This window comes from Ideonella sp. FW305-24, from assembly GCF_058788035.1.
Genome location: NZ_JBYTAI010000007.1, coordinates 227,279 through 393,332, shown reverse-complemented (window position 1 = coordinate 393,332; position 166,054 = coordinate 227,279). Strand labels below are relative to the sequence as shown.

Below are 166,054 nucleotides of genomic sequence, written 5' to 3'. Positions count from 1 at the left end.
CGCGCAGGGCGACGCGCTGCATGCGGTGCTGTGCGCGGCGGGCTTCAACATCCGCTGGCTGCTGCGGGCCATAGCCCAGCTGGGCCTGCGCGGCCTTTTGTTGGCCTTGAGCGCATCGGCGCTGTATGCGGCGGCCATGGCCCAACTGCTGCGTCACTGGGGCTCTGGCCTCGATGCCCTGTCCGCGGCGTGACCGTTGCGGCTCAGGCCATCAATTGACTACAGCCGCCGCGCCGGAAATGGATTTTGCAGGGCCGACTAAATAGAAATGCAACGCCACCTCGTACCCCTTCCGATCCATCACCCCCAGCACCGTCTGCTCATCCAGCAACTTGAAGTGATCGATGATCGGTTGGGTGTCGTAGACCATTGCGGCGGCGGGTGTTGATTCACCGGGCGAGGGGATCAAACGCAGGCGGGCCGTGCCCATCACTGGGTTGGCCACGCGGCGGCCCTCGGCGTCCAGGCAGACGATGGGGTCCACCGCCTGGACGCTGTGAAAGTGCTTGCCCACCCAGCCGATCTTCTTGAGCAGTGACTCGCCGGGGTGGCCGGTGTTGAAGACGCCGCCGATCCAGGGGCCGAGCATGACGCCGCGACCGTCGTATTACCGCCGCGACTGACCGCTACGCTGCCGTCAGCGGTAGTCGTGCTCGTGCTGGTCCCTGGCGGCGAGCAGCACGACATCCGCGTCACGCATCGCGAACAGGAAGACGCAGCCGCCCTTGCCAAACGGGATGATCAGTTCCCGAAATTCCCGGTCTTGCTCGGACCGGCGACAGGTGTGCGGTGCGAACGCGAGGACGCTCATCCCTTGTTCGACCGCATCGCGGAACCGAAAGAGGCACGTCTCATCGGGCGCGTTGCTCGCCAGCTCGCGCAGGATGATGTGGTCTTCGAGGCGCTCGATGTCTTGCTGGAAGCTGAGGCTGGAAATGACGCGATAGGGTTCGCTCACTCAGAGGCTCGCTCTTGCTTCGCTGCCACCGCTTCCCGGATGCGCTGCTGCGCCGCCTTGGCACGCTGCGTCATGCCCGCCAGGAAGTCCTCGGCCGTGACCAGGCCCTCGCCCTTGTCGGCGCTGCGCAGTGCCTTCTTCGCACGCGCAACTGCTGCGTTCTGCTCGGCGCGGAATTCAACCTCGCGGCGGACGGCGTTCTCGATGAACTGTGTCATCGACTCGCCTTCTCGCAGCACAGCCTCCAGGCTGGTCTTGGTTTCGGGTGCGATGCGAATGGGGGGCAAGGTGGCGGAGCGGCTCATGAATTGACTGTATAGCAGTTGATATACGCCCACAAGCTTGGCCAAGCGCAGCCACCAGGCCGGGGCTGCAACGCCGCCCCAGGCAATCCGGGGCCAGGCTTCCCATTTCCATCCCCTGCGGCGCAACTTCCTCGCGAGTCGCCCCCTCAGGCTGGGTCGGCGCGAATGATGCTCAGCGCATCGCCCAGTCCGTGTCCACGTGCACGATGTAGCACTCCGAGGTGTACGCGCGGCGGTCGTGGTCGCAGCTGGCCAGGGCTTCGCGCACGGCGGTGTCGATGCTGGAGGCGCCTGAGGCCCAGCCGGAGGCGCCGTCGTTCGACACGCTGAAGGCGCGGTGGCCCTTGGCGTGGGCGTATTCCTCGCGGAAACGCTCGGCGGCGCGCGGGCTGTGCAGCACAGACTGCAGCTCGGCGGCGCTGGGCATCGGGTCGTCGCTGCGCTGCTGGGCTTCCGGGCGCTCGTCGTCGTCCATTTCCTCGTTCACCTTGTCCACGTAGCGTTTGTAGGCGGGCACGGCCAAGCTCAACAGCAGGGCGAACATCAGGATCAGCACGCCGAGTGCGATCACCACGCCCCGGCCGCTGTCATCCACCGGCTTGGGGCCATGCTCGTTCTCGTAGGCCTCGCTGGGATAGAACAGCAGGGCGACGGTGGCGATCCAGTTGATGATGGGGATCAGCAGCACCAGCACCCACCAGCCGTTCTGGCCGATGTCGTGCAGTCGCAGCACCGTGACCCGCAGCGACCAGACGATCAGCACGGCGATGCCGACAATGCCCAGCAGTCCCTTGAAGATCATGCCTGGCAGCAGTGCCAGCAGGATGCCCAGCCCGGCGATGCCCACGTAGAACAGCAAGCCCGAGAAGAAGTAGCGCATGCGCGGCATGCGGCCCTCGAAGCTGAGGCCGAACAGCGGCGCATCGTCGCTGCCGAAATAGGGCGTGGGTTCTTCGCCGCGCTGGCGCGAGGCGATGGCGGCGCGGCGCCGCTCGGTGGCGGTCGCGGGGGGCTTGCGCGGGCCGCCACGGGCTTCGCGCCGGGCTTGCGCCTGAGCTTCGCGTTCGGCGCGGGCCTCGGCGGCAGCCTCTTCCTTGGCGGCGATGCCGCGTGGCATGTCGCAGGCGCAGGCCTTGCACAGGATGCGCTTGCTCTGGCGTTCGCCGCAGGCCGGGCAGTTCATCATCTCGTCGGACGCTGGCGCGATGGTCTTGATCGGCGGCGGCACGGCAGCGGGGTCTGGGCCACGCGCCGCCTGAGGCACGTTGGCATCGGCTCGCGGCGCGGCCCAGGGCGGCGGCGCCGGGCTGGTGGGCGGTTCCAGCGGCGCGAGTTCCAGCGTGAACGGTGCCGGCGCGGTGGCCACCGGTGGCGGCGCAATCGTGGGCAGCGGCGCCATGGCTGCCGGCGTTGGCGTTGGCGCTGCCGCTTCCGGCGGCAGCGGCTCGACCAGCAGGCGCGCCCCGCGGGCCTTGAACTGCGCCACCCACTTGTGCGCCTGGTCGGCCGCCAGCGCCTTCTTGATGACCAGCCGCCGGCCCGAACCCAGCGCCACGCGGCGCGTGTCGTCCAGCTTCAGCCATTCGGCCAGCGCCTGCTGCACCGTGGCCGCCGCGTGGCCCTCCAGGATCTCGCCGGCATACACCAGCCTGACCATGTCCTGCATCTCGACTCCCCCTCCACGCCCCCTCAGGCGCTCCTTGATGCGTGATTGCTCAAGCCCGTGTGCTGCGGCCTCCCCAGGCCGGCACTTGCCACACGGGCATCCCTCTTCCCGTCAACCGTCGTGTAGATGTTCGCGCGCCGGCAGCCGGCGCGTCTCGCCAATGGCGGTGACAAAAAACTCGTCTTCGCTCAGGCCGCTGGCCGGGCGTTGCCGGGCCAGTTCGCGCGGTGGTTCGTCCACCGCTTCGTCGGCCAGCGCAAACGTGCCCCAATGCAGGCCCAGCGAACGCTTGGCGCCCAGGTCGCGGTGGATGCGCAAGGCTTCTTCGACGTTGATGTGCTGCGAGCCCATGAACCAGCGCGGCTCGTAGGCGCCAATCGGCAGCAGCGCCAGGTCAAAACCGCCGCCGTGTTCCGGGCTCTGGCGCGGCGCGTAGCGCTCGCGCATGTGGGCGAATTCGCGGCTGTAGGCGGTGTCGCCGGCGTAGAACAAATGGCAGTCCGGCGCGAAGACGGCAAAGCCGCCCCACAGCGTGGCCATGCGGTCGCCCAGGCCGCGGGCCGACCAGTGCTGGGCCGGCACCAACTCCACCGTCACGTCGCCCTTGGCGGCTGGCAGCGTGTGCGCCTGCCACCAGTCCAGCTCGATGCAGTTGACGATGCCCAGCTTGGCGAACCAGGCCTTCAGCCCCAGCGGCACGATGAACTGCGGCGGGCCGCCGGGCTGGCGCGCCAGGGCCTGCACCGAGGCGGCGTCCAGGTGGTCGTAGTGGTTGTGCGAGACCAGCACCAGCTCGATGTGCGGCAGCTCTGCCAGCGCAATGCCCGGTGGCTGGTGGCGCTTGGGGCCGGCGAACGGCAGCGGCGAGCAGCGCTCGGAGAAGACCGGGTCGGTCAGCAGGCTGATGCCGCCCAGCTGCACCAGTGCCGTGGCATGGCCCAGCCAGGTCGCGCCGGGCTGCTGCGCGGCCCCACGGTTGGCCAGCAGGTAGGCCAGATCGGGGGCGACCTGCGGCGTGGGCGCTTGCGGGGGGAAGGGCTTGCCGTCCCGCGAGGCCTGCCAGCGCCAGCGCAGCACCTCGCCCAGCGAGCGCGGGCGGAATTCAACGGCCACGTTGCGGTAGCCACCGCCCGGCACGTGGTGCGCGGGCGGGGTCTTGTCCGGGCCGCTCACGCCGCTTCTGCCGCGACGAGGGCGGCCAGCGCATCGGCCAGCTCGCTGTCGGCCACGCCTTCGCCCTTGGCCACAGGCGCGCCTGCCAGCGCCGCGGCGCCTTCGGTCTTCAGGCGCTTGACCCATTCACCGGCATCGCGCCCGCCGGCAAAGGCTTGGCTTTGCAGCAGCACCCGGCCGTCGGCCGCGCTGAGCTTGAAATAGAACTGGCCGTCGGCCTCGCGGTATTGTTTGAAGATGGCTAGTTTTGGCGTGCCGAACCGGGTTCCTGGTGGGATGCTCGAAGCTTGGACTACCTGAGCCAGCGGCTGGAAGCGGCGCAGGCCCACGGCTTCGCGCAGCGTGGCGAGGAAGGGCGCGGCGATGGCGCGGGCGCGCTGGGCGCCCTGCTGCAGGATCTCTTCGAGCTGCTCCGGGTGCGCCATCAGCGCGTCGTAGCGCGCGCGCATCGGGCCGATGTGCCGGTTGACCTGCTCGAACAGGCGCTGCTTGGCGTCGCCCCAGCCCAGTCCGGCGCGCAACTCGGCGCGGAAGGCGGCGCGTTCGTCGGCGGTGGCAAAGGGGTCGAACAGCGCGATCAGCGTGCTGCCTTCGGGTTCCTTGGGTTCGCCGGGCAGCTTGCTGTCGGTGACGACACGGGCAATCGCCTCGCGCAGCGCCTTCTCGCCGCCTTGGAACAAGGGCACGCTGTTGTCGTAGCTCTTGCTCATCTTGCGGCCGTCCAGCCCCGGCAGCAGTTCCATCTCGGGCTCGACGTTGGCCTCGGGCAGCACGAAGTGCTCCCCGAACAGGTGGTTGAAGCGCTGGGCCACATCGCGCGCCATCTCGATGTGCTGGATCTGGTCCTTGCCGACCGGCACGCGGTGGGCGTTGAACATCAGGATGTCGGCGGCCATCAGGATGGGGTAGCTGTACAGGCCCATGGTGATGCCGGCATCCGGGTCTTCGCCAGCGGCCACGTTCGCGTCCACTGCGCCCTTGTAGGCGTGGGCGCGGTTCATCTGGCCCTTGGAGGTGACGCAGGTCAAGAGCCAGGTCAGCTCGGGGATCTCGGGAATGTCGCTCTGGCGGTAGAAGACCACGCGCTGCGGGTCCAGCCCGGCGGCCAGCCAGGTCGCGGCGATCTGCATGCGCGAGCGCTCGATGCGGGCCGGGTCGTCGCACTTGATCAGCGCGTGGTAGTCGGCCAGGAAGAAGAAGCTCTCGATGCCGGGTTCGCGGCTCGCGGCAATCGCCGGGCGGATCGCACCGACGTAGTTGCCCAGGTGCAGGATGCCGGTGGTGGTGACGCCGGTCAGGACGCGCTGGGTCGATGCGGAAGACATGGGCAGCAAGGCGGGAATCGGAATGGAGGAAACAGGGAGCTTACGCATTGTCGCAAGCTTCCCCGCGCTGCGCCTTCCCTTGAATCCAGGGACCTTACACTCGGGTGAACCCTTTGTCGGCCGGAGTCTTCCCCTTGGTCCTGCGTGCCTCGTTCCGGCAGCTGCTGCTGCTGGCTTTTGTGATGATGTCGGTGATGCTGGGCGCCGTGTCGCTGAGCGGGCTGCAGGCATTGCAGGGGCTGCTGGCGAAAAGCCGCGAGGCGGGTCAGCAGGCGATCCAGCTGAATCTGGCGACCGGCGGCCTGGTCGAGCGCAGCACCGACATGGAACGCGCCGCGCGCCAGTACCTGGTGCTGGGCGACGGCGGCCTGCGCCAGCGCTTCGAAGACGCCTCGCGCGAGGCCCGCGGGCTGCTGGCGCCGCTGCTGAAGTTCAAGCCCACCGCGCTGCTGGCCCAGCAATGGGTGGGCAGCGTTGGCCAGGTCGGACGGCTGCTGGACGACCACGGCTTGCCGGCCGGCGCACAGGACCAGTCCGTCACCGCCGAATTCCGGGTGCTGGAAGACCTGACGCGGCGGCTCACGGTGCAGGTGCAGCAAAGCATTGCCGAGCGCAACCAGGCGCTGCAGGGCGCGCTGGAGGCGCAGCGCAGCCTGCTGGTGCAGCAGGTGCTGGTGGCCATCGTGGTCGCGGCGCTGGCGGCGCTGGCCTTTGGCGTGTGGCTCACGCGGCCGCTGCGCCGGCTGGGCACGGCCATCGTCGCGCTGGGCGAAGGCCGGCTGGACCAGCCGGTGGCCATTCGCGGCCCGGCCGACCTGGCCAGCCTGGGCAAGCAGCTGGACTGGCTGCGCCTGCGGCTGACCGAGCTGGACGAGGACAAGGATCGCTTCCTGCGCCACATCTCGCACGAGCTGAAGACGCCGCTGGCGGCGCTGCGCGAAGGCGTGTCGCTGCTGCAGGACGGCGTGGGCGGCGCCCTGAGCACCGACCAGGCCGAGATCGTCGGCATCCTGCAGCACAACACCGCGGTGCTGCAGCAGCAGATCGAGGACCTGCTGCGCTACAACGCCGCGGCCTTCGACGCCAGCCGGCTGCAGCGCCGGCCCACGGTGCTGCGCTCGCTGCTGCAGCAGGTCGTCGAGGCCCAGCGGCTGCAGTGGCAGGCGCGCGGGCTGAAGCTGCTGGTCGAGGGTGACGAGCGCCTGGTGCTGCCGGTGGACCCGGAGCGCCTGGGCATGGCGCTGGGCAACCTGCTGTCCAATGCGATCCGCTTCAGCCCGCCGGGCGGCCAGATCCGCTGGTGGGTCGGTACGCTGAGCGGCCAGGCGGTGCTGCAGGTCAGCGACCAGGGCCCCGGCGTGCCCGACGAAGAACGCGAGCGCATCTTCGACCCGTTTTTCCGCGGCACCGTGCAGCCCGAAAACCAGCCGCGCGGCAGCGGCATCGGCCTGTCCATCGTGCGCGAGCAGGTCGCTGCCCATGGCGGCCAGATCGTGCTGGCTGCCGATGCCGGCGGTGCCTGTTTTCGAATCCTCCTGCCGCTGGGCTCGCCGCTTGCTGTGGTGACCCCCGCGTCTGCACATGCCACCCATGCCTGAACGTTTTTGCCAGTTGAAGGGACCTTTGTTGCACCACGCCCGGTTGTTGTTGCCAGTGGGCGTGTTGGCCTGCGCCTTCGCGCTGGGCGGCTGCGAGCTGCTGCAGCCCAAGCCGCCCACACCGGCGCCAGCCGCCAGTGCGCCGCCGGAGCCGCCTTCCGCGCCGGCCAGCGTGCCGCCGCCCCCGCCACCGCCGGCCTCGGCGCCGCATGACCCGATCGACGACGCGGGCCGCCAGCTGCAGGCCTGGCAGGAAGAGCTGCGCCAGTCCACGCCGGAGCAGGTCGCGCTGCAGGCTTCGCGTCTGGCCGCCGAGCCGGCTTTGCCGCCCACCGCGCTGCACCTGGCGCTGTTGTGGCTGAACACCCGCGCTGCCGGCGATTCGGCGCGCGCCTGGGGCGTGCTGGACACGCTGCAGAAGCAGGCCGACCCTGCGGCCCAGCCCTGGGCCTTCTGGGCCAGGCTGCTGCTGCCGCGAGCGGCCGAGCAGAAGCGACTCGAAGAGCAGTTGGACCGCCAGGCTGCGCAGATGCGCGACACCCAGCGCCGCATCGACCAGCTCAATGGCCAGCTCGAAGCGCTGAAGGCCATCGAGCGTTCGCTGGCGCCGCGCCGGCCGGGAGACGGGCGGTGAGCGCTGGCGCCCCCGCCGCGCCGGCCAGCGCGGCAGCCAAGACCCGCATCCTGGTCGTCGACGACGACGCCGACCTGCTGCGCCTGCTGTCGCTGCGGCTGAACGCCGCCGGCCATGCGGTGACCGCGGTGGCCAGCGCCGAAGACGCACTGGCGCGGCTGGACGTGCTGCGGCCGCAGCTGGTGCTGAGCGACGTGCGGCTGCCCGGCCTGGACGGTCTGCAGCTGTTCGACGCGGTGCAGAGCCGCTACCCCGGCCTGCCGGTCATCCTGCTGACCGCACACGGCACGATTCCCGATGCGGTGGAGGCGACGCTGCGTGGCGTCTTCAGCTACCTGACCAAGCCGTTCGACGGCAAGGACCTGCTGGCCGCGGTGGACCGTGCGCTGGCTGTCTCGACCGCCGCACGCCCGGCGGCCGGCAAGCAGCGCGACGCCTGGCGCGAGGAGATCGTCAGCCGCTCGGCCGTGATGGACGAGGTGCTGGCCGAGGCCAGGCTGGTCGCGGCCGGAGACGCCTCGGTGCTGATCCGCGGCGAAAGCGGCAGCGGCAAGGAACTGCTGGCGCAGGCCATCCACCGCGCCGGGCCGCGCGCCGCCGGGCCGTTCGTGGCGGTCAACTGCAGCGCCATTCCCGAGGCGCTGCTGGAATCCGAGCTGTTCGGCCACGTGAAAGGCGCGTTCACCGGCGCGGTCACCAACCACCGCGGGCTGTTCCAGAGCGCGCATGGCGGCACGCTGTTCCTGGACGAGATCGGCGACATGCCGCCGGCGCTGCAGGTCAAGCTGCTGCGCGTGCTGCAGGAGCGCCAGGTGCGGCCGGTGGGCGCGCAGCAGTCGATCGCGGTGGACGTGCGCATCCTCTCGGCCACCCACCGCGACCTGGAGGCGGCGCTGGCCAGCGGGGAGTTCCGCGAGGACCTTTACTACCGGCTCAACGTGGTGACGCTGACGCTGCCCACGCTGGCCGAGCGGCGCGAGGACATTCCACTGCTGGCCCAGCACTTCCTGCAGCGCCTGGCCGCCAAGTACGACAAGAAGCTCAACGGCTTTGCGCCGGACGCACTGAGCGCCCTGGCGACTGCCGCCTGGCCCGGCAATGTGCGCCAGCTGCACAACGCCGTCGAACAGGTCTGCGCGCTGGCCACCGCACCGCTGATCCCGCTGGCGCTGGTGCAGCGCGCGTTGCGGGTGCCGACAGTGGAGGTGCTCACCTACGCTGAGGCCCGTCGCCGCTTCGAGCACGACTACCTGGTCGGCCTGCTGAAGCTGACCGACGGCCAGGTCGCCGACGCTGCGCGGCTGGCCGACCGTAACCGGACCGAGTTCTACCGCCTGCTGCAGAAGAACGGCCTGACGCCCGGCCTGTTTCGCAGCGAGTCGCCGGATGGCGACAGCGATGGCGCAGTGCAGCAACCGCCTGTCGCCGGCTAGCGACAGCGAATTTTCTTAACGAAATCAGGCACTTGCGAAACAGGAGAGGGTAAGCCCCGAGAAGCTGTCGCTGAACGGCGACGCTTTTCTCCCCCGAAAGGGGGGATGGGACGGCCTGATTTGCTCAAGTCATTGATTTGAAAGAGAAAAATGGGGTGGCACAGGCTTTGCGGTAAAGCACCGCAATGACTACTTCCGCCAACCCCTCTTTGCCTCGCATCGGCCGCCGCCGCTGGCAGGCTGCGGTGCTGGCCTTGCCGCTGGCGCTGCTGGCGCAGGCAGCGACTGCCGCCACTTCGGCGGCGATGGATCTCGACACGCTGGCCCAGAAGGCCCAGGCCCTGGCCGCCCAGCCCTACCAGCCCACGCCCAGCAGCACGCCGCAGGCGCTGAAAGACCTGACGTACGACCAGATGCGGTCCATCCGCTTCAAGCCGGCGCGTGCGGTCTGGCGTGAACAGCAGCTGCCGTTCGAGCTGATGTTCTTCCACCTCGGCAAGTACCAGACCGAGCCGGTGCGCCTGCACGAGCTGAACGGCGACGCCAGCCGCGACTTCAAGTTCGATGCCGCCGACTTCAGCTACGACTTCAAGAAGACCTTCGACCCGGCCGCCTGGGGCGACATCGGCTATGCCGGCTTCCGCGTGCACACCCAGATGACGCCCGGCGCCGCCTACAAGGACGAGCTGGTGGTCTTCCAGGGCGCCAGCTACTTCCGCGCGCTGGGCGCGGGGCAGCACTACGGCCTGTCGGCCCGTGGCCTGGCGGTGGACACCGCCGGCGGCCTGAAGGGCGAGGAATTCCCGCGCTTCACCGACTTCTGGCTGCAGCGCCCCGCGGCCGATGCCAAGTCGCTGGTCGTGCTGGCGCTGATGGACTCGCCGCGTGTCACCGGCGCCTATCGCTTCGACATCACGCCCGGCGTCACCACGCAGGTCAGCGTGCACGCGAAGCTGGTGCTGCGTGACACCAAGGAGCCGATCAAGACCTTGGGCATCGCGCCGCTGACCAGCATGTTCTCGTTTGGCGAGAACCAGCCGCACCGCAGCGACTTCCGTCCCGAAGTGCACGACAGCGATGGCCTGATGATGGCCACCGGCGACGGTGAATGGCTGTGGCGCCCGCTGCAGAACCCCAAGTCCACGCTGACCACCTCGTTTGGCATGCGCTCGCCCAAGGGCTTCGGCCTGATGCAGCGCGACCGCAACTTCAGCAGCTACGAAGACAGCGAAGCCAGCTACGAGCGCCGGCCTTCGGCCTGGATCACGCCGCTGGGCGACTGGGGCACCGGCCGCGTGGAGCTGGTGCAGCTGCACACGCCCGACGAGACCAACGACAACATCGTCGCCTACTGGGTGCCGGCCACGTTGCCGGCCCCGGGCCAGGTGTTGGACATTGCCTGGCGCGTGGACTGGCAGGGCGAGCAGCAGCAGCGCCCGCCGGCCGGCTGGGTCACCCAGACGCGAGTGGGCCGCAGCTACGCGACGCTGAAGGACAACGAGCAGCAGCTCATCGTCGACTTCGCCGGCCCTGCGCTGGACAAGCTCGAAGCCTCGGCCGCCGAAGTGCCGGCCGGTGCCAAGCAGGCGCCGCTGCGCGCCGTGGTCTCGGCCGACGGCAACGGCCGCATCGAAGAACAAACCCTGTACCGCGTCAGCGCCAACGGCGCCTGGCGACTGGCCCTGCGCGTGATGACCGTCGACCCGACGAAGCCGGTCGAACTGCGGGCCTTCCTCCAATCTGGCAACGACACCGTGAGTGAAACATGGACGCATCTCCTGACAGCGCAATGAAGCGCGCACGCGGCAATACCGCGTCGTACGCACGCCCCGTCGTGGCCAGCCGCGCCACGAACGGAACCTCCAACGTGCCCGGCATGCCAGCCATCCATCGCGGCAGCATGGTGCCCACGCGCTGGCTGGGCGTGGCCGCCCGGCTGCGCGGCGAGCAGGCCGCGGCCGATGCGCCGTGGCGCGAGAGCGTCGCCAAGCTGGAAGCCCAGCCCAAGGCGGCCTGGGAAGGCGCTGCGGCCAAGCGCCGCAACTGGCTGATGTTCTGGACCCTGGGCGCCAGCCTGATGGCCGCCGGCCTGATGTGGAGCTCGCAGCCGGGCGCCGGCAGCGACGCACTGGAAGCCGCCCAACTGCTGCTGTTCACGCTGCTGTTCGCCTGGGTTTCGGCCGGTGCCGTGACCGCGGTGATGGGCTTCATCGTCACGCTCAAGGGCGACCCGCACGCGCTGTCGGCCAAGTCGGTCGAAGGCATGACGCTGCCGGCCGATGCGCGCACCGCGGTCATCATGCCGATCTGCAACGAGGACGTGGCCACCGTGTTCGCCGGGCTGCGCGCGACCTGCGAGTCGCTCAGCGCCACCGGTGCGCAGCGCGTCTTCGACATGTTCGTGCTGTCCGACACCAGCGACCCGACGCTGCGCGCCGCCGAACTGCGCGCCTGGCACGCGCTGCGCCAGCAGCTGAGCGAAGCCGGCAGCGAGCTGCGCGTGTACTACCGCTGGCGCCAGCGCCGCACCAAGCGCAAGGCCGGCAACGTGGCCGACTTCTGCCGCCGCTGGGGCAAGGACTACCGCTACATGGTGGTGATGGACGCCGACAGCGTGATGAGCGGCGACACCCTGGTCACGTTGGCCCGCCTGATGGAAGCCAACCCGCGCGCCGGCATCCTGCAGACCGCCCCGCGCGCCGCAGGCCACGCCACGCTGCATGCCCGCGCGCAGCAGTTCGCCAGCCGCGTCACCGGCCGCCTGTTCACCGCCGGCATGCAGTTCTGGCAGCTGGGCGAGGCCCACTACTGGGGCCACAACGCCATCATCCGCGTCGAGCCCTTCATGCAGCACTGTGGCCTGGCCACGCTGCCGGGCACCGGCGCACTGGCCGGCGAGATCCTGTCGCACGACTTCGTCGAAGCCGCGCTGATGCGCCGTGCCGGCTACGAAGTCTGGCTGGTCAACGACCTGGAAGGCAGCTACGAACAACAGCCGCCGCACCTGCTGGCCGAACTGCAGCGCGACCGCCGCTGGTGCCAGGGCAACCTGCAGAACGCCCGCCTGATCGCTGAGCCCGGCCTGAAGAGCGTGCACCGCGCGATGCTGGGCACCGGCGCGATGGCCTACCTGTCGGCCCCGCTGTGGCTGGCCTACGTGGTGCTCGGCGTGTCGCTGTGGCTGACCGGCGCCGGCGACAACACCCCCACGCTGCTGGCCGGCCGCTCGGTCGCCACGCTGTGGGCCTCGACCGCGCTGATGCTGGCGATGCCCCGTGTGCTGGGCGTGCTGGCGGTCATCCTGCGCGGCGAGCAGGCCGAGTTCGGCGGCAGCTTGAAGCTGATCGGCAGCTCGGCGCTGGAAGCCGGCATGTCCATGCTGCAGGCACCGCTGCGCATGGCTGCGCACAGCCTGTTCGTGATCGGCGGCCTGACCGGCTGGAAGCTGGAATGGACCTCGCCCCCGCGGGAAGCCAGCGACCTGAGCTGGGGCGACGCGACCCGCCGCTTCGGCTCGCTGAGCGCCGTCGTCGCGCTGCTGATGGCCGGCATTTACGCGGCTTCGCCGGTGGCCGCACTGTGGCTGCTGCCGATGGGCTTGCCGCTGCTGCTGGCCATCCCGTTCACGGTGATGAGCGCCCACGGCGCGCTGGGCCAGCGCCTGCGTGATGCCAACTGGCTGCTGATCCCCGAAGAAGCCCGCTCGCCCGCGGTGCTGCGCCAGGCCTGGCACTACGCCCACCACTACGCCACCCAGCCGGTGCTCAAGGGTGCGGCGCTGCTGGCCGACCTGCCTCGCCTGGCCTCGCTGGCGCTGCAAGCGGTGGGCCCGCGCCGCACCGGCCGCGGCCTGCGCGGTGAGCAACGCCGCCAGCGCGTGCTGCAGCTCAGCCGCAGCAACCAGCCGGCCGCCAAGTCCGAGCAGCTGCGCTTCCTGAACGAGCCGCACAGCCTGCGCCTGCTGCACGCGGCGATGGCCGGGAACGCGATGCCGCACTGAGCGGGCCAGTCGCCAGAAACAAAGAGGGCGCGCCGCAGGGCGTGCCCTTTTTTCCGTTCTGGGGACATGCGGTTTCCGCATGAGCTTATCGGGTCGGTTCGGGGCTGAGGGCGGTGCCAGGCATGTGATCATCGCGCTGGCTTTCCCTCTCCGGCCCGCACCATGCTGATCTTTCGCCAACTCTTCGACCCGACCTCGTCCACCTACACCTACCTGCTGGGCGACAGCGCCAGCGGCGAGGCCTTGCTGATCGATCCGGTGTTCGAGCAGGTGCCGCGGGACCTGGCGCTGGTGCAGGAGCTGGGCCTGCGCCTGGTCGCCACGCTGGACACCCATGTGCACGCCGACCACGTCACCGGCGCCTGGCGTTTGCAGCAGCGCTGCGGCAGCCAGATCGCGCTGGCCGAGGCGGCGGGCGCCGAGCTGGTGGACCGGCCGCTGCGCCACGGCGACCGCATCGCCTTTGGCGAGCGTTTCCTCACCGTGCGCGCCACGCCTGGCCACACCAACGGTTGCCTGACCTATGTGCTGGACGACCAGCACATGGCCTTCACCGGCGACAGCCTGCTGATCCGCGGCTGTGGCCGGACCGACTTCCAGCAGGGCAGCCCGCAGCAGCTTTTCGCCTCGGTGCGCGAGCACATCCTCAGCCTGCCCGAGGACTGCCTGCTGTACCCGGCGCACGACTACCGCGGCGTGACCGTCACCAGCGTGGCCGAGGAGCGCCGCTTCAACCCGCGCCTGGGCGGAAACGTGGACGAAGGCGACTTCACCGGCTACATGAACCACCTGGGCCTGCCGCACCCCAAGCTGATGGCCGTGGCCGTGCCGGCCAACCTGCGCTGCGGCCGGCCCGAGGGCGACGCGCCACCGGCCGAGCAGCCCGGCTGGGCGCCGCTCACGCTGCGCTTCAGCGGCGTCTGGGAGATCGAGCCGATGGCCTTGCTGGAGCGGGCCGGTGAGGTGCAGATCGTCGACGTGCGCGAGCAGCCAGAATTCCTGGATCGCCTGGGCCACCTCTCGGGTGCGCATCTGGTGCCGCTGTCGCAGTTGCTCAGCCGGCTGGACGAGCTGGACCGCGAGCAGCCGGTGGTGGCCGTCTGCCGTTCCGGCGTGCGTTCGGCGCAGGCCAGCGTGCTGCTGAGCAAAAACGGCTTCACGCGCGTGGCCAACCTGGCCGGCGGCATGCTGCGCTGGCACAGCGAGTCGCTGCCGGTGGCGCCGGGCAGCATGGCGGCAACCGGCGAACTGCCGGCCGGCTGAGGCGTTTTCGGTTCGCCGTGCGGCGAGAATCCGCCAATGGCGCAAGGCAAACGGATTTCGGTCGACATTGGCGATGAGGCCCTCCAGGCCATCAAGGACATGGGGGCGGCCGCCAGGCTGGCACGCACTGCCGCTGGCGAGGGGCAGGCCGCGGCGGCGGCCCGCCTGGGCGTGCATGTGCAGACCATCGGCCGCATCGAAGCCGGCGAGCCTGGCGTGGCGATCGGGCATGTCATGGGCCTGCTGGCGCTGTACGGCATTTCCACCCGGCTGCAGCCGCCTGCCGGCGAGCCGGCGGCCTGAGGCCTCATACTCGGCCACCTTTTCCCTCTTCGAGGCGCTCTGCGCGGGCTTCGTGCCCATGCCGTGCCAGGCTATCTCACCAAGCAGGAAGACATCGCCGTTGACGGCGTGGCGTCGCTGACGATCCGCTCGCTGCTGGACCGCAACCAGTTTGCCGATCCGCTGGGCATTGCCGAGCGCCTGGGCATTTCGTCTGCGTCTTGGTCGCTGTTCGGGCTGCTGTGGCCATCGGGCCATTCGCTGGCCGCGCGCATGGCGCTGCGCCCGGTGCGGGCCGGCGAGCGCATCTTGGAGCTGGGTTGCGGGCTGGCGCTGGCCAGCCTGGTGGCGCACCGGCGCGGCGCGGACATCACCGCCAGTGACTGCCACCCGCTGGCCGATGGTTTCCTGCTGGAAAACCTGCGCCTCAATGAGCTGCCGCCGATGAAATACCGCCACGGCGACTGGGTGCTGGCCAACCCGGCGGAACTGGTGGCGCGCGACCCCGACGCAGCAGCGTCCGTCACCGGCCGCTTCGACCTGCTGATCGGCAGCGACCTGCTGTACGACCGCGACGCCAGCGCCGCGCTGGCCGGCTTCATCGGCCGGCATGCGATGGCGCAGGCGGAAGTCTGGATCATCGACCCGGACCGCGACAACCGGGCGGTCTTCAACCGTCTGATGCTGGCGTTGGGCTTCGAGCGGCGCGAGGAGCGGCTGGACCGGGTCGCCTCCGCGGGCGTGCTGGCCTACAAGGGCCGCGCGCTGCTGTACCAGCGCGGCGGCCTCTGAAGCATCAGCCCGCGCGCTGCGGCCGCTTCTGCTGGCCGCGCAAAGCGCGCAGCAGGCCCTGCACTTCGTCGCTGGGCCGCTGCGGGTTCTTCCAGTAGGCCGAGCAGTCCGGCAGCCGGCTGATCAGCTTCATTTCGACCAGCTCGCGCCGCGGCGTGACGTGGTCGCCCCAGGTGGTCCAGGCTTTCAGCAGCTCGTTGACCTCGCGCTCGGTGTAGCGGCGGTTGGGTTCGAAGCGCGTCCACAGCGCCCACATCGCCAGCCGCTGCACGCTGAACTTGTGCGGCCAGCGGGCCAGCCGGCCCCAGGCGTCGAACTGGGTCAGCGCCTTGGCGGCGTTGGGGCTCAGCGACTCGCGTGGCGCTGCGGCTTCTTCGTTGGCGGCCGGCTCAGGCAATTCGGTGGCGGCCCACGGGTCGGCTTCGGCAGCTGTGGCCATTACCGCGACTGGCGCGGCCTGCAAGGCCTGCAGGTTGCGGTGGCCGGCGGCGCGGGCCAGCATGTTGAGCAGTTGCAGGTGGCTGGGTGCCGTGTCGCTCGGCGCACCTTGTGCGCTCAAGTGGTCGCTCAGCTCGCGCCGCAGCGACTTGGCGAAGGTCGAAAGATCTTCGCAATGCAGCGGCTGCAAGCGGCGGCCACGATCGGCCGTTTCGAGAAAGGAAGGATGGGATTCAGGCATCGGTGCACTCCTGCGTGCGCGCGCCGCTCTCTCGAACGGGCTGGGGTCACCGGCTTGCAGCGGCGCACGCCAAAGGCGTGGAACCGAAGGGTTGCGAATCAACCAAGAGGATCAGGGCAGGTTTAGCTTGCAGCGGAAGAAGCCGCTGCACGGTGACGCCTGGGTGAACTGCCGACCAGGCGATCAGTGTAGCGGAGCGGCCGGTGGCAGGGCGCGCCACCGGCCGCTCAGCGTTCAGGGCTTCTTGCTCAGCCCTGGCGCTTCCAGGTCCAACTGCGCCGCGTCCAGCACCAGCGCCTTGTCGTCCAGCTTCTTCAATGCGTCGCCGGCAGCGCCCAGGTCGCCCACCACCACGGTGCGCAGCGAGGCTGGGGTCCAGTGGCCGGCGGCGTAGGCGCGCACCTGCTCGGCGGTGACGGCCATGACTTCGGGGGCATGTTTTTGCGCGTCGCTCAGCGGGCGGCCGCGGGCGATCAGGTCCATTGCGACGGCGCTGAGGCCGCCGGTGGTCTCGATCTGGCGGCCGAAGTTGCCGACCAGGGTGGCCTTGCGGGCGTCCAGCTCTTCGGCAGCCGGCGCCGCCTCGCCCATCTTCACGACCTCGCCGCGCATCAGCTCGACGACCTGCGCCGCGGTGGCGTTGTTGGTCTGCGTGGCGGCGCTGAGCAGGCCGCCCACGGCCTGGAAGTCCTGCCCGGCGGAGGCGCCGTAGCTCAGGCCGCGCTTGATGCGCACTTCCTGGTTCAGCCGCGCCGAGTAGCCGCCGCCCAGTACCGCGCCGGCCACCTGGGCCACGCGGCGGTCCGGTGCGTCATAGGCGACCGAAGGCGCCATCACGACGACGCCGCTTTGCCCGGCGCCCGGCAGGTTGACCAGCACGGTGGCCGGGGTGACGGCTGCGGCCGGCTCGTTGCGCGGCTCGGGCAGCGCCATGCGCTTGCCTTTCCAGGCGCCGAGCTGGCGCGTGGCCAGCGCGACGGCCTGTTCCAGCGTCACGTCGCCCGAGACGACCAGCGTGGCCAGCTCGGGGCGCAGTTGCTGCTGGTGGAAGGCCAGCACGTCCTTGCGCTGGATGCGGGCCAGGCTGGCTGGCGTGGTCGAGCCGCCGAAGACGCTGGCGCCCCACCAGGCGCGGCGCGCGGCCAGGCCGGCCAGCGCCATCGGGTCGCTGAGGCTGAGCTTCAGTGCGTCCGCGGTCTGCTCGCGCAGGCGGCCGAGTTCGGCTTCGGACAGCGTGGGGTGCAGCGTCGCGTCGGTGATCAGCGCGGTGGCGTCGGCCAGCTTGGAGGTCGCGACGGTCATGGTCAGCGCCGAGCCGCGCCAGTCGGCGGCCGAGTCCAGCGTGCTGCCCAGCGCTTCGGCCTGGCGGGCGATCTGCGTGGCGTCCAGCGCCTTGCCGTTGCGCGTCGCGCCCTTGGTGCGCAGTGCGGCGGTGAGGCTGGCCAGGCCGGCGTGGCCGTCGGTGTCGGCCGCGGCGCCCAGGCGCAGGTGCAGCGAGACCGAGACGATGGGCAGCGCGTGGCGCGGCGCGACGACCACGCGCACGCCGTTGGGCAGCTTGGCCTCTTCGAAGGCCGGCACGACCAGCGGGCGCGGCGTGCCGGGCTCGGGCGGGGCGTCCACGCCAGGCGTGAGGCCCCAAGCGCCGGCGGCGAAAGCGGTGACCAACAGCGCCGCGACCGGGCGCAGCATCAGGTTCAGCGAACGGCTCATCACTTCGCCTCCTGGGTGTAGAACAGCGTGACGGCGGGCTTGCCGATCACGTACTGGCGCAGCACACGCTGCACGTCGGCCGCGGTGACGGCCTGCAGCTCGGTCAGCTCGCGGTTCACGGCCTCGGGGTCCTTGTCGTGGATCATCGCCCAGCCGATGGACGTGCCGCGGCCCAGCGAGGTCTGGCGGCCGTTCAGCGCGGCGGTCAGCAACTGGGTCTTGACCTTGTCCAGCTCGGCGGCGGGGATCGGGCCCTTGGCCAGCCTGGCCAGCTCGGCATGCAGCGGTGCCACCAGGCTTTGCGGCTGGCGCTGGCCGGAGGCAATCGCGTAGACGGCGATGGCGCCAGCGTCGGTGTGCAGCATCGGCTCCATGCCGGCGGACTGGGCGATGCGCTGGCGATACACCAGCGACTCGTTCAGGCGCGACGACTCGCCGCCGGCCAACAGGCCCTGGATGACCTGGAACGCGGCAGCGTCCTTGTCGGCCGCGTTGGGCGCCTGCCAGATCAGCACGGCCGCTGGCAGCGGCACGTTCGGGCCGGTCAGCGCGACCTGCCTGGACTGCGTGCGCACCGGCTCTTTCACGTTCACGCGCGGGATGGGCGTGTCGGGTTTTTTCAGCGGGCCGAAGTAGCGGTCCACCCACTGGTCCAGCTGCGCGCCGTCGAAGTCGCCGGTGACGATCAGCACCGCGTTGTCGGGCCGGTAGAAGGTCGAATGGAAGGCGCGCACGTCATCCAGCGAGGCCGACTCCAGGTCCTCGATGCTGCCGATCACCGGCCGCTTGTACGGGTGGTCGATGAAGGCATTCGGTGCCATCGCCTCGAACAGCCGGCCGTAGGGGTTCGCCAGCACGCGCTGGCGGAACTCTTCCTCGACCACCGCGCGCTCGCTCTTGAAGTTCGCCTCGTCCACATTGAGGTTCACCATGCGCTCGGCCTCGGCCCACAGGATGCGCTCCAGGTGGTGCGAGGGCACGGTGGCGAAGTAGGCGGTGACGTCCTCGGCGGTGAAGGCATTGTTCTGGCCGCCCACGTCCTCGGTCAGCCGGTCGAACTGCTCGCTCTTCATGTAACGCGTGCTCTTGAACATCAGGTGCTCGAAGAGGTGCGCAAAGCCGGAGCGGCCGACCGGATCGTCCTTGCCGCCCACGCGGTACCAGACCTGCACACTGACGCTGCCGCCGGTGCCACCGGGCTCGGCAATCACCTCCAGGCCGTTGGCCAGCGTGCGGCGCTTGAACTTCATCGGCGCGACGGCCAGGGCCACCGGCGTCGTGGCGGGCGCAGCGGCCACGACCCAGGCCGGCAGCGCACCGGCGGCGGCCAGCAGGGCCGCCCGGGCAAGCCAGGCGCGCCGGCTTGTTTGCAAAAGCATGCAGTTCTCCGAGAGAAATCGACAGCTCCGCAGGATACAAACATTTATCGTCCGCCCATCTCCCACGAACGGTAAATGCGCCAGCAGGCCTTCTTAAACTGTCGCCATGTGTTTGTGCCCCGCCCACCATGCGCCGCGCTGACCGGCTGTTCCAGCTGGTGCAGCTGATCCGCGGCCGACGGCTGTCCACTGCTGCCTGGCTGGCCGGGCGGCTGGAAGTCTCGCTGCGCACGCTGTACCGCGACGTGGCCGACCTGCAGGCGCAGGGCGTGCCGATCGAAGGCGAAGCGGGCGTGGGCTACCGGCTGGGTGCGGGCTATGAGCTGCCGCCGCTGATGTTCAGCACCGACGAGGCCAAGGCGCTGGTGGCCGCGGTGCGCATGGCCGGGCCGCGCATGGACTCGGCGCTGGTGGCGCAGGCCGAAAACGCGCTGTCAAAGATCCTGGCGGTGCTGCCGAGCGCGGCGCGCGCCGCTGCCGAGGCGCAGGTGCTGTTCGTGCCGGCCGTGGGGCCGGACGCGGCCACGCTGGGGCGGCTGGCCGTGCTGCGCCAGGCGGCCGAGTCTCGCCACCTGCTGCGGCTGCTGTACCGCGACGAAGGCGGCGCGCCGTCAGAGCGCAAGGTGCGTCCGCTCGGCTGCTTCTTCTGGGGGGCCGTGTGGACGCTGGGCGCCTGGTGCGAGCTGCGGCAGGATTTCCGCAGCTTCCGGCTGGACCGCATCGTCGACGCCGAGCGGCTGGACGACCGCTTCCGCGATGACGCCGGTCGCACGCTGGCCGACTTCCTGCGCCATTCCGAGCGCAGCGGCTGGGCTGCGGCCCGCGCGACGGGACCGCGGCCGTCGGCTTGAATGGCGGCCAGCCAGGGGGCCGCAACAGGGTGGGCCTGATGTTTGCATGGGGCTTGCCGCCTGTCTCTTATCTGTCTTCCTCATTCCGGGAGGCCCGCGCCATGATGATTGCCGATTCCATTGGCCCCGTTTCACAGCTGCGCAACACGCTGGCGCAGCTGGAGGCCGGCACGCTGCGGCCGGACGTGACCTGCGCGCGTTTTCGCATGGCCACGCTGCAATGGCACAGCCTGCCGGACCGCTATTCCACCGTGCTGGAGCGCTTGCTGGCCCCCTTGGACATGGCGGTGATGCTGGGCGAAGAAAGCTGCAGCTTCAGCCGCGCCGACGTGGTGCAAGCCTTGCACCAATGGCTGGATCACGCTGAACAACTGCGATAGGGCACCCGGCCCGGCCCGGGCCGGGCTGCATCGACCGTCGGCCGTGGAAACAGCCGCGGATCAGCGCTCAGATGTCGAGGTGCAGGCGGTCCGCCCAATGGCGGGTCAGCGGGGTCACCACCGGCTTGGCCATCAGGCACTCGTTGAGCAGTGCGCGGCCGATGGGGGCGTGGCGGGCTTGCGCGGCGGCGGCCATCAGGGTCTGGTCCAAGAGGTCGCGCTGCAGGTGGCTGCCGCCCAGGCGGCGCAGTTGCGGGCGCACCGCGTGCAGTTGTTGCACGGCGGCGTCCGGGTCGCCTTTGGCCAGCGCCAGCAGCCCGCGCATCAGCGGCAGGCCGACTTCTCGGGCGGTGGTGTGGTTGCTGCGGCGCACGTCTTCAGGCTGCATCGCGCGCTCGGCGCAGCGCGCCAGCCAGCCTTCGGCCTGCAGCAGCTCGCCCGCACCAATGCAGGCCAGCGTGACGTGCAGGTCGGTGAAGGCCCGGTGGCCGGCTTCGCTGACCGGGGGTGACCAGCCACGCAGCAGTTCGACAAAGCGGGCGCTGACGTCTTCGCCCATCAGGTGCATGCGCCACAACAGCGACACCGCGTCGAACTGCTGGAAGCTGCTCTGCAGCATGTCGCCGGAAAAGTGAGCGTCCAGCAAGCGGTGCGCGCCCGGCAGGTCCAGCGCTTCGAGCCGGAACAGGCCCATGTGCCACCACAGGTGACTGGCAAAGGCATTGCCTTCGGCCCAGTTCGGCTGGTGCTGGCGCAGCCAGGCGTTGCCGTCTTCCAGCCGGCCGCTCATGTGCAGCACATGGGCCACCGCATGCACTGCCCACGGCACGCTGGCGCCGCCGGCCACCGCACGCCGGCCGGCGTCCTCGGCCTGCGGGTAGCAGTTGTTTTCTTCCAGACCGGATGCGTAGAGCCCCAGCACCTGCGGGAACAGCGGGTCGGCCTCGTCCCACTCGGGCAGCACCTGGGCCGGGCGGCTGCGCAGGCTGGCGGTGTCGCCCTGCAGGTAGTCCCACTGGTGAGCCCATTGCAGCGCCAGCGCGTCGCGCGGGTATTCCAGCAGCAGGGCGTCCCAGCGCCGGCAGGCCAGCTGCCAGCGGCCTTCGGCGATGGCGCGCAGCGCTTCGAGGTGGGCCCGCTCGCGCTCGGGGGCGTTGGCCTGCAGCGGCTCGGCCTGGTCCAGCAACTGGCGGGCCGGCGCCAGCTGGCTGGCCTCGGTCAGGCCCAGCAGGTAGCCGGCTTTCATGATGCGCGGCAGGCCCCAGCCGGGATCGGCAGCGATGGCGGCGTCCAGGTCGGCCAGCGGCGTTTCGCTGAAGGACATCATGCGCCACAGCGCGGTCTCGGCCCGGTCGGCGGCTTCGCGCGAAGCGGTGCCCAGGCGCTGGTCGCGGGCGTCGCGCAGCTGGCTGGCGACGGGCGTCGGGATGGGCGCGGGGGCGCCGGTGGCGGGTGGGACTGCAGGCGGCGGGGATTCGTCGACCGGAGGGGGCATGGCAGGAATGTAAGCCAGCACGGATGCTGCGCTTTTTCAGCCCCTGGCCGGCGGTGGCGCCGGCCAGGGGCGCAGGGCAGGGCGCAGGCGTTCCCACAGCGCACCCAGTTGCAGCACGCCCAGGTCGTCGTGCCGGCGGCCGATGATTTGCAGCCCGATGGGCAGGCCTGCAGCATCGTGCCCGGCGGGCACCGACAGCGCAGGCTGCTCGCTCATGTTCCACGGCAAGGTGTAGGCAATGTGCTCGAAGGGCCGCGCCGGGTCGTTCAGCGGGCTGGCCTGCTCGGCGGGGAAGGCCACGTCGGGGCTGACGGGCGAGAGCACGTAGTCGAAGCCATGGGTGGCCGTGACCGCGGCGTCGCGCAGCGCGGCGATCTGCGCGTGGCCCTGGAAGACTTCGGCGGCGCTGAGCTGCTGGCCGCTGGCGATCCAGTCGCGGATGTAGGGCAGCACCTTGGCCTGGCGCTCGGGCGGCAGCGTCGCGTAGTCCATCCATGAGCGCATGCGCCAGAAGCGGTCCAGGCCCTGCACCATCGCGCGGGTGCTGACCGGGCCGATGGGCTCGACCACGGCACCCTGCGCCTCGAAGGCGCGGGCGGCGGCTTCGATGGCCGCGCGCACCGCGGGTTGCAATGCGTCGCCCCAGCCGGCGTCCAGCAGCAGGCCGATGCGCAAGCCCGTGGCAGCGCGGCCGCTGTCGGCCTGCGCTGCACGCTGGCCGTGCTCGGCCCAGGCGATGGGCTGCGCAGGCAGGCTGGTCGCATCGCGCCAGTCGGGCCGGCTCAATGTCTGCATCGCCAGTGCGGCATCCGCCACGGTCCGGCAGATGGGCCCGGCGACGCGGCCGGCGTAGGGCGGCTTGATGGGGATGCGGCCCAGGCTGGGCTTGAAGCCGACCACGCCGCACCAACTGGCGGGCAGGCGGATCGAGCCGCCAATGTCGGTGCCCAGGTGCAGCGGGCCGTAGCCCGCGGCCGCCGCGGCCGCCGCGCCGGCGCTCGATCCGCCCGGGTTCTTGCGCAAGTCCCAGGGGTTGCGCGCCAGTTTGTGGAAGCTGGACAGGCCGGAACTCAGCATGCCCCAGTCCGGCATCGTGGTGCGGGCGACAAACACCGCACCGGCCTCGCGCAGCCGGGCCGCCGGAGGCGCGTCCTCTACGGCGGGCGTCAGCGCGGTGGCTGCGCAGCCCAGCGGCTGCGGCACGCCACGGGTGGCGATGTTTTCCTTCAGCGTGACCGGCACACCGTCCAGCGGACCCAGCGATGCGCCTGCGGCCCAGCGCGCTTCTGACGCCGTGGCCATGCGCAGCGCCTCGTCGGCGTCCAGCGCCCAGGTGGCGCACAGCTGCGGTTCCCAGGCCTCGATGTGGGCCAGCACTGCGCGCGTGACATCCACAGGGGAGAGGGTGCCGGTGTGGTACATCGGCGTCAGTTCTGTCGCACTCAGGGCATGCAGGTCGGCCAATTCGAGACTCCTGTTGGCTTTTGGCGGTCATGTCCCCGATTTGGTGACTTGACCTTGATCAAGGGCCGACGCCGGGCGTTACACCATCTTACCCAGCACGGCCGCCACCGATGAGACCGATGAACCGTGACAAAGTCCCGCCGCGCCGGCTGACATCCCCCATGATCAAGGGGGACAGGGCAGGAAGCTGCCCACCGAGAATGATTCTTGGCGACGACGTGAGACAGGTGTCTCTGGGTGTATCGCGCTCTACTGCGCGGGCCGTTGCCTCAGAACCACTACCGAGGAACTGTTTTCATGATCAAAAAGTTTGCCACTGCTGCCGTGCTCGCCGCTGCCATGGGCGCAGCCCAGGCTTATATACCCTCCGCCGTTTCCATCAACGGCACCTGCGACACCTTCGTGGACCTGACCACCGAAGGCACCCAAGGTGCCGCCGGTACCTGGGTCAACAGTTGCACCGGCTTCAGCATTCCTGCTGGCGGCGCGCAAGTTCGCTCGGGCTCGCAGATCCGCATTGGCTACGTGCTCGGCACCACCGGCGCCACTGGCCTGGCCCTGTCGTCCGGCCACGAGGTGACCTGGTGGCTGCGCGACGATGGTTCCGCCGTCATGTACAACTACCAAGGCGTTGCCGTGTTCACCGGCACCTGGACCGCGACCAGCCCCAAGTAAGGCGTTCGCAAGCGGCGAGCGCCGCGACCGGGGTTTCATGCCCACAAAAACACCCGCCTTGGCGGGTGTTTTTCTTTCCGGGCAGTGATTTAACACACGACGTGAAAGTGATTTTTCCCTTCGCCTTTCTGGCCGTTTGCGAGATTGGGCTGTCCTCGTGAGAGGAGTCTTCCGCAGTAGTCACGGTGGGTGGCAAATGCCCCTAGGTCTAGGGGTTTAGGGAAAACACTTTGAAACACAAAGGGCTTTGCGTAACTCTATCGACCAACTGTCCTTGGGCCGTTTTGCGCATTGGCGCGGGCAGTTGATCCAAACCTCAAACAGGAGAGTTGCGATATGTACAAGAAACTGGCCACAGCCGCTGTTCTTGCGGCTTGCATGGGCGTCGCCCACGCGGACCTGCCATCCGCCATTTCGCTCGGCGATGCCTACTGTGATTACCTCGAGAACCTGACGCCCGTCGCGGGCGGGGGCTATTCCGGTACCTGGTCCAACGTCAGTTGCACCGGCATTTCGGTGCAGATCGGTGGCGCGGCCACGCCGGCCTACAACGCGCAGGCCGTCGGTGCCGTGATGGGCTCCCAGGGCCTGGCCCTGAGCAGCATGGGCGGCCGGGAGGCGACCTACTGGATCACGGAGGACCAGAACTGGCGTCTGTACAACTACAAGGGCGTGCTGGTGGGCAAGGGCAAATGGACGCCACGCACCAGCCTGACCGTGGGCCAGAAGGCGGTGCTGGGCAACTGATGCGTTCGCGCTTCGCCTCATTCGCGTAGGGCGCGTGAAGCTGGCCGATGGCCACAGGACCTGGTGTCCCGGCCTCGCCTGCATTCGCCTTCCCGACATTCCAGTTTCCTGAAGTTTGCCGCCTGCAACGAGGAGCCGTTTCGCTGACGGACCGCAGGCAGCCACAGGCAAAGGAGTTTGCACATGTTCAAGCAATGGTTGATGGCCTCGGCGCTCATCGCGAGCACCGGCATGGCCCATGCCTTCGTCAATTCCGCCATCAAGTTCGATGGCTATTGCGATGGTTTCAGTGACCTGACGACCGAGGGCAGTTCCGGGGCTGCCGGCACCTGGCAGAACCTGGATTGCGCTGGCAGCACCGCCACCAGCGGCGGCGCACAGGTGCGTGACGCGGGCACTGGTGCCTGGGGTTACTCGATGAGCACCACGGGCGTTGCGGCGTTCACCGGCGGCTACGAGTTCACCTGGGTGATCCGGGGCGACCGCACTTGGTCGGTCTACACCACCACCGGCCAATACATCAACAGCGGCACCTGGTCACCCAAGGTGCGTGGCTGGGTGGCGCCAGTGGGGGCCCGGCCCTCTTGGCAACCTTGACGCAGCTTGCGACTCATCGCCTGCCCAGACCCAACCCGCTTCGGCGGGTTTTTTCATGACCGTGCGCGAGCGAGGCGACGCGGCGACTCCCTCGATCTGGGGCTGTCCGAAGTGGTTTGAACCGGTCATGCTTGTGCATCAATTTCATGAGCCGATGTGCCGTGGCTGTTTTTGTGCATATCAAGCGATTGCTCGATTCACTGTTTCCAACCTATGGGAAGAAAGCCGCGCATGTACAAGCAAGCTTTGACGCTGATGACCTTGGCCGCAGGCATGGCCTCGGCCCTCGCCGCCGTGCCGTCAGCCGTCGTGTTGGATGGTTATTGTGACTATTTCACCGAATTGACCACCGAAGGCGACACGGGGGCGGCTGGGCACTGGATGAATGTCGATTGCCAGGGGGCCAATTTCCTGCTGGGTGGCATGCAGGCGTCCAGCCTGAAAGGCAAGATCAGTTATGTGTTCGGCACCACGGGTTATGCCGCGACGCATTCCTCCCACCATGAGGTGACCTGGTGGATCCGCGATGACGAAACCTGGACGGTGTTCGATTGGCAAGGCGTGGTGCTGAATTCAGGCACCTGGAGCAAGATCGACATCTTGCCCTTGAAGACCGGCGGCAGCCGGCCGGCCACACGCTGAGGCCCAAAGCAAAACACCCGCCGGAGCGGGTGTTTTTCAGGGCTGCGCTGGAAAGCGCAGGCTTGGCGTTCAGGCCAGGAAATGCGCGTCGCTTTCGTGGCGCGCGGCGGCGGCACGCAGGTCGGCAGCGAAGCCGGGGTCGGTGCGCTCCCACTGGTGGGCCAGTTCACGCACCTGCTCGGCTTCGGCCAGGCGGCTGCTTTGCGCGGTGGGGCGGGCATTGCCCTTGAGCATGCGGCTCAGCAGGCGGCCGGCGGCGAGGAACAGGTCCGCGCCGAGCTTGGCACCGCGGGGGATGTTCAGCGCCGGGCCGTGGTTGAAGGTCTGGGAAGTGATGGCACTCATGATGTCGCTCCTGAAGGATGGCAACTGGCGAGAAATTCAGCGAGTGGCGTCCGCCAGACGGCGCCACTGTGTTGCCGCGTCAGGGGCGGCGGGATTCGAAGGGCACACCCATCATCTGCATGTGCTGCGCAGCGCGGCGGTTGCCGTAGGCCTCCATGACCTTCCAGACCAGGGACAGCTTCTGCTTCAGGCGCTGCAAGGCAACCTGACGCAGCGAAGCGGCACGGTAGGTGGCGCTGCTGGGGTAAGAGGTGGCGGTTTGCATGGCTGGAGACTTTCGTTGAAGCAGGCTTTGACGCTGCGATGGGATGAATACTAGGGTTTTCCCTCCGCATGGTCTACTGAATAGTGTGCAGCATAGGTATGCATGCTGCTTATATGACTGCCATCCGTGAACTTTCGCACCCTGGACCTGAACCTGCTCCGCATCTTCGACACGGTGATGGCCGAGGGCAGCCTGACGCGCGCGGCCCAGGTGCTGGCGATGACGCAGCCCGCTGTCAGCCATGCGCTGAAGCGCCTGCACGATGCCGTGGGCGAATCGCTGTTCCAGCGCAGCGCGCGCGGCATGAAGCCCACGGCCAAGGCCGAGGCCTTGTGGCCGCAGGTGCGCGCCGCGCTGGCTGGCCTGCAGCAGGCGCTGGCGCCTGGCACTTACGACCCGACCGCCGAACCGGTGAACTTCCGCCTGGCGATGGTCGACGCGACCGCCGTGCTGCTGATGCCGCGCGTCATCAAGAGCATCGAAACCCAGCGTGCGCTGGCCAACCTGCGCGTGCAGCCGCTGACCACGCGAGACCCACGCCAGCTGCTGGAGCAGGGCGAGGCCGACCTCGCGGTGGGCTATTTCCCCGACGTGATCGCCGCACTGCGCTCGCAGGGCGATGACGCGACGCTGCGCCAGCTGCGCCTGTATGACACGCGCTACGTCTGCGTGATGCGCCAGGGCCACCCGCTGGCGCAGGGCGCGCTGACGCTGGACGACTTCTGCGCCGCCCATCACCTGCTGGTCAGCTTTTCAGGCCGAGCGCATGGCTTCGTGGACCAGGCCTTGTCCGGCCTGGGCCGGCGCCGCCGCATCGTGCTGACGGTGAACCAGTTCCACACCGCTGGCCAGGTGGTGACCAGTTCGGACCTGCTGACCGTGCTGCCGCGGCGCTTCCTCGCGGCAACCGGCTACGAACACGGCCTGGTCATCAAGGCCTTGCCGTTCCAGCTTGGCCGCGTGCATGTGGACATGCTGTGGCACATGCGCCGGGACGCGGACCCGGCACATGCCTGGCTGCGCGGGCTGATCGCGCAAGGGCCGCTGGCGGCCGATCCGGACGAGGCCGTCGCCCGGGTCGATGAATCGGCGGCTTGAACCGGCCTCAGTCCGCCAGCACCGCCGCCATCGCCTGCGCGGTGCGCTCGACGTTGTGGCTGTTCAGCCCGGCCACGCACATGCGGCCCGAGCGCAGGATGTAGACGCCGAATTCCTCGCGCAGGCGGTCCACCTGCGCAGGGCTCAGCCCCGTGTAGCTGAACATGCCGCGCTGGGTCAGGAAGTAGCCGAAGTCGCGGCCCGGCACCTTGGCGCTGACGATGGCGTGCAGCTGCTTGCGCATCGCCTGGATGCGCTCGCGCATGGCATCCAGCTCCAGCGCCCAGGTGCTGCGCAACTCGGGCGAGCCCAGCAGCGTGGCGACGATCTGGCCGCCGTGCATCGGCGGGTTCGAATAGTTGCGCCGCACCGTGAACTTCAGCTGGCCCAGCACCAGCGCCGCCTCGGCCTTGCTCGGGCAGACCACGCTCAGCGCGCCGCAGCGCTCGCCGTACACGCTCATGCTCTTGGAGAAGGAGTTGGCGACGAAAAACGCCAGCCCGGCACTGGCCAGCGCGCGCACGGCGAAGGCGTCCGCGTCCATCCCGTCACCAAAGCCCTGGTAGGCCAGATCCAGGAAGGGCAGCAGCTCGCGCTCGCGCAGCACCGGGATCAGCGCTTCCCACTGCGCCGGTGTCAGGTCCACGCCGGTCGGGTTGTGGCAGCAGGCGTGCAGCAGCACCACGCTGCGTGCCGGCAGTTCGCGCAAAGCGGCCAGCATGGCGTCGAAGCGCAGGCCACCGGTCGCGGCGTCGTAGTACGGGTAGGTGTTGACGGTGAGGCCGGCGCCTTCGAACACCGCCTTGTGGTTGTCCCAGGTCGGGTCGCTGACCCAGATCGCGGCGTCCGGGAACCACTGCTTGATGAAGTCCGCACCGACCTTCAGGCCGCCGCTGGAGCCCACGCTCTGGATGGTGGCCACACGGCCTTCGGCCAGTGCCGGGTGATCGGCGCCGAACAGCAGCTTCTGCACCTCGGTGCGGAACGCCGCCAGGCCTTCCATCGGCAGGTAGGGCTTGGGACCCGTCTGTTGCGCCACGCGCTGCTCGGCTTCGCGCACCGCGGCCATCACCGGGATGCGGCCTTCGTCATCGAAGTAGATGCCGATCGACAGGTTGATCTTGTCCGCCCGCGGGTCCTTCTGGAAGTCTTCGTTCAGCGAAAGAATGGGGTCGCCAGCGTAGGGCGGGATGTGCGCGAACATGCGGAGGAGTCCTGTCTTGGTGAGGGAAACAAGCGGATTGGCATTATCCCGCCGGGACCCTCCCCGTGTTCAGGCCCGCCATTCCAGCCACGCGCCATGCGGGTGCGAGCGCGCCAGCAGCCGGGTCTGCGGCACTTCGGGCCCCGGCTCGGTCAGCAGCCAGAAGGTCTGGTTGGCGGGCGACGTGCCGGGCTCACCCGGCACCGGCGTGGTCGCCAATGCCAATTCGGGCGCCAGTGGCTGGTTGTGTTGCGCGCCCTCTGCGCTCAACCACAACAGACCGCGCTGCTGCACCAGCCGCTGCACGCGTGTGACATGCGCCGCCAAATCGGCCGGCGCGAAATAGAACAGCACCCAGCTGTTGAACAGCACCGGCACCACGCCGGCCGGCAGTTCGTCCAGCCAGCGTGCCAGCACCGCCAGCCCGTCCTCCGCCTGGATGACCGCCGGCCGCAGCGCGCGGGTTTCGGCCACCGCCATCGCCAGCCGGTTCCGCCGCGGCGCATCCGAGGGCCACAGGCAGGCCATCAGCCAGCGCAGCGCGTCTTCGTCCTGCACGTCGATGGTCGCCTGGTCCACGCCGCAGCGCGCAGCCAGCGTCCAGCTCGGCGGCGCCTCCAGCGCTTCGGGTGCAGCGCCAACGACGCGGCAAGGCAAACCGCCCGACGCATCGCCGCGGTAGTCGCAGCGATAGCGGTCCACCGCCAGGTTCAACCCAGCGCTGCAACCGAAGTCGAACAAGGCCAGCCGCGGTCCGTGATGGCGCGCAATCTCGTCCAGCGCCGGCTTCAGCACCGTGCAGCGGCCAATCTCGTTGGTTTGCGTGCGGCGGGTGGCGATCAGCTCGCGCAATGCAGTCGCATGGGCGTTGGCAAACGCCGCCAGCGCGGCTGGTAGCGCCGGGTCGTCCGGTGACCGCGTTCCACCCACGCTGGCGTACCAGCCGCCCAGACCGTTCGCGCTGCCCGCCCGCAGCACCTCGTGATGCAGCGCCGCGAGGATCAGGTTCGGCAGCCGCTGCGTGGGCGGCGCGTTGTCCAGCAAGGACAACAGGCCGGCCGAGCGCGCGATCAGCCGGCACAGCGGCGGGTACAGCGGCTCATCGGCAAACGCTGGGCCGCTGTGGTCCAGCAGCGCGGCCTGCGGATGGTCCGCCAGCGGCGCGTCGAACGAGGGCGCCGCGATCATGCAGCCAGCGCTGCCTCGATGTCCTTGGCCAGCTTCTCCGGTGCGTCCTGCGGCGCATAGCGCTTGAGCACCTGGCCGTCCTTGCCGATCAGGAACTTGGTGAAGTTCCACTTGATGGCCTCGATGCCTAGCAGGCCTGGCTTTTCGCCCTTGAGCCAGCGGTACAGCGGCGTGGCTTCGTCGCCGTTGACGTCGACCTTGGCCATCATCGGGAAGTCCACGCCGTAGTTCAGCTGGCAGAACGAGGCGATCTCGTCGTTGCTGCCCGGGTCCTGCGAGAGGAACTGGTTGCTTGGGAAACCCAGCACCGTCAGGCCGCGGTCCTGGTAGTCCTTCCACAGCTTTTGCAGGCCTTCGAACTGCGGCGTGAAGCCGCACTTGCTGGCGGTGTTGACGATCAGCAGCACCCGGCCCTGGTACTGCCTGAGCGGCACGGTTTCGCCGGTGATGGCCTTGGCCTCGAAGTCATAGACGCTGTCGCTCATGGAAACCCCGATCCGAAACGCAAAGGTGACGGATGGTAGCGCCGGCCGCGGCGTTCAAGGTCGCAGCGCGGTGGGTGCCTTCAAGGCCGCAGCGCGGCCAGTGCTGCGCCGGCGACGATCAGCGCACCGCCCAGTGCCAGCTGCAGCGTCAGCACGCCGGCACCCAGTGCCAGCGCCGAGCCGGCGGCCCACAGCACCTCGGTCAGCATGATCACCGAGGTGACATTGGCCGGCAGCCGGGACGCGCCGTATTGCAGCGCCAGGTTGCTGCCCAGGTAGACCAGCGCCAGCCCGAGCACGCCGGGCAGCCAGCCGGCGGACAGTGGCGGCAGCGCGGGCACCGTCAGCACCTGCGTCAGCACCAGAGAGACCAGGCAGCCACCGAGGAACATCGCCAGCCCGCGGCCGCCTTCGCTGCGCTGCGATTCGCGCCGCAGCATGATGTTGTTCAGCGCAAAGCTGAAGCCGCCCGCCAGGCCCAGCAGGTCGATGGGCTGGACCTGGCTCAGGTGTTCACCGTCGGCAGGCCACAGCACGAGCACTGCGCCGGCCAGCGCCAAGGCCACGCGCAGCAGCGCGGCACGGGTGACCGGCTCGTGCAGCACCAGCCGCGCCAGCACCACGGTCCACAGCGGCATCAGGTAGAACAGCAGCACCACGCGCACCACGTCGCCAGCGGTGATGCCCCAGTTGAAGCAGGCGTTGGTGGTGCCGGCGGCGAGCAGGATCAGCCACAGCGTGGGCTGGGTGGCCAGCTCGCGCCAGGCGCGGGGCTTCCACAGGCCAATGGCCACCACCGCCAGCGCGAAGATCACCGCGGTGGCCCACAGCGGGTGCATGCCCCTGGCCTGCAGCGCGCGCATCGGCCACCAGGTCAGGCCCCAGATCATCGCGTTGAACAGCAGCGCGGCCACGGGCCGGCGCGCCGCGTGTGCGGCAGGCGTCGCGCTCATCGGCAGCTCAGTGCCGGTCGCTGCGGGCGATGGTCAGCAGCCGTTCGACCTCGGCCTGGTGCGCAACGGTGTTGCGCAGGTGCCAGCGGCGGATCATCCACATCAGCCCGGCCACGCCGATGCCAAACACGGTGATCGCCGAGAAGGCCGACAGGCCGACGCGCGTCATGCCGGTGTAGAACGCGCCCAGGCCCAGGATGCAGGCCTGCTCGTTGAAGTTCTGCACCGCAATCGAACGGCCAGCGCCCATCAGGTTGTGGCCACGGTGCTGCAGCAGCGCGTTCATCGGCACCACCAGGTAGCCGCCCAGCAGGCCCAGCAGCATCAGGAAGGGTGCGGCCACCCAGACGTTGGTGATGAAGTTCAGGCCGATCACCAGCAAGCCCATGCCAATGCCCAGGGGAATCACCGTGGTTGCCTTGTCCAGCCGCACCCGCATCGAAGCGGCCACGGCGCCGACGGCGGTGCCGATGGCCACCACGCCGACCAGGCTGGAAGCCTTGGTGGTCGAGAAGCCCAGCGCCACGGCGGCCCAGGCGAAGACGATGACCCGCAGGTTGCCCGAGACGCCCCAGAACAGCGTGGTCGTGGCCAGCGAGATCTGGCCCAGCCGGTCGGCCCACAGCCGGGTGTTGCAGTGGCCGAAGTCGCGCACCAGGGCCAGCACATTGGTCGTCATCGGCTGCAGCGGCGCGTCGGTGCGCGGGATGCGCAGGTTGAAGATCGCCGCGATCACGTAAAGCGCGACCAGCGAGGCAATCGCCGCTTCCGGCGGCGTGTCGATGCCGGTGTCTATCATCGGCAGGTCGAAACCCAGCAGCATCGGCGAGATGTGCGGGCCGACCAGCTGGCCGCCCAGCAGCACGCCCAGGATGATGGAGGTGATGGTCAGGCCTTCGATCCAGCCATTGGCCTGGACCAGCTGCGAAGGCGGCAGCAGTTCGGTCAGGATGCCGTACTTGGCCGGCGAATAGGCCGCGGCGCCCAGGCCGACGATGGCGTAGGCGAACAGCGGATGGCCGCCGAACAGCATCATCAGGCAGCCCACGACCTTGATGCTGTTCGAATAGAACATCACCTTGCCCTTGGGCACGGCGTCGGCGAAGGCGCCGACCAGCGGCGCCAGGATCACGTAGAACAGCGCGAACATCGGCGTCAGCGCCGGGATCTGCCAGGGGGCAGCGCCGGAGCTTTTGAGCAGTTCGATCGCGCCGACCAGCAATGCGTTGTCTGCCAGCGAGCTGAAGAACTGCGCTGACATGATGGTGAAAAAGCCTTTTTTCATGCAGGGCAGAGCGGTGCTGGCGTCGGGCTTGTGTCGCGGTAGCGGCCCGTTCGTCTCGCGAAGTCTCCTTGTGAGCGAGGGCGGTTTATAGCACGGGGGTGGGGCGCGGCCGCCGCAGGGCGGCTGGCACAATCGCCGCGCCAAGGAAATGCTGCGCCGCCCGTCATGCCCCGTCCGATCGAAGCCCTGATCCATCCCGATGCCCTGAGCCACAACATTGGCCGGGCCCGCGACTTCGCGCCCGATGCCCGGGTCTGGGCTGTGGTCAAGGCCAATGCCTACGGCCACGGCATCGAGCGCTGCTTCGACGCGCTGCGTGCGGCCGACGGCTTTGCGCTGCTGGACTTCGCCGAGGCCGAGCGCCTGCGCGCGCTGGACTGGCGCGGCCCCATCCTGCTGCTGGAAGGCTGCTTCGAGCCGCGCGACCTGGAACTCTGCTCGCGCCTGAACCTCTGGCACGTGGTGCACCAGCCGCAGCAGATCGACTGGCTGGCCGCGCACAAGACCCACACGCCGCACCGCGTGTTCCTGAAGATGAACAGCGGCATGAACCGCCTGGGCTTCAAGCCGGACGCCTTCCGCGCCGCCTGGGCCCGGCTCAACGTGCTGCCGCAGGTCGAAGAGATCTCGCTGATCACCCACTTCTCCGACGCCGACGCCGACCGCTTCGGCCACAACGGCATCGAACACCAGCTCGCCACATGGCTGGCCACCACGCATGACCTGCCAGGTGAGCGCTCACTCGCCAACAGTGCCGCCACGCTGCGCCACCTGGCCAATTCCGGGGCCCGCTCCGACTGGGTGCGCGCCGGCATCATGAGCTACGGCAGCGCACCGGATTTCCCCGAGCACGACATTGCCCACTGGAACCTGCGCCCGGCCATGACGCTGCGCTCGCAGATCATCGGCATCCAGGAACTGCAGCCCGGCGACAGCGTGGGCTACGGCAGCAGTTTCGTCGCCGAGCAGGCCATGCGCGTGGGCACCGTCGCCTGCGGCTATGCCGACGGCTACCCGCGCCACTGCGGCACCGGCACGCCCATCCTGGTCGACGGCGTGCGCACCCGCACCATCGGCCGCGTCTCGATGGACATGCTGGCGGTCGACCTCGGCCCGGTGCCGGCCGCGCAGGTCGGCAGCGCCGTCACGCTGTGGGGGCACGGGCCGCGCGGCAGCGTGCTGGCCATCGACGAAGTCGCCCGCGCAGCCGGCACCATCGGCTACGAGCTGATGTGCGCGGTCGCGCCGCGCGTGCCGGTGCGGGTGCTGGGCGACGGCGAAACACCGTGAGCCCTTGGCGCGGCGCTTGCTGGCAGCCCTGGCCGCCCCGCCCTTTTCACCTTACCCCGCAGCCGCCATGGACCAGCCCTCCCACCAGCTCTCGATGACCGTGCTGATGACGCCCGACATGGCGAACTTCAGCGGCAACGTGCACGGCGGCACCATCCTGAAGTTCCTCGACCAGGTCGCCTACGCCTGCGCCAGCCGCTACGCCGGGCGCTACGTGGTCACGCTCAGCGTCGACCAGGTGATGTTCCGCCAGCCCATCCACGTCGGCGAGCTGGTCACCTTCCTGGCCGCGGTGAACCACACCGGTACCTCATCGATGGAAATCGGCATCAAAGTCGTGGCCGAGAACATCCGCAGCCAGGTCGTGCGCCACGCCAACAGCTGCTTTTTCACGATGGTCGCGGTGGACGACCATGGCAAGCCCGCGCCGGTGCCGCCGCGCCAGCTCGTCACCGAAGAAGAAAAGCGCCGCGCCGAAAACGCCAAGGTCCGCCGCCAGCTGCGCACCGAGATGGAACAGCGCCAGCGCGAAGTGCGGCAGGCGCCGCCACCCACGGCCTGACGTGATACCGCCCAAGGTGGACCCCAGCGAGGTCGAGTTCCACGCGATCCGCGCCCAGGGCGCTGGCGGCCAGAACGTCAACAAGGTCTCGAACGCCGTCCACCTGCGCTTCGATGTGGCCGCCTCCAGCCTGCCCGAAGCGCTGAAGGCGCGCCTGCTGGCGCTGGCCGACCAGCGCATCACCGAAGGCGGCGTCATCGTCATCAAGGCGCAAGAGCACCGCAGCCTGCCGATGAACCAGGCCGACGCGCTGGCCCGGCTGCAGGCCATGGTCGACCAGGCCGCCCACGTGCCCAAGGCCCGCCGCGCCACCAAGCCAACCAAGGGCTCGCAGCGCCGCCGGGTGGATTCGAAGGTCAAGCGTGGCGCCATCAAGGCCGGCCGCGGCCGGGTCAGCGACTGATCGCCCTGCGGCAGCCAAGTAACCAGCGCCTCAGCGCGTGAATGCGGCCTGAAAAGACATTCTTGATCGACAAGGTCGGCCTGATGGGCGGCAGTCCCTGCGGTAACCTCGCCGAGGTGACCCTGCCTGATCCTTCCGATGTTGCTGCGCCTGCGGCTCGCCCGGTGCGCGGCACCGCTGCTGCACCGACGCTGCAGACCCTTGGCCTCAGCGTCGAGGCCGAGGCCCTGTACCGCACGTTGCTGCGCCTGCCCGGCCTGTCGGGCCTGACGCTGGCGCCGCACTTGGCGGGTTGGCCGCCGGCCGAGGTCGAGCCGGCGCTGGTCTCGCTGCAGCAGCGCGGGCTGGTGCGCTGCGAGGGTGGGCAGGCCTGGTTCGCGACCGCGCCGGAGGTGGCCATCGAGCTGCTGCTGATGGAGCGCCAGGTCGAGCTGAACCAGGCGCGGCAGGTGCTGCCGGACCTGCAGCGCGAGCTGATGCGCGGCGAAGGCCTGGCGGCATCCGACGCAGTGCGGCTGGTGGCGGCCGAGGCCGAGGTGCAACTGTCCGAGTACCTGCAGGTGCACCATGCCGCCCGGCGCGAGGTGGCCATCGTGATGTGCCCGCCGTTTGTCGTTTCGGCGCCAGACGCGATGGAGGCCGCGCGCGAACAGGCCAGGCGGCGCGGCGTGCGCTACCGCACCCTCGTCGGCCCGGAGTTGCTGCAGTGGCCGGGCTGGCACGAGGCCGTGCGCCAGTCCCGTGCCGCGGGTGACGAGGTGCGCGTGCACGCCGGCCTGCCGTTCAAGATGGTGCTGGCCGACCGCATCTGCGGGCTGATCCCGCTGCGCAGCGAGGCGCCCGAAGGCCCGGCGCTGCGGCTGGGGCCCACCGCCGCGCTGGATGCCTTGTGGGCGCTGTTCGAATCGCTGTGGGTCCAGGCCGCACCTGCCCTGGAGCCGCCGGCAGAAGGCCAGCAGGAGGCCGGCGACAAGTCGCTGCACGCACTGGTCACGCTGCTGGCCTCGGGCGCCAACGACAAGACCATTGCCGGCGTGCTGGAGATTTCCGAGCGCACGCTGCTGCGCCGCATCCATGCGCTCAGCGACCAGTTGCAGGCGCGCTCCCGCTTCCAGTGCGGCTGGCTCGCCGCAGGCCGCTTTTCGCGCGATTTCTGATCGTCGCTGGTGCACGCCGCGCCGCCCCGCGCGGCCGGCGTGTCGGGATTGTGAAATGTCAGGAATCCGCCAGTCCGCTGCGCATCCATCTGCCCTCCAATGCCGTCACACCGCCGTTGCAGACCCCGACAGCTGCAGCCCGGATCACCCACAGATCGACGGAGTTGAGAGATGAAGATGATGGACTCATGGAAGCGCGCCACGCTGTGCGCAGCGCTGCTGGCCCTGGCCGGCACCGGCGTGGCGCAAGCCACCACCAAGGATGGCCAGGTCGACCAGCAGATGCTCGGCACCGCTGCGAACCAGCAATTCGGCTCGCTGCTGAACGTGCAAGGCGACTTCAACCACGACGGCATTCCGGACCTGGTGGTTGGCTCGCCGGCCGGCACTGACATGCGCGGCGCCGTGGACATCTTCTACGGCAAGGCCAAGGGCGTTGCGCAGCAGGCCGCCTTCCACTACGAGGGCACCATGGCCTGGGACCAGGTCGGCGCCTCGCCGGTGGTGGCAGACGTGAATGGCGACGGTTATCCGGACCTCATCGTCGGCGCGTCCAACTACTCCGGCGCCCAGCAGTACAGCGGCGGCGTGCTGGTCTTCTTCGGCAAGGAACACGGCGTCTCGGCCGAACCCAAGCAGATCCTCGAAGGCCCGTCGACCAACTCGTTCTTCGGCTTTCGCATCCGCTCGCTGGGCGACTTCAACCACGACGGCTACGACGACATCGCCGTGGGCGCGATGGGCGCCAATGGCAGCCTGGGCCAGATCTACATCTTCAAGGGCGGCCCAAAGGGCCTGAAGAAGAAGCCGGTGAGCACGCTGGCCGGCGCCGCGCCGTGGATCTACTTCGGCCAGATCTTCGATGTGGGCGATGTGAATGGGGATGGCATCAAGGACCTGATCGTCGGCGCCAGCAGCCCCACCGGCGGCATCTCCGGCATGACCTGGATCTACCACGGCACGCCCACCGGCTATGCCAATCGCGACGAGACGCTGTATGCGCCGGTTTCGCTGCCTGACAACGCCTACTTCGGCAGCAACGCCATCTTCCTCGGCGACGTGGACGGCGACGGCTTCGGCGACCTGGCCGTGGGCGCCCCGCGCTACGCCGATGGCACCAGCTCGGGCATGGTCTCGGTGTTCTACGGCAGCGCCACCGGCCCGTCCGGCTCTGCCCGCACGCAGACGATCACCGCGGGCAGCGACAAGCTGCTGTTCATGGGCGACAACATGCTGGGCCAGCGCGATTTCGACGGCGATGGCCATGCAGACCTGGTCGTCGGCACCTCGTCCTTCGCCCGGCCCAACGACGAGACCCAGCCCTTCCCTGGCGCGATCTGGGTCTACCGTGGCACGGCCACCGGCTTCGACACCGCGCACATCTACAAGCTCAACGGCGCCAAGAACACGCGCGACGAGTTCGGCAGGAGCCTGGAAGTGGGCGACGTGAATGGCGATGGCGCACCGGACCTGCTCACCGGCTCGGGCGTCTACAGCGACACCCTGAGCCAGCAAGGCGTTGTGCGCGTGATCTTCGGTGTGCCCAAGTGATGCAGGCTCCCGGCCTTGCGCAGGCGCGAGGCTGTTCGCCGCCGGCTGCGCGGCGTTTTCCTATCGCCCATCCAGGCCCAACAGGCCTGGGGCGGTGACGGTGGCGTGAAAGCGTCACCTCACCGGCTGCCGCGGCGGTGGCAGCGGGCGGCCCCATGCGGCGGATCCAGCCGCGCCGGCGCCGGCGCCTGCGGCAGCTGATCAGGCTGCCAGGACCTGCGGCGGTTGCGGCAGCGGCTGGGCGGCGGGCGTCGCCATGCCGTCCTGCAGCACCGGCGCCATGCCTGGCAGCTTGGATGGCTGGGCGGCCTGGTCACGCTTGGCCAGCCAGGCGGCGGGCTGCGGTTGTGGCAGCGGCTTGCCCTGGGCCCGCGCCAGCTTGCGGGCCTGGTGTTCGCCGTCAAGCTGGGCGTACCAGTTTTCGAGTTCCAGGCAGGCGTCCACCTCGCCATTGGCTGCCCGGGCCTTGCAGCAGGCGGCCAGCAGCTGTTCCTCGGCGTCGGTGTGGCGGGCGAACAGGTCAGCCACCCAGTCGACGAAGACGCGCAGCTTGGTGCTCAGGTGCCGGTTGGGCGGGTAGACCACGTACAGCGGCAGCGGGTCGGACTCCCAGTCCGTCATCAGCGGCACCAGCTCGGCCGCGTCAATGTGCGGCTTGAGCATGAAAAATGGCGCCTGCACCACGCCCAGCCCGGCCAGGCCGGCGGTCATGTAGGCGGTGCCGTCGTTGACCGACAGCCGGTAGCGGCCCTGCACCTCCACGCGTTCGCCCTTGCGGTTGAAGTCGAACGAGAACTGCCGGCCAGTGCGCGACGAGAAGTAGCTGACGATCTTGTGGTCGCCGCTTTCCAGGTCGCGCGGATGCAGTGGCAGCCCGTGCTCGCGCACGTAGGAGGGTGCCGCGGCGCAGGCATAGCGCCAGGCACCCACGCGGCGCGCCACCAATGATTGGTCGGTGATCTCGCCGCCGCGCACCACGCAATCCACGTTGTCGCCCACCAGGTCCACCGGCCGGTCGCTCACGCCCAGGTCGATCTGGATGTCCGGGTAGCGGGCGTGGAACTCCGGCAGCGCCGGGATCAGCAGCAGCCGCGCGACCGAAGACGCCACATCGATGCGCAACCGCCCGCGTGGCGTGGCGCGCGCATGCGAGATCGAACCTTCCAGCTCGTCGATCTCGCCCAGCAGCCGGCTCACCCGCTCGTAGTAGGCCGCGCCGTCTGGCGTGACCGTCACGCGGCGTGTGGTGCGGTTCAGCAGCTTGACCTCCAGGTGTTCCTCCAGCGACTGGATCAGCCGGGTCACCGCGGCCTTGGGTAGTTCCAGCGAATCGGCCGCCTTGGTGAAGGTGCCTGCCTCGACCACGCGCGCAAACGCCTGCATTGCACTGAGCTTGTCCATCCAGCATCCCTTCGTTGACCTGAGACGTCATTGTTTCACCAGCCACAAAACTGTGTCATGCCGCAGGGTGTTTATTCCTTCACTCGCAACGCCTATCCTTCGCTGCACTGCAACAAGATTGCCCCTCCTGCTTCCGGCCTTCCCTGTCTTCACCGCATTCCAGCCCCGCCACCATGCCTTCGCTCTCCCCGCTGATCACCGCCGCCTGGCGCGACACCCGCATTGATGCCGGTCTCGCCGAGCCCTTGTCGGTGCGCATCCACCGCGCGGCCGAGCCTGGTCTGGCAGCGGGCGACGGCCGGGTGCTGGCGCGCCCGCTGGTGCTGCACCTGCCCGGCGGCGCTTTCATCGGCGGCGACCTGGACAGCGGCCTGGCGACCGCACGGCTGTTGGCGCAATCGGGCTGTGTCGTCGTCTCGCTGGACTATCCGCACGCGCCGGCGCAGCCTTTCCCGGCCGCGCTGCAGGCCGCGGCCGCGTTGCTGCGCTGGATGCAGCGTGCGCGCACCCGGCTGGCCGGCGCTGGTGCGGCGCTGCTGGTGGCCGGGGAAGAGGCGGGCGCCAACCTCGCCGCCGGCCTGGCGCTGTGGGCGCGGGACCAGGGCAAGCCGCTGGCTGGCCAACTGCTGCTGTCGCCGCTGCTGGACCCTTGCCTGGCCACCGCCTCGCTGCGCGCCGCCGGCCAGGGCGAGGCCGGCTGCGCCTGGTCGCGTGGCTGGCGCGCCTACCTGGGCGACAGCGGCGGCGACCATCCTTATGCGGCGCCGCTGCACGCCGCGCGGCTGGGCGGCGTGGCGCCGGCCATGCTGGTCACTGCCACCGACGATCCGCTGCGCGACGAGGCGCATCGGTACAGCGTGGCCTTGCAGCGCGCAGGCGTGGCGGCACGGCTGTTCAAGCTGGCCGGGCCGACCGGTTGGCCGATGGCACTGAGCAAGCTGGCCAGCCTGCAGGCGCCGTGGGCCGCAGCGCTGCGGCCGGCGCTGCGTGAATTCCTGATCGACTGTCTTTCCCGCTGTCCGACCGCGCGGCGCTCGTCCCGCCGCGCTTCGTCTGACAGTTCACCGGGAACTTGTGCCGGCGCGCTCGCGCCACGCCTGGCCTGAGTTCCCACCGGCGCGGTGCCGCGCCGGCTGTTGTCGTTGTCTGGCCGCCTGCAAAACACCGCAGGCGCAGCCGCTGCATTGCCGTTTTTTCCTGCATTCCCAACCCAATCCACTGCCAACGGAGCACGCCATGTCCACCTCTGCTTCTTCCAAGACCTTTCAAAAATTTTCCCGCCGCCCCACGGCCATGGTGCTGACTTCGCTGACCGCCGCGCTGGCGCTGGGCGCCGCCGCGCTGATGACGGCCCATACCGCTGAAGCCGAATCGCCGGCAGCCGCGCCGCCCGCGGTGCCGGTCTCGGTCGCCACCGTCGTCAAGCAGGACGTGGCCGCCTGGGAAGAATTCTCCGGACGTGTCGAGGCGGTGGACAAGGTCGAGCTGCGCTCGCGCGTCTCCGGCACGGTGCTGGCGGTGCACTTCCGCGAAGGTGCGCTGGTGAATGCCGGCGACCTGCTGGTGACCATCGACCCGGCGCCGTACGCAGCCGAGGTGGACCGGGCCGAGGCCCAGGTGCTGGCCGCCCAGGCACGCGTGGGCTACACCCGCAGCGAAAGCGAGCGGGCCGGCCGGCTCTGGCAGGAACAGGCAATTGCCCAGCGCGAGCTGGACGAGCGCCAGAACGCCGCCCGCGAAGCCGATGCCAACCTGCGCGCCGCACAGGCCGCGCTGCAGACCGCCAAGCTCAGCCTGAGCTACACGCAGGTGCGCGCACCGGTGGCCGGCCGCGTCGGCCGCAAGGAAGTCACCGTGGGCAACCTGGTGGCCGCAGGTCCGGGCGCGCCGGTGCTGACCACGCTGGTCTCGGTCAGCCCGATCTACGCCAGCTTCGACGTTGACGAAGCCACCGTCAGCAAAGCCCTGGCCAGCCTGCCGGGCGGCACGGCGCAACGCGGCCAGCTCGAACGCATTCCGGTGCAGATGAAGACCGGGCTGGGCGGCACGGGCGAAAAAGCCATCGAAGGCAAGCTGCAGCTGATCGACAACCAGGTCGACGCGAAGAGCGGCACGGTGCGCGTGCGCGCGGTGTTCGACAACGCCGACGGCGCGCTGCTGCCGGGCCAGTTCGCGCAGCTGCGCCTGGGCCAGGTCAAGGCCACCTCGGCGCTGCTGGTCAACGAACGAGCGGTCGGCACCGACCAGAACAAGCGCTACGTGCTGGTGGTCGGCGCGGACCACAAGGTCGCCTACCGCGAGGTCTCGCTGGGCGCCGCGGTGGACGGGCTGCGCATCGTCACCGCCGGGCTGAAGGCCGACGAGAAGGTCGTCGTCAACGGGCTGCAGCGGGTTCGCCCGGGCTCGCTGGTGCAGCCGCAGGAAGTGCCGATGAACGCCAAGGCCGAGCTGCAGGCCAAGAAGAACAACACCGCAGGTGAGCCGTCGTGATGCACATGCCAGTGCACATGCGCCCCGCCATGCAGAGGAACCTCTTTCAGGACACCCCATGAACTTGTCCAAGTTTTTCATTGACCGGCCCATCTTTGCCGGCGTGCTCTCGCTGCTGATCTTCCTCGGCGGCCTGATCGCGGTGCGCGGCCTGCCGATCTCGGAATACCCCGAGGTCGTGCCGCCGTCCATCGTCGTGCGTGCCACCTACCCCGGCGCGAACCCCAAAGTCATTGCCGAGACGGTGGCCACACCGATCGAAGAACAGATCAACGGCGTCGAAGGCATGCTCTACATGAGCAGCCAGGCGACGACCGACGGCCTGATGACGCTGACCGTCACCTTCAAGCTCGGCACCGACCCCGACAAGGCCCAGCAGCTGGTGCAGAACCGCGTGGCCCGGGCCGAGCCGCGTCTGCCGGAAGAGGTGCGCCGCCTGGGCATCACCACCGTCAAGAGCTCGGTCGACCTGACCATGGTGGTGCACTTGCTGTCGCCCACCGGCCGCTACGACATGACCTACCTGCGCAACTACGCGGTGCTCAACGTCAAGGACCGCCTGGCGCGCGTCCAGGGCGTGGGCGACGTGCAGCTGTTCGGCTCGGGCGACTACGCGATGCGCGTCTGGCTGGACCCGCAGAAGGTGGCCAACCGTGGCCTGTCCGCCGGTGACGTGGTCGCGGCCATCCGTGAGCAGAACGTGCAGGCTGCCGCAGGCGTGGTCGGCGCATCGCCTGGCCTGCAAGGCATTGACGTGCAGCTGCCGGTCAACGCACAAGGCCGGCTGCAGACCGAAGACGAGTTCGGCGACATCATCGTCAAGACCGGCAACGGCGGCGAAGTGACCCGGCTGCGCGACATTTCGCGCATCGAGATGGGTGCGGCGGACTACTCGCTGCGCTCGCTGCTGGACAACAAGGACGCGGTGGCGGTGCCCATCTTCGCCGCGCCAGGGTCCAACGCGATTGCCATCTCCGACGGCGTGCGCGCCACCATGGCCGACCTGAAGGCCGCGATGCCCGAAGGCCTGACCTACGAGATCGTCTACGACCCGACGCAGTTCGTGCGTGCGTCCATCGAATCGGTGGTGCACACGCTGCTCGAAGCCATCGCGCTGGTGGTGCTGGTCGTGATCCTGTTCCTGCAGACCTGGCGTGCGTCCATCATCCCGCTGCTGGCCGTGCCGGTCGCGGTGGTCGGCACCTTTGGCGTGATGCATGTGTTCGGCTTCTCGATCAACGCGCTGAGCCTGTTCGGCCTGGTGCTGGCCATCGGCATCGTGGTGGACGACGCCATCGTCGTGGTCGAGAACGTCGAGCGCAACATCGAAGGCGGGCTCTCGCCACGCGAGGCCACCTACCGCGCAATGCGCGAAGTTTCCGGTCCCATCATCGCCATCGCGCTGGTGCTGGTCGCCGTGTTCGTGCCGCTGGCCTTCATCACCGGTTTGACCGGCCAGTTCTACCGCCAGTTCGCGCTGACGATTGCCATCTCCACCGTGATCTCGGCGATCAACTCGCTGACGCTGTCGCCCGCATTGGCTGCCTTGCTGCTGAAGGGCCATGACGCACCGAAGGACTGGCTGACCCGCGGCATGGACCGTGTGCTGGGCCGCTTCTTCCGCGGCTTCAACCGCCTGTTCCAGCGCGGCTCCGAGCGCTACAGCGTGGGCGTGAAGGGTGCGATCTCGCGCAAGGCGGTGATGCTGGGCATCTACGCGCTGCTCGCGGTCGCCACCGTCGGCCTGTTCCAGCTGGTGCCCAAGGGCTTCGTGCCGGCGCAGGACAAGCAGTACCTGATCGGCTTCGCCCAGCTGCCCGACGGCGCCACGCTGGACCGCACCGAGGACGTCACCCGTCGCATGGACGACATCGTGATGAAGCAGCCCGGCGTGGAGCATGCGATCACCTTCCCCGGCCTGTCGATCAACGGCTTCACCAACAGCTCGAACTCCGGCATCGTCTTCGTGGCGCTGAAGGACTTCGACCAGCGCAAGGACCCGTCGCTGTCCGCCGGTGCCATCGCCGGTTCGCTGAACCAGCAGTTCGGCCAGATCCAGGATGCCTTCATCGCCATCTTCCCGCCGCCGCCCGTGCAGGGCCTGGGCACCACCGGTGGCTTCAAGCTGCAGCTGGAAGACCGCGCCTCGCTGGGCTTCGACGCGCTGGACGCCGCGCAGAAGGCCTTCATGGCCAAGGCCTACCAGACGCCGGAACTCGCCGGCCTGTTCTCCAGCTGGCAGGTCAACGTGCCGCAGCTCTATGCCGACATCGACCGCACCAAGGCCCGCCAGCTCGGCGTGCCCGTCACCTCGGTCTTCGAGACGCTGCAGATCTACCTGGGCAGCCTGTACGCCAATGACTTCAACCGCTTCGGCCGCACGTACTCCGTGCGGGTGCAGGCAGATGCTGCGTTCCGCGCGCGGCCCGAAGACATCGGCACGCTGAAGGTGCGTTCGACCACGGGCGAAATGGTGCCGCTGTCGGCATTGCTGAAGGTCGTGCCGACCTTTGGCCCGGAACGCGCGATGCGCTACAACGGCTTCCTGACCGCCGACATCAACGGCGGCGCCGCACCGGGCTACTCGTCCGGCCAGGCGCAGGACGCGATCAAGCGCATTGCCGCCGAAACGCTGCCGCCCGGCATCAGCTACGAGTGGACCGACCTGACCTACCAGGAAATCCTGGCCGGCAACTCCGCCGCGCTGATCTTCCCCATCGCCATCCTGCTGGTCTTCCTGGTGCTGGCTGCGCAGTACGAAAGCCTGACGCTGCCGCTGGCCATCCTGCTGATCGTGCCCATGGGCCTGCTGGCCGCGATGACGGGCGTGTGGCTCACCAAGGGCGACAACAACGTCTTCACGCAGATCGGCCTGATGGTGCTGGTGGGCTTGAGTGCGAAAAACGCGATCCTGATCGTGGAGTTCGCACGCGAGCTGGAGTTCGCCGGCCGAACGCCGATCCAGGCCGCGATCGAAGCCAGCCGGCTGCGCCTGCGCCCCATCCTGATGACCTCGATGGCCTTCGTGATGGGTGTGCTGCCCCTGGTGCTGGCGACCGGTGCTGGCGCCGAGATGCGCCATGCGATGGGCGTTGCGGTGTTCGCCGGGATGATCGGCGTGACGGCCTTCGGCATCTTCCTGACCCCGGTGTTCTACGTGCTGCTGCGCCGCATGACCGGCAACCGCCCGCTGAAGCAGCACGGCGAAGTGCCGCATGACGTGGAGCCGTTGCTGGAACCTGGCATGCATGGTGGTGCGCCGTTGCGCCCGCAAGTGGCAGCGCCCCGACACGAGCATGAGTAACTGATGCACCCGGTCTCACGATTGCGTGAGACCACCCGCCGGGCGGGTTGCTCGGCCGCCTTGGGGCGGCCCGGCGCCGGCTCCGTGAGAAATTTGGAGATTCCAATGAGAAACCTCTTTTCGCTTGCCTCGAAGCGCTCGCTGACGCCGCTGCTTGCCGCCTTGGTGCTGGCCGGTTGCGTCTCGGCGCCCGCTGTCGATCCGGCCACGCTGCCCACCGCACCGCCGGCCTTCAAGACAACGCAGAGCGCGCCAGTCGAAGGCCACTGGGCGGCCGTGGCGCCGGCCGATGCGGCCGACCGCGGCGCCTGGTGGACCGTGTTCGCCGACCCGCTGCTGAACCAGCTGATCGCCCGCTCGCAGGCGCAGAACACCGACCTGAAGATCGCCGCGGCACGGTTGCAGCAGGCCCGCGCCGGGCTGCGCACGGCCGATGCGCAGCGCCTGCCGCAGCTGGGTGCCAGCGCCGGCGTGAGCCGCGCGACCGACACCACGGCAGGCGTGCAACCGTACCCGGTCTACAACCAGGGCACGGCAGGCGCCAACCTGGCCTGGGAGCTGGACCTGTTCGGCAAGCTGGGCCTGGGCAGCCAGGCCGCCGAGCTGGACGCACAGGCCAGCGAAGCCACGCTGCGCAGCACGCAGCTGCTGGTGCAGGCCCAGGTCGCGCAGACCTACTTCGCACTGCGCGAGGCCGACGTCGAGCGCCGGCTGGTGCGCGAATCGGTGGACGCTTACCGCAACACGCTCAAGCTCACCGAGCGGCGCCGCGCCGCCGGTGACCTGGCCGAGCTGGACGTCGAGCGCATCCGCACCGAAGTGGCAGCCACCGAGTCCGATGCGATTGCGCTGGACCGCCAGCGTGCTGCGCTGGAAAACGCGCTGGCCGTGCTGCTGGGCGAATCGGCCAGCGAATTCACGCTGCCCGACACCGCCTGGGCCGCCGCACCGCCCACCGTGCCCGCCGGCCTGCCCAGCGCCGTGCTGGCACGCCGGCCCGACGTGGCGGCGGCCCAGCGTGGCCTGATGGCCGCGCAGGCCCGCCTGGGCGTCGCCCAGTCCGCCTGGCTGCCGGACCTCACGCTGACCGCCACCGGTGGCTCTGCATCGTCCGAACTGTCCGACGTGTTCCGCTGGTCCGCCCGCGCCTGGTCGGTCGGCACGCTGCTGTCGCTGCCCATCTTCGACGGCGGCCGGCGCCAGGCGAACGAAGACCGTATCGCGGCAGACGCGCAGATCGCGCTGCAGAGCTACCGCGGCCAGGTGCTCACCGCGCTGCGCGAGGTCGAGGACCAGCTGACTTCGCTGGAGCTGCTGCAGGCCCAGTCCACGGTGCTGGCGCTGGCCGTCAAGTCGGCGACGCGCGCCACACAGCTGTCGGACGTGCGCTACCGCAATGGCCTGGTCAGCCAGCTCGACCTGCTCGACGCCCGCCGCAACGAACTGCGCAACCTGCGCCAGGCCGTGCAGATTCAGGGCGCGCAGTTCCAGAGCACGGTGGCCTTGATCCGCGCGCTGGGTGGTGGCTGGGAGGGCTAGGCGCTGCTGCTTGGCAACTTCGCGAGGCCCTGCACCAGGGCCTCGAACACCAGCCGCACGCGGGCTGGCACGGGGCTCTGGCGTGCACGGTAGACGTGCACCGGCCAGGGCTTCGGCGCTTCTGCTTCCAGCACGCTGACCAGCCGGCCCTCGCGCAGTGCCGGCTGGGCCAGGAAGTCCGGCAGCTGGCCGAAGCCCATGCCTGCCAGCACGGCGGCCTGTTCGGCCTCCGGGTCGTCGGTCACAAAGGCGGGAACGGCGGGGGCCTGCTGGCGGCTGCCGCGGAACAGCCAGTTCCACGGGCGGCCGTTGTTGAGGTCGATCATCGCGGTGCAGGGCCGCTGGTCCAGCAGCTCGGCGATGGTCTGCGGCGCGCCCACGCGCGCCACCAGTGTGGGCGTGGCCACCACGTGGAAATGCACCTGCGCCACGGCGCGGGCCACGAAGCCGCTGTCGCGCATCGGGCCGATGCGCACGCCAATGTCGATCTGCTGGTCCACCACGTCGGCCCGCACTTCAGACAGCCGCAGGTCCAGCACCAGCCCGGGATGGGCGGCCAGCAGCGGCGCCAGCGTTGCCATCAAAGGCGCGCGGCCCAGGAAGCGTGGCGCTGTCACCCGCACCAGCCCGCTGGTCGTCTCGTTGACCTGACCCGGCTGGCCGCGCACCGGGAACAAGGCCTCCACGCCGGCCAATGCGCTGCGTGCGCGTTCCACCAGCTGGGCACCAAAGGCCGTCAGCCGCACGCCGCGCGTGCTGCGGTGGAACAGCGGCTCGCCCAGCGTGTCTTCCAGCTCGCGCACCACGCGCGTCACCACCTGCGGCGAGACAGCCAGTTGCAGTGCGGCGTCGCGAAAGTTGCGCGCCTGTGCGGCGCAGCAAAACACCCGGAGGGCTTCAAGCGGATTGTTCACGGTTGCGGTTCAGTGTTCCTGATGGCGGAATTCTGAACTCGCCAGGGTTCCATATACAAGCATTCGAGCGAATCAGACACTGGCTTCACTGAGTCTTTCCAACCCCCTTCCTTCAGGAGCCCACCATGTCTCAATCCCAAGATTCCATCCGCGGCCAGGTCGTTGTCATCACCGGTGCCAGCAGCGGCCTGGGCGAGGCCACCGCCCGCCTGCTCGCCACCCGCGGCGCCCGCCTGGTGCTGGCGGCCCGCCGTGTCGACCGCCTGCAGGCGCTGGCCGCCGAGCTGCGCGACGCTGGCGCCGAAGTCGTGGTGCAAGCCACCGATGTGACCCGCCGAACCGACCTCGACGCGCTGGCCGCCGCCGCTCTGAAGGCCTTCGGCCGCATCGACGTGCTGGTCAACAACGCCGGCGTGATGCTGCTGGCCGGGCTGGACAAGCTCAAGGTCGACGAGTGGGACCGCATGATCGACGTCAACATCAAGGGCCTGCTCTACGGCGTGGCCGCGGTGCTGCCGACGATGAAGGCGCAAGGCAGCGGTCACATCGTCAACATCGCTTCGGTGGCCGGCCTCAAGGTCTTCAGCCCCATCGGTGCGGTCTACAGCGCGACCAAGTTCGCGGTGCGTGCGATCTCCGAAGGCCTGCGCGCCGAAGCCCCGGCCGGCGTGCGCACGACCATCGTGTCGCCTGGCGCGGTGGCCTCGGAGCTGAAGCTGGGCAGCAGCGACGCAGAAGCCTCTGCCGGCGTGAACGCCTTCTACGAAGCCAACCAGATCCCGGCCAACTCGGTGGCCCGTGCGATTGCCTACGCGATCGAACAGCCGGCCGACGTGGACATCAACGAGATCGTGCTGCGCCCGACGGTGCAGGACTTCTGAGGGCTGTTCCCAGCCGTTCGACCATGAAAAAAACCCGCTGATGCGGGCTTCAGGCGAGCGAAGGGCGCGTGGCCCTCGGGCTCAGAACGCGTAGCGCAGGCCGACCGAGAAGTTGCGCAGGTCGGCCTGGGCGTCCGTGTATTCGGCGCGGCTGAAGTCCACGTTCAGCTCGACGTGCAGCGCCGGGCTCAGCGCGTAGCCCAGGCCCAGGCCGGCGTAGGCGGCGGTGTTGGTCTCGTCGTCGGATGCGCGGTTGACGCCGTCGGTCGCGCTGACCTTGGTCTTCATGCTGATCACGCCCAGGCGTGCAGTGGCGTCCCAGTCGCGCGCAAACGGCGCGCGGAAGGCCACGCCCAGCAGGAAGCCGCCGGCTTCGATCTTGGCGCGCACGCCGTCGACGGTGGCCTTGGCTTCACCAAACGACATGTAGCCCACTTCGCCAGCCAGGCCACCACCGAGCTCATAGCCCAGCATCACGCGCGCGCCAGTGCCGGAGTTGTCGCACGACTCGGTGCCGGCGCAATCGGCATCGAAGTGGCTGGCGCCGACTGCGCCGTTGACATAGAGGCGGCTGTTCGGCGCTTGTTGAGCCATTGCGGCGGAGCTCAGCAGCGTGGCGGCGGCCAAGGCGGCCATGCGGGCCATCGAAATCTTCTTCATCACAAATCCTGTCCACAGGCGAAAAAGCCACCCCCCCGGTGGCCGATGGACCGGATTTTCGATGAATTTCCGCATCTGGACAGTGAGTGGGCGACTCGGCAAGGGCAATTGCGGCTTGCACGCCACGGCCAATTGACCAGACGTAACAAGTTCAGCGTGGCGGGTCGGCTCGCGCTTCGCGCCTCGGCCGATTCGGCAGCTACCAGGCGGGGCCGGGCTTTCCCATGGGCACAATGACCGAAAGGGAATGAGGAGCCTTATTTTGATGAAGTTTAAACAGATGCCCGGTCGCGCCGCACGCGCGGTTGTTGGCCTGGCTTGCGGTGCGGCGTGCATGCTGGCCGGGGCTGCTGAAGAACCCACCGGCGCGCCGTCGCCAGGTTCACCGCTGTCGGTGAAGCCCATGCTGGAGGCGATGTGCATCGAGGGTGTGCCCGACAAGTTGATGCCTCCGATCGACGGGATGTCGCGAGGACGACTTTGCGCCTGCGCGGCAGATCGGCTGGCGGGAAACGTGGCGATGCAGCCCTTGCTCGAAGGCATGAGTCGCGGCCAGTTGCAACCCAGCGCTTCTCGCGGACCCTTTGCCGCACAGATGATGGGTGCGGTGATGGTCTGCGCAGGGCAGGCGGTCGAACAGATGGGCGCAAACGGTCAACTGCCGCTCACCGCTGGCGTCCCTGCATGGGGCGCATATTTCGGCAAGGAGGCCGATCCGTTGCCGGCTGACCCGCCCGCGGCGTTGGCTGCTGTTGCAGCCTCCCAGGCGGCCGGCACCTATCGCAGAGCCGCCATCAAGCTTGACAAGGGCTGCCAGCCGGCCTATCCGAAATACGCTGCGAACGCGGATGCCACCGGAACCACCCGCCTGGCGCTTTTCATCGACTCGGCGGGCAAAGTGGCCAAGGTGAGGGTCAATGACAGCAGTGGCGAGACTGTCGGCCACAAGCAACTCGACCTGGCGGCGATGGCCGCTCTGGCCAGTTGCCCCTTCAAGGCGGCCACGCTGGATGGCCGTCCTGTGGGCAGTTGGATCACCGTGGAGTACGTTTGGCGATTGGAGTGATCTCGCCCCTGCTCACGCGGCCCGCTTGAACGTTGCCAGGAACACCCCCGCGACCACGAACAGGCTGCCGAAGCTGCGGTTCATCCAGCGGATCTGGCGGGGTTCGCGAAGCAGGCCCAGCACCTTGCTGGCCAGGGCCACGTAGCCGGTCATCACGCAGAACTCGACCACACTGAAGGTCGCGCCGATGTGCAGGTACTGCAGCGGCAGCGGCCGGCTCATGTCGATGAACTGCGGCAGCACGGCCAGCAGGAAGACCGTGCCCTTGGGGTTCATTGCGTTCACCATCCAGCCGCGCAGGAAGATGCTCTTGCGGCTCACGGCCTGGGCGGCGTCGGCACTGGTCGCGTCCTTGGCGGTGATCGGGCTGGCCGGCGAGCGCCATTGCTGCACACCCAGGTACACAAGGTAGGCCGCGCCCACCCACTTGACGACCGCGAATGCCGTCTCGGAGGTGGCCAGCAACGCGCCCAGGCCCACGCCAACGACCAGCAACTGCGTGATCACGCCCAGCCCCAGGCCGAAGGCCACGACCTGACCGCGGCGAAAGCCGTGGTTCAGTCCCGCACCCATCGCGGCAATGGCGCCGGGGCCGGGCGACAGGCTGATGGCCACGGTGGCGAAGAAAAACGGGAGCCAGGTCGAGAAGTCCATGGGGCGTGACGTTGCGAAGCGGGGAGCCGAGTTTAGGGCGCTGCCAGAATGCCCCTCATGTCCAAGGCCAAGACGATCTACACCTGTACCGAATGCGGCGGCACCAGCCCCAAGTGGCTGGGCCAGTGCCCGCACTGCAAGGCCTGGAACACGCTGGAGGAAGGCGTGGCCGAGCCGGCGGCCGGTACCGCCAAGAATCGCTTCCAGTCGCTGGCCAAGTCGCAGCCCGTGGCCACGCTGAGCGAGATCGAGGCCGGCGACGTGGCGCGCACGCCCACCGGGCTGGACGAACTGGACCGGGTGCTGGGTGGCGGCATCGTCGAAGGCGGCGTGGTGCTGATCGGCGGCGACCCCGGCATCGGCAAGAGCACGCTGCTGCTGCAGGCGGTGGACGCACTGGCTTCGCGCATGAAGGTGCTGTATGTGACCGGCGAGGAGTCCACCGCACAGGTCGCGCTGCGGGCGCGCCGGCTGGACCTTTCGGGCGCTGCGGTGCGCGTGCTGGCCGAGATCAGCCTGGAGAAGATCCTCGCGACCATCGAGGCCGAGCGGCCGGCCTTCTGCGTGATCGACTCGATCCAGACCATGTACTCCGAGCAACTGAGCAGCGCGCCGGGTTCGGTCTCGCAGGTGCGCGAGTGCGCAGCGCACCTCACGCGCACCGCCAAGTCCGGCGGCTGCGCCATCGTGCTGGTCGGCCACGTGACCAAGGAAGGCGCGCTGGCCGGGCCGCGGGTGCTGGAACACATCGTCGACACGGTGCTGTATTTCGAGGGCGACACGCACAGCAGCTTCCGGCTGGTGCGGGCGATCAAGAACCGCTTTGGCGCGGTCAACGAGATCGGCGTGTTCGCGATGACCGAGCGCGGGCTCAAGGGCGTGTCCAACCCCAGCGCGATCTTCCTGTCCACCCACAGCGAGCCGGTGCCTGGCAGCTGCGTGCTGGTGACGCTGGAAGGCACGCGGCCGCTGCTGGTCGAGATCCAGGCGCTGGTGGACTCGGGCGGTCCGAGCCCGCGGCGCCTCTCAGTCGGCCTGGACCGCGACCGGCTCGCGATGCTGCTGGCCGTGGTGCACCGGCATGCGGGTGTGGCCTGCATGGACCAGGACGTGTTCGTCAACGCGGTGGGGGGTGTGCGCATCAGCGAGCCCGCGGCCGACCTGGCGGTGCTGATCGCGATCCAGAGTTCGTTGCGGGGCAAGCCTTTGCCGCGTGGCTTCATTGCCTTTGGCGAGGTCGGGCTGGCCGGCGAAGTGCGGCCGGCGCCGCGCGGGCAGGATCGCTTGAAGGAGGCCGCCAAGCTGGGCTTCAGCGTGGCGGTGGTGCCCAAGGCGAATGCGCCCAAGAAACCCATCGAAGGCCTGACGATTCACGCCGTGGAGCGGATTGAGCAGGCGATTGACCTGATGCGGTCGCTGGACTGATTTCAAAGTTCCAGGAAGGCCTTGAACCCGCCCCAGAACATGCGCTTGCCGTCGAACGGCATGGCCTCCGGGTTCATCATCTCGGCCAGTCGCGGATCGCTCATCACCAGCTTGTTGATGCGGTCACGTTCCTTGCGCGAGGGGAAGACGATGAACGAGAAGATCACCACTTCGCCTTCCTTCAGCTTCACGCTCTGCGGGAACGAAGTGCGCTTGCCGGGCTTGGCATCGTCGGCCACGCATTCGACGTATTGCAGCGCGCCATGTTCCTTCCAGATCTTGCCGGCCTTGCGCGCGATCTTCTTGTAGTCGGCCAGCTTGTCCAGCGGCACCGGGATCACGAATCCATCGACGTAGTTCGCCATCAAGCGCTCCTTTGATTGATTGAGGTGGACTGACGGGCGGAGTGTGCGCCCATCGCGGCAGGCCGCTGCCCAGGGTGAGCCCGGAGCCCCGGGGCCCTCAATGAGGGGTGGTGCCGCCGGCCGCAGCATCCCCCGGCCCGCCGGCGCGCAACAGCAGTCCGCCCATCAATGCCGCCACCAGCGCACACACCGCGCCCAGCTTGAACGCCAGCTGGTAGCCGGCGTTCAGCGCGGCGGCTGGGCCCAGCCCGGCCAGCGTTGCTGCCTCCGAGCGACCGGCCGCCAGGCTGGCCAGCACTGCCAGCCCCAGTGCTCCGCCCATCATGAAGGCGGTATTGACCAGGCCCGATGCCAGGCCCGAGTCTTCCGGGCTGACTTCGCTCATCGCGGCCAGCAGCACCGGGTTGAACGCGATGCCGGCGCCCAGGCCCAGCAGCAGCATTGGCGGCAGCACGTGCAGCCAGAAGCTGGCTGCCACCGGGGCCTGCGAGAACAGCAGCAGCCCCAGCGCCGCCAGTGCCAAACCCACGGCGATCGGCCCGCGGATGCCAAAGCGCATGACGATGCGGGCCGACAGGCCCAGCGAACACACCGCCATGATCAGGTTCGCCGGCAGGAAGGCCAGGCCGACCTGCATCGGCGCGTAGCCCAGCACCTGCTGCAGGTACAGCGCCGAGATGAAGAACCAGGCGAACATCGCCGCGGCCCACAGCACGCCCGCACTGTTGGCCACCGCCACGCTGCGCAGCCTGAACAGGCCCAGCGGCATCAGCGGGTGCGCCACCCGCGCCTCGGTCCACACGAAGGCGCCGCCCAGCACCAGCGCGCTGGCCAGCAGGCCCAGCGTCTGCACCGAGGTCCAGCCGGCGCTGTTGCCGTCGACCACGGCGTACACCGCGAGCATCAGCGCGGCGGTGACCAGGATCGCGCCAGCCACGTCCAGCTTCTGCTGTTCAGGCGGCGTGTGCCCGGCTGGCAGCAGCGCCACACACAGTGCGTACACCACCACGCCAATCGGCAGGTTGACCAGGAAGATCCAGTGCCAGCTGAAGTTGCCGGTCAACAGCCCGCCCAGCAGCACGCCGATGCTGCCGCCGCCCGCGCAGACGAAGCCGTACACGCCCATCGCCTTCGCGCGCTCGGCCGGCTCGGTGAACAGGTTCATGATCAACGACAGCGAGACGGCCGACACTACTGCGCCGCCCAGCCCCTGCACCGCGCGTGCCACGATCAGGGTGGCCTGCGAAGGCGCCAGCCCGCAGGCCGCCGAGGCGGCAGTGAACAGCACCAGCCCCGCAAGGAACAATCGACGGTGGCCGTACAGGTCGCCCAGCCGCCCGCCCAGCAGCAGGCAGCCGCCGAAGCTCAGCAGGTAGGCGTTGACGACCCACACCAGCCCGGTCTCGGAGAAGCCCAGGTCGGCCTGGATGGACGGCAGCGCGACGTTCACGATGGTGCTGTCGAGCACGATCATCAGCACGCCCAGGCACAACACGGCCAGGGCCCACCAGCGGCGGCGAGGGGTGAGCAGGTCTTTCATGTGCTGCTTTGTACTATGGCGGTGCACCAGCCAGGCATGCCAGCCGGCATCACTGCGTGGCCGGCCGCCTGAAGACGGCCGGGGAAGCCGGCGCACTTCGCGGCTTTTGCTGCAGTGCAGCGATCACAAAATCGAGTGAACTGTGGACCCTGTGGCCGAGTCGGCCCGGGCCGCGTCCTCCTTTTGTGAAAGTTGCCCCCATGTCGTTCCTCAGCAATCTCTCCATTGGCAAGCGACTGGCCACCGTGCTCGGCACGATGCTGGCCTTGTCGCTCGGCACCTTCATGTTCGCGGCCGTGATGCTGCAGCAACTGGGTAGCGAGATCGACACCATGCTGCAGCAGAACATCCAGACCGAGCGACTCGCCGTGGACTGGCGCATGAGCCTGGCGGCCGCCATCCAGCGCCGCGCTGCGGTGTCCCGCAGCAGCGACGACAGCCTGGAGGCCTATTTCGCACCCGCCAATGCCGAGTCCGTGCGCCTGACCGGCGAGCTGCAGAAGGCGCTGGATGACCGGGTCAGCAATGACAGCGAGCGTGAGCTCATGGCGCAGGTCAAGGCCAGGCGCCAGGTCTACCAGAACGGGCGCGACGAGGTGCTGAAATTCAAGAAGGCGGGCGACGTGGCGGCCGCCAGCCGTGCCTTCAGCGAGCATTTCGAGCCCGCGGCCAATGCCTACCTGGAGGCCGTGAAGGCCGTGGTGACGCGGCAGCGGGACGACCTGGATGCGCGCGCCGGCTTGGTCAGCGATTTGCGCCGCCGCATGCTGGCCGTGCTGGCGGGCAGTGCGGCGCTGTCGGTCGGCATCAGTCTGGTGCTGGCCTGGCTGCTGACGCGCAGCATCACCGGCCCCTTGCGCCATTCGCAGCAGATGGCCGCAGCCATCTCCAGCCTGGACCTGCGCGGCCGCGCGTTGGGCGACTACGCCCAGGACGAAACCGGCCAGCTGCAGCGCTCGCTCGATGCGATGCGCGGTGCCTTGAAGCACTCGATCCGCGAAGTGCGCGGCGTGGTGGACAACGTGACGACCGCCACCACCCAGATCGCCGCCGGCAACCATGACCTCAGTGCGCGCACCGAGCAGACCGCCAGCAACCTGGAGGAAACCGCCAGCGCGATGGAGCAGCTCACCGGCACCGTTCGCCAAAGCGCCGCCTCTTCGGTGCAGGCCAACCAGCTCGTGCACTCCGCCGTTGCAGTGGCGGCGCGCGGCGGGCAGATGGTGGCCGACGTGGTCGCCACCATGGGCGACATCCATGCCAGCGCCAGCCGCATTGCCGACATCACCGGCGTCATCGACGGCATTGCCTTCCAGACCAACATCCTGGCCCTGAACGCGGCGGTGGAAGCCGCCCGGGCCGGTGAACAGGGACGTGGTTTCGCCGTGGTGGCGGGCGAGGTGCGCACCTTGGCCCAGCGCTCGGCCCAGGCCGCCAAGGAAATTAAACACCTGATCGGCGACAGCGTGACCAAGGTCGCGTCCGGTACCCAGCAGGTGCACGCCGCCGGCGACACCATGGGCGAGATCGTACGCAGCATCCAGCAGGTCAGCGACATCATGGGCGAAATCACCACGGCCGCATCCGAGCAGAGCGATGGCATCGGCCAGGTCAACATCGCGGTGACTCAGCTGGACCAGATGACCCAGCAGAACGCCGCGCTGGTCGAACAGGCCGCCGCAGCCGCCGCCAGCCTGCAGGAGCAGGCCGTGCGCCTGGCCAGCGCGGTGGCCGAGTTCCAGCTCGACGCCGTCTCCCAGCACGGCTAAGCGCAGGGCCTCGGGGGCGGCATGCCGCGCCTTGCGCAGCTGCTTTTGTACTATGGTGGCGGACCTCCCACGCATTCGCCATTGACAACGCATGCTGCCACCTGCCTCCGCCGACGCCTTGCCGCCGCCGGGCTTCGCCCCCCGCCCTCAGCCGCCCTACTACGCGGTCATCTTCACCAGCCAGCGCACCGAGGCTGACGGTGGCTACGGCGAGGCCGCCGAACACATGGTGCTGCTGGCGCGTGAACAGCCCGGTTACCTGGGCGTGGAAAGCGCGCGCGGGGCCGATGGCCTGGGCATCACCGTTTCGTACTGGCGCTCGCTGGCCGACATCGCAGCCTGGCGCAACCAGCTCGACCATGCGCAGACCCGCGCCCGCGGCCGGGCCGAGTGGTACACCCACTACGAGCTGCGCATCGCCAAGGTCGAGCGCGCCTATGGCTGGGACGAGGCCACCAGCCCGCCCCGCACCGACCCCGGTCAGTGATGAACCGGATTGCCTTTGTCTCCGACATCCACGGCAACCTGCCTGCGCTGGAGGCCGTGGCCGCGCAGATTGCCGCTGCCGGCGTCGACACCGTGGTCAACCTCGGCGACATCGCCTCCGGCCCCTTGTGGCCACGCGAAACTGTTCAGTGGCTGATGCAACGCGACTGGCCGACCATCGCGGGCAACCACGAGCGCCAGGTGTTGACGCTGCCACGCGAACGCATGGGTGCCAGCGACGCGTTTGCCGCCGCGCAACTCGGCGAGCCCGAGCGCGCCTGGCTGGCCGCGCTGCCGCCCAGCCGCTGGTGTGGCGAGCAGGTCTTCTGCTGCCACGGCACGCCCACCGACGACCTGCAATACCTGCTCGAAACCGTGGTGCCCGGCTTCGACCCGACCGACCCCGCACCCGCCACGCCGGGCCTGCGCGCTGCCACTGCTGTCGAGCTGCAGGTCCGCCTCGCCGGCCTGGCCCACCAGCCGCTGCAGCCCACGCTGCTGGCCTGCGGCCACAGCCACGTGCCGCGCATTGCAGCGCAGGCTCACACGCTGCTGCTGAACCCCGGCAGCGTCGGCCTGCAGGCCTATGACGACGTGCACCCGCATCCGCACTGGGTCGAGACCGGCCACCCGCAAGCCTGCTGGGCGCTGGCCGAGCTTGGTCCTGCCGGCTGGCAACTGGCGCTGATGGCCACGCCTTACGACTTCCAAGCCGCCGCCCGCCGTGCGGACGAAAACGGCCGAGGCGACTGGGCCGATGCGCTGCGCACCGGCAGGGTCGGCCGGCTCGAGCCGGCCACCATCGCATCCGTCATCTGAAGGACGTGTGCGGCTCAATCCGGGGTTCACGCGCATCAGGAAGTGTGCAAATGACTGCAAGCCAAACATAAACTTGCGCTGGGTCTTCGCCTCAACGGCGGTTTCAGCCACCAAAGGGCGCGCATGCCGCCTCTCGCCAGCTTTCGCAAATCAGCAGCATGCGCTTCGACGGGACACTCAAATCCTGGAATGACGACCGCGGGTTCGGCTTCATCGAACCCAGGCACGGCGGGCAGGACATCTTCGTCCACATCAAGGCGTTCCCAGCCGGAACCGGTCGTCCCGCCGTTGGCCTGTGGCTGTCTTTTGAGCTCGAAACGGCCCCAGATGGCAAGAAGCGCGCGAAGGCCGTGCAGTTCGCGCCGCAGAGCAAGTCCCGAAAGTCGCACCGAGTCGATTCGCCAGCGCCTTGGACAGTCCCGCGGCTGATGGCGATACCGGCCTTCGGCGCGTTGTATGGGTATGCCGCCATGCACTGGGCCTTCAAGCCGGCCGTTGGGCTCGCCTACCTGCTCGTGAGCGCCCTCGCGTTCCTGGCCTACGCCATGGACAAGTCGGCGGCAATCCAGGGGCGTCGGCGAACGCCAGAGGCCACCCTGCACATGCTTGGTCTCGCCTGCGGTTGGCCCGGTGCCTTGCTCGCCCAGCAGTTACTCCGACACAAGACAGCCAAGCGTTCCTTCGTCGCTGCGTTCTGGCTCACCGTGATGGTCAACGTGGGGGCGTTCTATGCCGTGCATTCGCATTGGGCCGCGGGGCTGCGACCATAAGCATGGGCCCGTGCCCCGGAAAAGTGGAACATGCGCTTGCCTTCGCGCTGGCTTTGCACATCGAACCTTCAGAGGTCTGACATGCCAGATAACAATCTCTACTCGCCGCCTGCCACGCCCGTTGAAACGGATTCGCCAAAGGTTTCAAATGAGTGGCCGTTTCTCGTGTTCGGCGGTTTGGTGCTGTCGCATGCGGCCGTTTGGGCAAGCAGTGCGCCCATGTACTGGGAACTGACTCGCACCGGAGTCATCAGCATCCTGCATTTCGGTGCGCTTGGGCTGGCTTTGCTGTCGGCGATCGTGGCAAGTCTGAGGATTCTGTTTCGATCGCCGCCGCCAGTGGTGGCCTTTTCCTTGGCCGCGGTGTTCGGGCTGGTGACCATCCGCCATCCTATTTTGCTCTTCGAGCTGACAGCACTCGTGCTGGCCGTTGTTGGCACAGTCGCCAGCCTCACGCTTCGCAGTCTTGCCAGTTCCAGGTCCCGGGGCTTTCGCTCGGAGGTCTGAGCCCGGAGGTGCGGCCCGCTGCTACGCTGTGCAGCCTCTTCCTCTTCAGGATGTACCCATGAAGACTTTTCGCACCCTCTCCAGCATCGCCTTGGTCGCCGCACTGCTGGCCGGCAATGCCGCGCAGGCCCAGTCTGCCAGCGCGCCGTCCGCCGAAAGCATGAAGCAGCAGATCCAGGACCGGTTCACCAAGGCCGATGGTGACCATGACGGCAAGCTCAGCCGTGCCGAGGCGCAGGCTGGCATGCCGCGTGTGGCAGCGAAGTTCGATGAGATCGATGCTGCGCATTCAGGCTTCGTCACGCTCGAACAGATTCTGAGGTTCGCGGCGGCACAGAAGAAGTGACCTTGCCGCGGCAGGTGTTACGGTAGGTGCCGCGCAGATGCCGTCGCCATGTGGAAAACCGCCGTGCTGGCTGCAGCCCAGTCGGCACAATCGCGCTTTTCCTGGACCGCGAGCAAGAGTTTTCAGATGGATGCACGATGGGGTTGGCCGCTGGCCGCGCTGGCACTGGTGGCTGGCTATTTCCAATGGGGCTGGCAAGGCCTGCTGTTCGCGGGCACGGTGGTGGTCTTCTGGCTGTTGCTGCAGTTCAGCCGCTCGGTGCGCGCGCTGGGCGAAGCCGGCAAGGCGCCGCTGGGCAGCGTGGCCAATGCGGTGATGCTGCATGCCAAGCTGCGCAAGGGGCTGACGCTGCTGGATGTGCTGCGCATCACCGGCAGCCTGGGGGACCGGGTGTCGGAACCGCCGGATGAGCGCTTCGTCTGGACCGACGGCAACGGTGACTCGGTCGAGGTGTTGCTCAAGGGCGGCAAGGTGGCGGAATGGCAGTTGCGCCGAGCGGCCGGCGCCGACGCCTAAAATCTCCGCTTCGCTTGAACGCACCGAACTCACAAGGATTTCCCATGGGCATGGAAGACCGCGACGGCAAGATCTGGATGGACGGGCAGCTGGTCGACTGGCGCGACGCCAAGATCCATGTGCTGACCCACACGCTGCACTACGGCTGCGGCGCCTTCGAAGGCGTGCGCGCCTACAAGACGCCCAAGGGCACGGCCATCTTCCGGCTCAAGGAGCACACCGAGCGCCTGTTCAACTCGGCCAAGATCCTGCGCATGAAGATCCCCTTCAGCTACGAGCAGGTCGCCGAGGCGCAGAAGCAGGTCGTTCGCGAGAACCAGCTGGAAAGCTGCTACCTGCGGCCGCTGACCTGGATCGGCTCCGAGAAACTGGGTGTGAGCCCCAAGGGCAACACGGTGCACCTGATGGTCGCCGCCTGGACCTGGGGCGCCTACCTGGGCGAAGAAGGCCTGAAGCGCGGCATCCGCGTGAAGATCAGCAGCTACACCCGGCATCACGTCAACATCACGATGACGCAGGCCAAGGCGGTGAGCAACTACACCAACTCCATCCTGGCCAACATGGAAGCCACGGAAGACGGTTACGACGAAGCCATGCTGCTGGACGCCAACGGCTTTGTCTCCGAAGGCGCGGGCGAGAACCTGTTCGTGATCAAGAACGGCGTGGTCTACACGCCCGACCTGTCGGCCGGTGCGCTCAACGGCATCACCCGCAACACCATCTTCCACATCTGCGAAGACCTGGGGCTGAAGCTGGTCGAGAAGCGCATCACGCGCGACGAGGTCTACATCGCCGACGAGGCTTTCTTCACCGGCACCGCCGCGGAAGTCACGCCCATCCGCGAACTGGACCGCATCGAGATCGGCAGCGGCTCGCGTGGCCCGATCACCGAGAAGATCCAGAGCGCCTTCTTCGACATCGTCAACGGCCGCAACGACAAGTACGCCCACTGGCTGACGCTGGTCTGATCCCCCTCTCTTCACCGCATCACTGCCATGAGCGAAACCCAAGCTTCCGCCACCGTCGAAGTCACCGCCAAGGACCTGCAGGGCGAGGGCGTGCTGTTCTGCCCCAACCCGCGCATGCCGCTGTGGAGCAACCACCCCCGCGTGTTCCTGAACCTCAGCCAGGACGGCCAGGGCAAGTGCCCGTACTGCGGCACCGTCTACAAGCTGAAGGACGGCGAACACCTTCCGCACGGCCACTGAGCTGTTGAGGAAGTCGCGCCATGCACGCTGAAGCGGTCTGGCGCGAAGCCCAGGCGGCGCTGCTGGATCACTTGCAGCGCCGCGATGCCGGGCATGCGCTGCAGCGCCTGGCCCGGTCCGTGGCCCATCTGCTGGACCGCCCTTGCGGGCTTCTTGCCCACGCCCAGCCGGCAGGCACCCCGCCCTGGCTTGGCGGCACGCAGGCCGACGCGGCACTGTTGCGCGGCACCGGCCAGCGTCTGCCGCTGCGCCATGCCGGCCACGAGGTTGGCGAACTCTGGCTGATGCCCGCACCGGATGGCGTGCCGGTCGAGCCCGACACCATCGCTCCGCTGATCGATGCTGCCGCCGCCCTGTTGGCCACCTGGCTGGAACAGCAAAACCTGGCCGCGCCGGCCTCGCTCACGCTGACCCGCAGCGCGCTGCGCGAAGCCGGCGCCTTTGTCTGGGAGTGGGACATTCGCAGCGACGTGCTGGGCGACATCGACGAAGGCGCGCTGATGCTGGGCTACGCCCCGCACCAGATCGGCAACACCCAGGCCGACTGGGCCGCGCTGATCCACCCTGACGACATCGCCCAGGCCGAGGCCGCCTACCAGGCCCATTTGCGCGGCGACAGCCCGCTCTACCGCACCGTCTACCGCGCCAAGGCGGCCGATGGCCAGTGGCGCTGGCTGGAAGAGCGTGGCCGCATCGTCGAGCGCGACGCCAACGGCCAGCCGCTGCGCATGTACGGCACGCAAGCTGACGCCAGCGTCGAAAAAGCGCTGGAGCAGGCCCGGCGCGACCAGCTCGCCGCCGAAGCCACCAGCGCCGCCAAGACCCGGTTGCTCTCGCACATGAGCCACGAGCTGCGCACGCCGCTGAACGCCGTGCTCGGCTTTGCGCAGCTGCTGGAAATGGGCCGCCAGCCGCCGCTCTCCGAAGGCCAGCGCCGCCAGGTCGGCCAGATCCGCCAGGCTGGTGAGCACCTGCTGGCGATGATCGGCGACCTGCTGGACGTCTCGCTGATCGAATCCGGCCGCATGTCCATGCAGCCCGCGCCGCTGGCGCTGGCCCCGCTGCTGGCCGACGCGCTGGCGCTGGTCCAGGCGCAAGCCCAGGCCGCCGGCATCACGCTGCACCTGGCGCCGCCGCCCGAAGGCGCCACCGTTCAGGCCGACCGCACCCGCCTGACCCAGGTCCTGATCAACCTGCTCGCCAACGCCATCCAGTACAACCGGCCCGCCGGCAGCGTCACGCTGTCGGCCGAACTGGCGTCCGACGCGAACACCTGGGTTATCGCCGTGCAGGACACAGGCCTCGGCATCGCCCCGGACCGCATGCGCCAACTCTTCCAGCCGTTCAACCGCCTCGGCCGTGAGCACGGGCCGGTGCCCGGGGCCGGGTTGGGGCTCTCGCTGTCGCTCAGCCTGGTGCAGGCGATGGGTGGGACGTTGCAGGCGAGCAGTGACGGGCAGGGGAGCCGGTTCGAGGTGCGGCTGCCGGCGTCGCCGCCCATCACGGCGGCCTGAACAGCGGCGCCGTGCCCGGCAAATTGAGGGTGGCCATGGCGCCGCACGGTCAGAAACATTTCAGAACCAAGTTGGCTGATTTGGCAGAATCGGCCGCGGCTGCGTGAGCGTCGCCAGCGCAGTCAAACCAAAGAACTGCTTTCAGAAGATCTTTTCGAGGAGGGAAATGAAATGAACCATTTGTTCAGCCGACCCGGCATGGCCGCGGCTTTCTTGCTGGCTTCGGCCCTTTTGTCCGGCTGCGCCGTCAACATGAAGGTTCCGATCAAAGATCCAGTGGCTTCGCCGGCCGCCTACCAGAAGACAACCGAAGCCGTCGCCACGACCCTGACGTTCAAGGACGAGCAGAGCGATGTGGACAAGAAGCGCACGGTGTCGGGCTCGATTCCGATGCAACTGGTCTACAAGGATGCGCCGTTCGATGCCGTGCCTTGGCTGGCCCAGCAGACCGTGAAGGAAATGACCGCACGCGGTCTGCCCGTGACGCTGGGTAACGAGCAGGGCGGCGGCACCGTCGTGCTGGTCAAGCGCATCCACGTCGAAAACCACCGCGCCAACGGTTTCTCGCCGTTCGTCACCTTCACCTCGCTGCGCGCGGATGTGCAGACCGACCGTGGCGTGCAGCGCATCACGGCCTACGTCAAGCGCGGCAAGGTGCCGGTCTGGGGCTTCGACGAAGTCATCGAACCGACTTTCAACGCGCCGCTGGGCGTGGTCACGAAGGAGTTCGCAGCCAAGCTCAACCAGTTGCTGTTCCGGCAAGCCATCAGCGACCAGCAGGTCAGTGCGATGGTCCGCAAGATCGAGCAGGACGGCGGCAAGGCGGACGACGCCTACCTGGACGTCTACCAACTCGGTTTCGGCAACAACAAGACCGCGGTGCCGGCCCTGGTGAAGCTCACCTCGCACGTCAATGAATACGTGCGCTTGGCCGCCATCTCCTCACTGGGCATTCTCAAGGCGGTCGATCAGCAAGAGTTCCTGGTCAAGATCTACGAGAACACCGCGCTGATCTGGCAGGACCGTGCCATGGCCCTGAAGGCCATCGGCGACCTCGGTACTCCCGAATCGCGCACATACCTGCAGAACCAGCAGGTCCTGCTCAAGGCGCGTTCGGACCACGACGCGACCTGGACCAAGGAAGTCATCGCGCTGTATTTGTGAGACCCCGCGACTGGCTGCGCCAAGCCGGTTCCTTACAATCGTTTGATAGGTAAGGATGCGTCATGACCGATTCCACCATCACGTCCAAAGGCCAGACCACCGTGCCGGCTGACATTCGCGAGTTCCTCGGCGCCAAGCCTGGTGTACGCCTGTTGTGGCTCAAGGCGCCAGACGGCTCGGTGATCGTGCGGTCCAAATCCCGCACCATCGCAGACGTGGCGGGTCTGCTTGAGGCCCCGGAAGGCGTGCACGTGCCGGTCGAAGACATGAACCCGTTCGACTGAGCGATGGCCGCCATCGACACCAACGTCCTCGTGCGCGTGCTCGTGCTGGACGACCGGGTGCAGCATCTGGCCGCGCTGAGGCTGATCGAAGCTGCCGCGGCAGCAGGTGAAACGGTCTTTGTCCCAGTCAGCGTGCTGCTGGAATCCGAATGGGTGCTGCGCTCACGCTATCGCTTCACCAAGCCCCAGGTATTGGACGCGCTGTCGCAGCTCTACAGCGTCGCTGCGCTGAGCTTCGATGCCGAGCAAGCCGTTGGCGTGGCGCTGCATCTCTACGGCAACGGCAAGGCCGATTTCGCCGACTGCCTGCATGTGGCGCTGGCCTGCGAGGCGGGTCGGCAGCCGCTGTGGACCTTCGACAAGAAGGCTGCGGACATGGACGGGGCGGCGTTGCTCACACGTTGACGGCTTCCGATCGCCATGAAACACGCCGGTGCCCAAACCCTGACCCAGCTCGCGCCGCTGCTGTCCGACATTCGCTCATTGCCCGGCTTGATCGAACGCAAGCCCGGCATCTTCTACCGCCGCGGCGAGGCCTGGCTGCACTTCCATGAAGACCCGGTCGGGTTGTTTGCCGACGTGAAATTGCCGCCCGCCAAGGGCTTCACGCGCCTGGCAGTGGACACGCCGGAACAAAGGTCGGCATTGTTGGCATGTTTGGCCGGGCAGTGGCGCGCATGAGTACGTCAGCGTTGTTGCTCAGCCTGCTGTTTGGCGCCATCGGTTCCGGCTATTTCCTGTACGGGAGAAAGCAACAGGCGGTGGTGCCCTTGCTCTGCGGCTTGGTGCTGATCGTGATGCCGTATTTCATTCCCAATACCGCGCTGCTGGTCGTGGCGGGCGTTGCGGTGTCGGCCATTCCCTATTTCTACCGAATCTAGCCAACGGTCGCGCGGGTGGGTCACCCCAGAAACTTGCGGGCGCGCAACCAGGCTGCGTACTGCTCGGGCCACTGTGTGGTCTCCGTGCCTGGCCGGCCCATGCCGAAGCCGTGTTTGCCATTGGTGAAGCGGTGCATCTCGACGGGTACACCGGCATCGCGGCAGGCCTGGGCCATGATCAGCGTGTTGTGAGGATCGGAGATCGGGTCGTCCTCGGCCTGCGCGAGGAACATGTCGGGGCAGCGCGCGCGCACATGCGTCTGCACGGACCACTCGCGTGCTTGCGCCTGGGACGGATCCTTGCCGACAAGCACCTTGCGGGTCGAGGTCTTGTCGTAGGGCGCCTCCAGCGTGATGACGGGGTAGATGAGGGCGCAGGCATCGGGCTTGGCGGACTGCTCGTCGACGCTGTCGATCGCGGTGTAGGACGCGAAGTCGGACCAGGCCGATGCCAGGCCCAGCAAATGGCCGCCCGCTGAGAATCCGAGCACACCCACTTTTTGAGGATCGACACCAAAGCTTCGCGCATTCGCACGGATGAGGCGGATGGCCCGTTGCGCATCCTGCAGCGCGCAGGCAGTGCCGGCGGCCCAGCCTTCGCCTGGCAGCCGGTAGCTCAGGACAAAGGCCGTGATGCCGCGCGCCGCCAGCCAGGCAGCGGCCGGATCGGCCTCCATCGCCATCTCGATGCGCTTGTAGCCGCCGCCAGCCGCGATCAACACGGCTGCGCCATTGGGTTGCAGCGGGGCGATCCGCGTCAGCGAGGGGCGGCCGATGTTGCTCACCGCGCCCTTCTTGTCGGTGATCGCCTCGCCGCCGGGGCCGCCTCCGCCCGGTGGGTTACCTGGCCACAATGCCAGTGGCGCTTCGGTCAGTGCTGCAGCATGTGCGGCGCCAAAAAACGGCGCGAGGGCGGCCGCGGCCATGAGGCTTCGGCGCGTGAGATGGGCAAGAGGGGCGGACAAAACTTCTCCTGTGGACGCGCCGAACGACGATGGCGTGTCCGGCGTTGGATGAACGACTGCGCCTCGCGTTCCGTGCACGCAGCATCGCCCGAAGCCGCTTGGCCCGTGAATCTTGACGTTTTTCGGTTCAGCGATTCGCCGTGCTTTTCCTGTAGCGTTCGCCCCCGTGGTTCAGGTTTGGAGAAGGGCCGGTTTGACCCACGGCCTGCCAGACCTGCGGTTTCCCCAACACCCCGACCTGAAGGCCCATCCATGAAACACGCCGTCGTCCTCCTGCTCGCCATCCTGGTGTCCGCGCAAGCAAGCGCGGCCAAGCCATGCGAAGAACTCAAGTCCGAGATCGCCGCCAAGCTCGAAGCCAAGGGCGTGACGAACGCAGTGCTCGAAGTCGTGGACAGCGACAAGGTGGGCGGTGCGAAGGTGGTCGGCAGTTGCGAGGGTGGTGCCAAGAAGATCACGTACGCGAAGAAGTAGCGCCACCACGGCAGCCGCACCCCGCGAGCTTGGGCTGGCGCTACATTTCCAGCAAGACCGATTGATGCGGTTGGCATCACCCAAGCGCGCCTCACCATGTCGACACTCGAACGCGCCATCGAAATCGCCGCGGCCGCCCATGCCGGACAGGTCGACAAGGCCGGCCAGCCCTACATCCTGCATCCGCTGCGCGTGATGTTGCGGGTCAACGGTGACCATGCGCGCATGGCCGCGGTGCTGCACGACGTGGTGGAAGACACCGACGTGACACTGGCGCGGCTCGCGGCGGAAGGCTTTGCGCCCGAGGTGGTCGCGGCAGTCGAGGCCCTGACCAAGCGGCCCGGTGAATCCCGGATGGCCGCCGCAGCGAGGGCTGCGGTCGACACCATCGCCCGCAGCGTCAAGCTGGCGGACAACGCCGAGAACATGGACCTGAGCCGCATTCCCAATCCCACCGAGAAGGACCACGCGCGGCTGGAGGAATACCGGGCCGTTCGTGCCCTGCTGCTGCAGGCGGAAGGCGCACCTCCTGCGTGATCGCCGCGGATGCGTTGACGCCTTGTTACGCTCGCAACCCCCTGAATGGGGAGCGATTCCCGGCATGTGCGTCGCAGCCGCAAGTTAGAGTCTCAGCCCGTTCGAGATGACAAGAGGGCAGGGGCAGGTGACGCTCGCGCAACACAAGAAAAAACTGATCGCCGTGGGTGCGGTGGTGCTGCTGGGCGTGGCGGCTGCCGCGGTCTGGCTGGGGCGCAGCCACTTTGCCGGGCGCATCAATGCGCTGGGCGTGGACCTGCAGCGGCCGGCGGCCTACGTGGCCACACCTTCGCTGGTGAAGCTCTCGCAGGACCTGGTGAAGGCGCCGGCGCTGCGCGAGCTGCTCACCGAAGACTTCACCTTCTACTACGAGGCCCACGAGGACAAGCTGGGCCTGGCCGGCGCGATCCGCCGCATTGCCTACGAGCACGACACCAAGTTCAGCGACGAGCTGCTGACGCTGGCACTGGACCAGCCGGCCGAGGTTGCACTCTGGGCCGACGACCGGGGCGCCGCGCGCTACTGGGCGCTGGCGATGACCCGCGACACGCTGGCCAAGGCGGTGCAAAGCCTGGCCACGCTGGCGCTGGACGACAAGCAGCTCAGCGTGCTGGCCGAAGTGCCGCTGGCCCGCTTCGGGCGCGACAAGCTGACCGTCTACGCGCTGACGATTTCGCCGCGCCGCACGCTGGCGCTGGCCGCCAAGGGCAACCGCGTCGTCGTGCTGTCGGACCCCGGCCTGCTGTTCGACGACGAGCGCAACCCCGATGACCACGCCGCCGAAGTCCTCAGCGCGCTGCTCTCAGGCAGCAGTGGCGACCAGGGCCTGTGGCGCCGCCACTTCGGTCTTGCAGGGGCGCCGGGTGCGGACCACACGCTGGTCGCCAGCGGCCCGCTGCTGGCCTTTGGCTACCAGCATTTCTTCCCCGCGTTGAAGGCCCTGCGGGTGGACGTGGCGCCCGGCGGCGCGGCCCTGCACACCTGGCTGCGCCAGGGCGGTGCCTGGCCCGCTTCGCCGTGGGCGGCCTTGCCCTCGCAGCCAGCCGCCTGCGCCGCGCTGCCGGTCAACTGGGCGCTGGCCCGGCCGGTGCTGGACGGCAGCAAGACGCCCAAGGCCGCCGCAGCGTCAGACGCCGCCAGCGATCCCACGACGGACGACGGCAGCGCCGAAACCAGCAGCGACACGCCCGCGCCCGAGCTGCCACCCGAAGTGCGCGCCGCCTTGACCGACATGGCCCAGCGCTTCGACGGCCCGGCCGCCGTCTGCTGGTACGCCGGCTCGCAGCTGCACACCCCGCTGCTGGTGGCCCACGCCAAAGGCACGCCGCCGGACGCCGCCACGCTGCAGGCCTTCATGACATGGTGGCTGCCCAACGGCGCCGCCTGGCAGCCCGGCCAGCCCGCCGCGGAAGTGAACGCACCCTACGGCGCCAAGCCCGCCAAGCAAGGCTCGGCCTACCGCCTGGCCTTCAAGCGCGCGGGTGACTGGTGGCTGTTCTCGCCGGATGCAGCGTTGGTCGCCAAGGCCGAAGACGCCATCGCGCGCCGCTACCCCAGCGTGGCCGACACGCTGGGCGGCGGCAACGCGGTGGCCGTGGCCACGCCAGCGCAGATCGCCGAGCTGATGCGCCGCGAGACGCTGGCCGTGCTGGGTGCTAACCAGCAGGACTTCCGCCAGGCCGCCGAGACCCAGCTGCTGCCGCGACTGGCCGCCTTTGGCAAGTTGCCCGCCGCGCAGGCCGTGCCCACCGGCACGCCGGACGGCCAGGGCTGGGTGCCGCTGGACTGGCGTCCGCTGGCGCCCTGAGATGGCCAACACCTTGTCGCTCGCCCGCCGCCAGCTGTGCGGCGCCGGCCTGGCCGGTCTGTTGACCAGCCTGGTGCCGGCCAGCCGCGCGGCCGACGCGGCGCCGGTGCTGGACACCGCCCAGTCCCGTGTGCTGCGCGACTGGATCACCGTGTTGGTCCATGCCCAGGTCGAGCAAGGCCCCACGCCGCGCTGGACGCACCGCGACTGCGCCGGCCTGGTCCGCTTCGCCGTGGCCGAGGCCCTGCGTCCGCACGACCTCGCCTGGCGCCAGGCCATGGGCCTGATGGGCCAGCGCCTGCCGCCGGACCTGGACCCGCAGCTCACCGCGCCGCTGCGCAACCAGTGGCGCCGGGCCGACGGCAGCCAGGGTGCGTTCGTCTCGGCGCTGGAACTGGTGCAGGGCAATACGCGCTTCATCGGCCGCCAGCTGGCGCAAGCCCAGGCGGCCGACCTGCTGTTCTACGACTTTGGCGACGACCAGCACCTGATGGTCTGGATGGGCCGCTACATCGCGTACCACACCGGCCGCCACGACGCGCATGACAACGGCCTGCGCGCGCTGCGCCCCTCGCAGCTGATGGCCTGGAACGACACCCGCTGGCGCCCGGCCAGCGACAACCCGAATTTCGTCGGCCTTTACCGGCTGGCCTTCATCGCATGAGCCTCGCTCCTTTTGCCGCCCTTCGTCGCGTTCTGGCCTTCGCGGCGTTCGCCAGCCTGCTGGCACTGCCGGCACTCAGCCCCGCGGCCGACGAGCCGCCGCTGCCGAACTTCCACAGCCCGTTTGTCGGCGAGCCGTTTTTCCTGCTGTCCGACGCCACCTTCGGCAGCACCGAGCCGGCCCAGGTGCGGCTGGAGATCAACTCGCCCGAGAGCTTGGCCACCAGCGGCGGCGTGGACGTGGTGCTCTACCGCGTGCCGGACCCGCTGGCCTTCCTGCAGAAGCAGCGCAACCTGCACCGCATCCAGGTCGACAACAAGCCCGCCGGCGAAGGCCTGGCCAACACGCTCACGCACCTGTGGGACAGCTGGGTCGTGAAGGCCCGGCTGGCCTGGCAGAAGCTGTTCTCGGGCAATGCGCGCCGCGCGGTGACGCAGCAGGCACCGGCCTTGAAGACACCCACCACGTTGACGCGGCCGTCCAACTTCGAGGAGCCGCCGCAGTTCAAGCCGCTGCCCGGCCTGCCGGTGGCCACGCGCTTCCGCTATCCGGTGCAACTGGCCAAGCCCATCCTGCCGCCCAAGGACCTGAAGCTGGCTGGCAGCAGCAGCGAGTTCATCACGCCCAGCCAGGGCAATGTGTTCATCCCGTTGGGCCCGCAGAAGCCGGGCCTGTACCTGGTCGAAGCCATGGCCGGCCAGCACCGCGCCACCACGCTGCTGTTCGTCAGCGACACGCTGGCGCTGACCAAGGTTTCGGGCGAGCAGATGCTGGTCTGGGCCACGCAGCGCCAGGCCGGCCAGGCGGTGCCCGGCACGCAGGTCGTGTGGACCGACGGCGTGGGCGTGCTGCAGTCCGGCAAGACGGACGCGCAAGGCCTGGTCCGCATGGCCCGCAGCGCGCCGGAACAGACCTACGTCTTCGGGCAGGACCCGAGCGGCGGCGTCTTCATCTCCGAAAACTTCTACTACGACAGCGAGATCTACAACGCTAAGGTCTACGCCACCACCGACCGCCCGCTGTACCGCCCCGGCGACCAGGTCCTGCTCAAGGTCACCGGCCGCGAGTTCAAGAACGCACGCGACTCGGTGCCCGTGGCCGATGGCGACATCGCCTTGACCGTGCGCGACCCGGCCGGCCAGGTCGTCGCCACCCAAACGCTGGCCTTCAATGGCAAGACGGGGGCCGATGGCCGCTTCCAGCTGCCCGACAACGCCGCAGCCGGCGGCTACGAGCTGCTGATGACGCTGCGCGGCGACAGCTACACCGCAGCCTTCCGCGTTGCGGACTACCAGAAGCCGCACTTCGAGATCCAGTGGATGCCGGACAAGGCCGACTTCGCCACCGGCCAGCCCGTCAGCGGCGTGATCCAGCTCAGCTACCCGGACGGCAAGCCTGTCGCCAACGCCACGCTCTCGCTCAGCGCCCGCGCGCAGGCGCTGAGCATGGTCGAAGGCGAGCTGGATTACAGCGGCGCCTTCCCGCTCAAGCTCAGCCAGACCGAGCTGGAAACCGACGGCAGCGGCAAGGCCAAGTTCTCGCTGCCCGCAGCCGACCAACCCAGCCGCTACACGCTGACCGTGCTGGCGACCGACGGCGCCGCCTACCGCGTGCGCAGCACCCGCGAGTTGCTGGTCGAGCGCGGCAGCGCCGGCTGGCTGTTGCAGGCCGAGCGCCAGTTCTCCACGCCCGGCCAGAACACCGCCTTCCGCTGGAGCCCCAGCCGCCGCGCCAGCGATGTGGCCCCGATCGCGCCCACGCAATGGGAATGGCTGCGCCTGGAAGACCGGCAGAAGGCCAGCGGCAAGCTGGACGCTGCTGGGACGGCTGCAGGTGGTAGCGTCTCCCTCAACTTCCCCAAGCCCGGCTCCTACACCGTGACGCTGCGCGACGCGAACCAGCGCATCGTCGCCGCCAGCCCGCACTTCGTGGCCGGTGAAGGCCTGAAGGCGCCGGCCGGCAGCATCGCCATCGTGTTCGACAAGCTGCGCTACGCGCCCGGCGACACCGCCGAAGCGCTGGTCACCTTCCCCGAGCCGGTGGACCAGGCGCTGCTCACGCTGGAGCGCGAACGCGTGGAGGCCGCCGCGCTGCTCACGCAGGGTGGCGAAGGCTTCAGCACCCAGCGCCTGGGCCCCACGCAGTGGAAGCTGAAGGTCGCGGTGAAGGAGACGATGAGCCCCAACATCACCGTCTCGGTGGCCTACGCCAAGCATGGCGACAGCGTGTTCCAGAACCAGGGCCTGGCGGTGGTGCAGCCCAAGGTGGCGCTGGCCTTCAAGACCGACAAGCCGGTCTACCAGCCGGGTGAAACGGTGAACGTCGAGGTGAGCACCACGGTCGCCGGCCAGCCGGTCGAGGCCGAGGTGGCGGTGGGCGTGGTGGACGAGATGATCTACGTGCTGCAGCCCGAGATCGCGCCCAGCATCGAAGATTTCTACTTCCACCCGCGGCGCAACAACGTGCGCACCAGCGTTTCGCTGAGCTTCATCGGCTACGACCTGGCCACGCGCGCATTGGGTGAACTGCCCGGCCGCCGCGCCGAACCGCAGCGGGCCATCAAGGTGCTGGAGCGCCCGCGGCGCGACAACATCGACACGGCAGCCTGGGAACCCCGCCTGCACACGGATGCCAGCGGCAAGACCCGCTTCAGCTTCAAGATGCCGGACTCTCTGACCCGCTGGCGCTTCACCGGCCGCGCGATTGCCGCGGCCACCGGCCTCGTCGGCCAGCAGACCGCCTGGGTGCGCAGCGACAAGCCCTTCTACGCCAAGTGGACCAGCCCCGACTGGCAGCGCGTGGGTGACAAGGCGCAAGCCAGCCTGGCGCTGTTCAACCAGGGCAGCAGCGCGCAGTCCGTCGAGTGGTCGGCCCAGGGCGCGGGCGTGGCCCAGCAAGGCAGCGTCACGCTGCAGCCCGGCGCCAACTTCGTCAACCTGCCGCTGAATGCCGAGCAGTACGGCGCGGCCGACCTCACCATCACCGTGAAGGCTGGCGGCAAGGTGGTGGACACCTTGGCCCAACCCGTCAAGCGCCTGCCCATGGGCTGGACCAGCCCGCGCGAGCTGGTGCTGGACTTGGCCGCCGGCCCGGCAGCGCTGCAGCTGCCGCCGGACGCGCGCAACCTGCGCGTGACGCTGGCCACCGACCCCGCCGCTGGCGCCTTCAGCCGCTGGATGGACGAACTGGTCGAGTACCCGTACGGCTGCGTGGAGCAGACGGCCAGCCGCATGCTGCCGCTCAGCATCGCGCTGCAGTCGCTGTCCGCCGCACAGCAGCCGCTGGCGCCCATGCTCACGCAGCGCCTGGCCACCGCGCGCCTGTCGCTGGCGCAGATGGCCGGCCCCGAGGCCAAGTTCGGTTGGTGGGGCCGCGGCATGCCGCCGGACGCCTTCCTCACCGCCTACGCCTACTACGCCGACTGGCGCGCCACGCAAGCCTTGCGCGCCACGCTGCCGGCCGAGCACTGGCAGCGCCTGCTGGACGTGTACGCCAAGGACGGTGCCAAGCAGCCGCCGCTGCAGCGTGCGCTGGCGCTGAGCTGGATGCAGGAGATCGGCCTGCCGGTGGGCAGCATGGTGGACGCGCTGCTGGACGAGTTGATGGCCGCCACCGATGGCAAGGCGGACGCCGCGAATGTTGTCGCAAGTGCCGCGCGCCGCGGCAGCGTGGTCATGAGCGAAGAAGCCGGTGGCACGCGCGACCTGGCGCTGCTGCTCGCGGTGCAGACCGCCGGCAACCGTGCCACCGCGCCGCAGCGCGCCGAGGCCGATGCCGCCGCAACGCGCCTTGCACCGTCGCCGTCCCCCTTCGTGCAAAGCCTGCTGGTGCTGGCGAAGAAGGGCGGCGCGACCCAGGCCAGCGCGCTGCTGGCGCAGGTGCGCGGCGAGCAGCCCACCTTCGACCGTGCGCAGGCGCTGGTCTGGCTGCACAAGGCGCTGGGTGGCCAGCCGGACCTGCGGGCCGATGCCGGTGCCTTGCCGGCCCCGTGGGTCGCCAGCCAGGGCAGCGTCGGCCAGCCGCAGTGGACGCTGCCGGCCGGCGCCATCCGCCCGCCCACCGTGGCGGCGGCGGGCGCCGCAAAGTTCGCCTTTGTCGCCTTCGACAGCCTGGACAGCGGCAAGGCCGCGCCGCTGCCGGTGGGCATCACCCGCCAGCTCTACCGTGTGGTCCCGCAGGCCAAGGCCAAGCCGGCACCCGCCGCCGCGGCCTCGGGCGTCGCGCCTGAGCCGGTGGTGGACGACGGCCGCATGGACGTCAAGCTCGAAGCCGTCAAACCCGGCAGCACGCTGGACACCAACACGCTCTACCTGGACGTGTTGACCGTCAAGCGCAACGCTGGCAATGGCTCGCTGCGCTGGGGCGTGCTGGACGTCGCGCTGCCACCGGGCGCGGCGGTGGAGGCCACCACCTGGGGCCTGGACCTGGCCGGTGCAGACGGCAAGGCCCAGCCGCTGGAACGTGCCATCCACCAGCCCACGGCCCAGGGCTATGCCGTGCCGGTCGAGCAGCTGGACGCGGGCGACTCGCAAGTCTTCCGCCACCTGCTGCGCTTCTCGCAGCGCGGCCGCTTCGTGCTGCCACCCGCCCGCTACTACCGCATGTACGAGCCCGAGGCCAAGGCCGTCGAGGCTGGCAACGCCTGGGCGGCGGTCGAGGTCAAGTAGGGCAAGACGATGGCGGCGCAGCGGCTTTGGCAGACCATCGCGGGCAGCATGCTTGCGATGGCGGCCGCTTGTGCGTGCGCGGCGCCTCCTCCCACGGTGCTGGCCTGGAAGATGCCGGGCGGCGAGCTGCGCAGCACAGCGCCGCTGCCGGCCGCCGTGCCGCTGGGCAGCACCTGGAAGCTGTTTGTCTACAGCTACCTCATTTCAACCGGCGCCCAGGAGCCGGTCTACCGCTGCGAACGCGCCCAGCGCGAGGCTGGCGACGAATACTGCTGCGATCCTGGCGAAAGCATAGGCCGGGACGCCGCGCTGCAGCGCTCCTGCGGCGCCTACTTCGCGCCACGGCGCCTGGGGCTGACGGACGCGAACTGGCGCCGTTTCTGGTCTGAACAGGACGCGCCCGCCTGGCTGCTCTCGCTGCCGGCGCTGCAGCCCGCCACCACCGTGCCGCCCGAACGCCTGCTGGATGCGCTGCAGCATGTGCCCGCCGCCGGCCGCATCGCCGCCCGCGAGGCGCTGCTGCCCAACACCTTGCGCGAGCCGGCGCTGCTCGCCGCGGTCGGCAGCTCGCCGCGCTTCAAGACCTGGTCGTGGTTCAACGATGGCCAGGAACGCTGGGGCGGTGCCGCCGGTTGGCTGGCGGACGGTTCACCGTTCTGGCTTGGCGCACCCGGCACCGGCCAGAAGGTGCTGGCGCGCGAGGCCGGCCGCCTGGCCGAGGCCTGGCAGGCCAGCGGGCAATTGAGTGGGCCACCCGAAGCTGCCGCGCTGCAGGCCCAGCCCTGCGTGGACGTGCGCCTGTTCGCGCGCTACCCGCTGGCCAGCGTCAAGCGTGAGGGTTCGCGCGAGGGCCAACCCGCGTCGCCGGGGCCGCTGACTGCCGGCGCCCGCTACGCGCTGCGCTTTGCCAACGGCCAGTCGCTGGAAATTCCCGGCCAGCCCGAGCTGCTGCTGGGGGCCGGCCCGCAACTGCAGGCCCGCCTGCCGCTGGAGGACTACGTGGCCCGCGTGGTGGACCGCGAAGGTGATGCGAAGGAAACCGCTGCCGCCCGCGCGCTGGCCGTCGCCGCGCGCAGCTGGCTGCGGCAGAACGCCGCAACGCCCGGTGGCTGCCTGCAGGTGGCCGACGACAGCCGCGCCCAGCGCGTCAGCCCGCGCCCGCCTTCCGATGCCGCACGTGCCGCCGCCGCCTTCACCGCCGGCCTGGTGCTGGACGGCGCGCCCATCCGCTACCGCAGCGATGGCGCCGCACCGCAACTGATGGGCTGGCGCGAGGCCGTGGCCGCCAGCCGCGCCGGCAGCAGCTTCGAAGCCTTGCTGCGCGATGCCTATCCCGCCGCCGTGCTGTCCGGTTGGCACGATGACAGCGACTGTGCGCCGCTGCCGCTGGCCGCCGCCTGGCTGGGCGAGCGCTCGCCGCGCTGGGGCCGCGTGCTGCGCGCCGAGGCCGGCTACGAGCCGCCGGATGCGCTGCCGCAGGTCTGCGAGCTGGGTCAGGGTGTGCCACATGCCGACCCGCGCCGAGGCCGCATCTTCCTGCGCGAATGGCAGAGCCGCGAAGGCCGCGTCACGCTGATCCACGAATACCTGCACCTGGCCTTCCGCCGCCATCCGCGCGGCCAGGATGAAAGCTACATCGAGCGGCTTGCACAGCAACTTGCCGATGTTTGAGGAACCTCTGATGAACCGAAGTCTCTTCCTGCTCCTGACGCTTGCCGCCTGTGCTGTGAAGGCCCAGCAGGCGCCCAGCATCGACACGCCACGCGGTGGCTGGCGCGCCAGCAACAGCACCGAGCAGGACTTCGTGCAGGAGGTCCACTACCCCGCCTCCAACGTCAACACCGCCGGCCGCAGCAGCACTGCCTTGATTGCCGGTCGCATCGGCAAGGAGATTGCCGCTCAGCCGAAGGACGGCCGCAGCGTCGCGCGGCTGGTGGTGGATGGCGTGGCGCTGCCGCTCAGCGTGGGCGAGGACGGGCAATACGCCCGGCCCTGGTCGTTTGGCGCCGGCTCGCATGGCGTGAGCGTGCGAGGCCCGGGCGGCGCCGAAAAGCGCGTGCAGTTCATCGAGGCCAATGCCAACCGCGCGCCGGCCAAGCTGCGCGTGGTGCTGAGCTGGGACACCGACCAGACCGACCTGGACCTGCATGTGGTTTCGCCCGACGGCCAGCACGTCTGGTACGGCGAGCGCATGGCGGCCAACGGCGGCGCGCTGGACGTGGACGTCACCACGGGCTTCGGCCCCGAGATCTACGCCAGCCGCGCACCGGTGCCCGGCGTCTATCACGTCTACGTCAACTACTTCGGCGCCGGCGAACAGCGCGACGTGATCTCCGTGGCCCAGGTCGCCGTGATCGAAAACGAAGGCACGCCCAGCGAGAAGCAGCAAACCTTCCGCGTGCCGATGCGCAAGCCCGGCGAGCTGACCCTGATCCGTTCCTTCGTGATCCCGTGATGCGTGCCCTCCTGATTGCCTTGCTGCTGGCCGCCGGTGTGTCCGCGATCGCAACCGACCGCGACATCCAGCGCCCCGCCGGCGGCTGGACCCACAGCGGCCTGCTCGACAACGGCGACACGGTCGGCTACGCCTACCCGAACAACCTGATCGACCGCGGCGGCCAGCGCGGCCGCACCTTGATCGAAGGCCAGCTGAAAGCCTTCGACAAAACCCAGCGCCGCCTGCCCACGCTGGTCGTCAACGGCAACGCCATGCCGCTCTACAGCGACGAGCAGGGCCGCTTCACCCGTCCCTATGCCTTCGGCCCCGGCAGCAACACCATCTCGCTGCGCGGCACCGATGGCAAGACCCAGCAGCGCATCCAGTTCTACGACGCGAACCCGCTGAAGACCAAGGCCCAGGTCCGCGTCATCCTGGCCTGGGACGATCCGCACGCCGAGCTGGACCTGCACGTGCTCACCCCCGATGGCGGCCACGCCTTTTTCGGCAATCCCATCCTCGCCACCGGTGGCGGCCTGGACGTGGACAGCGTGGACGGCGCCGGCCCAGAGATGTTCTCGGTCACCGCGCCGGTGCCCGGCGTTTATCACGTCTACGTCAACTACTGGGGCAACTTCGGCGACCAGGGCTACCACTTCGACGAGTCCACCCGCCAGCAACCCATCATCACCGCCCGCGTCACGCTGGTCTTCGACGAAAACACCGGCGCCGAACGAAGAGAGACCTTTGTCGTGCCGATGCGCAAGATCGGCGAGCTGCAATTGGTGCGGTCGTTCCGCCGCGGATGATCCAGCCATGGCCTACGCCTACTGCCCACGTTGCGATCGCTCGTTCCGCTACAGCACGGATGCACCGGAGGGGCCTTCGTGGCTGAAGGAGCTGGCTCGCGCCATTGGTCGCGGTGATCAAGCCTTGGCCCTCTGCTTCGGCTGCTGGCGTCTGCCGCGTGTCGGCGATGAAGTGCAGGTGCTACATCCACCGTACGATCTTTTGGATCGCGTCCAGCGTGGAAGCTCGGGGCAGGTGATCGAGATCGTGGCAACGCCGGAGGGCGTCACGTGCTACCTCGTTCAGTCCCCTTTGGATGCGATGGGCGAATCGATTTGGACGGCTGTGTTTCGTCGGCATCAGATCAAATTGATGAATGCGGAAGAAGGCCGAACCCTTCGATTGCGGCTGCCCGGTTCCGAAATGTCTTGAACTTTCCATCTCACATGTTTCCGACCGTCGCCGACGACTGCATCCAGAAACTGCCGGTACAGGACAACGGAGAGCCGCTGGTCCCGCTGGTGGCCGAGGCCGGCGGCGCGCTGCTGCTGGACGAGTCGCCGCAGAACGTGGCCCACCTGGGCTACGTGCCGGACTTTCGGCTTCGCGCTGGTGCGGCGCAGCGCCTGGCGGCGGTGGCCGCGTCTCTGCCGGCAGGGACGCGACTGCTGGTCAAGGAGGCCTACCGCCCGCTGGCCATTCAGCACCGCTACTTCGACCGCTACTTGGCCAAGTTGCGTGGCCTGCATCCCGAGATGGATGCTGCCGCGCTGCGCCTGCTCGCCGCCCGCTTCATCGCCCCGCCGGACTGTGCGACCCACGTGACCGGCGGCGCGGTCGACGTGACCCTGGCCGACGCTTCTGGCCGTGAGCTGGACATGGGCACCGCCTACGACGCCTCTCCCGAGGTGAGCGAGAACCGGTGCTTCACCGGCGCCGAGGACATTCCCGAAGCTGCACGGGCACTGCGTCGCTGTCTGGTCGACGCCATGCAGTCCCAGGGCTTCGTGAACTACCCGTACGAGTGGTGGCACTGGTCGTTCGGGGACAAGTATTGGGCGCATGGTGCGGGGCAACGGGCGGCACCGTACGGTCCTGCGCCAGGTTGATCGGGACGAGTTGGCGTCCAACGGCTGGAAGCATGTCTGCAAGTCCGTACATGCGACGGGCGAGACCTCGGCCATTTTGTGGCGCGTCGTTGTGCGACCATGAGGTTGACGGCCACAAGCCGGCCGCCACCTACCGCTCGCCACGCGCCAGCCAAGGAGGACTTTCTTGCCATTCGTGACCCCTCGCACCCTGCAGAAGGACTACGACGTGATCGTGGTTGGCTCGGGGGCCGGTGGCGGGCAGACGGCTTACACCCTCGCGATGGAAGGCGTGAAGGTGTTGATGCTGGAGGCCGGCCGGAACTACGACATCGCGGCGGAGACGCCGATGTTCCAGACCTATGCCGACGCACCCTTGCGCGGCGCCGGCACGCCGGACAAGCCCTTCGGCTTCTATGACGCCACCATCGATGGCGGCTGGGCGGTGCCGGGCGAGCCGTACACCAGCGCTTCCAAGGAAGAGGGTCGGCAGTTCGAGTGGTGGCGGGCGCGCATGCTGGGCGGGCGCACCAACCACTGGGGCCGCATCGCGCTGCGCAATGGGCCGTACGACTTCAAGCCTCACACGCGTGACGGCCTGGGCTTCGACTGGCCGATTGGCTACGAGGACCTGGCGCCGTACTACGACAAGGTCGAGATGCTGATCGGCGTCTACGGCTCCAACGAGGGGCTGGAGAACACGCCCGATTCGCCGGACGGCTGCCTGCTGCCGCCGCCGGCCGCGCGCGTGGGCGAGCGGCTGGTGCAGCAGCGCGGCGCCACGCTGGGCGTACCGGTGGTGCCCATCCACCGCGCAGTGCTCACCCGGCCGCTGGACCACAAGACGATTCCCGCCAAGCTGCACCCGGGCAACGAGCGCGCGCAGCGCATCCTCAGCGCAGACATGCAGGCGCGGGCTGCCTGTTTCTGGGCCACGCCCTGCAGCCGCGGCTGTTCCATCCGCGCGACCTACCAGTCCACCGCGGTGCACCTGCCGCCGGCGCTGGCCAGCGGTGCGCTGGACATCGTCTGCAATGCGATGGCCTACGAGGTGGTGACCGACAAGGCCGGCAAGGCCACCGGCGTGCGCTTTGTCGACAAGACCAATGGCCAGCACGAGCTGGTGACGGGCCGCGTGGTGGTGCTGGCAGCCAGCGCCTGCGAGTCGGTGCGCATCCTGCTGAACTCGAAGTCCGCACAGTTCCCGCATGGCGTGGCCAACAGCAGCGGCAAGCTGGGCCGCTACGTGATGGACACCGTGGGCAGTGACCTGGGCGGGCAGATCCCGCTGCTGGAAAACCTGCCGCCGCACAACGAGGACGGCGCTGGCGGCTCGCACCTGTATGCGCCGTGGTGGCTGTACCAGCAGCAGGCCAAGGGCCAGATGAACTTCGCGCGGGGCTATCACATCGAGCTGGGCACCGGCCGGCGCATGCCGTCCATGGGCACTGCGGCCGAGCTGGAGTGGCTCAACGGCGGCACCTACGGCCGGCAGCTCAAGGTCGACACGCGGCGCTACTACGGCTCGTTCGCCTACTTCTCCGGCCGGGGCGAGATGATCCCCAACGAGCAGTCCTACTGCGAGATCGACCCGACGGTGAAGGACAAGTGGGGCATTCCGGTGCTGCGCTTCCACTGGCAATGGTCGGAGCACGAGACGCGCCAGGCCGCGCACATGCAGAAGACCTTCGCCGAGATCATCGAGGCCATGGGCGGCAGGGTGCAGGGCAAGGCCGAGCTGGACGGCCGCAACGCCATCGCGGCGGGTGGTTCCATCATCCACGAGGTGGGCGGTGCCATCATGGGCAGCGACCCGCAGCGCTCGGTCACCAACGCCTTCTGCCAGACCTGGGACGTGAAAAACCTGTTCATCACCGACGGCGCGCCGTTCGCCTCCAACGCCGACAAGAACCCCACGCTGACCATCATGGCGCTGGCCTGGCGTGCGGCGGACCACATCGCCGAACGGCTGCGCCGCAAGGAGCTGTGATGACCATGCAAAGACGCGAATCGCTGCAGTGGATGCTGGCCGCGGCCACCTTGCCGGCCTGGTCACCCACGGGCGCCGCCGTGCCCAAGGCGCGCGCTACCGGCTACGGCACCGACCCAAACCTGGTCAAGACCTACCGCGCCGGCGAGCTGTGGCCGCTCACTTTCAGCGAGCGCCAGCGGCGCTGCGCCGAGGTGCTGTGCGCGGTCATCATCCCGGCAGACGAACACTCGCCCAGTGCGGCCGAGCTGCAGGTGCACCAGTTCATCGACGAATGGGTCAGCGCGCCTTACCCGGACCATGTGAAGGACAAGGCGCTGATCGTGCAAGGCCTGGCCTGGATGGACGCCGAAGCCGGCCGTCGCTTTCGCAAACCGTTTGCCGAAACAAGCGCTGAGCAGCAGCACGCCGTGTGCGACGACATCTGCAGCGTGGCCGCCAAGACCAGCCCGCGCTTTGCCAGGCCGGCCCAGTTTTTCGCCCGCTTCCGCGACCTCACGGCCGGCGGTTTCTACACCAGCCCGCAAGGCATGAAAGACCTGGGTTTTGTCGGCAACACGCCTTCCGAAACTTTCGACGGCCCGCCGGCCGAGGTGCTGAAGATCGTCGGCATCCGCCCTGTTTGAACCGAAGATGCGCATGAACAAACTGACCTTGACCGCCGGCCTGCTGCTCGCACAGGCGGCTACCGTGTTTGGAGCCGAAGTGAACACCCTCAGTCCCACCGAGCAGGCCGAAGGCTGGCAACTGCTGTTCGACGGCAAGAGCCTGGACAACTGGCGTGCCAGCGACGCGCCCGGCACCTTCAGCGTGAAGGATGGCGAGATCGTCGTGCACGGCCCGCGCTCGCACCTGTTCTACCTCGGCCCGGTGGCCAACCACGACTTCAGGAACTTCGAGCTGCGCGTCGACCTGAAGACGTATCCGAAAGCCAACTCCGGCGTCTACTTCCACACCCAGTGGCAGGAAAAAGGCTGGCCGGACAAGGGCTACGAAGTGCAGGTCAACAACTCGCACAGCGACCCCAGCCGCACGGGAGGGCTGTGGGGCATCGTCGACTACTCCAAGGTACCGGTGCCCGACGGCCAATGGCTGACGATGAGCATCCGCGTCGAAGGCAAACATGTCGTCACGCGCATCAACGGCGAGCGCATCGTCGACTACACCGAGGAAGCCAACCCGCCGCGGCCCGAAGGCCTGGCGCAGCGCCTGCTGGCCAGCGGCACCTTCGCGCTGCAGGGTCACGACCCCGGCAGCGAAACGCATTTCAGGAACCTCAAGGTGAAGGTGTTGCCCTAACAGGAGACAAGTCATGGCCACGGTACGCGAAGGCAGTCGTTCGATCTTGCTGGTGGTGGACGTTCAGGTCGGCGTGGTGCGGAACGCCTGGCAGCCGGTGCCGGTGGTAGCGCAGGTGCAGCGCGCGGTCGAGCGCGCTCGCGCGGCGGGTGCGCCGGTGCTGTGGGTGCAGCATCACAACCAGGACATGCCACGGGACTCGGCGGACTGGCAATGGGCGCCGGGTCTGGCGCCTGCGGAAGGCGAGACGCGCATCCACAAGCAGTGGAACTCCGCCTTCGAGGACACGCCGCTGGACGAGGAACTCGCGCGGCTGGGCGCCACGCACATCGTGCTGGCCGGCGCGTCCAGCAACTGGTGCATCCGCGCCACCGCCTACGCCGCGCTGGACCGCGGCTACGACCTGACGCTGGTGTCGGACGCGCACACCACCGACTCGATGACGCTGGAGGACGGCAGCGTGATCGAAGCGGCGATGGTGATCCGCGAGCTGAACATTGCGATGCGCTGGCTGGAATATCCGAACCGCAAGAACGGCGCGGTGCCGGCGGAAGAGCTGGTGTTCTGAGGCTGGTTCGCTGACTCAGCGCGCCCAGTCGATCTGCGCCAGCAGGCCTTGCAGCTTCGCGGCCTTGGCGGGATTGAGCTGTGCCGCCCAGGCCACGCGGCCTTGCAGGTGGCCGCGCCAGTCGGCATGGCCTTCGCGGTTCTGCGCCGCAGGCCCGGCCGTCACGCACTGGTGCAACACGGCCTTGAGCCGGTCGAATTCGTCGCGCGGCAGGTTGGGCCGCTGGTTCACCACGATGCTGCAGACCGACTGCCGGCGCCCGGCGGTCTGGCGGCGCGTCTTGCGGTGGTTCAGCGCCAGGCCTTCCTCTGCGGCAATGCGGCCGACCCAGCGTTCGACCCGCTCGGCCACCCCGCGCAATGCCGGGCCGCCGGAGATCACCAGGTCGTCCGCATAACGCGTGTAGCGCGCGCCCAGTGCAAAGGCTAGGCCGTCCAGCCGCAGGTCCAGCCGGAAGGCGCAGAGGTTGGCCAGCGCGGCCGAGGTGGGCGCGCCTTGCGGCAGGTGCGCGTCGCGCAGGCACTGCAGTTGCGGCCAGCTCAGCGAGCCGGCCTGGTGCAGGCGGCGCAGCACCGGCTCGGGCGTGGCGATGGTGCACAGCGCGGCCAGCGCGCGGGCGACCGCGGCCGGGTAGCCCAGCGTGGCGAACAGCGCATGCACGCGAGAGTGGCGCACCGAGGCGAAGAAGTCCTGCAGGTCGAACTTCAGCACCACGGCCTGGCCGGCGTGCGCGCGTGCATGGTCCAGCACCGAGCGGCCCGGCGTGTAGCCGCAGGCGGCCTCATGCGGAGGGACCCGGTTCAGCACGGCGTCCAGCAGCTTGCGCTGCAGCGCCATCAGGTAGGGCTCGGGCACTTCCAGCAGCCGGAAGCCACCGCTGCGCTTGGGCAGCAACTGGCTGCGGTAGTGCTGCTGGCCCAGCGGCTGCCTGCGCTGGCGTTCGCGCGCCAGCGTCAACCGCCACAGGCCGGCGGCCGGAATGCCCAGCCAGCGGCTCAGCGTCACCACGTCGGGCCAATCCGGCAGTTCGAGTTCGTCCAGGCCCAAAGGCCGCGGCTGCATGCCGCCGGGCAGTTCCAGGAAGTAGTGGCGCACCTGCGGCTGCTCGTGCGCGAGCCAGGCGGCTTCGAAGCCGTCGTCCGCCTCCACCAGGTCGGCCAGCCGGTTCAGGGCCTGCGGTGTGGCAGCGCGCCAATGCTCGCCAGGCAGCAGTGCCACGCGCTCGGCCAGCGGCCGGTACCAATCGGCCTTGCGGCCGAGGCAGGCCTGCAGGCGCGCGGCCAGCCCGTCCACCCGCGGCGGACCGGCCATCATCGCGCGCGCCATGGCCAGCGCGGTGAAGCGGCGAACGCTGGTCATCGGCGACGCGAGACGCGGGCCTGGCCTACGGGCGCTCGACCTCGTCGCCGCGCTTCGCAAAGCGCGCAGCATCCGGCCCGTGCACCAGCTCGGCTTCCGGCCACGGCCAGCCACCGAACTGGGTGCGCTGGTAGTCGGCAAAGGCCTGGCGGATTTCCTGCTCGGTGTTCATCACGAAGGGGCCGTATTGCGCCACCGGCTCGTCGATGGGCTTGCCTTGCAGCAGCAGGAACTCGGCCTTGGTGCTGCCCTGGTTGACCAGCTCGACGGCGCTGCCGGCGTGCAGCTCGATGGCGGCGTGACCTGCCATTGCCTGCCCGGCCACTGTGACCTTGTCACCTGCGAAGAAGTAGAGCTGGCGCCGCGTGTCCGGCCCGTTGGCGGCCGGCAGCGTCCAGGCCGCGCCAGGGTCCAGCTGCACGGTCCAGATCGCCACGTCGCTGTCATCGGCCGAGGCCCAGGAATGCGGTGGTGGCGCCAGTGGCTCGCCAGGCAGGCCCGCCACGCGGCCGGCGATGCAGGTCACCTCGGCCAGTACCCCGGTGGGGCCGGTGGGCACGACGAGGTGGGGTATGTCTTTGGACCAGAACATCGTGAAGTGCGGCTCGGCCATCTTGCTGCGGGCCGGCAGGTTCAGCCAGATCTGGAACAGCTCGAGCGGGTTCGGTGCCTCGGTGTCCAGCAGCGGGAACATCTCGCCGTGCACGATGCCCTTGCCAGCGGTGAGCCACTGCACGTCGCCTTCGCCGTAGCGCGCCGCGGCGCCCAGCGAGTCGGCATGGTCGATCCAGCCGCGGCGCACGATGGTCACCGTCTCGAAGCCGCGGTGCGGATGCGGCGGGAAGCCGGGCACGTCCTGGCCGTGGTACATGCGCCAGCCGTCGGCATTGTGGAAGTCCTGCCCCAGCGAGTGACCGGCCAGCGAGGCGGCCGGGCCGTAGCGGCCGTTGGCCTTGGGGTACGGGTCGTCGTGGTAAACGCAGAACAGGAAGGGATCGAAGGTCGGCCAGGGAAAGCCCAAGGGCGCCAGCTTCAGGACGGGGTTCATGGCAGGTCTTTCGCAGAAGAAGCGGCCAACCACCCAACCTGCGGGTGATGCGTGAGCTGATTGGCAAACAGCCATGCCGCTCACGCCCCGAAAGCACCAGGCAAACCATCAACCGCGGGGGTGCCCCGCGGCGCGAAGACGCCACCGCCAGCACGAGGCTGCCGAAAGAGGCTTCGCCGAAAACTTGGGTGGCGGCCGCACGGCCATCATAGATGGCGCCCCGCAGGCACTGCGCGAGTGCTGCCGTGTCCGCTCATCGTTCCGGGTGGGCGGCCGGGTCACCGCAATGGGCCGCCGAGCGCCCGGCCCCGAGCCCCGCCCGGCGCATTCGCAGCGTCTCAGCTGGTCAGCCAGCCCAGTGCATGCGCCTTCAGCACCAGCTGGGCCACGCTGTTGACCTCCAGCTTGCGCATCAGGTTCTCGCGGTGCTTGTCCACCGTCTTGGGCGACAGCGACAGCAGCTCGCCCATCTCGGCATTGCTCAGGCCGTCGCCAATCAGCTTGACGATCTGCATCTCGCGGCGGGTCAGCAGGCCTTCGCCCGGTGCCATCAGCGCGACCACTTCGGCGGGGATCACCCGCTGCCCTTGCATCACGGCGCGCAGGTTGGCCAGCAGGTCTGCCGCGCTGCTGTCCTTCAGCAGCACGCCATCGGCCTGGGCGTCGGCCAGTTGCTTGAGCACCCTGCCGGCGCTGCTGCCGGTCAGGAACACAATGCGCAGCCCGGGTTGCGTGTGCTTGAGGTGGTTCACCACCGCCGAGCTGTCGCCGCCTGGCATGTGATAGTCGATCAGCAGCAGGTCCGGTTGCGTCAGGCGGAGCAGGTCCCTCAGTCCGAGCAGGTCCTGCGCCTCGCCCACCACCTGGAAACCGGCATCCCTGGTGAACAGCAGCTTGAGGCCTTCACGGAACAGCGCGTGATCGTCTGCGAGCAGCACTTTGACGGCGACCGGAGCTTGGGTTGGCAATGAACTGTCCTGACGGCGTGACGACCGGAGCGATCCGGCGGATTATCGCCAGCCTGCTGCTGATTGGCGCGGCGGCGATGCCCGCGTGGGCGGCGCCTTGTGTGCTGCTTGCGAACGAGGCCAGTCCGGACATCCAGCCCTGCATGAGCGAGAGGCCCGCGGCGGACGGCCTGCGACACCTGCGCATCGAGCTGTCCTGGGCCGGCCCCGGTGTGCTTCAGCGCGTGCTGGACCTTCGCGTGCCGGACGCACTGTCGCTGGCGGTGCGCCGGCAGGCCGTGGCATCAGACGGCAGCATGACAGGTCCGCCGCTGCTGCTGCAGGCCTTGCGGGCGGACTCGGCGTATGCCGAGCGTCTGCTGCCCAGCCCGCGCATCGCGGTGCCGCTGTCTCTCGCGCCAGGCCGCCACCTCATCGAGCTGGACTACCGCATTCACCTGGACGGCCGGCTGTATCCGCGGCTGGACGACGGCGCCGGCTGGCGTGCCCGCAATGCGCTGGGCGACATGTTCAGCGGCATGCAGTGGGGCCTGATGCTGGCCTCGCTGCTGCTGGCGGTGATGACCCGCGTGCTCGCCAGGACGCCGGTCAACTGGGCCTATGCCGCGCTGGTGGTGGTGCACGGCGCCGGGCTGGTGCAGATCCGTGGCGACGCCTTTGCCTACCTGTGGCCCCAGGCGCCGATGTTCAACCAGGGCATCACCGTGCTGGCGGTGTCCCTGGTGCTGTGCACCCATGCCTGGTTCGCCACCCAGTTCCTGGACCTGCGCGAGCGCTGGCCGCCGGTGTACCGCCTGCACCTGCTGCTGCTGGCGCTGCTGGGCCTGAACCTGCTGCTGCAGCGGGGGGAGGCCGCGGCGGCCGGTGCCGGGGTGCTGGCGCTGGCCTATGCCGCGCTGGCGTTCGCGGTGAGCTGGCGCAGCCTGCGCAGCGCAGCGGCAGACGCCAGGCTCTACACCGCTGGCACCGCGAGCTATGTGTTGTTCACGATCGTGCTCTTCGTGCCCTTTGCCGCCGGCCACAACCCGTGGCCGAGCTTCGACTTCCTGGTGCTGCCGGAGATCGGCTACATGCTGGAAACGGCATGTCTTGGTGCGGCCATGGTCTGGCGCGTGCGCCGCATGCAGCAGCGCCAGGCGGCGGCGCGCGAGCAGCAGCTGCAGGACGCGCAGGGCCTGATCGAGGCCGAGTCGGCCCGGCTGGCCGCCCATGCCCGGGCCGAGCGCAACACGCTGCTGCTGGCCGGCGCCGGCCACGACCTGTCGCAACCGCTGGCCTCGCTGCGGATGGCGCTGGCTGCACTGCAGCTGCCGCAAGGCCAGGAGCCAGTGGCCCACCACCTGGAGCGCACCATTGCCTATGCCCAAACCTTGCTGCGCGACATGCTGGCCGAGGCACGCAATGAACACCGCGCCCACGACGACCGCGTCTCGCTCGGCGACTGCATCACCCAGGTGGCGCGGGCGCACGCCGGTGCTGCGGCGGCCAAGGGCCTGGCGCTGAGGGTGGTTGACACCCAGGTCGAGGTGCGCGCCTCGTCGCTGCTGCTGGCCCGAGTGCTGCACAACCTGGTCGGCAATGCCGTGCGCTACACACCGCGCGGGCGGGTGCTGGTGGGCGTGCGCCGGCGCGCAGGCGGGGTCGAGCTGCAGGTGCTGGACACCGGGCCCGGTTTGCGGTCGGACCAACTGCAACTGCTGCAGCAGCCCTTCCAGCAAGGCACGGCCGCTGCAGCCGAGGGGCACGGCCTGGGCCTGTTCATCGTGCGCTCGCTGTGCGAGCAAAGCGGCTTTCGCTTGCGCGTGGCCTCGCGCGTGGGGCGAGGCAGCGCGTTCTGCGTGTGGGTGCCGCTGGGGCCGGCCGGCGAGCCAGGCCCACAGCGCAGTGTCCCCTTTACTTCTTCGTGAAACGAACGACGGTGGTGCCGCTGTTGTCCGAACAGAATTCGTCCGTGATGTAGCCCCACACGCTGTCGTTGGGGGCGGTGACCTCGATCGTCTTCTTGACATTCGGCTTGGCGACCATGGCCTTCTCGTATTGGAAGTCGCTGCCGAACAAGCTCAGGTTGACCTCGGGTTGCGGGCAGTAGCCAATGGTCGGGCAGAGGTCCACCGTGCTCGACAACACCGTCATGCTCCAGGTACCAATGGGCAGGGCGATGCGCGGGAAAACGTTGTACGTGCCGCCTCCGGCTTCGATGCAGTGGGCATGCGCATCGATCGTGAGGTCGAGGTGCGTGCTGGCTTGCGCGCTCGCGGCGAAGACGATGAGGCTGAAGCTGGCAGCCTTGGCCAGGCGCTTGGTACGTTGCAGGTGAATGATGTTCATGATGGTTCTCTCCTTGGGTTTCTGTGCAAGGCCCCTGTTGATGAGGCCGATGTGTGTGCCTTGCGCGGACGGTGCCGGCGAGGCGCCGATGCGTCAGGCACAGCTGCACGATAGGAGTTCGTCCGCGCCGCTCACATCAGGTAAGCGCCGTAGTTGCGAGCGGGCGAGATCCCCCAGAAGAGGGGGCTCAGCGCCGCAAGTCGGCGTCGGTCAGCGTCTGCAGGAAGGCGACGATGTCGGCGATCTCGGCGTCGTCCAGTGCCGGCTTGTCGCCTGGGCGGCGATCGAATGGCGGCTCGGTGTTGACGTTGCCGTCCAAGGCTGGCGGCAGGTCGTCGAACTTCTGCCCCGGTGGGTAAAACTCGGCCGGGTGCGTGTCCCGCCGGGCGTAGAAGCGAAGCACTTCGTCCAGTGTGTGGAACTGGCCGTTGTGGAAGAAGCTGCTGCGCAGCGCCACGTTGCGCAGCGAGGGCGTGCGGAACAGGCCGCAGTAGGCCGGGCGGTCCTGGAAGTCGGTGCGCAGCGGGCCGCACAGGCCGAGGTCGAAGAAGCGCGGGTCGGCGTTGGCCGGCAGCGTGCGGTTGCGTGGCACGCCGAGTGCGATCAGGCCGAAGTCGGTGAACAACGGGAAGGCGCCGTCGGGGGTCTTCTGGCTCAGGTGGCAGGCCGCGCAATTGCCCTTGGCCGGGTCGTTGAACAGCGCCAGGCCACGGGCCTCCCGCGCCGTCAGCAGGGCCTTGCCGCGCAGCACTTCGTCATACCGGCTGCTGTACGGATAGAACTCGGCCGGCGACTGCTGGAAGACCTCCAGCGCCAGCAGCGCGGCGTCGAAAGCGCGGGCGTCGTCGGCCATCGCATCCTCACCAAACACCTGCATCAGCCGCGCCGCCTGCGCACCGTGCCGCAGCTTGGCTGCCACCTCGGCCACCGAGGCATTGGCCATCTCCAGCGGCGACAGCAAGGGCAGCCGCGCCTGCTCGCGGCCCGAGCTGGCGCGGCCGTCCCAGGTGTGGCCGCCGGTGGGGCCGGCGTCCACGCTGTCGTCGCCGTCGTTGTCGAAGAAGTGCTCGCTGAACGGCGGCAAGGTTTGCAGGTAACGCAGCGAAGGCGCGGCGCGCAGCCCGGGCGTCTTGCCGTCGCGTCCGGCGAGTTGCACCGCCAGGTCGTTGGGCGGGCCGAATGCGAAGCGCGGGTCGTGGCAGCTGGCGCAGGCGACCCGGCCCGAAGCGGAGAGGCTGGGGTCGAAGAACAGCGCGCGGCCGATCTCGGTGAGCGCCGGCACGTCCAGCTTGCGGCCGTAGGGCGCGGCGCTTGCCGCGGGCGCGGCAGCCAGCCGCAGCGACAGTGTGATTGCTCCGAGCAGCAAGGCCAGCAACAGTGCAAGCGAAGGGCGTGTCATGACTCAGGGATGTTAGCGAGCCTGCTTGCGACCATCGCCCTTGGGGGCTAGGCTGCGGGCCACCATGCCCAAGACCGCCATGCCATGACCACCAGACCTGCACTGCTCGTCCCCTTGCTGCTGCTCTCGGCCTGCGCCGGCTCGCCACGCCCCTCGCCAACGGACGCCGCCGTCAATGCCATCGACACCGTCGTCGTGATCTACGCCGAGAACCGCGGCTTCGACACGCTCTATGGCTTGTTCCCCGGCGCCAACGGCATCCCCGGCGTGAACCCCAGCGCCGTCGGCAGCTACGTCCCGCAGAAGGACTTCGACGGCAGCGTGCTGCCGGTGCTGCCGCCCACCTGGCGCGGCCTCACCGCCGGTGGCCAGCCCGTCACGCTCACACAGGCGCAAAGCACCGGCATGCCCAACGCGCCGTTCCGCATCGACGCGCCAGAAGGCCTCAACGGCACCGGCATCGTCGTGCCGCAAAGCGTGGTCACGCGCGACCTAGTGCACCGCTTCTACAACAACCAGATGCAGATCGGGCTGGACGGCAGCAACGACCGCTTCGCCGCCTACTCCGACGCCGGTGGTCTCAGCCTGGGCTACTACGACGGCAGCGCCATGAAGCTCTGGTCGCTGGCGCAGCAGTACACGCTGGCCGACAACTTCTTCATGGGCGCCTTCGGCGGCTCCTACCTGAACCACCAGTACCTGATCTGCGCCTGCGTGCCGGTCTACCCGGGTGTCGATCAGTCACCTGCCAAGGACTCGATCAGCGAGATCGAGACCGACGCGCAAGGCCGTTTCGTGCGCCTGAAGCCTGGTGCCGAGATGCCCGCCAGCGTGCTCGCCGGCCCGCCGCGCCACCTGCGCGACGCCACGCTGACCCGCGGCAGCGACGGCGTGGCCTACACCATCAACACCATGCAGCCCGCCTACCAGCCCAGCGGCAACCCGCCGGTGGTCGGCGGCGACCCGCTGCTGGCCGACCCCGCCAAGCCCACCACGCTGCCCGCGCAGACCCTGGCGACGATTGGCGACCGGCTGGACGCCAAGGGCGTCTCCTGGGCCTGGTACGGCGGCGCCTGGGCAGCGACCAGCGCCGGCACGCCCGAGGCCCGCGAGCAGATCTACGGCGGCAGCGCGCAGTTCCAGCCGCACCACCAGCCCTTCAACTACTACGCCAGCGTGGACCCGCAGCAGCACGCCGCCTACCGCGCCGAGCACCTGCGGGATTTCGACAGCCGCTTCCTCGCAGACGCCGCCGCCGGCCAGCTGCCGCACGTGGCCTTCTACAAGCCGCAAGGCAACCTCAACCAGCACGCCGGCTACGCCAACCTCAGCGACGGCGACGCCCACATCGCCGAAGTCATCACCAAGCTGCAGCAAAGCCCGCAGTGGCCGCACATGCTGATCGTCGTCACCTACGACGAAAACGGCGGCTTCTGGGACCACGCCCGCGTGCCCAAGGGCGACCGCTGGGGCCCCGGCACCCGCATCCCCGCCCTCATCGTTTCGCCGTTGGCCCGCCGCGGCTACGTCGACAAGACCCAGTACGACACCGCTTCCATCCTGCGTTTCATCACCCGGCGCTGGGGCCTGGACCCGTTGCCGGGCGTGGTCGAGCGCGACCAGGGGCTGAAGGCGAATGGTTTTCCGGCGATGGGGGACTTGAGTGGGGCGTTGGGGCCGGGGTGAAGCCATTGCTTGCGCCTGATGGGTCGACAATGCTGCCTGACCCGAGTGGACAACGCCCTTCCCGGCATCACACGCAACGCGAACCATGTTGGCTGCCTCTCAAATTCCGCTGCCCCTGCCCCGCGAGGCCCTGCTGTCAACCCTGCGAGACCGTTTGCCTGGGCTCCTGGCCGTGTACGTCTTTGGCAGTCGCGCCCAGGGCACGGCAGGGCCGCAAAGCGATCTCGACATGGCGGTGCTGGTGGCAGGCCAGGTCGAACCGCTGGTCCTGTGGGAACTGGCCGGCGACCTGGCAGACCTGAGCGGCTGCCCGGTCGACCTGCTCGATCTGCGCGCGACCTCTACCGTCATGCAGTACCAGGTCATCACCACCGGGCAGCGCTGGTGGGCGCTGGACGCACAGGCCGCCCTCTACGAAGCGGCGATCCTGAGCGAGAAGACCGAGCTGGACCAGGCGCGTGCCGGCCTGCTGGCCGACATCCAGGCAGAGGGAACCGTGTATGGCCGATGACGTGCTGATCAACAAGGCCGCCGCCATCGAGCGCTGCGTGCGCCGCGCTCGCGAGGAATACGCCGCCGACCCACCCAGCTTCGCCACCAACTTCACCCGCCAGGACGCAGCCATCCTCAACATCCAGCGCGCCTGCGAAGCCGCACTGGACATGGGCCAGCACATGGTCCGCCGCGAGCGCCTTGGGGTGCCTCAAAGCGCCCGCGACGTGTTCGCGCTGCTGGCGCAAGGCGGCTGGATCGACGCGCCCCTGGCCGATGAACTCAAGCGCATGGTCGGCTTCCGCAACATCGCCGTGCATGACTACCAAGCCCTGCAACTGCCCATCACCGTGAGCATCATCCAGAACCATCTGGATGGCTTTTTGCGCTACAGCCAGGCTTTGCTGCTGGGAGATGCGGGCAAGGGTGGCAGTTGAAGCGGACGCGCCGGGGCGGTTCCAGAGTTGCGCGTCACCTGGTGATCCTGAACGGTCTCCTGCGAACAGCGTTGCCTTAAACTGGCCGTTGACCATGGATAAACAACCCACCCTCCTCGGCACTGGCCTGTACCCGCTGTCACGGGCTGCACGGCTCGTGGGGGCAGAGTTGCGCACCGTGCGCCGCTGGTTGAAGGGCTATTCCTGGAAATACGGCGACGGTCGCAAGGTCTCGGGCCCACTTTGGGCGTTGCAATACGCCGGCGATGAAGAGTTTGGCGACGAACAGATCCTGGGTTTCCACGACTTGCTGGAACTGCGCACCGTGGCTCGCTTCGTTGAGCAGGGCGTCAGTCTGCAAGTGATCCGGGCCACCATCGACGTGGCGCGCGAGACCCTGGGCGACTACCCCTTGCATTCGCGGCGTTTCGTCACCGATGGGAAGAAAATCTTCCTGGAAGCGGTCGAGCGTGCTGGTGAAGATCCGAAGCTGTTGGACGTGCGCAAGCGGCAGTTCGCGATGGACGCCGTGATCCGGCCCAGCCTGCTCGAAGGCATCGAGTACGGGGCCGATGCCAGCGCCCTGCGCTGGTTCCCGGTGCCGAAGAAACGCCTGGTGGTACTGGACCCGCAAGTCCAGTTCGGCGAGCCCATCGTCGCCGAGGGCGGTGTGCCCACGGACACTTTGGCTGCTGCCTTCAGCGCGGAAGGCAAGAACGTTGATCGGGTCGCGCGGCTTTACCGCGTCAAACCGCAAGAGGTGAAGGCGGCCGTCGCCTTCGAGCAGAAACTCGCAGCGTGATCATTCGGCGTGCGATTCCTGTTCGACGCCAACCTTCCACCTGATCTCGCGCACGCCATTCGCGAGCTTTCCAGTGCCGAAAGCGGCGTTGATGAGGTGATCCACCTCAACGACAGGTTCCCACGCAACTCACCCGATCTGGAATGGATACCGGCCCTGGGGCCCGGTTGGTACATCGTCAGCATCGACAAGTTCGCCAAGAGCCGAGGCCAGGAACGCGAGGCCTTACGGCGCGCCGGCCACACTGTCTACGTGATGGACCGCCAATGGTCAGAACAACCGTTCTGGTTGAAATCGGCCCGCCTGGTGCTTTGGTGGCCGCAGGTATTGGAGCATGCCCGGCTGACAGAGGGCGGCAGCTATCGCCTGCCTTGGAAGCACGCTTCCGGCAAGAAATTTCAGAGCCTGTAGCTGGATCTATCGATAACCGTCGTGAGGAAACAGCGCCTCAAGCTCAATTGCGAGTTGATGTGCAGGGCAGCCCATGTCGCTTGCAGAGGCTTCGATGCGGTCGGCATGGGTGGCAGGAAACCTGATGCCTCGCCCGACGAGAGCGGCCACCAGGTCATCGATTCGAGCTGCGCTGGCCGCTGGGACCTCAAGGTCTGCATCGCCAACGGTAATGGCGAACAGGCCCACAGGTTCCCCAGTGGCTCTTGAACGTTCTGCGAAGCGGTCGAGGTGCCCTGCTGCACCGGGCGAGATGACGCGAACGTTCGGTTCAAAGCAGAGGATGACCGAGACGCTGACTTTGGCCCATGCGCCAACCGGAGCGTTCAGCGCCAAAAGTACCGCGAACACCGCGGTGAAACGAGGCGTCTTGTTCATGTGACCTCATGGACGTTTCTGGCGATCCGCGCCCTGCGCTGAGCTCAAGAATCAGCGCACCTCAGCCAGCAATCGCCCGCTTCCCCGTGGGCGTGATCGCCAGCACCAGCGCAGCATCCTGCTTGCCATATGCGCCTCTGCCGGAATTCACCGGCGGCATTGCGAGCTTGATGTAGCCAAGGGCTGCCAAGGCCTGAGCGCCTTTGAACTCTTCGGCGGCCATGAGGCGGACGGGCATTTTTTGGGAGGTGAATTTACGGAGCAGTTCCAGGTCGGCCATGTTCGTTCCAATTGTTCTGTGTTGAAGGGGTGATCGTAGTCGCAAGCCGAGATGGCGGTCATGCAACGGCGGGTGGCAGCGTGGCATGCGGCCAGTCCGGGCGTTCCGCGTGGGCGGACGCCTGTGCGGTCAGTGCCGCCAGCCATGCCGGCATCGTTGCGCTCGGCTCCGGCCCCCAGCCCCTGACGACGCAGACGCTGTGCGCGCCCGCCGCCTTGGCGGCGCCAGCCTGTTCGGGCGTCAGTACCCCGCCAATCGCCACCACCGGCGCCGGCGAATTCGCCACCCACCATGCCAGGTTGTCCAGCCCTTGCGGGCGCCACGGCATGTCCTTGGTGGTCGTCGGCCAGACGGGGCCGCAGGCGATGTAGTCGGGGGTCCAGGCTGCGGCTCGGGCGAGTTCCCAGGGGCTGTGGCTGGACAGGCCGAGGGCGATGCCGCTCGCCTGGGCCTGGCGGAGTTGCCGGCGTTCCGGTTCGTTCAGCGCGAGCAGGTCTTCCTGGCCGAGGTGAAGGGCGCGGGCGCCGGTGGCGAGGGCGAGTTGCCAGTGGTCGTTGATCCACAGGATGGCGCCGGCAGCGTCGCAGGCGGCGAGGGATTGGCGCAATTGGGCTTGGTAGTTGGACTGCCAGCGTTCGGCCTCTGCGCTGGTGAGGCCCGGCGGGCGCTTGATGCGAAGTTGAAGTTGGCGCAGGCCAGCGCCCAGCAGTTGTTCGATGCGCTCGGCGCTGTCGGCAATGCCGTAGAGGCCTTCGCGCAAGGTGCTGGAACGGGCCGGTGCGGACCAGGCTTCTGGTGCTTCGTTGCCGATGTGCAGGCGCGGTAACGGGCGTTCGGTGGAATGGCCGCTCCAGCCGTGCATCGCCCGCACCGGACCCGCGCCCTGGCCTTGCGGCGTGGCCTGGCGCAGCGCGTGGGCGGTGAGCTGCTTGGCGAGCACGGCGGCGTCTGCGCTGGTGAAGCCGTGGGCCAATGCTGCTGCGGCGGCGCTGGCCAGCGTGCAGCCGGTGCCGTGCGTGTGCCGTGTGGCGATGCGCGGCAGGCTGAGCCAGCCTTGGGCGTGGGGGGCGTCCAGCCAGTCGAGCGCGAGCTGTGGGTCGGCTGCGTCGCCGCCGGTGATCAACACGGCTTCGGCGCCGAGGCGGCGCAGCGCTGTGGCTTGATTGGGTATGCCGCCTTCGGTGCCCAGCAGCACGCTGGCTTCGCGCTGGTTGGGCGTGACGAGGGTTGCGCGCGGCAGCAGTTCTTCGCGGTAGATGGCCAGCAACTCGGCGTCCGCAAACGTGGCGCCGGTGGTGGCGCGCAACACCGGGTCGACGACCAGCGCGAGCGGGCCGTGGCGGCGTTGCTGGTCCACCCAGCGGGCGACGATGCGGGCGTTCGCGGCGCTGCCCAGCAGGCCGGTCTTCAGCACGCGCGGCGGCAGGTCCGCGGCGAGCGCGTCCAACTGGGCTTGCAGCAGCGCGGGTGGCATGGGCTCGACATGCGTGACGGCCCGGCTGTTCTGCGCGGTGACGGCGGCGACGACCGGGCACAGGTGTACGCCGAACGCATCGGCGGCGCGCTGGTCTGCGGCGAGACCGGCGCCGCCGCCACTGTCGGTGCCCGCCACGCTGGCGATGCGTGGCAGTTCGTTGGATTCAGGCATCTCTTCAGCCGATCAGGAAGGGGTGGCCGGGCACGGGGGTGCTGGGAACGGCGAAGTCCTGCGTGGCCATCACGCCGGCTTCGAAGCCGAGGCGGCCGGCCTCGATGGCGCTGGCGAAGGCGCGCGCCATGCGCACCGGGTCGCGCGCCTGGGCCACGGCGGAGTTCAGCAGCACGCCGTCGAAGCCCAGCTCCATGGCCTGTGCGGCGTGAGACGGTGCGCCGATGCCGGCGTCCACGATCAGCGGCACGCCGGGCAGGCGCTCGCGCAGCGTGCGCAGCGCAAACGGGTTCAGCAGGCCCTGGCCGGAGCCGATGGGTGCGCCCCAGGGCATCAGCACTTCGCAGCCGGCGTCCAGCAGGCGGCGGCAGCTCACCAGGTCATCCAGGCAGTAGGGGAAGACCTCGAAGCCGTCCTTCACGAGTTGCGTGGCGGCGGCCAGCAGCTCGAACGGATCGGGCTGCAGCGTGTGCTCGTCGCCTACGACTTCCAGCTTCAACCACGTCGTGCCGTACAGCTCGCGCGCCAGGTGGGCCAGCGTGATGGCTTCGCGGGCGCTGCGGCAGCCGGCAGTGTTGGGCAGCAGCCGCGCGCCGCTGGCCAGCGCGAGGGCGACAAAGCCGTTGTCCGGTCGATCATTGGCAACACCGGCGAGCGCCCGCTTCAGGCCCACGGTGACAACCTGTGCGCCGCTGGCGCGGATTGCGTCCTGCAGCACCTGCGGCGACGGGTAGCCGGCGCTGCCGATCAGGAAGCGGCTTTGCAGCGGCGTGCCGTAGATGGTCCAGGCAGTGGGTTCGATCATCGCTTCAACCTCCGACGATGGCGCGGAACACGGTGAGCTCGTCGCCCGGCTGCAGCAGCGTGCGGGCGCGGGCGTGGCGTGGCAGGAATTCGCCGTTCAGCGCGGTGGCCACGCGGTCCTCCGGCTGGCCCTGTTCGGCCAGCAATGCGGCAGCACTGAGGCTTTCGCGCCACGGCAGCGGCTGTTCGTTGAGCATCACGAGGCGTGCGCCCCCAGACCTGTCGCTTCGCGCCAGGCCCCCCGAGGGGGATGAGGAAACTGGGGGGCGGCCCGGCGTTTCCTCATGCGCCGCGTCAATGCGCGAGTTGAGGGACATGGGTGTCAGCATGTGGGGTCTCCTTGGGCACAAGGCCGCAGGCGGCCAGCGCGTCGTCCACCAGGGCAGGCGCGAGCAGCCAGCCGTGGCGGAACAGGCCGTTGATCTGCAGCAGGCCGGGCTCGGCGTGGCAACGCGGGTGGTGGTCCGGCAGGGCCGGGCGCAGGTTGGCTTCCAGGTGCAGCAGGCGCGCTTCGGCCAGCTCGGGCAGCACGCTGTGCGCCGCGGCCAGCAGCTCGACCAGGCTGCGCAGGCTGGGCGGCGAGCGGTCTTCGCTTTCGATCTCGCTGGCGCCGACGACGATCACCTCGCCCGGCCGCGGCACCAGGTAGACGCGGTGCCGCGGGTGCAGCAGCCGCAGCGGGTGCGTGAGCGGCAGGCCCGGCGCATGCAGCCAGGCGAGCTCGCCACGCACGCCGCGAGGTTGCAGCGCGCCGACCTGGCCGGCCACGCCGCGAGTGTCGATGGCCCAGTCGCAGCGCAGCGTTTCGCCGTCGCTCAGGCTCAGCGTGCGAGCCGTCACCGAGGTGACGCGTTCGCGCCAACGCCAGCTCACGTTGGCCGCGCCGTCATGCAGCGCAGCCATCAACTCGCGTGGCATCACCTGGCCTTCGCCGGGCAAGTGCCAGCCAACGAGGCCTGGCGCCAGCGCTGGCTCCAGCGCAGCGAGCTGCGTCGCGTCCAGCGCGCCAGGCTGAGGCGTGCCGGCCGGCGCTTCGTGCAGCCGCGCCAGCAGGCGCTGCGCGCTGCCGCGGTCACCCGGGTGCGCCAGCAGCAGGCTGCCGTGCTGGCGGAACAGCTCGGACCGGCCCAGCGCTTCGCAGGTGGCGCGCCACAGCGGCAGCGAGCGCCAGCCGAGCGCGGCCAGCGCCGGGCCGGTGCTGTCCAGCTCGGCCAGCGGGCTGAGCATGCCGGCCGCGGTGAAGGCTGCGGCGTGCTGCACCGGCGCGATGCTGCCGACTGGCGGTGGCTGCGGGCCGGGCGCCGGGTCGACCACGGTGACCTGGTGGCCTGCTCGCGAGAGCCGCCAGGCCAGCAGCCGCCCCAGCAGGCCGGCGCCTGCAATGGCGACATGCAGGCCGGTTCGGCCCTCGGTGGCGATGCTGGCCATCGCTCAGGCCGGCTGGATGGGAATGTAGAACTCGCCGCCCGCCGCCTTGAACTCGGCCGACTTCGCGGCCATGCCGGCTTCGGCCTCCTTCTTCTGCGCCTCGCTGAAGTCGCGCACGTCCTGCGTGATCTTCATCGAGCAGAACTTGGGGCCGCACATGGAGCAGAAGTGGGCGTGCTTGGCGGCGTCCTTGGGCAGGGTTTCGTCGTGGTAGCTGCGCGCGGTGTCCGGGTCCAGGCCGAGGTTGAACTGGTCTTCCCAGCGGAACTCGAAGCGCGCGGCGCTCATCGCGTCGTCGCGTGCGCGGGCCCCTGGGTGGCCCTTGGCGACGTCGGCGGCGTGCGCAGCGATCTTGTAGGCGATCAGGCCTTGTTTCACGTCGTCGCGGTCCGGCAGGCCCAGGTGTTCCTTGGGCGTGACGTAGCAAAGCATGGCCGTGCCCATCCAGCCGATCATCGCGGCGCCGATGGCACTGGCAATGTGGTCGTAGCCGGCGGCGATGTCGATGGTCAGCGGGCCCAGCGTGTAAAAAGGTGCCTCATGGCAGTGTTTCAGCTGCTCGTCCATGTTGGCCTGGATCAGGTGCATGGGCACGTGGCCTGGGCCTTCGATCATGGTCTGCACGTCGTGCCTCCATGCGACTTGGGTCAGCTCGCCCAGCGTGCGCAGCTCGGCGAACTGGGCCTCGTCGTTGGCGTCTGCCAGGCTGCCGGGCCGTAGCCCGTCGCCCAGCGAAAAGCTCACGTCGTAGGCCTTCATGATCTCGCAGATCTCTTCGAAGTGCGTGTAGAGGAAGTTCTCCTTGTGATGCGTGATGCACCACTTGGCCAGGATGGAGCCGCCGCGCGAGACGATGCCGGTGCGGCGGTCGGCCGTGAGGTGGATGAAGGGCAGGCGCAGGCCGGCGTGGATGGTGAAGTAGTCCACGCCCTGCTCGGCCTGCTCGATCAGCGTGTCGCGGAAGATCGCCCAGCTGAGATCCTCGGCCACGCCGCCCACTTTCTCCAGCGCCTGGTAGATGGGCACGGTGCCGATGGGCACGGGGCTGTTGCGCACGATCCAGTCGCGCGTGGTGTGGATGTGGTTCCCGGTGGACAGGTCCATCACCGTGTCCGCGCCCCAGCGCAGCGACCACACCAGCTTGCCCACCTCTTCCTCCACGCCGGAGCTCAGGGCGGAGTTGCCGATGTTGGCGTTGACCTTGACCAGGAAGTTGCGGCCGATGGCCATCGGTTCCAGTTCGGGGTGGTTGATGTTGGCGGGGATCACGGCGCGGCCGGCGGCAACTTCGCCCCGCACCCATTCGGGCGTGATGACGGCCGGGATGCGCGCGCCGCGGCCGTCGCCGCGCAGCCGGGCCTCGCGCTCGGCATTGCCCAGGTGCGCGGCCATCCATTCGCGCTGGCCCATTTCGCGCTCGGCCACGAATGCCATTTCCGGCGTGACGATGCCGCGCCGCGCGTAGTGCAGTTGGGTCACGTTGGCGCCGGCCTTGGCGCGGCGAGGTGTGCGCTGCAGCCCGGCGGCCTGGGCGCGCAGCGCTTCAAGCCGTGCGGCGCCTTGCGGCGTGCGCACGCCGCCGTCGTCCTGCACGTCATGCGAGCGGCCGGTGTAGGCCTCGGTGTCGCTGCGTGCGGCCACCCATTCGGTGCGAGGGCCGGGCAGGCCGCGGCGCACGTCCACCGCCACGGCAGGGTCCGTGTACGGGCCGGTGCAGTCGTAGACGCTGACGCGCTCGCCATTGCTCAGCGCGATCTCGCGCATCGGCACGTGGATTTTCAGCGGGCCTTGCGGCGTCGTGACGGCCTGCTGCGTGTGGACTTTGCGCGAACCTGGAAAGGCTGCGCAGGCCTCGGCCAGTTCGGTAGCGAAGCGCTGGGCGGCAGAGGATTCGGGTGCGTTCATGGCGGTCTCCTGGATGGCAAGCACAAAGGTCAGTGCTCCGGAGACCGCCTGCTGGCCGGGGTGGATGCAACCGGGCCGAGGACACGTCTGCCCCAGGCCCAGGTTGCACGCCCGGCCAATCGGGCATGCGCTCTTCTTCCGCCGGTACGAACCGGATCAAGTTCACGGGTTGGACCTTTCGGTCCTCTCAGCGCTGTGCGCACCCCGGAGCGAGGCGGAGTGTAGCCGCATTGCCGCGCGCGGGAAAAACCCGTCAGCGCAACAGGGCGCTGGCCCCCGCTGTGATCAGCCCGCCGCCCAGCAGCAGCCAGCCGAACAGCAGCGCCGCCAGCAGCAGGGGCCGCGGACCGGCGCGGCGCAGCAGGGCCAGCGGCGTGGCCAGGCCCAGTGCAGCCATCGCGGTGGCGATCAGTGCCAGGTCCAGGCCTTGTGCGGCGTGCAGCCAGGCGGCGGGCAACCAGCCTGTCGAGCGCAGCAGCACCATGCCGATGAAGCCAAATGCGAACCAGGGCAATGCCAGTTTAGAAGAGGTGCCTGAATTGCCGCCGCGCCGTGCCAGCAGTGCCGACAGCAGCAACAGGAATGGTGCCAGCATCATCACGCGCAGCATCTTGGCGACGACCGCCGCGTCGCCGATCTCCGCAGGCAGCACGCGGCCAACGGCGAGCGCCTGCGCCACCTCGTGCAGCGTGGCGCCCGCAAACAGCCCGAAGCCCGGCGCCTGCCCGCTCCACGAAAACAGCAGCGGGTAGAGCAGCGTGGCCACCGTGCCGAACAGCACCACGCTGGCCACCGCAACTGCCGTCTGCTCGGCGCGGGCCTTCAGCAGCGGCTCGGTCGCCAACACCGCAGACGCGCCGCAGATCGCGCTGCCCGCGCCGATCAGCCACGCGGTGTTGCGTGCCACGCCCAGCCTTGGCCCGGCCCAGGCCGCCAGCGCAAAGGTGCTGGCCAGCACCAGCGCGTCCACCAACACACCGGCCCAGCCGACCTGCGCCACGTCCTGCAGCGTGAGCCGCAGCCCGTACAGCACCACGCCCGCGCGCAGCAACCGCAGCCGCGAGAACAGCACGCCGGCAGACGCGCCCGGCTGCCAGCGCGCACCGCCCAGCACGCTGCCCGCCACCAGGCCCAGCAGCAGCGCCAAGGTCAACGGACCCAGGCCTAGTGCCTGCAAGGGCGTCCAGCGGCCAAGTTCGGAAGCGAGCATGGCCAGCGCGGCGCTGGCAAGCAATCCGGGCAGCAGGCGGGGCCAGGTGAAGACGGGGGCGGAGAAGGCACGGGACAGCATGGGCGCCAGTGTCCGCACCTGGAAGTGACCCGTCCAACGGCTTGTATGGCTAAGATCAAGCGAACTAACAGGTAAAGAGATCGACCATGAACATCCTGCGCCTCACGCTGCGCCAGCTGCAGATCTTCGTGGCCGTCGCGCACGAAGGCAGCACCAGCGCGGCTGGCGAGGCGATTGCCTTGTCGCAATCGGCCGCCAGCGCGGCGGTCAATGAGCTGGAGCGGCTGCTGGGGCTGAAGCTGTTTGACCGCGCCGGCAAGCGGCTGCTGCTCAACGACAACGGGCGGGCGCTGTTGCCACGCGCACTGGGCCTGCTGGATGGCGCGGCCGGCGTGGAGCAGATGGCGCGCAACCCGGACGCGCAGCTGCAGGCGCTGCGCATCGGTGCCAGCACCACGCTGGGCAGCCAGTTGCTGCCGGGGCTGCTGAAGCGCTTCTACCGCGAGGTGCCGCGGCAGGCGGCGCATTGGCAGGCGGAGGTGAGGGTGGGCAACACTGCGCAGGTCTGCGCGGCGGTGGCGGCCTTTGAGCTGGACATCGGGCTGATCGAAGGGCCATGCCACGAACCGGCGCTGCAGGTGCAGCCCTGGCTGACCGACGAACTGGTGCTGGTGGCGGCGGCCGGCACCGAGGCCAGGCTGGCGCTGAAGGCCTTGCGCGACTGTGTGTGGCTGCTGCGCGAACCTGGTTCGGGCACCCGCGAGGCGATGGACCAGGCGCTGCTGCCGCACCTGCGCAGCTATCGCCGCAGCATCGCGCTGGGCAGCTCGGAGGCGATCCGCCAGGCCGCAATCGTTGGCCTGGGCGTGGCCTGCCTTTCGCGCTGGCTGGTGGCGGACGCACTGGCTGCCGGCCGCCTGGTCGAGCTGCGCACGCCGCTGCCGCCGCTGCGCCGCCAGTGCCATTGGGTGACGCACCGCGACAAGCAGCCCACCCAGGCATTGCAGCGTTTCATCACCTTGCTGGCGGCCGCTGCCGACACGCCCTTGCCAGCCTGAGCGGCGGCCGGGCGGCACCGCGATCAGCCAGCCTCTTGCTGGCGCAGTTGCCGGGCGTGTTCTTCGTCGCGGGCGTCGTCGATCTCGCGCAGCACGCTGCCCAGGTCCACCGGGCCCTGCCTGGACTTGAACTCGCCGCTGAGGGGCGTGTCCGGGTGCAGCAGGCCGCGGGTGTAGAGGTCCCACATCTCGGCGCCGTGCTGGGTGGCCAGCAGCGCGGGGGCGAACTGGCCGAAGAAGTTGCGCAGGTTCTCCACGTCGCGCAGCAGCATGCGCTGGGCGTGGTTGTTGCCGGCGGCGTCCACCGCCTGGGGCAGGTCGATGATGACCGGCCCGTCTTCGGCCAGCAGGATGTTGAACTCGGACAGGTCGCCGTGCACGACACCGGCGCACAGCATGCGCACGACTTCGCGCAGCAGCGTGGCGTGGTGGCGCAGCGCGTCCTCGGGTGTGAACTGCACGTCGTTCAGGCGCGGCGCGGCGTCGCCGTTGGCGTCGGCCACCAGCTCCATCAGCAGCACGCCGTCGAGGAAGTTGTAGGGCCGCGGCACACGCACGCCAGCGGCGGCCAGGCGGTACAGCGCGTCTACCTCGGCGCTTTGCCAGGCGGCCTCGGCGGCCTCGCGGCCAAAGCGCGTGCCCTTGGCCATGGCGCGGGCCTGGCGGGTGTTCTTGACCTTGCGGTTCTCGGTGTAGTCCACCGCCTGGCGGAAACTGCGTTCGGTGGCGGCCTTGTAGACCTTGGCGCAGCGGGTGTCGTCACCGCAGCGCACGACATAGACGGCGGCTTCCTTGCCGCTCATCAGCTGGCGCAGGACGCTGTCGACCAGCCCCTCGTCGATCAGGGATTGCAGGCGCTTCGGGGCTTTCATCGGGCAGGGATCACAGTTCAGGCAGGCAGAGGGCAGACCCTTTCGGGACTGCCGCATTGTGTGCCCTGGCCGGCAAAAGGCCCATGACGGCCCCGCCCATGAAAAAAGGCAGGCCCTTTCGGGCCTGCCTTGGCAGGCGAGCGCCGGAGCGCCTGCGAGGTTCAGCGCGAGGCGGCGATGCGCGCCTTGCGGGCGCTCATGTCGCTGGCGCCCAGCGTCAGGCTGGGCGCATTGGGTTCGACGGTCAGCAGCGTGGTGCCGACCGTCGAGCCATCGCCCTTGGCGTAGCGGATGCCACCGAGGTAGCGCAGGTTGGCCAGGCCGGACCAGCTGGCCTTGACCGAGGCCTGGTCGGCCACTGCGACGGTGGTCGGCAGGCCGGTCACGGCCAGGCTGCCACCGGCATCGGCAGCCGACAGCACCCAAGAGGACAGCGTGAAGTTGCTGCTGCCACCGACCGGGTTGTAGCCCTGCACGCAGGCCTTGTAGGTGCCAGCGACCGGGGCGGTGACGCTGACCAGTTCGTCGGCCGTGGCGCCGCCGCTGGAGGCGACGGTGGTGCCGGACGGGTTGAGCAGCGTCATGTCCAGGTCGTCGCCGCCGTTGCCGGAGGTGTCGGCGTTGTACAGCGCGGCACGCACCACCAGCGCGTCGGCCGGCACGCTGATGTTGAAGCAGACCTGGGCGTTCAGCGCCACGGTGCCGGCGGTGCGGGTGGCCGGCTTCAGGCCGGTGACCAGCGCGCTGGTGGCGCCGTCGAAGCCATAGGCGACCTTGAACTTGGCGGAACCGGTGGCGGCCGTGCTGGACAGCACCGCCGGGGCCGACAGCGCCCGCGCCCGCGCCAGCACCGGGCTGGTGACGACGTGCGAACCATCGGTCCAGCTCAGGTTGCCGAAGACGCCGGTGTTCAGCGCCGCGCCATTGGTCTTCAGCGTCAGCGTGAAGGCGGCCACCTCGTTCTTGGCCAGGCTCAGCGTGGGCGGCGTGACGGTGGCAACGAAGCCGGGCACCGTCGCACTGGCCGAGTAGATCGCCGGGCCGGTGCCGACATTGCGCACGTGCCGCTTGATCGTCAGGGTGCCCGGCACATCGGCCGCGACGGTCGGCAGGTTCAGGTTGCTCGGCGCGGCGCTGCCAAAGGCGAGGCAGTTGGCGTCATCCGCGGCGAGCCAGTTGGCGCCGCAGAGGAAGCTGAGGTAGTCGGCCGGGTTGATCGGGTAGACCAGGCCGGGATCCGCGGCGCCGCGCGGGTTCACGTGGCCAGCGCCGTAGCCATTGGGGTTGGTGTCCGGCGCGCCGCTGGCGAGCTTGACGCCGGTGGTGCTGGTGACCATGGCCGACTTGATCTGGGCCGGCGGCCAGTTCGGGTGGGCCTGCTTGATCAGTGCGGCAATGCCGGCGATGTGCGGCGTGGACATCGAGGTGCCCTGGTACGACTCGACCACCGGCGACGGCACCAGCGTGCCGGCCAGGATCGCGTCATGGTCGGCCTGGCTTTGCTGCGCGTAGGTGACCGAGGCGATCACGTCCACGCCAGGCGCGGTGATCTCGGGCTTCATCACCGACAGCTCGGCCAGGTTCGGGCCGCGCGACGAGAACGAGGCCATGATCGGGGCGACCACGTTGGGTGCCTGGTAGCGCGCGCTGATGGCGCCGGTGGCGCTGGCGCCGCTGCTCGTCACGTAGTTGCGCACGGCGGTGCGCGAGGGCGCGTCCAGGTGCACCGTGGGCACGCTGTGGAAGTCGGCCACGACGGTGTTGGCGCTCGGGTTGATCAGCACCATGCCGACACCACCGACACGCGCCACTTCCTGGCTTTTCTCGACGCGGGCATTGGTGCCGCGGTCGCAGACGACGATCTTGCCGACGGCCTTGGTGCTGTCCAGCGAGTTCAGGAAGCACAGGTTGGCGTTCGCCACCGGCACGCCTGCGGCCGGGATGTCGCTCGACAGCACCATGCTGGCCGAGGGCAGCGCGGCCGGGTCGAACGAGGCGCCGGTGTACGGTCCGGTGCCGTTGCCCAGCGACAGGTCGGCAATGAACTGGCGGTCGTGGGTGGACGCGGCCACCGTGGTCAGCCACGGGCTGTTGTGGGCGACCTGGTTGCCCGGGCCGCTGTTGCCGGCCGACGCGGCGACGAACACGCCGGCCGCCGTGGCATTCAGGAAGGCCACTTCGACCGGGTCCAGCAGGTTGGTCTGCGAGCCGCTGATCGAGTAGTTGATGACGTCCACGCCATCGGCCACGGCCTGGTCGATCGCCGCGACCAGGTCGCTGTTGAAGCCGTTGCCGCCCAGCGAGCCGTCCGCCGCGATGGTGCCGAACAAGGCCTTGTAGGTGGCCACGCGGGCGCGCGGCGCCATGCCGCTGGTGGTGCCGACATAGATGCCGGCCGAGGTGTAGGCCGGTGCGTTGGCATTGCCGCCGGCGGTGGACAGCGTGTGCGAGCCGTGGCCGACTTCGTCGCGCGGCACGTCGTAGAAGTTCAGGAACGGCGTGACGGCACCCTGGGCGACTGCCTGCTGGTAGCCGGCGCTGAAGACCTGCGCGCCGATCAGCTTGTTGTTGCACGAGTCGGCCGTGAAACCGGCGCCGGTGGTGCAGGTGCCGCTGTACTGGCCGACCGGCAGCGGCTGGTAGGCCAGCGTGCCGCCGGTCTTCACGGGGGTGCCGTTGGCGTCCACATGGTCGTAGAAGGCCGGGTTCTCGGGCTGGATGCCGGAGTCCACCACCGCGACGATGACGTTTTCGCCCTTCTCCAGCACGCCCTGGACCTTCTTGGTCCAGACGCCGCCAGGGCCGTCCAGGCCGAGGAACAGCGGGGTGGTGATGGTGGTGGCTTCACGCCGCTCGTCGGCCAGCACGCTGGAGACGGCGCTGTTGGCGCGCAGCTTCTTGGCTTGCGCTTCGGTCAGCACGGCCGAGAAGCCGTTGAAGGCCACGTTGTAGCGGTGCAGCAGCTTGACCGGACCCAGCGAGCTGATCAGCTTCTGCTGTTCACCGGCCAGGTGGGCGCGGTAGGCCTGCACGGCCGCGGCGCGGGCGTTCAGCTTCTGGCCCTCGGGCACCTGGGTGGCGGCAAGGCCTGCCACGCCACCGCGGTAGCTGGCCGCCGGGGCCTCCTTCAACAGCACGATGTAGCTGCGGGATGCGCTCGGGCTGGTGGCCGCGAATGACGCCGACATCACGCCCGAAAGCAGCATCAGCTGCGTCAGCCGGACAGTCCTGGGAAAAAAGCTCATGACCCAAACTCCACAAAAACAAACGTTGAGGCGCCGAGTGCTGCCCGGGTAGGACTGCCTGCGCTGGTGAATCGCCGACGTTAACGAGGCGTTCAGCACTGTGGGGTTTTGTAACTAGGGGGATGAGCGGGCTTTGGCGCCGTTGCCGGGCGGATGTCGTCGGCTTGTCATGCGTCATCGCTACGGTTCGCGCCATGGATGCTACTTTTTTGAGCCTGCGTGCCTCGCGCAGGCAGCTGCTGCGTGCCGCTGGCGCGCTGGGCCTGGTTTCGGTCTTGCCTGCCGCGCGGGCCTGCGAGTTCTTCTGCAGCAGCCTGCGGGTCTACAAACCCTACGCGCGTGAGACGCTGGCAGGTGACAGCAGCGTCATCGTCGGCATGACGCTGGACGAGGTGGTGCAAGACGACCGGCTGATCGGCGTCACCTCGCCACTGGCCAGCTCGGCAGAGATCGGCGGCATGGGCGCGCGGCCGGGTGCCATCGACCTGCCGATCCGGCGTGGCCAGGTGCTGGTGCTGCACGAGGACACCACCTACATCCGCCTGCTGGGCCTGAAGCAGCCGCTGGGCCTGGGCCGCGAATACCCGCTGACGCTGCACTTCGAGAAGGCCGGCGTGGTCGACGCCGACATCGACGTGTCCTACACCCGCAACCAGTCCATCAAGTGAATCGGGGCACCCGGCTCCGCGGGTACGCGGAACCACCCGCCGGGCAGGTTGTGCAGGCCGCTTGGGGCGGCCCGGCGCCGGCCTGCGTTTGCCGAGCCATCGAACTTGAAGCCAGTTGCTGGACTTCGTCCGGCAGTCACGAGGATGTCACCTCATGTGACGACCATGCGCACTTCGCCGCAGTGCCTTTTTCGGGTGCCTGGCGACCTTCACTGGCCGAACCAGGCCCACCCACGGGATGCAACGCGTCCCAAACACAACGATCAGGAGTAGCTTCATGAAGTTCCGAACTGGCCTGAGCCCGCTTGCGCTGGCTGCCATCGCCGCGATCGGCAGCACCGCTGCCATCACCGCTCCCTCGGCCGCCCAGGCCGAATCCACCCCTTCCGGCAAGTACGTCACCGGCGACTTCCACAACCACACCACCTGCTCGGACGGCACGATCTCGATGCAGAAGCTGGTCAGCAAGGTGACCGACAAGACCGACGGCACCTTCGGCCTCGACTGGTTCGTGCAAGCCGGCCACGGCGGCAACGGCAACCGCAACTGCACGCTGGTGGAAGACGCCACGCTGAGCACCCCGGCCTACCCGTTTGTCGAAGGCCAGGGCCCGACGACGACGTGGACCAATTCCATCGGCGCGGCCGCCATCAAGGGCGACGGCGGCGGCGTGGGCGGCAACGGCAACATGTGGCGCTGGCAGTCGGTGCAGGAATACCAGTACCCGCTGCTGGAATACCTCTCGGCCCAGAAGAATGTGCCGCTGTTCATCGGCATGGAATCGGTCGTCGCCGGCCACGAGCACAGCTCGATGTCCGTCGTCACCGGCCAGATGCCCAAGAAGCTGGACAAGGTCACGCTGCCGACCGGCCCGGGCTACAAGGCCGTGGGCAATGCCAATGCGCTGGCCCAGTGGTCCTACTGCTTCGACCGTGGCGACACCGACACCAGCCGCGGCAACACCACCGGCACCGCCACCGGCAACAACTGGGATTGCTCGGTCACCGGCAGCCTGAACGCCGCCGACCCGAGCTGGAACGCCACCGCGCACAAGCTGATCCCCGCCAGCGGCACCGGCTCCGGCAACACCGGCCACGCCAAGACGGTCGAAGCCCTGAAGTGGATGGCCCAGAACCACGGCAACGCCAGCTACTACGTGCCGGCCCACCTGGAGCGCGCCGGCCCGTTCAACCCGGACGGCAACAACGGCTTCAACATCGAGCACTTGCGTGACTTCAACAACGCAGCCCCGAACATCGCCTTCGGCTTCGAGACCCACCCGGGCCATGGCGCTGCCAACAACCGCGGTGAATACCAGGTCCTGCGCAACACCTTCCCGACCGGCAAGGTCGACTCGGTGGGCGGCACGACCTACGGCGGCACCGGCGTGTACGGTGGCGTGATCGGCGGCGTGTGGGACGCACTGCTGGGCGAAGGCCGCAACTACTGGTTCTTCTCCAGCTCCGACTGGCACAACCGCGGCATCTTCGGCCCGGATGACCGCCGCTCGTCGCAAGACTTCTACCCCGGCGAATACCAGCGCGACTTCGTGATGGTGCGCAACGGCCAGGACAAGCTGCGCCCGCAAACCATCGTCGACGGCCTGCGCACCGGCAACAGCTTCGCAGTGGACGGCCAGCTGATCGACCGCCTGGGCCTGGTGGTCTGCAAGTCCAACGCCTCGGCCTACCTGTCCGACTCGCAAGTCCGCAACTACGCCTACGCCGGTGCCGAAAAGGGCAGCGTCGTGAACCACGCGAACTGCGTCTCGATGGGCGAGAAGCTGGTGGTGGACGCGGGTGACGACGTGGTGGTCGGCATCTCGGTGCGCGACCCGGCTGGCACCAACTACGCGCCTTACAGCTTCGCCAACCCGTCGCTCGCCCAAGTGGGCATGAACCAGCCGATCAACAAGCCGGTGCTGGACCACGTGGACCTGATCCGCGGCATGGTCTCGGGCTTCAAGACGCCGGGTGCTGCCGACTACTCGGGCGAATGGCCGCGCAACACCGCGTGGCTGAGCGCCGATGGCGTCACCGCTGACCTGGCCGTCGTGCCGGCTGCTGCCAAGAACACCTCGGCCGCAATCGTCAAGACCTTCAGCGCGCCCAAGGGCTGGAATTCGATCGTCTCGACGACCGACGGCACGACCTACCTGCGCATGTCCTACCGCCTGCCGGCGGTGGTGGCTTCGCAGTACGTGCGTCTGCGCGGCAGCAACCTGCCGGCCGCCACGCCTTACGAGACCGATGCCAGCGGCAACCCGCTGTCGGACCTGTTCACCAATGCCAACGACACCAGCAAGCTGCGCATCCCCTGCACGGTCGCCGGCACCAACGTGCCTGAAAACGGCGTGAGCTGGACGGCCGCCAACGGCACGATCAACGGCTGCCCGAACCACCTGGCGGTGGTCAACGGCCAGAAGATGGTGTCGTACGACGTGGCCGCCTGGTCTGACCTGTGGTTCTACAGCAACCCGGTCTACGTGGAAGTGAAGGGTTCGGTGAAGGTCGCCGGCGTCAAGTAAGCCGGCTGGACCCATCCGTCCCTGCGGCAGTTGTTTGACCGCCGCACGGCGCCGCGCGATTTCGCGCGGCGCCTTTTTCCGTTGTTATGGTTGTTCTGTCGAGAAATCATGTCCACTCCGCTGACGATGCCTGTTGATCCTGTCGCCAAGCCCGCCGCTGCCCAGTCCGCACCCCGTGCCGGGCTGCTGAACTGGACCCGCGAGCCGCTGCTGCACTTCCTCGTGCTGGGTGCGCTGCTGTTCGGTGCCGACCATTTGCTGATCAGCCGCAGCGACGACCCGCACACCATCGTCGTCGGTGCCGCGGTGGACAAGGAAGCCATCGAGATCTTCAAGGCCTCGCGCAACCGCGATCCGAACGCCGAGGAACTGGCCGCGTTGCGCAAGGTCTGGCTGGACAACGAGGTGCTGTACCGCGAAGGCCTGGCGCTGCAGGTCGACCGCGGTGACAGCGCGATCCGTGATCGCGTGATCTTCAAGGCGCTGAGCGTGGTGGACGCCAACACCAAGCTGCCACCCGCAGATGACGCGACGCTGCAGAAGTGGTTCGAATCGCACCGCGCGAAATACGACGAGCCCGCCCGCTTCGACTTCCAGGAAGCCGCGCTGGACGGCGACAGCTCCGAGGCCGCCGTGCGCGCCTTCGTCACCGAGCTCAACGCCGGCACGCCGGGCGACGCCAAGGCCGGCCTGCGGGTCTTCAAGGGCAGGCCGCACCAGAACCTGGTGCTGAGCTACGGCGAAGACTTTGCCAAGGCGCTGGAAACCGCACCAATCGGTGAATGGCGCGCCGAGAAGACCCGCGAGGGCTGGCGCGCCGTGCGGCTGGAGGCCGTGAGCCCGGCCAAGCCAGCGCAGTTCGAGGTGTTGCGCCCGGTGGTGCAGCAGGACTGGACCGATGCCACGCTGTCCGAGCAGCGCAGCGCCGCGGTGCAGCTGCTGGCGAAAAAGTACAACATCCGCTACGAGGCCGGCGCGAAATGAGGTCTCTCAATGCGATGTTGCGCGGCCTGCTCGCCGCGCTGCTGTTGCTGCTGGGCGCAGGCTCTCAGGCACACGAGCTCAGCATGGCCGAGATGCAGCTGCGCGAGGTTTCGCACGGCGAGTTCTACTGGATGTGGGCCGCCGCCGAAAAGCGCGCCGCCAACGAAGACCTGACCCCTGTCTGGCCCGAAGGCTGCCAGGCCGAGGAGAACGTGCTGCACTGTGGCGAGGCCGGCCTGACCGGCACGCTGTCCATCACCGGCGTGGGCGAGCGCTACTCGGCCGCGCTGGTCAAGGTCTATTGGCTGGACGGCCAGTCTAGGGTCTACACGCTGACTGCCGGCCAGCCCTCGGTGCACCTCTACGGCGCGGCAGACGACGGCCGTGGCTGGCGCGAGGTCGCCAGCGCCTACACGGTGCTGGGGGTCGAGCACATCCTCAGCGGCGTGGACCACCTGCTGTTTGTCATCAGCCTGCTGTTGCTGGTGGGCTTCCAGCGCCGCCTGGTCTGGACCATCACCGCCTTCACCGCGGCGCACAGCCTGACGCTGGCACTCAGCGCGCTGGGCATCCTGACGCTGCGCCCGCCGCCCGTGGAGGCGACCATCGCGCTGTCCATCGTGCTGGTGGCCGGCGAGGCGCTGCACCAGCGCGAAACGCTGGCGCGCCGCTGGCCGGCACTGGTGGCCTTCCTGTTCGGCCTGGTGCATGGCCTGGGCTTCGCCGGCGCGCTCAAGGAGATCGGCCTGCCCGAGAACCACCTGCCGGTGGCGCTGCTGACCTTCAACGTCGGCGTGGAAATCGGCCAGCTGATGACGGTGGGCGCGGCGATGCTGCTGTGGAAGTTGTGCGGCCGCTGGCCGCAGCTGGCCAAGGCCCGCAGCGTCGTGCTGTACATGATCGGCTCGATCGCGGCCTACTGGTCCTGGCTGCGCGTGGCCGCCATCTTCGGTTGAGGTCTACAAGCCATGGCTGAAATTCACGGCTTGTTCGCCACGCCCTTCATGCGCGTGCCCGGCGCGCTGCCGCCGGCCCTGGTGGCCGCGCTGGTGGCGCATTTCGCGGCGCAGGCGCAGCAGCAGAACAACGGCTCGGCGCTGCTGTCGCACACCAGCATGTTGCGCCCCAGCGACAGCCCGCTGCTGGTGGACGTGGCGGGCCTGCTCACGCCGCAGCTCTCCGAGTTCGGCGCGCTGCTGTTTGGCCAGCGCATGCCCTGGGCGCTGAAGGAGATGTGGGTCAACGTGCTGGAGCAGGGCGGCCAGCAGGCCATGCACAACCATGCCAACAGCTTCATCTCCGGCGTGGTCTACCTCACGCCCACCCACCCCAGCGCACGCACCGTGTTCATCAAGGCGCCTGGCGGTACCGACTTTTCGTTCAAGAACGACCATGCCGGCGTCGTCACCGGCCCGTACAACGCCGACAAGTGGATCAGCCCGCCGCCAGAGCTTGGCGACCTGGTGCTGTTCCCCAGCTACCTGATGCACGCCGTGCCGCCCAACCAGGGCGAGCAGCGCATCACGCTGGCCTTCAATGCGATCCCGGCGCGGCTGGACTCCTGGGGCTACACCATCGGGTTTTCCGGCTGAAGCGATGGCGGTCAAACGCGTGTGGGCCGCGCATGGCCTGATGCTGGCCTCCGGCTTTGCCGGGTTGGGCTACCAGGTCGTCTGGGCGCAGCAGGGCGCGCTGTGGCTGGGCCACGAGTCGGCCGCGGTGCTGGCGGTCGTGGCGGCGTTCTTCGGCGGGCTGGCGCTGGGCGCGCTGCTGATGGGCCCACGCATTGCGCGCAGCCCGCGGCCCGCCCGCTGGTACGCTGCCTGCGAAGCCTTGATCGGCGGCTGGGCGGCGTTGCTGATCTTGCTGATGCCGGCGGTCAGCGGTGCACTGCTGGCCGTCACCGGCCCGCAGCCCGGCGCCGCCTGGCAATGGACGGTCGCGTTTGGCGGCATGTTCCTGCTGCTGTTGCCGGCCACCGCGGCCATGGGCGCGACGCTGCCGGCGATGGAGCGTGTCGGCCAGCAACTGCTGGGCGCCGCACAGCCCGGCCGCGCGCTCGCGGCGCTGTACGCCAGCAACACGCTGGGCGCCGTCGTCGGCGTGCTGGCCACTGCCTTCTGGCTGCTGCCGGCGCTGGGCCTGGCGCGCACGGCGGCCTGCTGCGTTGCATTGAACCTGCTCTGCGCCATGGTCGCCTGGCGCGCCTTCGCAGCCGAAGCCCCGCCCGTCGAGGTCACGGAGGTCACCGGCAACCACCGCGGCCCGATGCTGCGCCTCGCGCTCACCGGCCTGCTGGGCCTGGGCTATGAAGTGCTGGTGGTGCGCGTGCTGAGCCAGGTCACCGAAGACACGGTCTACACCTTTGCACTGCTGCTGGCGGTCTACCTGGTGGGCACCTCGCTGGGCGCGGCGCTGCTGGCCCGGCTGCGCCGACCCGGCGCCGCGGACGATGAGCGGCTGACGAACCGCCTGCTCAGCGCCCTGTCGCTGGCCTGCCTGCTGGGCACCGGCAGCCTGTGGGCGGCGGAGTGGGTGCGGGATGGCTGGCTGGCCGCCACCGGCGGCGGCATGGCCGCGGCGCTGGGTGCAGAAGCCTTGCTGGCACTGCTCGCCTTTGGCCTGCCCACGCTGGTGATGGGCGCTTTGTTCAGCCAGCTCAGCGCGGGCGCGATGGCGCGTGGCCTGAGCCTGGGCCGCGCCCTGGGCGTCAACACGCTGGGCGCGGCGTTGGCCCCGCTGCTGTTTGGCGTCTTGCTGGTGCCGCTGCTCGGCCCCAAGGGCGTGCTGCTGCTGGCGGCTGCCGGCTACCTGCTGCTGCGAAGTGGTGGCGCGCGCTGGCGGGCTGGCAGCTGGGCCCCGGCAGCGGCGGTGCTCGCAGTCGCCGTGCTGGCGCCGCCGCTGGCCTTCGTCGAGCTGCCCGAGGGCGGCAGGCTGGTCAGCTACCAGGAGGGCGCGATGGCCGCGGTCAGCGTGGTCGAAGATGCACAAGGCGTCTCCCGCCTGCGCATCAACAACCGCCAGCAGGAAGGCAGCAGCGCCACGCGGCTGGTGGATGGCCGGCAGGCCTTGCTGCCGCTGTTGCTGCACCCTGCGCCGCGGCACGCGCTGTTCCTCGGCATGGGCACCGGCGTCACCTCGTCGGTCGCGGCCGAAGACCCACAACTGCAGGTCGACGTGGCCGAGCTGCTGCCCGAGGTCATCGTCGCGTCGCACCTGTTCGTCGACGCGCCGCGCCTGCATCCCGTGGCGGCCGATGCGCGCCGCTTCGTGCGCGCCGGCGACACGCACTACGACGTGATCGTCTCCGACAACTTCCACCCTGCCCGCAGCGGCTCGGGTTCGCTCTACACGGTGGAGCATTTCGAGGCCGTGCGCAAGCGGCTGGCGGCCGGCGGCGTGTTCTGCCAATGGCTGCCGCTGCACCAGCTGGACCGGGCCACGCTGCGCAGCATCGTGCAGTCCTTCCTGCTGGCCTATCCGCAAGCCAGCGCCATCCTCGCCAGCGACAGCCTGGAGACCCCCGTGCTGGGCCTGGTGGGCCGGGCCGACGACGGCCGCTTCGACGCCGCTGCACTGCGCACCGGCCTGGCCCGCGCCGCTGGCCCGCGCGGCCTGGCCGCCTTTGGCCTGGACGATGACTTCGCGCTGCTCGGCAGCTTCGTGGCCGACACCACGGCGCTGCAACGTTTCGCCGCCCACGCCCCCGCCAACACCGATGACCACCCCGTCGTCGCCTACCTTGCGCCGCGCGTCACCTACGCGCCCGACTCGCTGCCGCGCGACCGCCTGCTGGCGCTGCTGGCCGAGGTCTCGGTGCAGCCCGCGCAAGTGATGACGGCCGACGCCGCGTGGCTGCAGCGCCTGTCAGCCTACGGCCAGGCCCGCCGTCAGTTCATCGCCGCCGGCCGAGACGTGCGGCCCGCCCGCAACGCCCGCGAAATGCTGGCCCAGGTCCAGGCGCCGCTGCTGGCCGTGCTGCACACCAGCCCGGATTTCCGGCCGGCCTACAACCCGCTGCTGCGCATGGCCACCGCGCTGGCGCCCAGCGACCCGCCCGCGGCCCGCGCGCTGCTGAGCGAGCTGGCCCAGCTGCAGCCCGCTCGCCCCGAGGCCAGCGAGGCGCTGAAGCAGCTGGCCTTGTAGGTCCGGAATAGAGGCGCCTGAAAACGACAAGGCCCGCCGGCTTGCGCGGGCGGGCCTTGTCAGCCTGGAAGGGCGCTGGCCTCAGGCCTTCTTCTTGGCGGCAGCCTTCTTGGCAGGCGCCTTCGCGGCGGCCTTCACAGCCGCCTTCTTGGCCGGCACGGCGGTGGCAGCCTTGGCCGCCTTGCGCGCCGCAGCCTTCGGGTCCACGGCGGCCTTGAAAGCCGAGCCCGCGGTGAACTTCGGCAGCTTCATGGCGGCGATCTTGAGCTTGTCGCCGGTGGCCGGGTTGCGGCCGGTGCGTGCAGCACGGGTGGTCTGCTTGAACGAGCCGAAGCCCGGCAGTGTCACGGTGCCGCCCTTCTTGACGGCGTTGACGACCGCGTCCAGCAGCGTCACCAGCACCCTGCCGGCTTCGGCCTTGCTCAGGCCATGCTGCGTCGCAACCAGTTCGATCAGTTCCTGACGGTTCATCGATTTTCCAAGAGATCTCACGCCCAACATCGGGCGGTCGCATTCTGCCAGGGGGGCGCTACGGCCCGCCTGGCCGGTGGCGCCCCTGCTTGCGCGCGGATAATCTCTCCAACAAAAGGGGAGGGTAGATGCTCAAGCACGCCAATCAAACACTGGGGCGAGGTTTCGCCTGGATCGCCCGCGGGCTGGGCGCCGTGGCCCGCGGCGTGGCGCCGTTGTTACGCCTGGTGCTTGGGGCTTGGTCCCCTCCCGGTTGGGTACGTGCCGCAGGCCGCGGCCTGAACCGGCTGGGCGGGCCATTTCAGGCGCATGCGCTGTGGGTGGCGCTGGCTGTGGCACTGGCCGGTGCCGCAGCCTGGCAGGCGCCACATGTCGCCCAGCGCTGGCGCGCGTGGGCCCCGGCCTGGTTGAACGTGGGCCTGTTGGGCGATGACCTGGGCACCGCGAGCGTTGAAGTGCGGCTGGACCCGCCGGGCGCGCCGGACTACGTCAACAGCGGCGGGCCACGGCCGCTGCTGGTGCATTTCACCGCACCGGCTGCGCCGGCATTGCGCGTTGGCAAGGAGCCGATGGACGTGCAGCTCGCGCCGGCATTGGCCGGCCATTGGGTATGGGCAGATGCCAGCACGCTGAAGTTCGAGCCGCAAGGCCATTGGCCCATCGGCCAGGCCTACCAGTTGGAACTGGGACGCAAGGCGCTGGCGCCGCATGTGACGCTGAAGGAACGCAGCCATGCCTTCACTGCAGCCGGCTTTGTGGCCAGCGTGGGCGCTGCGGAGTTCTACCAGGATCCGGTGCAGGCCGGCGTGCGCCGCGTCGTCGTCACGGTAGGCTTCAATCACCCGGTGGATGCGAAGAGTTTCGAGTCGCGCCTGCATCTGGACGATGGCAGCGAACGCAAGTTCAGCGTGAGCTACGACCCGCTGAGGCTGCAGGCCACGGTGCAGTCCGAGCCACTGCCCATTCCGGCGCAGACCGTGGCCATGAAGGTCAAGGTGGACAAGGGCCTGACGGCCCAGCGCGGCGGCCTGGGCACGACCGAGGCGCTGGTGAAGTCGGTCGACGTGCCGGGGCTGTACAGCCTGGTGGTCAACGAGGTGAGTGCCGCCATCGTCAGCAATGACCAGGGCGACCCGGAACATGTGCTGCACGTGACGGCCAGCATGGCGGTGCACGAGCGCGAGTTCGCGCGCAGCGTGCAGGCCTGGGTGCTGCCCGTGTCGGACACCGATGGCGGCGAGCCTTTTGCCTGGAGCGACCCTTCCGAAGTGACGCCTGATGTGCTGAAGCGCGCCAAGCCGATGAAGCTGACGCCGATCGCCAGCGAGCGCGAGGTGACCGAAGGCGCCGCCTTCCGCATGCCGCAGGCCGAAGGCGGGCGCTTCCTCTATGTGCAGGTGGCCAAGGGCCTGAAGTCACCCGGCGGCTACATGCTGGGGGCGGACCGCTTCGAAATCCTGCAGGTCAAGACCTTTGCGCCTGAGCTGTCCATCATGAGCCGCGGCTCGCTGCTGGCGCTGTCGGGCGAAAAGAAGCTGCCGCTGCTGGTGCGTGACCTGCCCGGCATCAGCGTGGACATTGCACGCGTGCTGCCGCAGCAGTTGCACCTGCTGGTCAGCCAGGCCGACGGCGACTTCAGCCACCCCGGCTTCTATGGCCGCGTGACGGACGACAACCTGGCCGAGCACTTCGAGCGCAAGATCCCGCTCAGCCTGAAGCCCGGCAAGTCGCACTACGAAACGGTGGACTTTGCCGACTACCTGAACGCTGGCGGCGAGCGCCGTGGCGTGTTCCTGCTCAAGGTGCAGGGCTACGACCCGAAGGCGCGCGGCACGCGGGCGGCAGGCGGGGACGAGGCCGATCCGCAACCGGCTCGCCAGGAAGAGGGCGAGGGCGACGGCTGCTGCGAAGGCGGCGCCGAGGCCGCACCCGTGGATGCGACGCAGATCCGCGACCAGCGCCTGGTCATCGTCACCGACCTGGGCCTGATCGCCAAGCGCGCCAGCGACGGCACGCGCGAGGTCTTCGTGCAGTCCATTGCCACTGGCCTGCCGGTGGCGGGGGCGCGCATCGAGGTCTGGGGCCGCAATGGCCTGGTGCTGGCCAATGCCACCAGCGATGCCGCCGGCCATGCCACGCTGGCCAACCAGAACGGCTTCACGCGCGAGAAGTCACCGGTGCTGCTGCTGGCGCGCAAGGATGGCGACCTCAGCTTCCTGCCCATGGGCAGCTCGGCCAGCCTGGGCCGCGGCGACCGCACGCTGGACATGTCCCGCTTCGACGTGGGCGGGTTGCGCACCAGCGGCGTGCCCAACCAGATGACGGCTTACCTGTTCAGCGACCGCGGCATCTACCGCCCGGGGGACACTTTCCATGTGGGCATCGTCGTCAAGGCGGCCAACTGGGCGACCTCGCTGAAGGACCTGCCGGTGGAAGCCGAGGTGACCGATGCGCGCGGCCTCTCGGTGCGCCGCGAGACCTTGCGCCTGGGCCCGTCCGGTACGGCTGAGCTGGCCTACAGCACGCAGGAGAGTTCACCCACCGGCAACTACAGCGTCACGCTCAGCCTGCCGCGCCAAGCCGGTGGCAACCAGCCGGACGTGCCACCGGTGCTGATCGGTTCCACCAGCGTCAAGGTGCAGGAGTTCCTGCCGGACCGCACCAAGCTCAGTGCCCATCTGTCCTCGGAAGTGGTGGAGGGCTGGGTCAAGCCGGACGACCTGAAGCTCAAGGTCAATGTGCAGAACCTGTTCGGCACGCCGGCGCAGCACCGCCGCATCGAGAGCCGTTTGACGCTGTCGCCCGCGTGGCCGCAGTTCCGCAGCCATCCGGATTTCAGCTTCTACGACCCCAGCCAGGGCCGCCGTGCGCAGGTCGACGACCTCGAATCGGCCCAGAGCGACGAGAAGGGCGATGCCGAGGTGGACCTGCGGCTCTCGCGCTTCCAGGCCGCCACCTACCAGGCACACGTGCTGGTCAAGGCCTTCGAGCCCGAAGGCGGGCGCAGCGTGGCCGCCGAGGCGCAGACCCTGGTCAGCGACCAGCCTTTCCTGGTGGGCGTGAAGACCCCGGATTCGCTGGGCTACATCAACCGCAACGCGCCGCGCGAGCTGCAACTCATCGCCATTGACTCGCAAGCCCGCAAGGTCGCCGCTGGCGGCCTGAAGCTGGTGCGGGTGGAGCACAAGGTGCTGTCGATGCTGGTCAAGCAGAACAACGGCCTGTACCGCTACGAAAGCCGCGCCAAGGACGTGACGCTGGACGAGCAGGCGCTGGACATTGCAGCGGCCGGCAGCAAGTGGGCGCTCAACACCGCCACGCCAGGCAACTTCGCGCTGGAGGTGCGCAACGCGCAAGGCCTGGTGCTCAACCGGGTGCAATACGCCGTGGCGGGTGCGGCCAACCTCAGCCGCTCGCTGGACCGCAATGCCGAGCTGCAGATCAAGCTCGACAAGAAGGACTACCAGCCCGGCGACGAGATCGCGCTCAGCATCCAGGCGCCTTACACCGGCGCAGGCCTGATCACCATCGAGCGCGACAAGGTCTACGCCCAGGCCTGGTTCAAGGCCGACAAGACCGCCAGCGTGCAGCACATCACCCTGCCCAAGGACTTCGAGGGCAATGGCTATGTGAATGTGCAGTTCGTGCGAGACCCGTCCTCCGACGAGATCTACACCAGCCCCTTGAGCTACGGCGCCGTGCCGTTTGCCACCGGGTTGGCCAAGCGCACCGCGCAGATCAAGCTGGAGTCGCCCGCGCTGGTCAAGCCGGGCGACACGCTGAAGATGAAGCTGCACACCGACCGCCCGTCGCGGGCCTATGTGTTTGCGGTGGACGAGGGCATCCTGCAGGTGGCGCGCTATACCAGCCCGGATCCGCTCAAGCACTTCTTCCAGAAGCGCGCACTGGAAGTCAGCACGCTGCAGACGCTGGACCTGGTGCTGCCGGAATTCCGCAAGCTGATGCAGGCCGCCGCGCCAGGGGGCGACGGTGAAGGCGAGGCCGGCAAGCACCTCAACCCCTTCAAGCGCAAGCGCGACAAGCCGGTGGCCTTCTGGTCCGGCCTGGTGGACGTGAGTGGCGACAAGGAGTTCAGCTACACCGTGCCCGAGAGCTTCAACGGTGCAGTGCGGGTGATGGCCGTGGTCATCGCCGACGACGCGGTGGCCGCGGCCACCACCACCAGCACCGTGCGCGGCGACATCGTGCTGCTGCCCACCGTGCCCACCTCACTGTCGCCGGGGGACACGGTGGACATCGGCATCGGCGTGGCCAACAACATCGCCGGTTCCGGCAAGGACGCACCTGTCCGCCTGGCGCTGGCCGTCAACGGTGGCCTGGAAGTGGTGGGCGAACCGGCGCAGACGCTGAAGATCAACGAGAAGGGCGAAGCCACCACGGTGTTCCACGTGCGGGCCAAGCCCGGGGCACAGGCTGTGCTCGGTTCGTCCAGCGTGACCTTCACCGCCAGCCATGCCAAGGCCACGGCCAGGCTCTCGACCGACCTGAGCGTGCGGCCGGCCTCGGCCTTTGTGACGCTGGTGCAGAGCGGCACCGCGCTGGGCGCGGGCGAGCTGAAATCGCAGCTGGATGCCTACCCGGCCTTCGCCCGCAGCGAGCTCGCAGTCTCGGCCACGCCTTGGGCTTTTGCCTCCGGCCTGATCCGCTACCTGGAGGACTTCCCGCACGGCTGCACCGAGCAGATCGCCAGCCAGACCATTCCGGCCGTGGTGCTGGCCGGCCAGCCCGAGCTCGCGAAGGAGCTGATGAAGACCCGCGCCAGCCAGGGCCTGCAGGCCTTCAACCCCAAGCCCGCGCTGGACCGCGCCATCACCCAGCTGCGCGCCCGCCAGTCGGCCGACGGTGGTTTTTCGCTGTGGCCTGGCAGTGGCCCGGACGACTTCGCCACCGCTTATTCCCTGCAGTTGCTGCTCGAAGCCAAGGACAGGCAGCTGCCGGTGCCGGCCGACCTGATCAGCAAGGCCAACAACTACCTGCAGGCCAGGCTGGGCAGCGGCGAGGGCAGCACCTATGGCTGGCGCACCCGCACGCAGATCGCCTACCTGCTGACCCGCCAGGGCATCCTGGTGCCGGCGGCGTTGGCCAACCTGCGCGAGATGCAGCGCAACAACCTCAAGGAGGCGCTTCGCACCAAGAGCACCGCCTACCGCTGGGACACCGACCTGGGCAGTGCCTACCTGGCCGCCAGCTTCCAGCTGCTCAAGCAGGAAGTTGTGGCCAAGGAACTGCTGCAGCCGGTGTGGGACGACTACGTGCAGCGCGTCAAGGCCAAGCAGGTGCGCAACAGCTGGGACTACTACTACGACCCGCTGGTGCACGACAGCACGCTGATACTGCTGGCCGCGCGGCACTTCCCGCAGGCCTTGTCCAGCCTGCCGAACGACAGCTGGAGCCGGCTGGCGGCGATGATCGGCGACGGCTGGTACAGCACCCAGTCCTCGGCCACCACCATCCTGGCGGTGGACGCCTATGCCCGCGCCGCGGCCGCCTCGGCCAAGGGTGCGCTGAACGCCAGCGTGGTGGACAAGGCCGGCAAGTCCCAGCCGCTGCGGCTGGTGGGCGAACTGCGCGTGATGCAGCAGGCGGCGGTGCCTGCCGGCACCGCCAGGCTCAAGCTGGCCAATCCAGGCGAGCTGCCGCTGTTCTACGGCTGGGCCGAAAGCGGCTACGAGCGAAACCTGCCGGACGCTGCCGTCACCCACGGGCTGGAGATCACGCTGAACATCCTCAACGAGAAAGGTGTGGCCATCAGCGAAGCCCGCATCGGCGACGAAGTCACGGTGCGCCTGACCGTGCGCGCGCTGGACCGCGACGCCGTGCGCCAGGTGGCGCTGGTGGACATCCTGCCCAGCGGGTTGGAGCCGGTGATCCAGTCCGCCGTGGCCGAAGACGGCGCGGCCGACATGCCGCCCTGGATGCGGCGCCTGGGCGGCAATGGCAGCTGGTCGCTCAACTACGTGGACATGCGCGAGGACCGGGTGATCTTCTTTGGCGACGTGAGCCGCAACACGCAGGACATCAGCTTCAAGGCCCGCGCCACCAACGTCGGCCAGTTCGCGCTGCCGGCAGCCTTTGGCGAGGCCATGTACGAACGCCGCGTGTTCGGCCGCACGGCAGCCGGGCGCTTCAGCGTGCTGCCCTTGGCCAAGCCGTAGCGGGGCGACATGCGAGGCAGGGTCGCGCGCAGCTGGCGGTGGGTGTGTGCCCATCGCCGCTTCCGCGCGCTGCTGGTGCTGGCCCTTGCGCTGACGGCCACGCTGGCGCTGCTGCGGGTGCTGCCGCATGCACCGCTGCGCGAGCAGGTCGGCGGCCTGTCCACGCCGCTGTACGACCGCCACGGCGAGCTGCTGCGCCTGACGCTGGCACCCGATCAGCAATACCGGCTGTGGACGCCACTGGAGCGCATGGCCCCGGCGCTGGTGCAGGCGACCTTGCTCTATGAAGACCGCAGCTTCTGGTGGCACCCGGGCGTGAACCCGGCCGCGCTGGCCCGCAGTGCCTGGCAGATGGCCCGCGGCGGCCGGCGCCAGGGCGGCTCCACGCTGACCATGCAGCTGGCGCGGCGGCTCTACGCCATCGACAGCCGCAGCGCTGCCGGCAAGCTGCAGCAGATGGCCGCGGCGCTGTGGCTGGAGGCGCGCCACGGCAAGCGTGAACTGCTGGAGGCTTACCTCAACACGGCGCCCTATGGCAGCAACATCGAGGGCGTGGGCGCCGCCAGCCTGGTCTACTTCCATCACGAGGCCGCCAGCCTCACCGTGCCGGAGGCGCTGACGCTGGCCGTCGTGCCGCAGAACCCGGCGCAGCGGGTGCCGTCCAGTGGTGCGGCCCGGTTGGGTGCTGCCGGCAACCCCGCGCTGGAAGCCGCGCGCCAACGGCTGTGGGCGCTGTGGCGGGCGCGCCAGCCGGCTTCGGAGACGGGCGACGCGGCCTTGCCCGGCATGCCTGCGCTGAGCCGCGGTCTGCTGCCGTTTGCAGCACCGCACCTCACCGACATGCTGCTCGCCCAGGCGGCCCAGGCCGGGGCGGGCGACACCCTGGTGCGCGAGGCCGACGGCGCCATCCACACCACGCTGGACCTGCCCATGCAGCGCACGCTGGAGCGGGTCATGGGCGACTACCTGAAGGCGCGCGCCAACATCGGCCTGCGCAATGCCAGCGCGTTGCTGCTGGATGCCGAGCGCATGGAGGTGCGCGCGGTGGTCGGCTCGGCCAACTACCGGGATGACGGCATTGACGGCCAGGTCAACGGCACGCTGGGCAAGCGCTCACCGGGCTCCACGCTCAAGCCTTTCATCTACGCATTGGCGCTGGACCAGGGACTGCTGCATCCGCGCACCTTGCTGAAGGACGCGCCCACCTCGTTCGGCCCTTTCACGCCGGAGAACTTCGACGGCCAGTTCATGGGCCCGGTGGCGGCACAAGACGCGCTCACGCGCAGTCGCAACGTGCCCGCCGTCGCCGTGGCTGCGCGGTTGACGCAGCCCAACCTCTACCAGTTCCTGCAACGCAACCACATCAGCCGCCTGGAGAGCGAAGCGCATTACGGCCTGGCGCTGGTGCTGGGCGGCGGCGAGGTGACACCCGAAGAACTCGCCCGGCTTTATGCCTTGCTGGCCAATGGTGGCGAGGCCAGGCCGCTGGCCTACACCCGGGGTCAGGCCGGGAACATCGGCGGCGAATCCGAGCGCCTGCTCAGCCCTGAGGCCGCGTTCATCACGCTGGACATGCTGCGCCACACGCCGCGCCCGGACACCGGCGCGCCGGCCCAGCCCGCCGTCGCCTGGAAAACAGGCACCTCATGGGGTTTCCGGGATGCCTGGACGGCGGGCGTCTTCGGTCGCCATGTGCTGGTGGTCTGGGTGGGCGATTTCGAAGGCACGGGCAACCCGGCCTACATTGGCATCGACGCCGCGGCGCCGCTGTTCCTGCGCATGGTCGACGCGCTGCGGGCCCAGCGCCTGGACCCAGGCGAGGTGCCGCGCCAGCAACCGGCCAACCTGCGCAAGGTGGAGGTTTGCACGTCCACCGGTGCGCCGCCGGATGCCCTGTGTCCCGCCCGCAGCAGCACCTGGTTCATTGCCGGCAAGTCACCCATCCAGCCCAGCAGCCTGCACCGGGCCGTGTGGGTCGACGCGCGCGACGGCCACCTGCTGTGCGGCCCGCAGGCGGCTAGCGCGCCGCATGCCAGGCAGCTCGTGGTGGAGCAGTGGGGCAGCGACATGCAGCGCCTGTTCCGCCAGGCCGGCCTGCCTCGCCGCCAGCTGGACGGCAGCGCTTGCGAAGGCGCTGCAGCGCCTGGCGGTGGTGATGCCCCCAGCATTGCCTCGCCGATCCGCGGCGTGCGCTACGTGCTCAACACCCGCAAGCCGCAACCCATCCTGCTGCGTGCCGACGCCGCGATGGGCGTCAAGACGCTCTTCTGGTTCGCCAACGACGGCCTGCTGGGCCGTGTGGCGCCCGGTGAATCGCTGTCCTGGCAACCGGCTCAGGCCGGCGACTACAGCTTGCGCGTCGTCGACGAACAAGGCCGGGTCGACGTGCGCAGCGTCAGCGTGACGCTGGAGTAGCCGCTCGCCAGGCCGGTGCCACGCTCCCGCAGGCCAGCGCCGGGCCGCCCCAAGCGGCCTGCGCAACCCGCCCGGCGGGTGGCCTCGCGTACCCGCGAGACCGGGTGCCCCATTTCTAGCCCAACGGCACCGGCACGAACAGCGTGTCCCCGTCGCGCTTGACCAGCAGCGCAACCTGCTTCGGATGCTGCTTCAGCACCGCGCGCACGTCGTCCAGCGTCTGCACCGGGCGGCCGTTGACGGCCAGCAGCACGTCGCCGGCCTGGATGCCGGCGCGGGCTGCGGCGCCTTCGGTGTCCTCGATCAGCAGGCCTTGGGCCACGCCGGCTTCGCGCTTCTCGGCCTTGTTCAGGTCGCGCAGCGCCAGGCCGAGTTGCGGGCCGTCAGCCTCGCCGCTGCCGGCCTTGGCCTGCAGGCCGCGTTCGGACGGCACGCCGTCGAGCTTGGCATCCAGCGTGTGCTGCTTGCCTTCGCGCCAGACGGTCAGCGCCACCTTGTCGCCGGGTGCGGCCAGGCCGATCAGGCTGGGCAGTGCGCCGGATTCGCGCACCGGCCGGCCGTCGACCGCGGTGATCACGTCGCCGGCCTGCACGCCGGCCTTGGCCGCGGCGCTGCCCTTCTCGACCTTGGCCACCAGCGCGCCTTCGGGCTTGCCCATGCCGAAGGACTCGGCCAGTGCCTGGTTGACCTCCTGCACTGACACGCCGAGGCGCCCGTGGCGGGCCTCGCCGGTGGCGACGATCTGGTCCTTGACCTTCAGCGCCACGTTGATCGGAATTGCGAAGCTCACACCCTGGAAGCCGCCGCTTTGCGAGTAGATCTGCGCGTTGATGCCGACCACCGAGCCCACGCCGTCGAACAGCGGGCCGCCGGAGTTGCCGGGGTTGACGGCGGCGTCGGTCTGGATGAACGGCACCACCGCATCGTTCGGCAGCGAGCGGCCCTTGGCGGAGACGATGCCTTGCGTGGCCGTCTGCTCCAGCCCGTAAGGCGCGCCGATGGCCAGCACCCGGTCGCCCACTTCGAGCTCATCCGAATTGCCCAGCCGCACGACGGGCAGGTTCTTGGCTTCGATGCGCAGCACCGCGATGTCGGTCACCGGGTCGGCGCCCAGCACCTTGGCCTTGTATTCGCGGTGGTCGCTGAGCTTGACGGTCACGTCCTTGGCGTCGCGCACCACATGGGCGTTGGTCAGGATCAGGCCGTCGGCCGAGATCACGAAGCCCGAGCCCAGGCCCTTGAACGGCACCTTGGCCTGCGGCCGCGCGCGCTGGCCGCGCTGTTGCATGCCGGGCATGCCGCGGAAGAACTGGAAGAACGGGTCGTTCTCGATGTCCGCGCTTTCTTCGTCGGCATCGGGCTTGCGCTCGCCCGCCACCGTCACGCCGACGACTGCCGGGCCGGCCTGCTTGACGATGGCGCGGTAGTCCGGCACCGCGCCGGGCGGCAGCGGCGCGATGGGTGCCGCTGGCACCATGGCCGCGCCCGCGACGGCACCGCCGTTCACCGGAGCCGCGCTGGCCACCTGCTGGGACTGCTGTTGCTGCGACTTGTCGCCGCCGAACAGGCCCTTGAAATCAATCGCCCCGGCGCTGCCCGCCGCGACGAGCGTGGCCGTGACCCCGGCGGTGACGACCACCGTCGCCAGGGTCGACACCCGGCCGCCTTGCTTGCTGTTGCTGCTCATGGAAATGGGCTCCTTCGTGATGGACACAGAACACTGCGGCTTTCGGCCGCTTGGGGTGCACTGTGCTGAAGGGGAATGAGGGCAGCGTTAGCGTTGGGTTAGGCGAGGATTAAGGCATCGTCGATGCTGGTTGAAGCCGCCGCTTGCGATTGCTAGTACGGTGTAAGGATGGCGGTTCCGGAAGCGGTGGGCCCGATCCGTCGAAAACGCGAAAAGTCAGGTCAGAATCGATCACGACTGGAATGACACCTGATCCAGTGAGAACCATCAGCTGATGAGGGAGGACGATGGCAATGATGACTCGAAGAGTTGTACTGGTCGCGGCGGGGAGTGCCTTGATTGGATGCGCCCACCAACGTAACGAAGGGGCGATCGGGTATCGGGAAGTGTTTTCGATGCTGGCCATTTCTCCTGCAGGGGATCAATTGGCAATCGTGGGCGAGTCGTACGACTATATTTTCAAGCCTCCAAAACCTCTGATTGACGCGCTGCGTTCTGCTTTGAGGCAGAAGCTTTCGGCGGAGTTTCATGAGTTTGGTCTGAAGTCATTCACAGAAATTAATGGGCATTGGGTCCTTCTAGTTGCCGGGGACAATTTGCTGGACGAAGATATCGCACTGGCTCAGTCCCTTGGGTTCGAGAAAACTTCGCGTGGCTATTCGCTGAGTGGGTCGATCAAGGGAGTTCGATTCCTGAAGAACAAGTCCAGTGCGCGATATCCTGTCGAGCACACGAACCGGAGCTATCGCGTCGAGGTATGGGGTGCGCCGGGCTCTCAAACCTCTACTGCCATGGAACGTAGTCCTATCACCTTTGAAAATGGATTGATGCTCATCGGCCTTCTCATGCTAGTACCACTGCTTATGGCAACGGATGCATGCATCACGTGTAAATAATGACGCTGAGCGGAAAACCTTGCCTAATAGGACCGAAAATCCAATCGGGGTTCCCTCGATGTGTCCAGATTGACCTCCTGAAAGGATGGTTTTTCCAAGGTTGGTCGCTTGCGATTGACTCGCCGCTGTGGTTGGCATCAATCAAAACTTGGCTCTTCGGGTAACTTCGCTTCCACTGACCCGCACCCGGGCGGATAATTGGCAGAGTTCACGGCGTTTGCCGCAGCGCCCGTTCGCACGGCGGTCTACCTTCCTCAGGAGTTTCCACGATGAGCAGAAGCTTGCTGAAGCAATGCCTCGCCGAGGCCTGGCAGCGGGTGATGGACGAGGCCTACGCCGATCAGATGATCGATTCCGAGCGCGGGCTGCAGCTGTATTTCGGCCACGCGCTGATGGCGGGTTTCAAAGCCCGTGACATGCAGCGGCGCATTTACGTGGAGCCGGTGTTTGTCGGCCAGCAAGGGCGTTTGCGGGTGCCGGACCTGGCCATTTGTCATGCGGGCCAGTTGATTGGCGTGGTGATGCTGCGGTATTTGCCGCGCGGTGCGCCGGAGGTGGAAAAAGACCTGACGACGCTGCGCAGTTTTGCCGGCGCCGGGCGGGATTTGCTGCTCTCGCAGGAGCGTTACCTTGGGCCGGGCGACGAGGTGCAGCGGCTGTATGTGCTGGCGCCGGAGCCCTTGCTGTGCTGGGCCGGGGTTTACCGCGGGCCGCAGCGGCGGCTGGTGGAGCAGCAGGCGGCGGACCTGGGCGAGCGTTTTGTCGGCCTGCATGCGGTCACGGCGGCGCGGCGGCCGCCGGCCGTCTCGATGGTCGGCCATGGCGGCGTGGCGGTGCCGGGCGAGGCGGACGAACCGGTGGCCGCCGACGCGCATGCTGGCGCGGACGTCTGAGACACCAGGCGGGCGTCAGCCACCGGCGCCGTCCGGCTGCAGGCTGAATTTGACCTGCACCCGCAGCCCGCCCAGCGGGGAGTCGGCCAGCGTGATGCTGGCGCCGTGGCGGCGCGCAACGGCTGCGGCAATCGCCAGCCCGAGGCCTGCACCATCGCCCTGGCCCGGGTCGCGGCGCCAGAAGCGGTCGAAGGCGCGGGCGCGGTCTTCGGGCGGGATGCCGGGGCCGTCGTCGTCCACCGTGAGCAGCGCGCTGCCGTCGCTCTGCAGCGCCAGCGCGACCATGACCTGGCCGCCTTCGCGGCCGTAGCGCAGCGCGTTGTCCACCAGGTTGCGCACCAGTGCAAACAGGCCGGCGCGGTCACCGTCCAGCCGCAGTGGCTGCGGGGCTTCCAGCGACAGCCAGATCTGCCGCGCCTGGGCCAGCGGCCACAGGTCTGCCAACGCGTCGCGCGCGACGGCCGCCAGGTCCAGCGGCGCCGGATGGCCGGCCGGGCCGGGCTCGCTGCGGGCCAGCGCCAGCAGTTGCTCGACCAGCCGCGCCGAGCGTTCGATGCCCGCGGCCAACGCGGCCAGCGCCTCGTCGCGTGCAGCGGCGTCGGGGGCTGCCTGCAGCACCCGCAGCTGCAGCTTCAGCGCGGTCAGCGGCGAGCGCAGCTCGTGCGCGGCGTCGGCCACAAATGCGCGCTGCGTGGCCAGCGAGTCGCCCAGCCGCATCAGCAAGGCGTTCAGCGCGCTGACCAGCGGGCGCACCTCATCCGGCAGCCCGGCTTCGGGCAGGGGACCCAGGGCCACCGCGTCACGCTGCTGCACATCGGCTGCCAGCTTGCGCAGCGGCCGGGTCAAAAGGCCCAGCACCCACCACAGCACCAGCAGCAGCGGCAGCGCCAGCCAGGCCAGCGGGGCCACGCTGTGCAGCGCGGCCTGCGCGGCCAGCCGGCTGCGGATGCGCTCGGGCTGTGCGACCTGGATCACCCGGCCCTCCGAGGCCACGCCAAAAGTGCGCCAGACCTCGCCGTTGACGTTCACGTCGGCCAGGCCAAGGACGGCGCGCGCCGGCAACGTGGGGTGCAGCCGCGAGGCATAGATGCTGCGGCCGTCCACGGTCCAGATCTGCACCACGAAGTCCAGCTGCTCGTCGGCCAGCGCGCGGGCCTCGTCCGGTGCAATCGCGCCCTGGTCGCGCAGCGAGAGCGCCATCTGGCTGAGCTGGTAGTCGAACAGCGCCTCGGTCTCGGCCAGCACGGCGCGGTAGGTCAGGCCGGCGGTGGTGGCGGTGGCCAGCGCCAGCACGACCACCAGCGCCAGCATCAGCCGCCAACGGATGGAGCCGAAACTCATGACAACCCCTCGCCCGGCGAATACGCCGTTCGATCCCCCGAGGGGATGGGGGCCGGCTTGGGAGCGGCCCGGCGCTCGGCGTGCAATGTCAGCCCCTCGACCGGCGAGTACGCCGTTCGATCCCCCGTGGGGATGCGGGCCGGCTTGGGAGCGGCCCGGCGCTCGGCCCCCTGAACGCGTGGTGGCAAAACGGGTCTCACGCGCTGGCCGGCCCGCTGTGCGAAACCGGCGTCAGGAAATACCCTACGCCACGCACGTTGCCGATGCGCTCCGCGCCCAGCTTGCGCCGCAGCTGGTGCACGTAGACCGAGACGGCGTTGCTCTCGATCTCCTCGCCCCAGCCGTACAGCCTGTCCTCCAGCTGGGCCCGCGAGAGCAGCGCGCCGGGCCGCTGCATCAGCGCCTCCAGCACCGCGTATTCACGCGCCGACAGCAGCACCGGCTGGCCGTCCACGGTCACCTGGTGGGCCGCGGGGTCCAGCATGATCGCGCCATGCTGCAGCACCGGCTGGGCCCGGCCGCCATGGCGGCGCTGCACTGCGCGCATGCGGGCGCGCAGCTCGTCGAACTCGAAGGGCTTGACCAGGTAGTCGTCGGCACCGGTGTCCAGCCCGCGGACCCGGTCGCCCGGGCCGTCACGCGCGGTCAGCACGATGACCGGGGTGCTGTCACCGCGCTGGCGCAGCTCGCGCAGCAGCGTCAGGCCGTCCTGGCCGGGCGCGGCGGCGGCGCTGTCCGGCCCGCTGGTCGGTCCACCGGGTGGCAGGCCCAGGTCCAGCAGCACCAGGTCGAAACGCTCGGTGGCCAGCGCTGCGCGGGCCGCGGCCACATCGCGCACCCAGTCGACCGCAAAGCCTTCCGGGCGCAGCGCGGCCCTCAGGCTGTCGCCAATCATGCGGTCGTCTTCCACCAGCAGCAGGCGCATCGGCTTGGTTTCTACGGGTTTGCCAGGACTCGCGGAGCATAGCGCGGCGCTGCGAGGGTGCGCGCCGGTTTCGTCGTCGCCCGGCTGTCGCGGCTTTGCGGTTCAGCCGGTGCGCAATGCGGCGGCCGGGTCGGCCAGCGGCAAGCCCTGCAGTGCCGCGGCGTCCAGCACGCGGCCGATCACCAGCACGGCCGGGCTGCCGAACTGCTGGCTGTGCAGCATCTCGACCAGGCCGCCCAGCGTGCTCAGGCCGCAGCGCTGGTGCTCGGTGCTGGCGTGTTGCACCACGCCGGCCGGCAGCTCGGCCGGCAGGCCGGCGGCCAGCAACTGGGCCACCAGCTGCGGCGCCTGGGCCACGCCCATGTAGATCACCAGCGTGATGCCGCTGGCGGCGGCCGCGCCGATGGCGGCCCAGTCCGCGCCGGTGCCGCCCGGCTGCGCATGGCCGGTGACCAGCATCACGCCCTGCGCATGCCGGCGGTCGGTCCAGCCGGTGCCCAGCGCGTTGACGGCGGCCAGGCCGGCGGTGATGCCGTTGACGACGACCACCGACACGCCGGCCTCGCGCAGCGCGGCGATCTCCTCGCCGGCGCGGCCGAAGACCAGCGGATCACCGCCCTTGAGCCGCACCACCTTTTCGCCGGCCAGCGCTTCGCGCACCAGCAGCTTCTCGATGAAGGCCTGCGGCGTCGACGCGCAGCCGCCGCGCTTGCCCACGTGCACGATGCGCGGCCTGGCCTGCGCCGAGCCGTCCAGCACCTCGTCGAGCACGCGCTCGCCGACCAGGTCGTCAATCAGGATCACCGTGGCCGCGCGCAGCACGCGCACGGCCTTCAGCGTCAGCAGCTCGGGGTCGCCCGGGCCGGCGCCGACGAGGTGGACGGGGTGGATCGTGGGCGAAGCGGTCATGGCGGCAGCTCGGGTCAGGTCAGTTCGCAAGGGTCTGGCGCAGCGCCAGCAGCGCATCGCGCTGGCGCAGGATGGGTTCGGGCACCGGCAGTTCGCCGGCCAGTGTCGCGCGGATGTAGCCGGCCGCGGCGTTGGCTTCGGTGCTGGCCGGCAGCGTGGGCACCTGCAGCAGCGAGCCGCCTTGCGCGGCCACGCTGAAGCTTTCGTCCTGCTGGCCACGCACAAAGCACTTCAGCGCCGGCAGGCGGCGCGGGTCGGCCACCGGCTCGCCTTCGGTGCCGCGCAGCAGCATGGCCGTGGCCTCGCTCAGCGTCAGGTAGTCGGACAGGCTGTCGGCATATTCCGGGTGCGTGTGGTTGACCACGCGCAGCGCGCCCGGCACGGCCGGCAGCAGCTTGGCCAGCGTGTGGCCGGGGTTGCGCAGGCCCAGCACCGCGCGCAGCGCGAGCAGCCGCGCCAGCGAAGGGTGCAGCACCTCCAGCGGCAGGAAGGCCGGCAGGCCGGCCGCCCAGCGCGCCTGCACCGCCTCGGCGCTGTCCACCGGCGGCAGGTCCAGCGCTTCCAGCACCTGGGCGCTGGTGACGCGCGCCGCGTCTCGCGCAAAGCCGTGCAGCAGCACCGGCACGCCTTCGCGCGCCAGCAGCAAGGCCAGCAAGGGCGTGAGCGCCGGCAGCTTGCGCGCGCCGTTGTAGCAGGGCAGCAGCACCGCGGGCGTGGGGCTGACAAGTTGCAACATGCGCGGCAGCACCGCGTCCATGAACCCCGCCAGCTCCTCCGCTGTCTCGCCCTTGATGCGCATCGCCAGCGCAAAGCCGCCTTTTTCCAGGTCCGAGATCTGGTCGTCCAGCAGCCTGGCCATCAGGTCCTGCGACTGCACGCGGCTCAAGGCCCGCGCACCGTCCTTGCCGCGGCCGATTTCCTTCAGGTAGGGGGCGATGCTCATGCCGACATTGTGGCTTCAGGTCGCAGGCGTGGCCGTGACGGCCACCGGCACCGCCTGCACCAGCTTGCGCAGCGTCGGAATGCAGGAGCCGCAGTTGCTGCCGCATTTCAGTGTGGCTTGCAGCTGGGCGACGCGGGCGTCCACGGTGCCGGGCAGGGAGGGCAGCGCGTCGCGGATCTGCTGTTCGGTCACGTTGAAACAGGTGCAGACCTGCGGGCTGCGTGGCACGGCGGCAGCGCCGGCCATGGCCTGGCCCAGGGCGCCCGGGGCCAGCAGCATGCGACCGGGGCCGGGCAGGGTCTGGTCGGCTTCCAGCAGGCTGCGCAACCAGGTTTCGCCGCTGCCCACGCTGGCCGCGTCGCCTGCCAGCCAGAAGGCCAGCAGGCGCTCGGCGCCGGCTTCGTCGCGGTGCAGCTTCAGCGCGCGCTGCTGGCCGCGGCGGGCGTCCTGGTAGCCCAGCACGCCGGGTGCGCCCAGGCCCAGCGCGTCGCGCAGTGCGGCGAGCACGGTGTCGGCCAGTGGCTGGGCGGCGCCAGCGCGCAGCAACAGGCCGACGCGGCCGCCGGGCAACGTGGCATGGCCCAGGTCCGGCTCGCGGCCGAACGGCAGCAGGCTGGCCCAGGAGAAGGCGTGCAGCAAGGGGCGCATCTGTTCGCGCAGTGCCAGCGCTTCGCTGGCCGGCAACCAAGCCATCGCGGTCAGGCGCCACGGCACCTGGGCCTTGGCGATGTGCACGGCGCAGTGCTTTAGCTCAGGTTGCTTGGACATGGGGCAGTACGCGGGCGTGGTCAGCGCATTGACGCCGGGCACCGGCCGGCCTTGCGCGTCATGGCCGGTCAGCACCTCTTCGCCCCAGTGCATCGCGATGAAGGCCTGCGTGGGCAGGACGGTGTCGCTGCTGCGCGCTGGCAGCACCAGCGAGCCGCGGCGCGAGCGCACTTCCACCAGGTCGCCCTCGGCCAGCTTCAGGCGCGCCATGTCGGCAGGGGCCAGGTCCACCGCCGGCAGGCTGTCGTGGCCGAACAGCCGGCCCAGCGTGCCGGTGCGGCTCATGCCGTGCCACTGGTCGCGCAGGCGGCCGGTGCCCAGGCTGAACGGGTATTGCGCGTCGCGCGGCTCGGCCAGCGGCTTGAACGGCACGTCGGCGAATTTGGCCTTGCCGCTGGCGGTCGGGAAACGTCCGTCTTCGTACAGCCGGGCCTGGCCCTGGGTGGCGCCTTCGGGCAGCGGCCACTGCTGCGGGCCTTGCGCTTCCAGCATCGCGTAGCTCAGGCCGGTGATGTCCAGGTCGCGGCCTCGCGTGCTTTCGCGGTGTTCGTTCCAGACCGACTCGGGTGTCGCGTAGTCGAACATCGCGATGCGGCCCGGCGCGATGCGGGTGGCGATGCGGCGCGCGATGTCGGCAGCAATCGCCCAGTCATGCCGAGCCTCGCCCGCCGGCGGGATGGCCGCGCGCACGCGGCTGATGCGGCGCTCGCTGTTGGTCACCGTGCCGTCCTTCTCGCCCCAGGTGGTGGCCGGCAGCAGCAGGTCGGCAAACGGCGCGGTGGCGGTGGTGGCAAAGGCCTCCTGCAGGATCACGAACTCGGCACGTTCCAGCGCGCGGCGCACCGTGGCCTGGTCGGGCATGGACTGCGCGGGATTCGTGCAGGCAATCCACAGCGCCTTGATCTCGCCATCGGCCGCGGCCTGGAACATCTCGACCGCGCTCTTGCCGGGCTTCGAAGGCACGCTGGGCACGCCCCACAGCCTGGCCACCTCGGCGCGGTGGTCGGGGTTGGCCAGGTCGCGGTGCGCGGACAGCAGGTTGGCCAGGCCGCCCACTTCGCGGCCGCCCATCGCATTCGGTTGGCCGGTCAGCGAAAACGGGCCGGCGCCGGGCTTGCCGATCTGGCCGCTGGCCAGGTGCAGGTTGATTAGCGCGGCGTTCTTCGCGGTGCCGTCGGCGCTCTGGTTCAGGCCTTGGCAGTAGAGCGACAAGGTGGCCGGACTGTCGCCGAACCAGCGCGCGGCGGTGAGCAGTTCGTCCTCGCGCAGGCCGGTGAGGCGGGCGGTTTCGCGTGGCGTGAAGTCGCGCACCCGGGCCTTCAGCGCGTCGAAGCCTTCGGTGTGGGCGGCGATGTAGGCTGGCTTCGTGAAGCCTTCCCACAGCATCAGGTGCAGCAGGCCGTGGTACAGCGCCACGTCGCTGCCGGGCAGCAGCGGCAGGTGCAGGTCGGCCATCGCCGCGGTCTCGGTGCGACGCGGGTCGGCGACGATCCACTTCTGCTCCGGCTTGGCACGCTTGCCGTCTTCCAGCCGGCGGAACAGGATGGGGTGGGCCCAGGCCATGTTGCTGCCGGTGATGAAGACCGTGTCGGCCAGCGCCAGGTCCTCGTAGCTGCAAGGTGGTGCATCGGCACCCAGCGTGGCTTTGTAGCCGGCCACCGCGCTGCTCATGCACAGGCGCGAGTTGGTGTCCACGTGGTTGCTGCCCAGCAGGCCCTTCACCAGCTTATTGAAGACGTAGTAGTCCTCGGTCAGCAGCTGGCCGGAGATGTAGACGCCGATCGCGTCGGCACCGTGCTGCTGGTGGATCGTCGAGAGCCGCTCGGCCGCCAGGTCCAGCGCGGTGTTCCAGGTGACAGGCGTGGCGGGCTTGCCGCGCTCGGCGCGCAGCAGCGGCTGCAGCAGCCGCGTCTGGCGGGTGATGCTGGCGCTGGCGGTCAGGTGCAGCGTGGAGCCCTTGGTGCAGAGTCGGCCGAAGTTGGCCGGGTGGTCGGGATCGCCTGAGACGCCGGTGATCTGCGCGCCATCGTGTTCGATCACGACGCCGCAACCGACGCCGCAGTACGGACAGGTCGAGCGCGTCTGCACCATGGCGGTCTCCTTCAGGCCGCGTGGCGCAGGCAGGGGCCGGCCATCGGCAGCGGCAGCTCGGTGCCCAGCGTGGCCAGTTCGTCGGCCTTCAGGCTGACGGCACCGTCCTCGATCTGCACCGCAAAGCGCGGCGTGCAGCCCACGTCCGGTGCAGCGGCCTGGCCGTCGTGCAGGCCAATCGTCCAGTTGTGCAGCGGGCAGGCCACGCTGCTGCCGAAGACGATGCCTTGCGACAGCTGGCCGCCCTTGTGCGGGCAGCGGTCCAGCAGCGCGAACACTTCATTGGCCTCGGTGCGGAACAGCGCGACGGCCGCGCCTTTTTCGCGCAGCACACGGCGCGAGCCCAGCACGGGGATGTCGTCAATGCGGCAGATGGGGGTCCAGGTGGTCATGGCGAAGGTCTCCGTGTTCAGGCGCTGGTGGCGGAAGAAGCCAGCTGCGGCTGCAGCGGCTGGAACTGGCGGGTGTCCACGCGTGCCTTGTCGAAATCGAACCACGGGTCCGGTTCGCCGTCCAGCGCGAACTGCAGCTCGGCCCACAGCGCCTTGCGGCCCTCGTGGTCGTCGAGGATCTTCTTCTTCACGTAATCCAGGCCCACGCGGCTGACGTAATGCACGGTGCGTTCCAGGTACCAGCCTTCCTTGCGGTAGAGCTGCATGAAGGCGCCGGTGTATTCCAGCACCTCTTCGGCCGTCTTCAGCTTGGTGAAGAAGTGGGCGACCTCGGTCTTGATGCCGCCGTTGCCAGCCACGTACATCTCCCAGCCGGAGTCCACGCCGATGATGCCCACGTCCTTGATGCCGGCCTCGGCGCAGTTGCGCGGGCAGCCCGAGACGGCGAACTTGACCTTGTGCGGCGCATACATGCGCCACATCGCGCGCTCCAGGTCCTTGCCCATCTGGGTGCTGTCCTGCGTGCCCATGCGGCACCATTCCGAGCCGACGCAGGTCTTCACGGTGCGCAGCGCCTTGGCATAGGCATGGCCCGAGGGCATGCCAATGTCCTTCCAGACGTTGACCAGGTCTTCCTTCTTCACGCCCAGCAGGTCGATGCGCTGGCCGCCGGTGACCTTCACGGTGGGGATCTTGTACTTGTCCACCGCGTCGGCAATGCGGCGCAGCTCGTCGGCGGTGGTCTCGCCGCCCCACATGCGCGGGATGACGGAGTAGGTGCCGTCCTTCTGGATGTTGGCGTGCGAGCGCTCGTTGATGAAGCGGCTCTGCGGGTCGTCCCTGGCCTCCTTGGGCCAGGAGGAAATGAGGTAGTAGTTCAGCGCCGGGCGGCAACTGGCGCAGCCGTTGGGCGTCTTCCAGCCCAGGTGCTGCATGAGCTGCGGGATGCTGGTCAGGTGGTCCTTGAAGATGGCATCGCGCACTTCCTGGTGGCTGTGGTCGGTGCAGCCGCACATGGCCTTCTTCTTCGGCGTGGCCGAATAGTCGCCACCGGCGGTGAACATGATCAGCTGCTCGACCAGGCCGGTGCAGGAGCCGCACGAAGCGCTGGCCTTGGTGTGCTTGCGCACCTCTTCCAGCGTGAACAGGCCCTTGTCCTTGATGGCCTTGCAGATGGCGCCCTTGTTGACGCCGTTGCAGCCGCAGACCTCGTCGCTGTCGGCCATGGCCGCGGCCTTGTTGTGGCCTTCGTGGCCCGTGTCGCCGATGTTGCTTTCGCCGAACATCAGGCGGTCGCGGATGTCGGCCACCGAGCGGCCTTCGCGCAGCAGCTTGAAGTACCAGCTGCCGTCCACCGTGTCGCCATACAGGCAGGCGCCGACCAGCTTGTCGTCCTTGATCACCAGCTTCTTGTAGATGCCGCCGCCCGGCGCGGTCGGGTCGGACAGCAGGATTTCCTCGCAACCTTCGCCGCCCATGAAGTCGCCGGCCGAGAACAGGTCGATGCCGGTGACCTTGAGCTTGGTGCTGGTCTGCGAGCCGGTGTAGCGGCCGATGCCGAAGTGCGCCAGGTGCGTGGCGCAGACCTTGCCCTGCTCGAACAGCGGCGCCACCAGGCCGTAGGCAATGCCGCGGTGCGCGGCGCATTCGCCAACCGAGTAGATGCGCGCGTCGGTCACGGTCTGCATGGTGTCGGTGACGACGATGCCGCGCTGGCAGTGCAGGCCGATCTTCTCGGCCAGCGTGGTGTTCGGGCGGATGCCGGCGGCCATCACCACCAGGTCGGCCGGGATCTCGCGGCCGTCCTTGAACTGCACCGCACGAACTCGACCTTCGTCGTTGCCCAGCAGCGCCGCGGTGTGGGCGCCCAGCTCGAACTTCAGGCCCCGGTCGGCCAGCGACTTCTCCAGCAGCTTGCCGGCCACGGTGTCCAGCTGGCGCTCCATCAGCCAACTGCTGATGTGCACCACGGTGACCGACATGCCGCGCAGCATCAGCCCGTTGGCCGCCTCCAGTCCGAGCAGGCCGCCGCCGATGACGACCGCATGCTTGTGCGTCCTGGCCGTCTCGATCATCGTGTTGGTGTCGGCAATGTCGCGGTAGGCGATCACGCCGATCAGGTCCTTGCCCGGCACCGGCAGGATGAACGGGTTCGAGCCGGTGGTGATCAGCAGCCGGTCGTATTCGGCGACCGTGCCGTCGGCCGCGGTGACCACGCGGCGCGCGCGGTCCACGTCGACCACCGTCTTGCCCAGGTGCAGCGTGATGCCGTGTTCCTCGTACCAGCTCAGCGGGTTGAGGATGATCTCGTCGATTGTCTGTTCACCCGCCAACACCGGCGACAGCAGGATGCGGTTGTAGTTCGGATGCGGCTCGGCACCGAAAACGGTGATGTCGTACATGTCCGGGGCGATCTTCAGCAGCTCTTCCAGCGTGCGCACGCCGGCCATGCCGTTGCCTATCATCACGAGCTTCATCTTTTTCATGGCGGAGTCCTTGAGGGCGGGGCGTTGAATCGGTAGGAGAGAGGACGGAAACGGTATTCGGGTGCTCAGCACCGGCCGGTGAGGCCGTTGACAATCCCGGCATGAGCTTTGAAGTTGACATCGGCTGTTGCAGCGAGCGTGGCGCCCGCCCGCTGAACGAGGATTTCGCCGGTGCCGTGCGCGCCCAGCCGCACGAGGCGGCGCGCGGGCTGATCGCCGCGGTGGCAGATGGCGTGTCCGCCGGCGGCCTGGGCCGCGAGGCCGCGCAGACCACAGTGATGGGCCTGCTGTCGGACTTCTTCGCCGCGCCCGCGACCTGGGAAACCAGCGTCGTGCTGGACCGGCTGGTCAGCGCACAGAACGCCTGGCTGGCCGGCCACAACCGGCGCCGCAATGGCCGCGGCAGCGAAGAAACTGCGCTGACCACGCTGACCGCGCTGGCGTTGCACGGCCAGACCTGGACGCTGGCCCATGTGGGCGACACGCGGGCCTGGCTGCTGCGCCGCGGCAGCGAGGTCGAAGGCGCGCCCGAAGCCGGCGAGCTGACCCAGCTCAGCCACGACCATGCCTTCGACCACCCGGACCAGCGCAGCCGGCTGACCCGCGCCGTGGGACTGGACGACGCGGTGCGCATCGACTTCGCGCAGGGCGACGTGCACATGGGCGACTGCTTCCTGCTGACCAGTGACGGTGTGCATGGTGTCCTCAAGCCGGCGCGCATTGCCGCGCTGCTGGGCCTGGCTGTGGACGCCGACGCGCAGACCGCGGCCGATGCGATGGTGCAGGCCGCGCGCGACGCCGGCAGCCGCGACAACCTGACCGCGCTGGTGCTGCGTGTCACCGGGCTGGACGCGCGCCAGCTGCACGACGAGTGGGCCGATGCCAAGCGCCTGCCCGTGCCCGGTGTGCTGCAGGTGGGCGATGGGCTGGACGGTTACCAGGTCACCGCCCGCGTGGCAGACACCGGCGTGCACCTGATCTACCAGGCGCGTGACCGGCAGGGCCGGCTGGTGGCGCTGAAGACGCTGCACCCCAGCCGCGCCAGCGACCCGGAAGAGCGCGCGATGCTGGCCCACGAGGCCTGGCTGGGCCAGCGCGTCAGCGACCGGGGCGAACCGGGTTTTGTGCGCGTGTTGCCGCGCGGTGCCGACGCCAGCGCGCTCTACACCGTCTTCGAGTGGCACAGCGGTCGCACGCTGGCCCAGCGCATGGAGGCTGGACAGCGGCCTGGCGTGAGCGAGCTGCTCGCCGCCGCGCAGGCCTGGGCCGAGATCCTGTCGCGGCTGCACCGCCAGGGCGTGATCCACCGCGACGTGAAGCCCGGCAACCTGCACCTGGGCGACGACGGCCAGTGGCGGCTGCTGGACCTGGGCGTGGCCGTCAGCGGCCGCGAAAGCGCCGCGCAGCGCGAGCTGCATGCCGGCACGCCCAGCTACATGAACCCCGAGCAGTGGCAGGGCGGTGTGGCCGATGCCGGCAGCGACCTGTTTGCGCTGGGCGTGACGCTGTACCAATGGCTCACCGGCCGCCTGCCCTACGGGGAGGTCGAGCCCTGGCAGACCGGCGGCTACCGGCGCGACCCGCAGCCCGCAAGCCGCCTGCGACCCGACGTACCGATCTGGCTGGACCACCTGCTGGCCAAGGCCGTGGCGCGCGACGCCGCGCAGCGCTTCGAGACCGCCGACGAGCTGCTGCTGGCCTTGCAGCGCGGTGCTGCGCGCCCGGTCAGCGCACCGGCTGCCACGCCGCTGATGCAGCGCGATCCGGCGGCACTGCTCAAGCTGGCGCTGGGCCTGTCGCTGCTGCTGAACTTCCTGCTGGTGTTCTGGCTTTTGTTCTTGCCCAGATGAGGCGCGCGCCACGGCGCTGCAAGCTTGCACGGCGTTGCGACGGACAGAGCTGAGGGCGGTCATGATGCGCGAGCGGTGAGGGCCATCAGCCGACGCGGCGCAAGCCGGGCTTGCTGGCCACGGCCGGAGACGACTCGGCATGCACCCGGGCGCGACCACCTTTCTCCGCCCAGGTGCGGGTCCAGCGCAGCTGCATCTTGCGCATCACCGCCAGCATCAGCAGCGAGAACACCGCCAGCACCACGAAACCGATGAAGAAGCTGCCGGTCTGCTGCTTGACCTGGCCCATCAGCGCCGGCACCGTGCCGCCGCCCAGCGCGCCGATCTCGCCGATCATCGAGCCGGCCACCGCGGTGGACGTTGGCCAGCGCAGCGGCACCAGCTGGAACAGCGCGCCATTGCCGGCGCCCAAAGCGGCGAAGCAGACGATCAGCAGCAGCGTGGTCAGCACGATGGAGCTGGACGACAGGCCCACGCCGACCAGCGCAAACGCCGTCACCACCAGCACCACCGTCAGCGTGTTGACGCCACCCCAATGGTCGGAGATCCAGCCGCCGAAGATGCGCACCACCGAGCCCATCAGCGCCGCCAGCATCGTCAGCTGTCCCGCCTGCACCTTGCTCACGCCGAACTGGTCGTAATAGTAGGTGGGCAGGAAGGTGGTGATGCCGATGAAGCCGCCGAAGGTCACGACGTAGATCAGGCTGAAGACCCAGCCGTCCTTTTCCAACAGGCAGGCCAGGTGAGCGCGCAGGTTGGCGTGCTCGTCGCGGTCCGGCGGCTCCTTGGCCAGGAAGGCCACCACCGCCATCGGCACCAGCGAGGCCAGCGCGGCCAGGCCATACACGGTCTGCCAGCCGAACTTCTGCGCAAGCGGCGGGGCGGCCAGGGCAGCGATGGCCGTGCCCACGTTGCCGGCGCCCACCAGACCCATCGCCAGGCCCTTGTAGCGCGGCGGGAACCAGCCCGAGCCCAGCGACATCGCCACGCCGAAGCTGGCGCCGGCCACGCCCAGCAGCAGCGCCATCTTCAGCATGTCGTTGTAGCTGTGCACGAAGAAGTAGCCGAAGGACATCGCGCCGGCGATCAGGACCAGCTCGACCAGGGTGGCGGTCTTCCTGCCCACGTACTGGGCCAACAGGCCCAGCGGGAAGCGCATCAGCGCGCCGGCCATGATGGGAATGGCCAGCATGGTGCCCTTCTGGGCCGCCGTGAGGTGGAACTCCTCGCTGATGAACGGCGCCATGGCGCCGTTCACCACCCAGATGACGAAGGAGAACGTCAGGTAGAAGAACGCGGCGAACAGCGTGGGCGCATGGCCTGCGCGCAGGAAGCTCTTGAAGCTGGACATGGCGTTGGGGCTGGCTGGTGGGTTGAAGGGCTGGCGGTGGACGAAATGAGCGGGACAGCGGGGCAGCGGGGCTTCGGGCCCGGTGTCACGGGCCTGTCGGCGGTTCAGGCGGAGGTCGCCAGCGAACGGCGGTCAGGGCCCGGCGATGGCGGCGGAAAGAGAGGGTGCGGGGCCGGCGCGGCGGGGCGCTCGGAAGCAGCTGGCAGGGCCAGTGCGGGAAGGATGCGGTGCGCGGTGTTGAGCGTGGCCCATGGCGCCGCATGGGCGCAGCGCGGGGCAGGCAACAGCGCAGACTGGCTAAACGGCAGAACCGCAGTGCCATGCGGAACGGCATGGCCCGGCTCACCGGCCTGGTGCACTTGAATCGGCGATGCGTCGTTACACCGCTTGTGGGCGTTTCTCATGCAAGTGCCGTGCCCATTGCGGCACCTCTTGCGAAGCGCTGCCAATTTGTGCCGAATCGGCGCCAACACACACCGCCCTCGCGGACCCGCCGAAGGGCGTGAAAGAATTGCCGTCATGACCGCTCCCACCCTCGTGATCCGCGCTGTTTCGGCAGGCTCGGCATCGCATGCCGCAGACGCCGCGTCGGCCTTGCCGAACGGCTGGCGCCAGGCCTTGCGGGATGCTGGCGCGGCGCCGATTGACGTGGCTGAAAGCCCCGATTGGGTGCCGCAACTCGGTGCGGGTGCACCAAGCTCGGCACCCGCGCACGTGCTGGCACTGATGTCGGCGCAAGCCCTGCGGGACGCCTTGGATGCCCATGTCGCGCCCCTGCCATGTCCGCTGACCTTGCTGGGCACGCCGCCAGCGCCGGCCCTGCTCGCCGAGCTGCTGGCCCAAGGCCTGAACGGCTGGTGGCCGGCCGAACTGGACGCGGCAAGTGCCGCAGCCGCGCTGGCGCTGGACCGTGCGCGCTGGCAACGCGAGTGCGCCTTGCACGAGGAACTGCAGCGCGCCCGCGGCCAGCTCGATGAGCGCAAGTGGGTGGACCGCGCCAAGGGCGTGCTGATGAGCGCGCGTGGCATGGGCGAGGACGAGGCCTTCCGGCTGCTGCGCGGCGCGGCCATGCATGCCAATTTGCGCGTGGGCGAGGTCTCGCGCTCGGTCACCGAGGCGGCGCGCTGGGCCGAGGCCATCAACCGCGCCGGCCAGCTGCGCATGCTGTCGCAGCGGCTGGTGAAGCTGGCGGCGCAGCGGCTGGCAGGCGTGGACGCGCGGCGCTCGCGGGCGCTGCAGGACGCATCGGCCGAGCGGGCGATGGAGAACCTGCTGCACCTGGCCAGCCTGCCTGCACTGGCCGGGCCGCCGGTGGACGCTGGGCTGCAGGCGGTGCAGCTGAGCTGGGGCAGGTTGCAGCAGGCCCTTTCGGTTCGGCTCTCTCCCGCCGTGCTGCAGCACGCCGACGCCTGTGCCGACGCGCTGCTGGCCGCCGCCGAGGCGCTGGCTGCGCAGCTCGAAGCCGGCGGCGCCCGCAGCGCGCTGCACATCGTCAACCTCTGCGGCCGCCAGCGCATGCGGGTGCAGCGGCTGGCCAAGGATGCCTTGCTGGCCGAGCTGCTGGCCGAGCCGGCGCGGCTGGACACGCTGACCCCGCTGATGGACGGCTTCGAGGCCACGCTGCGCGAGCTGGAGCAGGCGCCGCTGAGCAGCCCGGAGATCCGCGAGGCGCTGGTGCAGGCGCGTGACGAATGGCTGCGTCTGCTGCGCGGCCTGCGTGGCCCCGGCAGTGCCGAGGGCCGCAGCGCGTTGGCGCGATCGAGTGAAGCCTTGCTGGACATCTTCGATCGCCTGACCGCCAGTTATGAACGCAGCCTGCAGGTGATCATGGGCTGATCACGCGGCCAGCTTCTCGACATGGGCATGGCGCGTGTAGAGGAAGTCGATCACCGCCTTGCGGGCATGCACATAGGTCGGGTCTTCGGCCAGCGCCACGCGGTCGCGCGGGCGGTCCAGCGTGACCGGCAGGATCTCGCCAATGGTGGCCGACGGGCCGTTGGTCATCATCACGATGCGGTCCGACAGCAGCACCGCCTCGTCCACGTCGTGCGTGACCATCACCACGGTGCTCTTGGTGCGGGCCACGATCTTCAGCAGCTCGTCCTGCAGCTTGGCGCGCGTGAGTGCGTCCAGCGCGCCGAACGGCTCGTCCATCAGCAGCACCTTGGGTTCCATCGCCAGCGCACGGGCAATGCCCACGCGCTGCTTCATGCCGCCGGAGATCTCGTGTGGCCGCTTGTGCGTGGCGTGCGCCATGCCCACCAGTTCCAGCGCCGCGTCGGTGCGAAGCTTCAGCTTGGCCTTGGGCTCGGCGCCGCCGAAAACCCGTTCCACCGCGAGGTAGACGTTTTCGAAACAGGTCAGCCACGGCAGCAGCGAATGGTTCTGGAACACGACGGCGCGCTCCGGGCCGGGCGCGTTGATCTCCTTGCCGTCGCAGATCAGCACGCCTTGCGTGGCCTTCAGCAGGCCGGCGATCAGGTTCAGCAGCGTGGACTTGCCGCAGCCCGAGTGGCCGATCAAGGTGACGAACTCACCCTTGTGGATCGCCAGGTCGATGTCGCGCAGCGCCTGGAACGGGCCCTTGCGCGTCTGGAACGTGACTTCGGCGGACTGGACTTCGATGAACGGTTTCATGATCGTGATCCTTCGGGTTCAGTCGTATGAAAAGCGCTTGGCAAGCAGCATCAGGAACTGTTCGAGCAGCAAACCCACGATGCCGATCACGAAGATCGCGATGATGATGTGCTGCACGTTCAGGTTGTTCCACTCGTCCCAGACCCAGAAGCCGATGCCCACGCCGCCGGTCAGCATCTCGGCCGCGACGATCACCAGCCAGGCCGTGCCCACCGACAGGCGCACGCCGGTCAGCATGTAGGGCAGCACCGAGGGGAACAGGATCCTGGTGATGACCTTCCATTCGGACAGGTTCAGCACCTTGGCCACATTGAGGTAGTCCTGCGGCACGCGCTGCACGCCGACTGCCGTGTTGACCACCATCGGCCAGATCGAGCAGATGAAGATGGTCCAGATCGCCGCCGGGTTGGCGCTCTTGAAGACCAGCAGGCCGATGGGCAGCCAGGCCAGCGGTGAGACGGGCTTGAGCAGGCTGATCAGCGGCGAGACCATGCGGTTGATGAACTCGAAGCGGCCGATGATGAAGCCCAGCGGAATGCCCACCGCGGCTGCCAGCCCGAAGCCCACGGCCACGCGCTCCAGCGAGAACAGGATGTTCCAGCCAATGCCCTGATCGTTCGGCCCCTTGCGGTAGAACGGGTCGGCGAACAGCTGCACGGCCGAATCCCAGGTCTGCAGCGGCGTCGGGAAGGTGGTCGACTTGATGGTCAGCAGCGCCCAGATGCCGATCATCAACCCGAGGCCCAGCACCGGCGGCAGCACCCGCAGCCAGACGGCCCGCCAGTCGATGGACAGGCGTTGTCGCCGCGGTGCCGGGTGGCCGGGGAGGGTGGCGGGCGCTGCCTTGGCGGCGGCGTCAGTCGGCGCGACCGGTGCGGTCGCACTGCTGCTCAGAGGGCTGTGGAAAACGGCACTGACCATGGTGATCTCCTGGGGTGCGGGTGGAGCGGGCGGGGGCTGGCGGCGCGGGACGGGCTCAGGCGCGCACGGCGAAGCTGTCGGCGTACTTCTTCGGGTCCTTGCCATCCCAGACCACGCCGTCCATCAGCTTGGAACTGCGCAGCGGGTCCTTGGGCACGCTGATGTTCAGCGCCGAGGCGGCCTGCTTGTAGAGCTCGATCTGGTTGATCTGCTTGGCGGTGGCCAGGTAGTCCGGGTGCTCCTTCAGCAGGCCCCAGCGCTTGTGCTGGGTCAGGAACCACATGCCGTCGGACAGGTACGGGAAGTTCACCGCGCCGTCGCTGAAGAATTTCATGTAGTTCGGGTCGTCCCAGGTCTTGCCCAGGCCGTTCTGGTAGCGGCCGAGGATGCGCTGGTTGATCGCGTCCACGCTGGTGTTGACGTAGGACTTGTCGGCAATGGTGTCGGCCATCTTGTTCTTGTTGGACAGGCTGGCATCGATCCAGCGGCTGGCCTCCAGCACCGCCATGACCACGGCGCGCGCGGTATTGGGGTACTTCTTGACGAAATCCGCCGTGGTGCCCAGCACCTTCTCCGGATGGTCCTTCCAGATGTCCTGCGTGGTGTTGGCGGTGACGCCGATGCCGTCGATGATGGCGCGGTGGTTCCACGGCTCGCCCACGCAGAAGCCGTCCATGTTGCCCACGCGCATGTTGGCCACCATCTGCGGCGGCGGCACGGTGATGACCTTGGCGTCTTTCATCGGGTTGATGCCCGCCGAGGCCAGCCAGTAGTACAGCCACATCGCGTGGGTGCCGGTGGGGAAGGTCTGCGCAAAGGTGTATTCGCGCTTGTCCTTGGCCATCACCTTGGCCAGGCTGGGGCCGTCCACCGCGCCGGCGTCGGCCAGCTTCTTGGACAGGCTGATGGCCTGGCCGTTGTTGTTCAGCGTCATCAGCACGGCCATGTCCTTCTTCGGGCCGGTTTCGCCCAGGTGCACGCCGTAGACCAGGCCGTAGAGCACGTGGGCCATGTCCAGTTCGCCGTTGACCAGCTTGTCGCGCACGCCGGCCCAGCTGGCTTCCTTGCTGGGGATGATCTTCACGCCGTACTTCTTGTCGAAGCCCAGCACCGAGGCCATCACGATGCTGGCGCAGTCGGTCAGCGGAATGAAGCCGATCTTCACTTCCTCCTTCTCCGGCTTGTCCGAACCCGCGGCCCAGGCGCCGCCCGGCAGGCTGCCGGCCCCCACGCCCATGGCGCCAATGGCGGCAGCCGAGGCGGCCTGCAGCACCTTGCGGCGCGACAGCTCGGGCTGGGCGGCTTCCAGGCTGTGGTGGTTCAGCAGCGGGTGTTCGGGGCGGGGTTCCGGGGTGCGCTCGGCGGGGTACATGCGGGCAATTCCTTCAGCAGGCGGACAACAGGCAGAACAGATGGTGAAACCGACAGGCGAAAAAAAAGCGCCCGACGACAGGGCTGCTAAGCCATGCCGGTCGGACGCCTTTGTCCAGGAAACCTAGCCCCTGTTGGCTTCGGTCCTCTCGGTTTCTACAACTTGATCATTGCCACTCGTCGTTGAGCGGCGCATGTCTACATGCAAGCGATGTGCCAGCCAGGCTTCAGGTCGTCTTGCCCGGTGAGCGAAGCCCTGCACACAGGTACCTTTTGAATTCCGCACCAAGAACGGCGGCCCAGCAGCGTGCGCTGCACCAATTGCCTGCACCAAAGCCGAGCAAATCGGCGGGCCGGTTCTCAAGGAAACGCCGGGCCGCCCCAAGTTTCCTTGACCCCCTCGGGGGGCCTGGCGCGAAGCGACAGGTCTGGGGGTGCTCAGGAAAACAGGTCGGCCAGCTCCAGCAGCCGGCGCGAGATCTCGGCAATCGTCTGGCCCTGGTTCATCGCCGTCTTGCGCAGGCGCGCGTAGGCCTGCGGTTCCTCCAGGCCATGGCGCTGCATCAGCAAGGCCTTGGCGCGGTTGACGATCTCGCGCTCGGCCAGCTGGCCCTTGGCGGCTGCCAGCTCGGTGCGCAGCTGCTGCTCGTGCTCGAAGCGGGCGATGGCCACGTCGATCACCGGCCGCACGCGCTCGGGCGCCAGCCCGGCCACCACGTAGGCCACCACGCCGGCCGCCAGCGCCTCGCGCACATGCGTCGGGTCATGCTCCTCGGTGAACAGCACGATGGGCCGCGGCGCGTCGCGGCTGGCCCAGACCACGTGCTCGATCGCATCGCGCGCGCCGGATTCGGCGTCGACGATCAGCACATCCGGCGCCAGCGCGGCGAGTTTCTCGGGCAGGTGTGCATCGGCGCCCAGCAGCCCGGCAATGCGGTAGCCGCCCAGCTCCAGCCCGCGGATCAGCGCGCGCAGGCGCAGGGCTTCGTCCCAACCTTCCTCATCGGCGAGGTCCGGGATGCTGGTGGCCATCGTGATGACGGCCAGACGGAGTTCGGGCTTGCCCACGCTGTTGCAGCATGCAAGGAATGCACCTGTGCGGTGACAAGACGGGAAGGCCATGCCGCCTAACATGTCACGATGAGTCCTGATTTCCCCACGCTCCAGACGCCGCGCCTGCGGCTGCGAGAGTTGCAGCCGGCCGATGCCCCGGCCTTTTTCGAGATCCACCGCAATGCCGATGCGATGCGTTGGTTTGGCACCGATCCGCTGACCGAGCTGGCCGAGGCCGAGCAGGTCATCGAGGGTTTTCGCACCAGCCGCGAGGCCAGGCAGCCCGGCATCCGCTGGGGCCTGCAGCAGTTGTCTGACGACCAGTTGCTCGGCAGCTGCGGCCTGTTCCGCTGGAACCGCGGCTGGCGCAGCTGCGGCCTGGGCTACGAGCTGGCACCTGCCGCGCAAGGCCAGGGCCTGATGCGCGAGGCGCTGCAGGCGGTGCTGGGCTGGGGCTTCGAGCACTGGGCGCTGAACCGCGTCGAGGCGCAGGTGCACCCGGCCAACCAGGCCTCGCTGGGCCTGTTGCTGCGCCTGGGCTTCCAGCGCGAAGGGCGCATGCGCCAGGCCGGCTTCTGGCAGGGTGCGCACCGCGACCTGCTGCTGTTCAGCCTGCTGCGCGAGGACTGGGACGCCAAGCTGGGTGCAAGGCTCGCGGGCTGACCGCGCCTTCCGGGTAGAAGCAGGCCCTCCTTACAATATGAGGATGTCCCGACCCGACGAATTCATCCTCACGCTGGCCTGCCGCGACACCAAGGGCATCGTGCACAACGTGTCCGGCCTGCTGTACCAGGCCGGCTGCAACATCCTCGATTCCCAGCAGTTCGGCGATGTGTCGGGCGAAGACGCCACCGGCCTGTTCTTCATGCGCGTGCATTTCGAGGCGCCCGCCCAACTGGCCGACGTGGCCACGCTGGAGCGCCTGTTCGCCCATGTGCGCGAGCAGTTCGGCATGGACGCCCGCATTGACGCGGTGGACCGCAAGCCGCGCGTGCTGCTGATGGTCAGCCAGCACGGCCACTGCCTGAACGACCTGCTGTTCCGCTGGAAAAGCGGCCAGCTGCCGGTGGACATCCCGGCCATCGTCTCCAACCACACCACCTTCGAATCTCTGGCCGCGAGCTACGGCCTGCCGTTCCACCACCTGCCGCTGGTCGGCGGCTCGGATCCGGCGACCAAGCGCGCGCAGGAGCAGCGCATCGAGGCGCTGATCGAAGCCGAGCAGGTCGACCTGGTGGTGCTGGCGCGCTACATGCAGATCCTCTCGCCCGAGTTCTGCGAGCGGCTGCGGGGCAGGGCGATCAACATCCACCACAGCTTCCTGCCCAGCTTCAAGGGCGCGAAGCCGTATTTCCAGGCCCACGCGCGCGGCGTCAAGCTGATCGGCGCGACGGCGCACTATGTGACGCCGGACCTGGACGAAGGCCCCATCATCGAGCAGGACGTGGCCCGCGTGGACCACTCGTTGTCGGCCGAGGACCTGACCGCCGTCGGCCGCGACGTCGAATGCGTGGTGCTGGCACGCGCGGTGCGCTGGCACGTCGAGCGCCGGGTGCTGATCAACGGCCACAAGACCGTGGTGTTCCGCTAAGCCGGGCGCCGCCAGCTCACAGGAGACGACCCAATGCCCACCAAAGCCCAGGCAGCCGCCTTGCTGGCCTCGCCGGACGAGGTCGAGAACCAGTTCTACGAAGCCTTGCGCGAGGCCGACCTGGCCAAGCTGATGGCCGTCTGGGCCGAGGAGGAAGAGGTCATCTGCGTGCATCCGGGCGGACCGCGCATGGTCGGCGCCGCGGCGGTGCGGGCGGCCTTCGAGGCCTTGTTCAGCAACGGCCCCATCGTCGTACAACCGGAAAACGTGCGGCGCGTGCACACCCTCTCGGCCGCGGTGCACAGCGTCAACGAACGGCTGGAGCTGGTGACCGCCGAAGGCAAGCGCACCGGCTGGGTCAGCGCGACCAACGTCTTCATCAAGACCACGCTGGGCTGGCGCCTGGTGGCCCACCACGCCAGCCCAGGCACGCCGCACGAGCCTGTGGAGGTCATCGAAACCCCGGCGGTGCTGCACTGAGTGGACGGGACGGAGCGGGTCTGACCATGCAGGCCTTCCACGCGCCGCGCTGGCTGCCTGGTGGACATCTGCAGACCATCTGGCCGGCGCTCTACGCCAGGCCCGTGCTCGGCCCGCCGCCGCGCTTCACGCGCGAGCGCTGGGCCACGCCGGACGGCGACTTTGTCGACGTGGACCTGTGCGCCGCACCCGACCCGCAGGCGCCCTGGCTGGTGCTGTTCCACGGCCTGGAAGGCTCGTCTTCCAGCACCTATGCCCAGGCCTTTGCCGAAGTGGCTGCCGAGCGCGGCTGGTCCTACGCGGTGCCGCATTTCCGTGGCTGCTCCGGCGAGCTGAACCTGGCGCCGCGGGCCTACCATTCGGGGGACTTCGAGGAGATCGGCTGGATCCTCGGCCGGCTGCGCGAGCGGGCTGAGCGGCCGTTGCTGGCGGTGGGCGTGTCGCTGGGCGGGAACGCGCTGCTGCGCTGGGCCGGCGAGGTCGGCCATGCGGCGCGTCCTGTGGCCAGCGCGCTGGCGGCGGTCTGCTCGCCGCTGGACCTGACGGCTTCCGGCCACGCCATCGGCAAAGGTTTCAACCGGCAGGTCTACACCCGCATGTTCCTGCGCAGCATGAAGCCCAAGGCGCTGGCCAAGCTGCGCCAGCACCCGGGCCTGTTCGACCGCCAGCGCATGCTGGCCGCGCGCGACCTGTACGAGTTCGACAACCTGTTCACCGCGCCGCTGCACGGTTTTCGCGACACCGACGACTACTGGCGCCGCGCCTCGGCCAAGCCGCACCTGCCAGCCATCCGCGTGCCCACGCTGGCGCTGAACGCGCGCAACGACCCGTTTGTGCCGGCACACAGCTTGCCGCAGGCCAGGGACACCGGGGCCATGGTCACGCTGTGGCAGCCCGGCCATGGCGGCCACGTCGGCTTCCCGTCCGGGCGCTTTCCTGGCCACCTGCAGACCATGCCACGCGCGGTGGCCGGCTGGCTGGGCCAGCACCTGGCGTCGGTCGACACGCCAAAGGAGCCCGAACATGGATGACATCGTGCGCGCCGCACTGGCCAAGTGGCCTAACGTGCCGCATTGCTACAACTGGCTGGCGCTGGACGCGCGCGGCGACTGGTACATGCGCGACGACCGCTGCCAGGCGGCGGGCCCGTTCCCGCACCCCAAGGGCAGCCGCATCCTGCACGACAAGCTGCGCGAGTTCATCGCCCGCAACTACGAGGCCGACGAACACGGCTGCTGGTTCTTCCAGAACGGCCCGCAGCGGGTCTACGTGGAACTGGAGGCTGCACCCTGGGTCTGGCGCCTGCAGCGCGGCGACGATGGCGCGCTGCGCGTGCAGTCGCACACCGGCCTGGCGGCCAGCGCTTCGGCCTGCTGGCTGGACGAGGCCGGCCGGCTCTACCTGGCAACCGACATCGGCCTGGGCCTGGTGCACAGCCTGGACATGGACCTGGCCGCCGAAGAAGTCGAAGCCGGCCGCTGGCAGCCGCAGGACAGCAGCGCCGAGGCGCTGGCCGCGCAGTTCGGCTATGTGCGCAGCCCCGCGGCGGCCCAGCCGGCGCACGCTGCCTGAGGCGAACCGGGCGGGCAGCAAAAAGCCGCCTCGCGGGCGGCTTCTCGCAGGGGGCCGAGCGCCTTATTGGCTGGCGGCACCGGCGGCTGCCGGGGCTGCGGCACCGCTGGCAGCATCGGCCGGCGGCTTCGGCTCGTCGAACTTCGCGCCACCCTTGTTGGCCATGTAGACCACCGCACGCGCGATCTCGTAGTCGGAAGCATCGCCGCCACCTTGTGGCGGCATGCTGCCCTTGCCCTTCAGCGCAGACTGCCACAGCGCCTCGAAGCCGGTCTTGATGCGAGGGCCCCAGGCGGCCTCGTCGCCGAACTTCGGCGCCCCCAGCGCACCGCTGGCATGGCAGGCCGAGCACTGGCCCTGGAACACCTGCTCGCCGGTACGGGCCGACGCGGCACCTGCCGCGCGAACCTCCACCGAGCCGACCGGCAGGATGCGCGCCGCGACCGCTTCCGGCGCCAGCGCGTCGGTGCCTGCCGCTTCCTTGTTGCCGAAGGCAACGAAGTTGATCAGCATGATGATCACCAGGATGGGCACCAGGAAGGAGGCGACAACTGTCACCACAAGCTGCTTGGGCGTCTTGATCGGCCCTTCATGTGGCCCGTCATGCGCGCTGTCGTGCGGGGCGCCGTGTGCTTCAACGTGAGCGTCGCTCATGAGGTCCTCGTCTCGCTTGGTGTTTGATCTATCGCAATCCCGCGGCGTTCAGCATCGCTGAAACCCCAGGCCGACGGCCAGTGCACGGGCGCCCTGGCCGCTCAAGCGTGCGAGTATAGCCAGCGGGTCCACCGGGACGGGGCGGGGTATGCACCCCGTGCGCCGCCCCCGTCACCTGCGCTAGACATGGATCAAGTCCGCCACCGCGCTGGCGTGCGGCCGGCCTTGCAGGGAGAGAGCAGCCGTCGCAGCCCTGCTAGAATCCGCGTTCCTCTCCGTGGCGCCCGTAGCTCAATGGATAGAGTACTGGCCTCCGAAGCCAGGGGTTGCTGGTTCGATCCCAGCCGGGCGCACCACCAGTGAAGCATCACTGGGGAATCACCGAGGAAGCGCCGAATTTCGAAGCCCAGCCTGTGAAGGCACGCTCGAACTTGTGGTCAAACTGTTGCCCGATCTGCCGGCCCGAATGCGTAGCAAGCCACGCTGCGAATGCAGTCACGGGTGGCGATGCTGGATTTCGGCTGCCCCCACCAGATCTTTACCCACGCTGACGTTGGCGCATGAAAGTCCACAGTGCGTGGCTTTTAGCATCGTGGGTTTGATGTTGCCTTTCGCGTGCCATGAGACCCCTGCCCTTACCGCTTCCGACGTGCTTGCGCGCCGGGCTTCGCGGGCAAACCGGTTGAAGCTGGACCTTCGTGCCGCACCGGCAGGGCGACGTGCCATTGCTGTCGGGGTGGTGGTATTCGTTCACGGGGCGCTCGTGTTCACGGGCTGGCAAACAAAGCTGATATTGCCGCGCGCGGATGAATCGCCCGTCGTCACTTGGATGCACCTGCTGCCTGACCCGGTGCTGCGCAGCGTGCGCCGGCAGGCAGAGCGCAGCGTGGTGCCTGCGCCACCGGTGCCGCGAAGCTTCACCGTGCCTTCGCCAGGCCCTGGCGCCGCGGTCGAGCCGGCGCCCGTCGGATCGACCGGGCCGATCACCGAGTCCCAGGTGGGTTCGCCGCGGGCCGCGGCCTTGCCAGGGCATGTCGGCCTGGATGGCGCGGAGGTCGGTGTGCCTGTGCCGGCGTCCAGTGCCGCGCCGGGTGCGCTGGTGCTCACGCCCGGCCGCGAGGTGCTGCGCGAATCCTTCGCCAATCCCGGTGTGCTGGACCCGCGCAGCAATACGCCGGTGCCGACTTTCGAGGAGCGCATTGCGATGGGCATGGACCCGGAGCTGTGCCTCAAGGTCGAGCGTCTGCCCGACGGCACGACCCGCCGCTCGATGGCGCGCCGCGTCGAAGTGCCTTCGGCGATGCAGGCAACGCATGGCGTCAGGACGGCGCCGGTGAGGGTGTGCCCGTAGTCCACCGAGCCCGATGCTTGGGCGGGGCTCGCCGCGCGAAGCCCAATCCGGGACGTCCTGGTCTAGCCTATCTGGAAGATGTGCGCGGCCGTGAAATCGCGGATCGTTCGAGAGTGCTGACCGCGCCCGATGCGGGCGCGTCAGGTCATTTCACAGTCGAATCCCGGAATCACGATGAAACTCCCCGACACCCTGCTCACACCCGACAACTGCGCACTGGTCCTGATCGACCACCAGGCCGGCCTGGCCTTTGGCGCTCAGTCGATGGACCGGCAAGTGCTGTTGAACAACACGATGGCCCTGGTTCGGACGGCCCTGGCCTTTGACCTGCCCATCATCGTCAGCACCTCGGCGACCAAGGTCTACAGCGGGCCGCTGCTTCCTGCGCTGCGGGCCCTGCTGCCCGAGCATCCGGTCCTGGATCGGCGGAACATGAACGTCTGGGAGGACGACGCGGTACGGGAAGCGATCCTGAAGTCTGGCCGGAAGAACCTGCTGTTCTCCGGCATGCTCACCGAAGCGTGCATTTCGCTGCCTGTGCTGTGTGTCCAGCAGGAAGGCTTGAACGCCTACGTGGTAGCCGACACCTGTGCCGGCCTGACCGACACCGGGCACGAGATGGCCCTACGGCGGATGGCGCAGGCCGGCGCCCGCATGACCAGCTGGCTGCAGGTGCTGCTGGAGTTGCAGCGGGACTGGACGCGGCGCGGCACCTACGACGCAGCGCGAGCCATCGTCGAGGGCAATGGTGGCGGCTACGGGATCGGACTCAACTACGCGCGTGACATGCTGCCCAAGCCGTGAACCCTGTCGTGCCGCCCGCGCGCATGGCTGCGGGTTCCGGGTCGACGAGGTGCCCCGCATTCTCGGCAAGGGCGCCGAGGCCCCGCAGACCATTGCCGTCATCGTGGGCTCCTTTCGTCCGCCGCCTCAGCGCATCAGCACCAGTTCCTCGGCCATGCTCGGGTGCAGCGCCACGGTGTCGTCGAAGTCCTGCTTGGTCAGGCCGGCTTTCACGGCCACGGCGGCGGCCTGCAGGATCTCCGGTGCGTCCGGGCCGATCATGTGCAGGCCAACGACCTTGTCGGTCGCGGCGTCCACCACCATCTTGTACAGCGCGCGTTCGTGGCGGTTGGCCAGCACGTTTTTCATCGCGCGGAAGTCCGAGGTGTAGACCTTGATGTCGCCGTAGCGCTTGCGCGCCTGCGCTTCTGTCAGGCCCACGCCGGCCATCGGCGGTGCGCTGAACACGGCGGACGGGATGCAGCTGTGGTCCACCGTGCGCGGCTTGCCGCCGAAGACGGTGTCGGCAAAGGCCTGGCCTTCGCGGATGGCCACTGGCGTCAGTTGCACCCGGTTGGTCACGTCGCCCACCGCATAAATGCTCTCCACGCTGGAGCGGCTGTATTCGTCCACCTTGACGGCTCCCTGGTCGTCCAGCGCTACGCCGGCCTCGGTCAGTCCCAGCCCTTCGGTGTTGGGCTTGCGGCCGATGGCGAACAGCAGCGCGTCGCAGGCCAGCGGGTCTTCGCCGGTGATGTGCAGGCGCAGGCTGCCGTCGCCGATCTTCTCGACGCGCGCCAGCTCGGCGTTGAAGCGGAACTGGATGCCCTTGGCCAGGCTGATCTGCTGCAGCCGGTCGCGGATGGATTCGTCGTAGCCGCGCAGGATCTGCGAGGTGCGGTTGACCAGCGTGACCTGCACGCCAAACGCATGGAAGATGCTGGCGAATTCGTTGGCGATGTAGCCGCCGCCGGCAATCACCAGTCGCCGCGGCAACTGCTCGATGTGGAATACCTCGTTGGAGGTGATGCCCAGTTGCGCGCCTTCGATGGCCGGCAGCACCGGCGAGGCGCCGGTCGCCACCAGGATGACCTTGGCCGTGACCCGCCGGCCGCTGGCCAGCAACACCTCGTGTGGGCCGGTCACGGTGGCGCGTTCGCTCAGCACGGTGACTTGGTGGCTGTCCAGCGTCTGCCGGTACAGGCCGCTCAGGCGCGCCACCTCGGCCTGCACGTTGTCGCGCAGCGCGGGCCAGTCGAAGCCGCATTCGGGCACGTCCCAGCCGAAGCGGCGCGCGTCCTGCAGGTCTTCGGCGAAATGCGCGCCGTAGACCAGCAGCTTCTTGGGCACGCAGCCGCGGATCACGCAGGTGCCGCCCACCCGGAACTCCTCGGTGACCGCCACCTTGGCGCCATGTCCGGCCGCCACGCGCGCGGCCCGCACGCCGCCCGAGCCGGCGCCTATGACGAACAAGTCGTGGTCGAAGCTGTTGCCCATGTCGAATCCCGTGGCCAGTGGCAGAAGTGGAGAAGCTTGGGCGAGCTTAAGCGCTCAGTCGCATGCTGCAGCGCCCGCCATCAAAAATGGAGTCTGACCCCATTTATTCGAAAATGGAGTCTGACCCCATTTATTCGGCCATCGTCTTCGGCGGCGGCTCAGGGGTGGGGGCTGGGCATCATGGCCCGGGCGATGGCGGTTTCCAGGGTCTCCAGCCCGAAGGGCTTGACCAGCCTGTGGGCGGTGACCGGGGACTGGCCGATGGCGAGTTCGGCGAAGCCGCTGGCGAGGATGGCGGGCAGGGCGGGGAATTCGCGGCGGGCGATGGCGATCAGCTCGGCGCCTGTGACCTGGGGCATCGCGTGGTCGGTCAGCAGTAGCTGGACACCGGGCTCGCTGCGCAGCAGCTGCAGCGCCTCGCTGGCCGAGGCGGCGCCAAGCGCGCGGTGGCCGAGTTCTTCCAGCATTGCTAGCGTGCTGCTGAGCACCAGCTCGTCGTCGTCCACCACCAGGATCTGCAGACCCTGGCCGGTCGGCGTGACCTGCTCGGCGCCTGCCTTGGGCAAGGCGCTGGCTGCGCTGGCTGCGGGCAGCCACAGCTCTGCCGTGGTGCCCACGCCGGGCTGGCTGCGCAGCACGAAGCGGCCACCCAGCTGCAAGGCCAGGCCTTCGATCATCGACAGGCCCAGCCCGGTGCCCTTGCCCGGGCCCTTGGTGGTGAAAAACGGCTCGGTGGCGCGTGCCAGTGTGGCCTCGTCCATGCCCTGGCCGGTGTCGCGCAAGCTGATGCAGACGTAGGCGCCCGCGGGCAGGGGTTGGCTGGCCGCGCCCGGCATGGGCTTGATCACGCTCGGCTGGACGCTGATGGTCAGGCTGCCGCCATCGGGCATCGCGTCCCGCGCGTTCACGGCCAGGTTCAGCAGCGCCAGCTCCAGTTGGCTTTCGTCGACCTGCACGTGCAGCGGCGCCTGCCCGGTGGGCAGCTGCAAGCGCACCGAAGGGCCCAGCGACTGGCGCAGCAGCTCGCGCATGCCCAGCACCAGTGCCAGCGCGTCCACCGTCACCGGGTTCAGCTCCTGGCGGCGGGCGAAGGCCAGCATGCGCTGGGTCAGCGAGGCGCCACGCCTGGCCGCGCTCAAGGCGGTGCTGACCAGCGATTGCAGCCTGGCGTCGTCACCGGTGCGGCGGCGGATCAGTTCCATGCTGCTGACGATGACCATCAGCAGGTTGTTGAAGTCGTGCGCCACGCCCCCCGTCAGCTGGCCGATGGCCTCGACCTTTTGCGCCTGCAGCAGGGACTCGCGGGCGCGCTCCAGTGCCTGCTGGGTTTCGCGCCGCTCGGTCAGGTCGCGGGTGACTTTCGCAAAGCCCAGCAACTGGCCCTGCGCGTCGCGGATCGAATCCACCACCACGTGGGCCCAGAAGCGCGTGCCGTCCTTGCGCTGGCGCCAGCCTTCGCCTTCGAAGCGGCCTTCGCGTGCCGCGGTGTCCAGGGTCCGCGCCGGCAGGCCGTTCTGCCGGTCTTCGTCCACATAGAAGCGTGAGAAATGCGAGCCCAGGATCTCGCCCTCGGCATAGCCCTTGAAACGCTGCGCGCCGGCATTCCAGCTCGACACATGGCCGGTCGCGTCCAGCAGGTAGATCGCATAGTCGGTCACGGCCTCGACCAGCAGCCGGTACCGTTGTTCGACCGACATGGCGGGCAGGGGGCTGGCGGGATGGTCCATCGGTGTCACCTCTGGCCGGCCGCGGAAGCAGGCTGCTTCCGGCCGGGCCAGAGGCGATGATAGCCATCGCCGCCGGTCTCACTGCCCCAGTTTCAGCGCGAAGCGGTTGGTGAAGCCCCAGGTGCCGGCCTGGCCGTAGCTGTTGCAGACCGGCGAGGCCCAGCCGGGTGCGCAATCCACGTCCCGGTCCAGTGACCAGAAGTGCACGCCGGCCAGCTTGTTGGCCAGCGCGAAGTTGGCGACGGTGTCCACGTCGGCCAGCGTGAAGGTCTCGTCCTGGGTGTCGTTGCCGCCGATCATCGGCGTGATCTCGATCTGGCTGTACGGCACGCCCCAGTAGCTGTGCAGGCTGGTGGCCGCGGCCACGGCCGACTTGCCCATGTCGCACAAGCCGTTGCTGCCGATCACGCAGTTGTTGGCATTGGTGCTGCCGTAGTCCATGGTCATCAGGTTGACGATGTACTTGCTCAGCCCGGCGGCCTTGATCGCGTTCATCGTGCGCACACCGGCGTCGCCCAGGCTTTGCGCCGTGTTGCTGCCGCCCAGCGTGGCCAGCGTGAAGCTGAAGCGCAGTGTCGGGTGCTTGGCCTGCGCGGTCTTCACACGCGCCACCAGGTTGTTGATCACCTCCTGGCTCTGGCCGGCCTCGATGTCGAAGTCCACGCCCTGGAAGCTGCTGGAGGCGTAGGTGGCGAGGAATTTCTCGAAGCCGGCGTCAGAGCCGCAGCTGAAGCTGCCGGCCGCGCCGCCGGTCGAGATGATGTACTTGCGGCCTGCCGCGACCCACTTCGAGACGTTCGCCGAGACCAGTGCCGCAGGTGTCACACCGGCCCAGTTCTCGGCCCCACATTCGCCGGTGGCAAACGCCCAGGTGGCCGAGTGCTGCCTGGCCGGCAGCACGCTGAGCACCGGCTGCAGCGAGCCGGTGACCTGGGTCGAGAGTTCGTTGGTGTTCCAGTTCAGGTTGACCGTGATGTCCTTGTACGAACCGAAGACCAGCGCGGTCGGCGCTGGCGCGTCGCAGGCCGTGGTCTTGGTCCACGGCTGGCCGCTGCCGGCGCTGCCGTTGTGCGTGGCCGGCTCCTGGTTCAGCGTCTGCGCCAGCGCCTGGTAGCCCACGGCGTTTTCGGTGACGAGTGCGTCCTTGGCATAGGTCACCGTGCCGCTCCAGGCCGCACAAGGTGCGGGGGCTGGCGGCGGAGGGGGCGGCGGGGGCGGCGTGCCGGTGCAACTGGCGATCTGCGTCCAGGGTTGGCCGCTGCCGGCGCCGCCGTTGTGCGTGGCCGGGTCGTCGCCCTGGGTCCACCAGTTGGCCTTGTACGAGCTGCCGTTGCGCGTGGCCGTGTCGCCCGCCACGTAGACGGTGCTGGCGGCCCAGGCCTGGCAGGCGGCGACGGCCTGCGCCGTGACGGGCTGCTTCAGTGGCGTGGCGGCCGAACTGCCCAGCGGCACGGTGGCGGCGACGACGGCCGACAGCGCGGCCAGCCAGTCCAGCCGGGCGCGCGCTGGGGTGAAAGCGGGAATCGACATGGCGGTGATCTCCTTGAAGAAGGCCCCGCCTGATGAGCAGATGGTGGATGAAAACAGCAATGAGGCAAGGGCGACGCGATGCTATTGGCATTCAATTGGTTCTACACATATAGGACCAGTAAGAGACCTGTTCAGGCGTAAGCGTGCGTTTCGACGGGGGCCATGACGCTTGCAGTGCCGTGGTGACCTGTTGCGACGTGCGATGTGTCACGCCGCCACGTCGTTTGATTTGACGAGGGTCAAGTTGCCGTCAGCTTCGGTGGTTTCGAGCCGAAACAAGACAGACCTCCGGCAGGGTGCCGGCCCATTTCGCAGTTCGAGCCGCCCATGAAAACCTTGTCCCTCACCACCCGCCTGCGCCTGATGGCGCTGCTGCTGACCCTGGCCATGCTGGGGCTGGCGGCGTACACCGCGCTGGCGTTCTACGAGTCGTCGATCGGCCAGCGCCTGAGCACCACGCGTGCGGTGGTCACGCAGGCGCTTGGCACGGTGCAGAAGTACCAGACCGAAGCCACCGCCGGCAAGATCAGCGAGGCCGAAGCGAAGGCCAAGGCCAAGGCCGAGCTGATGGCCATGCGCTACGAAGGCAAGGAATACGTCTTCATCACCGACGTCACGGCGCACATGGTCGCCCACCCGATCAAGCCGGAGATGGACGGCACTGACCAGACCAACACCAAGGACCCCAAGGGCAAGCAGCTGTTTGTCGAGATGGCGAACGTCGTGAAGGCCCAGGGCAGCGGCTACGTGGACTACCTGTGGCCGCGTGTCGGCAGCGACGAGCCGGTGCCCAAGCGCAGCTACGTGGCCGGCTTCACGCCCTGGGGCTGGGTGGTCGGCTCGGGTGTCTACATCGATGCGGTGCGCAATGACGCGCTGCGTTTTGCCGGCGTCACGTTGGCCATCAGCCTGGTGGTGTGCGCGCTGATCTTCGTCTTCATCCATCGCTTTGCCGGCAGCCTGCAGCGCCGCTTCCAGCAGGCCGAGACGGCGCTGAGCGCGATTGCCGCGGGCGACCTGACCGTGGACGTGCCGATCGGCCGGCTCGACGAGATCGGCCGCATGATGCAGACCCTGTGCAGCACCCGCGACCGCCTGGCCCAGGTCATGGCCCAGGTGCGGGACGCGACCGGCAATGTCGGCGCGGCCAGCGGCGAGATCGCGCTGGGCAACCAGGATTTGTCGACCCGCACCGAAGCCACCGCGGCCAACCTGCAGCGCACGGCCGGCTCGATGAGCCTGCTGACGACCACGGTCAACCGTTCCACCGAAGCGGCCGAACAGGCCAGCAGGGAAGCCGGCTCGGCCACCGAAGTGGCACAGCGCGGCGGCCAGGTGGTTTCCGAAGTGGTGACGACGATGCAAAACATCCAGGACAGCTCGAACCGCATCTCCGAGATCATCGGCACCATCGATGGCATTGCCTTCCAGACCAACATCCTGGCGCTGAACGCTGCGGTCGAAGCCGCCCGCGCTGGCGAGCAGGGCAAGGGCTTTGCGGTGGTGGCCAGCGAAGTGCGCTCGCTGGCGCAGCGCTCCGCCGCCGCGGCGCGCGAGATCAAGACCTTGATCGTGACCTCGGCCGAAAGGGTGGAGTGCGGCGCGCGCCTGGTGGGCAGCGCCGGCAGCACCATGTCCGAGATCGTTGGCCGGGTGCAGCGCGTGACCGAGATGATCAACGGCATCTCGGCCGCGTCCAACGAGCAGTCGCGCAGCCTCGGCGAGATCGCCGGCGCGGTGCAGCAGCTCGACGAGGTCACGCAGCAGAACGCCGCGCTGGTCGAAGAATCAGCCGCCGCCGCGCAGAGTTTGCGCGATCAATCCTTGCAACTCTCGGCCGCGGTCGGCCGCTTCCAGTTGCCCGCGTGAATCAGGTGCCTGAATCAGCCTGACGGAGGCCGGCAGCAGCTGCACCGCGATCAGGAGGCGCCGCCGGTCCATGCTGTCCGACAGCACGCTGGCGGGGATTGCCAGCAGAAGATCGGCAGCGTGGCCGCGGCCTGCACCAGTGCCACGGCGGCGGCTTCAGTGCCCGCTGCGCTCACGCCAGTCCATCCAGGCCACCAGCACAAAGCCGCCCGCCAGGCCCCAGTGCTCGAAAAACGCGTTCATCAGCATGAAGCGGTCCTGGCCCTCGGCCAGCCAGAAGCGGTTGGCGATGAAGGTGGCGCCCAGCGTGAAGACGGCCAGTGCCAGCGCGCCCAGCCAGCGCAGTTTTCCGCTGAGGATCAGGGCCGAGGCGACCAGTTCCAGCACGATGGTGGCCAGCGCCAGCGGCATGGCCGGCTGCAGCCCGAAGTGCTGCATCTCGCCGACGGCGCCGGCAAAGTCGAAAGCCTTGACCAGGCCGCCTTGCAGGTAGGCCGCGCACAGGCCGAGCAGGGCCAGCCAGCGCACGACGGGGGATGCCAGGCCGGAGGCCGGCGCCAGGTCGGCGCCGGGCAGCGGCGCGATCTTGAGGGTGGAACGTGCCATGTCAAACCGCCCAGCAGGCGCAGCCCAGCGCGCCCCAGAAGGATTTCAGATCGGATACAGGTGCCTTGTTGCCCCAGGCCTTGGCATGCGCATGGCCGTGCACGCCGCAGGACGTGGCGCAGGCGCAGGCAGCCGCCGCAGCCGCGGCGCGGGCCAGCGGTGCTTGAGACTGATCGCCCCAGGCGCCGTAGCCGCCGTAGCGCCGCACCGGCGACCAGTCCGGCATGGGCAGTGGCGGCGCGCTGTCGTCATGCACGGCGAAGTCGCCCGCACCCCAGACCACCTTGCCGCCGACGACGGTCAGGAGCGCACTGGTGTCGGCGATCTCGCTTTCTGCACAGGCGAAGAAGTCGCGGTCCGGCACCACCAGGTCGGCCAGCTGGCCTTGCTCGATGCGGCCCTTCTTGCCGACCTCGTTGGAAAACCAGGTCACGTTTTCGGTCCACATGCGCAGGGCCGTCTCGCGGTCCAGGCAGTTGCGCTGCGGCGTGAGCTGCATGCCGCCCACGGTCTTGCCGGTGATCAGCCACGACAGCGAGACCCAGGGGTTGTACGAGGCGACGCGGGTCGCGTCGGTGCCCGCCGAAACCTTCATGCCCTTCTCCAGCATCTTGGCGACCGGCGGCGTGGCCTCGGCCGCGCCGTGGCCGTAGCGCTCGACGAAATACTCGCCCTGGTAGGCCATGCGGTGCTGCACCGCGACGCCGCCACCGAGGGCCGCGATGCGGTCCATGGACTGCTCGGAAATGGTCTCGGCATGGTCGAAGAACCAGTTCAGGCCGGCCAGCGGAATGTCCTGGTTCACGCGCTCGAACACGTCCAGCGCGCGGCTGATGGTTTCGTCGTAGGTGGCGTGCATGCGCCAGGGCCAGCGGTTCTGCGCCAGGATGCGCACGACGCCGTCGAGGTCGTCTTCCATCGCCGCGGGCATGTCGGGCCGCGGCTGGCGGAAGTCCTCGAAGTCGGCCGCGGAGAAGACCAGCATTTCGCCAGCGCCGTTGTGGCGGAAATAGTCGTCGCCCTGCTTGTACTGCGAGCTGGCGGTCCAGCGCAGGAAGTCGTCCTTCTCCTGCTTGGGCTTTTGCGTGAACAGGTTGTAGGCCAGGCGGATCGTCAGCTGCCCATCCTTGGCCAGCTGCTCGATGACCTCGTAGTCCTCGGGGTAGTTCTGGAAGCCGCCGCCGGCGTCGATCGCGCCGGTCACGCCCAGGCGGTTCAGCTCGCGCATGAAGTGGCGGGTCGAGTTCAGCTGGTAGTCGAGCGGCAGCTTCGGGCCCTTGGCCAGCGTGGCGTAGAGGATGTTGGCGTTGGGCTTGGCCAGCAGCAGCCCGGTCGGGTTGCCGGCGCTGTCGCGCAGGATCTGGCCGCCCGGTGGTTCGGGCGTGTCCTTGGTATAGCCGACGGCGCGCAGCGCGGCGCCGTTGAGCAGCGCGCGGTCATAGAGGTGCAGGATGAAGACGGGCGTGTCGGGCGCCACCGCGTTCAGCTCTTCCAGCGTGGGCAGGCGCTTCTCGGCGAACTGGTGCTCGCTGAAGCCGCCCACCACGCGCACCCACTGCGGTGCGGGGGTGTTGGCGACCTGGGCCTTGAGCATGGCCATGGCGTCGGCGAGGCTCTTCACGCCGTCCCAGCGCAGTTCGAGGTTGAAGTTCAGCCCGCCGCGGATGATGTGCAGGTGGTTGTCGATCAGGCCGGGCAGCACGCGCTTGCCGCGCAGGTCGATGACCTTGGTCTGCGGGCCGGCCAGCGGCATGACCTCATGGTCCTGGCCCACGCGCAGGAAGCGGCCGTCCTTGATGGCCACCGCGCTGGCGGTCGGCTGGGCGCGGTTCAGCGTGGTGAACAGGCCGCGGTGCAGGATCAGGTCGGGAGTGAGGTTCTCAGCCATGCGGATTGCCTTCGGCAGGTGATTGGACAGGGGTGGCGGCTTGGGCCGAAGCGCAGCGCGGCAGCTCGCCGAACATGTGCGGCTTGACCTGGTGCTGCAGCCACGAGACCGGCGCCGAATCGGTCTGCAGCACCTTCTTGACCAGCGGTGGCAACTGCTCCCCCACCAGGATGCCCAGCAATCCGACCAGCGCGATCACCGGCGGCGCTGGCGAGCGCACATTGAACAAGGCGTAGATCACGCCCACCAGCAGCCCAAGGGCCGCGGAGACAAGGTAGGGTTTCATTCGAGCAGCACCAACCGTGATTTGGTTTTAACCCAGCGAAGACCGCGGAGCTGGCTCTGCCAGTCCGCTGGTCTTGCCCCCTTTCAAAGGGGGCGCGCGAAGCGCGTAGGGGGTTATTCGTGTCCAGCGAACATGGTCTTGGCGTAGATCACGCCGAGACCGTAGGCGCCGCCGAATTTCTTAGCGATGCCGGTGGTCAGCTCGTAGGTTTCGCCGCGGGCCCAGTCGCGCTGCAGCTCCAGCATGTATTGCAGCGAGGTCATCGGGCGGGCGCCGGCCTGGATCATGCGTTCGACGGCACGCTCGTGCGCTTCGGTCGAGACGTCGCCACAGGCATCGGTGATCACGTAGACCTCGTAACCCTGGGCGATGGCCGACAGGGCCGGGCCGACGATGCAGACCGAGGTCCACAGGCCGGCGAGCACCAGGCGGTCCTTGCCGATGGCGTTCAGCGTCTTGATGACGGCCGCGTCCTCCCAGGTGTTCATGGAGGTGCGGTCCAGCATCTCCTGGCCCGGGAAGGCGGCGGCGATCTCGTCGAACATCGGGCCCGAGAAACTCTTTTCGGCGACCGTGGTCAGCACCGTGGGCACCTTGAAGCCGGCGGCGGCGTTGGCGATCAGCGCGGCATTGGTGCGCAGCACGATCGCGTCGATGGACTTGGTGGCAAAGGCCATCTGCGACTGGAAGTCGATCATGACCAGCACGTGGTCGGTCGGGCTCAGCAGCAGCGGGCCGGGGGTGGGGGTGGCGGTGATGGACATGGCGTGACCTTTCAGAGACGTTGAGCGGGGGTGTGGCCCGGGTTCCGCCGAACGGCGCGGCACTCCCTGGGCTTGCGCTCAGTCTCCGGCGGTCACGCCGGCATCGCATCATCCGCATGGACAGGGTGACGCTATCCCGATGAGGGCTCAGGCCAGCTTGCCGAGCACGGAAGCGTTGCCTGACGCCGCGCGCAGCCGGCGCACCTGCAGCGTGGCAATCACCAGGAAGGCCAGGAAAAACACGCCCACCACTTTTTGCAGGCCGGGGTCGTCCGGGCTGCTGAAGACTGGCGAGCCGGCCGGCAGCCGGGTGAAGGTCTCGGTCAGGCCGGGCACGAAGTGGAAGAACAGCGTCAGCGAATAGCTGATGGTCTCGACGTAGCGGCTGCCGCGGCCCAGCAGCGTGGTTCGGCCGGCCACCGTGGCCAGTGCCAGCACCAGCAGCGTGATGATGCCCAGTGCATGCGGCTTCCCGAAGCCGCCGTGCTGGAAGATGAAAAAGCCGGTCAGGCAGGTGAAGACGGTGGTCCATAGGTAGGTCTGGCCCAGGCCGGTGCGCGGCGAGATCTCGCGGTCCCGGGCCAGCGCCCAGACGCCGGTCACCAGCGCGACCAGGCTGATGGCGGTGTGGACAACGCCGATGGAAGTCAGTCCAAACATGGGGTGCTCCTGTGGAAGGGGATGAAAAAGGGGCGCGGCCCAGCATGCGAGCCACGCCTGCCGTTGCCAATCCCCTGCACTGGCGATCTTGCGGGCGCAGGCGCGGCCCGCCATGCCGCCGCGGGTGGGGGTCTGTCTAGGCCAAAAGGAGGGGGGGTGCGCCGGCTGACAAGCCCTGAAACAGGCAGGATGGCGTGGCGCGGCAGAATGCAAGCCCACGCGGCGGCCCGCCGGGCCTGCCTTCGCGTCCAACCTTGTCCGGGAGCACCATCGGTTTGTCCTCTGCGCTGGCTGCCTCGCCTTGTCGCCGCCTTGTTGCCTGGTTGTGCGCCGGCTTGCTGGTGTTGCTGGCCGCCTGCACGACCACGCAAACCGCGACCATGGGTACGGGCAACGGGCCGGACGGTCCGCCGCCGGCCGGCAGCGGGCCTGACCCGCAGCAGGTGCCCGACGCGGTGCCCAAGATCGAGCCCATCGTCAGCGGTGGGCCGAACAAGCCTTACGAGGCGCTGGGCCGCAACTACACGCCGGTGACCCGCGACGAGCCGCTGGCCGAGCGCGGCCTGGCCTCCTGGTACGGCAAGCGCTTCCACGGCCGGCGCACCGCCAGCGGCGAGCTGTACAACATGTACGCGATGACCGCGGCGCACCGCACCATGCCGATTCCCAGCTACGCCCGGGTGCGCAACCCGGTGAATGGCCGCGAGATCATCGTGCGTATCAACGACCGCGGGCCGTTCTCGAAAGACCGGGTGATCGACCTGTCTTGGACGGCCGCCGTGAAGCTGGGCGTGCAGGGCGGCGTGTCGGCGGTGGAGGTCACGCGGCTGACGAACGATGACATCCGCGCCGGCGTCTGGCCCTCGGTCAGCTCGCCGCCGGTGCTGGCCGCCGGCAGCCGGATGGAGCGCGTGACGCCACCGGCCGCGGTGCCGCCGCCGGTGCTGGCCGGCATGCCGGCGAACACCTTGGCCCCGGCGGCGGTGGACGCCGCGGCGGCTGCCGACGACGGCCCGGGCGGCGACGCACTGCGCGCGCAAACCCTGCTGGCCGCGAGCGGCAACCCTGCGGGCAACGACCCGCCACCGGACCCGCAGGCCAGCAACCCGCGCCTGCCGGCCGAGCTGAGCCGCCTGCCCATGCCCGCGCCGGGCAGCGACGCGGCGCCGCTGCCGCCCAACAGCCGCACCGCGCCGACCCAGGCCCGCTCCTACACCACCGCGGCCAGCGGCTTCTGGCTGCAACTGGGCGCTTTCAGCCGCAGCGAGGGCGCAATGAGCTTCCACCGCCGCGTGGCCGACGAGCTGGGCTGGCTGGCGCCGTTGCTGGCGGTCTTCAGCGAGGGCGGCATCCACCGGCTGCAGGCCGGGCCGTATGTTTCGCGCGAGCAGGCCAGGGAGGCCAGCGAGCGGGTGCGCAGCACGCTTCAGCTGGTGCCAGTGATCGTCGAGCGGCGCTGAATGGCGCCGCCTGTCCGTCTGGTCGGCGCCAAGTGCAGCCTGTCCTCGCGACCGGCCGGCGCGTCGCAAGCCGGCTGCAGGGCGGCGGTGGCTTGCCTACATTTCGAACCATGCCGTCGTCGTTCCGTGCGGGTCCGAACATCATGAGTCCTTCTTTCCCCTCCTCCCAAGACACACCAGCCCAGCGCTGGCAGCGGTTTGTCGCCGGCTGCATGCGGGCCTTCCACGCTTACGGCACGTGGTTGGTCCGCATCAGCTGGCGGCGCTTCGCGGTGCTGTCGGTGTTGCTGCTGGTCGTGGTGCACCTGGTGCAGAGCCTGCCGCCGTTCAAGTGGACCTTCACCGAATCGGTGGTGGCCACGCGTCGGCCGAAGATCACGCTGCCGACGGTGCCGCCCGTTCCGCCGGTCTCGGCACCGGACATCCACATCGTGCTGCCCAAGCCGGCGGCACCGGCGTCGTCGCCGCGCCGCTCGTTCGAGTTCTCGATCGACGAGCATGGCGTGCGGCTGGAGGAAAAGCCGCAGGCCGCAGCCTCCGCCGCCGCGGCTGCGGCCGCCAGCGCCGCCAGCGCCGCCTCGGCCGAGCAGCCGGGGGTGGAGATCAACATCGGCGACAAGCATGTGCACGTGGCCCTGCCTGCCGATGCCGACTCGGAAGACGTGCGCGACGCGGTGAAGGAGGCCAAGGAGCAGGTGGTCGAGGCGCTGGAGCAGGCGCGCGACGCGCAGCGCGAAGCGGTCGAGGCCGCAGCCGAAGCGGTGCGGGACGCTGCCCAGGAAGAGGACGGCCCCAGCACCCGCATCCGCACCGTGCGCTATGGCGAGTTCCTGAGCGACCTGGCGCTGTTGTGGATCGTGGCTTCGGCGATCCTGAAGTTCACCTACAAGGGCCGCATGCAGGCCGAAGTGAAGGCCGCGCAGGCGACCGAAACGGCCGAGGCCGAGTCGCTCAAGCGCCAGGTGGTGGAAGCCCGCATGGCCGCGATGCAGGCCCAGGTCGAGCCGCACTTCCTGTTCAACACGCTGGCTTCGATCGACCATTTGATCGAGACCGACCCGCCGCGCGCCAGCCAGATGCAGAAGAACCTGATCGCGCTGCTGCGGGCCAGCATGCCGACGATGCGCGACACCGCGGACGCCAGCGCCCGCGACCTGGGCCGCGAGCTGGCGGTCGTGAAGCCTTATGTCGAGATCCTGAAGGTGCGCATGGAAGAGCGGCTGGACGCGCGCATCGACGTGCCAGAGGGCCTGCTGTCGGCCGAGTTCCCGGCGATGATGATCCAGACGCTGGTGGAAAACGCGATCCGCCACGGGCTGGAGCCCAAACCCGAGGGCGGCACGCTGCGCGTCACCGCGGAGATCGTGCACGGCAAGCTGCAGGTCACCGTGGCCGACACCGGCGTGGGCTTCGGTGCCGCGGCCACCTCCGGCACCGGCGTGGGCCTGGCCAACATCCGCGAGCGGCTGCAGCTGCTGCACGGCAGCAAGGCCAGCCTGACGGTGGCGGCCAACCAGCCCAGCGGCACCGTGGTGACCATCACCGTGCCGTATCGCCCGATCGAGACCCCTGGCCGCCCGCTGTGAGTCTCGCCAGCCGGCTAAAGTAAGCACCATGACCGACGACGCCTCCGCCCCTCCCCATTCCCCTTTCCCGCCTGCCCGCGGGGTGCTGGCCGACGACGAACGGCTGATGCGCGAACAGTTGCGCGCCCGGCTGGCCGAGGTGTGGCCGGCGCTGGAACTGGTGGCCGAAGCCAAGCACGGCGCCGAGGCGGTCGAGCTGGTCGAGCAGCACCGGCCGGACGTCGTCTTCCTGGACATCCGCATGCCGGGCATGACGGGCGTGGAGGCGGCCAAGCAGATTGCGCAGATGGACGTGGGCGACGACGGCTGGCTGCCGGAGATCGTCTTCATCACCGCCTACGACCAGTACGCGGTCGAGGCCTTCGAGCAGGGCGCGGCCGACTATGTGCTCAAACCCGCCGAGCGC

At 69.0% G+C, this 166,054-nt stretch carries 149 protein-coding genes, 1 tRNA gene, 2 pseudogenes and 1 riboswitch (1 of these 153 only partly in view); of the genes and pseudogenes, 88 read left to right on the top strand and 64 right to left on the bottom strand.

Annotation, left to right across the window (positions count from 1 at the left end):
• A pseudogene (locus tag AC3WR5_RS20760) lies at window positions 1–193 on the top strand (hypothetical protein); the annotation flags it as partial.
• A gap of 18 nt (window positions 194–211) precedes the next feature.
• On the opposite strand, the gene AC3WR5_RS20755 reads toward AC3WR5_RS20760, so the two are convergent.
• The 6 genes from AC3WR5_RS20755 to AC3WR5_RS20730 form a co-directional block, all read right to left on the bottom strand.
• Window positions 212–589 (bottom strand): GXWXG domain-containing protein, encoded by a 378-nt coding sequence (locus tag AC3WR5_RS20755; RefSeq protein WP_492486794.1) that lies wholly within the window; start codon window positions 587–589, stop codon window positions 212–214.
• 48 nt (window positions 590–637) lie between these two features.
• On the bottom strand, window positions 638–958 hold the full coding sequence (locus tag AC3WR5_RS20750; protein ID WP_492486792.1) for a type II toxin-antitoxin system RelE/ParE family toxin: 321 nt from the start codon (window positions 956–958) through the stop codon (window positions 638–640).
• Entirely contained in the window at window positions 955–1,263 is a 309-nt protein-coding gene (locus AC3WR5_RS20745) for a YlcI/YnfO family protein (RefSeq protein WP_492486790.1), read from the bottom strand. The genes AC3WR5_RS20750 and AC3WR5_RS20745 overlap by 4 nt, the downstream gene beginning before the upstream one ends.
• 172 nt (window positions 1,264–1,435) lie before the next feature.
• Window positions 1,436–2,929, bottom strand: coding sequence for a DUF805 domain-containing protein (locus AC3WR5_RS20740; RefSeq protein ID WP_492486788.1), 1,494 nt, complete (start codon window positions 2,927–2,929; stop codon window positions 1,436–1,438).
• 111 nt (window positions 2,930–3,040) lie between these two features.
• The gene (locus AC3WR5_RS20735) at window positions 3,041–4,102 is read right to left on the bottom strand and encodes an MBL fold metallo-hydrolase (protein WP_492486786.1); all 1,062 of its coding nucleotides are present in this window, start codon (window positions 4,100–4,102) and stop codon (window positions 3,041–3,043) included.
• Window positions 4,099–5,427 carry a tryptophan--tRNA ligase gene (locus AC3WR5_RS20730; RefSeq protein ID WP_492486784.1) on the bottom strand — a complete coding sequence of 443 codons (1,329 nt, stop codon included), beginning with the start codon at window positions 5,425–5,427 and terminating at the stop codon, window positions 4,099–4,101. The genes AC3WR5_RS20735 and AC3WR5_RS20730 overlap by 4 nt, the downstream gene beginning before the upstream one ends.
• A gap of 134 nt (window positions 5,428–5,561) precedes the next feature.
• On the opposite strand from AC3WR5_RS20730, the gene AC3WR5_RS20725 reads away from it, so the two are divergent.
• The 8 genes from AC3WR5_RS20725 to AC3WR5_RS20690 all read left to right on the top strand — a co-directional run bounded on the left by AC3WR5_RS20725 (window position 5,562) and on the right by AC3WR5_RS20690 (window position 15,429).
• Window positions 5,562–7,025: a HAMP domain-containing sensor histidine kinase gene (locus tag AC3WR5_RS20725; protein ID WP_231012904.1), complete on the top strand. Its 1,464-nt coding sequence runs from the start codon at window positions 5,562–5,564 to the stop codon at window positions 7,023–7,025.
• Window positions 7,018–7,659, top strand: a complete 642-nt coding sequence (locus tag AC3WR5_RS20720) for a hypothetical protein (protein WP_231012905.1) — start codon at window positions 7,018–7,020, stop codon at window positions 7,657–7,659. Before AC3WR5_RS20725 ends, AC3WR5_RS20720 begins: the two co-directional genes overlap by 8 nt.
• On the top strand, window positions 7,656–9,092 hold the full coding sequence (locus AC3WR5_RS20715) for a sigma 54-interacting transcriptional regulator (RefSeq protein ID WP_492486782.1): 1,437 nt from the start codon (window positions 7,656–7,658) through the stop codon (window positions 9,090–9,092). Before AC3WR5_RS20720 ends, AC3WR5_RS20715 begins: the two co-directional genes overlap by 4 nt.
• A gap of 185 nt (window positions 9,093–9,277) precedes the next feature.
• Complete coding sequence (locus AC3WR5_RS20710) at window positions 9,278–10,885, top strand: OpgD/OpgG family glucan biosynthesis protein (protein WP_492486780.1); 1,608 nt, start codon at window positions 9,278–9,280, stop codon at window positions 10,883–10,885.
• A complete protein-coding gene (mdoH, locus tag AC3WR5_RS20705) occupies window positions 10,858–13,092 on the top strand; it encodes a glucans biosynthesis glucosyltransferase MdoH (RefSeq protein ID WP_492486778.1) in 2,235 nt (744 codons plus the stop codon). Before AC3WR5_RS20710 ends, mdoH begins: the two co-directional genes overlap by 28 nt.
• 165 nt (window positions 13,093–13,257) lie before the next feature.
• Window positions 13,258–14,355 (top strand): rhodanese-like domain-containing protein, encoded by a 1,098-nt coding sequence (locus tag AC3WR5_RS20700; protein ID WP_492486811.1) that lies wholly within the window; start codon window positions 13,258–13,260, stop codon window positions 14,353–14,355.
• Between the two features lie 36 nt (window positions 14,356–14,391).
• Window positions 14,392–14,658, top strand: coding sequence for a helix-turn-helix domain-containing protein (locus AC3WR5_RS20695; RefSeq protein ID WP_492486776.1), 267 nt, complete (start codon window positions 14,392–14,394; stop codon window positions 14,656–14,658).
• Between the two features lie 63 nt (window positions 14,659–14,721).
• On the top strand, window positions 14,722–15,429 hold the full coding sequence (locus AC3WR5_RS20690; RefSeq protein ID WP_492486774.1) for a class I SAM-dependent methyltransferase: 708 nt from the start codon (window positions 14,722–14,724) through the stop codon (window positions 15,427–15,429).
• 4 nt (window positions 15,430–15,433) lie between these two features.
• On the opposite strand, the gene AC3WR5_RS20685 is transcribed toward AC3WR5_RS20690, so the two are convergent.
• From AC3WR5_RS20685 to AC3WR5_RS20675, 3 genes are all read right to left on the bottom strand, one after another.
• A complete protein-coding gene (locus AC3WR5_RS20685; protein WP_492486772.1) occupies window positions 15,434–16,108 on the bottom strand; it encodes a DUF2087 domain-containing protein in 675 nt (224 codons plus the stop codon).
• A gap of 234 nt (window positions 16,109–16,342) precedes the next feature.
• Complete coding sequence (locus AC3WR5_RS20680) at window positions 16,343–17,821, bottom strand: M16 family metallopeptidase (RefSeq protein ID WP_492486770.1); 1,479 nt, start codon at window positions 17,819–17,821, stop codon at window positions 16,343–16,345.
• Window positions 17,821–19,200, bottom strand: a complete 1,380-nt coding sequence (locus AC3WR5_RS20675) for a M16 family metallopeptidase (RefSeq protein WP_492486768.1) — start codon at window positions 19,198–19,200, stop codon at window positions 17,821–17,823. Before AC3WR5_RS20675 ends, AC3WR5_RS20680 begins: the two co-directional genes overlap by 1 nt.
• Before the next feature lie 128 nt (window positions 19,201–19,328).
• Here AC3WR5_RS20675 and AC3WR5_RS20670 point away from each other — a divergent pair, with 128 nt between their 5' ends.
• Together AC3WR5_RS20670 and AC3WR5_RS20665 are read left to right on the top strand one after the other, a co-directional pair.
• A complete protein-coding gene (locus AC3WR5_RS20670; RefSeq protein ID WP_231012910.1) occupies window positions 19,329–20,051 on the top strand; it encodes a helix-turn-helix transcriptional regulator in 723 nt (240 codons plus the stop codon).
• Window positions 20,052–20,152: 101 nt separating this feature from the next.
• Window positions 20,153–20,431, top strand: coding sequence for a hypothetical protein (locus AC3WR5_RS20665; RefSeq protein ID WP_492486766.1), 279 nt, complete (start codon window positions 20,153–20,155; stop codon window positions 20,429–20,431).
• A 67-nt stretch (window positions 20,432–20,498) separates the two neighbouring features.
• Here AC3WR5_RS20665 and AC3WR5_RS20660 read toward each other — a convergent pair whose 3' ends face one another.
• Together AC3WR5_RS20660 and AC3WR5_RS20655 are read right to left on the bottom strand one after the other, a co-directional pair.
• A complete protein-coding gene (locus AC3WR5_RS20660) occupies window positions 20,499–21,926 on the bottom strand; it encodes a tetratricopeptide repeat protein (protein WP_492486764.1) in 1,428 nt (475 codons plus the stop codon).
• A gap of 36 nt (window positions 21,927–21,962) precedes the next feature.
• Window positions 21,963–23,390 carry an amidase gene (locus AC3WR5_RS20655; protein ID WP_492486762.1) on the bottom strand — a complete coding sequence of 476 codons (1,428 nt, stop codon included), beginning with the start codon at window positions 23,388–23,390 and terminating at the stop codon, window positions 21,963–21,965.
• Window positions 23,391–23,687: 297 nt separating this feature from the next.
• Here AC3WR5_RS20655 and AC3WR5_RS20650 point away from each other — a divergent pair, with 297 nt between their 5' ends.
• The 4 genes from AC3WR5_RS20650 to AC3WR5_RS20635 all read left to right on the top strand — a co-directional run bounded on the left by AC3WR5_RS20650 (window position 23,688) and on the right by AC3WR5_RS20635 (window position 26,051).
• On the top strand, window positions 23,688–24,065 hold the full coding sequence (locus AC3WR5_RS20650; protein ID WP_141288953.1) for a hypothetical protein: 378 nt from the start codon (window positions 23,688–23,690) through the stop codon (window positions 24,063–24,065).
• A gap of 336 nt (window positions 24,066–24,401) precedes the next feature.
• Window positions 24,402–24,812, top strand: coding sequence for a hypothetical protein (locus AC3WR5_RS20645; protein ID WP_492486760.1), 411 nt, complete (start codon window positions 24,402–24,404; stop codon window positions 24,810–24,812).
• 183 nt (window positions 24,813–24,995) lie between these two features.
• A complete protein-coding gene (locus AC3WR5_RS20640) occupies window positions 24,996–25,409 on the top strand; it encodes a hypothetical protein (protein WP_141288950.1) in 414 nt (137 codons plus the stop codon).
• Between the two features lie 231 nt (window positions 25,410–25,640).
• Window positions 25,641–26,051 carry a hypothetical protein gene (locus AC3WR5_RS20635; protein ID WP_492486758.1) on the top strand — a complete coding sequence of 137 codons (411 nt, stop codon included), beginning with the start codon at window positions 25,641–25,643 and terminating at the stop codon, window positions 26,049–26,051.
• A gap of 69 nt (window positions 26,052–26,120) precedes the next feature.
• Here AC3WR5_RS20635 and AC3WR5_RS20630 read toward each other — a convergent pair whose 3' ends face one another.
• Complete coding sequence (locus AC3WR5_RS20630; RefSeq protein WP_492486756.1) at window positions 26,121–26,396, bottom strand: hypothetical protein; 276 nt, start codon at window positions 26,394–26,396, stop codon at window positions 26,121–26,123.
• A gap of 79 nt (window positions 26,397–26,475) precedes the next feature.
• Window positions 26,476–26,661 carry a hypothetical protein gene (locus tag AC3WR5_RS20625; RefSeq protein ID WP_141288944.1) on the bottom strand — a complete coding sequence of 62 codons (186 nt, stop codon included), beginning with the start codon at window positions 26,659–26,661 and terminating at the stop codon, window positions 26,476–26,478.
• A 126-nt stretch (window positions 26,662–26,787) separates the two neighbouring features.
• On the opposite strand from AC3WR5_RS20625, the gene AC3WR5_RS20620 reads away from it, so the two are divergent.
• Window positions 26,788–27,759 (top strand): LysR family transcriptional regulator, encoded by a 972-nt coding sequence (locus tag AC3WR5_RS20620; protein ID WP_492486754.1) that lies wholly within the window; start codon window positions 26,788–26,790, stop codon window positions 27,757–27,759.
• Between the two features lie 7 nt (window positions 27,760–27,766).
• Here the strand turns inward: AC3WR5_RS20620 and AC3WR5_RS20615 are convergent, their stop codons facing one another.
• The 5 genes from AC3WR5_RS20615 to lplT all read right to left on the bottom strand — a co-directional run bounded on the left by AC3WR5_RS20615 (window position 27,767) and on the right by lplT (window position 32,874).
• Window positions 27,767–28,963 carry an amino acid aminotransferase gene (locus AC3WR5_RS20615; RefSeq protein WP_492486752.1) on the bottom strand — a complete coding sequence of 399 codons (1,197 nt, stop codon included), beginning with the start codon at window positions 28,961–28,963 and terminating at the stop codon, window positions 27,767–27,769.
• A gap of 69 nt (window positions 28,964–29,032) precedes the next feature.
• The gene (locus AC3WR5_RS20610; protein ID WP_492486751.1) at window positions 29,033–30,151 is read right to left on the bottom strand and encodes a DUF2332 domain-containing protein; all 1,119 of its coding nucleotides are present in this window, start codon (window positions 30,149–30,151) and stop codon (window positions 29,033–29,035) included.
• On the bottom strand, window positions 30,148–30,636 hold the full coding sequence (locus AC3WR5_RS20605; protein ID WP_492486750.1) for a glutathione peroxidase: 489 nt from the start codon (window positions 30,634–30,636) through the stop codon (window positions 30,148–30,150). Before AC3WR5_RS20605 ends, AC3WR5_RS20610 begins: the two co-directional genes overlap by 4 nt.
• Window positions 30,637–30,716: 80 nt before the next feature.
• Window positions 30,717–31,589 (bottom strand): DMT family transporter, encoded by an 873-nt coding sequence (locus tag AC3WR5_RS20600; RefSeq protein ID WP_492486748.1) that lies wholly within the window; start codon window positions 31,587–31,589, stop codon window positions 30,717–30,719.
• A gap of 7 nt (window positions 31,590–31,596) precedes the next feature.
• Complete coding sequence (lplT, locus tag AC3WR5_RS20595; protein WP_492486747.1) at window positions 31,597–32,874, bottom strand: lysophospholipid transporter LplT; 1,278 nt, start codon at window positions 32,872–32,874, stop codon at window positions 31,597–31,599.
• A gap of 165 nt (window positions 32,875–33,039) precedes the next feature.
• On the opposite strand from lplT, the gene alr reads away from it, so the two are divergent.
• The 5 genes from alr (at window position 33,040) to AC3WR5_RS20570 (ending at window position 37,837) form a co-directional block, all read left to right on the top strand.
• Window positions 33,040–34,164 (top strand): alanine racemase, encoded by a 1,125-nt coding sequence (gene alr, locus AC3WR5_RS20590; RefSeq protein ID WP_492486745.1) that lies wholly within the window; start codon window positions 33,040–33,042, stop codon window positions 34,162–34,164.
• A gap of 67 nt (window positions 34,165–34,231) precedes the next feature.
• Window positions 34,232–34,726 (top strand): acyl-CoA thioesterase, encoded by a 495-nt coding sequence (locus AC3WR5_RS20585; protein ID WP_141292022.1) that lies wholly within the window; start codon window positions 34,232–34,234, stop codon window positions 34,724–34,726.
• A 4-nt stretch (window positions 34,727–34,730) separates the two neighbouring features.
• The gene (gene arfB, locus AC3WR5_RS20580) at window positions 34,731–35,129 is read left to right on the top strand and encodes an alternative ribosome rescue aminoacyl-tRNA hydrolase ArfB (RefSeq protein ID WP_141292023.1); all 399 of its coding nucleotides are present in this window, start codon (window positions 34,731–34,733) and stop codon (window positions 35,127–35,129) included.
• Between the two features lie 62 nt (window positions 35,130–35,191).
• Window positions 35,192–36,286 (top strand): TrmB family transcriptional regulator, encoded by a 1,095-nt coding sequence (locus AC3WR5_RS20575; protein WP_492486743.1) that lies wholly within the window; start codon window positions 35,192–35,194, stop codon window positions 36,284–36,286.
• A gap of 171 nt (window positions 36,287–36,457) precedes the next feature.
• The gene (locus AC3WR5_RS20570) at window positions 36,458–37,837 is read left to right on the top strand and encodes an FG-GAP-like repeat-containing protein (RefSeq protein WP_492486742.1); all 1,380 of its coding nucleotides are present in this window, start codon (window positions 36,458–36,460) and stop codon (window positions 37,835–37,837) included.
• A gap of 201 nt (window positions 37,838–38,038) precedes the next feature.
• Here AC3WR5_RS20570 and AC3WR5_RS20565 read toward each other — a convergent pair whose 3' ends face one another.
• Window positions 38,039–39,238, bottom strand: a complete 1,200-nt coding sequence (locus AC3WR5_RS20565) for a LysR family transcriptional regulator (protein WP_492486740.1) — start codon at window positions 39,236–39,238, stop codon at window positions 38,039–38,041.
• Between the two features lie 173 nt (window positions 39,239–39,411).
• Here AC3WR5_RS20565 and AC3WR5_RS20560 point away from each other — a divergent pair, with 173 nt between their 5' ends.
• From AC3WR5_RS20560 to AC3WR5_RS20545, 4 genes are all read left to right on the top strand, one after another.
• Window positions 39,412–40,344 carry an alpha/beta hydrolase fold domain-containing protein gene (locus AC3WR5_RS20560; protein ID WP_492486738.1) on the top strand — a complete coding sequence of 311 codons (933 nt, stop codon included), beginning with the start codon at window positions 39,412–39,414 and terminating at the stop codon, window positions 40,342–40,344.
• Between the two features lie 187 nt (window positions 40,345–40,531).
• Complete coding sequence (locus tag AC3WR5_RS20555) at window positions 40,532–41,728, top strand: efflux RND transporter periplasmic adaptor subunit (RefSeq protein WP_141289613.1); 1,197 nt, start codon at window positions 40,532–40,534, stop codon at window positions 41,726–41,728.
• 58 nt (window positions 41,729–41,786) lie between these two features.
• A complete protein-coding gene (locus AC3WR5_RS20550) occupies window positions 41,787–45,032 on the top strand; it encodes an efflux RND transporter permease subunit (protein ID WP_492486736.1) in 3,246 nt (1,081 codons plus the stop codon).
• A gap of 105 nt (window positions 45,033–45,137) precedes the next feature.
• Window positions 45,138–46,571 (top strand): efflux transporter outer membrane subunit, encoded by a 1,434-nt coding sequence (locus AC3WR5_RS20545; protein WP_492486734.1) that lies wholly within the window; start codon window positions 45,138–45,140, stop codon window positions 46,569–46,571.
• Here AC3WR5_RS20545 and AC3WR5_RS20540 read toward each other — a convergent pair.
• Window positions 46,568–47,485, bottom strand: a complete 918-nt coding sequence (locus AC3WR5_RS20540) for a LysR family transcriptional regulator (RefSeq protein WP_492486733.1) — start codon at window positions 47,483–47,485, stop codon at window positions 46,568–46,570. The two genes, AC3WR5_RS20545 and AC3WR5_RS20540, sit on opposite strands and share 4 nt — an antisense overlap.
• 125 nt (window positions 47,486–47,610) lie before the next feature.
• On the opposite strand from AC3WR5_RS20540, the gene AC3WR5_RS20535 reads away from it, so the two are divergent.
• A complete protein-coding gene (locus AC3WR5_RS20535) occupies window positions 47,611–48,366 on the top strand; it encodes an SDR family oxidoreductase (protein ID WP_492486731.1) in 756 nt (251 codons plus the stop codon).
• 81 nt (window positions 48,367–48,447) lie between these two features.
• Here AC3WR5_RS20535 and AC3WR5_RS20530 read toward each other — a convergent pair whose 3' ends face one another.
• Window positions 48,448–49,026, bottom strand: coding sequence for an outer membrane beta-barrel protein (locus tag AC3WR5_RS20530; protein ID WP_492486729.1), 579 nt, complete (start codon window positions 49,024–49,026; stop codon window positions 48,448–48,450).
• A gap of 265 nt (window positions 49,027–49,291) precedes the next feature.
• On the opposite strand from AC3WR5_RS20530, the gene AC3WR5_RS20525 reads away from it, so the two are divergent.
• Window positions 49,292–50,092 (top strand): TonB family protein, encoded by an 801-nt coding sequence (locus AC3WR5_RS20525; RefSeq protein WP_492486808.1) that lies wholly within the window; start codon window positions 49,292–49,294, stop codon window positions 50,090–50,092.
• Between the two features lie 12 nt (window positions 50,093–50,104).
• On the opposite strand, the gene AC3WR5_RS20520 is transcribed toward AC3WR5_RS20525, so the two are convergent.
• Complete coding sequence (locus AC3WR5_RS20520; RefSeq protein WP_492486727.1) at window positions 50,105–50,746, bottom strand: LysE family transporter; 642 nt, start codon at window positions 50,744–50,746, stop codon at window positions 50,105–50,107.
• A gap of 57 nt (window positions 50,747–50,803) precedes the next feature.
• On the opposite strand from AC3WR5_RS20520, the gene radA reads away from it, so the two are divergent.
• Window positions 50,804–52,171, top strand: coding sequence for a DNA repair protein RadA (gene radA / locus AC3WR5_RS20515; protein WP_141289770.1), 1,368 nt, complete (start codon window positions 50,804–50,806; stop codon window positions 52,169–52,171).
• A gap of 2 nt (window positions 52,172–52,173) precedes the next feature.
• Here the strand turns inward: radA and AC3WR5_RS20510 are convergent, their stop codons facing one another.
• A complete protein-coding gene (locus AC3WR5_RS20510; RefSeq protein ID WP_141289769.1) occupies window positions 52,174–52,536 on the bottom strand; it encodes a DUF1428 domain-containing protein in 363 nt (120 codons plus the stop codon).
• A gap of 97 nt (window positions 52,537–52,633) precedes the next feature.
• Complete coding sequence (locus AC3WR5_RS20505) at window positions 52,634–54,076, bottom strand: DHA2 family efflux MFS transporter permease subunit (protein ID WP_492486725.1); 1,443 nt, start codon at window positions 54,074–54,076, stop codon at window positions 52,634–52,636.
• Window positions 54,077–54,276: 200 nt separating this feature from the next.
• Here AC3WR5_RS20505 and AC3WR5_RS20500 point away from each other — a divergent pair, with 200 nt between their 5' ends.
• From AC3WR5_RS20500 to AC3WR5_RS20430, 15 genes are all read left to right on the top strand, one after another.
• Window positions 54,277–55,845, top strand: coding sequence for a methyl-accepting chemotaxis protein (locus AC3WR5_RS20500; protein WP_492486724.1), 1,569 nt, complete (start codon window positions 54,277–54,279; stop codon window positions 55,843–55,845).
• Window positions 55,846–55,936: 91 nt separating this feature from the next.
• Window positions 55,937–56,332 (top strand): antibiotic biosynthesis monooxygenase family protein, encoded by a 396-nt coding sequence (locus AC3WR5_RS20495; RefSeq protein WP_492486723.1) that lies wholly within the window; start codon window positions 55,937–55,939, stop codon window positions 56,330–56,332.
• A complete protein-coding gene (locus AC3WR5_RS20490; RefSeq protein WP_492486722.1) occupies window positions 56,332–57,150 on the top strand; it encodes a metallophosphoesterase family protein in 819 nt (272 codons plus the stop codon). The genes AC3WR5_RS20495 and AC3WR5_RS20490 overlap by 1 nt, the downstream gene beginning before the upstream one ends.
• Before the next feature lie 158 nt (window positions 57,151–57,308).
• Complete coding sequence (locus AC3WR5_RS20485; RefSeq protein ID WP_492486721.1) at window positions 57,309–57,920, top strand: DUF1294 domain-containing protein; 612 nt, start codon at window positions 57,309–57,311, stop codon at window positions 57,918–57,920.
• Between the two features lie 81 nt (window positions 57,921–58,001).
• Window positions 58,002–58,427 carry a hypothetical protein gene (locus AC3WR5_RS20480; protein WP_492486720.1) on the top strand — a complete coding sequence of 142 codons (426 nt, stop codon included), beginning with the start codon at window positions 58,002–58,004 and terminating at the stop codon, window positions 58,425–58,427.
• Window positions 58,428–58,485: 58 nt separating this feature from the next.
• Window positions 58,486–58,773 carry an EF-hand domain-containing protein gene (locus AC3WR5_RS20475; RefSeq protein WP_492486718.1) on the top strand — a complete coding sequence of 96 codons (288 nt, stop codon included), beginning with the start codon at window positions 58,486–58,488 and terminating at the stop codon, window positions 58,771–58,773.
• 126 nt (window positions 58,774–58,899) lie between these two features.
• A complete protein-coding gene (locus tag AC3WR5_RS20470; RefSeq protein WP_141289578.1) occupies window positions 58,900–59,289 on the top strand; it encodes a hypothetical protein in 390 nt (129 codons plus the stop codon).
• A gap of 44 nt (window positions 59,290–59,333) precedes the next feature.
• Window positions 59,334–60,257 (top strand): branched-chain amino acid transaminase, encoded by a 924-nt coding sequence (locus AC3WR5_RS20465; RefSeq protein WP_141289579.1) that lies wholly within the window; start codon window positions 59,334–59,336, stop codon window positions 60,255–60,257.
• Window positions 60,258–60,284: 27 nt separating this feature from the next.
• Window positions 60,285–60,497: a zinc-finger domain-containing protein gene (locus AC3WR5_RS20460; RefSeq protein WP_492486715.1), complete on the top strand. Its 213-nt coding sequence runs from the start codon at window positions 60,285–60,287 to the stop codon at window positions 60,495–60,497.
• A 20-nt stretch (window positions 60,498–60,517) separates the two neighbouring features.
• Window positions 60,518–62,011 (top strand): sensor histidine kinase, encoded by a 1,494-nt coding sequence (locus AC3WR5_RS20455; RefSeq protein ID WP_492486713.1) that lies wholly within the window; start codon window positions 60,518–60,520, stop codon window positions 62,009–62,011.
• A 252-nt stretch (window positions 62,012–62,263) separates the two neighbouring features.
• A complete protein-coding gene (locus AC3WR5_RS20450; protein WP_492486712.1) occupies window positions 62,264–63,175 on the top strand; it encodes a HEAT repeat domain-containing protein in 912 nt (303 codons plus the stop codon).
• A 62-nt stretch (window positions 63,176–63,237) separates the two neighbouring features.
• Window positions 63,238–63,459: an AbrB/MazE/SpoVT family DNA-binding domain-containing protein gene (locus AC3WR5_RS20445; RefSeq protein ID WP_492486710.1), complete on the top strand. Its 222-nt coding sequence runs from the start codon at window positions 63,238–63,240 to the stop codon at window positions 63,457–63,459.
• A gap of 3 nt (window positions 63,460–63,462) precedes the next feature.
• Window positions 63,463–63,864 (top strand): type II toxin-antitoxin system VapC family toxin, encoded by a 402-nt coding sequence (locus AC3WR5_RS20440; RefSeq protein WP_492486709.1) that lies wholly within the window; start codon window positions 63,463–63,465, stop codon window positions 63,862–63,864.
• 15 nt (window positions 63,865–63,879) lie between these two features.
• Entirely contained in the window at window positions 63,880–64,140 is a 261-nt protein-coding gene (locus AC3WR5_RS20435) for a hypothetical protein (protein ID WP_492486707.1), read from the top strand.
• Entirely contained in the window at window positions 64,137–64,340 is a 204-nt protein-coding gene (locus AC3WR5_RS20430; protein WP_492486705.1) for a hypothetical protein, read from the top strand. Before AC3WR5_RS20435 ends, AC3WR5_RS20430 begins: the two co-directional genes overlap by 4 nt.
• A gap of 20 nt (window positions 64,341–64,360) precedes the next feature.
• Here the strand turns inward: AC3WR5_RS20430 and AC3WR5_RS20425 are convergent, their stop codons facing one another.
• Window positions 64,361–65,266 (bottom strand): alpha/beta hydrolase, encoded by a 906-nt coding sequence (locus tag AC3WR5_RS20425; RefSeq protein WP_492486704.1) that lies wholly within the window; start codon window positions 65,264–65,266, stop codon window positions 64,361–64,363.
• A 291-nt stretch (window positions 65,267–65,557) separates the two neighbouring features.
• Between AC3WR5_RS20425 and AC3WR5_RS20420 the strand changes: the two genes are divergently transcribed.
• The 14 genes from AC3WR5_RS20420 (at window position 65,558) to AC3WR5_RS20355 (ending at window position 81,625) form a co-directional block, all read left to right on the top strand.
• Window positions 65,558–65,779 carry a DUF1161 domain-containing protein gene (locus AC3WR5_RS20420; protein ID WP_141289779.1) on the top strand — a complete coding sequence of 74 codons (222 nt, stop codon included), beginning with the start codon at window positions 65,558–65,560 and terminating at the stop codon, window positions 65,777–65,779.
• Between the two features lie 96 nt (window positions 65,780–65,875).
• Window positions 65,876–66,316: an HD domain-containing protein gene (locus AC3WR5_RS20415; RefSeq protein WP_492486702.1), complete on the top strand. Its 441-nt coding sequence runs from the start codon at window positions 65,876–65,878 to the stop codon at window positions 66,314–66,316.
• Between the two features lie 127 nt (window positions 66,317–66,443).
• On the top strand, window positions 66,444–68,123 hold the full coding sequence (locus tag AC3WR5_RS20410) for a DUF2138 family protein (RefSeq protein ID WP_492486701.1): 1,680 nt from the start codon (window positions 66,444–66,446) through the stop codon (window positions 68,121–68,123).
• Window position 68,124: 1 nt separating this feature from the next.
• On the top strand, window positions 68,125–68,787 hold the full coding sequence (locus AC3WR5_RS20405; protein ID WP_492486699.1) for a DUF1175 family protein: 663 nt from the start codon (window positions 68,125–68,127) through the stop codon (window positions 68,785–68,787).
• Window positions 68,784–73,454 (top strand): alpha-2-macroglobulin family protein, encoded by a 4,671-nt coding sequence (locus tag AC3WR5_RS20400; protein ID WP_492486697.1) that lies wholly within the window; start codon window positions 68,784–68,786, stop codon window positions 73,452–73,454. The genes AC3WR5_RS20405 and AC3WR5_RS20400 overlap by 4 nt, the downstream gene beginning before the upstream one ends.
• 57 nt (window positions 73,455–73,511) lie before the next feature.
• Window positions 73,512–75,125: a DUF2300 domain-containing protein gene (locus AC3WR5_RS20395; protein ID WP_492486695.1), complete on the top strand. Its 1,614-nt coding sequence runs from the start codon at window positions 73,512–73,514 to the stop codon at window positions 75,123–75,125.
• A gap of 10 nt (window positions 75,126–75,135) precedes the next feature.
• A complete protein-coding gene (locus AC3WR5_RS20390; RefSeq protein WP_492486693.1) occupies window positions 75,136–75,909 on the top strand; it encodes a YfaP family protein in 774 nt (257 codons plus the stop codon).
• The gene (locus AC3WR5_RS20385) at window positions 75,909–76,700 is read left to right on the top strand and encodes a YfaP family protein (protein ID WP_492486691.1); all 792 of its coding nucleotides are present in this window, start codon (window positions 75,909–75,911) and stop codon (window positions 76,698–76,700) included. The genes AC3WR5_RS20390 and AC3WR5_RS20385 overlap by 1 nt, the downstream gene beginning before the upstream one ends.
• Before the next feature lie 7 nt (window positions 76,701–76,707).
• Entirely contained in the window at window positions 76,708–77,112 is a 405-nt protein-coding gene (locus AC3WR5_RS20380; protein ID WP_141288489.1) for a hypothetical protein, read from the top strand.
• Between the two features lie 14 nt (window positions 77,113–77,126).
• Window positions 77,127–77,789: a M15 family metallopeptidase gene (locus tag AC3WR5_RS20375; protein WP_141288490.1), complete on the top strand. Its 663-nt coding sequence runs from the start codon at window positions 77,127–77,129 to the stop codon at window positions 77,787–77,789.
• Window positions 77,790–77,964: 175 nt separating this feature from the next.
• Window positions 77,965–79,758, top strand: a complete 1,794-nt coding sequence (locus tag AC3WR5_RS20370) for a GMC family oxidoreductase (RefSeq protein WP_492486806.1) — start codon at window positions 77,965–77,967, stop codon at window positions 79,756–79,758.
• The gene (locus AC3WR5_RS20365; protein ID WP_492486689.1) at window positions 79,758–80,384 is read left to right on the top strand and encodes a gluconate 2-dehydrogenase subunit 3 family protein; all 627 of its coding nucleotides are present in this window, start codon (window positions 79,758–79,760) and stop codon (window positions 80,382–80,384) included. The genes AC3WR5_RS20370 and AC3WR5_RS20365 overlap by 1 nt, the downstream gene beginning before the upstream one ends.
• A gap of 13 nt (window positions 80,385–80,397) precedes the next feature.
• Entirely contained in the window at window positions 80,398–81,057 is a 660-nt protein-coding gene (locus AC3WR5_RS20360) for a 3-keto-disaccharide hydrolase (protein ID WP_492486687.1), read from the top strand.
• 13 nt (window positions 81,058–81,070) lie between these two features.
• A complete protein-coding gene (locus AC3WR5_RS20355; protein ID WP_492486685.1) occupies window positions 81,071–81,625 on the top strand; it encodes a cysteine hydrolase family protein in 555 nt (184 codons plus the stop codon).
• A gap of 15 nt (window positions 81,626–81,640) precedes the next feature.
• On the opposite strand, the gene AC3WR5_RS20350 is transcribed toward AC3WR5_RS20355, so the two are convergent.
• The 3 genes from AC3WR5_RS20350 to AC3WR5_RS20340 form a co-directional block, all read right to left on the bottom strand.
• Window positions 81,641–82,984, bottom strand: a complete 1,344-nt coding sequence (locus AC3WR5_RS20350) for a reverse transcriptase family protein (protein WP_492486683.1) — start codon at window positions 82,982–82,984, stop codon at window positions 81,641–81,643.
• Window positions 82,985–83,009: 25 nt separating this feature from the next.
• Window positions 83,010–84,032 carry a pirin family protein gene (locus AC3WR5_RS20345; protein WP_492486682.1) on the bottom strand — a complete coding sequence of 341 codons (1,023 nt, stop codon included), beginning with the start codon at window positions 84,030–84,032 and terminating at the stop codon, window positions 83,010–83,012.
• 338 nt (window positions 84,033–84,370) lie between these two features.
• Window positions 84,371–85,000, bottom strand: coding sequence for a response regulator (locus AC3WR5_RS20340; RefSeq protein WP_492486680.1), 630 nt, complete (start codon window positions 84,998–85,000; stop codon window positions 84,371–84,373).
• Between the two features lie 143 nt (window positions 85,001–85,143).
• Between AC3WR5_RS20340 and AC3WR5_RS20335 the strand changes: the two genes are divergently transcribed.
• Window positions 85,144–86,907 carry a sensor histidine kinase gene (locus AC3WR5_RS20335; protein WP_492486678.1) on the top strand — a complete coding sequence of 588 codons (1,764 nt, stop codon included), beginning with the start codon at window positions 85,144–85,146 and terminating at the stop codon, window positions 86,905–86,907.
• On the opposite strand, the gene AC3WR5_RS20330 is transcribed toward AC3WR5_RS20335, so the two are convergent.
• Both AC3WR5_RS20330 and AC3WR5_RS20325 read right to left on the bottom strand, forming a co-directional pair.
• Complete coding sequence (locus AC3WR5_RS20330) at window positions 86,894–87,328, bottom strand: hypothetical protein (RefSeq protein WP_492486676.1); 435 nt, start codon at window positions 87,326–87,328, stop codon at window positions 86,894–86,896. The genes AC3WR5_RS20335 and AC3WR5_RS20330 overlap by 14 nt on opposite strands.
• A gap of 187 nt (window positions 87,329–87,515) precedes the next feature.
• Window positions 87,516–88,727, bottom strand: a complete 1,212-nt coding sequence (locus tag AC3WR5_RS20325; RefSeq protein WP_492486675.1) for a cytochrome-c peroxidase — start codon at window positions 88,725–88,727, stop codon at window positions 87,516–87,518.
• 84 nt (window positions 88,728–88,811) lie between these two features.
• On the opposite strand from AC3WR5_RS20325, the gene acpA reads away from it, so the two are divergent.
• From acpA to AC3WR5_RS20300, 5 genes are all read left to right on the top strand, one after another.
• On the top strand, window positions 88,812–90,413 hold the full coding sequence (acpA, locus tag AC3WR5_RS20320) for an acid phosphatase (protein WP_492486673.1): 1,602 nt from the start codon (window positions 88,812–88,814) through the stop codon (window positions 90,411–90,413).
• 85 nt (window positions 90,414–90,498) lie between these two features.
• Window positions 90,499–90,924: a type VII toxin-antitoxin system MntA family adenylyltransferase antitoxin gene (mntA, locus tag AC3WR5_RS20315; protein WP_492486671.1), complete on the top strand. Its 426-nt coding sequence runs from the start codon at window positions 90,499–90,501 to the stop codon at window positions 90,922–90,924.
• Complete coding sequence (hepT, locus tag AC3WR5_RS20310; RefSeq protein WP_492486669.1) at window positions 90,914–91,342, top strand: type VII toxin-antitoxin system HepT family RNase toxin; 429 nt, start codon at window positions 90,914–90,916, stop codon at window positions 91,340–91,342. Before mntA ends, hepT begins: the two co-directional genes overlap by 11 nt.
• Before the next feature lie 94 nt (window positions 91,343–91,436).
• Window positions 91,437–92,144, top strand: coding sequence for a DUF433 domain-containing protein (locus AC3WR5_RS20305; RefSeq protein ID WP_492486667.1), 708 nt, complete (start codon window positions 91,437–91,439; stop codon window positions 92,142–92,144).
• Window positions 92,145–92,153: 9 nt separating this feature from the next.
• Complete coding sequence (locus AC3WR5_RS20300) at window positions 92,154–92,555, top strand: PIN-like domain-containing protein (RefSeq protein ID WP_492486666.1); 402 nt, start codon at window positions 92,154–92,156, stop codon at window positions 92,553–92,555.
• Between the two features lie 6 nt (window positions 92,556–92,561).
• Here the strand turns inward: AC3WR5_RS20300 and AC3WR5_RS20295 are convergent, their stop codons facing one another.
• The 8 genes from AC3WR5_RS20295 to AC3WR5_RS20260 all read right to left on the bottom strand — a co-directional run bounded on the left by AC3WR5_RS20295 (window position 92,562) and on the right by AC3WR5_RS20260 (window position 100,328).
• A complete protein-coding gene (locus tag AC3WR5_RS20295) occupies window positions 92,562–92,972 on the bottom strand; it encodes a hypothetical protein (RefSeq protein WP_492486664.1) in 411 nt (136 codons plus the stop codon).
• A 61-nt stretch (window positions 92,973–93,033) separates the two neighbouring features.
• Window positions 93,034–93,252, bottom strand: a complete 219-nt coding sequence (locus AC3WR5_RS20290) for a hypothetical protein (RefSeq protein WP_492486662.1) — start codon at window positions 93,250–93,252, stop codon at window positions 93,034–93,036.
• A 58-nt stretch (window positions 93,253–93,310) separates the two neighbouring features.
• A complete protein-coding gene (gene thiD / locus AC3WR5_RS20285; protein WP_492486660.1) occupies window positions 93,311–94,900 on the bottom strand; it encodes a bifunctional hydroxymethylpyrimidine kinase/phosphomethylpyrimidine kinase in 1,590 nt (529 codons plus the stop codon).
• 4 nt (window positions 94,901–94,904) lie between these two features.
• Window positions 94,905–95,705 carry a thiazole synthase gene (locus tag AC3WR5_RS20280; protein ID WP_492486658.1) on the bottom strand — a complete coding sequence of 267 codons (801 nt, stop codon included), beginning with the start codon at window positions 95,703–95,705 and terminating at the stop codon, window positions 94,905–94,907.
• 4 nt (window positions 95,706–95,709) lie between these two features.
• Window positions 95,710–95,901, bottom strand: a complete 192-nt coding sequence (gene thiS, locus AC3WR5_RS20275; RefSeq protein WP_492486656.1) for a sulfur carrier protein ThiS — start codon at window positions 95,899–95,901, stop codon at window positions 95,710–95,712.
• Between the two features lie 97 nt (window positions 95,902–95,998).
• A complete protein-coding gene (locus AC3WR5_RS20270) occupies window positions 95,999–97,132 on the bottom strand; it encodes an FAD-dependent oxidoreductase (protein WP_492486654.1) in 1,134 nt (377 codons plus the stop codon).
• Window positions 97,133–97,135: 3 nt separating this feature from the next.
• Window positions 97,136–99,037: a phosphomethylpyrimidine synthase ThiC gene (thiC, locus tag AC3WR5_RS20265; RefSeq protein WP_492486652.1), complete on the bottom strand. Its 1,902-nt coding sequence runs from the start codon at window positions 99,035–99,037 to the stop codon at window positions 97,136–97,138.
• Between the two features lie 116 nt (window positions 99,038–99,153).
• Window positions 99,154–99,254: riboswitch (TPP riboswitch) on the bottom strand.
• A 36-nt stretch (window positions 99,255–99,290) separates the two neighbouring features.
• The gene (locus AC3WR5_RS20260; protein WP_492486650.1) at window positions 99,291–100,328 is read right to left on the bottom strand and encodes a YeiH family protein; all 1,038 of its coding nucleotides are present in this window, start codon (window positions 100,326–100,328) and stop codon (window positions 99,291–99,293) included.
• Window positions 100,329–100,414: 86 nt separating this feature from the next.
• On the opposite strand from AC3WR5_RS20260, the gene AC3WR5_RS20255 reads away from it, so the two are divergent.
• Window positions 100,415–101,326 (top strand): LysR family transcriptional regulator, encoded by a 912-nt coding sequence (locus AC3WR5_RS20255; RefSeq protein WP_492486648.1) that lies wholly within the window; start codon window positions 100,415–100,417, stop codon window positions 101,324–101,326.
• 23 nt (window positions 101,327–101,349) lie between these two features.
• Here the strand turns inward: AC3WR5_RS20255 and AC3WR5_RS20250 are convergent, their stop codons facing one another.
• Together AC3WR5_RS20250 and AC3WR5_RS20245 are read right to left on the bottom strand one after the other, a co-directional pair.
• Window positions 101,350–102,198 (bottom strand): PA4780 family RIO1-like protein kinase, encoded by an 849-nt coding sequence (locus AC3WR5_RS20250; protein WP_141287615.1) that lies wholly within the window; start codon window positions 102,196–102,198, stop codon window positions 101,350–101,352.
• Window positions 102,199–102,359: 161 nt separating this feature from the next.
• Window positions 102,360–105,443 carry a S8 family serine peptidase gene (locus tag AC3WR5_RS20245; protein ID WP_492486646.1) on the bottom strand — a complete coding sequence of 1,028 codons (3,084 nt, stop codon included), beginning with the start codon at window positions 105,441–105,443 and terminating at the stop codon, window positions 102,360–102,362.
• A 194-nt stretch (window positions 105,444–105,637) separates the two neighbouring features.
• On the opposite strand from AC3WR5_RS20245, the gene AC3WR5_RS20240 reads away from it, so the two are divergent.
• The 6 genes from AC3WR5_RS20240 to AC3WR5_RS20215 all read left to right on the top strand — a co-directional run bounded on the left by AC3WR5_RS20240 (window position 105,638) and on the right by AC3WR5_RS20215 (window position 113,768).
• Entirely contained in the window at window positions 105,638–106,111 is a 474-nt protein-coding gene (locus AC3WR5_RS20240; RefSeq protein ID WP_170200856.1) for a copper chaperone PCu(A)C, read from the top strand.
• A 277-nt stretch (window positions 106,112–106,388) separates the two neighbouring features.
• Window positions 106,389–108,638, top strand: a complete 2,250-nt coding sequence (locus AC3WR5_RS20235; RefSeq protein WP_492486644.1) for a hypothetical protein — start codon at window positions 106,389–106,391, stop codon at window positions 108,636–108,638.
• 126 nt (window positions 108,639–108,764) lie between these two features.
• Window positions 108,765–109,622, top strand: a complete 858-nt coding sequence (locus AC3WR5_RS20230; RefSeq protein WP_492486642.1) for a peptidyl-prolyl cis-trans isomerase — start codon at window positions 108,765–108,767, stop codon at window positions 109,620–109,622.
• The gene (locus AC3WR5_RS20225) at window positions 109,619–110,578 is read left to right on the top strand and encodes a HupE/UreJ family protein (protein WP_492486640.1); all 960 of its coding nucleotides are present in this window, start codon (window positions 109,619–109,621) and stop codon (window positions 110,576–110,578) included. The genes AC3WR5_RS20230 and AC3WR5_RS20225 overlap by 4 nt, the downstream gene beginning before the upstream one ends.
• A 12-nt stretch (window positions 110,579–110,590) precedes the next feature.
• Window positions 110,591–111,214, top strand: a complete 624-nt coding sequence (locus AC3WR5_RS20220) for a putative 2OG-Fe(II) oxygenase (protein ID WP_492486638.1) — start codon at window positions 110,591–110,593, stop codon at window positions 111,212–111,214.
• A gap of 4 nt (window positions 111,215–111,218) precedes the next feature.
• The gene (locus AC3WR5_RS20215; RefSeq protein ID WP_492486636.1) at window positions 111,219–113,768 is read left to right on the top strand and encodes a fused MFS/spermidine synthase; all 2,550 of its coding nucleotides are present in this window, start codon (window positions 111,219–111,221) and stop codon (window positions 113,766–113,768) included.
• Window positions 113,769–113,849: 81 nt separating this feature from the next.
• On the opposite strand, the gene AC3WR5_RS20210 is transcribed toward AC3WR5_RS20215, so the two are convergent.
• On the bottom strand, window positions 113,850–114,239 hold the full coding sequence (locus AC3WR5_RS20210; protein WP_492486634.1) for an HU family DNA-binding protein: 390 nt from the start codon (window positions 114,237–114,239) through the stop codon (window positions 113,850–113,852).
• A gap of 128 nt (window positions 114,240–114,367) precedes the next feature.
• On the opposite strand from AC3WR5_RS20210, the gene AC3WR5_RS20205 reads away from it, so the two are divergent.
• Both AC3WR5_RS20205 and pbpC read left to right on the top strand, forming a co-directional pair.
• Window positions 114,368–120,415 (top strand): alpha-2-macroglobulin family protein, encoded by a 6,048-nt coding sequence (locus tag AC3WR5_RS20205; protein WP_492486633.1) that lies wholly within the window; start codon window positions 114,368–114,370, stop codon window positions 120,413–120,415.
• A gap of 42 nt (window positions 120,416–120,457) precedes the next feature.
• Window positions 120,458–122,830, top strand: a complete 2,373-nt coding sequence (pbpC, locus tag AC3WR5_RS20200; RefSeq protein ID WP_492486631.1) for a penicillin-binding protein 1C — start codon at window positions 120,458–120,460, stop codon at window positions 122,828–122,830.
• Window positions 122,831–122,945: 115 nt separating this feature from the next.
• On the opposite strand, the gene AC3WR5_RS20195 is transcribed toward pbpC, so the two are convergent.
• Window positions 122,946–124,517: a Do family serine endopeptidase gene (locus AC3WR5_RS20195; RefSeq protein WP_492486629.1), complete on the bottom strand. Its 1,572-nt coding sequence runs from the start codon at window positions 124,515–124,517 to the stop codon at window positions 122,946–122,948.
• A 287-nt stretch (window positions 124,518–124,804) separates the two neighbouring features.
• Between AC3WR5_RS20195 and AC3WR5_RS20190 the strand changes: the two genes are divergently transcribed.
• Both AC3WR5_RS20190 and AC3WR5_RS20185 read left to right on the top strand, forming a co-directional pair.
• On the top strand, window positions 124,805–125,413 hold the full coding sequence (locus tag AC3WR5_RS20190) for a hypothetical protein (protein WP_492486627.1): 609 nt from the start codon (window positions 124,805–124,807) through the stop codon (window positions 125,411–125,413).
• 269 nt (window positions 125,414–125,682) lie between these two features.
• A complete protein-coding gene (locus tag AC3WR5_RS20185; protein ID WP_492486626.1) occupies window positions 125,683–126,306 on the top strand; it encodes a hypothetical protein in 624 nt (207 codons plus the stop codon).
• 15 nt (window positions 126,307–126,321) lie between these two features.
• On the opposite strand, the gene AC3WR5_RS20180 is transcribed toward AC3WR5_RS20185, so the two are convergent.
• The 7 genes from AC3WR5_RS20180 to nirB form a co-directional block, all read right to left on the bottom strand.
• On the bottom strand, window positions 126,322–127,647 hold the full coding sequence (locus AC3WR5_RS20180; RefSeq protein ID WP_492486624.1) for an ATP-binding protein: 1,326 nt from the start codon (window positions 127,645–127,647) through the stop codon (window positions 126,322–126,324).
• Window positions 127,648–127,843: 196 nt separating this feature from the next.
• On the bottom strand, window positions 127,844–128,572 hold the full coding sequence (locus AC3WR5_RS20175) for a response regulator (RefSeq protein ID WP_492486623.1): 729 nt from the start codon (window positions 128,570–128,572) through the stop codon (window positions 127,844–127,846).
• Between the two features lie 102 nt (window positions 128,573–128,674).
• Entirely contained in the window at window positions 128,675–129,481 is an 807-nt protein-coding gene (gene cobA / locus AC3WR5_RS20170; protein WP_492486621.1) for a uroporphyrinogen-III C-methyltransferase, read from the bottom strand.
• Window positions 129,482–129,500: 19 nt separating this feature from the next.
• A complete protein-coding gene (gene ybiB, locus AC3WR5_RS20165; RefSeq protein WP_492486619.1) occupies window positions 129,501–130,424 on the bottom strand; it encodes a DNA-binding protein YbiB in 924 nt (307 codons plus the stop codon).
• A 15-nt stretch (window positions 130,425–130,439) separates the two neighbouring features.
• Window positions 130,440–133,283, bottom strand: a complete 2,844-nt coding sequence (locus tag AC3WR5_RS20160; protein WP_492486618.1) for a nitrate reductase — start codon at window positions 133,281–133,283, stop codon at window positions 130,440–130,442.
• Window positions 133,284–133,294: 11 nt separating this feature from the next.
• On the bottom strand, window positions 133,295–133,675 hold the full coding sequence (nirD, locus tag AC3WR5_RS20155; protein ID WP_492486616.1) for a nitrite reductase small subunit NirD: 381 nt from the start codon (window positions 133,673–133,675) through the stop codon (window positions 133,295–133,297).
• A gap of 17 nt (window positions 133,676–133,692) precedes the next feature.
• Window positions 133,693–136,161: a nitrite reductase large subunit NirB gene (gene nirB / locus AC3WR5_RS20150; protein WP_492486614.1), complete on the bottom strand. Its 2,469-nt coding sequence runs from the start codon at window positions 136,159–136,161 to the stop codon at window positions 133,693–133,695.
• Window positions 136,162–136,262: 101 nt separating this feature from the next.
• Between nirB and AC3WR5_RS20145 the strand changes: the two genes are divergently transcribed.
• The gene (locus AC3WR5_RS20145) at window positions 136,263–138,011 is read left to right on the top strand and encodes a bifunctional protein-serine/threonine kinase/phosphatase (RefSeq protein ID WP_492486612.1); all 1,749 of its coding nucleotides are present in this window, start codon (window positions 136,263–136,265) and stop codon (window positions 138,009–138,011) included.
• Between the two features lie 85 nt (window positions 138,012–138,096).
• On the opposite strand, the gene AC3WR5_RS20140 is transcribed toward AC3WR5_RS20145, so the two are convergent.
• Window positions 138,097–139,362: an MFS transporter gene (locus AC3WR5_RS20140; RefSeq protein ID WP_492486611.1), complete on the bottom strand. Its 1,266-nt coding sequence runs from the start codon at window positions 139,360–139,362 to the stop codon at window positions 138,097–138,099.
• A gap of 519 nt (window positions 139,363–139,881) precedes the next feature.
• Between AC3WR5_RS20140 and AC3WR5_RS20135 the strand changes: the two genes are divergently transcribed.
• Window positions 139,882–141,198 (top strand): type IV pili methyl-accepting chemotaxis transducer N-terminal domain-containing protein, encoded by a 1,317-nt coding sequence (locus AC3WR5_RS20135; RefSeq protein ID WP_492486610.1) that lies wholly within the window; start codon window positions 139,882–139,884, stop codon window positions 141,196–141,198.
• Here AC3WR5_RS20135 and AC3WR5_RS20130 read toward each other — a convergent pair whose 3' ends face one another.
• From AC3WR5_RS20130 to AC3WR5_RS20115, 4 genes are all read right to left on the bottom strand, one after another.
• Entirely contained in the window at window positions 141,199–141,999 is an 801-nt protein-coding gene (locus tag AC3WR5_RS20130; protein ID WP_492486608.1) for an ABC transporter ATP-binding protein, read from the bottom strand.
• An 18-nt stretch (window positions 142,000–142,017) separates the two neighbouring features.
• Window positions 142,018–142,920 (bottom strand): nitrate ABC transporter permease, encoded by a 903-nt coding sequence (gene ntrB, locus AC3WR5_RS20125; protein ID WP_492486606.1) that lies wholly within the window; start codon window positions 142,918–142,920, stop codon window positions 142,018–142,020.
• 55 nt (window positions 142,921–142,975) lie between these two features.
• On the bottom strand, window positions 142,976–144,292 hold the full coding sequence (locus AC3WR5_RS20120) for a CmpA/NrtA family ABC transporter substrate-binding protein (RefSeq protein ID WP_141290080.1): 1,317 nt from the start codon (window positions 144,290–144,292) through the stop codon (window positions 142,976–142,978).
• 437 nt (window positions 144,293–144,729) lie between these two features.
• Complete coding sequence (locus AC3WR5_RS20115; protein WP_492486604.1) at window positions 144,730–145,323, bottom strand: ANTAR domain-containing response regulator; 594 nt, start codon at window positions 145,321–145,323, stop codon at window positions 144,730–144,732.
• Window positions 145,324–145,431: 108 nt separating this feature from the next.
• Between AC3WR5_RS20115 and AC3WR5_RS20110 the strand changes: the two genes are divergently transcribed.
• From AC3WR5_RS20110 to AC3WR5_RS20090, 5 genes are read left to right on the top strand one after another with little or no spacing between them, the layout of a single operon-like run.
• Window positions 145,432–146,007 (top strand): GNAT family N-acetyltransferase, encoded by a 576-nt coding sequence (locus AC3WR5_RS20110; protein ID WP_141290925.1) that lies wholly within the window; start codon window positions 145,432–145,434, stop codon window positions 146,005–146,007.
• Between the two features lie 43 nt (window positions 146,008–146,050).
• Entirely contained in the window at window positions 146,051–146,935 is an 885-nt protein-coding gene (gene purU, locus AC3WR5_RS20105) for a formyltetrahydrofolate deformylase (RefSeq protein WP_492486602.1), read from the top strand.
• Window positions 146,936–146,968: 33 nt separating this feature from the next.
• Window positions 146,969–147,415 (top strand): YybH family protein, encoded by a 447-nt coding sequence (locus AC3WR5_RS20100; protein WP_141290927.1) that lies wholly within the window; start codon window positions 146,969–146,971, stop codon window positions 147,413–147,415.
• 26 nt (window positions 147,416–147,441) lie between these two features.
• Window positions 147,442–148,446, top strand: coding sequence for a YheT family hydrolase (locus tag AC3WR5_RS20095; protein WP_492486600.1), 1,005 nt, complete (start codon window positions 147,442–147,444; stop codon window positions 148,444–148,446).
• Window positions 148,439–148,987, top strand: coding sequence for a DUF2946 family protein (locus tag AC3WR5_RS20090; protein WP_492486598.1), 549 nt, complete (start codon window positions 148,439–148,441; stop codon window positions 148,985–148,987). The genes AC3WR5_RS20095 and AC3WR5_RS20090 overlap by 8 nt, the downstream gene beginning before the upstream one ends.
• A 63-nt stretch (window positions 148,988–149,050) precedes the next feature.
• On the opposite strand, the gene AC3WR5_RS20085 is transcribed toward AC3WR5_RS20090, so the two are convergent.
• Window positions 149,051–149,641: a c-type cytochrome gene (locus tag AC3WR5_RS20085; RefSeq protein WP_231009989.1), complete on the bottom strand. Its 591-nt coding sequence runs from the start codon at window positions 149,639–149,641 to the stop codon at window positions 149,051–149,053.
• Between the two features lie 280 nt (window positions 149,642–149,921).
• Between AC3WR5_RS20085 and AC3WR5_RS20080 the strand changes: the two genes are divergently transcribed.
• From AC3WR5_RS20080 to AC3WR5_RS20070, 3 genes are all read left to right on the top strand, one after another.
• Window positions 149,922–149,997, top strand: a tRNA-Arg gene (locus tag AC3WR5_RS20080).
• 473 nt (window positions 149,998–150,470) lie between these two features.
• On the top strand, window positions 150,471–150,992 hold the full coding sequence (locus AC3WR5_RS20075; protein WP_492486596.1) for a hypothetical protein: 522 nt from the start codon (window positions 150,471–150,473) through the stop codon (window positions 150,990–150,992).
• Window positions 150,993–151,166: 174 nt separating this feature from the next.
• Window positions 151,167–151,796: an isochorismatase family protein gene (locus tag AC3WR5_RS20070; protein WP_492486594.1), complete on the top strand. Its 630-nt coding sequence runs from the start codon at window positions 151,167–151,169 to the stop codon at window positions 151,794–151,796.
• A 126-nt stretch (window positions 151,797–151,922) separates the two neighbouring features.
• Here the strand turns inward: AC3WR5_RS20070 and gorA are convergent, their stop codons facing one another.
• From gorA to AC3WR5_RS20055, 3 genes are all read right to left on the bottom strand, one after another.
• The gene (gorA, locus tag AC3WR5_RS20065; RefSeq protein ID WP_492486592.1) at window positions 151,923–153,272 is read right to left on the bottom strand and encodes a glutathione-disulfide reductase; all 1,350 of its coding nucleotides are present in this window, start codon (window positions 153,270–153,272) and stop codon (window positions 151,923–151,925) included.
• Window positions 153,273–153,430: 158 nt separating this feature from the next.
• Window positions 153,431–154,999: a PAS domain-containing sensor histidine kinase gene (locus tag AC3WR5_RS20060; protein WP_492486590.1), complete on the bottom strand. Its 1,569-nt coding sequence runs from the start codon at window positions 154,997–154,999 to the stop codon at window positions 153,431–153,433.
• 78 nt (window positions 155,000–155,077) lie between these two features.
• On the bottom strand, window positions 155,078–156,529 hold the full coding sequence (locus AC3WR5_RS20055) for a carbohydrate-binding protein (RefSeq protein WP_492486588.1): 1,452 nt from the start codon (window positions 156,527–156,529) through the stop codon (window positions 155,078–155,080).
• 327 nt (window positions 156,530–156,856) lie between these two features.
• Here AC3WR5_RS20055 and AC3WR5_RS20050 point away from each other — a divergent pair, with 327 nt between their 5' ends.
• Window positions 156,857–158,398 (top strand): methyl-accepting chemotaxis protein, encoded by a 1,542-nt coding sequence (locus AC3WR5_RS20050; protein WP_141290945.1) that lies wholly within the window; start codon window positions 156,857–156,859, stop codon window positions 158,396–158,398.
• Window positions 158,399–158,419: 21 nt separating this feature from the next.
• On the opposite strand, the pseudogene AC3WR5_RS20045 reads toward AC3WR5_RS20050, so the two are convergent.
• The 6 genes and pseudogenes from AC3WR5_RS20045 to AC3WR5_RS20020 form a co-directional block, all read right to left on the bottom strand.
• A pseudogene (locus AC3WR5_RS20045) lies at window positions 158,420–158,553 on the bottom strand (MFS transporter); the annotation flags it as partial.
• 1 nt (window position 158,554) lies between these two features.
• On the bottom strand, window positions 158,555–159,004 hold the full coding sequence (locus AC3WR5_RS20040; protein WP_141290947.1) for a DoxX family protein: 450 nt from the start codon (window positions 159,002–159,004) through the stop codon (window positions 158,555–158,557).
• A gap of 1 nt (window position 159,005) precedes the next feature.
• Entirely contained in the window at window positions 159,006–160,892 is a 1,887-nt protein-coding gene (locus AC3WR5_RS20035; RefSeq protein WP_492486586.1) for an amidohydrolase, read from the bottom strand.
• Window positions 160,885–161,178 carry a XapX domain-containing protein gene (locus tag AC3WR5_RS20030; RefSeq protein ID WP_141289957.1) on the bottom strand — a complete coding sequence of 98 codons (294 nt, stop codon included), beginning with the start codon at window positions 161,176–161,178 and terminating at the stop codon, window positions 160,885–160,887. The genes AC3WR5_RS20035 and AC3WR5_RS20030 overlap by 8 nt, the downstream gene beginning before the upstream one ends.
• Window positions 161,179–161,291: 113 nt before the next feature.
• Complete coding sequence (locus AC3WR5_RS20025) at window positions 161,292–161,942, bottom strand: hydrolase (RefSeq protein WP_492486585.1); 651 nt, start codon at window positions 161,940–161,942, stop codon at window positions 161,292–161,294.
• Window positions 161,943–162,089: 147 nt separating this feature from the next.
• Entirely contained in the window at window positions 162,090–162,602 is a 513-nt protein-coding gene (locus AC3WR5_RS20020) for a DUF2306 domain-containing protein (RefSeq protein WP_492486584.1), read from the bottom strand.
• 380 nt (window positions 162,603–162,982) lie between these two features.
• On the opposite strand from AC3WR5_RS20020, the gene AC3WR5_RS20015 reads away from it, so the two are divergent.
• The 3 genes from AC3WR5_RS20015 to AC3WR5_RS20005 all read left to right on the top strand — a co-directional run.
• Window positions 162,983–164,062: a septal ring lytic transglycosylase RlpA family protein gene (locus AC3WR5_RS20015; protein WP_310742402.1), complete on the top strand. Its 1,080-nt coding sequence runs from the start codon at window positions 162,983–162,985 to the stop codon at window positions 164,060–164,062.
• 143 nt (window positions 164,063–164,205) lie between these two features.
• The gene (locus AC3WR5_RS20010) at window positions 164,206–165,648 is read left to right on the top strand and encodes a sensor histidine kinase (protein ID WP_231009993.1); all 1,443 of its coding nucleotides are present in this window, start codon (window positions 164,206–164,208) and stop codon (window positions 165,646–165,648) included.
• A gap of 28 nt (window positions 165,649–165,676) precedes the next feature.
• On the top strand, window positions 165,677–166,054 hold the beginning of the coding sequence (locus AC3WR5_RS20005; protein ID WP_492486582.1) for a LytR/AlgR family response regulator transcription factor. 489 nt of this gene lie beyond the right edge of the window; only the first 378 of its 867 coding nucleotides appear in the window; its start codon is at window positions 165,677–165,679; its stop codon lies beyond the right edge, outside the window.

What these genes read in the sequence shown, in the direction of transcription:
- AC3WR5_RS20755 (WP_492486794.1), bottom strand. Translation starts at nt 589, where the DNA reads ATGCTCGGCCCCTGGATCGGCGGCGTCTTCAACACCGGCCACCCCGGC.
- AC3WR5_RS20745 (WP_492486790.1), bottom strand. Translation starts at nt 1,263, where the DNA reads ATGAGCCGCTCCGCCACCTTGCCCCCCATTCGCATCGCACCCGAAACC.
- AC3WR5_RS20740 (WP_492486788.1), bottom strand. Translation starts at nt 2,929, where the DNA reads ATGCAGGACATGGTCAGGCTGGTGTATGCCGGCGAGATCCTGGAGGGC.
- AC3WR5_RS20730 (WP_492486784.1), bottom strand. Translation starts at nt 5,427, where the DNA reads ATGTCTTCCGCATCGACCCAGCGCGTCCTGACCGGCGTCACCACCACC.
- AC3WR5_RS20720 (WP_231012905.1), top strand. Translation starts at nt 7,018, where the DNA reads ATGCCTGAACGTTTTTGCCAGTTGAAGGGACCTTTGTTGCACCACGCC.
- AC3WR5_RS20710 (WP_492486780.1), top strand. Translation starts at nt 9,278, where the DNA reads ATGACTACTTCCGCCAACCCCTCTTTGCCTCGCATCGGCCGCCGCCGC.
- mdoH (WP_492486778.1), top strand. Translation starts at nt 10,858, where the DNA reads ATGGACGCATCTCCTGACAGCGCAATGAAGCGCGCACGCGGCAATACC.
- AC3WR5_RS20695 (WP_492486776.1), top strand. Translation starts at nt 14,392, where the DNA reads ATGGCGCAAGGCAAACGGATTTCGGTCGACATTGGCGATGAGGCCCTC.
- AC3WR5_RS20685 (WP_492486772.1), bottom strand. Translation starts at nt 16,108, where the DNA reads ATGCCTGAATCCCATCCTTCCTTTCTCGAAACGGCCGATCGTGGCCGC.
- AC3WR5_RS20680 (WP_492486770.1), bottom strand. Translation starts at nt 17,821, where the DNA reads ATGAGCCGTTCGCTGAACCTGATGCTGCGCCCGGTCGCGGCGCTGTTG.
- AC3WR5_RS20675 (WP_492486768.1), bottom strand. Translation starts at nt 19,200, where the DNA reads ATGCTTTTGCAAACAAGCCGGCGCGCCTGGCTTGCCCGGGCGGCCCTG.
- AC3WR5_RS20670 (WP_231012910.1), top strand. Translation starts at nt 19,329, where the DNA reads ATGCGCCGCGCTGACCGGCTGTTCCAGCTGGTGCAGCTGATCCGCGGC.
- AC3WR5_RS20665 (WP_492486766.1), top strand. Translation starts at nt 20,153, where the DNA reads ATGATGATTGCCGATTCCATTGGCCCCGTTTCACAGCTGCGCAACACG.
- AC3WR5_RS20660 (WP_492486764.1), bottom strand. Translation starts at nt 21,926, where the DNA reads ATGCCCCCTCCGGTCGACGAATCCCCGCCGCCTGCAGTCCCACCCGCC.
- AC3WR5_RS20650 (WP_141288953.1), top strand. Translation starts at nt 23,688, where the DNA reads ATGATCAAAAAGTTTGCCACTGCTGCCGTGCTCGCCGCTGCCATGGGC.
- AC3WR5_RS20645 (WP_492486760.1), top strand. Translation starts at nt 24,402, where the DNA reads ATGTACAAGAAACTGGCCACAGCCGCTGTTCTTGCGGCTTGCATGGGC.
- AC3WR5_RS20640 (WP_141288950.1), top strand. Translation starts at nt 24,996, where the DNA reads ATGTTCAAGCAATGGTTGATGGCCTCGGCGCTCATCGCGAGCACCGGC.
- AC3WR5_RS20635 (WP_492486758.1), top strand. Translation starts at nt 25,641, where the DNA reads ATGTACAAGCAAGCTTTGACGCTGATGACCTTGGCCGCAGGCATGGCC.
- AC3WR5_RS20630 (WP_492486756.1), bottom strand. Translation starts at nt 26,396, where the DNA reads ATGAGTGCCATCACTTCCCAGACCTTCAACCACGGCCCGGCGCTGAAC.
- AC3WR5_RS20625 (WP_141288944.1), bottom strand. Translation starts at nt 26,661, where the DNA reads ATGCAAACCGCCACCTCTTACCCCAGCAGCGCCACCTACCGTGCCGCT.
- AC3WR5_RS20615 (WP_492486752.1), bottom strand. Translation starts at nt 28,963, where the DNA reads ATGTTCGCGCACATCCCGCCCTACGCTGGCGACCCCATTCTTTCGCTG.
- AC3WR5_RS20610 (WP_492486751.1), bottom strand. Translation starts at nt 30,151, where the DNA reads ATGATCGCGGCGCCCTCGTTCGACGCGCCGCTGGCGGACCATCCGCAG.
- AC3WR5_RS20605 (WP_492486750.1), bottom strand. Translation starts at nt 30,636, where the DNA reads ATGAGCGACAGCGTCTATGACTTCGAGGCCAAGGCCATCACCGGCGAA.
- AC3WR5_RS20600 (WP_492486748.1), bottom strand. Translation starts at nt 31,589, where the DNA reads ATGAGCGCGACGCCTGCCGCACACGCGGCGCGCCGGCCCGTGGCCGCG.
- lplT (WP_492486747.1), bottom strand. Translation starts at nt 32,874, where the DNA reads ATGAAAAAAGGCTTTTTCACCATCATGTCAGCGCAGTTCTTCAGCTCG.
- alr (WP_492486745.1), top strand. Translation starts at nt 33,040, where the DNA reads ATGCCCCGTCCGATCGAAGCCCTGATCCATCCCGATGCCCTGAGCCAC.
- AC3WR5_RS20585 (WP_141292022.1), top strand. Translation starts at nt 34,232, where the DNA reads ATGGACCAGCCCTCCCACCAGCTCTCGATGACCGTGCTGATGACGCCC.
- AC3WR5_RS20570 (WP_492486742.1), top strand. Translation starts at nt 36,458, where the DNA reads ATGAAGATGATGGACTCATGGAAGCGCGCCACGCTGTGCGCAGCGCTG.
- AC3WR5_RS20565 (WP_492486740.1), bottom strand. Translation starts at nt 39,238, where the DNA reads ATGGACAAGCTCAGTGCAATGCAGGCGTTTGCGCGCGTGGTCGAGGCA.
- AC3WR5_RS20560 (WP_492486738.1), top strand. Translation starts at nt 39,412, where the DNA reads ATGCCTTCGCTCTCCCCGCTGATCACCGCCGCCTGGCGCGACACCCGC.
- AC3WR5_RS20555 (WP_141289613.1), top strand. Translation starts at nt 40,532, where the DNA reads ATGGTGCTGACTTCGCTGACCGCCGCGCTGGCGCTGGGCGCCGCCGCG.
- AC3WR5_RS20550 (WP_492486736.1), top strand. Translation starts at nt 41,787, where the DNA reads ATGAACTTGTCCAAGTTTTTCATTGACCGGCCCATCTTTGCCGGCGTG.
- AC3WR5_RS20545 (WP_492486734.1), top strand. Translation starts at nt 45,138, where the DNA reads ATGAGAAACCTCTTTTCGCTTGCCTCGAAGCGCTCGCTGACGCCGCTG.
- AC3WR5_RS20535 (WP_492486731.1), top strand. Translation starts at nt 47,611, where the DNA reads ATGTCTCAATCCCAAGATTCCATCCGCGGCCAGGTCGTTGTCATCACC.
- AC3WR5_RS20530 (WP_492486729.1), bottom strand. Translation starts at nt 49,026, where the DNA reads ATGAAGAAGATTTCGATGGCCCGCATGGCCGCCTTGGCCGCCGCCACG.
- AC3WR5_RS20525 (WP_492486808.1), top strand. Translation starts at nt 49,292, where the DNA reads ATGAAGTTTAAACAGATGCCCGGTCGCGCCGCACGCGCGGTTGTTGGC.
- AC3WR5_RS20520 (WP_492486727.1), bottom strand. Translation starts at nt 50,746, where the DNA reads ATGGACTTCTCGACCTGGCTCCCGTTTTTCTTCGCCACCGTGGCCATC.
- radA (WP_141289770.1), top strand. Translation starts at nt 50,804, where the DNA reads ATGTCCAAGGCCAAGACGATCTACACCTGTACCGAATGCGGCGGCACC.
- AC3WR5_RS20510 (WP_141289769.1), bottom strand. Translation starts at nt 52,536, where the DNA reads ATGGCGAACTACGTCGATGGATTCGTGATCCCGGTGCCGCTGGACAAG.
- AC3WR5_RS20505 (WP_492486725.1), bottom strand. Translation starts at nt 54,076, where the DNA reads ATGAAAGACCTGCTCACCCCTCGCCGCCGCTGGTGGGCCCTGGCCGTG.
- AC3WR5_RS20500 (WP_492486724.1), top strand. Translation starts at nt 54,277, where the DNA reads ATGTCGTTCCTCAGCAATCTCTCCATTGGCAAGCGACTGGCCACCGTG.
- AC3WR5_RS20495 (WP_492486723.1), top strand. Translation starts at nt 55,937, where the DNA reads ATGCTGCCACCTGCCTCCGCCGACGCCTTGCCGCCGCCGGGCTTCGCC.
- AC3WR5_RS20490 (WP_492486722.1), top strand. Translation starts at nt 56,332, where the DNA reads ATGAACCGGATTGCCTTTGTCTCCGACATCCACGGCAACCTGCCTGCG.
- AC3WR5_RS20485 (WP_492486721.1), top strand. Translation starts at nt 57,309, where the DNA reads ATGCGCTTCGACGGGACACTCAAATCCTGGAATGACGACCGCGGGTTC.
- AC3WR5_RS20480 (WP_492486720.1), top strand. Translation starts at nt 58,002, where the DNA reads ATGCCAGATAACAATCTCTACTCGCCGCCTGCCACGCCCGTTGAAACG.
- AC3WR5_RS20475 (WP_492486718.1), top strand. Translation starts at nt 58,486, where the DNA reads ATGAAGACTTTTCGCACCCTCTCCAGCATCGCCTTGGTCGCCGCACTG.
- AC3WR5_RS20470 (WP_141289578.1), top strand. Translation starts at nt 58,900, where the DNA reads ATGGATGCACGATGGGGTTGGCCGCTGGCCGCGCTGGCACTGGTGGCT.
- AC3WR5_RS20465 (WP_141289579.1), top strand. Translation starts at nt 59,334, where the DNA reads ATGGGCATGGAAGACCGCGACGGCAAGATCTGGATGGACGGGCAGCTG.
- AC3WR5_RS20460 (WP_492486715.1), top strand. Translation starts at nt 60,285, where the DNA reads ATGAGCGAAACCCAAGCTTCCGCCACCGTCGAAGTCACCGCCAAGGAC.
- AC3WR5_RS20455 (WP_492486713.1), top strand. Translation starts at nt 60,518, where the DNA reads ATGCACGCTGAAGCGGTCTGGCGCGAAGCCCAGGCGGCGCTGCTGGAT.
- AC3WR5_RS20450 (WP_492486712.1), top strand. Translation starts at nt 62,264, where the DNA reads ATGAAGGTTCCGATCAAAGATCCAGTGGCTTCGCCGGCCGCCTACCAG.
- AC3WR5_RS20445 (WP_492486710.1), top strand. Translation starts at nt 63,238, where the DNA reads ATGACCGATTCCACCATCACGTCCAAAGGCCAGACCACCGTGCCGGCT.
- AC3WR5_RS20440 (WP_492486709.1), top strand. Translation starts at nt 63,463, where the DNA reads ATGGCCGCCATCGACACCAACGTCCTCGTGCGCGTGCTCGTGCTGGAC.
- AC3WR5_RS20435 (WP_492486707.1), top strand. Translation starts at nt 63,880, where the DNA reads ATGAAACACGCCGGTGCCCAAACCCTGACCCAGCTCGCGCCGCTGCTG.
- AC3WR5_RS20430 (WP_492486705.1), top strand. Translation starts at nt 64,137, where the DNA reads ATGAGTACGTCAGCGTTGTTGCTCAGCCTGCTGTTTGGCGCCATCGGT.
- AC3WR5_RS20425 (WP_492486704.1), bottom strand. Translation starts at nt 65,266, where the DNA reads ATGGCCGCGGCCGCCCTCGCGCCGTTTTTTGGCGCCGCACATGCTGCA.
- AC3WR5_RS20420 (WP_141289779.1), top strand. Translation starts at nt 65,558, where the DNA reads ATGAAACACGCCGTCGTCCTCCTGCTCGCCATCCTGGTGTCCGCGCAA.
- AC3WR5_RS20415 (WP_492486702.1), top strand. Translation starts at nt 65,876, where the DNA reads ATGTCGACACTCGAACGCGCCATCGAAATCGCCGCGGCCGCCCATGCC.
- AC3WR5_RS20405 (WP_492486699.1), top strand. Translation starts at nt 68,125, where the DNA reads ATGGCCAACACCTTGTCGCTCGCCCGCCGCCAGCTGTGCGGCGCCGGC.
- AC3WR5_RS20400 (WP_492486697.1), top strand. Translation starts at nt 68,784, where the DNA reads ATGAGCCTCGCTCCTTTTGCCGCCCTTCGTCGCGTTCTGGCCTTCGCG.
- AC3WR5_RS20395 (WP_492486695.1), top strand. Translation starts at nt 73,512, where the DNA reads ATGGCGGCCGCTTGTGCGTGCGCGGCGCCTCCTCCCACGGTGCTGGCC.
- AC3WR5_RS20390 (WP_492486693.1), top strand. Translation starts at nt 75,136, where the DNA reads ATGAACCGAAGTCTCTTCCTGCTCCTGACGCTTGCCGCCTGTGCTGTG.
- AC3WR5_RS20385 (WP_492486691.1), top strand. Translation starts at nt 75,909, where the DNA reads ATGCGTGCCCTCCTGATTGCCTTGCTGCTGGCCGCCGGTGTGTCCGCG.
- AC3WR5_RS20380 (WP_141288489.1), top strand. Translation starts at nt 76,708, where the DNA reads ATGGCCTACGCCTACTGCCCACGTTGCGATCGCTCGTTCCGCTACAGC.
- AC3WR5_RS20375 (WP_141288490.1), top strand. Translation starts at nt 77,127, where the DNA reads ATGTTTCCGACCGTCGCCGACGACTGCATCCAGAAACTGCCGGTACAG.
- AC3WR5_RS20365 (WP_492486689.1), top strand. Translation starts at nt 79,758, where the DNA reads ATGACCATGCAAAGACGCGAATCGCTGCAGTGGATGCTGGCCGCGGCC.
- AC3WR5_RS20360 (WP_492486687.1), top strand. Translation starts at nt 80,398, where the DNA reads ATGAACAAACTGACCTTGACCGCCGGCCTGCTGCTCGCACAGGCGGCT.
- AC3WR5_RS20355 (WP_492486685.1), top strand. Translation starts at nt 81,071, where the DNA reads ATGGCCACGGTACGCGAAGGCAGTCGTTCGATCTTGCTGGTGGTGGAC.
- AC3WR5_RS20350 (WP_492486683.1), bottom strand. Translation starts at nt 82,984, where the DNA reads ATGACCAGCGTTCGCCGCTTCACCGCGCTGGCCATGGCGCGCGCGATG.
- AC3WR5_RS20345 (WP_492486682.1), bottom strand. Translation starts at nt 84,032, where the DNA reads ATGAACCCCGTCCTGAAGCTGGCGCCCTTGGGCTTTCCCTGGCCGACC.
- AC3WR5_RS20335 (WP_492486678.1), top strand. Translation starts at nt 85,144, where the DNA reads ATGAGCGAGAGGCCCGCGGCGGACGGCCTGCGACACCTGCGCATCGAG.
- AC3WR5_RS20330 (WP_492486676.1), bottom strand. Translation starts at nt 87,328, where the DNA reads ATGAACATCATTCACCTGCAACGTACCAAGCGCCTGGCCAAGGCTGCC.
- AC3WR5_RS20325 (WP_492486675.1), bottom strand. Translation starts at nt 88,727, where the DNA reads ATGACACGCCCTTCGCTTGCACTGTTGCTGGCCTTGCTGCTCGGAGCA.
- acpA (WP_492486673.1), top strand. Translation starts at nt 88,812, where the DNA reads ATGACCACCAGACCTGCACTGCTCGTCCCCTTGCTGCTGCTCTCGGCC.
- mntA (WP_492486671.1), top strand. Translation starts at nt 90,499, where the DNA reads ATGTTGGCTGCCTCTCAAATTCCGCTGCCCCTGCCCCGCGAGGCCCTG.
- hepT (WP_492486669.1), top strand. Translation starts at nt 90,914, where the DNA reads ATGGCCGATGACGTGCTGATCAACAAGGCCGCCGCCATCGAGCGCTGC.
- AC3WR5_RS20305 (WP_492486667.1), top strand. Translation starts at nt 91,437, where the DNA reads ATGGATAAACAACCCACCCTCCTCGGCACTGGCCTGTACCCGCTGTCA.
- AC3WR5_RS20295 (WP_492486664.1), bottom strand. Translation starts at nt 92,972, where the DNA reads ATGAACAAGACGCCTCGTTTCACCGCGGTGTTCGCGGTACTTTTGGCG.
- AC3WR5_RS20290 (WP_492486662.1), bottom strand. Translation starts at nt 93,252, where the DNA reads ATGGCCGACCTGGAACTGCTCCGTAAATTCACCTCCCAAAAAATGCCC.
- thiD (WP_492486660.1), bottom strand. Translation starts at nt 94,900, where the DNA reads ATGCCTGAATCCAACGAACTGCCACGCATCGCCAGCGTGGCGGGCACC.
- AC3WR5_RS20280 (WP_492486658.1), bottom strand. Translation starts at nt 95,705, where the DNA reads ATGATCGAACCCACTGCCTGGACCATCTACGGCACGCCGCTGCAAAGC.
- thiS (WP_492486656.1), bottom strand. Translation starts at nt 95,901, where the DNA reads ATGCTCAACGAACAGCCGCTGCCGTGGCGCGAAAGCCTCAGTGCTGCC.
- AC3WR5_RS20270 (WP_492486654.1), bottom strand. Translation starts at nt 97,132, where the DNA reads ATGGCCAGCATCGCCACCGAGGGCCGAACCGGCCTGCATGTCGCCATT.
- thiC (WP_492486652.1), bottom strand. Translation starts at nt 99,037, where the DNA reads ATGAACGCACCCGAATCCTCTGCCGCCCAGCGCTTCGCTACCGAACTG.
- AC3WR5_RS20260 (WP_492486650.1), bottom strand. Translation starts at nt 100,328, where the DNA reads ATGCTGTCCCGTGCCTTCTCCGCCCCCGTCTTCACCTGGCCCCGCCTG.
- AC3WR5_RS20255 (WP_492486648.1), top strand. Translation starts at nt 100,415, where the DNA reads ATGAACATCCTGCGCCTCACGCTGCGCCAGCTGCAGATCTTCGTGGCC.
- AC3WR5_RS20250 (WP_141287615.1), bottom strand. Translation starts at nt 102,198, where the DNA reads ATGAAAGCCCCGAAGCGCCTGCAATCCCTGATCGACGAGGGGCTGGTC.
- AC3WR5_RS20245 (WP_492486646.1), bottom strand. Translation starts at nt 105,443, where the DNA reads ATGAGCTTTTTTCCCAGGACTGTCCGGCTGACGCAGCTGATGCTGCTT.
- AC3WR5_RS20240 (WP_170200856.1), top strand. Translation starts at nt 105,638, where the DNA reads ATGGATGCTACTTTTTTGAGCCTGCGTGCCTCGCGCAGGCAGCTGCTG.
- AC3WR5_RS20235 (WP_492486644.1), top strand. Translation starts at nt 106,389, where the DNA reads ATGAAGTTCCGAACTGGCCTGAGCCCGCTTGCGCTGGCTGCCATCGCC.
- AC3WR5_RS20230 (WP_492486642.1), top strand. Translation starts at nt 108,765, where the DNA reads ATGCCTGTTGATCCTGTCGCCAAGCCCGCCGCTGCCCAGTCCGCACCC.
- AC3WR5_RS20225 (WP_492486640.1), top strand. Translation starts at nt 109,619, where the DNA reads ATGAGGTCTCTCAATGCGATGTTGCGCGGCCTGCTCGCCGCGCTGCTG.
- AC3WR5_RS20220 (WP_492486638.1), top strand. Translation starts at nt 110,591, where the DNA reads ATGGCTGAAATTCACGGCTTGTTCGCCACGCCCTTCATGCGCGTGCCC.
- AC3WR5_RS20215 (WP_492486636.1), top strand. Translation starts at nt 111,219, where the DNA reads ATGGCGGTCAAACGCGTGTGGGCCGCGCATGGCCTGATGCTGGCCTCC.
- AC3WR5_RS20210 (WP_492486634.1), bottom strand. Translation starts at nt 114,239, where the DNA reads ATGAACCGTCAGGAACTGATCGAACTGGTTGCGACGCAGCATGGCCTG.
- AC3WR5_RS20205 (WP_492486633.1), top strand. Translation starts at nt 114,368, where the DNA reads ATGCTCAAGCACGCCAATCAAACACTGGGGCGAGGTTTCGCCTGGATC.
- AC3WR5_RS20195 (WP_492486629.1), bottom strand. Translation starts at nt 124,517, where the DNA reads ATGAGCAGCAACAGCAAGCAAGGCGGCCGGGTGTCGACCCTGGCGACG.
- AC3WR5_RS20190 (WP_492486627.1), top strand. Translation starts at nt 124,805, where the DNA reads ATGGCAATGATGACTCGAAGAGTTGTACTGGTCGCGGCGGGGAGTGCC.
- AC3WR5_RS20185 (WP_492486626.1), top strand. Translation starts at nt 125,683, where the DNA reads ATGAGCAGAAGCTTGCTGAAGCAATGCCTCGCCGAGGCCTGGCAGCGG.
- AC3WR5_RS20180 (WP_492486624.1), bottom strand. Translation starts at nt 127,647, where the DNA reads ATGAGTTTCGGCTCCATCCGTTGGCGGCTGATGCTGGCGCTGGTGGTC.
- AC3WR5_RS20175 (WP_492486623.1), bottom strand. Translation starts at nt 128,572, where the DNA reads ATGCGCCTGCTGCTGGTGGAAGACGACCGCATGATTGGCGACAGCCTG.
- cobA (WP_492486621.1), bottom strand. Translation starts at nt 129,481, where the DNA reads ATGACCGCTTCGCCCACGATCCACCCCGTCCACCTCGTCGGCGCCGGC.
- ybiB (WP_492486619.1), bottom strand. Translation starts at nt 130,424, where the DNA reads ATGAGCATCGCCCCCTACCTGAAGGAAATCGGCCGCGGCAAGGACGGT.
- AC3WR5_RS20160 (WP_492486618.1), bottom strand. Translation starts at nt 133,283, where the DNA reads ATGGTGCAGACGCGCTCGACCTGTCCGTACTGCGGCGTCGGTTGCGGC.
- nirD (WP_492486616.1), bottom strand. Translation starts at nt 133,675, where the DNA reads ATGACCACCTGGACCCCCATCTGCCGCATTGACGACATCCCCGTGCTG.
- nirB (WP_492486614.1), bottom strand. Translation starts at nt 136,161, where the DNA reads ATGAAAAAGATGAAGCTCGTGATGATAGGCAACGGCATGGCCGGCGTG.
- AC3WR5_RS20145 (WP_492486612.1), top strand. Translation starts at nt 136,263, where the DNA reads ATGAGCTTTGAAGTTGACATCGGCTGTTGCAGCGAGCGTGGCGCCCGC.
- AC3WR5_RS20140 (WP_492486611.1), bottom strand. Translation starts at nt 139,362, where the DNA reads ATGTCCAGCTTCAAGAGCTTCCTGCGCGCAGGCCATGCGCCCACGCTG.
- AC3WR5_RS20135 (WP_492486610.1), top strand. Translation starts at nt 139,882, where the DNA reads ATGACCGCTCCCACCCTCGTGATCCGCGCTGTTTCGGCAGGCTCGGCA.
- AC3WR5_RS20130 (WP_492486608.1), bottom strand. Translation starts at nt 141,999, where the DNA reads ATGAAACCGTTCATCGAAGTCCAGTCCGCCGAAGTCACGTTCCAGACG.
- ntrB (WP_492486606.1), bottom strand. Translation starts at nt 142,920, where the DNA reads ATGGTCAGTGCCGTTTTCCACAGCCCTCTGAGCAGCAGTGCGACCGCA.
- AC3WR5_RS20120 (WP_141290080.1), bottom strand. Translation starts at nt 144,292, where the DNA reads ATGTACCCCGCCGAGCGCACCCCGGAACCCCGCCCCGAACACCCGCTG.
- AC3WR5_RS20115 (WP_492486604.1), bottom strand. Translation starts at nt 145,323, where the DNA reads ATGGCCACCAGCATCCCGGACCTCGCCGATGAGGAAGGTTGGGACGAA.
- AC3WR5_RS20110 (WP_141290925.1), top strand. Translation starts at nt 145,432, where the DNA reads ATGAGTCCTGATTTCCCCACGCTCCAGACGCCGCGCCTGCGGCTGCGA.
- purU (WP_492486602.1), top strand. Translation starts at nt 146,051, where the DNA reads ATGTCCCGACCCGACGAATTCATCCTCACGCTGGCCTGCCGCGACACC.
- AC3WR5_RS20100 (WP_141290927.1), top strand. Translation starts at nt 146,969, where the DNA reads ATGCCCACCAAAGCCCAGGCAGCCGCCTTGCTGGCCTCGCCGGACGAG.
- AC3WR5_RS20095 (WP_492486600.1), top strand. Translation starts at nt 147,442, where the DNA reads ATGCAGGCCTTCCACGCGCCGCGCTGGCTGCCTGGTGGACATCTGCAG.
- AC3WR5_RS20090 (WP_492486598.1), top strand. Translation starts at nt 148,439, where the DNA reads ATGGATGACATCGTGCGCGCCGCACTGGCCAAGTGGCCTAACGTGCCG.
- AC3WR5_RS20085 (WP_231009989.1), bottom strand. Translation starts at nt 149,641, where the DNA reads ATGAGCGACGCTCACGTTGAAGCACACGGCGCCCCGCACGACAGCGCG.
- AC3WR5_RS20075 (WP_492486596.1), top strand. Translation starts at nt 150,471, where the DNA reads ATGCACCTGCTGCCTGACCCGGTGCTGCGCAGCGTGCGCCGGCAGGCA.
- AC3WR5_RS20070 (WP_492486594.1), top strand. Translation starts at nt 151,167, where the DNA reads ATGAAACTCCCCGACACCCTGCTCACACCCGACAACTGCGCACTGGTC.
- gorA (WP_492486592.1), bottom strand. Translation starts at nt 153,272, where the DNA reads ATGGGCAACAGCTTCGACCACGACTTGTTCGTCATAGGCGCCGGCTCG.
- AC3WR5_RS20060 (WP_492486590.1), bottom strand. Translation starts at nt 154,999, where the DNA reads ATGGACCATCCCGCCAGCCCCCTGCCCGCCATGTCGGTCGAACAACGG.
- AC3WR5_RS20055 (WP_492486588.1), bottom strand. Translation starts at nt 156,529, where the DNA reads ATGTCGATTCCCGCTTTCACCCCAGCGCGCGCCCGGCTGGACTGGCTG.
- AC3WR5_RS20050 (WP_141290945.1), top strand. Translation starts at nt 156,857, where the DNA reads ATGAAAACCTTGTCCCTCACCACCCGCCTGCGCCTGATGGCGCTGCTG.
- AC3WR5_RS20040 (WP_141290947.1), bottom strand. Translation starts at nt 159,004, where the DNA reads ATGGCACGTTCCACCCTCAAGATCGCGCCGCTGCCCGGCGCCGACCTG.
- AC3WR5_RS20035 (WP_492486586.1), bottom strand. Translation starts at nt 160,892, where the DNA reads ATGGCTGAGAACCTCACTCCCGACCTGATCCTGCACCGCGGCCTGTTC.
- AC3WR5_RS20030 (WP_141289957.1), bottom strand. Translation starts at nt 161,178, where the DNA reads ATGAAACCCTACCTTGTCTCCGCGGCCCTTGGGCTGCTGGTGGGCGTG.
- AC3WR5_RS20025 (WP_492486585.1), bottom strand. Translation starts at nt 161,942, where the DNA reads ATGTCCATCACCGCCACCCCCACCCCCGGCCCGCTGCTGCTGAGCCCG.
- AC3WR5_RS20020 (WP_492486584.1), bottom strand. Translation starts at nt 162,602, where the DNA reads ATGTTTGGACTGACTTCCATCGGCGTTGTCCACACCGCCATCAGCCTG.
- AC3WR5_RS20015 (WP_310742402.1), top strand. Translation starts at nt 162,983, where the DNA reads ATGGGTACGGGCAACGGGCCGGACGGTCCGCCGCCGGCCGGCAGCGGG.
- AC3WR5_RS20010 (WP_231009993.1), top strand. Translation starts at nt 164,206, where the DNA reads ATGAGTCCTTCTTTCCCCTCCTCCCAAGACACACCAGCCCAGCGCTGG.